The 228297-nt window shown below is 63.2% G+C and carries 192 protein-coding genes and 7 pseudogenes (2 of these 199 only partly in view); 108 read left to right on the plus strand and 91 right to left on the minus strand.

Annotation, left to right across the window (positions count from 1 at the left end; genetic code table 11):
- Together H0I86_RS11665 and H0I86_RS11670 are read right to left on the minus strand one after the other, a co-directional pair.
- Window positions 1–600, minus strand: the 5' portion of a protein-coding gene (locus H0I86_RS11665; protein WP_180925120.1) for an ABC transporter ATP-binding protein. The gene continues 543 nt to the left of window position 1, outside the view; 600 of the gene's 1143 nt are visible here — the first part of the coding sequence; its start codon is at window positions 598–600; the stop codon falls past the left edge of the window.
- A 236-nt stretch (window positions 601–836) separates the two neighbouring features.
- Entirely contained in the window at window positions 837–1598 is a 762-nt protein-coding gene (locus tag H0I86_RS11670; RefSeq protein ID WP_009048286.1) for a gamma-glutamyl-gamma-aminobutyrate hydrolase family protein, read from the minus strand.
- 265 nt (window positions 1599–1863) lie between these two features.
- Here H0I86_RS11670 and H0I86_RS11675 point away from each other — a divergent pair, with 265 nt between their 5' ends.
- The 4 genes from H0I86_RS11675 to H0I86_RS11690 all read left to right on the plus strand — a co-directional run bounded on the left by H0I86_RS11675 (window position 1864) and on the right by H0I86_RS11690 (window position 7002).
- Window positions 1864–3240 (plus strand): glutamine synthetase family protein, encoded by a 1377-nt coding sequence (locus tag H0I86_RS11675; RefSeq protein ID WP_180925121.1) that lies wholly within the window; start codon window positions 1864–1866, stop codon window positions 3238–3240.
- A gap of 33 nt (window positions 3241–3273) precedes the next feature.
- Window positions 3274–4764, plus strand: coding sequence for an aldehyde dehydrogenase (locus H0I86_RS11680; protein WP_180925122.1), 1491 nt, complete (start codon window positions 3274–3276; stop codon window positions 4762–4764).
- Window positions 4765–4819: 55 nt separating this feature from the next.
- Window positions 4820–6100, plus strand: coding sequence for an NAD(P)/FAD-dependent oxidoreductase (locus H0I86_RS11685; RefSeq protein ID WP_180925123.1), 1281 nt, complete (start codon window positions 4820–4822; stop codon window positions 6098–6100).
- A 353-nt stretch (window positions 6101–6453) separates the two neighbouring features.
- Window positions 6454–7002: a cupin domain-containing protein gene (locus H0I86_RS11690; protein ID WP_009043206.1), complete on the plus strand. Its 549-nt coding sequence runs from the start codon at window positions 6454–6456 to the stop codon at window positions 7000–7002.
- A 173-nt stretch (window positions 7003–7175) separates the two neighbouring features.
- Here H0I86_RS11690 and H0I86_RS11695 read toward each other — a convergent pair whose 3' ends face one another.
- Window positions 7176–8336, minus strand: a complete 1161-nt coding sequence (locus tag H0I86_RS11695; protein WP_180925124.1) for an IS30 family transposase — start codon at window positions 8334–8336, stop codon at window positions 7176–7178.
- 300 nt (window positions 8337–8636) lie between these two features.
- Between H0I86_RS11695 and H0I86_RS11700 the strand changes: the two genes are divergently transcribed.
- From H0I86_RS11700 to H0I86_RS11710, 3 genes are all read left to right on the plus strand, one after another.
- Window positions 8637–8909 (plus strand): hypothetical protein, encoded by a 273-nt coding sequence (locus H0I86_RS11700; RefSeq protein WP_180925125.1) that lies wholly within the window; start codon window positions 8637–8639, stop codon window positions 8907–8909.
- A gap of 225 nt (window positions 8910–9134) precedes the next feature.
- The gene (locus tag H0I86_RS11705) at window positions 9135–10292 is read left to right on the plus strand and encodes a polymorphic toxin type 44 domain-containing protein (RefSeq protein ID WP_180925126.1); all 1158 of its coding nucleotides are present in this window, start codon (window positions 9135–9137) and stop codon (window positions 10290–10292) included.
- Window positions 10270–10692 (plus strand): hypothetical protein, encoded by a 423-nt coding sequence (locus H0I86_RS11710; protein ID WP_258019427.1) that lies wholly within the window; start codon window positions 10270–10272, stop codon window positions 10690–10692. The genes H0I86_RS11705 and H0I86_RS11710 overlap by 23 nt, the downstream gene beginning before the upstream one ends.
- Before the next feature lie 220 nt (window positions 10693–10912).
- Here H0I86_RS11710 and H0I86_RS11715 read toward each other — a convergent pair whose 3' ends face one another.
- Both H0I86_RS11715 and H0I86_RS11720 read right to left on the minus strand, forming a co-directional pair.
- Window positions 10913–11215: a hypothetical protein gene (locus H0I86_RS11715; RefSeq protein ID WP_180925127.1), complete on the minus strand. Its 303-nt coding sequence runs from the start codon at window positions 11213–11215 to the stop codon at window positions 10913–10915.
- A gap of 221 nt (window positions 11216–11436) precedes the next feature.
- A complete protein-coding gene (locus tag H0I86_RS11720) occupies window positions 11437–12378 on the minus strand; it encodes a LysR family transcriptional regulator (RefSeq protein ID WP_180925828.1) in 942 nt (313 codons plus the stop codon).
- 156 nt (window positions 12379–12534) lie between these two features.
- Here H0I86_RS11720 and H0I86_RS11725 point away from each other — a divergent pair, with 156 nt between their 5' ends.
- Window positions 12535–13740 (plus strand): MFS transporter, encoded by a 1206-nt coding sequence (locus H0I86_RS11725; protein WP_180925829.1) that lies wholly within the window; start codon window positions 12535–12537, stop codon window positions 13738–13740.
- A 186-nt stretch (window positions 13741–13926) separates the two neighbouring features.
- Here H0I86_RS11725 and H0I86_RS11730 read toward each other — a convergent pair whose 3' ends face one another.
- Window positions 13927–16128 (minus strand): OsmC domain/YcaO domain-containing protein, encoded by a 2202-nt coding sequence (locus H0I86_RS11730; protein WP_180925128.1) that lies wholly within the window; start codon window positions 16126–16128, stop codon window positions 13927–13929.
- A 366-nt stretch (window positions 16129–16494) separates the two neighbouring features.
- Here H0I86_RS11730 and H0I86_RS11735 point away from each other — a divergent pair, with 366 nt between their 5' ends.
- Window positions 16495–17115 (plus strand): TetR/AcrR family transcriptional regulator, encoded by a 621-nt coding sequence (locus H0I86_RS11735; protein WP_009048299.1) that lies wholly within the window; start codon window positions 16495–16497, stop codon window positions 17113–17115.
- A gap of 197 nt (window positions 17116–17312) precedes the next feature.
- Window positions 17313–18584 carry an OmpP1/FadL family transporter gene (locus tag H0I86_RS11740; RefSeq protein WP_180925129.1) on the plus strand — a complete coding sequence of 424 codons (1272 nt, stop codon included), beginning with the start codon at window positions 17313–17315 and terminating at the stop codon, window positions 18582–18584.
- A gap of 132 nt (window positions 18585–18716) precedes the next feature.
- On the opposite strand, the gene H0I86_RS11745 is transcribed toward H0I86_RS11740, so the two are convergent.
- Complete coding sequence (locus H0I86_RS11745; protein ID WP_180925130.1) at window positions 18717–20177, minus strand: efflux transporter outer membrane subunit; 1461 nt, start codon at window positions 20175–20177, stop codon at window positions 18717–18719.
- A gap of 218 nt (window positions 20178–20395) precedes the next feature.
- On the opposite strand from H0I86_RS11745, the gene H0I86_RS11750 reads away from it, so the two are divergent.
- Both H0I86_RS11750 and H0I86_RS11755 read left to right on the plus strand, forming a co-directional pair.
- Entirely contained in the window at window positions 20396–21505 is a 1110-nt protein-coding gene (locus H0I86_RS11750) for an efflux RND transporter periplasmic adaptor subunit (RefSeq protein ID WP_180925131.1), read from the plus strand.
- Window positions 21502–24591: an efflux RND transporter permease subunit gene (locus H0I86_RS11755; protein ID WP_180925132.1), complete on the plus strand. Its 3090-nt coding sequence runs from the start codon at window positions 21502–21504 to the stop codon at window positions 24589–24591. The genes H0I86_RS11750 and H0I86_RS11755 overlap by 4 nt, the downstream gene beginning before the upstream one ends.
- A 97-nt stretch (window positions 24592–24688) precedes the next feature.
- Here H0I86_RS11755 and H0I86_RS11760 read toward each other — a convergent pair whose 3' ends face one another.
- The gene (locus tag H0I86_RS11760; RefSeq protein WP_180925133.1) at window positions 24689–25309 is read right to left on the minus strand and encodes a hypothetical protein; all 621 of its coding nucleotides are present in this window, start codon (window positions 25307–25309) and stop codon (window positions 24689–24691) included.
- Between the two features lie 80 nt (window positions 25310–25389).
- A pseudogene (locus tag H0I86_RS11765) lies at window positions 25390–25831 on the minus strand (tellurite resistance TerB family protein); the annotation flags it as partial.
- Here H0I86_RS11765 and H0I86_RS32115 point away from each other — a divergent pair.
- A pseudogene (locus H0I86_RS32115) lies at window positions 25827–26107 on the plus strand (MFS transporter); the annotation flags it as partial. The pseudogenes H0I86_RS11765 and H0I86_RS32115 overlap by 5 nt on opposite strands.
- Before the next feature lie 9 nt (window positions 26108–26116).
- Here the strand turns inward: H0I86_RS32115 and H0I86_RS11770 are convergent.
- Together H0I86_RS11770 and H0I86_RS11775 are read right to left on the minus strand one after the other, a co-directional pair.
- A pseudogene (locus H0I86_RS11770) lies at window positions 26117–26608 on the minus strand (PaaI family thioesterase); the annotation flags it as partial.
- Window positions 26609–26653: 45 nt separating this feature from the next.
- A complete protein-coding gene (locus H0I86_RS11775) occupies window positions 26654–27091 on the minus strand; it encodes a hypothetical protein (protein ID WP_373369409.1) in 438 nt (145 codons plus the stop codon).
- Window positions 27092–27268: 177 nt separating this feature from the next.
- On the opposite strand from H0I86_RS11775, the gene H0I86_RS11780 reads away from it, so the two are divergent.
- Window positions 27269–27781: a DUF1993 domain-containing protein gene (locus H0I86_RS11780; RefSeq protein WP_180925135.1), complete on the plus strand. Its 513-nt coding sequence runs from the start codon at window positions 27269–27271 to the stop codon at window positions 27779–27781.
- Window positions 27782–28051: 270 nt separating this feature from the next.
- The gene (locus tag H0I86_RS11785; protein ID WP_180925136.1) at window positions 28052–28381 is read left to right on the plus strand and encodes a hypothetical protein; all 330 of its coding nucleotides are present in this window, start codon (window positions 28052–28054) and stop codon (window positions 28379–28381) included.
- Window positions 28382–28806: 425 nt separating this feature from the next.
- Here H0I86_RS11785 and H0I86_RS11790 read toward each other — a convergent pair whose 3' ends face one another.
- Entirely contained in the window at window positions 28807–29703 is an 897-nt protein-coding gene (locus H0I86_RS11790; protein ID WP_180925137.1) for a DMT family transporter, read from the minus strand.
- Window positions 29704–29828: 125 nt separating this feature from the next.
- On the opposite strand from H0I86_RS11790, the gene H0I86_RS11795 reads away from it, so the two are divergent.
- Complete coding sequence (locus H0I86_RS11795) at window positions 29829–31163, plus strand: aminotransferase-like domain-containing protein (protein WP_180925830.1); 1335 nt, start codon at window positions 29829–29831, stop codon at window positions 31161–31163.
- A 37-nt stretch (window positions 31164–31200) separates the two neighbouring features.
- Here the strand turns inward: H0I86_RS11795 and H0I86_RS32480 are convergent, their stop codons facing one another.
- The 3 genes and pseudogenes from H0I86_RS32480 to H0I86_RS11805 all read right to left on the minus strand — a co-directional run bounded on the left by H0I86_RS32480 (window position 31201) and on the right by H0I86_RS11805 (window position 34537).
- Window positions 31201–32064: a methyl-accepting chemotaxis protein gene (locus H0I86_RS32480; RefSeq protein ID WP_371356844.1), complete on the minus strand. Its 864-nt coding sequence runs from the start codon at window positions 32062–32064 to the stop codon at window positions 31201–31203.
- A 42-nt stretch (window positions 32065–32106) separates the two neighbouring features.
- Window positions 32107–32829, minus strand: a pseudogene (locus H0I86_RS32485) (MCP four helix bundle domain-containing protein); the annotation flags it as partial.
- A gap of 262 nt (window positions 32830–33091) precedes the next feature.
- Entirely contained in the window at window positions 33092–34537 is a 1446-nt protein-coding gene (locus H0I86_RS11805; RefSeq protein WP_180925139.1) for a SulP family inorganic anion transporter, read from the minus strand.
- A gap of 177 nt (window positions 34538–34714) precedes the next feature.
- On the opposite strand from H0I86_RS11805, the gene H0I86_RS11810 reads away from it, so the two are divergent.
- The 4 genes from H0I86_RS11810 (at window position 34715) to H0I86_RS11825 (ending at window position 36575) form a co-directional block, all read left to right on the plus strand.
- The gene (locus H0I86_RS11810; protein ID WP_180925140.1) at window positions 34715–35074 is read left to right on the plus strand and encodes a hypothetical protein; all 360 of its coding nucleotides are present in this window, start codon (window positions 34715–34717) and stop codon (window positions 35072–35074) included.
- Between the two features lie 168 nt (window positions 35075–35242).
- Window positions 35243–35848 carry an SCO family protein gene (locus H0I86_RS11815; protein WP_007924889.1) on the plus strand — a complete coding sequence of 202 codons (606 nt, stop codon included), beginning with the start codon at window positions 35243–35245 and terminating at the stop codon, window positions 35846–35848.
- A complete protein-coding gene (locus H0I86_RS11820) occupies window positions 35848–36339 on the plus strand; it encodes a copper chaperone PCu(A)C (protein WP_180925141.1) in 492 nt (163 codons plus the stop codon). The genes H0I86_RS11815 and H0I86_RS11820 overlap by 1 nt, the downstream gene beginning before the upstream one ends.
- A gap of 41 nt (window positions 36340–36380) precedes the next feature.
- Window positions 36381–36575, plus strand: a complete 195-nt coding sequence (locus H0I86_RS11825; RefSeq protein ID WP_007924891.1) for a DUF1289 domain-containing protein — start codon at window positions 36381–36383, stop codon at window positions 36573–36575.
- A 31-nt stretch (window positions 36576–36606) separates the two neighbouring features.
- Here the strand turns inward: H0I86_RS11825 and dsdC are convergent, their stop codons facing one another.
- The 4 genes from dsdC to H0I86_RS11845 all read right to left on the minus strand — a co-directional run bounded on the left by dsdC (window position 36607) and on the right by H0I86_RS11845 (window position 40902).
- A complete protein-coding gene (gene dsdC, locus H0I86_RS11830) occupies window positions 36607–37554 on the minus strand; it encodes a DNA-binding transcriptional regulator DsdC (protein ID WP_180925142.1) in 948 nt (315 codons plus the stop codon).
- Between the two features lie 24 nt (window positions 37555–37578).
- Window positions 37579–38931, minus strand: a complete 1353-nt coding sequence (gene dsdA / locus H0I86_RS11835; RefSeq protein WP_180925143.1) for a D-serine ammonia-lyase — start codon at window positions 38929–38931, stop codon at window positions 37579–37581.
- 26 nt (window positions 38932–38957) lie between these two features.
- Window positions 38958–40298, minus strand: a complete 1341-nt coding sequence (locus H0I86_RS11840) for a GntT/GntP/DsdX family permease (protein ID WP_180925144.1) — start codon at window positions 40296–40298, stop codon at window positions 38958–38960.
- 199 nt (window positions 40299–40497) lie between these two features.
- Complete coding sequence (locus H0I86_RS11845) at window positions 40498–40902, minus strand: RidA family protein (RefSeq protein WP_180925145.1); 405 nt, start codon at window positions 40900–40902, stop codon at window positions 40498–40500.
- Window positions 40903–41049: 147 nt separating this feature from the next.
- Here H0I86_RS11845 and H0I86_RS11850 point away from each other — a divergent pair, with 147 nt between their 5' ends.
- Entirely contained in the window at window positions 41050–41976 is a 927-nt protein-coding gene (locus H0I86_RS11850) for a LysR family transcriptional regulator (RefSeq protein WP_180925146.1), read from the plus strand.
- Window positions 41977–42263: 287 nt separating this feature from the next.
- Window positions 42264–43682: a phosphatidylserine decarboxylase family protein gene (locus H0I86_RS11855; protein WP_180925147.1), complete on the plus strand. Its 1419-nt coding sequence runs from the start codon at window positions 42264–42266 to the stop codon at window positions 43680–43682.
- A gap of 62 nt (window positions 43683–43744) precedes the next feature.
- Here the strand turns inward: H0I86_RS11855 and yghX are convergent, their stop codons facing one another.
- Window positions 43745–44632 carry a YghX family hydrolase gene (gene yghX, locus H0I86_RS11860; RefSeq protein ID WP_180925148.1) on the minus strand — a complete coding sequence of 296 codons (888 nt, stop codon included), beginning with the start codon at window positions 44630–44632 and terminating at the stop codon, window positions 43745–43747.
- A gap of 186 nt (window positions 44633–44818) precedes the next feature.
- Here yghX and H0I86_RS11865 point away from each other — a divergent pair, with 186 nt between their 5' ends.
- Window positions 44819–45607, plus strand: coding sequence for a DeoR/GlpR family DNA-binding transcription regulator (locus H0I86_RS11865; RefSeq protein ID WP_009048330.1), 789 nt, complete (start codon window positions 44819–44821; stop codon window positions 45605–45607).
- A 97-nt stretch (window positions 45608–45704) separates the two neighbouring features.
- Here H0I86_RS11865 and H0I86_RS11870 read toward each other — a convergent pair whose 3' ends face one another.
- Window positions 45705–46646 (minus strand): class I SAM-dependent methyltransferase, encoded by a 942-nt coding sequence (locus tag H0I86_RS11870; protein ID WP_180925149.1) that lies wholly within the window; start codon window positions 46644–46646, stop codon window positions 45705–45707.
- A 141-nt stretch (window positions 46647–46787) separates the two neighbouring features.
- Between H0I86_RS11870 and H0I86_RS32120 the strand changes: the two genes are divergently transcribed.
- The gene (locus H0I86_RS32120) at window positions 46788–46919 is read left to right on the plus strand and encodes a hypothetical protein (RefSeq protein WP_016702842.1); all 132 of its coding nucleotides are present in this window, start codon (window positions 46788–46790) and stop codon (window positions 46917–46919) included.
- Window positions 46920–47071: 152 nt separating this feature from the next.
- Here the strand turns inward: H0I86_RS32120 and H0I86_RS11875 are convergent, their stop codons facing one another.
- Window positions 47072–47458: a VOC family protein gene (locus H0I86_RS11875; RefSeq protein ID WP_038580070.1), complete on the minus strand. Its 387-nt coding sequence runs from the start codon at window positions 47456–47458 to the stop codon at window positions 47072–47074.
- Window positions 47459–47720: 262 nt separating this feature from the next.
- Here H0I86_RS11875 and H0I86_RS11880 point away from each other — a divergent pair, with 262 nt between their 5' ends.
- Together H0I86_RS11880 and H0I86_RS11885 are read left to right on the plus strand one after the other, a co-directional pair.
- Window positions 47721–48101 (plus strand): RidA family protein, encoded by a 381-nt coding sequence (locus H0I86_RS11880; RefSeq protein WP_009048334.1) that lies wholly within the window; start codon window positions 47721–47723, stop codon window positions 48099–48101.
- Window positions 48102–48225: 124 nt separating this feature from the next.
- Window positions 48226–50214 (plus strand): peptidase U32 family protein, encoded by a 1989-nt coding sequence (locus H0I86_RS11885; RefSeq protein WP_180925150.1) that lies wholly within the window; start codon window positions 48226–48228, stop codon window positions 50212–50214.
- Window positions 50215–50323: 109 nt separating this feature from the next.
- Here H0I86_RS11885 and H0I86_RS11890 read toward each other — a convergent pair whose 3' ends face one another.
- Window positions 50324–50869, minus strand: coding sequence for a thioesterase family protein (locus H0I86_RS11890; protein ID WP_180925151.1), 546 nt, complete (start codon window positions 50867–50869; stop codon window positions 50324–50326).
- Between the two features lie 106 nt (window positions 50870–50975).
- Here H0I86_RS11890 and H0I86_RS11895 point away from each other — a divergent pair, with 106 nt between their 5' ends.
- From H0I86_RS11895 to H0I86_RS11945, 11 genes and pseudogenes are all read left to right on the plus strand, one after another.
- A complete protein-coding gene (locus H0I86_RS11895) occupies window positions 50976–51941 on the plus strand; it encodes a GlxA family transcriptional regulator (protein WP_180925152.1) in 966 nt (321 codons plus the stop codon).
- A gap of 260 nt (window positions 51942–52201) precedes the next feature.
- On the plus strand, window positions 52202–55030 hold the full coding sequence (locus tag H0I86_RS11900; RefSeq protein ID WP_180925153.1) for an ATP-binding protein: 2829 nt from the start codon (window positions 52202–52204) through the stop codon (window positions 55028–55030).
- Window positions 55018–56199 carry a response regulator cyclic di-GMP phosphodiesterase PvrR gene (gene pvrR, locus H0I86_RS11905; protein ID WP_180925154.1) on the plus strand — a complete coding sequence of 394 codons (1182 nt, stop codon included), beginning with the start codon at window positions 55018–55020 and terminating at the stop codon, window positions 56197–56199. Before H0I86_RS11900 ends, pvrR begins: the two co-directional genes overlap by 13 nt.
- 53 nt (window positions 56200–56252) lie before the next feature.
- On the plus strand, window positions 56253–59477 hold the full coding sequence (locus tag H0I86_RS11910; RefSeq protein WP_180925155.1) for a hybrid sensor histidine kinase/response regulator: 3225 nt from the start codon (window positions 56253–56255) through the stop codon (window positions 59475–59477).
- 58 nt (window positions 59478–59535) lie between these two features.
- On the plus strand, window positions 59536–60183 hold the full coding sequence (locus H0I86_RS11915) for a response regulator (RefSeq protein WP_009043247.1): 648 nt from the start codon (window positions 59536–59538) through the stop codon (window positions 60181–60183).
- Between the two features lie 378 nt (window positions 60184–60561).
- Window positions 60562–69237, plus strand: coding sequence for an Ig-like domain-containing protein (locus H0I86_RS11920; protein ID WP_180925156.1), 8676 nt, complete (start codon window positions 60562–60564; stop codon window positions 69235–69237).
- Window positions 69238–69493: 256 nt separating this feature from the next.
- Window positions 69494–71008 carry a TolC family outer membrane protein gene (locus H0I86_RS11925; RefSeq protein WP_180925157.1) on the plus strand — a complete coding sequence of 505 codons (1515 nt, stop codon included), beginning with the start codon at window positions 69494–69496 and terminating at the stop codon, window positions 71006–71008.
- Window positions 71005–73161 (plus strand): type I secretion system permease/ATPase, encoded by a 2157-nt coding sequence (locus tag H0I86_RS11930; RefSeq protein ID WP_180925158.1) that lies wholly within the window; start codon window positions 71005–71007, stop codon window positions 73159–73161. The genes H0I86_RS11925 and H0I86_RS11930 overlap by 4 nt, the downstream gene beginning before the upstream one ends.
- 19 nt (window positions 73162–73180) lie before the next feature.
- Window positions 73181–74398 (plus strand): beta-barrel domain-containing protein, encoded by a 1218-nt coding sequence (locus H0I86_RS11935; protein ID WP_180925159.1) that lies wholly within the window; start codon window positions 73181–73183, stop codon window positions 74396–74398.
- A 70-nt stretch (window positions 74399–74468) separates the two neighbouring features.
- Window positions 74469–75752 carry a tetratricopeptide repeat protein gene (locus tag H0I86_RS11940; RefSeq protein WP_180925160.1) on the plus strand — a complete coding sequence of 428 codons (1284 nt, stop codon included), beginning with the start codon at window positions 74469–74471 and terminating at the stop codon, window positions 75750–75752.
- A gap of 129 nt (window positions 75753–75881) precedes the next feature.
- Window positions 75882–76163: pseudogene (locus tag H0I86_RS11945) on the plus strand (C4-dicarboxylate transporter DctA); the annotation flags it as partial.
- Between the two features lie 12 nt (window positions 76164–76175).
- Here the strand turns inward: H0I86_RS11945 and H0I86_RS11950 are convergent.
- The 6 genes from H0I86_RS11950 to H0I86_RS11975 form a co-directional block, all read right to left on the minus strand.
- On the minus strand, window positions 76176–76616 hold the full coding sequence (locus tag H0I86_RS11950) for a GNAT family N-acetyltransferase (RefSeq protein ID WP_180925161.1): 441 nt from the start codon (window positions 76614–76616) through the stop codon (window positions 76176–76178).
- A gap of 15 nt (window positions 76617–76631) precedes the next feature.
- Window positions 76632–77030 carry a hypothetical protein gene (locus H0I86_RS11955; protein WP_025809645.1) on the minus strand — a complete coding sequence of 133 codons (399 nt, stop codon included), beginning with the start codon at window positions 77028–77030 and terminating at the stop codon, window positions 76632–76634.
- A 115-nt stretch (window positions 77031–77145) separates the two neighbouring features.
- Window positions 77146–77511, minus strand: a complete 366-nt coding sequence (locus H0I86_RS11960) for a DUF2784 domain-containing protein (RefSeq protein ID WP_180925162.1) — start codon at window positions 77509–77511, stop codon at window positions 77146–77148.
- Between the two features lie 36 nt (window positions 77512–77547).
- Entirely contained in the window at window positions 77548–78267 is a 720-nt protein-coding gene (pcsA, locus tag H0I86_RS11965) for a phosphatidylcholine synthase (RefSeq protein WP_180925163.1), read from the minus strand.
- Window positions 78268–78570: 303 nt separating this feature from the next.
- A complete protein-coding gene (locus H0I86_RS11970) occupies window positions 78571–79167 on the minus strand; it encodes an NADPH-dependent FMN reductase (protein ID WP_180925164.1) in 597 nt (198 codons plus the stop codon).
- The gene (locus H0I86_RS11975) at window positions 79164–80018 is read right to left on the minus strand and encodes a sterol desaturase family protein (RefSeq protein WP_180925165.1); all 855 of its coding nucleotides are present in this window, start codon (window positions 80016–80018) and stop codon (window positions 79164–79166) included. Before H0I86_RS11975 ends, H0I86_RS11970 begins: the two co-directional genes overlap by 4 nt.
- A gap of 69 nt (window positions 80019–80087) precedes the next feature.
- On the opposite strand from H0I86_RS11975, the gene H0I86_RS11980 reads away from it, so the two are divergent.
- Both H0I86_RS11980 and H0I86_RS11985 read left to right on the plus strand, forming a co-directional pair.
- Window positions 80088–81047: an AraC family transcriptional regulator ligand-binding domain-containing protein gene (locus H0I86_RS11980; RefSeq protein ID WP_180925166.1), complete on the plus strand. Its 960-nt coding sequence runs from the start codon at window positions 80088–80090 to the stop codon at window positions 81045–81047.
- Between the two features lie 135 nt (window positions 81048–81182).
- The gene (locus tag H0I86_RS11985; RefSeq protein ID WP_180925167.1) at window positions 81183–82424 is read left to right on the plus strand and encodes an MFS transporter; all 1242 of its coding nucleotides are present in this window, start codon (window positions 81183–81185) and stop codon (window positions 82422–82424) included.
- On the opposite strand, the gene H0I86_RS11990 is transcribed toward H0I86_RS11985, so the two are convergent.
- A complete protein-coding gene (locus H0I86_RS11990) occupies window positions 82421–83047 on the minus strand; it encodes a TetR/AcrR family transcriptional regulator (RefSeq protein WP_180925168.1) in 627 nt (208 codons plus the stop codon). The genes H0I86_RS11985 and H0I86_RS11990 overlap by 4 nt on opposite strands.
- Window positions 83048–83149: 102 nt before the next feature.
- On the opposite strand from H0I86_RS11990, the gene H0I86_RS11995 reads away from it, so the two are divergent.
- Window positions 83150–83764 carry an NAD(P)H-dependent oxidoreductase gene (locus tag H0I86_RS11995; RefSeq protein ID WP_180925169.1) on the plus strand — a complete coding sequence of 205 codons (615 nt, stop codon included), beginning with the start codon at window positions 83150–83152 and terminating at the stop codon, window positions 83762–83764.
- A 65-nt stretch (window positions 83765–83829) separates the two neighbouring features.
- Here H0I86_RS11995 and H0I86_RS12000 read toward each other — a convergent pair whose 3' ends face one another.
- Both H0I86_RS12000 and ppnN read right to left on the minus strand, forming a co-directional pair.
- The gene (locus H0I86_RS12000; RefSeq protein WP_007924983.1) at window positions 83830–84147 is read right to left on the minus strand and encodes a DUF2388 domain-containing protein; all 318 of its coding nucleotides are present in this window, start codon (window positions 84145–84147) and stop codon (window positions 83830–83832) included.
- A 167-nt stretch (window positions 84148–84314) separates the two neighbouring features.
- Entirely contained in the window at window positions 84315–85688 is a 1374-nt protein-coding gene (ppnN, locus tag H0I86_RS12005; protein ID WP_009048358.1) for a nucleotide 5'-monophosphate nucleosidase PpnN, read from the minus strand.
- Window positions 85689–85981: 293 nt separating this feature from the next.
- Between ppnN and H0I86_RS12010 the strand changes: the two genes are divergently transcribed.
- The 3 genes from H0I86_RS12010 (at window position 85982) to H0I86_RS12020 (ending at window position 89123) form a co-directional block, all read left to right on the plus strand.
- Window positions 85982–88111, plus strand: coding sequence for a C1 family peptidase (locus tag H0I86_RS12010; protein WP_180925170.1), 2130 nt, complete (start codon window positions 85982–85984; stop codon window positions 88109–88111).
- Complete coding sequence (locus tag H0I86_RS12015) at window positions 88108–88518, plus strand: hypothetical protein (RefSeq protein WP_180925171.1); 411 nt, start codon at window positions 88108–88110, stop codon at window positions 88516–88518. Before H0I86_RS12010 ends, H0I86_RS12015 begins: the two co-directional genes overlap by 4 nt.
- A gap of 200 nt (window positions 88519–88718) precedes the next feature.
- The gene (locus H0I86_RS12020) at window positions 88719–89123 is read left to right on the plus strand and encodes a response regulator (protein ID WP_180925172.1); all 405 of its coding nucleotides are present in this window, start codon (window positions 88719–88721) and stop codon (window positions 89121–89123) included.
- Window positions 89124–89211: 88 nt separating this feature from the next.
- Here H0I86_RS12020 and H0I86_RS12025 read toward each other — a convergent pair whose 3' ends face one another.
- A complete protein-coding gene (locus H0I86_RS12025; protein ID WP_009048360.1) occupies window positions 89212–90081 on the minus strand; it encodes an oxaloacetate decarboxylase in 870 nt (289 codons plus the stop codon).
- A gap of 504 nt (window positions 90082–90585) precedes the next feature.
- On the opposite strand from H0I86_RS12025, the gene H0I86_RS12030 reads away from it, so the two are divergent.
- Complete coding sequence (locus tag H0I86_RS12030) at window positions 90586–91125, plus strand: DUF4174 domain-containing protein (protein ID WP_180925173.1); 540 nt, start codon at window positions 90586–90588, stop codon at window positions 91123–91125.
- A gap of 100 nt (window positions 91126–91225) precedes the next feature.
- Here H0I86_RS12030 and H0I86_RS12035 read toward each other — a convergent pair whose 3' ends face one another.
- The gene (locus H0I86_RS12035; RefSeq protein WP_180925174.1) at window positions 91226–92449 is read right to left on the minus strand and encodes an aspartate aminotransferase family protein; all 1224 of its coding nucleotides are present in this window, start codon (window positions 92447–92449) and stop codon (window positions 91226–91228) included.
- Between the two features lie 100 nt (window positions 92450–92549).
- Here H0I86_RS12035 and H0I86_RS12040 point away from each other — a divergent pair, with 100 nt between their 5' ends.
- On the plus strand, window positions 92550–93452 hold the full coding sequence (locus H0I86_RS12040; RefSeq protein WP_124334528.1) for a LysR family transcriptional regulator: 903 nt from the start codon (window positions 92550–92552) through the stop codon (window positions 93450–93452).
- A 79-nt stretch (window positions 93453–93531) separates the two neighbouring features.
- On the opposite strand, the gene H0I86_RS12045 is transcribed toward H0I86_RS12040, so the two are convergent.
- The 4 genes from H0I86_RS12045 to H0I86_RS12060 form a co-directional block, all read right to left on the minus strand.
- Window positions 93532–95370, minus strand: coding sequence for a flavin monoamine oxidase family protein (locus tag H0I86_RS12045; RefSeq protein WP_180925175.1), 1839 nt, complete (start codon window positions 95368–95370; stop codon window positions 93532–93534).
- A gap of 151 nt (window positions 95371–95521) precedes the next feature.
- Window positions 95522–96028: an NUDIX hydrolase gene (locus H0I86_RS12050; protein WP_180925176.1), complete on the minus strand. Its 507-nt coding sequence runs from the start codon at window positions 96026–96028 to the stop codon at window positions 95522–95524.
- An 8-nt stretch (window positions 96029–96036) separates the two neighbouring features.
- Entirely contained in the window at window positions 96037–96744 is a 708-nt protein-coding gene (locus tag H0I86_RS12055) for an NUDIX hydrolase (RefSeq protein ID WP_180925177.1), read from the minus strand.
- A gap of 1 nt (window position 96745) precedes the next feature.
- Window positions 96746–97291, minus strand: a complete 546-nt coding sequence (locus tag H0I86_RS12060) for an adenylyltransferase/cytidyltransferase family protein (RefSeq protein WP_180925178.1) — start codon at window positions 97289–97291, stop codon at window positions 96746–96748.
- Window positions 97292–97473: 182 nt separating this feature from the next.
- Between H0I86_RS12060 and H0I86_RS12065 the strand changes: the two genes are divergently transcribed.
- The 3 genes from H0I86_RS12065 to nadE are packed head-to-tail and all read left to right on the plus strand — an operon-like array spanning window position 97474 to window position 100189.
- Window positions 97474–98121 (plus strand): nicotinamidase, encoded by a 648-nt coding sequence (locus H0I86_RS12065; protein ID WP_081363238.1) that lies wholly within the window; start codon window positions 97474–97476, stop codon window positions 98119–98121.
- A 9-nt stretch (window positions 98122–98130) separates the two neighbouring features.
- Window positions 98131–99360, plus strand: a complete 1230-nt coding sequence (gene pncB, locus H0I86_RS12070; protein WP_180925179.1) for a nicotinate phosphoribosyltransferase — start codon at window positions 98131–98133, stop codon at window positions 99358–99360.
- 1 nt (window position 99361) lies between these two features.
- A complete protein-coding gene (nadE, locus tag H0I86_RS12075) occupies window positions 99362–100189 on the plus strand; it encodes an NAD(+) synthase (protein WP_180925180.1) in 828 nt (275 codons plus the stop codon).
- A gap of 76 nt (window positions 100190–100265) precedes the next feature.
- Here the strand turns inward: nadE and H0I86_RS12080 are convergent, their stop codons facing one another.
- From H0I86_RS12080 to H0I86_RS12100, 5 genes are all read right to left on the minus strand, one after another.
- The gene (locus tag H0I86_RS12080) at window positions 100266–100733 is read right to left on the minus strand and encodes a hypothetical protein (RefSeq protein WP_180925181.1); all 468 of its coding nucleotides are present in this window, start codon (window positions 100731–100733) and stop codon (window positions 100266–100268) included.
- Between the two features lie 110 nt (window positions 100734–100843).
- A complete protein-coding gene (locus H0I86_RS12085) occupies window positions 100844–102157 on the minus strand; it encodes an NAD(P)/FAD-dependent oxidoreductase (protein ID WP_180925182.1) in 1314 nt (437 codons plus the stop codon).
- Window positions 102158–102215: 58 nt separating this feature from the next.
- Window positions 102216–103580, minus strand: coding sequence for a glutamine synthetase family protein (locus H0I86_RS12090; RefSeq protein WP_180925183.1), 1365 nt, complete (start codon window positions 103578–103580; stop codon window positions 102216–102218).
- Between the two features lie 480 nt (window positions 103581–104060).
- Entirely contained in the window at window positions 104061–104720 is a 660-nt protein-coding gene (locus H0I86_RS12095; protein ID WP_180925184.1) for a methyltransferase family protein, read from the minus strand.
- Window positions 104721–104839: 119 nt separating this feature from the next.
- Window positions 104840–105742, minus strand: a complete 903-nt coding sequence (locus H0I86_RS12100) for a LysR family transcriptional regulator (protein ID WP_180925185.1) — start codon at window positions 105740–105742, stop codon at window positions 104840–104842.
- A 175-nt stretch (window positions 105743–105917) separates the two neighbouring features.
- On the opposite strand from H0I86_RS12100, the gene H0I86_RS12105 reads away from it, so the two are divergent.
- Complete coding sequence (locus tag H0I86_RS12105) at window positions 105918–106562, plus strand: hydrolase (RefSeq protein ID WP_180925186.1); 645 nt, start codon at window positions 105918–105920, stop codon at window positions 106560–106562.
- A 144-nt stretch (window positions 106563–106706) separates the two neighbouring features.
- Here H0I86_RS12105 and H0I86_RS12110 read toward each other — a convergent pair whose 3' ends face one another.
- Complete coding sequence (locus H0I86_RS12110; protein ID WP_180925187.1) at window positions 106707–107036, minus strand: hypothetical protein; 330 nt, start codon at window positions 107034–107036, stop codon at window positions 106707–106709.
- Between the two features lie 569 nt (window positions 107037–107605).
- On the opposite strand from H0I86_RS12110, the gene H0I86_RS12115 reads away from it, so the two are divergent.
- A complete protein-coding gene (locus tag H0I86_RS12115; RefSeq protein ID WP_180925831.1) occupies window positions 107606–109966 on the plus strand; it encodes a DNA polymerase II in 2361 nt (786 codons plus the stop codon).
- 44 nt (window positions 109967–110010) lie between these two features.
- Window positions 110011–111069 (plus strand): PD-(D/E)XK nuclease domain-containing protein, encoded by a 1059-nt coding sequence (locus H0I86_RS32125; RefSeq protein WP_258019428.1) that lies wholly within the window; start codon window positions 110011–110013, stop codon window positions 111067–111069.
- Between the two features lie 30 nt (window positions 111070–111099).
- On the opposite strand, the gene H0I86_RS12125 is transcribed toward H0I86_RS32125, so the two are convergent.
- Together H0I86_RS12125 and H0I86_RS12130 are read right to left on the minus strand one after the other, a co-directional pair.
- Window positions 111100–111429, minus strand: a complete 330-nt coding sequence (locus tag H0I86_RS12125) for a DHCW motif cupin fold protein (RefSeq protein WP_180925188.1) — start codon at window positions 111427–111429, stop codon at window positions 111100–111102.
- A 30-nt stretch (window positions 111430–111459) separates the two neighbouring features.
- Window positions 111460–111756, minus strand: coding sequence for a hypothetical protein (locus H0I86_RS12130; RefSeq protein WP_180925189.1), 297 nt, complete (start codon window positions 111754–111756; stop codon window positions 111460–111462).
- Between the two features lie 279 nt (window positions 111757–112035).
- Here H0I86_RS12130 and H0I86_RS12135 point away from each other — a divergent pair, with 279 nt between their 5' ends.
- Window positions 112036–113469: a serralysin family metalloprotease gene (locus H0I86_RS12135; RefSeq protein WP_180925190.1), complete on the plus strand. Its 1434-nt coding sequence runs from the start codon at window positions 112036–112038 to the stop codon at window positions 113467–113469.
- A gap of 132 nt (window positions 113470–113601) precedes the next feature.
- On the opposite strand, the gene H0I86_RS12140 is transcribed toward H0I86_RS12135, so the two are convergent.
- Together H0I86_RS12140 and H0I86_RS12145 are read right to left on the minus strand one after the other, a co-directional pair.
- Window positions 113602–115224, minus strand: a complete 1623-nt coding sequence (locus H0I86_RS12140; protein ID WP_180925191.1) for an MFS transporter — start codon at window positions 115222–115224, stop codon at window positions 113602–113604.
- 186 nt (window positions 115225–115410) lie between these two features.
- Complete coding sequence (locus tag H0I86_RS12145; protein WP_180925192.1) at window positions 115411–117057, minus strand: GMC family oxidoreductase; 1647 nt, start codon at window positions 117055–117057, stop codon at window positions 115411–115413.
- A gap of 131 nt (window positions 117058–117188) precedes the next feature.
- On the opposite strand from H0I86_RS12145, the gene H0I86_RS12150 reads away from it, so the two are divergent.
- Complete coding sequence (locus H0I86_RS12150; protein WP_124338055.1) at window positions 117189–118091, plus strand: LysR family transcriptional regulator; 903 nt, start codon at window positions 117189–117191, stop codon at window positions 118089–118091.
- Window positions 118092–118219: 128 nt separating this feature from the next.
- Here the strand turns inward: H0I86_RS12150 and H0I86_RS12155 are convergent, their stop codons facing one another.
- From H0I86_RS12155 to H0I86_RS12175, 5 genes are all read right to left on the minus strand, one after another.
- On the minus strand, window positions 118220–120100 hold the full coding sequence (locus H0I86_RS12155; protein ID WP_180925193.1) for a DUF3857 domain-containing transglutaminase family protein: 1881 nt from the start codon (window positions 120098–120100) through the stop codon (window positions 118220–118222).
- Window positions 120101–120474: 374 nt separating this feature from the next.
- Window positions 120475–120870 (minus strand): YybH family protein, encoded by a 396-nt coding sequence (locus tag H0I86_RS12160; protein WP_180925194.1) that lies wholly within the window; start codon window positions 120868–120870, stop codon window positions 120475–120477.
- A 17-nt stretch (window positions 120871–120887) separates the two neighbouring features.
- On the minus strand, window positions 120888–121991 hold the full coding sequence (locus H0I86_RS12165) for a DNA alkylation repair protein (protein WP_180925195.1): 1104 nt from the start codon (window positions 121989–121991) through the stop codon (window positions 120888–120890).
- Window positions 121992–122171: 180 nt separating this feature from the next.
- The gene (locus H0I86_RS12170; protein ID WP_180925196.1) at window positions 122172–123995 is read right to left on the minus strand and encodes a monovalent cation:proton antiporter-2 (CPA2) family protein; all 1824 of its coding nucleotides are present in this window, start codon (window positions 123993–123995) and stop codon (window positions 122172–122174) included.
- A 218-nt stretch (window positions 123996–124213) separates the two neighbouring features.
- Complete coding sequence (locus tag H0I86_RS12175; protein WP_009048382.1) at window positions 124214–125104, minus strand: LysR family transcriptional regulator; 891 nt, start codon at window positions 125102–125104, stop codon at window positions 124214–124216.
- Between the two features lie 168 nt (window positions 125105–125272).
- Here H0I86_RS12175 and H0I86_RS12180 point away from each other — a divergent pair, with 168 nt between their 5' ends.
- The 4 genes from H0I86_RS12180 to H0I86_RS12195 all read left to right on the plus strand — a co-directional run bounded on the left by H0I86_RS12180 (window position 125273) and on the right by H0I86_RS12195 (window position 130494).
- Window positions 125273–126349: a 4-oxalomesaconate tautomerase gene (locus H0I86_RS12180; protein WP_180925197.1), complete on the plus strand. Its 1077-nt coding sequence runs from the start codon at window positions 125273–125275 to the stop codon at window positions 126347–126349.
- A gap of 45 nt (window positions 126350–126394) precedes the next feature.
- Window positions 126395–127717, plus strand: coding sequence for a C4-dicarboxylate transporter DctA (dctA, locus tag H0I86_RS12185; protein ID WP_180925198.1), 1323 nt, complete (start codon window positions 126395–126397; stop codon window positions 127715–127717).
- A 127-nt stretch (window positions 127718–127844) separates the two neighbouring features.
- Complete coding sequence (locus H0I86_RS12190) at window positions 127845–129149, plus strand: CitMHS family transporter (protein ID WP_180925199.1); 1305 nt, start codon at window positions 127845–127847, stop codon at window positions 129147–129149.
- 91 nt (window positions 129150–129240) lie between these two features.
- Entirely contained in the window at window positions 129241–130494 is a 1254-nt protein-coding gene (locus H0I86_RS12195) for an OprD family porin (RefSeq protein WP_110175562.1), read from the plus strand.
- A 52-nt stretch (window positions 130495–130546) separates the two neighbouring features.
- Here H0I86_RS12195 and H0I86_RS12200 read toward each other — a convergent pair whose 3' ends face one another.
- Window positions 130547–132499, minus strand: coding sequence for a M48 family metallopeptidase (locus H0I86_RS12200; protein WP_180925200.1), 1953 nt, complete (start codon window positions 132497–132499; stop codon window positions 130547–130549).
- Between the two features lie 24 nt (window positions 132500–132523).
- Window positions 132524–133120: a LemA family protein gene (locus tag H0I86_RS12205; RefSeq protein ID WP_180925201.1), complete on the minus strand. Its 597-nt coding sequence runs from the start codon at window positions 133118–133120 to the stop codon at window positions 132524–132526.
- Window positions 133121–133380: 260 nt separating this feature from the next.
- Between H0I86_RS12205 and H0I86_RS12210 the strand changes: the two genes are divergently transcribed.
- The 6 genes from H0I86_RS12210 to dmeF all read left to right on the plus strand — a co-directional run bounded on the left by H0I86_RS12210 (window position 133381) and on the right by dmeF (window position 138492).
- The gene (locus tag H0I86_RS12210) at window positions 133381–135024 is read left to right on the plus strand and encodes an ABC1 kinase family protein (protein ID WP_180925202.1); all 1644 of its coding nucleotides are present in this window, start codon (window positions 133381–133383) and stop codon (window positions 135022–135024) included.
- A 77-nt stretch (window positions 135025–135101) separates the two neighbouring features.
- Window positions 135102–135395 carry a hypothetical protein gene (locus H0I86_RS12215; RefSeq protein ID WP_180925203.1) on the plus strand — a complete coding sequence of 98 codons (294 nt, stop codon included), beginning with the start codon at window positions 135102–135104 and terminating at the stop codon, window positions 135393–135395.
- A 501-nt stretch (window positions 135396–135896) separates the two neighbouring features.
- On the plus strand, window positions 135897–136433 hold the full coding sequence (locus tag H0I86_RS12220) for a fimbrial protein (RefSeq protein WP_180925204.1): 537 nt from the start codon (window positions 135897–135899) through the stop codon (window positions 136431–136433).
- Between the two features lie 238 nt (window positions 136434–136671).
- Entirely contained in the window at window positions 136672–137010 is a 339-nt protein-coding gene (locus H0I86_RS12225) for an FKBP-type peptidyl-prolyl cis-trans isomerase (RefSeq protein ID WP_053278549.1), read from the plus strand.
- A gap of 238 nt (window positions 137011–137248) precedes the next feature.
- Window positions 137249–137521, plus strand: coding sequence for a metal/formaldehyde-sensitive transcriptional repressor (locus H0I86_RS12230; protein ID WP_009048394.1), 273 nt, complete (start codon window positions 137249–137251; stop codon window positions 137519–137521).
- Window positions 137522–137535: 14 nt separating this feature from the next.
- The gene (gene dmeF / locus H0I86_RS12235) at window positions 137536–138492 is read left to right on the plus strand and encodes a CDF family Co(II)/Ni(II) efflux transporter DmeF (protein ID WP_180925205.1); all 957 of its coding nucleotides are present in this window, start codon (window positions 137536–137538) and stop codon (window positions 138490–138492) included.
- Between the two features lie 2 nt (window positions 138493–138494).
- Here the strand turns inward: dmeF and H0I86_RS12240 are convergent, their stop codons facing one another.
- The 3 genes from H0I86_RS12240 to H0I86_RS12250 all read right to left on the minus strand — a co-directional run bounded on the left by H0I86_RS12240 (window position 138495) and on the right by H0I86_RS12250 (window position 141050).
- Complete coding sequence (locus H0I86_RS12240; protein ID WP_180925206.1) at window positions 138495–139469, minus strand: alpha/beta fold hydrolase; 975 nt, start codon at window positions 139467–139469, stop codon at window positions 138495–138497.
- Between the two features lie 91 nt (window positions 139470–139560).
- Entirely contained in the window at window positions 139561–139908 is a 348-nt protein-coding gene (locus tag H0I86_RS12245; protein WP_180925207.1) for an antibiotic biosynthesis monooxygenase family protein, read from the minus strand.
- The gene (locus H0I86_RS12250) at window positions 139908–141050 is read right to left on the minus strand and encodes a cytochrome P450 (RefSeq protein ID WP_180925208.1); all 1143 of its coding nucleotides are present in this window, start codon (window positions 141048–141050) and stop codon (window positions 139908–139910) included. Before H0I86_RS12250 ends, H0I86_RS12245 begins: the two co-directional genes overlap by 1 nt.
- A gap of 81 nt (window positions 141051–141131) precedes the next feature.
- Between H0I86_RS12250 and H0I86_RS12255 the strand changes: the two genes are divergently transcribed.
- The gene (locus tag H0I86_RS12255; RefSeq protein WP_180925209.1) at window positions 141132–141905 is read left to right on the plus strand and encodes an ArsR/SmtB family transcription factor; all 774 of its coding nucleotides are present in this window, start codon (window positions 141132–141134) and stop codon (window positions 141903–141905) included.
- Between the two features lie 71 nt (window positions 141906–141976).
- Complete coding sequence (locus H0I86_RS12260; RefSeq protein ID WP_180925210.1) at window positions 141977–142474, plus strand: P-loop nucleotide/nucleoside kinase family protein; 498 nt, start codon at window positions 141977–141979, stop codon at window positions 142472–142474.
- Window positions 142475–142636: 162 nt separating this feature from the next.
- On the opposite strand, the gene H0I86_RS12265 is transcribed toward H0I86_RS12260, so the two are convergent.
- Window positions 142637–143296, minus strand: coding sequence for a hypothetical protein (locus H0I86_RS12265; protein WP_180925211.1), 660 nt, complete (start codon window positions 143294–143296; stop codon window positions 142637–142639).
- A gap of 94 nt (window positions 143297–143390) precedes the next feature.
- Here H0I86_RS12265 and H0I86_RS12270 point away from each other — a divergent pair, with 94 nt between their 5' ends.
- The 4 genes from H0I86_RS12270 to H0I86_RS12285 all read left to right on the plus strand — a co-directional run bounded on the left by H0I86_RS12270 (window position 143391) and on the right by H0I86_RS12285 (window position 147662).
- Window positions 143391–144800 carry a circularly permuted type 2 ATP-grasp protein gene (locus H0I86_RS12270; RefSeq protein WP_007925060.1) on the plus strand — a complete coding sequence of 470 codons (1410 nt, stop codon included), beginning with the start codon at window positions 143391–143393 and terminating at the stop codon, window positions 144798–144800.
- A 3-nt stretch (window positions 144801–144803) separates the two neighbouring features.
- Entirely contained in the window at window positions 144804–145754 is a 951-nt protein-coding gene (locus H0I86_RS12275) for an alpha-E domain-containing protein (protein WP_007925069.1), read from the plus strand.
- Window positions 145751–146548, plus strand: a complete 798-nt coding sequence (locus tag H0I86_RS12280) for a transglutaminase family protein (protein ID WP_180925212.1) — start codon at window positions 145751–145753, stop codon at window positions 146546–146548. The genes H0I86_RS12275 and H0I86_RS12280 overlap by 4 nt, the downstream gene beginning before the upstream one ends.
- A 229-nt stretch (window positions 146549–146777) precedes the next feature.
- Entirely contained in the window at window positions 146778–147662 is an 885-nt protein-coding gene (locus H0I86_RS12285; protein ID WP_180925213.1) for an N-acetylmuramoyl-L-alanine amidase, read from the plus strand.
- Between the two features lie 91 nt (window positions 147663–147753).
- Here H0I86_RS12285 and H0I86_RS12290 read toward each other — a convergent pair whose 3' ends face one another.
- The 5 genes from H0I86_RS12290 to H0I86_RS12310 all read right to left on the minus strand — a co-directional run bounded on the left by H0I86_RS12290 (window position 147754) and on the right by H0I86_RS12310 (window position 154055).
- Window positions 147754–148773, minus strand: coding sequence for a branched-chain amino acid aminotransferase (locus H0I86_RS12290; protein WP_180925214.1), 1020 nt, complete (start codon window positions 148771–148773; stop codon window positions 147754–147756).
- Window positions 148774–149077: 304 nt separating this feature from the next.
- Window positions 149078–150469 carry a dihydrolipoyl dehydrogenase gene (gene lpdA / locus H0I86_RS12295; RefSeq protein ID WP_180925215.1) on the minus strand — a complete coding sequence of 464 codons (1392 nt, stop codon included), beginning with the start codon at window positions 150467–150469 and terminating at the stop codon, window positions 149078–149080.
- 3 nt (window positions 150470–150472) lie between these two features.
- Window positions 150473–151759, minus strand: coding sequence for a dihydrolipoamide acetyltransferase family protein (locus tag H0I86_RS12300; protein WP_180925216.1), 1287 nt, complete (start codon window positions 151757–151759; stop codon window positions 150473–150475).
- Window positions 151760–152818 (minus strand): alpha-ketoacid dehydrogenase subunit beta, encoded by a 1059-nt coding sequence (locus tag H0I86_RS12305; protein ID WP_180925217.1) that lies wholly within the window; start codon window positions 152816–152818, stop codon window positions 151760–151762.
- Between the two features lies 1 nt (window position 152819).
- Window positions 152820–154055: a 3-methyl-2-oxobutanoate dehydrogenase (2-methylpropanoyl-transferring) subunit alpha gene (locus H0I86_RS12310; protein ID WP_180925218.1), complete on the minus strand. Its 1236-nt coding sequence runs from the start codon at window positions 154053–154055 to the stop codon at window positions 152820–152822.
- Between the two features lie 197 nt (window positions 154056–154252).
- Between H0I86_RS12310 and bkdR the strand changes: the two genes are divergently transcribed.
- A complete protein-coding gene (gene bkdR / locus H0I86_RS12315) occupies window positions 154253–154741 on the plus strand; it encodes a Bkd operon transcriptional regulator BkdR (protein ID WP_180925219.1) in 489 nt (162 codons plus the stop codon).
- 136 nt (window positions 154742–154877) lie between these two features.
- A complete protein-coding gene (locus tag H0I86_RS12320) occupies window positions 154878–156362 on the plus strand; it encodes a DASS family sodium-coupled anion symporter (protein ID WP_180925220.1) in 1485 nt (494 codons plus the stop codon).
- Between the two features lie 42 nt (window positions 156363–156404).
- Here the strand turns inward: H0I86_RS12320 and dapF are convergent, their stop codons facing one another.
- A complete protein-coding gene (dapF, locus tag H0I86_RS12325) occupies window positions 156405–157199 on the minus strand; it encodes a diaminopimelate epimerase (RefSeq protein ID WP_180925221.1) in 795 nt (264 codons plus the stop codon).
- Window positions 157200–157499: 300 nt separating this feature from the next.
- Between dapF and H0I86_RS12330 the strand changes: the two genes are divergently transcribed.
- The gene (locus H0I86_RS12330) at window positions 157500–159173 is read left to right on the plus strand and encodes an MFS transporter (protein WP_180925222.1); all 1674 of its coding nucleotides are present in this window, start codon (window positions 157500–157502) and stop codon (window positions 159171–159173) included.
- Window positions 159170–160315, plus strand: coding sequence for an HlyD family secretion protein (locus tag H0I86_RS12335; RefSeq protein WP_180925223.1), 1146 nt, complete (start codon window positions 159170–159172; stop codon window positions 160313–160315). The genes H0I86_RS12330 and H0I86_RS12335 overlap by 4 nt, the downstream gene beginning before the upstream one ends.
- 197 nt (window positions 160316–160512) lie before the next feature.
- On the opposite strand, the gene copD is transcribed toward H0I86_RS12335, so the two are convergent.
- The 3 genes from copD to H0I86_RS12350 all read right to left on the minus strand — a co-directional run bounded on the left by copD (window position 160513) and on the right by H0I86_RS12350 (window position 162273).
- Window positions 160513–161373 carry a copper homeostasis membrane protein CopD gene (gene copD / locus H0I86_RS12340; protein ID WP_180925224.1) on the minus strand — a complete coding sequence of 287 codons (861 nt, stop codon included), beginning with the start codon at window positions 161371–161373 and terminating at the stop codon, window positions 160513–160515.
- A 3-nt stretch (window positions 161374–161376) separates the two neighbouring features.
- Window positions 161377–161739 carry a copper homeostasis periplasmic binding protein CopC gene (gene copC, locus H0I86_RS12345; protein ID WP_180925225.1) on the minus strand — a complete coding sequence of 121 codons (363 nt, stop codon included), beginning with the start codon at window positions 161737–161739 and terminating at the stop codon, window positions 161377–161379.
- Between the two features lie 93 nt (window positions 161740–161832).
- Window positions 161833–162273, minus strand: a complete 441-nt coding sequence (locus H0I86_RS12350; RefSeq protein WP_180925226.1) for an acetyltransferase — start codon at window positions 162271–162273, stop codon at window positions 161833–161835.
- Between the two features lie 239 nt (window positions 162274–162512).
- On the opposite strand from H0I86_RS12350, the gene H0I86_RS12355 reads away from it, so the two are divergent.
- Window positions 162513–163133, plus strand: a complete 621-nt coding sequence (locus tag H0I86_RS12355; RefSeq protein ID WP_007922198.1) for a TetR/AcrR family transcriptional regulator — start codon at window positions 162513–162515, stop codon at window positions 163131–163133.
- A 99-nt stretch (window positions 163134–163232) separates the two neighbouring features.
- On the opposite strand, the gene preA is transcribed toward H0I86_RS12355, so the two are convergent.
- The 3 genes from preA to hydA all read right to left on the minus strand — a co-directional run bounded on the left by preA (window position 163233) and on the right by hydA (window position 167588).
- Window positions 163233–164507 (minus strand): NAD-dependent dihydropyrimidine dehydrogenase subunit PreA, encoded by a 1275-nt coding sequence (gene preA, locus H0I86_RS12360; protein WP_180925227.1) that lies wholly within the window; start codon window positions 164505–164507, stop codon window positions 163233–163235.
- Window positions 164508–165875, minus strand: a complete 1368-nt coding sequence (locus tag H0I86_RS12365) for an NAD(P)-dependent oxidoreductase (protein WP_180925228.1) — start codon at window positions 165873–165875, stop codon at window positions 164508–164510.
- A 273-nt stretch (window positions 165876–166148) separates the two neighbouring features.
- Window positions 166149–167588, minus strand: a complete 1440-nt coding sequence (gene hydA, locus H0I86_RS12370; RefSeq protein ID WP_180925229.1) for a dihydropyrimidinase — start codon at window positions 167586–167588, stop codon at window positions 166149–166151.
- Between the two features lie 623 nt (window positions 167589–168211).
- On the opposite strand from hydA, the gene H0I86_RS12375 reads away from it, so the two are divergent.
- The 6 genes from H0I86_RS12375 to msrA all read left to right on the plus strand — a co-directional run bounded on the left by H0I86_RS12375 (window position 168212) and on the right by msrA (window position 176066).
- Entirely contained in the window at window positions 168212–169699 is a 1488-nt protein-coding gene (locus H0I86_RS12375; RefSeq protein WP_180925230.1) for an NCS1 family nucleobase:cation symporter-1, read from the plus strand.
- 131 nt (window positions 169700–169830) lie between these two features.
- Window positions 169831–171114 (plus strand): Zn-dependent hydrolase, encoded by a 1284-nt coding sequence (locus H0I86_RS12380; protein ID WP_180925231.1) that lies wholly within the window; start codon window positions 169831–169833, stop codon window positions 171112–171114.
- A 268-nt stretch (window positions 171115–171382) separates the two neighbouring features.
- Window positions 171383–172351 (plus strand): aliphatic sulfonate ABC transporter substrate-binding protein, encoded by a 969-nt coding sequence (locus H0I86_RS12385; RefSeq protein WP_180925232.1) that lies wholly within the window; start codon window positions 171383–171385, stop codon window positions 172349–172351.
- 126 nt (window positions 172352–172477) lie between these two features.
- On the plus strand, window positions 172478–174547 hold the full coding sequence (locus H0I86_RS12390; RefSeq protein ID WP_180925233.1) for an ATP-binding cassette domain-containing protein: 2070 nt from the start codon (window positions 172478–172480) through the stop codon (window positions 174545–174547).
- Window positions 174544–175599: an ABC transporter substrate-binding protein gene (locus H0I86_RS12395; protein ID WP_180925234.1), complete on the plus strand. Its 1056-nt coding sequence runs from the start codon at window positions 174544–174546 to the stop codon at window positions 175597–175599. The genes H0I86_RS12390 and H0I86_RS12395 overlap by 4 nt, the downstream gene beginning before the upstream one ends.
- Before the next feature lie 17 nt (window positions 175600–175616).
- The gene (gene msrA / locus H0I86_RS12400; RefSeq protein WP_180925235.1) at window positions 175617–176066 is read left to right on the plus strand and encodes a peptide-methionine (S)-S-oxide reductase MsrA; all 450 of its coding nucleotides are present in this window, start codon (window positions 175617–175619) and stop codon (window positions 176064–176066) included.
- Window positions 176067–177006: 940 nt separating this feature from the next.
- On the opposite strand, the gene H0I86_RS12405 is transcribed toward msrA, so the two are convergent.
- From H0I86_RS12405 to H0I86_RS12415, 3 genes are read right to left on the minus strand one after another with little or no spacing between them, the layout of a single operon-like run.
- Entirely contained in the window at window positions 177007–178425 is a 1419-nt protein-coding gene (locus H0I86_RS12405) for an efflux transporter outer membrane subunit (RefSeq protein WP_180925236.1), read from the minus strand.
- Window positions 178409–179575, minus strand: a complete 1167-nt coding sequence (locus H0I86_RS12410; protein ID WP_180925237.1) for an efflux RND transporter periplasmic adaptor subunit — start codon at window positions 179573–179575, stop codon at window positions 178409–178411. The genes H0I86_RS12405 and H0I86_RS12410 overlap by 17 nt, the downstream gene beginning before the upstream one ends.
- A complete protein-coding gene (locus H0I86_RS12415; RefSeq protein WP_180925238.1) occupies window positions 179565–182786 on the minus strand; it encodes an efflux RND transporter permease subunit in 3222 nt (1073 codons plus the stop codon). Before H0I86_RS12415 ends, H0I86_RS12410 begins: the two co-directional genes overlap by 11 nt.
- A 223-nt stretch (window positions 182787–183009) precedes the next feature.
- On the opposite strand from H0I86_RS12415, the gene H0I86_RS12420 reads away from it, so the two are divergent.
- Both H0I86_RS12420 and H0I86_RS12425 read left to right on the plus strand, forming a co-directional pair.
- A complete protein-coding gene (locus H0I86_RS12420) occupies window positions 183010–183420 on the plus strand; it encodes a PA0061/PA0062 family lipoprotein (RefSeq protein ID WP_016704703.1) in 411 nt (136 codons plus the stop codon).
- 123 nt (window positions 183421–183543) lie between these two features.
- Window positions 183544–184599, plus strand: a complete 1056-nt coding sequence (locus tag H0I86_RS12425; protein ID WP_180925239.1) for a PDDEXK nuclease domain-containing protein — start codon at window positions 183544–183546, stop codon at window positions 184597–184599.
- Between the two features lie 18 nt (window positions 184600–184617).
- Here the strand turns inward: H0I86_RS12425 and H0I86_RS12430 are convergent, their stop codons facing one another.
- Window positions 184618–184986, minus strand: a complete 369-nt coding sequence (locus H0I86_RS12430) for a DUF7079 family protein (RefSeq protein ID WP_124302313.1) — start codon at window positions 184984–184986, stop codon at window positions 184618–184620.
- A 16-nt stretch (window positions 184987–185002) separates the two neighbouring features.
- Window positions 185003–185302 (minus strand): annotated as a pseudogene (locus tag H0I86_RS12435) (PAAR domain-containing protein); the annotation flags it as partial.
- Between the two features lie 207 nt (window positions 185303–185509).
- Here H0I86_RS12435 and H0I86_RS12440 point away from each other — a divergent pair.
- The 5 genes and pseudogenes from H0I86_RS12440 (at window position 185510) to H0I86_RS12460 (ending at window position 191866) form a co-directional block, all read left to right on the plus strand.
- Window positions 185510–185950, plus strand: coding sequence for a carboxymuconolactone decarboxylase family protein (locus tag H0I86_RS12440; protein ID WP_053268766.1), 441 nt, complete (start codon window positions 185510–185512; stop codon window positions 185948–185950).
- 2 nt (window positions 185951–185952) lie between these two features.
- Window positions 185953–186840, plus strand: coding sequence for an RNA polymerase sigma factor SigJ (gene sigJ, locus H0I86_RS12445; RefSeq protein WP_180925240.1), 888 nt, complete (start codon window positions 185953–185955; stop codon window positions 186838–186840).
- Between the two features lie 354 nt (window positions 186841–187194).
- Window positions 187195–188345, plus strand: a pseudogene (locus H0I86_RS12450) (IS3 family transposase).
- 629 nt (window positions 188346–188974) lie between these two features.
- Window positions 188975–190780: an HsdM family class I SAM-dependent methyltransferase gene (locus tag H0I86_RS12455; protein ID WP_180925241.1), complete on the plus strand. Its 1806-nt coding sequence runs from the start codon at window positions 188975–188977 to the stop codon at window positions 190778–190780.
- Entirely contained in the window at window positions 190781–191866 is a 1086-nt protein-coding gene (locus H0I86_RS12460; protein WP_180925242.1) for a BsuBI/PstI family type II restriction endonuclease, read from the plus strand. It begins immediately after the preceding gene.
- An 81-nt stretch (window positions 191867–191947) separates the two neighbouring features.
- Here the strand turns inward: H0I86_RS12460 and H0I86_RS12465 are convergent, their stop codons facing one another.
- Window positions 191948–192229 carry a fructose-bisphosphate aldolase gene (locus tag H0I86_RS12465; RefSeq protein ID WP_124350597.1) on the minus strand — a complete coding sequence of 94 codons (282 nt, stop codon included), beginning with the start codon at window positions 192227–192229 and terminating at the stop codon, window positions 191948–191950.
- A gap of 419 nt (window positions 192230–192648) precedes the next feature.
- Here H0I86_RS12465 and H0I86_RS12470 point away from each other — a divergent pair, with 419 nt between their 5' ends.
- Both H0I86_RS12470 and H0I86_RS12475 read left to right on the plus strand, forming a co-directional pair.
- Window positions 192649–193626, plus strand: coding sequence for a hypothetical protein (locus tag H0I86_RS12470; protein ID WP_180925243.1), 978 nt, complete (start codon window positions 192649–192651; stop codon window positions 193624–193626).
- The gene (locus H0I86_RS12475; protein ID WP_124355896.1) at window positions 193626–194312 is read left to right on the plus strand and encodes a hypothetical protein; all 687 of its coding nucleotides are present in this window, start codon (window positions 193626–193628) and stop codon (window positions 194310–194312) included. Before H0I86_RS12470 ends, H0I86_RS12475 begins: the two co-directional genes overlap by 1 nt.
- A gap of 108 nt (window positions 194313–194420) precedes the next feature.
- On the opposite strand, the gene H0I86_RS12480 is transcribed toward H0I86_RS12475, so the two are convergent.
- The 9 genes from H0I86_RS12480 to H0I86_RS12520 form a co-directional block, all read right to left on the minus strand.
- Entirely contained in the window at window positions 194421–194891 is a 471-nt protein-coding gene (locus H0I86_RS12480) for a GNAT family N-acetyltransferase (RefSeq protein ID WP_180925244.1), read from the minus strand.
- Window positions 194892–194955: 64 nt separating this feature from the next.
- A complete protein-coding gene (locus tag H0I86_RS12485; protein ID WP_180925833.1) occupies window positions 194956–195375 on the minus strand; it encodes a DUF6691 family protein in 420 nt (139 codons plus the stop codon).
- Window positions 195376–195392: 17 nt separating this feature from the next.
- A complete protein-coding gene (locus H0I86_RS12490) occupies window positions 195393–195827 on the minus strand; it encodes a YeeE/YedE family protein (RefSeq protein WP_053268776.1) in 435 nt (144 codons plus the stop codon).
- Between the two features lie 200 nt (window positions 195828–196027).
- Complete coding sequence (locus H0I86_RS12495) at window positions 196028–196684, minus strand: DUF2931 family protein (RefSeq protein ID WP_180925834.1); 657 nt, start codon at window positions 196682–196684, stop codon at window positions 196028–196030.
- A 73-nt stretch (window positions 196685–196757) separates the two neighbouring features.
- A complete protein-coding gene (locus H0I86_RS12500; protein ID WP_180925245.1) occupies window positions 196758–197414 on the minus strand; it encodes a DUF2931 family protein in 657 nt (218 codons plus the stop codon).
- On the minus strand, window positions 197414–198991 hold the full coding sequence (locus H0I86_RS12505) for a phospholipase effector Tle1 domain-containing protein (protein WP_180925246.1): 1578 nt from the start codon (window positions 198989–198991) through the stop codon (window positions 197414–197416). The genes H0I86_RS12500 and H0I86_RS12505 overlap by 1 nt, the downstream gene beginning before the upstream one ends.
- 228 nt (window positions 198992–199219) lie before the next feature.
- On the minus strand, window positions 199220–200044 hold the full coding sequence (locus tag H0I86_RS12510; protein WP_053278645.1) for a sulfite exporter TauE/SafE family protein: 825 nt from the start codon (window positions 200042–200044) through the stop codon (window positions 199220–199222).
- The gene (locus tag H0I86_RS12515) at window positions 200041–201318 is read right to left on the minus strand and encodes an NAD(P)/FAD-dependent oxidoreductase (protein WP_180925247.1); all 1278 of its coding nucleotides are present in this window, start codon (window positions 201316–201318) and stop codon (window positions 200041–200043) included. Before H0I86_RS12515 ends, H0I86_RS12510 begins: the two co-directional genes overlap by 4 nt.
- Window positions 201319–201352: 34 nt before the next feature.
- Window positions 201353–202237: an MBL fold metallo-hydrolase gene (locus tag H0I86_RS12520; protein ID WP_180925248.1), complete on the minus strand. Its 885-nt coding sequence runs from the start codon at window positions 202235–202237 to the stop codon at window positions 201353–201355.
- A 418-nt stretch (window positions 202238–202655) separates the two neighbouring features.
- Here H0I86_RS12520 and H0I86_RS12525 point away from each other — a divergent pair, with 418 nt between their 5' ends.
- The 4 genes from H0I86_RS12525 to H0I86_RS12540 all read left to right on the plus strand — a co-directional run bounded on the left by H0I86_RS12525 (window position 202656) and on the right by H0I86_RS12540 (window position 206383).
- Window positions 202656–203978: a sigma-54 interaction domain-containing protein gene (locus tag H0I86_RS12525; RefSeq protein ID WP_180925249.1), complete on the plus strand. Its 1323-nt coding sequence runs from the start codon at window positions 202656–202658 to the stop codon at window positions 203976–203978.
- Window positions 203979–204237: 259 nt separating this feature from the next.
- Complete coding sequence (locus tag H0I86_RS12530) at window positions 204238–205737, plus strand: PAS domain S-box protein (RefSeq protein ID WP_180925250.1); 1500 nt, start codon at window positions 204238–204240, stop codon at window positions 205735–205737.
- A gap of 134 nt (window positions 205738–205871) precedes the next feature.
- On the plus strand, window positions 205872–206123 hold the full coding sequence (locus H0I86_RS12535; RefSeq protein ID WP_180925251.1) for a CsbD family protein: 252 nt from the start codon (window positions 205872–205874) through the stop codon (window positions 206121–206123).
- 11 nt (window positions 206124–206134) lie between these two features.
- Window positions 206135–206383, plus strand: coding sequence for a DUF1652 domain-containing protein (locus H0I86_RS12540; protein WP_009048452.1), 249 nt, complete (start codon window positions 206135–206137; stop codon window positions 206381–206383).
- A 63-nt stretch (window positions 206384–206446) separates the two neighbouring features.
- Here the strand turns inward: H0I86_RS12540 and H0I86_RS12545 are convergent, their stop codons facing one another.
- Window positions 206447–207841 carry a sensor histidine kinase gene (locus H0I86_RS12545; RefSeq protein WP_180925252.1) on the minus strand — a complete coding sequence of 465 codons (1395 nt, stop codon included), beginning with the start codon at window positions 207839–207841 and terminating at the stop codon, window positions 206447–206449.
- Window positions 207819–208502: a response regulator transcription factor gene (locus H0I86_RS12550; protein WP_007930717.1), complete on the minus strand. Its 684-nt coding sequence runs from the start codon at window positions 208500–208502 to the stop codon at window positions 207819–207821. The genes H0I86_RS12545 and H0I86_RS12550 overlap by 23 nt, the downstream gene beginning before the upstream one ends.
- A gap of 184 nt (window positions 208503–208686) precedes the next feature.
- On the opposite strand from H0I86_RS12550, the gene H0I86_RS12555 reads away from it, so the two are divergent.
- From H0I86_RS12555 to hcnC, 5 genes are all read left to right on the plus strand, one after another.
- Window positions 208687–209025 (plus strand): YdcA family protein, encoded by a 339-nt coding sequence (locus tag H0I86_RS12555; protein WP_180925253.1) that lies wholly within the window; start codon window positions 208687–208689, stop codon window positions 209023–209025.
- 106 nt (window positions 209026–209131) lie between these two features.
- Window positions 209132–209671 carry a hypothetical protein gene (locus tag H0I86_RS12560; RefSeq protein ID WP_180925254.1) on the plus strand — a complete coding sequence of 180 codons (540 nt, stop codon included), beginning with the start codon at window positions 209132–209134 and terminating at the stop codon, window positions 209669–209671.
- Between the two features lie 210 nt (window positions 209672–209881).
- Complete coding sequence (gene hcnA, locus H0I86_RS12565) at window positions 209882–210199, plus strand: cyanide-forming glycine dehydrogenase subunit HcnA (RefSeq protein ID WP_023968943.1); 318 nt, start codon at window positions 209882–209884, stop codon at window positions 210197–210199.
- Window positions 210196–211605, plus strand: coding sequence for a cyanide-forming glycine dehydrogenase subunit HcnB (hcnB, locus tag H0I86_RS12570; protein WP_180925255.1), 1410 nt, complete (start codon window positions 210196–210198; stop codon window positions 211603–211605). The genes hcnA and hcnB overlap by 4 nt, the downstream gene beginning before the upstream one ends.
- The gene (gene hcnC, locus H0I86_RS12575; protein ID WP_180925256.1) at window positions 211598–212854 is read left to right on the plus strand and encodes a cyanide-forming glycine dehydrogenase subunit HcnC; all 1257 of its coding nucleotides are present in this window, start codon (window positions 211598–211600) and stop codon (window positions 212852–212854) included. The genes hcnB and hcnC overlap by 8 nt, the downstream gene beginning before the upstream one ends.
- Before the next feature lie 171 nt (window positions 212855–213025).
- Here the strand turns inward: hcnC and H0I86_RS12580 are convergent, their stop codons facing one another.
- Both H0I86_RS12580 and H0I86_RS12585 read right to left on the minus strand, forming a co-directional pair.
- Window positions 213026–213631: a glutathione S-transferase gene (locus H0I86_RS12580; RefSeq protein WP_180925257.1), complete on the minus strand. Its 606-nt coding sequence runs from the start codon at window positions 213629–213631 to the stop codon at window positions 213026–213028.
- A gap of 272 nt (window positions 213632–213903) precedes the next feature.
- On the minus strand, window positions 213904–214371 hold the full coding sequence (locus tag H0I86_RS12585) for an NUDIX hydrolase (protein ID WP_180925258.1): 468 nt from the start codon (window positions 214369–214371) through the stop codon (window positions 213904–213906).
- A 258-nt stretch (window positions 214372–214629) separates the two neighbouring features.
- Between H0I86_RS12585 and H0I86_RS12590 the strand changes: the two genes are divergently transcribed.
- Window positions 214630–215496 (plus strand): patatin-like phospholipase family protein, encoded by an 867-nt coding sequence (locus tag H0I86_RS12590; protein ID WP_180925259.1) that lies wholly within the window; start codon window positions 214630–214632, stop codon window positions 215494–215496.
- A 3-nt stretch (window positions 215497–215499) separates the two neighbouring features.
- Here the strand turns inward: H0I86_RS12590 and H0I86_RS12595 are convergent, their stop codons facing one another.
- Window positions 215500–216420 carry a MurR/RpiR family transcriptional regulator gene (locus H0I86_RS12595; RefSeq protein ID WP_023968949.1) on the minus strand — a complete coding sequence of 307 codons (921 nt, stop codon included), beginning with the start codon at window positions 216418–216420 and terminating at the stop codon, window positions 215500–215502.
- Window positions 216421–216742: 322 nt separating this feature from the next.
- On the opposite strand from H0I86_RS12595, the gene H0I86_RS12600 reads away from it, so the two are divergent.
- The 9 genes from H0I86_RS12600 to H0I86_RS12640 form a co-directional block, all read left to right on the plus strand.
- Window positions 216743–218680, plus strand: a complete 1938-nt coding sequence (locus tag H0I86_RS12600) for a bifunctional 5-dehydro-2-deoxygluconokinase/5-dehydro-2-deoxyphosphogluconate aldolase (protein ID WP_180925260.1) — start codon at window positions 216743–216745, stop codon at window positions 218678–218680.
- 171 nt (window positions 218681–218851) lie between these two features.
- Window positions 218852–219760: a myo-inosose-2 dehydratase gene (gene iolE, locus H0I86_RS12605; protein ID WP_180925261.1), complete on the plus strand. Its 909-nt coding sequence runs from the start codon at window positions 218852–218854 to the stop codon at window positions 219758–219760.
- Entirely contained in the window at window positions 219757–220581 is an 825-nt protein-coding gene (gene iolB, locus H0I86_RS12610; protein WP_180925262.1) for a 5-deoxy-glucuronate isomerase, read from the plus strand. The genes iolE and iolB overlap by 4 nt, the downstream gene beginning before the upstream one ends.
- A gap of 44 nt (window positions 220582–220625) precedes the next feature.
- On the plus strand, window positions 220626–222125 hold the full coding sequence (locus tag H0I86_RS12615) for a CoA-acylating methylmalonate-semialdehyde dehydrogenase (RefSeq protein ID WP_180925263.1): 1500 nt from the start codon (window positions 220626–220628) through the stop codon (window positions 222123–222125).
- A gap of 35 nt (window positions 222126–222160) precedes the next feature.
- The gene (locus tag H0I86_RS12620; protein WP_180925264.1) at window positions 222161–222982 is read left to right on the plus strand and encodes a TIM barrel protein; all 822 of its coding nucleotides are present in this window, start codon (window positions 222161–222163) and stop codon (window positions 222980–222982) included.
- Between the two features lie 138 nt (window positions 222983–223120).
- A complete protein-coding gene (iolD, locus tag H0I86_RS12625) occupies window positions 223121–225055 on the plus strand; it encodes a 3D-(3,5/4)-trihydroxycyclohexane-1,2-dione acylhydrolase (decyclizing) (RefSeq protein WP_180925265.1) in 1935 nt (644 codons plus the stop codon).
- Window positions 225056–225089: 34 nt separating this feature from the next.
- Window positions 225090–226100, plus strand: coding sequence for a bifunctional inositol 2-dehydrogenase/D-chiro-inositol 1-dehydrogenase (gene iolG / locus H0I86_RS12630; protein WP_180925266.1), 1011 nt, complete (start codon window positions 225090–225092; stop codon window positions 226098–226100).
- A 151-nt stretch (window positions 226101–226251) separates the two neighbouring features.
- Complete coding sequence (locus H0I86_RS12635) at window positions 226252–227112, plus strand: sugar phosphate isomerase/epimerase family protein (RefSeq protein ID WP_180925267.1); 861 nt, start codon at window positions 226252–226254, stop codon at window positions 227110–227112.
- A 188-nt stretch (window positions 227113–227300) separates the two neighbouring features.
- On the plus strand, window positions 227301–228297 hold the 5' portion of the coding sequence (locus H0I86_RS12640; protein WP_180925268.1) for a Gfo/Idh/MocA family protein. The gene runs 62 nt beyond the window's last position; 997 of the gene's 1059 nt are visible here — the first part of the coding sequence; the start codon lies at window positions 227301–227303; its stop codon lies beyond the right edge, outside the window.

The raw sequence follows: 228297 nt of genomic DNA on the forward strand, positions 1-228297 counted from the left end.
CTCGATGATCTCCACCAGCTCCAGTTGCATCTGCGAGCGCAGCTTTTTATCCAGGGCGCCCATGGGTTCGTCGAGCAGCAGCAGCTTCGGTCGCTTGGCCAGGGAGCGGGCCAGGGCCACGCGCTGGCGCTGGCCGCCGGACAGCTGGTGCGGCTTACGCTTGGCGTACTGGGTCATGTGCACCAGCTTGAGCATTTCGCCGACCCGGGCCTCGATCTCGTCCGCCGGCAGGCGATCCTGCTTGAGGCCGAAGGCGATGTTCTGGGCCACGGTCATGTGCGGGAACAGCGCATAGGACTGGAACATCATGTTGATCGGCCGCTCGTAAGGCGGCATGTCGGTGATGTCCACACCGTCCAGGTAGATACGCCCCTCCGTCGGCCGCTCGAAACCCGCCAGCATGCGCAGCAGGGTGGACTTGCCGGAACCCGAGCCACCGAGCAGGGCGAAGATCTCGCCCTGGTGAATGTCCAGGGACACATCGTCCACGGCCACGGTTTCATCGAACTTCTTGGTCACGCGGTCGACTCTCACCAGCACCTTCTGCGGTTGCGGGTGACCTTCCAGAGCCTTTCTGTACGTGCTGGAGGCGTTTGCCATGTGGAACTCCCAACAGATGTCAGTCGTCGGGCCAAAACGGCCCGGCTTAATAGATGGATGACAAACCCGTGGTGGCGGGTTTATTCGGCGCTGCCGTCCTGGCGGCCTGACGCTGGTTCTTGTTCTTTGTGTTGCTGGGTGTGGCTTGAACCGCCCCACGGGCCAAGGCGGGCGCACAAGGGCGCACCGCCGCCGGCCGGGGGCGTGGCAGTCAATTTCGCGGGTGAAGCTTTGAATCAGTGGCCGTTGCGCTGCGCCGCCCGTTGCCGGCAGGCGTCGCCGAAGGCCTGGAAGATCCGCAGGTAGACCGGGTTCGACAGCACCTGCCATTCAGGATGCCACTGCACGCCCAGGGCAAAGGCCGTGCTGTGTTCGACCGACACCGCTTCGATCAGGCCGTCCGGCGCCAGGGCCTCGGCGCGCAGGCCGGGGGCCAGGCGGTCGATGCCCTGGCTGTGGATCGAGTTGACCTGGAATTCCTGTGGCAGATCCAGGGCCTGGAACACGCCGCCCGGTTGTACCCTGACGGCATGGGCGGGGGCGTATTGCACGGCCAGGTCCGGGTGGTCGGCCTCGCGGTGATCGAGATAGCCCGGCAGTTCATGCACCTTCTGGTGCAGGCTGCCGCCGAAGGCCACGTTCATTTCCTGGAAGCCGCGGCAGATGCCCAGCACCGGCACGCCGGCGGCAATCGCCGCGCGCAGCAGGGGCAGGGTGGTGGCATCGCGCTGGGGATCGTGGGCGGTGCCCGGTTCGCTGGCCGGGCCCTGATAGTGGAAGGGCTCCACATTCGATGGCGAGCCGGTGAACAGCAGGCCGTCCAGGTTCTGCAGCAGAGCCTCGGTATCGATGAGGTCCGCCAGGGAAGGAATGATCAGGGGCAGGCCCTCGGCCGCGCTGCTGACAGCACGCAAGTACTTGTCGCCGCTGACGTGGTAGGGGTGCAGCCCGATCTCTTTGACGCACGCAGTAACGCCGATCAATGGCTTGAATGCCATTTTTATCACCTCGAAATTCACGCTGGAACGAGTTTTTCGAGAGCTTATCCTCGTTGATTTTAATTAACAACTTCCGTGTAAAAAATTCTAAACGCAATTCGTCGGATGCTCAGTATCTGTGGGTGTTTTTCCTGCTGTGGCGACCATAAGGGGCAAAATATTTAACGATCAGGGCCCTCTGTTCGCTATTGACTTCACTTTTTCTTTCGGATTGACTGCTGCCACGAAATCGCTTTGAACATAATAATTAACACATAGGTGCATCATGTCGGTCCCACTGCGTGCCGTTCAGCTCAACGAAGCCAACTCCTTCCTGAAGAACCATCCCGAGATCCTCTACGTCGACTTGCTGATTGCCGACATGAACGGCGTGGTGCGCGGCAAGCGCATCGAACGCACCGCCCTGCACAAGGTGTACGAGAAGGGCATCAACCTGCCGGCCTCGCTGTTCGCCCTGGACATCAACGGCTCCACCGTGGAAAGCACCGGCCTGGGCCTGGACATCGGCGACGCCGACCGCATCTGCTACCCGATCCCCGGCACCCTGAGCGTCGAGCCCTGGCAGAAGCGCCCGACCGCGCAACTGCTGATGACCATGCACGAGATCGAAGGCGAGCCTTTCTTCGCCGACCCGCGCGAAGTGCTGCGGCAGGTGGTGAGTAAATTCGACGCCCTGGGCCTGACCATCTGCGCGGCTTTCGAGCTGGAGTTCTACCTGATCGACCAGGACAACGTGAACGGTCGCCCGCAGTCGCCACGTTCGCCGATTTCCGGCAAGCGTCCGCAGTCGACCCAGGTCTACCTGATCGACGACCTGGACGAATACGTCGACTGCCTGCAAGACATCCTCGAAGGGGCGAAAGAGCAGGGCATCCCCGCCGACGCCATCGTCAAGGAAAGCGCCCCGGCGCAGTTCGAGGTCAACCTGCACCACGTCTCCGACCCGATCAAGGCCTGCGACTACGCGGTGCTGCTCAAGCGCCTGGTGAAGAACATCGCCTACGACCATGAGATGGACACCACCTTCATGGCCAAGCCGTACCCGGGCCAGGCCGGTAACGGCCTGCACGTGCACATCTCGATTCTCGACAAGCAAGGCAACAACATCTTCGCCAGCGACGACCCGGAAACCAACGACGCCCTGCGCCACGCCATCGGCGGCGTATTGGAGACCCTGCCGGCGCAGATGGCCTTCCTCTGCCCGAACGTCAACTCCTACCGCCGCTTCGGCGCGCAGTTCTACGTGCCGAACTCGCCGAGCTGGGGCATCGACAACCGCACCGTGGCCGTGCGCGTGCCGACCGGTTCGGCGGATGCGGTGCGCATCGAACACCGCGTGGCCGGCGCCGACGCCAACCCCTACCTGCTGATGGCTTCGGTACTGGCCGGTATTCACCACGGCCTGACCAACAAGATCGAGCCCGGCGCGCCGGTGGAAGGCAACTCCTACGAGCAGAACGAACAGAGCCTGCCGACCAACCTGCGCGACGCCCTGCGGGTGCTGGACGACAGCGAGGTGATGGCCAGGTACATCGACCCGATGTACATCGACGTGTTCGTCGCCTGTAAGGAGAGCGAGCTGGCCGAGTTCGAAAACTCGATCTCCGACCTCGAATACAACTGGTACCTGCACACGGTCTGACGGCCGTTCCTTTTCCTGCGTTGAGTATTTGCCATGACTAAATCCCGCAGCGACTGGGAGCAGCGCTTCCAGTCCTTGACCCTCGAAGGGCGCGCCTTTATCGACGGCCAGTATTGCCACGCCGCCAGCGCGGCCACCTTCGAATGCATCAGCCCGGTGGACGGGCGTTTCCTGGCCAACGTCGCCAGCACCGACGAGGCCGACGCCGACCGCGCAGTGCAGGTGGCGCGCCAGGCATTCGAGTCCGGCGTCTGGTCGCGCAAGGCCCCGGCCGAGCGCAAGCGCGTGCTGATCCGCTTCGCCGATTCGATCCTCGAGCACCAGGACGAACTGGCGCTCCTGGAAACCCTGGACATGGGCAAGCCCATCGGCGACTCCCTGAGCATCGACGTGCCGGCCACCGCCAACGCGATCCGCTGGAGCGCCGAGGCCATCGACAAAATCTACGACGAAGTGGCGGCCACGCCCCACGATCAGCTGGGCCTGGTGACGCGGGAGGCCTCCGGCGTGGTGGCGGCCATCGTGCCGTGGAACTTCCCGCTGATCATGGCCAGCTGGAAATTCGCCCCGGCCCTGGCGGCGGGCAACTCGTTCATCCTCAAGCCTTCGGAAAAGTCGCCGCTGACCGCGATCCGCATTGCCCAGCTGGCGCTGGATGCCGGCATCCCCAAAGGCGTGTTCAACGTGCTGCCGGGCTACGGCCACACCGTCGGCAAGGCCCTGGCCCTGCATATGGACGTGGACGTGCTGGCCTTCACCGGCTCCACCGCGGTGGGCAAGCAACTGCTGGTGTACTCCGGGCAGAGCAACATGAAGCGCGTCTGGCTGGAGGCGGGCGGCAAGAGCCCCAACGTGGTGTTCGCCGACGCGCCGGACCTGCGCGCGGCAGCGGAGGCGGCGGCCAGCGCCATTGCCTTCAACCAGGGCGAAGTCTGCACCGCCGGCTCGCGCCTGCTGGTGGAGCGCTCGATCCGCGACCAGTTCATTCCGTTGCTGGTGGACGCCATCAAGGCCTGGAAACCCGGGCATGCCCTCGATCCACAGACCCGCGTTGGCGCACTGGTGGATCAGCGCCAGCTGGACAACGTGCTGCGTTACATCGGCATCGGCAAGGAGCAGGGCGGCCAACTGCTGGCCGGCGGCGCGCGGACCCTGGAAAGCACCGGCGGGCTGTATGTCGAGCCGACCATTTTCGACGGCGTGACCAACGCTATGGCCATCGCCCGTGAAGAGATCTTCGGCCCGGTGCTGTCGGTGATCAGCTTCGACACCGAAGAAGAAGCGCTGACGATCGCCAACGACAGCATCTTCGGCCTCGCCGCCGGAGTCTGGACCAGCAACCTCAGCCGCGCCCACCGCTTCGCCCGTGGCCTGCGCGCCGGCAGCGTGTGGGTCAACCAGTACGATGGCGGCGACATGACCGCGCCGTTCGGCGGCTTCAAACAGTCGGGCAATGGTCGCGACAAGTCGCTGCACGCCTTTGACAAGTACACCGAGCTGAAAGCGACCTGGATCAAGCTCTGACTCTGATAACAACGGCGGGGCTGGCTGCAGCTGGCACCTGCTGGGGAATTCGATAATGCAAACCTACGTAAACAGCTACTACGCCGCGACCCGCAACCAGACCAGCGACTTTCCGGTATTGGAAGAAATGGTCGACTGCGACGTCTGCGTGATCGGCGCCGGCTACACCGGCCTGTCCTCGGCGCTGTTCCTCGCCGAGGCGGGCTACAGCGTCGCCGTGCTTGAAGCGGCCAAGGTCGGCTTCGGCGCCAGCGGGCGCAACGGCGGGCAACTGGTCAACTCCTACAGCCGCGACGTCGATGTGATCGAGTCGCGCTACGGCGAGAAAAGCGCCGAAGTGCTGGGCAGCATGATCTTCGAAGGCGCCGACATCATTCGCCAGCGCATCCAGCACTACGACATCCAGTGCGACTACCGCCCGGGTGGCATCTTCGCCGCCATGAACAAGAAGCAGTTCAAGGGCCTGGCCGAGCAGAAGGCCAGCTGGGAGCGCTACGGCAACAACAACTTGAAGCTGCTGGACCAGGCGCAGATCGCCCGGGAAGTCGGCTCCGACGCCTACGTCGGCGGCCTGCTGGACATGCAAGGCGGGCACATCCACCCGCTGAACCTGGCCCTGGGCGAAGCCAGCGCCATCATTGGCCTGGGCGGCAAGATCTTCGAGCAGTCGGCGGCGGTGGAAATCACCTACGGCGAACCGAATATTGTGCGCACCGCCAAGGGCGTGGTCCGCGCCAAGTACCTGCTGATCGCCGGCAACGCCTACCTGCAGCAGGACCTCGACCCACGGGTGACGCGCAAGAGCATGCCGTGCGGCTCGCAGATCGTGGTCACCGAACCGCTGCCTGCACAAATGGCTCGCAGCCTGATCCGCAACAACTACTGCGTCGAAGACTGCAACTACCTGCTGGACTACTACCGCCTCACCGCCGACAACCGCCTGCTGTACGGCGGCGGCGTGGTCTACGGCGCCCGTGAGCCGAACGACATCGAGCAACTGATCCGGCCGAAGATCCTCAAGACCTTCCCCCAGCTCAAGGACGTGAAGATCGACTACCGCTGGACCGGCAACTTCCTGCTGACCATGTCGCGCATGCCGCAGTTCGGCCGCATCGAAAAGAACGCCTACTACATGCAGGGCTACAGCGGCCACGGCGTCACCTGCTCGCACCTGGCCGGCAAACTGATCGCCGAGATGATCCGCGGCGACGCCGAACGCTTCGACGCCTTCGCCTCGCTACCGCACATGCCGATGATCGGCGGCCGTACCTTCCAGGCCCCGCTGACCGCCATGGGCGCCGCGTACTACGCGTTGCGCGACCGCTTCGGCATCTGATCCCGATACGTTTCCTGCGTTTGCCCGCGCTTGCGCGGGCTTTTTTCAGCCCCGAAACCCACATCCGAACCCGCAAACCTGTAGCCGCTGCCGCAGGCTGCGATGAGGGGCGCAGGCCCTCCCGGGGCCCGAAAAAACACCGCCGGTTTTCAACGCCTGGCACACGCCACGACAAGGCCAATTACCACCATCGGCCACCGCTACAGCTCCACCCACAAACGTGATTTAATAGCCGCCTTTCAGGTTCCGGGGCCACTGGATCGGCGAACTTCGCAACTAAACTTCGCAACTAAAAGTCACCGGCCGCACTCCAACTTGCAACACCCCCCACGTACACCTCACACAAGGCTGCTATGGACACGGGCACTCGACTCAAACTCGTTCGCGAAAGCTACAAACTGTCCCAGCGCGAGCTGGCCCGGCGCAGCGGCGTAACCAACGCCACCATCTCCCTGATCGAACAGAACCGCGTCAGCCCCTCGGTCAGCTCCCTGAAAAAACTCCTCGAAGGCATCCCCATGTCCCTGGCGGACTTCTTCACCTTCGACCAGCCCCCGCGCGAACACCAATACGTCTTCCGCGCCAACGAACAACCCGACCTCGGCCGCGACGGCGCCCGCCTGCTGCTGATCGGCGCCGCCCTGCCAACCCGCCAGATGCGCTTTCTGCGCGAACAATACGCCCCCGGCGCCAGCTCCGGCGACGAACCCATAGTGCACAGCGAAGGGGAGGAGTGCGGCCTTGTGACTCGTGGCACCGTGGAGTTGACCGTGGACGGGCAGGTGAGCGTGTTGAACCCGGGGGATGGGTATTATTTTCCGACGACCTTGCCGCATAAGTTTCGCAATATTGGGCAGGATGAGGCGGAGATTATTAGTGCGAATACGCCGGCGAACTTCTGAGGCGGGCAATCCCTGAAACTTTCTCTTGATCCTGAGCGGCTATCGATAGCCGCTTAGCGCTCATCGCGACTGTGATTTTAAGGAGCGCTTTTGAGCTATCTCTCGATTCTTGAATACTTACGAGTTATGTAGACATCTGCTTGGTTGAGGAGCGTCCGCTTTCGGCTGTGGATTCAACCGGTCGATGCAACAGATTGGCTAAATCGTTCAGCGGGCGTTTCGTAGTTTAGGGTTTTCCGAGGACGGCTGTTCAGCTGCCTTGCTACTTCATTGAGCGTGGCTTGCGAGTGCTCCGCAAGGTCGGTCCCTTTCGGGAAGTACTGTCTTAACAACCCGTTGGTGTTCTCATTTGATCCCCGTTGCCAGGGACGATGAGGGTCGCAGAAGTAGACTTTGATGTCGGTAGCCACCGTAAAACGTTTATGGTCCGCCATCTCTTTGCCGCGATCCCACGTCAGCGATTGGTAGAGTTCCTCGGGGAGTTCGCGGGCGTTTTCGATCAGGGCGCTGATGACCGTCTCGGTGTCCTTACCGGCCAACTTCACCAGCATTACGTAACGGGTATGACGCTCCACAAGAGTGGCAATTTGGCTGTTCCTGCTACCGCACAGCAGGTCACCCTCCCAGTGACCTGGCACCGCCCGATCCTCAGCCGTGGCCGGGCGTTCGCGGATCGATACCGCGTCTGTGATTCGACCGTGATTTTCTTTCTTCTGCGTGTGATGGCGCGAGCGACGCATGGCTCGTGTTCGCCGTAAATGCTCAAGCAACTCCTTCTTCAGAGCCCCGCGAGCCTGTATGAAGAGGGTGCGATAGATCGTCTCGTGTGACACCTGATAGCTCGTATCGTCCGGGTAGGTGCGCTTCAGCCAGCCGGCAATTTGTTCCGGTGACCACTGCAATTGAAGCTTGCCTGCAACAATTTGCGCCACCGCTCGGTTCTCAACAAGCTTGCAGACCTTGGGTCGATGTGCCCGATCCCAAGCCGCCTGATCAGCCTGATTTGCCCGGTAGCATCCTTGGCCACCGTTGCGTCTGATCTCACGGCTGATGGTCGAGGCTGCTCGCCCTAGCTGCGTTGCTATGGAACGGATCGAGTTACCTGCCACTACTGAACGCGAAATCTCTTCGCGTTCAGCCAACGTCAGCGCCAATCTGGACCTGCGCCGTACAGCGGGTCTGATCCCCCCGGTCTCCGCCAAGATGCGCTGTATCGATGAGTGGTTTCGATCAAATAGTTGGGCGATCTGCTGGAGAGAGTCGCCTTTCCGCCAGTGATCCCACATCAGTTTTTTCTGGCTTTCGGTGTAATAGATCCGAGGTCTCTGCTTCATCTGCAACACTCCTTCTGCTCACACAGAATTTAGTTGTGTTGCGTCGACCGGTTGAATCCACAGCCGTAAGCAGCCATTCACAAGTTGCTCACGGCACATCTTTGAAACGAAAAAACGAACAACCTTCGACCTAAAAGCTGTCCCCAAGAGAACACAGCTTCTATAGTTCAACACGTCATTGCTGACTAATGACTGGTCATCGCGGGCCAAAAACTATGTGCATAGCACCTCACTCATCAACCGATTCTCTATTCGGTTGGATGACGGAGGCAGGGCTTAAATACTCATGGAGCTTCACCAATGACCCGCACAGAAATTTGCAACCTCGTTCCTCTCACCCGCAACGACACCGACCACCCCGTCCTCTATCTGGATGCTAACGCTACACTCTCCGATCTCTACACTTGCGCCCAACAACGCATCGGCGCTGCCCGCAATCTGCTGGAAATCCTCGACTGCGCTTCCGGTACTCAAGATGTCGCCCAGATACGTTTTGCTATCGGCCTGCTGCTCAGCGACGGCTGTGATCTGTTGCGTACTTTGGGTGATAAGTCTCAGGCGCTGAGCGCTTAATCCGACAAGCAACGACTGGGCAGTGCAGGTCCGGTCGTAACCTGCATTGTCGGAAGAAAGCCAGGACGAGGCGCGTTAGTCATCGATAAGTGAACCGGCCTTCATCATTTTCAGATGTTCCCTACAGACCATCTCCAACCGCATGCAGTAACGTCCCGAAGCCAACTGCAAATGCTATTCGCCCCCATGACGGGGGCTTTTTTATGCACGGAATAAGGACGGAGCATGATTTCTTCTGCACGATTGGGTGACAAGCATGTTTGCCCAATGCCCGGTCACGGCATTACCCCGATTGCTTCTGCCAGTGCTGACGCCCATATCAATTTCATGGGTGCCGCTCGTGTCGGTGACACTTGCGGTTGCGGTGCAGTCATCACCACGGGCTTTCCCTCGATCCTAATCAATTACCGCCCCTTGGCTCATATGGGCAGCCCTACCAGTCACGGTGGAACAATCATCACTGGATCAGGTGATACCTTCGGCGGGTTCGTGATGGGAGTTGCACCAGGGGCAGTCATTATCAACTTCGCAGCGCTAGGGGCATTCCGGCCAGATGGCTCTGTAGATGATGAAAAGATGGCTACCCTGCTAGCTGATCCGAATCTCAAAGAAAAGGCCGTTGCTGCAAATGCTCTGGTAGATCCCGGCGATTCGCCCAAAACACAGGATACGGGGGCAGCGGAGCCGGTTGTATGTAACCATCCCGACCAGATGGAGCAACTGGCCACCTACATCGCTGACGAGATGAATCGCAATATTCACGACCCGGCTGTGTTGAAGATGAGAAATCTTATTGGCTACGATCCCGAGGTTGCGGCGAAGCGGTTCACAGCGCTACCGCTGTTTGCGCGCATAGGCGGACGGCCAAACTTTGGCGATATTGCAAAAGCCCGGAAAGCTGCGGCAGCGGCGATCTGGACTAAAAAAGTGGGTCAGAATCAAGAGTGGGATCACAAGCCCAAGTTGAAAGCGCTGTTTAACGGCACCTTCTGGCACAAGCAAGGGAAGTACATGTACTTCTACGACATTTGGTCGAATATCCATTACGGGTATGTTGGAATTATTGGCGGACTATCCGAAAGCGTGCTGCTGGATGGCGCAGGAGCTGAACAGATTGTCTCGGACACCCTAAGGAAGGGGGAGGAGTGGGTCAAAAAGCCGCAAAAGGATTGGAGACTCCCCGGCCCCCACCCAACAGCCAGCCCATGGACAGAGTTGCGATCATGGGACGACGTTGCTGATAGGGTGGCGATCAGTATCGGTGTGAAGCTCGCCAACCAGCACCCCAACGGAGGGATAACAGCGAAGATGGTCATGGACGAAGTATTAGCAGTACCGCCAGAAAACTGGGGAGAAGGGATTGACGACCACAAATGTGAATAAGGGACGATCTGGATGCGCTTGGCTGCTGTTGATTCCATTACTACCGGTATTGTTTTTTATAGGACAGAGCATTCTTGAACCGACAGTAACCGTTCACTATGCCGAAAACGGCAAGGAAGAGCTGAAGTACATCTGGAACGTGCAGAACCGGATATATAAAGGACGGATGCAACCCGGAGGCGGAACATCAGATAACGGCTTTATATTCCCAGACGAAGACTTTTTCATGCAGTTGGATTGGTGGAGTGAAGAGGGCCGCCATCATTGCGTCAGCATCACCCCAAAATGGCCAAACACCAATATCTATCTCGACCTGAATGGGAATATCGACACAGAGAAAGGCGTTGGGACTGATGAGGACCGATTGGATCAGTGCAAAGGAGGCTGGGCAAAGCCATAAGACGATATTTCCAACCGGGCAGTGCAAGCCCGGTTGGGACTTGGATAGGGGCATTGGGAGCAGCGGAGGTTGAGCTTACTTTCTTTTGCATTCCTCAATGCTTGTTTTGGTATTGAGAAAAACCAGAGACCTGATTGTGTGAAACCTAGCAATCTCCTGGCAGATCAAAACAAAAGCCCCGACAAGTCGGGGCCTTTTGTTTTAAGCCGCTACAGCCAGCTCAGTTAGTACAAGTAAGCCGTGAATAAGTCGGCGGATCGAGCAGTATCCCCGGGGTCATGAAGGTCGAGCAGTTGAACACGCGGCCCTTGGCGGTGGTGGCCTTGAAGTTCAGTTCCGCGCCGCCGAGAAAGTCTTCTTTGCTTTTGGTGACGGGCCCCATGGTGAGTTCGTCGGTCGAGGCCAGGCCAATGGTTTCCGAGGTGACCTTGTGTATTTGCAAGACATTGGGAGTGGTCGAGCAACCCGCCAAGGTACCCGCCAGAAGCAGTAACGCGGGGGCAAAGATGTAGTTTTTGTTCATGGCATATTTTCCTTAATAGTGTTTCGCCCTGGTTATCCTCGATCCTCGACAGGGGGGCACGTCGGAAGACGTAAAGCAGGGGATTCTGACCAGCCACCCCCTCTTGAATCTGACTCGGTAGAGTGACTCATTTCAGCATGGCGCCGGGGGGGGCGCCTATAGGTCATATGTGCTATTCAGGAGGCCTTCCCAAGCCCAAGGGGCTGACCGGTAGCCGTCTGTCACAGGGAAGGGCTAGCGGCCAGGTCGCCGTCAGCTAGCGGCGCCAGCCCCGTGACCAGGGCCTCCAGCAGGACCCTGACCTTGGGCAGCGTTTCCCGGCTTTTGACCCAGGCCAGGTTGATCGGCATCCCCTCGGTTGCCCGATGGGCAAGCACCTCCACCAATGTTCCTTCGTCCAGCTGCTGCTGGACGAGCCATGATGGCAACTGCGCGATACCGCAACCCGCCATGACCGCCATGACGATGCCCTCGCCATTGCCCACGACGAGCTGGGCGGCGACCTGCCGGCGTATCGTTGCGCCCTGGTCGTCGGCGAAGTTCCAGGGGGTGACTCTTCCATCCACCCAGCCATAGGCGATGCACTGATGATGCTGCAGCTCGCGATCGGTCAGGGGCATGCCTTGCCTGGCCAGATAGGCGGGGGAGGCGCACAAGATATGGCGTTCACGGGCCAGGCAACGCTGCCCCACTGTATCGGGCCAGGCATCCGCGCCGCCAATACGCACAACGATGTCCACGCCTTCCTTGAACGGGTCGACGAAACCGTCGGAGAAGGAAATATGCGGAGTCAGGGCCGGATGATCCTGAGCAAGGCGCAGGAGGATCGGCAGCACCTGGGCGCGGCCAAAAGCCCCTGGCAGGTCTATGCGAACGCTGCCCCGGACCTCGCTGGCTTCGGCCTGGAGTGCAAGCTCGGCCTCTTCCAGGTCGGCCAGCACGCCGGTGCAGGTGCGATAGAAGGTCATTCCCGCGTCGGTAAGCGCCACGCGTCGTGTGGTCCGATGCAACAGGCGAGTGCCCAGTCGGCCCTCCAGGCGCGCGATGCTTTTACTGATGGCAGAGCCTGTCAGGTGCATTTTCTCGGCGGCGGCCGTGAAGCTGCCGGACTCGGCCACGCAGACAAATACATCGATGCCCTTCAGGCGCTCGGAGGAAAACATAGACATTCCTTATTCGTGAATCTGGCTCCATGCACCCGGTAAAAACCATCAGCAATGAGAATTGGGTTCAGCAGTATGCTTGATCCGCGCCGGCTTTCCAGTGAGTGCCGCAGCGCGACCCCGACAAAAAATGATGGCGATAACGATGAGGCAAGGATGCTGGCCACACTAAGAAACTATCCGACCACGGTAAACCTGCTGCTTTCAGCGTCCCTGATCCTGACCCTCGCCCGCGCGGTCACCCTGCCTTATCTGGTCATTTATTTATCGGGCAACTTCCACTTGAGCATCGCCGATGTCGGCCTGGTCATCGGCAGCACGCTGATCATCGGGTCGCTGTTGAGCCTGTATGGCGGGTTTCTGGTGGACCGGATGTCCGGCTACAGGCTGATCCTGGTCTGCGGTGGCGTGTTCACAACAGGTTTCCTCGGGACCTTTGTCGCGCGCGATCTCTGGCTGTTTTACCTGTGCCTGGTGTCGATCAACCTGGCCTACGCGGTCATCGATATCGCCGTGAAATCAGGCTTTGGCAGCCTGCTCCCCGTCGTTGGTCGGGGCGAAGTGTTTTCGATCAAATACACGCTGACCAATATCGGTTATGCCGTCGGTCCTTTTCTCGGCGCGGGTCTGGCCGGGCTGGATATCAGCCTGCCTTTTCTGTTGTCCGCAGGGCTGGGCGCAGGGTTCTTTTTTATCTACTTCGTGTGGGGCGACAGGGGCTTGGCTGGCGGCGAGGCACGCCAGCCCCGCGCGCCGTTCCTGGCCGTGGGCAAACGGTTGCTGCGCGATCGCCGGCTGGTGTGCTTTACCCTGGGCGGGCTGCTCAGCGCCGTGGTCTTCGGCCAGTTCACCGCCTATCTCTCGCAGTACCTGGTGGTGACCACCACAGCCGAAACCACCTACCGGATGATCAGCAGCATCGTGGCGACCAATGCCCTGACGGTGATCAGCCTGCAATACCTCATCGGCAGAAGAATCTCCCAGCAACACTTGAGCCTGTGGCTCGCCGGTGGGCTGGTTATGTTTGTCCTGGGGTTGGCGGGCTTCGCCCTGTCGACCACCCTGGTGTTCTGGGTCTGCGCCATGGTCATTTTCACGCTCGGCGAGATTATCGTGTTTCCCGCCGAATACATGTTCATCGACCACATCGCCCCCAGCCATCTGCGGGGCATGTACTACGGCGCCCAGAACCTGAACAACCTGGGGGCGGCACTGGGGCCTGTGCTGTGCGGGGCGGTATTGGCGGCGCAGCCTGCCCACTACATCTTCTACATGCTGATGCTGTTCATCATCGCGGGCGGGATGCTGTATTTCCTGGGCGCTTCCATTGCGGGTGATACAGCGGCAGGGAAGGGGGGGTGAAGGTGTCGCTGGCGGTCAGCAGGCCCACGCCGGCAACTCGCTGATCCAGCGGACCTGTCGGGTGAGGTCCTGGATTTTCCCAGGCATGGCGGGCCGCTGTGATCCGAACCGATATCGGCCAGGCGCGCAAGACGCCAGGCCAATATCCGTTCGTTCAACGGCAGGCGTTTTTCTCTGGCCCGGCCATCAGTTGGCTTGAGCCGTCACCTTGGCCCGCGCCGCGTGCAGCTTCTTGTAGCTGTCGATCAGGCGCAGGTGGCGGTCGATCCCTTCCAGCTTCATGCTGGTCGGCGTCAGGCCATAGAAGCGCACGCTGCCATTCACCGAGCCAATCACCGCATCCATCCGCTCGTTGCCAAACATGCGACGGAAATTGGCTTCGTAATCCGCCAGGTCCAGATCTTCGTCGAGTTCCATCTCCAGCACCGCATTCATCGCCTGGTAAAACAGGCCACGCTCGGCGGTGTTGTCGTTGTACTGCAGGAACATCTCCACGCACTCCTTGGCTTCTTCATATTGCTGCAAGGCCAGGAAGATCAGCAGCTTCAACTCCAGGATGGTCAGTTGGCCCCAGGCGGTGTTGTCGTCGAACTCGATGCCGATCAGGGTGGTGATATCGGTGTAGTCGTCCAGCTCGCTTTCTATCAGGCGCTCGAGCAACGCCTGCAACTCATCCTCGTCGAGGCTGTGCAGGTTGAGGATGTCGGAGCGGAAGAACAGTGCCTTGTTGGTGTTGTCCCAGATCAGGTCTTCCACCGGGTAGATTTCCGAGTAGTCCGGCACCAGGATGCGGCAGGCGGTGGCACCCAGGTGCTCGTACACGGCCATGTAGGACTCTTTGCCCATGCCTTTGAGAATGCCGAACAAGGTCGCGGCTTCCTGGGCGTTGGAGTCTTCGCCTTGGCCTGAGAAGTCCCACTCGACGAATTCATAATCCGACCGGGCGCTGAAGAAGCGCCACGACACCACGCCGCTGGAGTCGATGAAGTGCTCGACGAAGTTGTTCGGCTCGGTGACCGCCTGGCCTTCGAACGTCGGCGGCGGCAAATCGTTCAAGCCCTCGAAACTGCGGCCTTGCAGCAGTTCGGTGAGGCTGCGCTCCAGCGCCACTTCCATGCTTGGGTGAGCGCCGAACGAGGCAAACACGCCACCGGTACGCGGGTTCATCAGGGTCACGCACATCACCGGGAACTCACCGCCCAGCGACGCATCCTTGACCAGTACCGGAAAGCCCTGGGCTTCCAGGCCCTGGATGCCGGCGAGAATCCCCGGGTATTTGGCCAATACGTGCGCCGGTACATCCGGCAGGGCGAATTCGCCCTCGATGATTTCGCGTTTGACGGCGCGCTCGAAGATCTCCGACAGGCACTGCACCTGGGCTTCGGCCAGGGTGTTGCCGGCGCTCATGCCGTTGCTGAGGTAGAGGTTTTCGATCAGGTTGGATGGGAAGTACACCACTTCTCCGTCCGACTGGCGCACGAACGGCAGCGAAACAATGCCGCGCTCTTCATTGCCGGAATTGGTGTCGAACAGGTGCGAGCCGCGCAGTTCGCCATCGCGGTTGTAGATTTTCAGGCAGTAGGGGTCGAGGATTTCGCTGGGCAGCTCATCATTGCGGCCAGGCTTGAACCAGCGCTCGTCCGGGTAATGCACGAACGGCGCGTTGGCGATTTCCTCGCCCCAGAACTGATCGTTGTAGAAGAAGTTGCAGTTCAGGCGCTCGATGAACTCGCCCAGCGCCGAGGCCAGCGCGCTTTCCTTGGTCGCGCCCTTGCCGTTGGTGAAGCACATCGGCGACTGCGCGTCGCGGATATGCAGCGACCAGACGTTGGGCACGATATTGCGCCACGACGCGATCTCGATCTTCATGCCCAGGCCGGCCAGGATGCCGGACATGTTGGCGATGGTCTGTTCCAGCGGCAGGTCCTTGCCGGCGATATAGGTGCTGTGCGAACCCGTGCTCGGCATCAACAGGGCCTGGGCATCGGCGTCGAGGTTTTCCACCTCTTCAATCACAAACTCAGGTCCGGCCTGTACCACTTTCTTGACGGTGCAACGGTCGATGGAGCGCAGGATGCCCTGGCGGTCCTTGTCGGAGATATCCGCCGGCAACTCGACCTGGATCTTGAAGATCTGGTTGTAGCGGTTTTCCGGATCGACAATGTTGTTCTGCGACAGGCGAATGTTATCGGTGGGGATATTGCGGGTGTCGCAGTACAACTTCACGAAGTACGCCGCGCACAACGCCGATGACGCCAGGAAATAGTCGAACGGTCCCGGTGCCGAGCCATCGCCCTTGTAGCGGATGGGCTGGTCGGCCACCACCGTGAAGTCATCGAACTTGGCTTCAAGTCGGAGGTTGTCGAGAAAGTTGACCTTGATTTCCATGGGGAACACCGAATAACGAGCAAAACGAAATGGCGGCCATTATCCGGTTTTTCAGCGCGAAGTCTTGCGCTTTTCGGCAAGCGGGGCAGGTCGCTGGGGCGCGTGGGGTGGCAGGGCGTTGGCTTGCGCGGGGGGAGGGGGTAGGGGCTTTGGATGTGGGGATCGATCATCGAATGCGCTTTCAGGTGCTGCGCCTTCCTCGGGCCAGCGGATTTGCTATGTAGGTTTCCCCGACCTCAGCCTGCCCGCCTGTTCGCTGGTGTTTTCTCAGCCGCCCTGAAGAGGCATTCGGAACGGTCGATTTGTGACTATATATCTTATCGGTCACAAGTTGTCAGTCCGCCATAGGGTGAGTAAGCTGTTCCCATGAATCAGCCATCGATATCTTCGCCCAGCGCCCGCGGCCCAGCCGATCACGACATTCGAAACCAGATTGTCGCGGCGGCCAACGAACACTTCAGCCAGTACGGCTATGGCAAAACCACGGTCTCCGACCTGGCTAAAGCCATCGGCTTTTCCAAGGCCTATATCTACAAGTTTTTTGATTCCAAGCAGGCGATCGGTGAAGCCATCTGTACAAATTGTCTGGCAGAAATCGTTGCGGCTGTCGAGCAGGCCATCAATGTCGAGACCCTTTCGCCAACGGAGCGCTTTCGACGCTTGGTCAAAACGGTGATCGCCACAGGGGTGAACCTGTTCTTCAATGACCGGAAACTCTATGACATCGCCGCGTTTTCTGTGTCGGAGCGTTGGCCCAGCTCGCAAATTTATGACGCCCAGATCAAGCAATTCATTTTGCAAATTGTGCGTGAAGGGCGAGAGGTAGGTGAGTTCGAACGCAAGACTCCCCTGGACGAGACAGTAGAGGCGATACATCTTGCTCTGCGGCCATTCGTCAATCCGCTACTGCTGCAGTACAACCTCGATTTCGTCGAAGAGGCGCCCACGCTCACTTCCAACCTCATCTTGCGTAGCCTCATGCCTTGACCTTCGGCTAACGGTCGCACGCCTACCAGGCTAAGCGACATATCACTCAATCAGCTTTTCACTTTGCCCTTCCTCCCACCGTCGAAGGGCATTTATTTATCCGTAATGTGACTGTTGACTGAAATGGTCACGTGAATAAATATGGTCGTCCGTTGTTTCTACCCTTTCATCTCGGCGATAACCATAGAGTTCCAATAATGAAAAAAATATTGCTCAAGAGCCCACTTGGCCTCGCTGTTGTGCTCGCATCTTCCCATGTGTTTGCGAGCGGTTTCGCTCTCAATGAACAGAGCGTCAGTGGGATGGGCTCTGGATTTGCCGGTCGCTCTTCCTCTGCTGAAGATGCGAGCACGGTCTTCGGCAATCCGGCGGGCATGTCTCGTCTGAAAAGAGAACAAGCCAGCGTAGGGGCGGCGACTCTTTTCGCGAAGTCCGACATAAGCCAGACCCGCGGTACATTCGGAGGCCAGGAAGACGGCGACATGGTGCCTGCGACTACGGTGCCTATGGGGTACTACGTCAAACCCATTGATGAGCATTGGGCGTTCGGTGTTGGGTTTTATGTGCCTTTTGGCCTGATCACCGATTATGGCAGCGGCTTTGCGGGGCGTTACTACGCCAACAAAAGCGAGGTCACGACCCTTACGTTCCAACCCACCATCAGCTATGCCTTTAACGACACAGTTTCGATCGGGTTCGGCCCCACCATCAACCGTATCAGCGGCGAGTTGTCCGGGATGGTGCCCAATCCGCTCAGCCCTGGTCGCAACGACGGAAAACTCAAAAGCACGGGCGACGACACGGCCCTCGGTTTCAACGCCGGCATTCTGGTGCAGGCTACAGATCGAACTCGCCTCGGCTTGACCTACCACTCCAAGGTTAGTTACCACCTGGATGCCAAGACCAAGGTCACCGACGGCATCTTTAGCGTGTTGGGGGTCAGTGGCCGAAGCTATGACGCGTCGCTGGATGTGGATACGCCGGAATCAGTGGATTTCTCGGTGACTCATCAGCTCAATAATGACTGGACCCTGTATCTGGGGAGCACCTGGACCCGCTGGAGTCGCTTCAAGGAACTGACCATCGAGAACACGGGTTTGCCCCCTTTGTTGAGCGGCTCGCTGGGCACTGTTACCGAAGAACAGAATTGGCGTGATACGTGGGCTCACGCTATCGGTACGTCGTACCAACTGAACAACCATTGGGTTCTTCGGGCAGGCTTGTCAGTCGACCAGTCGCCCGCCAACAACACCAATCGTGGACCACGTATTCCAACGGGCGACCGAACGGTTATCAGCTTCGGTGCAGGCTGGACCCCGGTGGACAATGTCACGATCGACGTTGCTTATTCCTATCTGTGGGAAGAGAGCGTGCAGGTCAACGATACTTCCGCAAGCCGGGGCGCATACAGTGCCAAGTATAAGAACAGTGCGAGCGGGCTCGGCACTTCCGTCAGCTATCGTTTCTGATAGATAGAGCACCGTTCTACGATAATTGTCCGGTCGGGAGCGCTCGTTACGCCCCGGCCTTGTAAAGCACATCCCTGGCATTTCCCCTTGGAGGGAAGCGGTTTCGTCGGAGCGCCACGTCGCCTGGTCAAGTCATCGAGCCGCTACGGACCGGGTCTCAGGAGGTTGCCAGCCACCACCGAGCGCCTTGAATGCCGCGACCGCCGCCCGTGCCGATTCCGTCCGCGCCTGCGCTCGGGCATCGGAAGCCTGCAGCATCGTTTCGTCGGCGTGCAGAACATCAATCAGACTGGCCGTGCCTTTTTCGTAGGCAATGAACGACGATTGGCGAGCCTGTGCCAGAGATGCCTCGCCTCCAGTCAGAGTGGCTGCCTGAGCGTCCCGGTTCACCAGGGCGGAGAAGGCATTCTCGACATCCTCGGTGGCGCGTAATACCGACTGACGGTAAGCGGCCAGGGCTTCGGCTTCTTGTCCCTTGGCTTGATCGATTTGAGCGTTTATGCGGCCAAAGTCGAAAAGTCTCCAGCGCAGCCCCAGTACACCCGCCGACTGATTGGCGCCGCCGGTGAAAAGGTTGCCGCCGGATACAGCCGTGGCGCTACCGAGCAATGCGCTGAGGGAGAATTTCGGGTAGTACTCAGCGATCGCCACCCCGATGCGTGCATTGGAGGCTGCCAGGCGGCGCTCAGCCACAATGAGATCCGGCCTGCGGCGCAGCAGATCGGCCGGCGTTCCCGTGGCCTTTATCTGCGGCGCAAGAGGAATACTCCCGGCATTTGCCAGTTGCGTGCGATGGGTGCCTGGCGGTGTACCGAGCATTACATCCAGTGCATTCATGGCAGCATCCAGGCCGGTCTGCAGGACTGGCACTGTCGCTTGGACCTGCGATAGCGCTCCCTCAGTCTGGTGAACCTGATAGTGGGCAGCGAGGCCCTTGCCGTAGAGCAAGCGGACTTTCTCCAGCAGTCCCTGCTGGGTTTTGACTTGTCGGTTGGCAATGTCCAGCCGGGCCTGCAATCCGCGGATGGTGATGTAGATATCGGCGGTTTGCGCGGCGATGGCCAGTCGTGTGGCAGCGGCGCCCGCCTCGGAGGCCTGGTACTCGGCGAGTGCGGCTTCGCGTCCGCGTCGCAGGCCGCCAAAGACATCAATCTCCCAGCCAGCACCGAGGTTAACCTCGTAGGCGCTTCCGTACCGATCATAGCCAGGCGTTGAGTTCAACACCTGGCCGAGTGGAGTCTCGATTGATTGGTAGGAGCGCGCGGCCTGACCACTGATGTTCCCCGAGGGCAGCAAGGCGGCATTTGCGGCACCCAATCCTGCCCGTGCCTGCGTAACTCGCGCCGACGCCTGCGCCAGATCCAGGTTCTGTTCAAGAGCCTTGGAGACGAAGTCGGCTAGCACCGGATCACCAAAACCTTCCCACCAGGCCACAAGACTGGCCGGCGTCGCTACAGGTCTCAGCTCGACAGCGGACTGACCCAGGTAACGATCCGAAAGAGGAGCGTCCGGACGTTGATAGTCCGGACCGACCGCGCAGCCTGCCATCAAGCTGGCGCTCACCAAAAGAGCAAGGGGGCGAAGGGAAGGCATTAAGGTTCCTTCAATCGAGGATGTTTGTGACTATATTACGTTATGGTCACGAGCTGTCAATCAACGGTATTGGCCAGTATTTCAAAAAATACTCAATGAATACGGTATTTTTCGCGTAGTCGCGGGCAGTCTCAATGGATGATTATTTGTGACTATTGACAGATATGGTCACTGTGCTGAGAATGTGGGGCATGTCCTATTGTTCAGTAAGGGAACCTATGCGCCGGCCTCGACCTGTCCCCATTGCCGCTTGCTTGTTGCCTCTAGTCCTGGCGGCGTGTGGCGACTCATCCACCGTTGAAGATCCCCGCACCCATGCCCCTCTGGTGAGGGCCTCTGCGGTTCAGGGGGCGTCCGACGTTTCACGCTCCTTCACTGGCGTCGTGGCGGCCCGCGTCCAGGGCGACCTGGGCTTTCGGGTATCAGGCAAGATACTTGAGCGCTTGGTCGATACGGGGCAGACCGTCAAGCGAGGTCAGCCGCTCATGCGTCTCGACCCAATCGACCTGGGGTTGCAGGCGCGAGCACAGCAAGAGTCGGTCATGGCTGCTCGGGCCCGAGCCAGGCAGACAGCTGATGATGAGGCCCGATATCGCGACCTGGTCGGCGCAGGTGCTATTTCTGCATCGGCGTACGATCAGATCAAAGCCGCGGCTGATACCGCAAAGGCGCAGCTCAGCGCAGCTCAAGCGCAGGCCGACGTGGCTCGCAATGCTTCCGGTTATGCGGTGCTGTTTGCCGATTCCGACGGCGTTGTGGTGGAGACGCTCGCCGAGCCCGGGCAAGTCGTCAGCCCAGGGCAGCCTGTGGTTCGACTGGCGCGGGCCGGGCAGCGTGAAGCCATCGTGCACCTGCCCGAGACACTACGCCCGGCAGCAGGATCCACTGCACAGGCGACGCTTTACGGCAACACCGCGGATGCTGTTACAGCGAAGCTGAGGCTGCTGTCTGACTCGGCCGACCGTATGACGCGCACCTTTGAGGCGCGGTATGTGCTTGAGGGTGCGTTGGCCAATGCGCCGTTAGGTTCGACCGTCACGCTTCGGATCGCCGAAGGCGCCGCACATGGACAGGTGCTGCAAGTGCCGATCGCTGCTGTTTATGACCCGGGCAAAGGCACTGGCGTGTGGGTCATCGCTGGCGAACCAGCGAAGGTGACCTGGCGACCTGTCCGGGTCCTGGGTTTGAGCGACGACGCAGCGCGAGTTACAGGCGATCTCAAGGCCGGCGAGCAGATTGTAGCCTTAGGTGCACATCTGCTGCGCGATGGTGAGGAGGTGAGACTGGCTCGACAGGGTGACGTCAAAGTTGCCGGGAGCCATCCATGAGCCAGGGGCGCTTCAATCTTTCGGCGATCGCTGTTCGCGAGCGCTCGATCACGGTATTCCTGATCTTCTTGCTCGCTGTGGCAGGGATCCTGTCGTTTTTCCAGCTGGGGCGTGCCGAAGACCCGCCGTTTACGGTCAAGCAGCTGACGGTCATTACCGCGTGGCCGGGCGCCACGGCGCAGGAGATGCAGGACCAGGTTGCAGAGCCACTTGAAAAACGCCTGCAAGAACTGAAATGGTACGACCGCACGGAAACCTACACCCGTCCAGGTCTCGCCTTCACCATGGTGACGCTGCTCGATCGCACACCGCCTTCTCAAGTGCAGGAGGAGTTCTATCAGGCGCGTAAAAAGCTCGACGATGAGGCCATCAAGTTACCGGCGGGTGTGGTTGGCCCGATGGTCAACGACGAGTTTGCAGATGTGACATTTGCGCTTTTCGCCTTGAAAGCCAAAGGCGAGCCGCAGCGACTGTTGGTGCGTGATGCGGAATCGTTGCGCCAGCGCCTGTTGCACGTGCCGGGCGTGAAGAAGGTCAGCATCATTGGTGAGCAGGCCGAACGCATCTTTGTTTCCTTCTCCCATGATCGGTTGGCCACGCTGGGCGTATCTCCCCAGGACATTTTTGCCGCGCTGAACAATCAGAACGCGCTCACGCCTGCCGGCTCAATTGAAACCGATGGGCCGCAAGTCTTCCTCCGCCTCGACGGTGCCTTCGATAAGGTGCAGAAGATTCGTGACACACCTCTTGCGGTCCAAGGTCGAACACTGAAGCTCTCGGACGTGGCGACGGTCGAGCGGGGTTATGAAGATCCGGCAACCTTCCTCGTGCGTAACAACGGTGAAGAGGCCCTGTTACTGGGCGTCGTGATGCGTGAGGGCTGGAACGGCCTTGACCTGGGCAAGGCATTGGACGCGGAGACGACGAAGATCAATGACGGCATGCCGCTGGGCATGACGCTCACCAAGGTCACCGACCAGTCTGTGAATATCAGTTCGGCCGTCGACGAGTTCATGGTCAAGTTCTTCGTCGCCCTGCTGGTGGTCATGCTTGTCTGCTTTCTCAGCATGGGCTGGCATGTAGGTATTGTGGTGGCGGCGGCTGTGCCGCTGACGCTGGCCGTGGTGTTTGTGGTGATGGCGGCCACTGGAAAGAACTTTGACCGCATTACCCTCGGGTCGCTGATTCTGGCGCTTGGACTGCTGGTGGACGACGCCATCATTGCTATCGAGATGATGGTGGTGAAAATGGAGGAGGGCTACGACCGCATCAAGGCTTCCGCCTATGCCTGGAGTCATACGGCCGCACCGATGCTTTCCGGTACGCTGGTGACCGCTATCGGCTTTTTGCCCAATGGCTTCGCCCAGTCGACGGCCGGCGAGTACACCAGCAACATGTTCTGGATCGTGGGCATTGCCCTGATTGCATCATGGGTAGTGGCGGTGGCCTTCACTCCCTATCTGGGTGTGAAGCTGTTGCCGAAGATCAAGACGGTCGAAGGGGGTCACGCGGCCATCTACAACACCCCTGGCTACAACCGCTTCCGCCGGATCTTGACGCGCGTCATCGCCCGTAAATGGCTGGTGGCCGGTGCCGTTATCGCTACGTTTGTCGTGGCGATTCTCGGCATGGGCCTGGTCAAGAAGCAGTTCTTCCCCACCTCGGACCGTCCAGAAGTGTTGGTCGAAGTGCAAATGCCCTATGGAACCTCCATCGAGCAGACCAGCGCCACCACCGCCAAGATTGAGGCCTGGCTGCAAAAGCAGGCTGAAGCCAAAATCGTCACGGCCTATATCGGGCAAGGTGCGCCGCGCTTCTACCTGGCGATGGCGCCGGAACTCCCGGATCCATCATTCGCCAAGGTTGTGGTGCTGACGGATAGTCAGGAGGCACGTGAGGCCCTCAAGTTCCGTATTCGTGAGGCAGTTGCTCAAGGGCTTGCCCCAGAAGCGCGTGTCAGGGTTACGCAGCTGGTGTTCGGTCCGTATTCGCCATTTCCTGTGGCATATCGGGTGATGGGGCCTGACCCATCAAAATTGCGCGAGATCGCCGACCAGGTACAGAAAGTGATGCAGGCGAGTCCCATGATGAGAACCGTCAACACTGACTGGGGCCCGCTAACGCCGACGCTGCATTTCACCCTGGATCAGGATCGCTTGCAGGCGGTGGGGCTGACGTCCAGCGCTGTCGCGCAGCAGCTGCAGTTCCTGCTCGCGGGAGTACCGATCACGGCAGTTCGTGAGGACATTCGTTCGGTGCAGGTGATCGGGCGTGCTGCGGGTGATATCCGGCTCGACCCTGCAAAAATAGAAGGCTTTACGCTCGTGGGCACGGCGGGCCAGCGGATTCCGTTGTCCCAGGTAGGGGAAGTCGGCGTGCGTATGGAGGATCCGATCCTTCGGCGTCGTGACCGCACCCCGACCATTACCGTGCGCGGCGACATTGCCGAAGGCTTGCAGCCACCGGACGTCTCGAGCGTGATCATGAAGGCGCTGCAGCCGGTCATCGACAAGCTGCCTGATGGGTATCGTATCGAGCAGTCGGGGGCCATTGAGGAGTCGGGCAAGGCCGGCCAGGCGATATTGCCGCTGCTCCCGATCATGATTGCCATCACGCTGCTGATCATCATCCTGCAGGTACGCTCGACCTCGGCGATGATCATGGTGTTTCTCACCGCGCCGCTGGGATTGATTGGCGTGGTACCGACATTGCTCATCTTCCAGCAACCGTTTGGTATCAACGCCCTGGTCGGCCTGATCGCACTTTCGGGCATTCTGATGCGTAATACGCTGATTCTGATTGGACAAATCCATCACAACGCACAAGAAGGACTGGATCCGTTCCACGCAGTGATCGAAGCCACAGTACAGCGTGCTCGCCCGGTGTTGCTGACAGCGCTGGCGGCCATCCTGGCGTTCATCCCCCTGACACACTCCGTCTTCTGGGGGACCCTGGCTTACACCTTGATCGGAGGCACGTTCGTCGGAACCATCATGACGCTGGTGTTCCTGCCGGCGATGTACTCCATCTGGTTCAAGATCAGTCATGTCAGTCAAAGGCAAACTGAAACAGCAGAACTGGCGTAAGCACGCGAACTTACCAAAAGAGAGGACGCCACCCCGTCCTCTCGTCGTGCACCTCACTACAAAGCTGGGTTCTCAATACCCAGCCTGCAAGCTTTTCTCACTCATCACCTATTAATGCCAGGCTGGCAGCCCACTCTTGCGTGGCAGTGTAGCGGGCGTAATAAGCCCGCTTCTCTACCTCGCTCAAACCGGTAAAGAACGGCAGGAAGTACTGGTCGTTGTAGTAGCCCTGGGCACCTTGCAACTGCGTTCCCCACCATGCCGGGTTGTAACCCTCGAAGGCTATCCAGGGCGGCGGAACGGCGAAACGCTGGCGCTGAACGGCCTCGAGGAAGTCAGTGCTGTTGGTTACCAGGCGCACCGTGACGGCGTTGAATTCCCGGGTGGATATAAAGCAAATCAGGCGCTGGTTGTTCTGGGCGTTTTCATACTGCCTGACAGGAAGCTCGTTGAAGCTTCGCTCGTGGACCAGGGTGAAACTGGACTCGATAAGGGCCTGGAAAGAATCCCTATCGCTTCCATCGATCAGCAAGGCCCGGTAATAAGCCGACACGCCTGTGCCTTCCAAAGAAACCGCGTGCAGTGGAAGGGGTAGGGCAGGCGTAGTGTGTTGCAGAGGTACGGTGAAAACCGCTTGGAGTTCTGACAGGGAATAGCCCGCAATTTGCTCCTTGGGGCCCCGGTCAAAAAGACCTGCGATACGGCTGAAAAAATTCATATCGTCCTTGATTCAGCTTTGGTGGGTTTAGTGGAGTGGCTCTTCAAGGCCATTGATTTAGGGTTCCTTGAAACCTGGAAAACCGTTGGCCAGCCACGCTGGCTTTTGCGTGTTGTAGCCGTAGCCCTTCAGCGTGCCGTCGGGTAGCTGTTCGATGTGCAAGCGCACGCGGGTGCGGCCTTCTTTAGGGGCGTCGAGTTGCTCGGGCGTGTACAAGGCGCTTTCGCCCAGGCTCGACGGCCAGAGCATGGCCACCACGCCAGCCAGGGCACCCGCGATGACTCCGCCGGTTGCCACGCCAGCCCCGGTGGGCGCCAATCCCTTGCCACCCAGCGCCAGGTTGCCCAGGGCGGCGGGAAGGGCGCCGCCGCTGATTTTCTTGAGCGGGATATTCCCCGTCGCGTCGGCTCCACGACCACCCAGCACGACAAGCTCGCCATAGTCCTTGATGGCATCGGTGGGGATTGCCCCGGATGGGCTGAGGTAGTCCATGACCCCGTCGGGCAGCTTGCAGGATTTGGTCTTGCCGCTGCTCGGGCTGGCGTTGAACGGCACCTCGTCGGTGCTCTATGGCGCGGTGCCGGACCTGGCGGGGGCGCGCAAGCGCGAGCAGGCGTTTGCGATCTTCTATACCGGCACCATCGGCGGTGGGGCGCTGGCGCCGGTGCTGTTCGGCAGCCTGGGTGATGTCACTGGCGTGCCCATCGCGGTGATGGTGCAGGCGGCTCCTTGCTGCTGACGTTGCCGCTGTCCTGGTTCGTGCAGCGCGGCCTGGACGCGGATGCCCGGCTGGCCTGAGCCGGCTCGGGCTTCCCGCCCGTGGGCCGCCGCGGCCAGTTGCTCGGTATCGACCCGCACGAAGATCGAGTCGCCGATCGCCGTCAGCACATCGCCGGCGTAGACCTCGCAGATCACCCGGCTCTTGCGGCCGAGTTCGCCTTCGACCTTGGCGCGCAAGGTCAGGGGCACGCCCATCGGCGTCGGCTTGATGAATTTGATGCCGAGGTTGCCGGTCACGCAGTTGATCCGCGGCAGGCTGTCCAGGGCGCGTCTTTCGGCGCGGTAGTGGTAGGCCATGGCGGTCCAGTTCGAGTGGCAGTCCACCAGCATGGCGATCAGGCCGCCGTACACCAACTCGGGCCAGCCGCAGTATTGGCTGTCCGGCAGGTGTTCGGCCATCACATGCACCCCATCTTCATGCCAGTGGCTCTTGATGTGCAGGCCATGGGGGTTGCTGCTGCCGCAACCAAAACAAACGCCGTCCGGCGCGGTGCTGTCTTGCAGGGAGAGTGGGTGCATGTGTCTTTACCTTTTTTATTGTTGGAGAGGGCCCTGGCGAAGCCCTCAGGCCGCCGCTTGTGCCTGTATCTGCAGGTCGCCTTCGACCTCCTTGACCAGCCCGCTGGCCAGCAGCAGCGGCAGCAGGCGCTTGTGCAACTGCGGCTCGACGAACTCCTTGACGGTGTCCAGCGCCAGGTTGCCGCTGGTTTCCAGCTCGGCCTTGGTGTAGGACAGCCAGGCCTTCTTCAACACCAGCAGCACGTCGCTGCCGGCGGTGGTGGCGAAGCGGCGGTGGGTCACCCGGCCGTCGAAGTCGAAGCTGTGCTGGTAGGCATAACCGCTCTCGTCACCCGCGCTGGCGACACAACGACCGCAGGTGCATGCGCCGTCGCCGAAGGCCGTGCGCAGATAGGTGTTGAAGTCCACCACGGGCTTGAGCCCCAGGCGCTTGTCGACTTCGAACAGATCCCCGGTCATTTTTGCTTCACTGCTCAAGGTCATTTTCCTCATGTTCAGGCGGTGTATTGCTTCAGGGGCGCACCTTAACAGCCAGATCGGCGGACGGGTACTTTTCTGCTGTCATCGGGGCCGGATCGCCATCTGCTAGGATTCTCGGCGCGCTGCCCCCGGGCGCGCTGCCTGCGCCTTGTCCACCGCTGATTCCTGCGAGGAGAAAGTATGTCGATCTATGCCATGACCGTCCCCTGTTTCGCCCAGATGCTGCGGGCGTTGAACAGCTTCTTGAGCAAGGGCGAGGAACATGCTCGCGAACGGCGCTTCGACCCGCAGGTCCTGCTGCAGGCGCGCCTGGCGCCGGACATGTATGACCTGGCGGCGCAGGTACGCTTTACCTGCACCCAGGCCCGGGAAGCGGTCCAGCGCCTCAGCGGCTTGCCGGCGCCGGCCAGCATGGCCGAGGCCAAGGCACTGATCGAGCAGACCCTGGCGTTCCTCGCCGAGGCGGATCAAGGGCTGATCGAAAGCAGCGGCCAACGCGCCGTGGCCATCGAGTTGCCCAACGCCATCGCCTTCGACATGACCGGCGAAGAGTACGCCCGCAACTGGGCGACGCCGCAGTTCTATTTCCACCTGGTCACGGCCTACGACATCCTGCGGCATAACGGCGTGCCGCTGGGCAAGGCCGAGTACGCGCAGCATATGTTTGCCTATCTGCGCCAGCCGCAGGGCTAGCGCCGGCTATCGACCGGATATCCCTGCCGAGGAAACTGTCGCGGCCCACCGGCGTTTCCCGGGGCCGGACAAAACGCTTGAGCAGGCGGCCGAATGTCGCGGCGCTGCGCCAGTGGTTGCCGTCCGAGGCTGGCCGCGGCACGAGTAGTGAATAGGTGGCCATTAAAAGAGCGGCACATTGCCTTCTCCGACAAGGCATCGTGCTGGCCCCGCAAGCGCCGAATCGTCGCCAAAATCACTTTAATTTCAGGTGGTTAGGTAGATCGAAAAATGCGCAATGTGTGGATGACGCTGACCTCGTTCGCCTTGGTCAGCATGGCTGTCGCGGCCGAGGGCAAGGAGTTGCCGGCCAATGACCGGTATGTGTGCAGTTGGGGCGCGGGGACGGCGGCGCGGGCGCAGGAGCTGAAACTGTCGGGCGTTTCGCTGTATGCCGCGCGGCAGAAGCTGCAGACCTACAAGTTCAGCAAGGGCTGGATGCGCATGCTGGCCCTGGGCATTACCGAGCAGACCTACGACAGCCCCTCGCGGGCCAAGCCGGCGACGGTGCGGCAGAGCTTTTACGACGATTGCGTGCGCTACAAGCTGGCGGGCAAATAACCCGAGGGGGAGGCGTGCGCAATGGCCGGTTGTCCGGGCTGCCATGCTGGTGCGGGCGCCGACGATACTGGGGCGAGGCATATCGGCCTTGTCTCATGTCCTCGGAGCGTTGGCCCATGAAGCGACAGAACCCGTCGCCATCTGATCCGTATTTTTCTTTGGCACCTGCGTCTGTATCGGGATCAGATCTGGCCTGACAATAACGCACCCCTCAGGCGCACCGGCCTGCCGGCTGGAGCCTGAGGCGGCGTTCTGCTTTTCGCGCTGGCGAAAACCTATTGTTCAGGAGGCCTTTATGGCGAAGATGGCGATTTTCTTGTTTGGATTCTTGGCGCTGACCATCGCGATTGGTCTGTTGGCGACCATCTCCCCGGTCTGAGGGGAAACCTCAGGCCAGCCCAGTCTCTCCGAGGCGGGCCGAACCGCTATTTCGAAAACTTCCTCGCCCCGGCCACGCACAAGATCACTGCCACGGTCACTCCCAGCATGCCCAGGCTGACCTGTTCATGCAGCAGGGTGGCGGCCAGGGCCAGGCCAAAGAACGGTTGCAGCAATTGCAACTGGCCGACGGCGGCGATCCCTCCCTGGGCCAGCCCGCGATACCAGAAGACAAAGCCGATCAGCATGCTGAACAGCGCGACGTACGCCAGGCTCAGCCAGGCGGGCAGGGTGAAGCCGCTAAACGAAGATGGGGCACGCAACAGCGTCAGCAGCGCCATCACCGGCAGCGCCAGCACCAAAGCCCAGGAGATCACCTGCCAGCCGCCCAGAGTCCGGGAGAGCTTGGCGCCTTCCGCGTAACCCAGGCCGCAGACCAGAATCGCCAGCAGCATGAGGACATCTCCGGCCGGCGCGGCGCTCAGCCCCTGGGACGCGGCAAACCCCACCACCAGCAGGCTGCCCAGCACCGAGAACAGCCAGAACACCGGCCGCGGCCGCTCGCCGCCGCGCAGCACACCGAACACCGCGGTGGCCAGGGGCAGCAGGCCGAGGAAGACGATGGAGTGGGCCGAGGTCACGTACTGCAAGGCCAGCGCGGTCAGCAGGGGAAAGCCCACCACCACGCCCAGGGCCACTATCGCCAAAGGCCACAGCTGGTTTCTGCTCGGGCGTTGTTCCTTGAACAGCAGCAACAGGCACAAGGCCAGGACGCCGGCGATGCTGGCGCGGGCCACGGTCAGGAACAGCGGGTCGAACTCCAGCACGGCCACCCGGGTGGCCGGCAGCGAGCCGCTGAAAATCAGCACGCCGATAAAGCCGTTGAGCCAGCCGCTCGCGGCTTTTTGCGTGGTGGGGTGTGGCAGGGATGATGTCCGTTCCATTCAGGGCTCAGCTCTGTCCAAGGGTAAGCGCTGCGCTCCAGGGCGAGATTGCGCCTGGGCTGTTCAGGCCCCATCCTAGGAGTGCCAAGCAATACAATCAAAACATTGTCATGGATACATTGCCTATGGCCCGTGCCCGCTACAAACAACTGGTCGATGGTTTTGCCGCCGATATCCGTGGCGGTGCATTGCCGCCCGGCACCCGCCTGCCGACCCACCGCGAACTGGCCGCCAGGGAAGGGCTGGCTCTGGTGACTGCCTCGCGGGTGTATGCCGAGCTAGAGGCCATGGGCCTGATCAGTGGCGAAACCGGGCGCGGCACCTTTGTCCGCGAGACCGCGTTGCCGCCGGGGCAGGGCATCGACCAGCAGGCGACCGCGGCGGGCACCCTCGATCTCAATTTCAACTACCCGGCGTTGCCCGGGCAGGCCGAAGTGTTGCGCAGTGGCCTGCGACAGCTGGCGGCTGCCGGTGACCTGGAGGCGCTGCTGCGCTACCAGCCCCACAGTGGCCGCAGCCATGAGCGGGCCACCGTGGCCCGGCACCTGGCGTGTCGCGGGTTGCAGGTGGAAGCGGACCGGGTGTCGATCGTCAGCGGCGCCCAGCACGGCCTGGCGACCACGGTCATGGCGCTGCTCAAGCCCGGCGATGTGGTGGCTACCGATGCCCTGACCTACCCGGGGTTCAAGGTGGTGGCCGAGGCCCACGGCGTGGAACTGGTGTCGATTGCCCTGACCGAGCACGGTCCCGACCTGCAGGCTTTCGAGCGGTTGTGCCGCAGCCGGCGGGTGCGGGCGGTGTATGCCATGCCGACCCTGCACAACCCCATGGGCTGGGTGCTGGACCTGGCGTGGCGCGAGCGTCTGGTGCACATAGCCCGGGAGCACCGGCTGCTGATTATCGAGGACGCCGCCTATGCCTTCCTCGCCGAGGATCCACCCGCGCCGCTGGCGGCCCTGGCGCCGGAGCTGACGGTGTATGTGTCGGGGTTTTCCAAGAATGTCGCCACCGGGCTGCGGGTCGGTTTTGTGGTCGCGCCGCCGGCCTGGGTGCCGCTGATCGAACGGGTGATCCGCGCGACCACCTGGAACACTCCCGGGGTGATGACGGCGCTGGTCTGCAACTGGATCGACGACGGCACGGTGCAGCGCCTGGAAGCCGAGAAACGCCAGGACGCGACCGCCCGGCAGGCCCTGGCCAGGGAAGTGCTGGCCGGCCTGGCGTACATCGGGCATCCGGCGTCCTATTTCCTCTGGCTGCCGCTGCCCGAGGAGGTGCGCGCCGATCAGGTGGCGATGGCCTTGCTGCGGGAGAACGTCTCGGTGTCCACCGCCGAGCCCTTTGTCAGCGCCGCGCCGGTGCCCCATGCCATCCGCCTGGCCCTGGGCTCGGTGGAACTGGATCAGTTGCGGGTGGCGTTGGAAAGGGTGCGCCAGGTGATTGGCCAATACGCCTATTGAAGGCTCCCGCGTGGCAAGGCACGGGAGCCTGTGGCCCTCAGACCTTGAACTGGGTCACCAGGCCGTTGAGTTCCACCGCCAGGCGTGACAGGTCCTGGCTGGCGGCGTTGCTCTGGTTGGCCCCGGCCGAGGTCTGGGTCGCCAGGTCGCGGATGTTCACCAGGTTGCGGTCCACCTCGCGGGCGACCTGGGCCTGCTCTTCGCTGGCGCTGGCGATCACCAGGTTGCGTTCGTTGATCGAGGTGATGGCCTGGGTGATCTGGTCCAGGGCCAGGCCCGAAGCGCGGGCGGCTTCCAGGGTCAGGTGGGCGCGTTCGTTGCTGTGGCGCATGGCGCTCACTGCGCCTTCGGTGCCTTCTTCGATGGTGTTGATCATGCTTTCGATTTCCTGGGTCGACTGCTGGGTGCGATGGGCGAGGGCCCGCACCTCGTCGGCGACCACGGCGAAACCGCGTCCGGCGTCGCCGGCCCGGGCGGCCTCGATGGCCGCGTTGAGGGCCAGCAGGTTGGTCTGCTCGGCGATCGAGCGGATCACCTCCAGGACCTGGCCGATATTGCGCACATCCACCGCCAGGTGTTCGACCTGCTCGCAGGTGCGGGTCACCTCGTCGGCCAGGTCGCCGATGGAGTCGACGGTGTGTTGCACCTGTTGCCGGCCGTGATGGGCGGTGGCGTCGGTTTCCCGGGACGCCTCGGAGGTGCTGACGGCATTGCGCGCCACTTCTTCCACCGCCGCGGTCATCTCGTTGACCGCGGTGGCGGCCTGCTCCAGCTCGTTGCTCTGCTGGTGCAGGGTCTTGCTGGAATCCTCGGTCACCGCATGCAGCTCTTCGGCGGCCGAAGCCAGTTGGCTGGAGGAATCGGCGATTTTCTGCAGGGTGCCGCGCAGGCTGTTCTGCATGCGTTGCAAGGCGTGCAGCAGGCGCGCCGGTTCATCGTTGCCGGTCACGCTGATGGCATGGCACAGGTCGCCGCTGGCGATGGTCTCGGCGACTTCCACGGCCTGGCCCAGCGGCCGCACGATGCTGCGGGTCAGTACGATGGCCAGGCCGACGGTGAGCACCAGCACCAGGGCCAGGATCGCCAGCACCAGGCCGACGGCGCTGTGGAACACCTCGTTGCTGCGCGCGGCCGCCGCTTCGCCACCGTGGGTGTTGACCTCGACCATGGTCAGCAGCTCCTTGAGCATGGCGTCGGCATTGGCCAGGAACGGGCCGCCGTCGACAATGGCCACGGCCTCGGCCTTGCGGCCTTCGCGTATCAGGTCCACGACCCGTTGCTGATCCCGCAGGTACAACGCCTTGGCCTGGACAAAACGCTCGTAGGCGGCTTTTTCCTCGGGGTCGCTGATCAGCGTTTCGTAGACCTTCTGTTGCGCCGACAGCTGTTCGTCGAGCTGCACGACCCGGGGCAGCAGTTCGGCTACATCGTTGCTGTCACGGATCACCAGCAGGCGCAGGGTCAGGGTGCGGATCTGGGTGCTGGTCAGGGCCATGGCGTTGGCCGCGACGATCGAGGGCAGCCAGTTCCTGTCGACCTCGAGCGACTGCTCGTTCATGCGGCGCATTTCCAGCAGGGAGAAGGTTCCGAGCGCAACCGCCAGCAGCGCGATCAGGGCAAAACTGAGGCCTGCACGGCGGGAAATGTTCATCGATCGTAAAAGCATGACTGTGTTCCTTGTGGCGGCAAAAGGCACAACCTGCGCGGCATCCGGCAGGTTCGCAGCAAAGCGGCGCGCGCTCGGAAGGCTCCGGGGCGTCGTCGGTTCTTGCAGGCAAGGCAGGCGGGAGGCGCATCGTGGCGCCTTCTTTATGGGGGCTTCCGGTGTGGACGGGGTTGCGCGGGCCCTGGCCGGAAAGGTGGCGATGATATCACAGTGATATCTATGGCGTCGGCGAGGTGGAGTGTGCAGCTCCACCTCGAAGGGTTCAGCCGTGCTGGATGCCCGCGCGTTTGAGCAACTGCTTGCAGCGCTCGGACAGGTGCGTCACCCGCAGGTGCTTGCCGGCCTTGCCGTAGCGTTCGCGCAGGGTTTTCAGGGCGGCGATGGCCGAGTAGTCGACGAAGCTCAGGTGGCGGCAGTCGAGGGTCACCAGGGCCGGGTCGCCCGCCGGGTCGAAGTGGTTGAGGAAGGAGGTGGTCGAGGCGAAGAACAGAGTGCCGTGGACCCGGTACAGCTTGCTGCCGTCGGCTTCCTCGTGGCTGTCGGCGTAGAGCTCGCGCGAGTGCTGCCAGGCGAAGTTGAGGGCGGCGATGACGATGCCGCACAGCACCGCGATGGCGAGGTCTGTGAAGACCGTAATGATGGTCACCGCGACTATCACCAGCATGTCGTTCAACGGCACTTTGTGCAGCACCCGCAACGAGCCCCAGGCGAAGGTCTGCTGGGCCACCACGAACATCACCCCGACCAGCGCCGCCAGCGGAATGCGCTCGATCAAGGGCGAGAGGAACAGCACGAACAGCAGGATCATCGTCCCGGCGACCACCCCGGACAGCCGGCCGCGGCCGCCGGAGCCGAGGTTGATCACGGTCTGGCCGATCATCGCGCAACCGCCCATGCCGCCGAACAGGCCGGAGGCGATATTGGCCGCGCCCAGGGCCACGCACTCGCGGTCCGGGAAGCTGCGGCTCTCGGTGATTTCGTCGGTGAGGTTGAGGGTCAGCAGGGTTTCCAGCAGGCCGACCATGGCCATCAGGAAGGCGTAGGGGGCGATGATGCCCAGGGTTTCCAGGTTCCACTGGATATCCGGCAGCACCAGGCGCGGCAGGCCGCCGGCGATATGGGCCATGTCGCCCAGGGTGCGGGTCGGCAGGCCCAGCAGGTAGACCAGCAGGCCGACTCCGAGGATCGCCACCAGCGCCGGCGGCACCGCGCGGCTCAGGCGCGGCAGCCAGTGGACGATCGCCATGGTCAGTGCCACCAGCCCGAGCATCAGCCACAGGGGCGTACCGCTGAGCCAGCGTTCATCGGCCTTGAAGTGTTCCAGCTGGGCCAGGGCGATGATGATCGCCAGGCCGTTGACGAAGCCGAGCATCACCGGATACGGCACGATCCGCACCAGCTTGCCCAGGCGCAGCAGGCCGAAGGCGATCATGACCAGGCCGCCCAGTAGCACTGTGGCCAGCAGGTACTGCACGCCGTGCTGCACCACCAGCGCGACGATCACCACCGCCATCGACCCTGCGGCGCCGGAAATCATCCCCGGGCGGCCGCCGAACAGCGCGGTCAGGGTACAGATGATAAAGGCGCCATACAGGCCCATCAGCGGGTTGAGGTGGGCGACCAGGGCGAAGGCGATGCACTCGGGCACCAGCGCGAAAGAGGTGGTGAGTCCGGCCAGGACGTCGGCGCGAAGGCGAGCGGGTTTCATGATTTACCTGAGAGGGCGGCCAGGAGCGGCCGGGGTTGCGAGGGATTGTCGAAAGGCGGCGAATGTTACGGAATAACCGCCGCGCCGGCCACCGGGGCTTGTATTGGCGGGCGCTGGCGGCAAGACTGCGCAGCCGCACAGCCCCGGCGATCAATGTCGGGTCGCCAAGGAGCCTTCATGCCATCAAGCAAACGCGAGCAGGTGCGTCTCGAACGCCGCCTGGTCGCCAGCCTCACCGACGCCTGCGAAACCGCCAAGGCGGAAATCGTCGGGTTTTCCTGGCTGACCCATGTGGCCGATTACGCGGCGTTTCCCGCCAGCCTGAGGGTGGTGTGGGTCTTCGACACCCAGGTCAGCAAGGCCCAAGCCCTGGCCAGCGGGCAGGGCGAACGCATGCTCGAACTGACAGCCATGGCCCTGCATGACGTCGGCCTGGAGTTGCAGGCGCCGGCGGCCCACGTGCGGTACGACAGCGAAGAACAATGCCAGCGCATCAACGGCGGCAACTGGCAAAAGCGCCTGGCGCGGCTCGGCTGAGAGCCGCTGGAAAGCGCGGCTAAACGCCGCACCCGACCATGGTCGCACACAACCTGTCATCCATTTGGCAGGAAGCGGGGCGCCTCGTTTTGCTACCATGCGTGGCTTTTACGGATGAGCCGCCCGGCGGGTCGTCTGGATTTTCGGCTCCTCAAAGGGCGGTAACGAATGAGTGTTTTGTTGAGTCGCCGCGAGGTGATTGCAGGTATGGGGGTGTTGGGGCTCGGTCTTCTGGCCGGCTGCGATACCCGGGGCCAGCTGTCGTACAAATACGGCAAGGACCTGAGCGACAAGATCATGGGCCGTACCTTCAAGCTGAAGGACACCGAGGGCAACGTCAGGACGCTCTCAAGCTATAGCGGCCTGATGCCGATGGTGTTCTTCGGTTTCACCCAGTGCCCGGCCATCTGCCCCACGACGCTGGCGCGCGCGGCCCAGGCCAAGAAACTGATGGGCCGAGACGGCGACCGCCTGCAGGTGATCTTCATCACCCTGGACCCCGAGCGGGATACCCCGGAGGTCCTCGACGCCTACGTCAAGGCCTTCGACCCGAGCTTCGTCGCGCTGTACGGCACGCTGGAGCAGACCGCGGCCACGGCCAAGGAATTCGACGTGTTCTACGAGAAGATCCCCAGCGGTTCGACCTACACCCTGTCCCACACCGCGACCAGTTTTGTCTACGACTCCCGGGGCACGTTGCGCCTTGGCTTGTCCCAATCGCTTACCGCGCAAGAGTGCGCGGAAGATCTACTGACCGTCATGGAGGTCTGCTGATGTACCCGGCCCTGAACCCATCCACAATCGCCCAACGCGCCAAACACCTGCTGCTGGGCCTGTCCCTGCTGGGCCTGGCTGGCCAGGCCGCGGCCCAGACCCAGGTCGATGACGCCTGGGTGCGCGCCACCGTCGCCGGGCAACAGGCGACCGGGGCCTTCATGACCCTGACCGCCAGCGACGACAGCAAGCTGCTCAGCGTCGAGTCGCCGGTGGCCAAGATCGTGCAGATTCACCAGTCGAGCATGCACAACGATGTGATGAGCATGCGCCCGGCGGACTTCGTCGCGTTGCCGGCCGGCAAGGCCGTCGCCCTGGATCCCCACGGTTATCACGTGATGCTGATCGACCTGGTCGCCCAGGTGAAGGAAGGCGACAAGGTGCCGCTGACCCTGGTGGTGGAAAACGCCAAGGGCGAGAAAGAGTCGATCAAGGTCGAGGCCCAGGCCCGCGCGCTGAACATGCCCGACCACAGCAAGATGCAGCATTGATGGTTCGCGGCGCCCGCGACGACCGACGGCCAGGCTGAAGCATGGCCAAGGAAATCGACAACCCCTGCATCGCCGTTTGCCAGTTGAGCGGCGACCTGTGCCTGAGTTGCGGGCGCAGCAAGGACGACATCCGCCAATGGAAGCGCATGAAGCGTCCGGAAAAGATGGCGGCGGTGCAGCGGGCGAGCCAGCGCTTGAAGGCGCTGCGCAAGAAAGGCGGCGGCGCCAGCCGCTGATTTTCCCCAGCCGGCCATTGCGCGCCGGCCTTCAGACTCCCGGCGTTTGCGCCGCGCACTCCTGCAACCAGGCGATACAGGCCGAGACCCGTCGTGGCAGGGCCTCCAGGGTCGGATGGACGATGTAGTAATCGTATTCGCCGCTGCGGGTAAACCCGGTGAACGGCAGCACCAGCCGGCCTTGCCCGAGCGCCTCGCTGACCAGATGCTCGCGCCCGATCGCCACGCCGGCATGGTGGATGGCGGCGGTGACGCAAAGGTCCGAGCGATCGAAGGTCACCCCGCGTTTTGGCATGGGCACGCCAGCGCCGTGCTGGCGAATCCACAGCGCCCATTCGGAGTCGAAGGTGGCGTGGTCCCAGGCCAGCGAGTCATGCAGCAGGGTGCACTGCTGCAGTTGCTCCACCTCTCCGGTCAATCCATGGCGCTCGGCGTATTGCGGGCTGCACACCGGCGCGACCCGCTCCTGCATCAGCTTGTGCGCCACCAGCCCATGGAACTCGCCATTGCCGTAATACAGCGCCAGGTCGATCTGCCGGGTGCGGAAGTCGATGCGGTCGTTGCCCACCCGCAGGTCCAGCCTGACCCCGGGGAAGCGCAGGCCGAACTCGGCCAGGCGCGGCACCAGCCAGGAATGGGCGATGGACGGGTGGGCATAGAGGGTCAGCGGCCCGGCCAGGTCGGCATCGACCGGCTGGGCCAGGACTTCGGACAGGTCGCCCAGGGTCTGCTGGAGGATCGCGAAAATCCGTTCGCCGGCCTCGGTCAGTTCAACCCGTCGGGTCAGCCGGCGGAACAGCTGGATCGACAGCTCCGCCTCCAGCCGGGCGATGCGATGGCTGACCGCGCTGGCGGTCAGGCACAACTCATCGGCGGCCTTGCTGAAGCTCAGGTGGCGGGCCGCGACCTGGAAGGTGAACAGGTTCGAGAACTGGCTGCTGTTGAGCTTGGCGTCCAGTCGGGGCGGTAGGTTGTACAAGCCGGCGCTTCTCCTGTCGGTCTGTTATGAGCCTTGCAGCACCCGGGCACCTTGCGCCAGATAAGCCTGCATCTCGGTGTCCGGGACCATGCTGCCGCCCGTGGCCCAGACCAGGTGGGTGGCCCGGGCGTACGCCTCGGCGCTCATGCCGCTGCGCCGCAGGTACTGGTCCTGTTGCGCGTGCACGCGGGCGATACCCGGGACACCGGCCACCGCCGAGGGCTCCAGGTGCAGCTGTTGGTGCCTGGCCATCAGCCAGACCAGGGCATGCAGTTCGTCATCGCTGACCGTGTAGTAACCCTCGATCAGCCGCTGCATGGCGCGGCCGACAAACCCCGAGGCGCGGCCGACGGCCAGGCCGTCGGCGGCGGTGAGGTTGTCGATGCCGAAGTCCTGCACCGACACCTCGTCATGCAGCCCGGTGTGCACCCCGAGCAGCATGCACGGCGAATGGGTGGGCTCGGCAAATATACAGTGAACGGCGTCGCCGAACGCCAGCTTCAAGCCGAACGCCACGCCGCCAGGGCCGCCGCCGACGCCGCAGGGCAGGTAGACGAACAGCGGGTGCTGGGCATCGACCCGGACCCCGGCCTGTGCCAGTTGCCGGCTCAGGCGCTCGGCGGCCACGGCGTAGCCGAGGAACAGGTCGGTGGAGTTCTCGTCATCGACGAAATGACAGGCCGGATCGGCGCTGGCCTGCTGCCGCCCCTGGGCCACCGCTATGCTGTAGTCGCTCTGGTATTCCATGACATTCACGCCGTGGGCGCGCAGCTTGTCCTTCTTCCATTGGCGGGCATCGGCGGACATGTGCACCGTGACCTGGAACCCCAGCCGGGCGCCCATCAGGCCGATGGACAGGCCCAGGTTGCCGGTGGAACCCACGGCGATCCGGTAGCGGCTGAAGAGCGCCCGGGCCTCGGGCGAGTCGAGCACGCTGTAGTCCTGGTCCAGGCGCAGCAGGCCGGCTTCCAGGGCCAGGCGTTCGGCGCGCTTGAGTACTTCATAGATACCGCCGCGGGCCTTGATCGACCCGGAGATCGGCAGGTGGCTGTCCTGCTTGACCCACAGCACGCCGGGCAGGGCTTGGCCGTAACGACTGGCCAGCACCGCCTGCAAGGCTGGCAGCGGCTGGATCGGCGATTCGAGAATGCCGTTGTTGGCCAAGGTCTCGGGAAAAGCCACGCGAAAATACGCGGCGAAGCGCTCGAGGCGCGCGCTGGCGTCGGCCACGTCGGCGGCGCTCAGCGCCAGGTCGCTCAGGCCATCGGCCAGGGGCGCGCGGATGGGGGTGAACCAGGTGGTTTCGCGCAGCGCCATCAGCTCTTCGAGCAGCGGGTAGCGGCGGGTCCAGGTAGCGAGTGGCTGGCCTGCGATCATGGGGGATGACTCCTGTGACAAAGGTTTTAAATGAAATGAGCGAGGCTCAGGGTCAGCAGCAGGGCGACCACCGAAGCCAGGACCGTGGCACTGGTGAAGGTCTTGAGCGCATCGGCCAGCGACACCCCGAGGTATTCCTTGACCACCCAGAAGGCCGAGTCGGTGACGTGGGTCCAGCCGATGGCTCCGGCGCCGATGGCGACCACGATGATCTCCTTGCTGTAGCCGGAGTCGACGCCCAGGGTCGGCAGCACGATGGCGGCGGCGCTCATCATGGCCACGGTCGCCGAGCCCACCGCGAAGTGCATCAGGCCCGCCACCAGCCAGGCCAGCACCACCGGGTTGATGTCCAGCCGGGTCAGGGAATCGGCCAGCACCGTGCCTACGCCGCTGTCGATCAGGATGCCGTTGAAGGCGCCGCCGGCACCGATGATCAGCAGGATGCTGGCCAGCGGCGGCAGGCTCTTCTGGGTGTGCCCCAGCAGGTCCTGCATGCACAGGCCGCGGCGCAGGCCCAGGGACCAGTAGGCGAAGGCCACGGCGATCACCAGTGCCACCAGCGGGTTGCCGAAGAACGACAGCAGCACCGACAGCGTCGAACCGGCGGGCAGGGTGCTGGCGAAGGTCTTGCCGATCATCAGCAGCAGTGGCAGCAAAATGGTCAGCAGGGTCAGCCAGAAGCCCGGCAGCACTCGCGCGCCACGGGCCTGGCAACGCTCCTCGAGGAAGGCCGCCTGCCAGGGGTCGGCCTGGCGGCGCGCCACCAGGCGGATCCACAGCGGCCCGGCGATCATGGCGGTGGGCAGGCCGACGATCAGCCCGTAGAGGATCACCTTGCCGACATCGGCCCCCAGCAAATGGGTAATGGCCATGGCCGCGGGGTGGGGCGGCAGCATGCAGTGCACGCACATCAGCGACACTGCCAGGGGCACGCCGAGGTACAGCAGGTTGAGCCGGGTTTCCTTGGCCACCACGTACACCAGGGGAATCAGCAGGATATAGCCGACCTCGAAGAACACCGGGATACCGGCGATGAACCCCACCAGCATCATCACCCAGGACGCGCGCTGCTCGCCCAGGGTGTCGAGCAGGGTCTGGGCGATGCGTTCGGCGCCGCCCGATTCCTCGAGCATCTTGCCGAGAATGCTGCCCAGCCCGATGATCGCGGCGAGAAACCCCAGGGTATCGCCCAGGCCCTTCTGGAACGACTCGAGCATGGCGTTCAAGGGCATCCCCGAGCCCACCCCGACCAGGCCGCAGGCGGCGATCAGCGCCAGAAAGGCATGCACCCTGAACCTGACAATCAACACCACGATCATCACGATCGCGGCCAACAACACCCACAGCAACGCGCCACTGCTTTGCATCGGCCAACCCTCTTATTGATTTTGTGACGGGGTCCGTCAAAGGACTTCGCGGGGCGAGAGTTAACTATCGGGCGCGCGGGGCTGACAAAAGATCATTGGTCAGCAGATGGGTGATGCTGGGTCAGGCGTGGGCAAGGCTGATCTGCCCGGCGGCCGTGGAATCCCGGGTCACGGCCGCGACCCGGTCGAGAGGCGTGAATCAGCCGGCGGTGCTTTCCGGCAGCCTGGCGATGACCTTGATCTCGAAGTCGAAGCCATAGAGCCAGGTCACGCCTACGGCGGTCAGCGTCGGGTGCGGCGCCTGGCCCCAGAATTCCGGCACCACCTTCCAGATGGTTTCGAAGCGGGTTTCGGGATCGACGATAAACACCGTGACATCGATCACGTCGTCGAAGGAGCTGCCGGCGGCCGCCAGGATTGCGTTGAGGTTGGTGAACGCGAGGCGCACCTGGGCCTCGAGGTCCGGCTCGGGCGAGCCATCGGCGCTGCTGCCGACCTGCCCCGAAACGAACAAAAAGCCATTGGAGCGGATCGCCGGCGAGTAGCGGTTGCGCTCGTAAAGCGCCTGGCGTCCGGGTGGAAAAACCACGTCGCGTTGAGTCATGTGTTGCCTCCATCGATAAGGGTCGAAGCCGACCTGGAATGAACGATGAAGCTGACTCTAGGCACTTGTGCCTGGCCGATAAACGAGCAACCGTAGCCATCACTGTTTGTGGAATCCAAACAATCCAATGGTTAGCCGGGGGTGGAAATGGACCGATTTGATGCGATGCAGGCCTTTGCCCGGGTGGTGGAGGCGGGCAGCTTCACCAGGGCTGCCGATACGCTGCACATGAGCAAGACCAGCGTGACGCAATTGGTGCAGCAGCTGGAGGCGCGCCTGCGGGTCAAGTTGCTCAACCGCACCACGCGCCGGGTCCACCTGACGGCCGATGGCGCGGTGTATTACGAGCGCGTGGTGCGCCTGCTGGCCGACCTCGACGATGCCGAGACCAGCCTGTCCAGCGCCTCGGCGGTGCCCAGGGGGCGTTTGCGGGTGGATGTACCCAGCCCGCTGGCGAGCATGATCCTGGTCCCGGCGCTGCCCGGGTTTCACGCCCGCTACCCGGACATCCAGATCGACCTGGGCGTCAGCGACCGCATCGTCGATGTGCTGGGTGAGAATGTGGATTGCGTGGTGCGCGGCGGCGAGCTGACGGACCAATCGCTGATGGCGCGGCGGATCGGCGATCTCCAGCTGGGCGTGTATGCGGCGCCCAGCTACCTGGAGCGTCTCGGCACTCCCGCGCATCCGCGCGAGCTGGAGGACTCCTTGCATCGTATCGTCGGTTTTCTCTGGGCGCGCACCGGCAAGGCCCTGCCGTATGCCATGCGCGGCCACGGCGAGAGTCTGCAGATCAAGGGGCGCTACGTGCTGGCGGTCGACGATGGCAATGCCTACCTCGCCGCCGGCCTGGCGGGCCTGGGCGTGCTCTGGCTGCCGGACTACATGGCCAGGGCGCACCAGGAGCGGGGCGAACTGCTGCGTCTGTTCGAGGACTGGCAGCTCGATCCGATGCCGATCTACGTGGCGTTCCCACCCAATCGACATATCAGCATCAAGCTGCGGGTGTTCATCGACTGGGTCGCCGAACTGATGGCCCGGCACGCGCCGGTCGCCAGCCGGGCGGGGGTGTGAGGCGGTTGGCTATATAAATTTCTGCCGCCCCCCCCCGAAATCCGCCGGAGCAGCTTTACTTGTCCAGGCAAGTCGCGCCTGTAGATGGCCGTTCGGCCGCCGCATTCTGCCCGGGACCGGCATTGCGAGAAGGACACGGAGTGTCGTTCAACCCCGTACAAGACCCTTGTCGCCCCCCTGACATGAACGCCTGCTGGAGCAGTCGTTTGCTGGCCAGTACCTCACCGCAGTCTGGTCGCACCCGCGCCATCGCAGCCCGGGCGCCGCCTCTTTAAAGGAGTAAAGAAATGACTCAGTACGACAAACAGCTCAACAACCCCAAACAGCCTTCGCGGCAGGCGCGCCTGGAAAGCACCGGCGCCGAGCGCCTCACGCTGGCCAACGCCGGACCGATCCAGATGGGCTTCTGGGTGCCCAACCGGGTATGGGCCACGGCCAGGTTCCTGGTGCCGCTGCGCAACCTGATCGCCGAGAAGAAAAAGGCCGGCACCCTGACGCCGATGCGCGCGGAAATCATCGAGTTCAAGACCTGGGTCACCCACAACAGCGTGTACCGCATGTGGGTCAACTCGATGATCGAACAGTCGAACGCTTACGTGGCGACCCTGGACGAAGCGACCAAGGAACAGATCAAGGATTCGGACGGCGATGCGCTGTGGATCGCCGGCTACGACAGCTTCTTCGAGATCCTCAACGAGATCATCAGCACCTCATCGTCGTTCAACGCCACGGCCCAGGTCGGCACGCCGATGAACGCCTTCCTGGCGGTGTCGATGGGCACCGAGGCGGGCGTCGCGCTGTTCCACGACACGACCTTCAACCAGCAGTTCAAGAAGGTGCTCAACGCCTGGAACAGCTTCCTCAAGAGCAGCGCGTCCCTCGACAAGCTGGATATCAACGACCCGGAAAAAGAAGGTTCGTGGATTTCCAAGGCGGCCCACGAGGCCGGGGTCTGGACGCAGATGGAGCATGATCCGAACCTGCCCGGCTACGGCTTCGATTCCTGGAATGCGTTTTTCATCCGCAAGTTCGTGCCCGGTGCGCGGCCGTTCCTGGGCAATGCGCTCACCCAGGTCAATATCGGCTGCGAGACCACGCCCTGGCAGTACGAAAACAACGTGGCGTTCGAGACCGAGTTCTGGATCAAGGACGTCAATTACTCGCTGCTGGACCTGTTCGGCGGTCAGGAGCAGTGGGCCGCTCCGTTCCAGGGTGGGCAGGCTTACCAGGGCTTCCTGTCGGCGACCCACTATCACCGCTGGAACGCGCCGCTCGATGGCAAGCTGGTGCGTTCCTGGGTACAGCCGGGCACCTATTTCGCCCAGCGTCCGGCCCAGGGTGAAGGCGAGGGCACCTGGGAGGGCACCGAGTCGCAGCCGTACCTGGGGCATGTCGCCGCCCGGGCGATCTTTGTCTTCGAGCACCCGACCTGTGGGTATGTCGCGCTGATCTGCATCGGCATGGTCGAGGTCTCGACCTGCGTGATCGAACCCCAGTTCATCGTCGATCAGGGCGCCGCCCCGGTGAGCATCACTCGTGGCACCGAGATCGGGCATTTCGAGTTCGGCGGTTCGACCCACATGATGATCTTCCAGAAGGACCGGGTGCAGCTGGAGGCCTGGGCGCTGAACGCGGTGCAGCACCAGAACGACCCGCAACCGACGCCCATGGGCACGGTGATCGCCACGGCGTTGCTGAAGGAGTGAGCCGTTGAGTACAAGCGACGGCGCGCTCGCGCCGTCGCCTGCAAACCGCTGCCAGCCGCTGGCTAGACCAGGTATTTGCGAAACCACGCCAGCGTCCGGTCCCAGGCCAGGGTGGCGGCTGCCTCGTCGTAGCGCGGGGTCGAGTCGTTGTGAAAACCGTGGCTCACCCCGGGGTAGATATAGGCCTCGTAAGTCTTGCCCGCGGCTTTCAACGCCTGCTCATAGGCCGGCCAGCCTTCGTTGATGCGCGTGTCCAGTTCGGCGTAGTGCAGCAGCAGGGGCGCCTGGATTCGTTCGACCTCCGCGCTGTCCGGCTGGCGTCCGTAGAAGGGCACGGCCGCCGCCAGCTCCGGGTAGGCCACGGCCGCGGCATTGGCCACCCCGCCGCCATAGCAGAAGCCGGTGATGCCGACCTTGCCGGTGCTGGCGTCGTGCTTGAGCAGCCATTCGATAGCGGCGAAAAAGTCGTTCATCAGCTTTTCCGGATTGACCTTCTGTTGCAGCTCGCGGCCCTTGTCGTCGTTGCCCGGGTAGCCGCCGACCGACGTCAGGCCGTCGGGAGCCAGGGCGATGAAGCCGGCCTTGGCCAGGCGCCGCGCGACGTCCTCGATATAGGGGTTGAGCCCGCGGTTTTCATGGGCCACCACTACCGCCGGCAACTTGCCTTCGGCTTTCGCCGGGCGCACCAGGTAACCCCGGACCTGTTCGTGGCCCTTGGGCGAGGGGTAGGTGATGTATTCGGCGACGATCTGCGGGTCGGTGAACGACACCTGTTCGGCCAGGGCGTAGTTCGGCGTCAGGGCGGCGAGGGTGGCGCTGGCGGCCAGCCCGACCAGGGTGAAGGCCGCCGCCCGGTCGAGGAACTCGCGGCGGCTGATCTTGCCGTGGGCGTAGTAGTCGTAGAGTTCGAGCAACTCGGGGGCGAAGTCTTTGGCACTGAGACGTTCCATCGCGCGCTACCTCTTCAATCATGGGGGACGTCCTGGTGCCGCACGGCCTGTGGGGCGGGACAGGTTCGACCTGAGATTGAATCAGTAAAGCAAGCCTGGGCCCCGGCAGCCAATGCGCAGGGTGAGCGTTGTGTTTGGACGGGGCCTTGGCTAATCTCGCATAAACACGCAAAAACAGGCATAACCATGCAAAACCAGCATTCAGTCGCCGAGCTGCCCCATGTGCGCCGGCAGAAGATCCTGTTACTGCTCGAACGCGACGGCAAGGTCATGGCTTCCGAGCTTGGCCAGCATTTCGCGGTCTCGGAGGACACCATCCGCCGCGACCTGGCGGAGCTGGCCGACGCCGGGCTGCTGCAGCGGGTCCATGGCGGCGCGCTGCCACGGCCCAAGGACACCGGCAAGGATGTGTTCACCCGCCTGGGCGAAAGCAGCGAGGTCAAGCGCCACCTGGCCAGGCTCGGCGCGCAGCGGGTGCAGGAAGGGCAGATCGTGATGTTCGACTCGGGCTCGACCACGCTGCTGATCGCCCAGTCGCTACCTGCCGATATCGGCATCACCGCGGTCACCGCTTCGCCGCTGATCGCCATCGCCCTGGCCGAATACCCGCGCAGCCAGGTGATCCTCGCCGGCGGCCGGCTCAACCCGGCGACCCTGTCCTCCGGCGGCCATGAGGCGGTACGCCTGATCCAGGGGATCCGCGCCGATCTGCTGTTCACCGGGGTGTGCGCGATTCACCCGGAAGTCGGCATCACCTCGCTGCACTTCGACGAGGTGCCGGTGAAACAGGCCCTGCTCGACAGTGCTTCGCAGGTGGTCGCGGTCACCACCGCCGACAAGCTTGGCGCGGTGGAGCCCTTTGCCGTGGCGCCGTGCAATCGCCTGCATACGCTGATCACCGAGCAGCACCTGGCCTCGGGCAGCATCGAGGACTACCGGCGCCTGGGTATCGAGGTGGTGCAGGCGCCGGTGTGACGGCGGCGGGAGGTGCCGGTTGTTATCAAGGTGCTGGCCTGGGTCGGTGGATTGCGGGTGCGGATCTGTGGCAAGCCCGGCCTGAGCCGCCGCGCGCTTATTCGACCCGGCGGAACACCAGGGCCTTCAGGCCGCTTTCGATATCGGTATCGGGAAACTCCGGCGGGTTGTCCAGGCGTTGCTCGAAGCGCAGGCCCGGGGCTTCGCGGGTGACGCCGTCGATCAGGAAGTCCGAGGCGACGGCCGGGTCGTTCATGCAGGCCAGTACGCAGCCGTCGGCGGTGAGCAATTCCGGCAGACGCCGCAGTACCCGGGCGTAGTCCTTGGTCAGCAGGAAACTGCCTTTCTGGAACGAAGGCGGGTCGATGATCACCAGATCGTAGGGGCCGGCGTTCTTCACCTTGCTCCAGGACTTGAACAGGTCGTGGCCGAGAAAGGTTACCTGGCTCAGGTCATGGCCGTTGAGCCGGTGATTGTCGCGGCCTCGGCTCAGGGCCGGGCGCGACATGTCGAGGTTGACCACATGGGTCGCGCCGCCCTCGATGGCCGCCACCGAGAAGCCGCAGGTGTAGGCGAACAGGTTCAGCACGCGCTTGCCCCGGGCATTGGCGCGCACCCAGTTGCGGCCGTAACGCATGTCGAGAAACAGGCCGTTGTTCTGCTTCTTGCCCAGGTCCACCCGATACCGCAGGCCTTCCTCGACCAGGGTCCATTCCTCGATAGGTTCGCCCACCAGCCAGTCCACCGGGCTTTGCAGCTGATAGCGGTGTTGCAGCAACAGGGTATGGGCGCCACAGGCCTGCCACTGCGGCGAGGTGCTGATCGCCAGCAGCAACTGCTTGAGCGCCTCCAGCTGTTCCGGCTCCGGCTCCTTGAACAGCGCCACCAGCACCACGCCCTGCAGCCAGTCCACGGTCACTTGCTCCAGCCCCGGCCAGCAACGCCCGCGGCCATGGAACAGGCGCCGGGTTTCCGCGGGAGCGGACGCCAGGGCTGTCAGCAGGTGATGGTGCAGGATGGAGAGGGCTTCGGGGTTCATCGCAGGGGCCAGCAACGGAAAAGGGTGGGCATTTTAAACACAAATGCCGCGTGGGGAACGCGGCAAGTCAGTGGCCTGCACCCGTGCCGATGGCCGGGTGCGATGTCGAGCGGGGCTGCCGATCAGGTGTGGAGCAGGGCGATGGCAAAGGAAACCACGATCATGCAGGCGACCGCAAAATTGATATTCATGACGTACTTGTCCGACGGTATTGAAGGTGGCGCCATTCTGAAGGCATCGGCGGAAAATAAAAAATCCGCTTTCATGATTTGAATGATCGACGGCAGTGATGGTTGGTGGCGTCATGCCCGGCAGGCCGTGAAACGGGGAGCGAGTGGATATCTGCGCGAAGCTGATTATTCAGGCTTCGCGCAATCCAATGAGATCGTCGAGGGCCTGCCTCCAGTTCGCCATGCCATGGCTGTTCAGTTCTGCTGGACGATCTGGATAAGGTTGCCGCAGGTGTCGTCGAAGACCGCTAGGGTCACCGGGCCGGCGACCGTCGGCGGCCGGGTGAACTGCACGCCCAGGGCGCTCAGCCGGGCATATTCGGCGTGCACATCCTCGACCCCGAAGAAGGTGAAGGGAATGCCATCGCGTTTCAGCGCCGAGGTGAACGGCTTGGCGGCCGGGTGGGCGTCGGGCTCCAGCAGCAACTCGACGCCGTCGGGGTCGCCGGGCGAGGTCAGCGTCAGCCAGCGGTGCTCGCCCATGGCGATGTCGTGCTTGAGCTGAAAACCCAGCACGTCCCGGTAGAAGGCCAGGGCCTTGGCCTGGTCGTCGACGACCACGCTGGTGATCACGATCTTCATGGGTTGGTTCTCCGTATTGATGCGCGAATGGCCAGCAGGATGTCGAGGGCCTGTCGGCGATAAATGCCTGACAGGGATAATAGTTGGGCGGCAGCGTCGCCCGCGCCCTGGAGTGTTACAGGCTGCCACCGGGCGAGGAGGGCGGTCTGGGTTTTCCAGCCGATTCCCGCACGACCCGGCGCCGGGGCTGTAAACTGGCGCGCCAAAGCCGTTGTCCAGCGAGGCGCCGGCCATCCTTTATCACCCCGAACAAGAGAGCCCCATGGCCAACCACGATATCGACTTCATTCCCGATCCCGACGCCGACTCCATTTCCTCTGACGTCGCCGGTTTCGCTGGCATCCTGGTTTCCACCCAGATCCCCACCCGCGCCGACGGCAGCCTGGAACTGGGCGGCATCACCGCGCAGAGCGAGTGCACCCTGCAGGCGCTCAAGGTAGCGCTGGAAAAGGCCGGCAGCTCCATGGACCGGGTACTGCACCTGACCATCTACCTCACCGACATGGCCGACCGCGCCGCGTTCAACGAGGTCTACCAGCGCTTCTTCGCCAAGCCCTGGCCGGTGCGCGCCGCCGTTGGCGTGGCGTCCCTGGCGGTCGAAGGCATGCGCGTGGAAGTCACCGCGATGGCGGCCAAGGCCTGAGTTCCAGTCTTTAGCCGGTGGCGCCGCTCGGCGAGTTCGCGCCACCGGGCAGTACACGGGTGCCGGTCAGGCGTTTCGCCGCTACAATGCGCGCCTCGACCGTGACAAGCCTGACTAAAAAAATATGTCCTTGCCCAAGCATCACCTGGAATTGCTCAGCCCTGCCCGCGATGTAGCCATCGCCCGCGAGGCCATCCTGCATGGCGCCGACGCCGTGTACATCGGCGGCCCAAGCTTCGGCGCGCGCCACAACGCCTGCAACGAGGTGAGTGAAATCGCCGAGCTGGTGGAGTTCGCCCGGCGCTACCACGCGCGGATTTTCACCACCCTCAACACCATCCTCCACGACAACGAGCTGGAGCCGGCGCGCAAGCTGATCCACCAGTTGTACGACGCCGGCGTCGACGCGCTGATCGTCCAGGACCTGGGCGTGATGGAGCTGGACATTCCGCCGATCGAGCTGCATGCCAGCACCCAGACCGATATCCGCACCCTGGCGCGGGCCAAGTTCCTCGACCAGGCCGGCTTCTCGCAACTGGTCCTGGCCCGCGAGCTGAACCTCAAGGAAATCCGCGCCATCGCCGACGAAACCGACGCGGCGATCGAGTTCTTCATCCACGGCGCGCTGTGCGTGGCCTTCTCCGGCCAGTGCAACATCTCCCATGCACAGACCGGCCGCAGCGCCAACCGGGGCGACTGCTCCCAGGCCTGCCGCCTGCCGTACACCCTCAAGGACGAAAAGGGCGGGGTGATCGCCTACGAGAAGCACCTGCTGTCGATGAAGGACAACAACCAGAGCGCCAACATCCGCGCCCTGGTGGAGGCCGGCGTGCGCTCGTTCAAGATCGAAGGGCGCTACAAGGACATGGGCTATGTGAAGAACATCACCGCCTACTACCGCCAGCGCCTGGACGATGTGCTCGAAGACCGCCCGGACCTGGCCCGCGCCTCCAGCGGCCGCACCGCGCACTTCTTCCTGCCCGACCCGGAAAAGACCTTCCACCGCGGCAGCACCGATTATTTCGTCACCGATCGCAAGATCGACATCGGCGCCTTCGACTCGCCGACCTTCACCGGCCTGCCGGTGGGCGTGGTGGAGAAAGTCGCCAAGCGCGACCTGCAAGTGGTAACTCACGAGCCGCTGTCCAACGGTGACGGCCTCAACGTGCTGGTCAAGCGCGAAGTGGTGGGTTTTCGCGCCAACATTGCCGAGCCCAAGGGCGAGTTCGAAGAGGACGGCGAGAAGCGCTATCGCTATCGCGTCGAGCCCAACGAGATGCCGGAAGGCCTTTACAAGCTGCGGCCGAACCACCCGCTGAACCGCAACCTCGATCACAACTGGCAACAGGCCCTGCAGAAGACGTCCGCCGAACGTCGCGTGGCCCTGAGCTGGGTCGCGCGCCTGCGTGAAGAGCAACTGGAAGTGACCGCGACCAGTGAAGAGGGGATCAGCGCCAGCGTGACCCTGAACGGCCCGTTCGGCGTCGCCAACAAGCCGGAGCAGGCGCTGGAGCAATTGCAGGACCTGCTCGGCCAGCTCGGCACCACGCAGTACCACGCCATCGACATCAAGCTCGATGCGCCGCAGGCTTACTTCATCCCCAACTCGCAGCTCAAGGCGTTGCGCCGGGAAGTGATCGAAGCCTTGACCGCCGCGCGGGTCGCCGCCCACCCGCGTGGCGGCCGCAAGGCCGAGACCACGCCGCCACCGGTGTATCCGGAATCGCACCTGTCGTTCCTGGCCAACGTCTACAACCAGAAGGCCCGCGACTTCTATCACCGCCATGGGGTGAAGCTGATCGATGCGGCCTACGAGGCCCACGAAGAGGCCGGCGAAGTGCCGGTGATGATCACCAAGCACTGCCTGCGTTTCTCCTTCAACCTGTGCCCGAAACAGGCCAAGGGCGTCACCGGCGTGCGCACCAAGGTGGCGCCGATGCAGCTGATCCACGGTGACGAAGTGCTGACCCTGAAGTTCGACTGCAAGCCGTGCGAGATGCACATCATCGGCAAGATGAAAGGCCACATCCTCAACATGCCGCAACCGGGCAGCGTGGTCGGCCATATCAGCCCCGAAGACCTGCTCAAGACCATCCCCCGCGCTCCGCATTGAGTGAGTGGGCGGGCGCGCCGCTCGCTCACTCGGTCAAACGCTGGCTGTCGCGCATCAACGCCATTGTCGACCTGGGTCGGCAATGGCGTTGTTGTCTCAGCGACTTGCCTCAACGCGCCGGGTTTTCTTCCGCGCGCAGTTGCACACTCATGTCATCGCAGCTTTGCGACCAGTCTTTCAGCCACTGTGGCAGCTCGGGCGATTGGTCCAGGCCCAGCTCGTGGACGAACTCACCGGGGGCGATCGTGCCTTTGGCCGAGCGGAACAGGCCGCGCATCACCACCACGCCGGTGACCCGGCCTTTGCTCACGAAGCGGTGTTCCATAAAGCTCCATTTCTCGTCCCAGCCGAGGATCCGGCTGTGGACCTCGAAGGCTTCGAACAGCTTCAGTTCGCGGCGGAACTTGCCCCACACATCGCCAACGATCGGCACCGCCCTGTGGCGCAGGGCCACGCGGTAGGCGCCGCTGCGCAGGACGAAGTCCATGCGCCCGAGGTCGGCCAGGGTGAAGTAGCGGCCGTTGGTGACGTGGCGGTTGAGGTCGAGGTCGAGCGGCCAGACGCGCATGCGCACGACGGTGGTGGCCAGGCCTTCGACCGGCCTGCGCCACGGACGACGAAACAGCATGAGCAGCATGCGGAACCAGAGATTCATGAGTACACCGATGATTGAAAGGATGGCCGCACTTTAGGCAAGGGGAATCGACTAAGCTAGGTGCGCAAATGACTTTTTTCATGCGAAAAGCGCAACGGAATTCACTATGCACGTCACCTTGCTCCTGGCCGACCACTGTTCCGCCGCCAGCGCCACCCTGGCCCTGGAGGTGCTGGGCGCCGCCAATCTGTTCGCCGAGACCGCCAGCGCGCCGTTCGAGGTGGTGGTCGCCTCGCTCGATGGCGCCGATGTCAGCGCCTGGGGCGGGCAAGCGCTGCGGGTGCAGCAGTCCGTGGCCGAGATCGCCCGGACCGACCTGGTGCTGATCCCCGGTTTTCTCTTCACCCTGAAGGAGGCCTTGCCGGCATTTGCCGGGCATGGGCCCTGGCTGCGACAACAGCACGCCCAGGGTGCGGTGCTGGCCTCGATGTGCACGGCCACTTTCCTGCTGGCCGAAGCCGGCCTGCTGAAGGACGCCCGCGTCACCACCCACTGGGCTTTCGCCGAGCCGTTCAGGCGGCGTTATGCCGGGGTCGAACTGGACGAGGGGCAGCTTCTCTGCGAGGACCGGGGCCTGATCACCAGCGGCGGTGCGAGCGCGGCCATGGACCTGCTGTTGCATCTGGTGCGGCGATTCGCGTCCCTGGAGCTGGCGCAGAAATGCGGCAAGTACCTGCTGATCGACAAGGTGCGCAGCGAGCAGTCGGTGTATGTCATGTGGTCATTGCCGAAGAGCCATGGGGATGGCGAGATCCTGCGGGTCCAGGACTGGCTGGAGGAACACTTCGACCAGCCGCTGCTGATCGACGACACGGCCCGGCGCTTCGGCTTCGGCGTGAGGAACTTCAAGCGCCGTTTCAAGGAGGCCACTGGCTACACGCCCCTGGCCTATCTGCAGACCCTGCGCCTGGAAAAGGCCAAGGAGCTGCTGGAATCCACGCGCATGACCCTGGACAGCATCACCTACAAGGTGGGCTACGAAGACAGCAACTCGTTTCGCCGGCTGTTCCAGCAACGGGTCGGCCTGCTGCCGGCGGCTTACCGCAAGAAGTTCCAGGGCAGCGCGAGCTGATTCGGAGGGGAGTGGGGGAAGGCGTTGAAGCTCGCGTCGTAGCGATCAGGTGAACTGGAAAGAAGGGGGGGGAAGCTACACAGGTATAACGCGCAGGGCTGCCGAACCCTCTGCCGCCTGGATGGATGTCCGCCTAATCAGGCAAGGTAATGAAGGTCGATGTTCTTGTTAATTGCATCATGGGTTGGTCTGAGCGCACAAAGGTGGCTTTAGGGATTTTCCGATAGGTTCTGTTTGCTGGTATCCCTAACCTTGGATGCATGAAATACAAACAGTTTCTTCAACCACTGGACAAGAACTTTTCCTCGCCCAAGGCGGTTGGCAAGCTCCTTCTGCTTTTGGCCTGGCTACTCCTGTTGTGCCTGTTCTGCGGTCTCTGCTTCTATTGGGTGTCCAGTTTAAGTAACGAAATCTCCAAGCACCGCCGAGTGATGAACGATGAAGTTTTCAAAGTTCAAGAGTCGTTGTTTCAGCGTGAGGCCCTGCTGCTGCATTTCAGCCGTTCGGTTCATTTGAATGCGCCAGATGTAGTCTCTCCTCCCGAGGCGCTGGAGGTTCCTCTGGGCCAGGACCAACGTAAGAGAGTCCTGCTGGGCAACTACGACTCCCCCTGGAGCCTGACTCTGTCTGGGCGCGATATCCACGAGCTGGAAGAGTTTCAGCTCGGTCTTGTGTACGTATCCAACAATGCAGAGCACACCATCAGCCGCATCTACGATCGCAGCTTCGATCATTACGTCCTGCCGAACAATGTGCTCAATGCGCTGGCTACGACGACGATGGCAAGCAAGCAGCAGTTTATCTGGTTGAACGATCCTGGTGATCCGCTCACGCGAATCTACATATTTCGACGCATTTCCAATGAGAAGGATGCTGGGTGGCTCGGGCTGGAAATGGTCGGCAAAGAGTTGGCGGTGGGGCTGATCGGTCAAGGTTCGGATGGTTATCTGTTGTTGAACAAGGCGCGCCAGCAAGTGTTGAGCAGTACGCCTGGCAATGACTTGAGTGTCTATTTCTCCAGGGTCTGGTCCAAAGACAGTTTCGGTTTTACTGGCCGCGGTCTGAGCCTTGGTTATCTGGCTCTGACCAAAAGCATCGGTGGTTCAAAGTGGGTGCTGATTTACTACGTGCCATTCAAGGCACTGTTGACGCCGCTGTGGCGGGACTCCGTGCTGGCCCTGTTGGTATTCGGCCTGATGGCCATGGGCGTTCAGCGTTTGGTGCTGCGGATCAATCGGCGGTTGGTCAACCCGGCTCTGCACCGCTTGGAAGCCTTGATCGAAAGTGAAGAGTTCAGTCGTACGGTCATCGACACGGCTCCGGTAGCCCTGTGTGTGTTGCGGCGTCTTGATGGCCAGGTGGTACTGGAAAATCGTCTGTGCGTGCAATGGCTAGGTGGAGACGCACAGCGTATTGCTCTGGATCAGGACTGGATACGACGCGCGTTCGACGACAATTCACCCGTCTGCGAAGAGTTGGAGACTGCCAGTGGCCATCATTTGTACCTGAGCTCGGTGCCTACCCGCTACAAGGGGGAGGACGTGCTGTTCTGTGCCTTCAGCGACATCAGTGCGCGCAAGCAGATGGAGCTGGCATTGGCTCGGGCCAAGCAGCATTCCGATGCTACCAACGAGGCTAAAAGCGTCTTTCTCGCGACCATCAGCCACGAAATTCGCACGCCTCTTTATGGCTTGCTCGGCACGCTGGAGTTGCTTGGCTTGACGAAGCTCGAACCGCAGCAGGCGAACTATCTTGATGCCATGCAGCGCTCAGCGTCGACCTTGGGGCATTTGATCAACGATGTATTGGATGTCTCCAAGATCGAAGCTGGTCAGTTGATGCTTGAGCCCGATGATTTCAACCCCTGCGAATTGGTGCAGGAGTTGATCCAGATGTTTTCCGCGGCAGCACAACGCAAGGGATTGATCCTGCAAGCGTTCTGCGACCCGAAACTGCCGACGATGATGCGCGGAGATGTAGCGCGGATTCGGCAGATTCTCAGCAATCTGCTGGGTAATGCCTTGAAGTTCACTGACTCCGGTCGCGTGGTGTTGCGCGTCAGGATCGAAAGTCGCGATTGCGAACGGTTGAACCTGCTTTGGCAAGTGACCGACACCGGCTGCGGCATTCGCGTGGAAGAACAAAGTCGTCTGTTCGAACCCTTCTATCAGGCTGGAGACCGTCAGAGCCGAGCCGGCGGTACCGGGTTGGGCTTGTCTATTTGTCAGCGTCTGGCCGAGTTGATGAATGGCGATATCCGTCTGGTCAGTGCCTACGGGCTGGGTAGCAGTTTCACCTTGTCGTTGCCGCTGGAGCAGGGTCGCCCGGAGAGCATGAGCGAGCAGGGCATTCGCCTGGCATCGTTACCGGTTTTCGTCAGCTCTCCTCTCCAGGAAGCGGCAGAGAACGTATGCGGTTGGTTGAACCGCTGGGGGGCGTCCGCGCAGATCCTCAACAGTACCGAGTTGCAACTGCCGCCCAAGGCGACATTGGTGGAACTGATCGTTGAGAACGACGCCGCCAGACCGCTGCTATTACCCAGCAGTTCGCGGGTACGGGCTTACCTTGGGGCGCCAGGGCAACCCGTACTGACGGACACCGCCTGGGAGGTCAACCTCAACAATATTCACGCTATCGGCCAGGCGGTCAGCCTGGCTCAAGGCAGCAGCCAGACTCATGCCGAGGCCAGCGCCGAACCCTTTCGTCAATTGTTGCAACGAGTGTTAGTGATCGAAGACAACCCCATCAATCAGTTGGTGCTCAAAGAACAACTCGAAGTGCTGGGCTGTGAGGTGACTCTGGCCAGTGACGGGCGCGAAGCGCTGATGCAATGGGCATGCGGCACCTTCGATCTGGTGCTGACCGACATCAACATGCCTGGCATGGATGGCCACCAATTGGTGCGGCAAATGCGGCGCATTGGTTGTGCCGTACCGATCGTGGGCGCAACCGCCAACACTGACCCCGAAGAGACTGCGCGCTGTCTCGATTCGGGCATGAACTTGTGTTTGACAAAACCCGTGGATCTTCTGTCCCTGTTCAACAGTTTGAACGCATTAAAGCCGGAGAAAATCGTATGTGCGCCATGAGTGTATTGATCGTCGAAGATCACCATTTTCAACGCGAATATCTGAAATCGCTGTTCAAGGCTGAGGGCGTGCATCGCATCGAGATTGCCGCTGATGGACAGGAAGCCCTGCAATGGCTGGACAAGCGAGACTTCGATCTGGTGCTCAGTGATCTGATGATGCCGGAGCTCGATGGCGTGCAGTTCATCCAGCAGCTGTCGTTGTCGAAGAGGCCGCCCCGCCTGGCACTGATGAGCTCGTCCTCGCGGCGCATGCTGGGAAGTGCCTGTACCGTGGCTGAAATGCTGGGAATCGAAGTGATCGATACGATTTCCAAGCCTGCCATGCCGGCCTCGATCAGGAGCTTGATCGAGAAGTGTGCGGCTCCTCAGCCGATCCCCGAAAGTGCACTGGCTCCGGTGTTGGTATTCAATCGACAGCAGTTGGAAGAGGCCTTGGAACAGGGGCAGTTCAAAGCGTGGTTTCAGCCGAAGAAGGCGTTGAGAAGTGGCAAGATCGCTTCGGCCGAAGCGTTGGTGCGCTGGGAGCATCCAACCTTGGGTACTTTGTTGCCAGGGCAGTTTTTATCGCAGATGGTTGATGCCGGACTGGAAGAGGCATTGTTGTTCTGCATGATCGAACAAACCGTTGAGGCCCAATTCAACTGGCAGAACAACGGCTTTCGAGTTCCGGTTTCGATCAACCTGCCGACACATTTGTTGAATGACTCCACCTTGCCCGATCGGCTTCACGAATGTGTTCTACGCTTGAACGGCATGCCATCCAAGTTGTGTTTCGAACTGACCGAATGCAGCATGACTGAGTTGCTCAGTCACTACATTGCCGGGGTATGCCGGTTGCGAATGAAAGGTTTCGGATTGGCCCAGGATGACTTCGGACAAGGGTTCAGTTCTTTTTACAACCTGGTCAAAACACCCTTTACCGAGTTGAAAATCGACCGGGCTCTGATCGCCAATTGCGAACATGAAGAAAGTACTGCGGTAGCGCTCAAAAGTATTATTGCACTGGGGCAGCATCTGGGGCTTGAAGTCGTCGCAGAGGGTGTTGAGAATCACGCGCAGCTGGCGTTATTGCGTCAGTTCGAGTGTGACGCGGTACAGGGCTTTTTGATTTCCAAAGCCGTCTCGAAAGAATCGTTTTCGGCTTTGCTACAACAGGAGGGTCGATGATGAAACAGTCGGTCCTCTAGGCTTCTCACTGGGTTGAATCAGTCGGATGGTTTATGGGAAACGATAATCTAATTAAAAATTTTGCCCGTACCTCCTTGCGATTGAACATGCTACTGATCGTAGCGGTTTCGCTGGCAATTCTGTTGTTCACCATGACCTACTGGGCTGCCGAGCGTCTGGTCCAGGAGCAATTGTTCAAGATCGAATTTCACTTCTCTCGCCTGATGGGCAACATCCATGAGCAGGAAGAGTTCTTGCTGCGTGTTGCCAGGCATAGCGATGAGGTGACACAAAAACGGGATCAGGCAGTCATTCCGTTTCAGCATCGCTTACTCAAGGAAGCGCGCGACTCCTTGATCTACGAAGGACGCGAATTCTCCTTTTCCATGCCGTTCACTCTGGCTGTTCCCACTGAGATGGCTTCGCAGGATGAAGTTGCCGGTATTGGAAAGTTTGGCGTGCTGGTTTCTAATTTGTACGGCTCGTATTGGAGCATTTCTTCTTATGCTGCGCCGCAAACGCTGCTGCTTGATCTTGATAGCTCAATCAGTATCGGTGTTCCGGCAGCCACTGCATCAAGGGAAGATGGACAGATCGGTCAGAGCGACTACCTGGAGCTGAGTGAAAACCTGAAAAAGCAAATTTTGAAGTTCCGCCCGGCACAATCGGATAATGCCGTGATGTGGGCGCCGGCCAATCATGTTCAGGGTGACGGGTCGTCTATCAAGTTCATTACCTACATGTACACCGACACACCGCAAAACCTGTGGGCCCACGATCAATCGAAGCGTCAATTGGTCATCGCCTCGTTGCTGGATCTGCGTTCAATTACCGATTCTTCTCGCCTTAGCGACTGGACGGTGTTCGATGCCATGGAACTCATCACCCCCGATGGATTGCTGCTGACGGGCAAGATACCCAGCTTCGATGATGCTCAAGAAGGGTTGCAATTGACCAGTGCCGGGTTCCTGGTCAAGACCACCAGCAAAGATGGCTGGCGTGGTTACTATCACCTTGATTACCGAAGTTTTTTTCAATATGCCAAGTGGCAGTTACTGGTATTGCTGGCTGTATGCCTGGCGTTTGTTGTCGTAGGTTATTTCTTGTTGCGCTGGTATGCCTTGAGGGTGGTCGTACCTGCTCGTCGGGCTCATGACAGGGTTGTAGAGAGCGACTCGTTCAGCCGCGCGATCATTCAGAATGCACCTGTGGCGTTGTGCGTGCTGGCGCGCAAAGATCGCAAGGTGGTCATGGAGAATGACCTGGCACTGCAATGGCTGGGAGACACACAAACCATCAGTCAGCTCAGCCGCGGCTGGCCTTCCGTAGCCGAATCGGCTGGAGCCGTCGGGGACAAGCATCTATCGATCACAATCAACGACCGACAGTTGGAAGTCAGTTTTTCGCCGTCGCGCTATCAAGGCGAAGACGTGGTGCTTTGTGCATTCAGTGACATCAGTGCTTACAAGCTGGCGGAGCGAGCACTGGCTGAAGCCAAGCAATCGGCGGATGCCTCGAATGAGGCCAAGACCGTATTCCTGGCGACCATGAGCCATGAAATTCGCACACCGCTGTATGGTGTGCTCGGTACCCTGGAGCTCCTGACCCTGTCGCCACTCAATGCCCTGCAACGTTCGCAGGTGCAAACCATGCAACGTTCCTCCTCGATTCTCTTGCAGGTGATCAGCGACATTCTGGACGTGTCGAAAATTGAAGCCGGGCAACTGGCGATCGAACACGTCGAGTTCACGCCATTGGAAATGATCGAGGATGTCCTGCAGTCCTACTCGGCTGCTGCGGGCGCCAAAGGGCTGCACCTCTATGCCTGTGTGGAAGTCGAGCTGCCGCGAAGACTCAGAGGCGACGCAGCCAGAATTCGGCAGATACTCAACAATTTGCTCAGCAATGCCATCAAGTTCACCGATGTCGGACGGATCGCCTTGAGGGTCAAAAGCGAGCCGGTCGAGGGCGGGTGGCAATTTCAGTGGCAGGTCACCGATACCGGCTGTGGCATTTCCAGCGAGCATCAGGTCCGCCTGTTCGAACCCTTCTATCAGGCGCACAGCCAGCAGCACACCGTGGGCGGTACTGGGCTCGGCCTGTCGATTTGCTGGCGACTGACGCAAATGATGGGCGGCAACCTGGCGATCGTCAGTGACACAGGACTGGGCAGCAGTTTCACATTGAGCTTGCCGCTCACGGTTGTGCCTGGTGAGTATCCGCTCCTGCCTGGATTCACCCTGAAGAACGAGGCCGTTGCAGTACGCGCTCCCATCAAGGAGTTGGCCATCAGCGTCTGTAACTGGCTGTCGCATTTCGGAGCGCTGGCGGTGACCGGTAGTGAGGTATCCGATGACCGTTATCCTGGCGCGGTGCTTGTCGATGTGATCCCGGAGCTCTTGCCGGAACTGGAATGGAGTGGTGAGCGGGTACGTTGCTCGGAAGAGGGGCTGGTCAAACCACAACGTACCTCCGATGGATATATCGTCAGTCTGCACAGCATCAAGGGCTTGTTACGGGCAGTGGCACTGGCCCAGGGCGAGCCGCTGGCTGAGGGTGAAAGCTGCGAGGCGATACAGCGTTGGTGTCGGTTCAGTCTGCATGTGCTCGTAGCCGAAGATAACCCTATCAATCAGACCTTGCTCAAGGAGCAACTCCAGCAGTTGGGGTGCAGCGTGGCATTGGCGTCCAACGGCGTGGAAGCGCTGCGACTCTGGGATCATGATGCTTTCGATGTCGTGCTGACTGACGTCAATATGCCGGAAATGAATGGGTATGAATTGACCACGGCGCTACGTCGATCCGATAGCAACACTCCCATTGTCGGCGTGACCGCCAACGCGATGCGTGAAGAAGAGGAGCGCTGTATCGGGGTGGGCATGAATGCCTGTGTGGTCAAGCCGATGTCATTGCAAACCCTGCACAATGTGTTGTTGAAGCTCTGCGGACATCTGGACGGCGCAATACTGCCTGCGCAAGAGGCGTCGGAAGAAAAAAGTGTCATGCAAGTGTCCAGTCAGTTGCGTGATGTGTTCATTCAGACGTTCAAGGAAGACCTGGCCAAAACTCGCGCCGCAGTGCGGGACAAAGATGCCAAGGCAGTGGGCTCCATGTTGCACCGGATACGCGGTGGGTTGTCGGTGGTTCAGGCACAGGACCTGCTCGATCGTTGCGTGGCTATTGAAGCGCAATTGGATGCAGAGGGGTGGGTGGATGAAAGACGGCGTGAAGTAGAGGATGTCCTCGAGCAAATCACGCAGGAGATGGAAAAGTTATGAACGCTATGGAAAGTGGCAGGAGCGGTTTGATCATTTCTTTTTCAAGGACAGTCTTAGCATGAATAAAATAAAAGTGGTGCTGGCCGATGATCACCCCATTGTATTGGCAGGGGTGAAAGAAACTATCGAGAGTGACGGCCTGTATGACGTGGTGAGCGTGGCCAAGACGTCTGGCGAGTTGATGAGTGCCATCAACGAACATTCGCCGGATATCGTGATCACTGATTTCTACATGCCAGGCGATGAGCACTATGGCGATGGCATGCGCCTGATCAGCTATCTGGTACGCCATTTCCCTCAGGTACGTTTTCTGGTGCTGACCATGCTGAACAACCGTTCGATTCTGGGGAGTCTCTACGATTGCGGAGTGTCCGGCGTGCTGCAGAAAAGCATCAACCTTGATGAAATAAATGTGGCGCTGCGCACTATCTCCAAGGGCGGCATCTACAAAGGTAACTTCACTCTTGAGCCTGACAGTGTGATGGCCTCTACGTCGTCAGTCAGTGAGCGTATTGCGAGTATTTCAATCAAAGAGGCAGAAGTGCTGCGGCTGTTTTTGGCGGGTGAGCGGCTCAAGGATATCGCTACCAGTCTCCAACGTAGCGCAAAGACCGTCAGTACTCAGAAGACTTCGGTCATGCGCAAATTATGTGTCCACTCCGACCAGGAGCTGTTCGCATTCTGTCAGGAACATCAGGTCGTCTGAAAGGCCCTGGATTCAACGACTGACTTACCTTCTTGCGCTCTATTTTTCATGTTGCTGACCACCTTGGGTGGTCATGTCTCCAGCATTGATCCAATCGGATTGCTGCTCGTATTTTGATTTCTACCTTCTTTCCTTTCTCGCTCGCGCCTCGACTCTGTTCGGATCGGCGCGTTTTAGGTTTTTCCCTAAATACCCCTTCAGGGGGGCTCCTTACCATTTGATTAATTCCAAGCATTGGCTCCGCCCATTGTGAAACGGTCCTGAGAGAACGCTGTTCCCAAGGACCGGTATTGGAAGGAGGTACGACAGTACGAAACCGCCATTGAGTAGCCGTTTCGCTCTGTGCAGGACTTGAATTGAATGTTTAACGGAGTGGTTATGTTACCGATCAAGATCATCGCAAAAGACACTGGGCATCCTCTGGATGTCACGGGCAATAATCTGCTGACAATCAATCGGCCGGCGGTCATCAAGATGTCCACGGCAGCCGAGGATATTCAGTCGGTCAGTCGCGAAGGCGAACGTCTTGTTATCAAGCTCAAGAGTGGTGAAACCATCTCCATCGATGGCTTTTTCGAGGTGGTCGATGGCGTAAAAAGCGATCTGGTGTTCGAAGATCCCAACACTGGTGAGCTGCTGATCGCCGATTACTCGGTCCCTTGGACTGGCGTGTCACTGGTGTCGCTTGAGTCGATCGACTCGCTGCTGGCCGTGGCTGAAGTCGAGTCCACGGGTTGGCTGGCGCCCTTGCTGGGCCTGGCCGCCGTGGGCGGCGCGGTGGCGATTGCCAGCCATCACAGCGGTGGTGGCGGCGGTAGCAGTTCCGATGCGGCGAGTGCCGATCAGGGGCCGACCACACCGTCGACGCCGAGCGTACTGTTCAACAACATGCATGGCCTGACCGGCAAGGCCGATGCCGGGGCGACCATTTCCCTGACCCTGGCCGACGGTACTGTGGTCACAACAGTGGCCGATGATACCGGGCTCTGGCATTTCAACCCCAATCCGCTGGCCGATGGCGAACAGGGTTCCCTGCAAGCCAGCCTGAATGGCGTGCAGAGCGGTTCGACCAGCACCGGCGTGGCTGACGTCACGGCGCCTGCCGAGCCGGTAGTGACCCAGAACAACCAGGATGGCCTGGCCGGTAGCGCCGAGCCGGGCAGCACCATTACCGTCAGTCTTGCCGATGGCAGTACCGTCATTGCAACCGTGGGGGCAGACGGTCAATGGAGCATCATCCCGACCCCACTTACCCCGGGTGTCAGCGGATCAATCATTGTCACTGATGCTGCCGGTAACTCCAGCGCGAGTGTCGAAACCGGAATAATGGGTACCGCGCAACCGGCACCTCCTACGATTGACCAGGACAATAGCAATGGCCTGAGCGGTACCGGCAAGCCGGGCAGCACAGTGACCGTCACACTGCCAGACGGCAGTACTGTCACCACTATTGTCGACGAAAACGGCAACTGGTCCTTCGTGCCGAGCCCGCTGAAACCCGGTGAGCAGGGTACGATCACCATCACTGACGAGTCTGGCAATACCAGCGATGCTGTGGGCACGGGCACCGGCGATCGGACGCCCCCAGCGCCCCCTGTCATTGACCAGGACAATAGCAATGGCCTGAGCGGTACCGGAGAGCCGGGCAATACGGTGACCGTCACACTGCCAGACGGCAGTACCGTCACCACTATTGTCGACGAAAACGGCAACTGGTCCTTCGTGCCGAGCCCGCTGAAACCCGGTGAGCAGGGTACGATCACCATCACTGACGAGTCTGGCAATACCAGCGATGCTGTGGGCACGGGCACCGGCGATCGGACGCCCCCAGTGCCCCCTGTCATTGACCAGGACAATAGCAATGGCCTGAGCGGTACCGGGGAGCCGGGCAATACGGTGACCGTCACACTGCCAGACGGCAGTACCGTCACCACTATTGTCGACGAAAACGGCAACTGGTCCTTCGTGCCGAGCCCGCTGAAACCCGGTGAGCAGGGTACGATCACCATCACTGACGAGTCTGGCAATACCAGCGATGCTGTGGGCACGGGCACCGGCGATCGGACGCCCCCAGCGCCCCCTGTCATTGATCAGGACAATAGCAATGGCCTGAGCGGTACCGGGGAGCCGGGCAATACGGTGACCGTCACACTGCCAGACGGCAGTACCGTCACCACTATTGTCGACGAAAACGGCAACTGGTCCTTCGTGCCGAGCCCGCTGAAACCCGGTGAGCAGGGTACGATCACCATCACTGACGAGTCTGGCAATACCAGCGATGCTGTGGGCACGGGCACCGGCGATCGGACGCCCCCAGCGCCCCCTGTCATTGACCAGGACAATAGCAATGGCTTGAGCGGTACCGGGGAGCCGGGCAATACGGTGACCGTCACACTGCCAGACGGCAGTACCGTCACCACTATTGTCGACGAAAACGGCAACTGGTCCTTCGTGCCGAGCCCGCTGAAACCCGGTGAGCAGGGTACGATCACCATCACTGACGAGTCTGGCAATACCAGCGATGCTGTGGGCACGGGCACCGGCGATCGGACGCCCCCAGCGCCCCCTGTCATTGACCAGGACAATAGCAATGGCTTGAGCGGTACCGGGGAGCCGGGCAATACGGTGACCGTCACACTGCCAGACGGCAGTACCGTCACCACTATTGTCGACGAAAACGGCAACTGGTCCTTCGTGCCGAGCCCGCTGAAACCCGGTGAGCAGGGTACGATCACCATCACTGACGAGTCTGGCAATACCAGCGATGCTGTGGGCACGGGCACCGGCGATCGGACGCCCCCAGTGCCCCCTGTCATTGACCAGGACAATAGCAATGGCCTGAGCGGTACCGGGGAGCCGGGCAATACGGTGACCGTCACACTGCCAGACGGCAGTACCGTCACCACTATTGTCGACGAAAACGGCAACTGGTCCTTCGTGCCGAGCCCGCTGAAACCCGGTGAGCAGGGTACGATCACCATCACTGACGAGTCTGGCAATACCAGCGATGCTGTGGGCACGGGCACCGGCGATCGGACGCCCCCAGCGCCCCCTGTCATTGACCAGGACAATAGCAATGGCCTGAGCGGTACCGGGGAGCCGGGCAATACGGTGACCGTCACGCTGCCAGACGGCAGTACCGTCACCACTATTGTCGATGAAAACGGCAACTGGTCCTTCGTGCCGAGCCCGCTGAAACCCGGTGAGCAGGGTACGATCACCATCACTGACGAGTCTGGCAATACCAGCGATGCTGTGGGCACGGGCACCGGCGATCGGACGCCCCCAGTGCCCCCTGTCATTGACCAGGACAATAGCAATGGCCTGAGCGGTACCGGGGAGCCGGGCAATACGGTGACCGTCACACTGCCAGACGGCAGTACCGTCACCACTATTGTCGATGAAAACGGCAACTGGTCCTTCGTGCCGAACCCACTTCCGGCGGATGAGCAAGGTTCGATCACTGCCACCGACGAGGCTGGTAATGTCAGCGAGGCAACCCCGACTGGCCCAAGCGATCAGACCGCACCGATCATCGAGGAAAGCTCGCTGGATCTGGTGGATAATGTCGGCACAATTACCGGCACCATTGCTCGTGGCGATGTCACCGATGATGCGCAACCGGAGTTCACGGGCGCGTTCGCACCTGGCGACGCGGCGTTGGTTAATGTCTATGACAACGGCGTATTGATCGGCAGTGCCGCAGTGGATGCTTCCGGTAACTGGAGCTTCGTACCGACATTGCCACTGACTGCGGGTGAGCACAGTTTCGTGGCTGAGGCTGTGGACGCTGCGGGTAATGTCAGTGACAAGACGGCGGCCTGGGACTTCACCCTGGCAGGAGACGCTCCGGCGGCACCGGCCATCATTCAAGTGCTGGATGATGTCGGTACGGTCACCGGCGCCTTGCAGAAAGGCGACACCACCGACGATAACGCCTTGACCATCACCGGTACCGGCGCGGCAGAAACGCTGGTCACTGTGTTCGTCAATGGCACCGTTGTCGGCTCTGTCGTGGTCGACGCCAGTGGCAACTGGAGCCTGACCACTGTGGATCTGGGCGCGGACGGTGTGAAAAACATCACGGCACAGGCCTCCGATGCGGCCGGGCAATTGAGCCCGATGACCGGCGAATATTCGGTCACCCTGGACACCCAGGCACCGACTCAACCCGTCCGGGTCGTCGCGACTGACGATCAAGGAGCACAGGTAGGCCCGATTGCCCAGAACGGCGTCACCGACGATGCCATCCCGACCTTCAGTGGCAGCGGTGCGGAGAGTGGGGCGCTGGTCAAGCTCTACGACAACGGTGTCGTCATCGGTTCGACCACGGTCGATGCCAGCGGCAACTGGAGTTACACCGCATCCACCGCATTGGCCGGTGGCGCCCATGCCATCACTGCGACCCTCACGGACAAGGCGGGTAATACCAGCGTTGCCAGCGAGGCACTCAACTTCAGCGTCGAAACCGGTGAAGTGGTGGTCAGCATCGTCAAGGCCGTCGACAGCGTCGGCAGCATCCAGGGGGATGTCGCCAGCCGTGGCCTGACCGACGACGCCACGCCGACGCTGGTCGGTACTGCGACCGCCGGTGCTCTGGTCACCGTCAGCGAGGCTGGCAAGGTCCTGGGCAGCGTGACGGCCGATGCTTCCGGCAACTGGAGCCTGGAACTGCCGACGCAGACCGAAGGCCTGCACACCTATACCGCCGTAGCGCGCAATGGTGCCGGTACCGAAGGCTCGGCCGATTTCACGCTGGATATCGACCTGACCGCGCCATCCGCACCCGTGGTATCCGGTGCGTTCGATGACGTGGGCGTGTACCAGGGGCAACTGGCGCAGAACGGTTTCACGGATGACACCACCCCGACCCTGACGGGCAGCGGCAATGCCGGCGACACGATCAAGGTCTACGACAACGGCACCTTGCTGGGCAGTGTGACGGTATCCGCCGAGGGCGCCTGGAGCTTCACCCCATCGACGCCGCTGGCTCAGGGCGCTCATAGCCTGACCGCCACCCAGTCCGATGCGGCCGGTAATGAAAGCGTGGCCAGTGCTGCGGTTTCGTTCACTGTCGATACGACTGCGCCAACCGCCACCGTGCAGATCACGGCCATTGACCAGGACACCGACGTGCCGGGTGATTTCATCACCTCCGATACTTCCCTGAGCCTGTTTGGCACGCTGTCCACGGCGCTGGGCGCCAACGAGAAGGTGCAGATCAGCATCAACGACGGTAGCACCTGGTTCGATGTGGTCGTGAGCGACCTCAACTGGCGTTATGACGATGCCCGGGTGTTGACCGATGGCCTGCACAATTATCAGGTGCGCGTCATTGACGCGGCTGGCAACGTCGGCTCGCAAGCCTCGCAAGCGGTGGTCATCGATACCGGTATCGGCATTGGCCTGAACATCACCGATATCACTCCGGATTCGGGTGTGTTGGGTGACTTCATCACCAGCGCCACCAGCATTGCCGTCAAGGGCACGCTGAGCCAGGAGCTGCCAAGCGGTGCACGGGTACAAGTGTCCAGCGACGGTGGCCTGACCTGGGCCAATGCCGCCACCACCGGTACGAGCTGGATTTTCGAAGATCCGACCGTACACGGCGACTCCGTTGTGGTTTATCAAGCGCGTGTGGTTGCAGCCGGCGGCGAAGTGGTGGATACGGCCAGCCAGGAGGTCACCTTCGACACCGCGGCACCTGCGGCTTCCGCTCTGATCGAATCGATCACCGAAGACCGCGGCGCCAGTCCGAGCGACTTCATCACCAACGACAATCGCCTGGTGATCAACGGCTCCCTGAGCGATGCCGCCGAGGCTACCGATCGGGTCGAAGTCAGCCTCAACGGTGGCAACACCTGGGAAATGGCCGCTTTCGAAAACGGGAAGTGGAGCCTGGACATGACCGACCGCGAGCTGGCCGATGGCACTTACATCGTCCAGGCGCGTGTGGTAGATGCGGCGGGTAACCGTGGCACCATCAGCAGCCAGGTTCTGGTCATCGATACTGTCGGCCTGGGCGCCAACGGCATGACCTCGAGCTTCACCGTCGCCACCGACACCGCGGTCGGTATCAGCAACGGTCATAGCACTGCCGAAACGGCCACCAACAGCGACCTGATTACCCGTGATACCACGGTCACTGTATCTGGCACGCTGAACACCGCACTGCAAACGGCGCAGCACTTGCAAATCTCGTTCGACAACGGCCAGAGCTGGGTTACCGTGTTGTCGTCCAGCGGTTCGCTGTGGACCTACACGCTGCCTGAGTTCGCCCAAAGCCAGACACTGAACGTGAAGATGCAGCTGGTCGATACTGCCGGTAACGTCGCCACGGGCACCAGTTTCAACGACTACACCGTGGTCGTGGATCTGGATGCACCGGAACCCGTCACTGTCGCTCCGGTCGTGGCTTCGGCCGTTACCACGGGCGCCGCGTTGTCGTTCGCCAGCGATGTCCATGGTCGTGTCGAGTCCGGCGCGCTCATTGCACTGGTCGAAGACAGCAACAAGGACGGTGTCTACAGCGAAGGCGTCGACAAGATCCTGGGTTACGCAACGGCGGATGCCCAAGGCGACTGGCGCATTGATGCCGCGTTGAGCAAGGGCAACCACTCGATCGGCTTCGTGGTCTGGGATGCTGCCGGTAACCGCTCCAATATCAGCGATCTGGTGCAAGTGACTGCCAGCGATGCGACAACCGCCGGCAGCCGGGTGCTGCAGACAACCTGGGGTGGCACCGCCAGTGGCGCGCAGAATGGCTTGAACGCCGCTGCGGTGACCGTCAACGAAGACGGTACTTGGTCGTTCTTCCAGAGTTCGATGTCGCAGAGCGGCGGTGCAATGGCCAATGCCGGTTATGTCTATAGCGGCGTTGACGATCAAACCTATACCGCCACTTACCTGGCGGAACCGACTGGGGTCAACAATCACGACTTCGGCGGGGTCATCAGCCAGGCTGTCTTTGCGGACTACAACCGTGATGGCTTGCAGGACGTCATGAGCCAGACCAGCAGCAGTACCCGCAATACGGCGCTGTGGACAAAAAATAGCGACGGCACCTATACGGGTACATCGCTGTCCCTTGGAAATGCGGGGGTCTTGGGAATTGGTGCCAGTGGTGCCGAAACCCATGTCGGTGGTGTTGTGGCTTACGACGCTCAAGGCGACGGTTATCTGGACTTCGCATTTGCAGGTTCCACTGACACCGACCCCTATATCAAGGTCAGTAATAACCAAGGAACGTTGAGCTATTCGACAGAAGGCGGCGCTCGTTTTGCCCATGAAATCAGCGCGGTCGACGTCAACAACAACGGTACGGTGGAACTGGCGGGTCACTCAGCCTACGACTGGCTCAAAGGTTTGTCGGTCCAACTGAGCAATGCGGACGGAAGCATCGCCTCTACCTATAACCAGGGAGGTGTGTTCCGCCGGGACAGTCAGCTCGACGATAGTAACCTGCCGATCTCCATGACCTGGGCGGACTTCAACGGCGACGGTTACCTGGACCTGTTCATCAGTCGCAGCCTGGGTGACGACCGTGCAACCGATACTGACGAAAGCCGCATCTACCTCAACCTTGGCAACGATGCCAACGGTAACTGGCTGGGGATGAGTCAGAACGAGCAGTCGTTGAAATTTGGCGACAGCATGGATGGCGGTGCTTCGTTCGCCGTGGACTGGAACCACGATGGGCAGATGGACGTTATCGAGGTGCCACGTCGCAATGCGACTGACAGCGCAGCCCAGACAGGCTCGCCTACGGTGTACCTGAACCAGGGCGACAACGTCTGGAGTGGCACCGGGCAGTCCCTCAGTGGTATCACGACCTACGACAACATCACCGGTGCAACGGCAGTGGACTATGACTGGGACGGCGCGGTCGACCTGATCATGTACCGTGCCGGCAGCACCAGTGCCGGCCTGCATGCGGATACCGCCACCTCGATCCTGGTCAGGAACGAAAACGTGGTGGCCGACGGCACCAGCCTGCATATCCGTATCCTGGACAAGAACGGTCTGAACGTGTTCTACGGCAACACCGTCAAGCTGTACAACTCGGCGGGGGACTTGGTTGCAACCCAGATCATCAACCCGCAGTCCTCGGCATCGAGCAACAGCCAGGGCCTGGTGAACTTCTACGGCCTGGACGCCAGCGAGACGTACTCGGTGCAGTTGTTGCGCACCGAGAACAGCACCATCAACCATGTGGGTGCCTCGACCTATCAGCAGAACTATGTCAATGGCACGGTGAATCTGAACTGGGGCGGGCTGACGACCGGTGCGGCGCACGATGCCTATGTGCTGACGGCGGAGTCGACCGCGGCGGTCAACGACAGCATCGGTGAGTCGGGGATGGTCGGGACCGGTTACAACGACACTTTCTTCGGTTCCGAAGGCAACGACACCATCACCGGTGGCGGAGGCTGGAACACCGCCATGGACGGTACCCAGACCTGGAGCGCGACGCAGGGCATGGACGTGGTCGACTACAGTCGTGCCACCCTGGCCATGCAGATCAACCTGGAGTCGGGTGTGGCGATCGGCATGGGGACTGACACCCTGATCAGCATCGAAGGCATCATCGGCAGTGCGTACGCCGACAGCATCACCGACAGTTCGGCCAACAACCGGATCGAAGGCGGCGCTGGCAACGATGTGATCTACCTCACCAATGGCGGCAATGACACGTTGCTGTACAAGGTGTTGGACGCCAGCAATGCCGCCGGTGGCAATGGTAGCGATCAGATCTACAGCTTCCACGTAGGCAATGTGCTCACCGACGGTAATGCCGATGTCATCGATGTCAGCGAACTGCTGGGCTACAAAGGCACGGCGGGGCTGTATCAGGACCAGGGTGTGACCAAACTGGACAGCGCCTCTACCGAGTTGCTGGACTACCTGAAAGTGCAGGTCGTGGGTAACGATACGGTTATCAGCGTTGATCGTGATGGTGCCGGGGCTGAGTTCGGCTTCAGCTCCATCGCCACGCTGGTCGATGTCAAGACCGACCTGTTGACCCTGCTGCAAAACCACCAGTTGGTGGTGTGATGTAAAGACACTTTCTCGGCCGACGGATCGGCCGGGGAAGGTTTGGTATGAGAAAAACGCAGACGATAAGTCTGCGTTTTTTTTCGCCCATCCAAAAACCTGACCTGCGGCAACAGTGCCGATCGTAAGTCTGGCCCAGGTTTTTCGTGATGGACATTGCGCCTTATCAGGTTGCTTACGCTTTAGGGTTTACCCTACAGATCCCGCCGTGTGGGGTTCTTACCATGGAGACCTTGCTTCATGGAGGTCTACCACAATGCGTTACAAATATTGGAAATCAGGCCTGATCACTGTTGTATCGTCGATCGCCTTGCTGGGCTTTTCCGAACAGGTGATTGCTGATACATCACCTCGTTCCCAGGCGCAGAAGCACATCGTCTGCAATCCGCAATGTGCACAGGTAAGCACTTCTCCAGCGCCAGCCCCGCGGCCGGTTCAATCGATACCTGCGCAGCCTGTATACAAGCAGTCGGGCACCACGGGTAAACGTAATCCGTTCTCCTATGACCGTTTGCCGGCAATGGACGGCAAGGCCGCACGCGCGCCGTTCGCTTCGGCAAACCAGGCACCGGTGCAAGCGGATGATTTATGGCAAGTCGTCTCGCTGGCGGTCAGTCATTACCCATCGATTCGTGATGCGGCGTCGGTCCTTGAGGAGCAACGTGAAGGCATCGACGTTGCACGCGCCGGATACCTGCCAAAAGTGGACGTGGGCATCAGTTCCGGCCGGCAGAGTTTCGGCAGCAACGGTCAGGCCCTGTCGCTCACGGCCAGCCAGATGCTGTATGACTTCGGCAAGGTTGGCGGTGCTGTCACCGAGGCCGAATCCAACGTCGTGCTGCAACAAGTGAAATGGCAGGGCGAGATCGACGACATTGCCCTGCAGGCCGCGGAGGCGGTGATCGAGGTTCGTCGCTACGAAGCGCTGGTCAATGCCGCCCAATCGCAAAAAGAACAACTGAAAAAACTGCAGCAACTGGCTGCGCGCCGGGTCAGCGAAGGGGCCAGCACCCAGGCCGACCTGATCCAGGCGCAATCGCGGGTCGAGGCGGCCGAAGCGTCGCTGCTCGCCAGCCAGACTCAACTGAGCCAGCAACGTAGCAAGCTGCGCACTCTGATTGGCCAGGAGCCGCTCAATAAGATTGCGGTGCCCGAGAATCGTTTGGTCCAGGCCCTGGCAACCATTGATCCCGATGTGGAAATGACCATTGGGGTGCAGCAGGCCGAAGCCGAATGGAGTGTCGCCCAGGCGCAGGTCAGCCAGGCCCGAGCCAACGCCAAGCCGACCGTATCCCTGGATGCGGGCGTCGACAAGTACCTGGGCAATGTCCCCACCGGTCGGGACGAATACGCCTACACCCTGACCGTCAGCGTCAAGCACAGTCTGTTTGACGGCGGTGCGCCATCGGCGCGGATTCGCGGGGCGGGCCAGGCAGCCCGTGCCGCCGAAGAGCGCATCCATACCCGCAAGCTCGAAGCCCAGAATTCCTGGTTCCGCTTGCAAGAACAAATGGCCGGGCTGTCGAGCCGGATCAAGGTGCTGGGTGACCGCTACAAAAGCATGGTCGATACCCGTGCGCTGTACGAACAGCAATACCTGGCGCTGGGTACGCGGTCCTTGCTCGATCTGTTGAACGCCGAACAGGAAATCTTCCAGGCCCAGACCGACCAGGAAAACTCCCGGCACGACCTTTGGCTGGCCCAGGTGAACTACATCAATGCCACCGGCCATATGCGCAACGTATTTGCCCTGATGGGAGCTTCATCATGACCACTATCCCCAAAGCCGATTCCCCGACCGTTGTGGCGGATGTAGCAAACCCTTGGTTGGACGCCATGCTGCAAGTGGCCCGGCATTATCGGCTGGAGACCTCGGCAGAGCGTGTACGCGTCATGCTCGACTGGCAAGCCGAGCATCCGGCCGATGTACAGCTCAAGCAGATGGCCCGCGACATGGGCATGTCGCTGTGCTTCGAGAAGCTCGACAAAGGCATCCTGGACCCCTGGCGCCTGCCGGTGGTGGCTGAGTTCGACAACGGTCAGGTCGGCGTCATTGAAAGTGTCGACAACGGCCAGTTCGCCGGTGTGCGTTTGAGCGGTGAGCAGGGTGTGCTGCAGGCCTTGCCGGTAGACGAGATCTGCGCGCGGGTGCAACGGGTTCTGCTGTTGCGCCCGGAGGTGTCGGCGCCGGATGCCCGGGTCGACGACTACATCAAGCCTTATGAGGCCAACTGGTTCTGGAAACTGGCGCTGCACGACTGGCGGCGGTACTCCGATGTGATGCTGGCTTCGCTGATCGCCAACGTCCTGGCCCTGGCCGCCATGCTGTTTTCGATGCAGATCTACGATCGGGTGATTCCGGCCCAGTCCGAGCCGACCCTGTGGGTACTGTTCGGCGGGGTGGTCATAGCGATCGTTTTCGAGTTCTGCATGCGTCTGTCGCGCACCCATCTGACCGACAAGATCGGCAAGCGCGCCGACCTGCGGATTTCCGATCGGGTCTTCGGTCATGCGCTGCGCATCCGTACCCAGGACCAGTCGAAATCCACCGGCTCCTTCATCTCGCAGATCCGCGAACTGGAGCAGGTGCGTGAGTTGATCACGTCCACCACAGTGAATGCCTTGGCGGACCTGCCGTTCTTCTTCCTGTTCCTCGGTGTGCTGTGGTATGTCGGCGGGATGATGGCCCTGGTACCGCTGGCGATCCTGCCGTTGCTGATCATTCCCGGCCTGTTGGCCCAGCGCTGGTTGGCCAAGTACTCCAAGGAAGGCATGCGCGAGGCTTCGTTGCGCAATGCGATTCTGATCGAAGCGGTCCAAGGCAACGAAGACATCAAGCTGCTGCGCGCCGAGCAGCGCTTCCAGACCCAGTGGAACCACCTCAATCAGGTCTCGGCCGACATCAGCATGCGCCAGCGCTTCATCACCGGTGCCTTGATGACCTGGACCCAGGAGCTGCAATCGCTGGTGTATGTGCTGGTGATTCTGGTGGGCTGCTTCATGGTCATCAGTGGCGACCTGACCACGGGGGCCTTGATCGGTACCTCGATTCTGTCGTCGCGGATGATTGCGCCCCTGGCTCAGCTGTCCGGTGTCATGTCGCGCTGGCAGCAGGCCAAGGTCGCGCGTGAAGGCCTGGATGAGTTGATGAAACGCCCGGTCGACCAGCCCCTGCATAGCAAGATGTTGCACCGTCCGGTGATCCAGGGCGACTACCGCTTCGAGGGCGTGAAGTTCCGCTACGAGCAGCAGCAGAAGCAGCCATCGCTGGAAATCCCGGGCTTGACGATCAAGGCCGGCGAGAAAGTGGCGATCCTGGGCCGCAACGGCGCAGGCAAGTCGACCCTGCTGCATCTGTTGTCCGGCTTGCAGGCCCCCCAGGAAGGAAACGTACTGCTGGACTCATTGAACCTGTCGATGATCGACCCCTATGACGTGCGCCGTGATGTGGGCTTTCTCAGCCAGCAGGCATCGCTGTTCTTCGGCTCGCTGCGGGACAACATCATCATGGGTAAACCCATGGCCACTGACGACGAGATCATTCAGGCCCTGACCTTGAGTGGCGCGTTGTCCCTGGTGCAGTCGCTGCCCGATGGCCTGGATCACCTGATCCGTGAGGGTGGCAAGGGCCTGTCCGGCGGCCAGCGGCAAATGCTCTTGCTGGCTCGTACGCTGATCCGCAACCCCCGCGTGCTGCTGTTGGACGAGCCGACTGCCTGGCTCGACGAACTCAGCGAACAGCACCTGATTGAAAAGCTGCTGCCGTGGCTCGCAGGCCGCACGCTGATCGTCGCCACGCACCGGCCGGCCGTCCTCAAGTGGGTGGACCGCATCATCGCGGTCGACAAGGGCCGAGTGGTTCTGGACGACACCAAACACATCGTTATCAGCCAGATGAGCAAGCCGCGCGCGTCCGCTGCCTGATCGCTGAACGGGAGAGATTATGAACATCAAATTACCTTCATCCGATCGCTTGAACCCGATCAATTTCAGCCTGACCCGTCCGGACCTGTTCGAAGCCCACAGCCGCCTTCCCCGGGCATCCTGGTTCGTCTGGCTGACCTTCGCCGGCCTCGCCTTGCTGCTGGTCTGGGCGTACTGCTTTACCCTCGACGAGGTCTCCAGTGGTACCGGGAAAGTGATTCCCAGCTCGCGGGAACAGGTCATTCAATCCCTCGAAGGCGGGATTGTGGCGCAACTCAACGTCAAGGAAGGCGACGTGGTTCAGGCCGGGCAAGTGCTTGCGCAACTGGACCGCACACGTTCCGAGTCTTCGGTGGACGAAAGTTCCTCCCGAGCCCGTGCCGCCCTGGCAACGGCCACCCGCTTGCGTGCGGAAGTCGAGGGGAGCGATCTGGCGTTTCCCGACTATGTCATGGAGGACCCGGCCCTGGTACGTTCGGAAACGGCGTTGTTCAAGTCGCGTAAAGACAGCCTGGCCAAGAGCCTGGCGGGTATTCAGGAAGCCCTGGCCCTGGTCAAGCGGGAGCTGGTGATGACCGAGCGGCTGGCCAAGATGGGCGCGGCCAGCAACGTCGAAGTCCTGCGCCTCAAGCGCCAGGCCAACGAACTGGAAATGAAGGCCAACGATACGCGCACCCAATACCTGGTGCGTTCGCGTGAAGAACTGGCCAAGGCCAATGGTGAAGTCGAGGCCCAGCAATCGGTGACCCGTGGGCGTGCCGACATGCTGTCGCGCCTGACCGTGGTGTCGCCGGTGCGCGGCGTGGTGAAAGACATTGAGGTCAACACCGTGGGCGGTGTCGTCCCGCCGAACGGCCGGCTGATGGTGATCGTGCCGATCGAGGATCAATTGCTGGTCGAGGCGCGGATCTCGCCGCGGGATGTTGCCTTCCTGCATCCAGGCCAGCGGGCCACGGTGAAGATCAGCGCCTATGACTACGCCATTTACGGTGGCCTGGAAGGTGAAGTGGTGACGATCTCGCCAGACACCATCCAGGATGATGTCAAACGCGATGTCTATTACTACCGGGTCTTTGTCCGCACCCAAAGCGACTCGCTGTTCAACAAAAGTGGAGAAGCCTTCCCGATCTTTCCCGGGATGATCTCCACCGTGGACATTCACACCGGTGGCAAAACGGTTTGGGAATACCTGGTCAAACCGCTCAACAGGGCTCGCGAAGCCTTGCGCGAACGTTAAGCATCACCTGTTCCATACAACACATTTGCACGCTGGGCTGGCCTTCGGGCGGCCCAGCGAGGACCTTGTCATGTCTAAAAAAGCTCGAAAACCCGGTATTCCGGCAATCCGCAATTCGGCGCAGTTATTGGTCGAAACCGCTGGCAAGCGCGCCAAGGCTCTGCATCAGCAAGGGCGCTACGAAGAGGCACTCAATGTATGCCAGCAGGCAATCCGCATGACTCCTGGACTGACGCAGGCCTGGATCGATGCGGCGGTCAATTGCCTGAAGCTCGAGCGTTGGCAACAGGCAGTGGGCTATGCCGAACAGGCACTGGCGCGTGGAGGCCATGGTTTTGCCTTGTTCGACGCCTTGTCCCATGGGCATGGCGCTTTGCGGCAATGGGAGGACGTCAGGAAGTACGGCTTGATGGCCCTGCAACTGCGGGATCAGCGTTTCGGCGTGACGCCAGCGGCGCCCCATATGGCACCGGAAATGCCGCCTTTGCCTTCCGCGCAAACGCGGGATAAGAACATCATCGCGTTCTCGTTGTTCGGTGCCGACTCCAAGTATTGCGAAACGGCAGTGCTCAACGTGATTGAGCAACCGATGATCTATCCGCATTGGACATGCCGTTTTTATATCGACGACAGCGTGCCATCGAGCGTGGTCGAAAGGCTGGTCGCAGCAGGAGCGCAAGTCATACAGGTCGATGAGCAGGCCCATGGCTGGCCCGGCCCGATGTGGCGGTTCCTCGCGCTGCAGGATGAGCACTTGCACCGAGTGCTGTTCCGGGACGCTGACTCGGTGATTTCGACCCGAGAGGCCGAGGCGGTCGAGGAGTGGTTGCACAGTGATTGCCGGTTCCACTGCATGCGTGATTGCGCCACCCATACCGAGCTGATGCTGGCGGGGCTGTGGGGCGTGGTGGCCGGTGCTCTACCGCCATTGGAGCAGTTGACGCAATCGTTCTTCAGCGCCGGTGTCGAGTCGCAGCATTTCGCGGATCAGTATTTCCTGCGCCAGTACGTCTGGCCTTATGCACGGCAGAGCCTCCTGCAGCATGATTCGATGTTCGGTTTCATGCAGGCGCGGACTTTTCCGGGTGGCCTCATGCCGGCCGATTTTCATGTCGGCTATGCCGAAGGATCACCGCTGTTCAAGGCCCGGACGGAATGGGCTGATGGCACCCCGGTGCAATGGACACTACTGCTCAAACAAGCGGAGCAAGAGGTCGTGGTCTGTCGCTATCCTGGCGTGGTGAAGGAGGGGCTGGTAACCGCGCATATCCCGGCGCGGTTTGCCAGGATGATCAGTAGCACGGAGGCGGAGATCAGGTTGACACGGTCCGTTGAAAGGCATGGAGGCGTATAGCTTCCGCAGGAGCAAGGGAGGGAACGGGTCCTGGTGCGCGATGAACGATAACTCGGTGGTAAAGGCATTCCACGTCGCGGCGATTGCGGGCAAGTCGGATCGCCGCCCGCTCGCTCCTACGGCTGGGGGGCGGCGACCCTGGCGTCGCTGGGCACCATTCCGGTGGCAGGCATGGTGCTGCTGTTGGGCGTCGACCGCTTCATGTCGGAAGCACGGGCGATCACCAACACCATCGGCAACGGGGGCGGCACCCTGGCCATCGCCAAATGGGTGGGTGCGCTGGACACGGTGAAGATGCACAAGGCGTTCAATGGCGAAGTGAAGGAGCCGCAGCCTGCGCCTGACAGCACGCCGCCAGCGAAAGGGACAGGCACCTTGCTGCCCGGCCTTGAGAAAGCCTCCCGGGCCTAGCGTTCGGGCCGCCTACAAAACCTTGCTCATGAATACCCGGCTGCTGCCTTCGGGGTCGCAGGGGATTTCGCCGAAGCGTTGCCAGCCGTGTTTTTCGTAGAAGGACGGCGCCTGGAAGCTCAGGGTGTAGAGCACGGCCGAGCGGCAGCCGCGGCGCCGGCCTTCGTCTTCGCACGCCTGCAGCAGCTGGGCGCCGAGGCCCGCGCCGCGCAGGCTGTCGGGCAGGTAGAACAGGTCGATGAACAGCAGGCCCAGGGAGGTGCGCCCACTGATGCCGCCCAGGACCTGGCCGGTTTCCGGGTCCTTGAGTTCCACGGCCAGGGGCTGCCGATCGTTGTAGCCGGTCATCTGCTCATTGAAGGTGGCGAGACCGTGATCAAGCAGGGTTTCGAAGGTGCTGTCGAGGGTGTCGCTGATGACGATCGAAGGGCTGGTCGTGACAGTGGGTTTCATAGGGGGTATTCCAGTTCAGGCGTCGCGCAACAGGTCGTGGGCGTCGAGCAGGCGGTAGGCGATTTCCGGGTTCTTCTCCAGGCCACGGCGGATCGCGGCGGGGATCGATTGGCGGGTCTTGCGGCACAGGCCCGGCAGCTCGTCGAGCTGGATGGCGATGCCGCGCATGCTGCGTACTTCGTTGAAGCTGGGGGCGATCTGCACGCGGATGCCCAGCAGTTCGTACATCCGTCGCTGCATGTGTTCGAGGTCGCTCAGGCTTTGCAGGTTCTCCAGCCGGTCGAGCAGGCGTTTTTCTTCCTGGCGGGTCAGGCCGAGGATGCGCAGGTCGGTGCCAGGGGTTTGCAGCAGGCGCTCGCGGTCGCAGTCACAGGCGCCGGGTGGGCAAGGCTGGCGGATCTGGAAATCGGGCATCTATGGACTCCACTCGAAGCGATCGCCGATCGCCGTTGCCCATTGGGTTGCCTGGAAATATACACAGACGGGGTGGGGTGTGGCGCGGGATTCGCCAGCCACGCCGTCGGTTTTTTCAAGGCTGCCGGCGCCGCCACCACAGCCGCCCGTAGACCAGGGCGTTGATCAGCAGCACCAGCGCGCCGAGGCCCAGCTGGATCTGCGGTGTCAGCCCGGCCGGGTAGATCAGCGGGATCAGGTAATGTTCGATGAAGCCGTCGCCATAACCCTGCTGGCCGGCGCCGTGGCGCATGCGGTTTTCCCAGTCGGTCAGCGGGCAGGGCAGGTGGAAGACCTCGACCGCCACGCCCCAGGCCGCGGCGGGCAGGTGCAGCCAGGCCAGGCGCGGCCACTTGAGCACCAGCAGGCCGCCGAAGAGCACGAACAGGATGAAGGCCAGGTGCAGTGATACCAGGGTGTCGGCGGCGAAGCGGTAGAGCATGTCGAGTCTCGTTGCGGTCAGGGGTACGGCAGGGGGTCAGGTGCGTGCGCGGTCGAACCAGCCCAGCGCGGTGCGCCAGATGCAGATGCCCAGGAAGTACGCCGACATCGCCAGCCACAGGCCCATCACCCAGAGGCCATTGTAGGGATGGTTGATCACCAGCGACAGGCTGCACAGCAGCCAGATGGCGGTCACCGCGATGTTCACCGGCATGAAGCGGCGCACGCGGAAGGGGTGGAGGAATTTCATCCGGGTCAGGGTCAGCAGCGCCAGGACCACGATGCTCGAAAGGCTCAGCCAGGGCGTCGGGGCAAGGATGTACAACGCTAGCGCCACCACGTTCCAGGCCGCGGGAAAGCCGACGAAATAGTTGTCCTTGCTCTTCATGTTGACGTTGCAGAAGCAGAACAGCGACGACACCAGGATCACCGAGGTCGCCAACAGCGCGCTGTAGTCCGGCAGCGGGATGTAGCGATAGATGAACAGCGCCGGGATGAACACATAGGTCAGGTAGTCGATCACCAGGTCCAGCACCGAGCCGTCGAAATGCGGCAGCACCGACTGCACATTGACCTTGCGCGCCAGCGAGCCGTCGACCCCGTCGACGATCAGCGCCACGCCCAGCCACAGCAGGCAGGCCTTGGGCTGGTTGTCGAACAGCGCCAGGGTGGCGAGGAAGGCCGTGACCACGCCGGTAGCGGTGAATCCATGGGCGCCCCAGGCTTTGAGACTGGCGATGTGTCGGGTCGTTATCACGGGTGTTCTCCAGGAAATGAAACCAGCCGTACGACGCCCCATTGGAAGAAACGGGGGCTTATCGCCAAACCTGGCCAGACTGCATCTATCGACCGGGCAGGCGGCGATAAGGTTCACCGCTGCCCATGTCTTTGTCAGGCCGCTCATGGACTTGCCGGCGTGCAGCATGGCGTCCAGGCCCGTGGCGGCTCCTAAGACTGTAGCCACAGTTTGGCGGGGGCGGGCCCTGGCGAACGCGAATTTCTCCGCGGCGCTGGGGGAGGCAGGGCACCCACCGGGGCATTCACTTCCGGTGTCGCGGTGCTACATCCCGTTGGCGAAGGGCACGGCCCGGATGTCGATGCGCGAGCGCAGGTGCTTCATCGCGCCGGCGTATTCGGCCAGGACTTCCAGGGTCCAGTCGGCGCGAGCGCGCAGGTGGCGTTCTTCGGGCGTGGGTTCGGAATGGGCATTGAATGCGCCTTCCACCTGGCGAACGATCAGCTGTTCCGGCAGGTAGCAGATCCGGCAGTTCTTGTAGCTGGAGGCCCGCAGCTCGGCGAGGGGGTAGGCGCCACCGAGGCCGGCCGAGACCCCGACCAGCAACGCCGGCTTGTGCCCCAGCTCGGTGTGGCTGGCATACACGAAGAGATTCTTGATGGCCGGGCAGGCCATGCCGTTCCACTCCGGCGTCACCACCACCAGCGCGTCGGCCTGGCGCAAGCTGGCCGAGTATTGGCTCCAGGTGTCGTTCGAGTCCGGGCTTGGCCAGAGCGGCAAGGGCGAGCGCCCGAGGTCGAGCAGCGTGACCTGCTCGCAGAGTTTCAACTGTTGCAGGCGTTGGCCCAGGTAATGGGCGACCTTGGCCGACTGGCTGTCGAGCTGGCTGGAGCCGGCGAGCAGCGTGATATGCAAGCTCATTGCACCACCTCCTGCTTGGTTTCGGGACGCGCCACGGGTTTGGGCGAACGCACCAGCGGCCAGAACAGTTCCTGCTGCCAACTGATGGGGCGCAAATCCTCGATGCCATAGGCGCTGGGCCGGCTGCGGGTGATTTTCGCGGTGCCGAACAGCACATCCCAGAAGAACAGCAGATTGCCGAAATTGCCCTTGTAGTGGGTCACCCCGTCATGGGCATTCAAACCGTGGTGGGCGGAGTGGGTGGAAGGGGTCGAGATGGTCCGCTCCAGCAGCCACATCAGCGGGCGCAGGGCCGGGATGCGATAGAGCCTGTCGTCCCAGGCGACGCTGCTGTGGGCGGCGAAGATCACCGTCATCTTGACGATCAGGTAGCCGTAGTAGACCGGCGCCAGGCCCATGTAGATGAGCAGGCCGGAGAGCCAGATACCCGGCATCAGCAGGTAATAGAAGCTGTTGTTGCGGTAGACGATGCGGATGCTCATGTACGGCGCCGAATGGTGCGCGCGGTGCAGCGCATAGAGGAACGGCAGGCGGTGGGTCAGGCGATGCCACCAATACTGGGTCATGTCATCGAGCAGCAAGAACAGCGCCGCGCCCGCCACCCAGTGCAGGTCGCCCAGGCTGTTCTTCAGGGACGGCGCGAAGGTGTCGAGCAGCAGGGTGCTGAGGAACATCACCAGGGGGAAGGTGAGGCCGAGCAACAGCGAGGAACCGATGATCTCGATCAGCACATCGCGGCGCTGACCCTTGGGCTGGCGAAAGCAGGTACAGGCGATTTCCAGGAGGATGAAACCGAGGAAAATCCCGGCCACGACCAGGATTGGATTGTTGGCGAGCATTGTTGTATTCATGGCAATCTCGAGTCAGGCCCGACATGGGCATTGCCCGAACAATAAGAAACCAAGAGCCGCCCGGACCCTATGCGCGAACTGGACAAAAACACTGGCGAAGAGGCCAATCAACCGGTCCGCCGCTTTCACCGGGGCCAGCTCGGCCGGGTGCTGGAACGGGTGCTGCAACGCCAGACCCGCGGCGACCGCCAGGATTACAACCTGCTCGAGCTCGAACAATTGTGGCGCCTGGCGGCAGAGCGCGACCCGGCCATCGGCCTGCGCCTGTTCGGCGAATTCACCCCCCAGGACCTGCACGTACTGGCCTACATCTGCCTGTACTGCCCGGACGTGCGCGGCGCCATGCAATGCTGGGCCGACTACGCCGCGCTGGCCTCGGACATGGACAGCCTGAGGCTGGTCCGCGACGGCGATCTGCTGGGCGTCGAACTGTGCATCGACGCCCCCGCCAGGCTGACCCGCTACGTGGTGGAGCATTACTGCGTCATGGCCCTGACCCAGATGCGTCACGGCACCGGGCAACCTGTGCGGCCGGTGCGCGCCTGTTTCAGCCATCCTCGGCCGGCTTACCACGCTGAATATCGCCAGTGGTTCGGCGATAACCTCGAATTCGATTGTCCGCGCAACTGCCTGTACTACGACCAGGCCACCCTGCGCCTGCCGCTGCTGACGCGCCACGCCGGCATGCAGGAGTTGCTGCGCAGCGAGCTGGACCGGCGCCTGGCCCAGCGCCTGCAACTGGGCGGCTGGACCGGCAAGGTCGCGGCCAGCATGCGCGACAGCCTGGCCCGTGGCGTGGTGCCGAGCCTGGAGAACCAGGCCGAGGCGCTGTACCAGAGCCCGCGCACCCTGCGTCGGCGCCTGGAAGAGCAGGGCATGACCTTTCGCCAGTTGCTCGATCAGGTCCGCGCTGAGCTGGAGCAGCAGCTGGAGTTTCTCGGCGAGAGCCGCGCCCAGGTGGCGGCCCAGCTGGGTTACGGCGACCTCGCGGCGTACCTGCATGCCCGCAAACGCTGGAAGCGCGACTGAATCCAGCACGCGCGCGACATCACAGCAGGCGTTGTATGGATTCCCAAAAGGAATCCACTCTATAAAAAACATGAATTTTATTTATCGAATTCGAGGCTGTAGCGTGGCCCCGTCCCTGACCGATGGAGCGCCCCAATGTCCACCCCGCAGCCGCTGTCTCCCGCCGAACGCTACTGGCAGCGCAACCTCGCGGTGTGCGCCCTGGGGGCGTTCACCACCATTGTCGCGATGACCCTGCTGTTACCGTTCCTGCCGTTGTACGTCGAGCAACTGGGCGTCAGCGACCCGGCGGCCATCGTCCAGTGGTCCGGCGTGGCCTTTGGCGCGACCTTTCTGTCGGCGGCGATCACCGCGCCCTTGTGGGGCCGCCTGGGCGATCGCTATGGGCGCAAGCTGATGCTGATCCGCGCCAGCCTCGGCATGGCGCTGGCCATGTCGCTGATCGGCCTGGCGGAGAACGTCTGGCAACTGGTGTTGCTGCGCCTGCTGGCAGGCTTGCTCGGCGGTTATGCCTCGGGGGCGACCATCCTGGTCGCCACGCAAACCCCCAAGGCGCGCTCCGGTTGGGCGTTGGGCGTGCTGTCTTCGGGGATCATGGCCGGCAGCCTGGCCGGGCCTTTGGTAGGTGGCCTGCTGCCGCCGCTGATCGGCATCCGCAGCACCTTCTTTATCGCCGGCGCGGTGATCTTCGTGACCTTCCTGGCCACCACCTTCCTGCTGAAGGAGGCGCCGCGCGAGCCGCGCACGGCGACGCAAAAGGGCCAGGCGCCGGACCATTCCTGGGCATCGGTGACGGACAAGAAACCACTGCTGAGCATGTTCGCGGTGGCTTGCCTGCTGATGTTCGCGACCATGTCCATCGAGCCGATCATCACCGTGTATCTGCAGGAACTGCGGGCGGAAAACGTCACGCTGATGGCGGGGCTGGTGATGTCCGCCACGGCCCTGGGCAGCATCATTTCCGCTTCGCAGCTGGGCAAGCTGGCCGACCGTATCGGCCACTGGCGGGTGCTCACTGTATGCCTGGCCGCGGCGGCGCTGTTGCTGATTCCCCAGGCGCTGGTCAGCGCCCCCTGGCAACTGGTGCTGCTGCGTTTTCTCATGGGCCTGGCCCTGGGCGGGCTGTTGCCTTGCATCTCCAGCATCATTCGCCATTCGGTGCCGGAAAACATCGCCGGGCGGATGCTTGGCTACTCGACTTCCAGCCAGTACGTCGGGCAGGTGCTCGGCCCCCTGGCCGGGGGCTTTCTCGGCGGGCACTTCGGTATGCGCACGGTGTTTGTCGGCACCTGCGGCGTCATGGCCTTGTGTGCCCTTGTGACCTGGTGGTTCGGCTCGATGAAACCTGCCGTGGCGGTGGCAGGTGAAGCCGGTTAAGCCGGGCCGGCACCACGCCGCGCGCTGCGCTCGACCATGGCGACAATGGTCTCGAACAGCTCGTCGCGGGCCTGCTCGCGGCTGATTTCTCCGGTGGCCGCGGCATGGGACAGCGCCTCGGCGGCCCCGAGCATCGCCCGCAGGCTAGCCGTGGCTATGGTCCCGGGGGCCGCGAAGGGGGCGAGGGCGGCGCGGCATTTTTCCAGGAAGATCAGCTCGTACTCCTCCTTGATCCGCGCCAGTTCCGGCGTACTGGCCAGCGCGGCGATCACCCCGGGGATCTCCCGGCCCTGGGTCAGCACGCAGTCGACATAAGAGCCTGCGATAACTGTCGCGCGGCTGTCCAGGGTCGCTTCGCTGCGGTCCAGGGCGGCGTCCATCAGCAGCGTCTGGCGTGCATCGAAGTCCTGGTAGAGCGCCGCCAGCAGCCCGGCGCGGGTGACGAAATGGTCATAGACCACCGGCTTGGTCACTCCGGCCTGTTCGGCGAGGCGGCCCAGGGTCAGGGCCTCGGTGCCTTCCGCGCCGATCAATTGCCAGGCCACTTCCAGCAACTGTTGCAGGCGCTCTTCCCGGGACAGGCGGCGACGGGGTGGTGAAGCCTCGGAGAGGGTGCTTGACATGCTTATATACCAAAAGTAACTTACTGTTCGTAACTTACTAAAAGTATATAGGGCCTGGTTGCCGCCCTCAATCCATTTGCCCCATTTGCAGGAGTCCTCGCCATGCATGCGCTTATCGTTGTCGCCCACCATGATCCCCGCTCGCTCAGTCACAGCCTGGCGACCCAGGTCGCCGAGGGCCTTGGGCCGTCCCATTCGTTCGAGGTCGCCGACCTGTTCGCCGAGGCGTTCGACCCACGCTTCAACGTCGCCGACCACGCGGTCCATCGCCGGCAGGAACAGCCCCCGGCCGACGTGCTGGCCGAGCAGGCGCGCATTGATCGCGCGGATGCGCTGGTGCTGGTCTATCCGGTGTACTGGTGGTCGATGCCGGCGCTGCTCAAGGGCTGGATCGACCGGGTGTTCGCCAACGGCTGGGCATTCGATTTCAACCTCGAAGCCAATCGCTTTGAGAAGAAGCTCGGACACCTGCGGGTGCATCTGCTCGGCGTCGGTGGGGCCGATGCCGGCACTTACGGGCGCCACGGCTACGAGACGGCGATGAAGACCCAGATCGATCACGGGATCTTCGATTACTGCGGCGCGCGGGTGCTGACCTCGCAGCTGTTGCTGGAATCGGAAAGCCAGGACCCGGCGCTGCATTTGCGCACGGCCCGGACCATCGGTCGTGGTCTGTTCACCCGCGCCGAAACCGCCGCGGCGGTCCAGGCGGGGTGAAAGGGGGATGTGTCCTGTGCGGCTCCGCGACGTCCCGGTCGCGGAGCGCAGGACGGCACAGGCCGTTAGTGCCCGGCGGGCTGCGCCTGTTGAGTGAGGATGGCCCTGGCCAGTTCTTCATCGCTGGCGTTGAGGCCTGGGTTTTCCTGGCGGATTTTCTGCAGCACCGACTCCAGGTAGACACCACGGATGGCACCACCGCTGGCGACGAAACTGGAAGCGTCGTCACGGGCGGGAATCACCATCTTGTCGTCCTTGAAGGTCGAGTACAGCGAGGCGGAAACCCCTGCCGAGGTGGCGACATCACCCGCATCGACACGGGCCATGGCTGAACCTGCGGGCAGACAGAGCAACAACGAAGAAACGAGTAATAGGCGGCGCATGAGGGCGTCCTCCGACAGCATGAAGCAAAAAGGAAGTGCTACACAATCTAGGATGCGCGGCGCAGCCCAGGAGTTCCCTGGGCGCTCGCTGTGCCCGCTGGCCGGCGTTTTCTGTGGGGCCGCAAGCAGCCCCCGGCATTGCACCGGGGGCTGTGGTCACTGGGCTGTCAGCTGACGACCCGGTAGCACGGCACATAGGCCGCGCCGCCCGGCAGTTTCATCCGGTGCTGCTGGACGAAGGATTTGAGCAGGTGATCCAGCGGCTGCATGATCGCGGTGTCGCCGTGGATTTCGTACGGGCCGTGCTTCTCGATCAGGCGGATGCCCTTGTCCTTGACGTTGCCGGCGACGATGCCGGAGAACGCGCGGCGCAGGTTGGCCGCCAGTTCGTGGGACGGCAGTGCGTGGTCCAGTTGCAGGCCGGCCATGTTGGCGTGGGTCGGGTCGAACGGACGCTGGAAGCCTTCGTCGATTTTCAGCAGCCAGTTGAAGTGGAAGGCGTCGTTGCGTTCTCGGCGGAACTGCTTGACCTCCTTGAGCCCCTCGGTCATCTGCCGGGCGACCTCGGCCGGGTCGTCGATGATGATCTGGTACAGGCTGTGGGCCGCATCGCCCAGGGTCGCGCCGACGAAGGCATGCAACTGCTCCAGGTACGGCGCGGCGCTTTTCGGCCCGGTGAGGATTACCGGGAACGGCAGGTCGCGGTTGTCCGGGTGCATGAGGATGCCCAGCAGGTACAGGAACTCCTCGGCGGTGCCAGCGCCGCCCGGGAAGATGATGATGCCGTGGCCGACGCGGACGAAGGCTTCCAGGCGCTTCTCGATGTCCGGCAGGATCACCAGCTCGTTGACGATCGGGTTCGGCGCCTCGGCGGCGATGATGCCCGGCTCGGTGAGGCCCAGGTAACGGCTGCCGCTCATGCGCTGCTTGGCATGGGCAATGGTCGCGCCCTTCATCGGGCCCTTCATCACGCCCGGGCCGCAACCGGTGCAGACGTCCAGTTTGCGCAGGCCCAGCTCATGGCCGACCTTCTTGGTGTACTGGTATTCCTCGGTGCTGATCGAGTGGCCGCCCCAGCACACCACCATCTTCGGCTCCACGCCCGGGCGCAGGGTGCGGGCGTTGCGCAGCAGGTGGAAGACGTAGTCGGTGATGCCCTGGGAGCTTTCCAGGTCGATGCGCTGGCTGGCCAGCTCGCTTTCGGTGTAGACGATGTCGCGCAGGGCGCTGAACAGCATTTCCCGGGTGCTGGCGATCATCTCGCCATCGACGAAGGCATCGGCCGGGGCGTTCAGCAGTTCCAGGCGCACGCCACGGTCCTGCTGGTGGATGCGAACCTCGAAATCCTTGTAGGCGTCGAGGATGGTCTTGGCGTTATCGACGTGGGCGCCGGTATTGAGGATGGCCAGGGCGCACTGGCGGAACAGGGCATAGATGCTGCCGGAACCGGCTTCGCTGAGTTGTTGCACTTCACGTTGGGACAAAGTCTCCAGGCTGCCTTTGGGGCTGACCGAAGCGTTGATGACGTGTCTTGGTTGCATTCTGGATTCCTTGAAAGCGAGACCACCGGCCCATGCGGGCCCATGGCTTAAGAATAGTGAGCGGCGGTCGGGACGCCGGGAAAAACATTCTCCCGGGCTTCACGACGCAAAGGCAAACGGGGCCACTGGAACGTACGGCCCGTGCGCCTCGCTACTTTCTCACAGCTGGTGGTCCGAAGCGAAAGCGGCGTGCATTGCCCTTGGCTATGCTCAGCCCATTCACCCATAGGGCTGGGGAGCGCAACCGGGCGCCAGCAGTGCCAGTCTCGTCACGACATCGGGAGTGCGTGAACATGGCATCTGCATCCGAGCGTTCCGCGGTCAAGAAGGGCAAGGCTGCGGCTACCCCCAAAACAGGCGAGAAAAAAAACACGAAAAAAACCGCTGCCGCCAAGGCTGGCAAGAAGGTCGCCAGCCGCAAGACCGCCACGGCCCCGGTGCGGGTGTTGAACGTACGGCCGGACGGCCTGGATTTTCGTGACACCATGTATATCCCGACCCTGGTGGAAGTCCCGGTACGCCGCGAACTCAGCGACTACCGCGAGACCAGGGTGCCGGTACTCGACCAGGGCCAGGAAAACGCCTGCACCGGTTATGGCCTGGCGACAGTGGCGCATTACCTGCTGCGCACCCGTCGCTATCAGTCCGACGCCACGCTCGTCAGCCCGCATATGCTGTACGACCTGGCCCGCCGTTATGACGAATGGGCCGGCGAGGCGGACGAAGGTTCCAGTTGTCGTGGGGCGATGAAGGGCTGGTACAAGCACGGGGTGTGCCCGGCGCCGCAGTGGCAGGCCGGCAACCAGGCCACGACCCTGACCCAGGTGCTGGCCGAAGAGGCGGCGCTGCGTCCGCTGGGGGCCTACTTCCGGGTCAACCACACCGACATCGTCGCCATGCATGCGGCGATTGCCGAAGTCGGCGTGCTGTATGCCAGCGCCAGTGTGCATGAGGGTTGGCATGTGGTCGGTGGGGATGGCCATATCCAGCCTTCGGCGAACATTCTCGGCGGGCATGCCTTCGCGATCGTTGCCTATGATCAGGACGGTTTCTGGATTCAGAACTCCTGGGGCGAGACGTGGGGGTACGAGGGTTTTGCCCACCTGCGCTACGACGACTGGCTGGCCAACGGCGCGGATGCCTGGGTTGCGCGGCTCGGTGCGCCGATCACCCTGCGCGTGCCACTGCAGGCGAGCTCGCAGGCCAAGGCGGTGGCGGCGGCTTCGTCCAGCGAGACCCTGCGGGAGATTCGCCCGCACGTTATCAGCCTGGGCAACGACGGCGCCTTCGACCCGCGTGGCGACCTGGCGACCACCGCGGCCAGCGTCCAGGAAATATTCGCCGTGGACTTCCCGCGCATCACCGCCGGCTGGGCGAAAAAACGCATCGTGGTGTATGCCCACGGCGGCCTGGTGACGCAGGCCGGGGCCATCGAAACCGTGGCCGGCTACCGCGCGGCCATGTTGCAGGCCGAGTGTTATCCGCTGGCGTTCATCTGGAAGACCGATTACTGGAGCACTCTGGGCAACATGTTGGCCGATGCCGCCCGGCGCCGGCGCTCCGAAGGAGTACTGGATGCGACCAAAGACTTCATGCTCGACCGCCTGGACGATGCGCTGGAGCCCATTGCCCGGCTGCTGACCGGCAAGGCCGAGTGGGACGAAATGAAGGAAAACGGCCTGCGTGCCACGGTCAGTGCCAACGGCGGGGCGCGGGTGGTGGCCAAGGCCCTGGCGCGCCTGGCTGCCCAGGGAGTGGAGATCCATATCGTCGGACACAGCGCGGGCAGCATCCTGCTGGCGCCGATGGTGCAGTACCTGGTTTCCAGGGGCACGATGAGCAGCGGGCCGATGGCGCGCAGCCAGCTGAAGGGGCTGGAGGTGAGGATTGCCAGTTGCCACCTGTGGGCGCCGGCCTGCACCGTCAAGCTGTTCCGCGAGACGTACCTGGCGCCGATCCGTGACAAGCGCATCCAGAAGTTCGGCCTGTTCACCCTGACCGACCAGGCCGAGCGCGATGACCACTGTGCGCATATCTACAACAAGTCCTTGCTGTACCTGGTTTCCGATGCTTTCGAGGACAAGGTGCGCATCCCGCTGATTCGGCCCGACGGTGAACCTATCCTCGGCATGGAGCGCTTCGTCACCGGCGAAAGTGATCTGGCGCAGCTATTCGCCAGCACCTCGAACGCCGACTGGGTGCGCGCGCCCAACGACTTGCCGATGGGCAATCAGAATGCCTCCGGGGCCCGTCACCATGGCGACTTCGACAACGATGAAACCACGGTCCGCGCGACCCTGGCGCGGATTCTCGGGCTAGGCGGAGCGCGGCATGCCCTGGTGCTGTCGCAACCCATCGCCGAGCGGGTGCAACGGCGGCGCCAGGTGGACCTGGCCAGCAGCATCGGACGGCGGCAACCATGAGCATGCCTTCACAGACCCTGCCCATCGTGGTACTGGCCGACCAGTCCTGTGTCGCCAGCGAGTTCGAGATCGAGGCCGGTCATCGCTACCGCTTCCTGGTGGAAGGCCTGTGGGCCGATGCCAAGGACCCGCCGACCGGGCCCGAGGGAGTGGCGCACCCGGGCGGCATCCGCGAGGGCTTCGGCTGGGCCAGGCGATTGCCCGAGGCCGCCTGGATGGCGCTGCTGGTGCGCACCGAAGGCCCAACGGGCAAGTCGCCCTGGCGCCTGCTCGGGGGCGGCGATCAGGTCTGGTCGGACCTGCCGTCGGGGCGCTTGCAGTTCTGTGCCAATGACGTGCTGGGCTTCTACTGGAACAATTCAGGGAAGATGGACGTCAGGGTGATCGATGTCACCCAGGATGCTTAGCCTGGGAGCGGCTTTGGGGGCAGGTGGGAGCCCGGCGCCCCTGGCGGTCATCCCGTTGCCGCCGGCGCAACCGACGGTGCGTGGGCTGTCTTGTCCGACACCTCGGCAGGCCGAATGAATTTATCGGCCCGGCACTGCTCATAACTCTAAATGGCGTAATCGTGCCAGGGTCGTGTACGCAGTCAGGGAGCGGCATCCTCATGAGTCCAGTGTCATCCGTCAATCCAGGCCAGCCTTCTCGCCTGCTGTTGGTGGTCGAGGACGAGCCGATGATCCTGGACTTTCTCTGCGAGATCCTGCAGGACGAGGGTTTCGCGACCCAGGCCATGCCCAGCGCGGATGAGGCGCTGTTGTTCCTGGAAAGCCATCCGGAGCAGGTGCGCCTGCTGCTGACCGATATCAATATGCCGGGCACCCTGAACGGCGCGGGCCTGGCCAACCGGGTGCGCGAGCGCTGGCCGGGCATGCCGGTGCTGGTGATGTCCGGTTACGAGACGCCGCAGAGCTCCGGCATCCGCTACCCGGTGTCGTTCATCCGCAAGCCCTGGACCATCGGGCAGATCCTCGACAGTGTCGATGAGGCGTTGAACGGGACGGGGGAATAGAGAGTGGGGCGGGGGGAGGAGCGAAGCGGCTTTCGACCACCCAGGACCTCGGGTCCTCGGTGATCGCAAGGGAGGGTGAGCTAGCGGCTCACTCTTTGACGCTCATGAACTCTTTGGCCCAGACGATGTAGTCCTCGGGCTGGGTGTAGGTGTGGGCCAGCTCGGTGGCGCTGAGGTCCGAGGCCTGGGTGAAGATCTGCCGCTGTTCGCGCAGGCAGTCGTAAGTGGCCTTGATCGCCGCGAAATACGCCGCGTGGCCGTCAACGATGATCTTCGCGCCCAGTTGCGCCAGGCGCGCATCGTCGCGCAGCGCCGGGTTGCCGTAGGTCACCAGCATCAAGGGCACCGACAGGTGCTCGGAAATCTGTTCCAGTTGCTCGAAATCCTTGACCCCGACCATGCAGATGCCGTCGGCGCCGGCGCGCTCGTATTGCTGGGTACGGCTGATGATTTCCTGGATCGGCAGGATCGCCGCGTTGGTCCGCGCGATGATTGCCAGTTCCGGGTCGACCCGGGCTTCCAGCGCCGCGCGGATCTTGCCCACGCCTTCGGCGACCGAGATCAGGTCGGTGGACTTGCGCCCGAACTGGGCCGGCAGCAGGGTGTCTTCGATGGTCAGGGCGGCGACGCCGGCGCGCTCCAGTTCGACCACGGTGCGCATCACATTGAGGGCGTTGCCGTAGCCGTGGTCGGCGTCGGCGATCACCGGCAGTTGGGCGACGCGGCCGATGCGGGTGGCCTGCTCGGCGAATTCGCTCAGGGTGATCAGGGCGAAGTCAGGCGCGGCCAGCACCTGCAGCGAGGCGACGGAGCCGCCGAGAATGCCGACTTCGAACCCCAGGTCGGCGGCGATCCTCGCCGACATCGGGTCGAAGACAGAGGCAGTGTGGAAGCAGGAGTCTGAAGCGATCAACTCGCGAAAACTACGGCGTAAATCTTGATGAGACAGCCTGGACATACGAACTCCCGGAAGGAGGTAAAAGAGATGCCGACGATAGCGTCGAGTCAAAAATGCAATCGGTCGTCCAGCGAGCCTGTATAGGAGGGTCGCTGCGAAAACCTGGGCAGATGAAGACGAAGCAAGCAGGTATGAAACGGCGGGTGACGCCGCACCGGATGGAAAAAGCCAGGCGGGCGCTCTTGTTATGGCCGGGATGAAGGCTATCACGCCGCCGCCGCGAAAATGATGACGAATTCGTATGGACCCATGCCAGAACGGCATAGGCCATGCCGGTTGTCATGGGCGCCAAGGCGGGTCGCTCATGCCGAATAGGACGGTTCGCTCATCACTGGTGTTTATGGGAGTGTCGATCGCTCGCGGCGAAAACGAGCCTGCGCAGCGACGGTTCCCGCACCACGGATCATGGGCATGGCTCAATAAAATGTCAGAATTTGAGTCCAGGTCTGGACCTTTTCCCCTGATGCGCAATCATTAGGACGTGGATACCCAAAGGAGAGACGCATGTTCATTCGGTCATTGACCCTCGCAACGCTGCTCGCTGTCGTCGGCCCCGCAATGGCGGCCGACAACGAAGGCCCCCTGGCCCAGGACCAGGGCAAGGCGCGCCCACTGATCGTGATCGCGCCCAGCACCGTGGACCCGACCCTGGTGGCGCTGAAGAAATCCCTCGACGAGCCGGCCAACCGCCAGGCCTTCAGCGAACGCAACATGGTGCTCTACACGGTGATCAACACCATCGGCCAACGCGACGGCAAGGACCTGGACCCGCAATCGACCATGGCGTTGATCCGCAGCCTGAAGCTCGGCGCCGGGGCGCAGACCAAGGTGATCCTGGTGGGCAAGGACGGCGAGAAGAAGCTCGAGCATTCCGGGGCCATCGAACTCAAGGAAGTCTTCAGCACCATCGACCAGCTGCCGGCGGCGGAGAAGGAAGCCATTGCGCCGACGTTAGCGCCGGTCTCGGAAGTCAAGGCAGCCCATGCCGGCAAAGCCGCCAGATCGGGCAAGCCTGCGGCGCCACCCAAACCGCTGGACGACTGAACACCGCACAGTATCGCGAGCAAGCCTGCTCCCAACAGGAGCGGGCTTGTTCGCGATAGCGTTCCATCTCACCTCGCCTGACCGTCCGTCCGGCATCGGCTCACGATACCGCCAGCACTCCTGCCTCTTTTGTTGCATTGCCATCGACCTCGGCGTTTTGCAATGTCCGGCTGACCCCGCGCACGATCATCTCGACTTCCCGCTCGTCGATGATCAGCGCTGGCAGCAGGCGGATGGTGCTGCCCCGGGTCACATTGATCAGCAGCCCGTGATCCTGCGCTGCCCGTAGCGCCAGCTCGCGCCGTGGGGCTTTCAGCTCGATGCCGATCATCAGCCCCAGGCCACGTACCTGCAGGACCTGTGGATGATCGGCCAGCTCCGCCCGCAAGCGTTGCAGCAGGTACTCGCCCTGGCGCCTGGCGTTGGCCAGCAGGCCTTGTTCTTCGATGATCTCCAGCACGGTGCAGGCCACCCGGCAAGCCAGCGGGTTGCCGCCGAAGGTGCTGCCGTGGCTGCCGGGGGTGAACAGGTGCGCGGCCTTGCCCCGGGCCAGGCAGGCACCGATGGGGATGCCGTTGCCCAGGCCTTTGGCCAGCGTCATCACGTCCGGGACTACGCCTTCATGCTGGCAGGCGAACCACTGGCCGGTGCGGCCGATGCCGGTCTGGATCTCGTCGAGCATCAGCAGCCAGTTGCGCCGGCTGCACAGTTCGCGCACGCCCTTCAGGTAGCCGGGCGGGGCCAGGCGGATACCGCTTTCGCCCTGGATCGGTTCCATCAGCACCGCGGCGATACGCGGGCCGTGGGCCTGTGCGGCTTGCTCCAGGGCAGCCAGGTCGCCGAAGGGCACCTTGAGAAAATCCCCCGGCAGCGAGTTCAGGCCCAGGCGCACCGCCGGCCCGTCGCTGGCCGCCAGGGTGCCCAGGGTACGGCCGTGGAAGGCGTTCTCCATGACAATCACCAGCGGCCGCTCGATGCCTTTGTGCCAGCCGTGCAGCCGCGCCAGCTTCAGCGCGGTCTCGTTGGCTTCGGCGCCGGAGTTGTTGAAGAACGCCCGGTCCATCCCGGCCAGGCGGGTCAGCCGCTGCGCCAGCCGCTGTTGCCAGTCGATGCCGTAGAGGTTGGAGGTGTGCAGCAGCAGGCCGGCCTGTTCGCTGATGACGCTGACCAGCCTGGGATGGGAATGGCCGACGCCCGTCACCGCCACGCCGGCCACCGCGTCCAGGTATTCGCGGCCGGCCTGGTCCCAGAGGCGCGTGCCCAGGCCGCGGGTGAAGCTCAGCGGCAGCGGCTGATAGGTGTTCATCAGGCAGGTGGCGGTCATGACGGGAAGCTCCATCCAAGGGGTGTGCGGGCAGTATCGTTAGCCACCTGGGCTAGATAAACTCGTCAATTCTTTAATCATCTTCAAGTCAGGGTTGATAATGGATCTGTTCCAGGCGATGTCTGTGTACGTGAAGGTGGTGGAGGCAGGGAATATGACTGCCGCCGCCCGTGAGTGCGGCCTGTCCACCACCATGGTCGGCAATCACCTGCGGGCCTTGGAGCAGCGCCTCGGGGTCAGCCTGCTCAGCCGCACTACAAGGCGCCAGCGCCTGACCGAGTTCGGCGCCGAGTATTACCAGCGTTGCCTGGCGGTGCTGGGGCTGGTGGCGGACTCCGAGCGCATGGCGGAACAGGTCCAGGGCGAGCCGTCCGGCACCCTGCGCATCACCGCGCCGCTGACCTTCGGCACCGAGCGCCTGGCGCCGGCCCTGAGCGAATTCCAGCAGCGCTGTCCGCAGGTCAAGGTAGAGCTGACACTGGCCAACCAACGCTTCGACCTGATCGACGGTGCCTTCGATGTGGCTTTTCGCCTGGGAAACCTGGACACCTCGTCGCTGATCGCCCGGCCCCTGGAGGACTACACCCTGACCATCTGCGCCGCGCCGGACTATCTACAGCGCTGCGGCACGCCACGAGTCCCGGAGGACTTGCAGCACCACAACTGCCTGGCGTTCGCCTATCCGGCCGGTGACGAGTGGAGTTCCACTGCCACCCAGTGGCCGTTGCGCGGGCCCGAGGGGGACGTGCTGATTCCAGTGTCCGGCTCGTTGCTGACCAACACCTCGTCCGGCCTGCACCGCGCGGCGCGGGGTGGCCTGGGGGTGGTGATGATGCCCGATGCCCTGGTGGAAGAAGACCTGCAACAGGGACGGCTGGTGCCCGTGCTGCAGGACTATCAGTTGCCCCGGCGGGCGATGCATCTGCTCTACGCCCAGGACCGTTACCGCCTGCCCAAGCTGCGCAGTTTCGTCGAGTTCGCCTTGGAGAAATGGGGGCGCTAAGCAAGCGCCAGGTCATGAAACAAAGACCCCGTCGTGCCGGTCTGGCAGCGACGGGGTCTGAAGTGACGCTATTTACCGGTCAGCTCAACTCGACCGGTTTCAACTGCTCCCAGGACTCCACCGGCCCCGGGTTGTTCGGTTGGCTGCCGCCGCCAAAACAGACCGCCAGTTTGTTCAGCGCATTGATCGCGGTGGTGACCGCGCCTTCGGCCCAGCCGGCGGTCCAGGACACGTCATCGCCCGCCAGGATGAAGCGGTCGGGATTGCCCGTGTCGATGCCGCTCATGAACTGGGAAAAGATCCGCCGCTGATATTCGTACTGCCCTGGCAGGTTCATCTTGAAGGCGCCCAGGTACAGCGGCTGATCCTCCCAGTTGTGCTCCACGAACGCATCGCCCGTGCTGTATTGCTCGTTGAGGTTGATCCCCGGGTAGATGTTGTCCAGCAGGTTGGTGCACAGCTCGACATGCTGCGGCAACGGCGCGGGGCGGTCGCCGAGGAATTTCAGCGCATCGTCGTTCCAGGTGTAGGACAGGAAGATCCCGCTGCCTTTGTAGTCGCCCTTGCTGGCCGAGTAGTCGACCAGGTAAGTGCCGCGGGTCAGGCGGTCGGAGAGGGTGATGCTCATCTTGCGTTGCTCGTCGCCCACCACCGGGTCGTTCCAGAACGGGCGCTGGGTGGCGGCGAAAATCTTCGCCGACTGCATGTAGTGGGTGTACATGATGGCTTCCCAGGTATCGATGGGCAGCAGGCTGTTCATGGCGGGAAGGCTTTGTGGGTTCCCCGAGTAGCGCAGTTTGTCGAGGATCCGCACATGCGGGGTGTAGATGACGCTGGGGAAGTGGCACTGCTGGGTCTGCCGGGTGCGGGTGTCGGTGATGGCGACGCGGAAGGAGCCGTCCGGCTGGCGTTCGATGTGTCGCACCTCCTTGTGGAACGGGTCGGCGAATACCTCGCGCGACAGCGCTTCGACCGTGGTGTCCTCGCCCCAGTGCAGCATCACGTCACCCAGTTCTTTCGGCGCCTTGGACCAGAGTCGTTGCGGCAGGCTCGAGGAACCGTCGAACATCAGTTGGTGGTCGGCGTCCAGGCCGGTGTACAGCACGCGCAGCAACTCGAGGATGCTGTTGGGATAGTCGGTGTTCCAGCCGCCGGTGCCGAAGCCGATCTGGCCGAACAGGTCGATGTCGGCCTTGCTCCAGCCGGAGTTTTCCAGGAGCGCGGCGTAGAAGCTGACGTCGTCGCCGCTGGTTCCCGACTGAGGTTTGACGATGGCATTCCAGAGCTGCTTGATCTTCTGTTGATCGATGAAGCCCTCGGTCATGGCCTTTTCCAGATCTTTGAAGTGGTAGTTTTCCAGGAAGTCATCGAAGAATTGGTTTTCCAGCTCGACGTATTCCTGTGGCTTTGGAAAGGCCGGGTTGCCGTCCACTTCGTAATAGACCTTCTCCCCACGGTAATCGACCACCGTACTGATCGCCGCGGCAGTCCCCGGGTTGGGAAAGTCCGCCGAGTTCTCGGTCATGCCGACTTTGCGGAAGTAGTGGAACAACGCCTTGCCCGACACCGGGAAACGCATGGCGCCCAGTTCACAGAGCACCTGGCTGCCCGGGTTTTCGGGGTCGCCCTGGACCTTGGAGTAGAGCCGTCCGCCGATGCGCTCGGAGGCTTCGACCACCACCGGGTGCAGGCCCATGCGCATGGCTTCATAGGCGGCGACCAGGCCGGCGACGCCAGCGCCGACGATCAACACTTTCTGCCCATAGTTCGCCGGGTCTACCTGGCAGGGGGGAAGCTTTCGATTAGCCGCGCTCTGCAAATAGTTGGCGTAGTGAAAGGGGAAGTCCGGAATCAGCGCAGTGACATCCTTGTTCATGCGCAGGGGAGAGCGGTTGGTTCTTGAAGGAATCGCAGACATGGGGTATCTCCTTGAAAGTCATTTCCATGTGTTTCCACTGGCTCGATGGCTCTATATCCATAGTCGCCAGAGGCTTCAGCCTAGAGCAGATTCCGGGGTTGTATAGGTTGGGCGGGATTTGTGCGGCTTCGCTTTGGAGAAGTGGGGGGCGTTAGGCCGACTCGCTGGCCAGCAGCATCATCGCCGCCGACAGGGTGTGGCCGTCGGTGATCTGGCCGGTGGCAATCATCGTCATCAATTCCTGGTGACTGACCCACAACAGATTGTCCACTTCACCATCGGTGGTGGCGGCCTGTTGCTCGACAATCTGCACCTGACACACCGCCACCGCGCTGGCGATCAGCGAAGTATTGCTGTGCAGCAGGCCCAGTTCGCGAACGTGCGACGCCTGCCAGCCGGTTTCCTCCAGCAATTCGCGGGCCGCGGCGTCAACAGCACTTTCCCCTGCATCGATGGCGCCGCGGGGAAACTCGATGGACTGGCCGCCGATGGCCCGCCGCTTGAGGTTGACCAGCATCAACCGGCCATCGGTCAGGGTCGGTACGGCCACCACGCCGTTCACCGCCCGGGGTTCCTTGATGATGAAGTAGCCTTGCTCACGGACCACCTTGAAATACGGGGTATCCAGCAGGCACTGGTTGTCGGCGATGGAACTCATGGGGGGTATCACTCCAGAAAACAGCGATCGAACAGGTACAGCTCGGTGAGCTTGAGATTTTCCACTGTGGCTTGCGGCCGGCCGCCGTCGCCGCTCTTCTTGCGTCCGGTATCGCGCAGGTGGCCGGCTTCGCACATCTTCAACAGGCGCTGGCGGATGCTGGTCTTGAGCACCGGCCGTTGCAGCACCAGGGAGAAGATGCTCACCGCTTCGGGGGCGCTGAACTCGCTGCCGAGAAACATCAGCGGCAGGCTGCTGTACAGGGATTTGGAAAACAGCCGCTCGTGCACCTGGGCCACCAGGCTGTTGTGGTCGAAGGGCAGCTTGAAACTGCCGCTGGCCACGTCCCCGAGGGCAAAGAAACCCTGCTGCGGGCCGGGCTCCACCGGTTCGCTGACGATCCCCAGGTAGAAGGTCGAGGACGACCAGCAGCGCGGGTCGCGAAAGGCGTCGCCGACCGTGCCCACCTGCTCCAGCCAGGCCAGGGGCATGCCCACCTTGCTGGAGCGCCGCAGACGCTCCACCGCATCATTCAGGCTGCGATCCTCGACATCGCCATTGACCACGATGCCTGGCAGCGCCCAGTGCCCGGCGAAAGGTTCGCTGTCGCGTTGATGGAGGAGGATTTCCAGTTCAGAGCGCTCGCGGTTATAGCGCAGCAGGCACAGGTCGATGGTGTGCAGGTAGGCACTGGGGTAGGGGGGGCGGTCGTGCATATCAACTTCCGTGGACGGCGTAGAGGCCGTAGTTTAGCGGATTCATTCCCGGTGCCAGCCACTGGCTTGGCGGTGTTTCGCCGCGGGCCAGGCACTGGCGCAACAGGGTACTGCGTACCCCCGGTTGTTCCTCGATCCGCAGGATGGAAAAGCGCCGCTGCAGTTCTTCGCCACGATGGAACCTGGGCAACTGGCGCGCCACGTCTTCACCCACCACCAGGGCAATGCGCTTGCCGTCCAGAGCCAGGTCGTCCGCCAGGCGTTGCAGCAGGGCGTAGCTGTAGACCGGGGCGGGATCGGCCAGGGCCAGTTGCTGCTCCAGGCGGCTCACTGCCAGTTCGGCGGGGCACTCCGGTTGCAAGTGCCGGGTAATGGCCTGCAACCAGTTCACTCGTTGCTCGAAGTCGGCCATGCGCTTGCCGTCCGGATGGCGAAAGCTGGGGACCACCAGCACGCGCCGGGCGTGGCGGGCGGCTTCGAGCATGACCCGGGCGTGACCGGCGTGGGGCGGGTTGAAGGCACCGCCATAGAGGGCCAGTTCAAACATCTGCTTCTCCTCTTTTGGTACATGACGTGTACTTTATCATTGCTTGTGTGCACAGGGAATCGACATATTTGGCGCTGTTTATAATATTGGATTGGGTGGTTTAAATAAAAAAACAGGGTCAAGGGATTGCCATGAAAGTACATGACATGTACTTTGTGATCCATGCAGAGGAGAAAACCAGCATGAACAGCCAAACGATGAAGACCGCTTCCTTCGATGTCGATGCACAAAAGAGCTTCACCCCGCTGTGCCCAGGCGAGTTGCCCGTGGCCGAGGGTGACCGCATCGGTGGCGAGCTGAATTTCATGGCGACCCTGGCCAGCCTGCGCATCGGCAGCAAGGACGCCCACAGCCCCCAGGCCCCCTGGGTGGTGGCCGAGCCCGGACAGATGCTCCAGCCCACCGGCCTGGAGCATGCCGACCTGACCTGGGTCAGCCACTGCGTACCGGGCACCGAAGGGTTCACCCTGCTGGACGAATTACCGACTCCCTATGACTACGACTACTTCGTGTGGAAAGGCGTGGAGCCGGACCTGCACCCCTACGGAGCCTGCTACCACGACCTGCACGGCAAGCTGTCCACCGGGGTCATCGAGTACCTCGACCGTCAGGGCGTGCAACGGGTCATTGTCGGCGGCCTGGCCCTGGATTTCTGCGTCAAGACTACTGCCCTGCAACTGGCCGCCGCGGGCTTCAAGGTGATCATCCACCTGCCGGCCTGCCGCGCCATCAGCGCAGAGGGCGCCACCCAGGCGATCGACGAGATGCAACAAGCGGGTATCGCGGTTGCCGCGACCCGCGAAGAAACCGCCAGATTGGCCAGTGCCTGAGGAGTCACCATGGAAAGTGCATTTGACCGTGACAACGGCGTGATTCAGAGCCTGCTGGACACCGACTACTACACCTTCACCATGATGCAGGCGGTGCTGCACCAGCACCCCAATGTCGAGGTGGAATACCAGTTCATCGTTCGCTCCAAAGAGTCCCTGGCGCATCTGATCCCAGAGATCCGCCAGGAACTGGAAAAGCTCGCCAGCCTGCAGATGCGCGAAGGCGAACAGCGCTTTTTATTCAACAAGCGTTTTCGCGAGTACCTGACCCCGGACTTCGAGCAGTTTCTCGGCCTGTTCCGTTTCAACCTGCGCTACATCCACGTGGCGGCGGTCGATGGCCAACTGAGCATTCGCGTCCGTGGCCCGATGTTGCACTGCATCATGTTCGAACAGCCGGTGCTGGCCATGGTCAGTGAGTTGCGCAACCGCGACAGGTACCCGGAGGTGGAGCTTGCGGACGTTACCCGCCGGCTCTATCAGAAGTTCGAATGGCTGGAGAAAAACGCCAGCCGCGAAGAGCTCGCCGAGCTGCGGGTCTCGGACTTCTCTACGCGTCGACGCCTGTCGTTCAAGGCCCAGCGCGAGGTGGTGAAGATCATGCGCAGCGACTTTCCCGGGGTCTTCGTCGGCACCAGCAACGCCCACCTGGCCTACGAGTTCGACCTGCCGCTGATCGGCACCATGGCCCACCAGTGGCTGATGGTGCACCAGCAATTGGGCCGGCTGCGGGAGAGCCAGAACACAGCCCTGGAAAACTGGGTGCACGAATACCGCGGCCGCCTGGGCATTGCCCTGACCGACTGCATCAGCACGGACTTCTTCCTCAAGGACTTCGACCTGTACTTCGCCAAGCTCTACGACGGCCTGCGCCAGGATTCCGGGGACCCGATTGCCTGGGCCGACAAGGTCCTGGCCCGCTACCGGGAACTGGGCATCGATCCACGGACCAAGGACCTGATGTTCTCCGACGGCCTGAACTTCGAGAAATGCCTGCCGATCCTGCGCCATGTGCGTGGCCAGGCGAAGTTCGGCTTTGGCATGGGCACCAGCCTGGCCTGCGACGTCGAAGGCGTCGAACCGCTGAGCATCGTGATGAAGCTGGTGCGGGTGCATGGCGAACCGGTGGTGAAGTTCTCCGATGACCCGATCAAGAACGTCTGCGAAGACCCGTCGTTCCTCAGGTACGCGGCGCAGGTGTTCAACGTCAACCTCAGCAACTCGCCCCTGGAGGCCTGATATGAGCAGCCAGACCCAAGAACGAATTGCCCGGGAGCTGGGTATCGATCGGCAATTGGCGCGCGGAGACGAAGCCGCGGAAATCGTCCGGCGCGTGGATTTCATCCAGCAGGTGTTGCGCGAGTCCGGCGGCAAGACCCTGGTGCTGGGCATCAGCGGCGGCGTCGACTCCCTGACCGCTGGCCGCCTGTGCCAGCTGGCGGTGGAGCAGATGCGCGGGGCAGGGCACGACGCCCGTTTTATCGCCATGCGCCTGCCCTATAAAAACCAGGCTGACGAACACGATGCCCAGGTCTCCCTGGACTTTATCCGCCCGGACTCGGTCAGCACCTGCAACATTGCCGACAGCGTCGACGGTTTGATGAGCCAGGTGCGGATCGATGGCTTGCAGCCGTCGGCCGAACTGACCGACTTCGCCAAGAGCAACGTCAAGGCGCGGGCGCGGATGCTGGCGCAGTATGCGGTCGCCAACTTCAGCAACGGCCTGGTGGTGGGGACCGACCACGGGGCCGAGGCCCTGATGGGGTTTTTCACCAAATACGGCGACGGTGCCTGCGACCTCGCTCCGCTGTCGGGCCTGACCAAGACTCAGGTACGCGCGCTGGCCGAGGCGCTTGGCGCTCCCGGGCATCTGGTGCACAAGGCCCCCACGGCGGACCTTGAAGAACTGGCGCCGGGCAAGCTGGACGAAACGGCTTATGGTTGCAGCTACGCCGAGATCGACGCCTACCTGATGGGCGAGCCTGTGTCCGATGCCGTGCGCCAGCTGATCGAAACCGCCTACCAGCGCACCGCCCACAAACGCGCCTTGCCACGCACTCCCGCCTGACTCCTCTATGGCTGTAGGAGCCGGCTCGCCAGCGAAGAGGTCCGCAAGGCCGTCTTCGCCGGCAAGCGCAAGGCCGTCAATCCGGCCACTTCTTCAGTGCCGCTCGGCACTCTTCGGTCAGCTCGGACATGTGTTCCTGCACTTCTAGCCAACCCAACAGCTCCAGAGCCTCTTGGGCGTCCAGGCGCAGCGGCGCCCATTGTGGGTGTTCAAAGCCATTGTCTTCGAGGGTCATTCCATAGGCTTGCGGGCTCAGGGCTTCACAGGCACTCAACAGGGTTTGCAACCGCTGGTGCAAATGCGGCGCCAGGCGCGCAGGGAAACGCTGCACAAAGTGCACGAGATAATCGAGATAGTCAGACCACAGATTGCACTCCGCGCAGCAGCCGATCTCCGTTCGCTGCCGGCCTGCATCCAGGGCCAGGAATTCCAGGGCTGGGCCTAGTTCGCCGACCAGGATGATTTTTCGGTACTCGTCCTGGCCATACCAGGTCCAGATCCTCGAGCCGATGGTTTGTGTCTCGTCGATGCCCGCTTGCACCATTTGCCTTCTCCTTGATGTCACCCATGCGGCCATCCATTTATGGATTCGCGCCGCTGCTGCCATAGGCTACAGCAGCGCGTCGGGCCCGTCCGGCGATGCTTGCATTCACCTCAACGCAACCGTTCAAGCATCTGGTAGTACCACATGCCCGCCGCCAGCATCGGGTTGCCCAGCTGGTCGCCGAAGGGCACGCGGATGTGCTTGCAGGCGGCGAAGGTGTCGTAGTGCTCGAGGTGGCCGGTGATGGCCTGGGCCATGATCTCCCCCATGATGTGGCTGGTGGCGATGCCATGGCCGGAGTAGCCCTGGCAGTACCAGACGTTGTCCGAGAGCTTGCCCAGCTGCGGGATGCGGTTGATCACGATGCCCATGGCGCAGCTCCACTGGAAGTCGATGGCCACGCCCTTGAGCGCCGGGAAGGTGCGTTCGATGCAGGGGCGCAGTTCGCCGGCGATGTCCCGCGAGTCCTTGCCGCTGTAGTTGGCGCCGCCGCCGAACAGCAGGCGGCCGTCGGCGGTCATGCGGTAATAGTCGAGCACGAAGCGGCAGTCGTAGACCGCCAGGTCCTGGGGGTTGAGGCGCTTGGCCAGGTCGCCCAGGGGCGCGGTGGTGACGATGCCGCCCATGGCCGGGAAGATCTTGCCCTTGAGTTGTTTCGGCTCCAGCTTGTGGTACACGTCGCCGGCCAGCAGCACTTGTTTGGCGTCGATGCGGCCGTGGGCGGTGATCACCGCCGGGCGCTCGCCGTGGACGATCTGCAGCACTTCGCTGTGCTCGAAGATCAGCGCGCCGAGGCTCTCGGCGGCGCGGGCTTCGCCGATGCACAGGTTCAGCGGGTGCAGGTGCATGTTGCGGGTGTTCTTGATCGCGCCGTGGTAAAGCTGGCTTTCCAGCACTTCGCGCACGTGTTGTCGGTCCAGCAGGCTGACCTCGTCGCCCATGCCGCGGCGCACCGCTTCTTCGTAGTCGGCGCGCAGGCCAGCGAGGTGGCTGGGCTTGTAGGCGGCATGCAGGTGGCCGTGCTTGAGGTCGCAGGCGATGGCGTATTTGGCCACGCGCTGGCGGATGATCCGGTGCCCGCGCCAGCGCAGTTGCCAGATGAAATCGTCGACCTCGTCGCCCAGGGTGCGGCGCATCTGCTTGCGCATGGCCTCGTCGCCGGACAGGCTGCCGGTGACCTGGCCGCCGTTGCGCCCGGTGGCGCCCCAGCCGATCTTGTGGCTTTCGACCAGGGCCACTTTCAGGCCTTTTTCCGCCAGTTCCACGGCGCTGGCGACGCCAGTGAAACCGCCGCCGATGATCACCACGTCGACGCTCACCTGGCCTTGCAGGGGCGGGTAGGCGGTTTCGTTATTCAGGGTGGCGCTGTAGTAGGAAGGGCAGCGTTCGGCTGCCGGTGTTACCGGGTTGAATGCGGCTGTCATGGGTCGTTCTCGAATGCTGGGAGGGGGCCGGGCCGGCGCCGTGACGCCGGCCAGCGCGTCATGCCTGGGTCAGGTACCAGCGCCAGTCCTGTTCGCCGACTTCGGCCATGAACTGGCGGTATTCGGCGCGCTTGACCGCCAGGTAGACCCCAAGGAACTCACTGCCCAGGGCGTCGCGGGCCCAGCTGGAGTTCTCCAGGGCGGTCAGCGAGGTCAGCCAGTCGGTGGGCAGCAGTTCGCTGGCCTGGGCATAACCGTTGCCTTGCACCGGATCGCCCGGATCGAGCTGTTCGCGCAGGCCGCGATGGATACCGGCGAGAATCGCCGCGGCCGCCAGGTAGGGGTTGGCGTCGGCGCCGCAGATGCGGTGCTCGATATGCCGGCTGTTGGCCGGGCCGCCCGGCACCCGCAGGCTCACCGTGCGGTTGTCGACGCCCCAGGTCGGCGCCAGCGGCGCGTAGCTGTTGGCCTGGAAGCGGCGATAGGAATTGGCGTTGGGGCAGAACAGCAGCAGCGAGTCGAGCAGGGACGCGAGCATGCCGCCCACCGCCTGGCGCAGCAGCGGAGTGCCGGCCGGGTCTGCGGCGGCGAACAGGTTGTGGCCCTCGGCGTCGGCGAGGCTGACGTGCATGTGCATGCCGGTGCCCGCCAGGTCATCGAAGGGCTTGGCCATGAAGGTCGCTTGCATCCCGTGCTGGTGGGCCACGGCCTTGACCAGGCGCTTGTAGCGCACCGCCTGGTCCATGGCCTCCAGGGCATCGCCGTGCTCCAGGGTGATTTCCACCTGGCCCGGGGCGTATTCGGAAATCGCCGTGCGCGCCGGAATGCCTTGCAGCTTGCAGGCGGCGTAGAGGTCGGCGAGGAAGGGTTCGATCTGCTCCAGTTCGCGCAGGCCATAGACCTGGGTGTGTCGTGGCCGGCCGCCGTCGGCGTCCAGCGCCGGTTGCGGGCGGCCGTTGCCGTCGCGCTTGGCATCCAGCAGGTAGAACTCCAGCTCGCAGGCCATCACCGGGTGATAACCCTCGGCCTTGAGCTGGTCGATGACCTTGATCAGCAGGTGGCGCGGGTCGGCGATGCTGGCGGGCAGGCCTTCCTGCGGGTGCATGCTGACCTGCACCGCGGCGGTGGGGATCTGCCGCCACGGCAGGCGCACCAGGCTGCCGGCCAGGGGGTAGGCGCGGCAGTCGATATCGCCGACGTCCCAGACCAGCCCGGAGTTTTCCACGTCGTCGCCCTGCAGGGTCAGGCCGAGGATGGTGCTGGGCAGCGGGCGGCCGCTTTCATAGACCGCCAGCAGTTCTTCGCGGTGCAGCAGCTTGCCGCGCGGCACGCCGTTGGCGTCGAGGATGAACAGCTCGATCATGTCGATATCGGGGTTGGCGGCCAGGAAGCCACGGGCCTCGTCAAGGGCTGCAAATTTCATGGTTCTCTCGCTTGCGCCATGGCGGCGCGCAGGTTCGGTTCATGCAGCGGCGCCGGCATGGCCCGGTTGCAATGGCAGATAGCAAGGCGGCAAGGCTCGACGCGCAAAGGTGCGCGTTCAGAGCGAAAGCGAGGGATCCGGAGGGCGCGAGGAATGACGCAGGCGGGAGCGGCACAGGGCCATGGGCAGGTTGACCAGCAGTTTCATCGCAGGTCCCCGGGGTTGCCGTGGAGATCGCCGTGGGTGCGTTGCGTTGTTCCCGTTCCAATGCCGATGCCGAGGCGGCTGCACGGGGCAGCAGCGCATGTCTGGCAGGATGGGTGGCAACACAAGGCGTTCATCGGCCGGCGGATCTCGTCAAGAATTCACGGACATTTCGTGCAAGTGAGGCTCACCGTTTTACCGGGACTGGTCCTCGCTGCCAAGGGGCGCGTCACAAAATATTTAACACCGCCCCCGGCAACGTGGCGGAAAAAGTCCTCAGTAGATCCAGGGCAGCAGGCGCCAGGTGTAGGCGCAGTAGGTGTCGTATTGCTTGCCGAACTCTTTGCGCAGCAAGGCTTCTTCGGCGTGGATGCGGGCGATCAGCGGGATCAGCATCAAGGCGGTCAGCAACAGGCCGACCCCGGAGCGGAAGGCCAGGGCCCAGCCCACGCAATTGATCAGCAACCCCAGGTAGCTCGGATTGCGCAAGGTGCCGTAGATGCCAGTGGTCACCAGCTGGTGGCCGGGCTGGATCGCCACCAGGCCACTGAAGCGATTGCCCAGCACGAACACCGGCCACAGCCGCAAGATGCCGCCGGCGATGAAGAACACCACACCGAACCAGCGCGTGTCGGTGCCGCCAAAGGTCCAGAAATTCAGGCGGTCGGTGTAGGCGGGAAGAAAGGCCAGCAACAGACCGAGGATGCCGAAGGCGACGAGGACCCAGCGGTTTTCCCGGTCTTCCTGTTTGCCGGGGCTCAAGTTGCCTTCGCTGAACTGGGCCACGCCGGCCATGGCCAGCAGGGACAGGGCGATGACCCACAGCGCGGGGTGGGAAAAGAACGCCACCAGCCCGCCCATGCCGAGGATGGCCAGGCCGAGGTAGACGAGGGTGGCGACCAGGCTGAGCGCTGCGAGTCTGGGAGAATTGCGCATGATGGCCCCTCACGAATGCCGAGGTGTATGCATTCAGTGTAGGTCCATCGCCGCTGCATCCCGTGCCGCCTACAGAAGCAGAGGCGAGGTGGCCATCGGCGTGATGGTTATCCCTGGCCCTACGGATGCAGGGGCGCTTGGTCGGCCAGTTGGGTGACCAGGAACTCGATAAAGGCCCGGGTCTTCTGCGGCACGCGCCGGGCCGACGGGTACACCGCGTGGATGCTGATCGGCGGTGCCTGCCATTCGCACAGCACCGGCACCAGGCGGCCGGCGGCCAGGGCGTCGGCGACGATGAAGTCGGGCAGCAGGGCGATGCCCATGCCGGCCTCGGCGGCCTGGGCCAGCAGGTCGCCGTTGTTGGCGTGCAGCGGGCCGGTGACGTGGACGCGCTGGGTGTCCTTGCCGTTGCTCAATTGCAGGCTGACCCCGCTTTGCAGGTAGCCGTAGTTCAGGCACTGGTGGGCGGTCAGGTCACGAGGCGTCTGCGGGATGCCGGCGCGCTTCAGGTAGTCCGGCGAGGCCACCATGATCCGCGGCGCCGGGGCCAGCAGCTTGGCGACCATCGACGAGTCGGCCAGGCTGGCGATGCGGATGGTCACGTCGAAACCGCCACGCACCGGGTCCACCTGCTGGTCGCTGAGCACCAGTTGCAATTCGATGTTCGGGTGCTGCTCATGAAACAGCGGCACCAGCGGCCCGAGGCGGCGCAGGCCAAAGGACATCGGCGCGTTGACCCGCAGCACCCCGCGCAATTCGCCGATGCCGTCCCGCGCCCGTTGTTCGGCCTCGTCCACGGCGGCCAGGACTTCCCGCGCCGACTCGTAGTACTCGGCGCCGGCTTCGGTCAGGTGCAGGCTGCGAGTAGTACGGTGCAGCAGCTGTACGCCGATGGCTTCCTCCAGCGCCTGGATCTGTTTGCTGACTTTCGAGCGCGGCACGTCCATGGCCCGGGCCGCGGCGGCGAAGCCATTGGCATCGACCGTGACGACAAACGCGCGCATGCATTCGATGCGATCCATGACTGTCCCTATTTTGGAATCAATGATTCTCGATTTTATGGAATTGTCCCTTTTTAATCCAGCCCCTAAATTAGCCACCAAGCCGGCAGCAAAGCCTCCCCAGCGGAACCCGCGCCGAGCTCCCGAATTTTGCAACTCAACGTTTGAACCTACTCGACATCAAAAGGAACGCGCCATGTCTATCCGTGAACTGCTCAACCCAAGCAACTGCGCCCTGATCCTGATCGACCACCAGCCACAGATGTCCTTCGGCGTGCAGTCGATCGACCGCCAGACCCTGAAGAACAACACCGTGGGCCTGGCCAAGGCGGCGAAGATCTTCAACGTGCCGACCATCTTCACTTCGGTGGAAACCGAGAGCTTCAGCGGCTACATCTGGCCGGAACTGCTCAGCGTGTTCCCCGATCACCAGCCGATCGAGCGCACCTCGATGAACTCCTGGGAAGACAAGAAGCTGGTGGAAGCGGTGAAGGCCACCGGGCGCAAGAAACTGATCATGGCTGCGCTGTGGACCGAGGTCTGCCTGAACTTCCCGGCCCTGGAAGCCCTGGCCGAAGGTTATGAGGTGTACATCGTCACCGACGCTTCCGGCGGCACCACCCAGGAAGCCCATGACATGTCGGTGCAGCGCATGATCCAGGCCGGCGCGGTGCCGGTGACCTGGCAGCAAGTGCTGCTCGAGTTCCAGCGCGACTGGGCGCACAAGGAAACCTACGACGCGGTGATGGACCTGGTGCGCGAGCACAGCGGCGCCTACGGCATGGGCGTGGACTATGCCTACACCATGGTGCACAAGGCGCCGCAGCGTCAGGTCAAGTAAGCCTGCCGCCAACGATAACGCGGTTTAGCAGAAGTACTGCGTCATCCAAATAACCGGCATGCAATAAAAAAGGGACGCTCTTATTGGAGCGTCCCTTTTTATTTAATGGATCAACGGTTGATCAGCGACAACGACAAGTTGCACTTAGCAGAACCGGTCAATCACCCGAACTTCCGACTTGTTCTGCAGCGATTGCCATTCATTCTTCAGGGTATCGAATACCCGTCCGATGAAGTCCCTGTCGGCGGCGGCCTTCTTGCCGACGTAGCCCTGGCCACGGCGGTACATTTTCAGGCGGGCCAGCAGGTCCTGGTTGTTCTTGTCGAACTCTTCTTCATGGGCGTGGGGCGACAGGCAGTCGATATGGACCTGGCCAGACTTGGCAATCCACAGGATGTGGCTGTCATGGCTGTCTTTCTGTGCCGCGAACATACGAGCCAGTTCATCAATAGTAGGTTGATTGTTCAGATTCATTTGTAAGCCCCTTGACCATTTCGATCTATCTAGTTGAGTCGCTAATTGATATCGCTACATCGGTAAGTTGAACCCTGATACCGGAAACAGGGCGACAGAGGGTGTCTGTCGGATACAGATAAGGCCCAGAGCCTGATGCGTGTAGTCGTCTTGATTAACTGCTACGCAATAGCGTCACAACGAAGAGAAGCAGCGTAAACCTGGATCAAGCTGCCGAAGTTTTCAGTTTCGGCCACAAGCATCTTGAGGAGTTTTCGCCAGCTTCCCGCCCTTTGTACTGGACGTTCATGCCAGGTCAGTTTCATCAATCTGCCTTGTGGGCAGTACACATCCGGGTTAACAGCTCGGCGGTCAGACGAGCTTGCTCATAACACCTTTGCCAAGTCTCCCGATCGGGGAGACGCCTGCATCATGCAAGGGCGAATTCGCCTCGTCAACGGTTTTGTAGTGAAAATTTTCAAGCACTACATATTGTCCGACAAAACCTTTCGGCACATGCCCGGAACGGGCTATCGCGACCGAGGACAGGTAGAATCAAGGCCTTGAAACAGGTTCTTGAGGTTGCAGTGGTGGATTTACAGCAGGGCTTCGTCCTGACCCGGCACTGGCGTGACACGCCGGCAGGCACGGAAGTCGAGTTCTGGTTGGCGACCGATGCCGGGCCGTGCCAGATCCGCTTGCCGGTGCAGACCTCCGTGGCCTTCATTCCCGCCGAACAGCAGGAACAGGCGCGGCGCCTGCTGGCCGACGATCGCGATGTCGAATTGCGCCCCCTGGGCCTGTGCGACTTCCAGCACCGCCCGGTGCTGGGCCTGTATTGCCCGCAGCACAATCAATTGATCCGCCTCGACAAGACCCTGCGCCGCGCCGGTGTCGAGGTGTTCGAGGCCGATGTGCGGCCGCCCGAGCGCTACCTGATGGAGCGTTTCATCACCGCGCCGGTGTGGTTCGGCGGCACCCCGGGCGAGGGCGGGATGCTGCTGGAGGCGCAGATGAAGCCGGCGCCGGACTATCGCCCATCGTTGAAGCTGGTGTCGCTGGATATCGAGACCAGCGAGACCGGCGAGCTGTACTCCATCGCCCTGGAAGGCTGCGGCCAGCGCCAGGTGTACATGCTCGGCCGCGCTCGCGAGGACGACAGCGCGGTGGACTTCGATCTGGAGTTCTGCGCCAGCCGCGAGCAGTTGCTTGAGCGGCTCAACCAGTGGCTGGCGCGGCACGATCCGGATGCGATCATCGGCTGGAACCTGGTGCAGTTCGACCTGCGGGTGCTGCACGAACACGCGCGCCGCCTGGCGGTGCCCTTGCGCCTGGGGCGCGGTGGCGAGGAGATGCAGTGGCGCGAACACGGCAGCCGCACCCATTATTTCGCCGCGGCCGCCGGGCGCCTGATCATCGATGGCATCGAAGCCCTGCGCTCGGCGACCTGGAGCTTCCCGTCCTTCAGCCTGGAGAACGTCGCCCAGACCCTGCTCGGCGAAGGCAAGTCGATCGACAACCCTTACCAGCGCATGGACGAAATCAACCGCATGTTCGCCGAGGACAAGCCCGCCCTGGCGCGCTACAACCTCAAGGACTGCGAGCTGGTGACGCGAATTTTCGCCAAGACCGAACTGCTCACCTTTCTTCTCGAGCGGGCCACGGTCACCGGCCTGCCGGCCGACCGCAGCGGCGGCTCGGTGGCGGCCTTCACCCACCTGTATATGCCGCTGATGCACCGCCAGGGCTTCGTCGCGCCGAACCTTGGCGAGCAGCCGCCGCAGGCCAGCCCCGGCGGTTTTGTCATGGACTCGCGGCCCGGTCTGTACGAGTCGGTGCTGGTGCTGGACTACAAGAGCCTGTACCCGTCGATCATCCGCAGCTTCCTGATCGACCCGGTGGGGCTGGTGGAAGGACTGCGCCACCCGGCGGACGACGAGTCGGTGCCGGGCTTTCGCGGCGCGCGGTTTTCCCGCACCCGGCATTGCCTGCCGTCGATCGTCGCCCGGGTCGCCGAGAGCCGCGAGGTGGCCAAGCGCGAACACAACGCGCCGCTGTCCCAGGCACTGAAGATCATCATGAACGCCTTCTACGGCGTGCTCGGCTCCAGTGGCTGCCGCTTCTTCGATCCGCGCCTGGCGTCGTCGATCACCATGCGCGGCCACGAAATCATGCGCCGCACCCGCCAGCTCATCGAAGCGCAGGGCCACAAGGTGATCTACGGCGACACCGACTCGACCTTCGTCTGGCTCGGCAGCGCCCACGCCGAGGCGGATGCCGCGCGCATCGGCCGCGCGCTGGTGCAGCACGTCAACCAGTGGTGGCGCGATCACCTGCGCGATGAGTACGGCCTGGAAAGCGCCCTGGAACTGCAATTCGAAACCCACTTCAGTCGCTTTTTGATGCCGACCATTCGTGGCGCGGAAGAGGGCAGCAAGAAGCGCTACGCCGGCCTGGTGACCCGCGCCGACGGCACCCAGGAGATGGTCTACAAGGGCCTGGAAGCGGTGCGCACCGACTGGTCGCCGCTGGCCCAGCAGTTCCAGCAGGAGCTGTACCAACGGATCTTCCATCGCCAGCCGTACCAGGACTATGTGCGCGACTACGTGCGGCGCACCCTGGCCGGCGAGCTGGACGAGCAGCTGGTGTACCGCAAGCGCCTGCGCCGCCAGCTGGACGATTACGAACGCAACGTCCCGCCCCATGTGCGCGCCGCGCGCCTGGCCGACGAATACAACCGGCAGCACGGCCGGCCCCAGCGCTATCAGAACGGCGGCTGGATCAGCTACGTGATCACCCTGGCCGGCCCCGAACCCCTGGAAAACCGCACCGCGGCCATCGATTACGATCACTACGTGACTCGCCAATTGCAGCCGGTGGCGGATGCCATCCTGCCGTTCGTGCAAGATGATTTCAGTACATTAGTGGGTGGGCAGATGGGCTTGTTCTGAGGTCCTTGGCACCCTCCAAAAAAACACAAGGAAGTGAATCTGTCATGAGTAGCTTGCAGCCTGGCAACACCGCCGAAAGTCTGGGGCGAATTATTCTGAGTACGCGCCGTGCGCAGCTTTTTTCCCGCTTCATGTGGGGCGGCAATATGGTGCTGATCGCGGCCAGTTATCTGATGCTGATCTGGCCAGTGTTCATGCCGGCCGGGTTCACCAACCCGGCAGTGGTGAAAGTGGCAGGTTCTGAACGCTATCGACAGATGACCGACTCGCTGCGCCAGGAACTCAAGGCCTGGAACGAGGGGCTGGCCCAGAGCACGCTGCAGCGTGATCCGCCTCCGGACTTCATGCTGCTCGACGTGCCCTGGCCCGGTTTGGTGGTGGAAATGAATTACCGCGCTGTGCCAAGGTCCGATGCGCTCTCGACTGGTGAGTCTGCGCCGAACCCGTTGCGTTACAAATACGACCCGCAGATTCGGGTCATGCCGTCGGTTATCGGACTGATCATCTTTGTCACGCTCGAAATCGCCATGGCGTTGTTTATGGCGTTTTTGTTCGTGCACAAATCCAGGGAACAGGCCGATTTCGAGTCTGGGGTCTTACGCCGCTTTTTCCACGATGACGAGACCCCTGTGCCGCTGAACAACCCAGGGGTCGAGCGCCTGCTGGCCAATTTCCATACGTTTGCCGTGCAGCTCAACCGGCGGCGTGGTGGACGCAGCGGTATTGTCGTCAAGGACGAATATGACGTGCAGGACGTGCTGCATGCGTTGCTCAAACTGCACTTCAAGGACGTCAGGGCCGAAGAGCAGACGCCCAGCCATGCGGGTGCGGCGGCGCGCATGGACTTTCTGCTTCCTGACGAACAGACCGTGATCGAAGTGAAGATGACTCGCGACGGCTTGCGCGATGGCAAGCTGGGTGAAGAGCTGATTGTCGATGTCGAGCGCTATCGGGGCCACCCGGGCTGCCGGCGGCTGATCTGCTTTGTCTACGATCCGGAGCAACGGGTGGTTAATCCGTTTGGCCTGGCCGCCGATCTGGCGCGTGCCTCTGGCGACATGTCAGTCGAGGTGATTTTTTCACCGGCTACTTCGCAGGCCTGACAGGTCCCACGATGGCCATGTTTCGGGTATTCAATCGACAATAAACAACTTGGCGCCGACCGCGGTGAACGAGCGATGGGGTTCGGCGTTGTCCGCCACCTGGTAGCTCATGCCGGGTGTCAGCACGAACCGGCGGCCGTCTTCGAGTTCGGTGTGCAGTTCGCCTTCCAGGCAAAACAGAATATGCCCCTTGGAGCACCAGTGATCGGCCAGGTAGCCGGGGCTGTATTCGACCATCCGCGCGCGGATGGCGCCGAACTGCCGGGTGCGCCAGTAGGCACTGCCAGTTTCGCCGCGATGCTCGGTGGCTTGGATCTGTGACCAGTCGGTGGTGCCGAAGGGAATGCCTGCAATGTCCATTGAATGCCTGTCTGTCCTGGTTTAAGGGGCTCAGTCGTCGACCGAGGTACAAATGCCGCTGGCGCCTTGCTTGCCGCTGTAGGTCACGACCACCGAGTCGTCATCTTCCACGCTGATGGTCACCGTGATGCCCGAACCCTTGGCCTCGAAATAACGCTCGTTGACGGTCTTGGTCTGGGCCTCTTTGCCGTTGATGAACACCGGTCCCCCTTCCTCCGCGCTGACCGGGATATTGCCCGGACAGTCGACATTGAACAGCGGGATGCCTTCGGCGTGGGCGGCACTGGCGACCAGCGACAGGGCGCAACTCAGGAGGATTCTTTTCATCGCGGACTCCTTGGGATACAGGCAGGAACCGGGGCGCGGCGGCGTGCTCCGTTAGCGCTGAAGCTTAGCCCATGGCGCGCTTGGGCTGGGCAGCGAGCCGCGATTTTAATCAGGCGAAAAGCCCTCTGGCGGTTTTGTCGGACAATAAAAATCGTGGACGAGGCGCCGATTTCTGTGTCAATTTTCCCCTGCCTTGAATAGGGCGAGTGATAGGACGATCTCGCTAACAGGTCGCCGTGGTCTATCGGAAATTTTCAGCGTTGAACAAGGATGTAAATGATGTCAAAAGCCAAAGAAAATGCCGGTTTTTCGGCAGCTCCAGGCAGTAATGCCTACCAACTGATCACTGCCTTCAGCCATGCCTATGACCGTGGCGGCGCAGAGCTGGTGAACGGCAAGCCGTCGTACACCGCGGACCAGGCCGCCGAGCAGATCCTGCGCAAGGGCCTGTCCTGGCACGACCAGAACGGCGACGGCAAGATCGAGCTCAGCTACAGCTTCCTCACCAGCAAACCGGCCAACTACAACCCGAACCTGGGCACCTTCAGCGAGTTCAGCGCGTTGCAGAAAGCCCAGGCGTTCCTGGCGCTGCAATCCTGGTCGGACGTGGCCAATGTGAGCTTCAACGAAGCGGCGAGCGGCGGCGACGGGCACCTGAGTTTCGGCAACTACAGCGTCGGCACCGGCGGTGCGGCCTTCGCCTACCTGCCTTCGGGCAGCAGCTATGACGGCCAGTCCTGGTACCTGATCAACGATCAGTACCGGGTCAACGAAACCCCGGGCAACGGCAACTATGGTCGCCAGACCCTGACCCACGAAATCGGCCACAGCCTGGGCCTGTCCCATCCGGGCACCTACAACGCCGGCAACGGCAACCCGACCTACAACGATGCTTCCTACGCCCAGGACACGCGCGGCTACAGCCTGATGAGCTACTGGAGCGAGAGCAATACCGGGCAGAACTTCAGTAAGGACGGCGGTGGCGCCTATGCCTCGGCGCCGCTGATGGACGACATTGTCGCGGTGCAGAAACTCTACGGTGCCAACCACGAGACCCGCTCCGACGACACCGTGTACGGCTTCAACTCCAACACCGGGCGCGATTTCTACAGCGCCAGCTCATCTGCCTCCAAGCTGGTGTTCTCGGTGTGGGACGGCGGCGGCAACGACACCCTGGACTTCTCCGGCTTCACCCAGAACCAGAAGATCAACCTCAACGAGGGCTCGTTCTCCGACGTCGGCGGCCTGGTGGGCAACGTGTCCGTGGCCCACGGCGTGACCCTGGAAAACGCCATCGGCGGCTCGGGCAACGACCTGCTGATCGGCAACGCCGCGGCCAACATCCTCGAAGGCGGTGCCGGCAACGACATCCTCTACGGCGGCGGTGGTCGCGACACGCTGTGGGGCGGGGCAGGGGCGGACACCTTCGTGTTCGGCAAGGCTGCGGATTCGACCCTGACCGAACCCGACTGGATCATGGATTTCACCAGTGGCCAGGACAAGATCGACCTCAGCGGCCTGGCGCAGTTCGCCTCGGGGCAGGCGACCCTGAACTTCGTCAGCGGCTTCACCGGCCACGCCGGCGACGCGATCCTGACCTACTACGCCGAGACCGACCAGACCAGCCTGCTGGTCGACCTCACCGGCCTGGGCGCGGTGGACTTCGCCGTGGGCACCATCGGCCAGGCGGCGACCACCGATATCGTGGCCTGATCGACAGCAATGGAAGCGGCGCGCCATGGCGTGCCGTTTTTTTTGGCCGCTACCCTTGGCTGACGATGATGGCCCCAAGGCCTGCAACCATCCTTGGGGCGCTATCGTCAGCGAGGGTTTTCCGGGGGTTTTTCAGTTCTTGTCGATATCGACGTCGCGGGTTTCCCGCAGGCAGGTCAGGCCGACGAGCAGGCTGACTCCGGTGATCACCACCGGGTACCACAGGCCGTAGAAGATGTCGCCGGTGTACACCACCAGGGCGAAGGACACGGTGGGCAGGAAGCCGCCGAACCAGCCGTTGCCGATGTGGTAGGGCAGGGACATGGAGGTGTAGCGGATGCGGGTCGGGAACAGCTCGACCATCAGCGCCGCCAGCGGGCCGTAGCACATGGCGGCGATCAGGATCAGCGCGACGATCAGCACCACCACCATGGTTTTGTTGACGTTCTGGGTATCGGCCGATTGCGGATAGCCGGCCAGGGTCACGGCGCCGCGCAGGGCCGCTTCGTCGAAACCGTCGAGCTGCACTTCGCCGACGCTGACCTGCACCGGGCTGCCGGCCGGCGCGGCGACGCTGGTGTAGGGCAGGCCCTGCTTGACCAGGAAGGTCTTGACCTTGTCGCACGGGCTGTCGAAACGCGCCTTGCCCACCGGGTCGAACTGGAAGGTGCAAGTGGCGGGGTCGGCCAGCACGCTGATCGGCGCCTGGCGGCTGGCCTGGTCGATGGCCGGGTTGGCGTAGTGGGCCAGGGACTTGAAGATCGGGAAGTACAGTGCGGTGGCCAGCAGCAGGCCGACCATCAGCACCGGCTTGCGGCCGATCTTGTCCGACAGCCAGCCGAAGAAGATGAAGAACGGCGCGCCGATCACCACGCTGATGATCAGCAGCATGTTGGCCAGGGCCGGGTCCATCTTGAGGAACTGGGTGAGGAAGAACAGCACGTAGAACTGTGCGGCGTAGAAGGTCACCGCTTGCCCGGCGTTGATGCTGAACAGGGCGATCAGCACCACCTTGAGGTTTTCCCATTTGCCGAAGGACTCGCGGATCGGCGCCTTGCTGGCCTTGCCTTCTTCTTTCATCTTCAGGAAGGCCGGCGACTCGTGCAGGCTCAGGCGGATCCAGGTGGAAATGCCCAGCAGCACGATCGATAGCAGGAACGGCAGGCGCCAGCCCCAGACTTCGAACTGGTCGCCGGTGAAGTAGCGGCAGCCCAGTACCACCAGCAGCGACAGCAGCAGGCCGAGGGTCGCGGTGGACTGGATCCAGCTAGTGTGGAAGCCGCGCTTGCCCTGGGGCGCGTGCTCGGCGACGTAGGTCGCGGCGCCGCCGTATTCACCGCCCAGGGCCAGGCCCTGGAGCATGCGCAGGGCGACCAGGATGATCGGCGCGGCGATGCCGATGCTCGAGTAGGTCGGCAGCAGGCCCACGGCGAAGGTCGCCAGGCCCATGAGAATGATGGTGGCGAGGAAGGTGTACTTGCGCCCGATCATGTCCCCCAGGCGACCGAACACCAGGGCGCCGAACGGCCGCACCACGAACCCGGCGGCGAACGCCATCAGGGCGAAGATGAAAGCGGTGGTGTCGTTGACCCCGGCGAAGAACTGCTTGCTGATGACCGCCGCGAGGGCGCCGTAGAGGAAAAAGTCATACCACTCGAAGACCGTCCCCAGGGACGAGGCGAAGATGACTTTCTGGCTTTCCTGGCTGGTGGGCGCGGCGGCGGCCGCGTCCAGCGATTGAGCATGTTCCGACATATCGATATCCCTCACAGTGATTGTTTTTGTTGTTCCACTGTCGGCGCCGGCGTGGCGTCGCTATCTGCATCTTGCTCTTGCTTCTGTAGGAGAGAAGCTTGCTCGCGATAGGCCCTTGAGCTTTGCACCGCTCTATAGGCCGCCATCGCGAGCAAGAACTAGGCGTCCCCCTTGCTCCTACAAAGATCAGGCGGGGGTAACGGTTTGTTTTTCGGCGGCAGGGCTCCTGGTCGAGGTGGCAAGAATCAGCTCGGCGGCTTTCTCGGCGATCATCAGCGTCGGCGAACAGGTATTGCCGGAGGTGATGTACGGCATGATCGAGGCATCGGCGATGCGCAGGCCGGGGATGCCATGCACCCGCAGTTCGGCATCGACCACCGCATCCGTGCCCTGGCCCATGCGGCAGGTGCCCACCGGATGGAAGATGGTGGTGCCGATGCGCGCGGCGGCTTCGTGCAGTTGTTCTTCGCTGCGCAACTCGGCCCCCGGCAGGTATTCGCAAGGCTTGAAGGCTTGCAGGGCCGGCGCGGCGACGATGCGCCGGGTCAGGCGGATGGCGTCGGCGGCGACCCGCAGGTCTTCTGGGTGGCTCAGGTAGTTGGGCTGGATCAGCGGCGACGCCTGCGGGTCGGCGGAACGGATTTCCACCCGGCCACGGCTTTGCGGACGCAGGTCGCAGACCGACGCAGTAAAGGCCGGGAAGGCGTGCAGCGGTTCGCCGAAACGTTCCAGCGACAGCGGCTGCACATGGTATTCGAGGTTGGCCGAAGTCTGTTCCGGCCCTGAGCGGGCAAACGCTCCCAACTGGCTCGGCGCCATGGACAGCGGGCCGCTGCGGTTGTACAGGTAGCGCAGGCCCATGCCCATCTTGCCCCACAGGCTGCCGGCGATCTGGTTCAGGGTGCGGGCGTTTTCCAGCTTGTAGATCAGCCGTAGTTGCAGGTGGTCCTGCAGGTTGCCGCCAACCCCCGGCAGCTCGTGGGCAACGCCTATACCTAGGCGTTGCAGCAGCGCGGCGGGGCCGATTCCCGAACGTTGCAGGATGCTCGGCGAGCCGATGGCGCCGGCGCTGAGGATGATTTCGCGATGCGCCTTGAAGGTCTGCGGCTGGCCCTGGTGACGGGCGCTGACCGCGGCCGCGCGGCCATTCTCCAGGAGCACGCGATCGACCTCGACCCCGGTCAGTACGGTGAGGTTGGGCCGTTGGCGGATCGGCTTGAGGAAGGCCTTGGCGGCGTTCCAGCGCACCCCGGCTTTCTGGTTGACCTGGAAATAGCCGCAGCCTTCGTTGTCGCCGCCGTTGAAGTCGTCGACGCTGGCGATGCCGCTCTGTTCGGCGGCAGTGCGAAAGGCATCGAGGATCGGCCATGACAGGCGCTGGCGCTCGACCCGCCATTCGCCGGCGGCGCCATGGAACTGCGAGTCGCCGGCAAAGTGGTTTTCGCTTTTGCGAAACAGCGGCAGCACGTCCTGCCAGTTCCAGCCGGGATTGCCGTCGGCGGTCCAGCGCTGATAGTCGCCGGCCTGGCCGCGCATATAGATCATGCCGTTGATCGACGAGCAGCCGCCCAGCACCTTGCCGCGCGGGTAGCTCAGGCTGCGGCCTTGCAGGCCGGGTTCGGCTTCGGTCTTGAAGCACCAGTCGGTGCGCGGGTTGCCGATACAGAACAGGTAGCCGACGGGAATGTGAATCCAGGGGTAGTTGTCGCGGCCACCGGCTTCCAGCAGCAGGACGCGGTGGGCCGGGTTGGCGGACAGCCGATTGGCCAGCAGGCAACCGGCGGGGCCGGCGCCGACCACTATGTAGTCGTATGGATCGAAGGCAGGCAGCATCCATGACCTCGCTTTATCGTTCTTGTTGGGCTCATCCTAGTTGTTAGCTTTCGTTAAAAGAATGTTAGTTTTTGCTCAGCCGCTGTGCGTTTTTAAACAGCGGCTTCCCCCGGCATCTGCAAGGAAGAGTCATGTTCGACTGGAACGACCTGCGGTTCTTTCTCGAGCTGCAACGCAGCGGTCGCCTGCTGACCGCTGCCCAGCGGCTGAAGACCACCCACGCCACGGTGGCCCGGCATATCGAGGCGATCGAGAAAAGCCTGGGCACCGCGCTGTTCATCCAGCACGCCCAGGGCTACGAACTGACGCCGGCCGGGGAGGCCTTGCTCAAGCACGCCGAGGCCATGGAGAACGTGGCCTTGCTGGCCCAGGAGGAAATCACCCAGTCCACCGCGCCCCTGGGCAAGATCCGGGTGGGCGTCACCGAGGGCCTGGGCATCATGTTTCTCGCCAGCCGCCTGCGCGGTCTGTTCGAGCGTTATCCGGGGCTGGAGGTGGAACTGGTGGCGGTGCCGCGTTTTGTCAGCATTCTCAACCGCGAGGCGGAGATCAGCATCCACCTGGAGCGGCCCAACGCCGACATGCTGGTGACCCGCAAGCTCACCGATTACCGCCTGGCCCTGTATGCCAGCCAGGCGTACCTGGACCGCGCGCCGCCGCTGCGCAGCCGCGAGGACCTGGGGCGACATGCCTGGATCGACTATGTCGACGACCTGCTGTTCAGCCAGGAACTGAAGTTTCTCAACAGTTTCTGTCGCAACCCCAAGGTGGTGTTCCACAGCACCAGTGTGCTCGCCCAGCAACAGGCCGCGCGTTCCGGCCTGGGCATCGCCGTGCTGCCGTGCTACATGGCCGCCGGCGATCCGCAGCTGGTGCCTTTGCTGCCCGGCGAGAGCATCCAGCGCGCCTACTGGATCAGCACCCGGCGCGACCTGCACAAATCCGTGCGCCTGCGGGTGGTGTGGGATTACCTGGTCGAGTTGTGCGCGGCCGAGCAGGGCTTGCTGCTCGCGGAGTCGAACTCCCTGGCCTGATCGTTCTTCTGTAGGAGCGAGGCTTGCCCGCGATGGCGGTCAACGATAATGCGCATTACCTGAATGGACGCGTTGTTCTTACGTCCATCGCGGGCAATCGAGCGTCGACCGGCCGCTCCTACTGACGATCAGGTCTTTTTCGCTGCACCCTTGAGCTGGACCAACTGCCGCGCTTGCTCGGAGCAGTCCTTGGCCTGGCTGACCATGGCCTCGAACGGCGCGCTGATGATGTCCTCATGGCTCAGCCAGCGTTTTTTCTGGCTCAGGCGGTAGTGATAGCGGTACTCGCCCTTGACCCGTTCGCTGCGCAGGTCCATGTCGAACCAGGGCGAGCGCACGTTGCAGGCCTTGACGTCCTTGTCCAGCTGGGCGCCGGAGAGGGTGATGGTGTAGCGCAGGGTATTGGCGTCGCCGATGTACAGGTCCGCCAGCTGGCCGTTGCGGCGGTAGTTGATCAGGAAATCCCAGTCGCCCTCCAGGGCCGGGCTTTTGTAGAAGTAGCTGCCGGAGATGTTTTCCAGTGGCTTGAGGTCGGTCAGGGCGGCCTTGACCCGGTAAGTCCTGGGGGCGACGAAGGCGGTCGGCTCGCGGTCGATCTGGCAGTCGCGCAGTTCCCGGGTGAAACGCTCGCACAGGCTCCGGTCGTTGCTGGCGATGCCGTTCTGGTTGTCGGACACCATCAGCCGCATCAGCTCCATGTGGCTGAATTCGATACGCGCGTTGACCCGGGCCTGGCCGCCACTGTCGAAGTGTTCCTGCTTGTCCAGCACGATGCTGGTGTCCGGCGCTTCCAGCGGGATGTAGTCCTCGCGCACCTGGCCGTTGGCGTCGCTGACAAAGGCCCAGCGTTCCTGGATGTCGGGCATGCTGCGGCCCGGGTCGAACACCGGGTTGGTCGGGTCCAGCCACCACACCTGGCCGTCGACCTCGGCCCGCACGATGGCGTGGTTCGGCGCGTGGGTGCCGGGGATCAACAGCGGCGCGACGACGTTCTCGCGACTGACCCAGGCCGTCTCGGCCTTGATCCCGCTGGCCTTGAGCATGGCGGCCAGGAGCACCGCCAGGTCCTTGCAGTCGCCATAGCCGCGCTGTTCGATCTGCTCCAGCTCGAAGGGCAGGTAACCGCGTTCGGTGGCGCGCCAGTCGCCCAGGTAGCGGTAGTTGTCGTTGATGTGCTGCATCAGCCCGGCGACTTTCTCGGCGGGCGGCAGGTCGCGCAGGGCGACCACGGCCTTGGCACTGGCCGCTGGCAGCGGCGTGGCGAGGATCTGCTGGTAGCGCTGGGCCAGTGGGCCGAAATAGTCCTGCACCTCGGTGCTGCTGCCCAGCTCGACCCGCGGCACCCGCCGGATAAAGCCGATCGCGGGTTCATTGATGTAGTTGAGGAAGACCGGCGCCTTCTGTTCGATGGTGAGTTTTTTTCGGTCTCTGGAGGCCGTAAAGCGATAGTCGTCCATCTGCTCGCTGCGCCAGATGATCGGGCGCGTGGCGCGGTAGGTGATCTTGAAGCTGTCCTGGCGCACCGGCTTGGGGCCGAATTGCAGCACCGAGTGGAACTGCCCCAGCAGCGGTTTGGTCGCGTAGTGCTGCTGCACGGTGTAGCTGAGCCGGGTGCCGACCCGCAGGTTGGGGAAGGCCAGGGACGTCTGTTTCTCGCGCAGGAAACCCTGTTCCGGATTGGGTGCGGTGCGGGTATCGATCTGCGCCGGCGCCAGCGCCACGGGCTTGCCGCCCGGCTGGGTGAATTCGGCCTTGCGCAGTTCGAAGCCATCGGTTTCGGCATAGCTGAAGTCGATGCGCGAGAGCATTTCCCGGCCCGCCGGGGTGAGAATGGTGTAGTGCTGGGTGGTGGTGCAGTCGCTGCTATGGTCGGCGTTGAACTGGCATTCCATCACGGAGTCGGCGGCCAGGGCGGCTTCCGATTGCGGTTGATAGGCAGCCAGAGCTTGCCAGGAGAGCAGTCCGAGACCGGCGCAGATCAGGGGACGGTAAAGCGGAAAACGGTACATGAGCGCCTCGGGTGAATCATTGAAATCAGCCACTTCGCACACGGCGAATCGCGCGTGACAGGCGGGTGGCTAGCGGGGGAGGCGCCAAATGATAATTTATCGCAATACGGATTTACAGCATTGTCTGACAATTAGTGTCGGCTTTAATGCCCGAGATAGAGCGGTTTCTTCGAGTCAGTCGAGATCCTTGGACGGCTGGAGAGGGCGTCCGCGGGGTTGGAATTTCTCCTCGCAACAGGGTTTTCGTCCCCGCAGATATGGCCCAAAGCCATATCTGCGGGCTAAACGCTTCCAGGCGGTTTTCCGTTGTTTTCGCAAGAAGTCGCTCGGCTGATTTTGCGAAATAATTTGTTACGAGATCGGCGCTCGCTGGCTCAGCCGTCGAGCAGGTCGGTGCCATAGGAATTGTCGATCACACAGCGCCAGGCGCCCGACGGCTCATGGCGAAAGACATAGGTGGCGCGCCGTTCCAGGGTGCTGGCGATGCCGTCCCGGTCCAGGGTGTCGAGCAAGGTATGCATGATCACCAGCGCGGTGCCGGCGCCTTCGATGACCTGCATCGCGCCTTGCCGGACCACCATGCTGTGGTTGAAGTGTTCGGCGATGGCCACGAAGGCCCGGCGGATCTGTTCCTTGCCCCGGGCTTCCAGGCCCGGCCTGACCACCAGCGTGGCGTCCTCGGCGTAGAAGTCCATCAGGCTGTCGAAGTCTTCGGCGGTGATGGCGCGGTCGGCGGCTTCGATCAGGGTTTTCAGTGGATGGGCCGGCATGGTCGCTCCTTGCGGTTTCAGTTGTGGATCTCGAACGCTGTGCTGCCCAGGCGCTCGCCGTTGACCAGGATATGCAGCTCATGACGCCCGGGATAGTGGCGGCGGGTGGTCAGTTCGCGGATGTGCTGGGCGCGGCCGAGCTGTTCCCGGGCCTTGGCGGGCAGGGTGAAGGCCTTGAGCTTGAACACCTTGGCGCTGGTGGCGCCCGAGGCCTTGACGTAGTCGATGGCGTAATCCACCACCAGGCGCTGGCTGGCGTCGGCGGTGGACTCCAGGGCAAAGGACAGGTTGATCCGTTCCCCCAGGCGAATCACCGCCGGCTCGACCCGCAGGCCCTGCAACTTCACCTGCGGCGCCTGCCCGGCGCCGACGATCGCCAGCGCCCGGCGATTGCCCTGCTTGATCAGGCTGCGCAGGGCGTGGCGGGCGATCCAGGCGGTGTGCGGGTTGTCCAGGGACCAGCCTTCGATCAGCACCAGCACCCAGTCGGGATGGTCCTTGGTGATGTCGTTGAGGTGATTGGCCACCGACTTGCGCACGTACAGGCTGGGGTCGGCCTTGAGGCGTTCGAGGATTGGCGCCGCCAGGGTCGGGTCGGCCTGGATCCGCTCCAGGCGGAACGACCAGGGCAGGCGCGGGCGGCTGCCTTCGCTGGCCAGGCGGCGCACATGCTCGTTGTCGTCCCGGGCCCAGTCCTGCATCACCGCCAGGGTGCGCGGCAGGTCGCTGGCGAGGAACGGGCGGATGGCGAACTCCGAGGAGCCGAAGGCGGTGAAGTACTTGAGCGCCTGCATCGAACGCTCGAAGGCGTGGCCGCCGTAGCTGGCCACATAGTGCGGCAGGAACATGCAGACGAAGCGGCTGTTCAGGCGCGGGGCGAGATCGTACAGCCGTACGAGGTTGGCGTCGTAATCCGCCGGCAGTACCGCATGCAGGCTTTCGCTGACCCGCGCCAGGCGTTGCATCACCGAGAGGTCAGCGAGGTCCTTCTTCGCATGGGCGAGAAACCCGCGGTGGTCGAAGGCCGGGTACACCGCGAGCATTTCCCGGGCGATGTGTTCCAGGCGTTCGACGTTGAAGATTTCCTTGAGGGCGGGGGGGCTGGGGCTGGCTGCGGTCATCGGCGTATCCATTCGGGACGGGGCGCCGAGCACTGTAGCGCAGTGGGCTGACAGATTGTGTCAGGAGCGCCCCGGCGAGCCCCGTTCGCTGGCCAGGCAGGCAATGCGGCGTCATCGTTCATCGCGGACAATGTAGGAGCGAGGCTTGCCCGCGAAAGGCCGCAGCGCACGGCCCGATATTCAGCGCGGTGGCGGCAACACCCCTTCGGACTGCTCGTCCTGGGCGTCCGCCTCGAACAGCCGCGCCAGTTCGGCCCGGGCTTCCTGGGCCGATTGCAGGATCTTGGCGTGGTCGTCGTAGATCGCGTGCTGGGCTTCGAGCACTTGTTCGTCGTGGGCGGTGAAGCGCTTGATCCGCGATTCGGCCTGGGCGTGGGTCAGGCCCAGGCCGATCAACGCCTTGCGGCTCATTTCCAGGCTCGAGTAGTAGGTTTCCCGCACCGCCTCGGCACCCAGGTCCACCAGCTTGTGCACGTGCTGGCGGTTACGGGCGCGGGCGATGATCTTGATGTGCGGGTAGAGCTTGCGCACCACCGCGGCGGTGTTGATGTTGGTCTGCGGGTCGTCGGTGGCGATCACGAAATATTCCGCCTCGCCGACCTTGGCCGCCTTGAGGATTTCCGCGCGCATCGGGTCGCCGTAGAACACCGGCATGCCGCCGAAGCTGCGGGTCAGCTCGATGGTGTCGACCGAGGTGTCGAGGGCGACGAAGGGGATCTTCTGCGCCCGCAGGATCCGCGCGACGATCTGGCCCATCCGGCCCATGCCGGCGATCACCACCCGTGGCGCGTCGGTTTCGATCTCGCGGTATTCGGCGGGCATCTCCACGGGCTTGGCCTTGGGCTGCAAGAAGCGCGCGCAGGCCAGGAGCAGCAGCGGGGTCAGGGCCATGGACAGGGTGATGGTCAGCACCAGCAAGTCATACAGGCGCGCTTCGAACAGGCCCTGGTCGCGGCCGATCTTGAACACCACGAAAGCGAATTCACCGCCGGCCGCCAGCACCACGCCCAGGCGCACCGCGCTCAAGCGCCCCAGGCCACCGGCCAGGCGCCCGACCACGAACAGCAGCGGCAGCTTGATGGCGATCAGCAGCAGGGTCAGGCCCAGCACCGCGATCGGCGCGCTGAACAGCAGGCCGATATTGGCGCCCATGCCGACGCTGATGAAAAACAGCCCCAGCAGCAGGCCCTTGAAGGGTTCGATCTGCGCTTCCAGTTCGTGGCGGTATTCCGAGTCCGCCAGCAGCAGGCCGGCGAGGAAGGCGCCGAGGGCCATGGACACGCCAACCATGTCCATCAGCCAGGCGGTACCGATCACCACCAGCAAGGCGGTGGCGGTGGACACTTCCGGCAGGCCGGTGCGCGCCACCACGCGGAACACCGGGCGCAACAGGTAGCGGCCGCCGATCACCACCACGGCGATGCTGCCCAGCACTTGCAGGCCATGGCGCAGGTCTTCGGCGCTGCTGGTGTTGTGGTCGACCCCGGCCAGTACCGGGACCATGGCGATCAACGGAATCGCCGCGATGTCCTGGAACAGCAGGATGGCGAAGGCCAGGCGTCCGTGGGGGCTGGTCAGCTCCTTGCGTTCGGCCAGGCTTTGCAGGCCGAAGGCGGTGGACGACAACGCCAGGCCCAGGCCCAGCACGATGGCGCTGTTCAGTGGCTGGCCAAACAGGAACAGGGCCACGCAGCCGATCACCACCCCGGTCAGCAGCACCTGGGCCAGGCCGACCCCGAACACCGATTTACGCATCACCCACAAGCGCCGTGGCGACAGCTCCAGGCCGATGATGAACAGCAGCAACACCACGCCCAGTTCCGACACATGGCTGATGCTCTGCGGGTTGCCCACCAGCCCCAGCACCGCCGGGCCGATGATTACCCCGGCCAGCAGGTAGCCAAGCACGGCCCCCAGTTTCAGGCGCTTGGCCAGGGGGACGGTCAGCACCGCCGCGAACAGGAACACGACAGCGGCTTGCAACAGGTTGCCTTCATGGGGCATGGGCTTACTCCTGGGAAAACGGTATTGGGTGATGCACGGAAAAAACGGCTGCGCCTCAGGCAACCGTTTGGCCCGCAGGTTCCATGGGGGGATGGCTGTGCAGCATAAAGTCTGGGCCCGGCGCAGTCAGCCGTTAATGGCCGATACGCCGCAGGTTGTCAGGCGCAGGTTTCAGGTGTTCGTGCTGTTCCTCGTCGGCTTGCCTGCGCCACAGGCCGTCAATGCGGCCACTGTTCGAGCAGGATCGACACGAACTTTTCCGCGGCGGGCGACAGCGAGGCGCCGCGCCGGTAGACCAGGCCCAGGGTGCGGTTGACCACCGGTTCGCTCAGCGGAATGCTCACCAGGGTCGGGTGGTCGGCCGCGGGCATGGCCAGGCTGGGCATGGCCGACACGCCGAGCCCGGCCTCGACCATGCCCAGCGAGGTGGACAGGTGTTGCACCTCGTAGAACCACTGGGGACGCCAGCTCAGGCCGGACAGGGCATGGTCCAGCAGCATGCGGTTGCCGCTCAGGCGGCCGACGCCGATCAGCCGGTAATCACTGAGTTCCGACCAGGTGACCGAGGTCTTTTTCGCCAGTTCATGGTCACGCCGGCACGCCAGTACGAAAGGTTCGTTGACCAGGGGCACGAACTCGATGTCCGGGTGCTGGCCGCTCATCATGTTGATACCGAAGTCCGCCTCGCCGCGCAGCACCGCTTCCAGCCCTTCGTTGGCGCTGAGGTCGAGCAGGCGGATGCGGATTTTCGGATAGCGCTCGTTATAAAGGCGGATCACCGACGGCAGGAAGTAGAAGGCCGCGGTGGGAATGCAGGCCAGGGTCACCTGGCCGATCTGCCGTTCCGCCAGTTCGCGGATATTGAGGATCGAGTCGTCGAAGTCATCCAGCAGGCGCCGGGCCTTGGGCAGGAAGTCCCGGCCGACGCTGGTCAGGCTGACCTTGCGCGTGGTGCGGTCGAGCAGGGCAGTGCCCAGGCCTTCCTCCAGCTTCTTGATCCGGCGGCTCAGGGCCGGCTGGGACAAGTGCAGGGCATCGGCGGCTTCATGGAAACTGCCGAGTTCGGCGATTTTCACGAAGGATCTTATGTCCTGGAGCTCATATTCCATGTTTTTCGTCTCAGGCGAGGGCAGGAAGGCAGGCGCTGCCACTTTAGAATTTTCATGTGTGAAGCGCAATAATCGCTACGATATTTGCATTGGAAACATGGTTCGTTCCCTGACACTCTTGTGCCCAGAACATCAATTAACCCGATTGATTAACAAGAGTCTATGTCCATGCAACGAATTCCTTGTGTGCTCATGCGCGGCGGTACCTCCAAGGGACCGGTGTTTCTCGCCTGGGATCTGCCGGTGTCCATCGAGCAGCGCGATGAGCTGCTGCTCGACCTGATGGGCTCGGGACATGAGCTGGAAATCGACGGCATTGGCGGTGGCAGTCCGCAGACCAGCAAGGTCGCGATCGTCAGCCCGTCGCTACACCCCGAGGCCGATGTCGACTACCTGTTCGTGCAGGTGATGGTGTCCCAGCGCCGGGTCGATACGGCGCCCAACTGCGGTAACATGCTGTGCGCGGTCGGCCCCTTCGCCGTCGAGCAGGGCCTGGTCAAGGCCACTGGTGAGCAGACCCAGGTGCGGATCCGCAATCTCAATACCGGCACCTTCGTCCACTCCCTGGTGCAGACGCCGGCGGGCAAGGTCAGCTACGAAGGCGATACCGCCATCGATGGCGTGCCCGGCACCGCGGCTCCCGTGCAACTGACGTTCCTCGACGCCGCGGGCAGCAAGACCGGCAAACTCTTTCCCACCGGGAACACCCAGGATCTGATCGATGGCGTACCGGTGACTTGCATCGACATGGCCATGCCGATGCTGATCGTCGAGGCTGGGCAATTGGGCAAGCGCGGCGATGAATCTCCCGCCGAGCTGGACGCCGACAAAGCCTTTCTGGAGCGACTGGAGTCCTTGCGCTTGCAGGCCGGCCTGGCCATGGGGCTGGGCGACGTCAGTGACAAGGTGATTCCCAAACCGGTGTTGATTTCCCCGGCCAAGGCGGGGGGAACCATGCAGGTGCGCTATTTCATGCCCCACAGCTGCCATCGCGCGCTGGCTATCACCGGGTCCATCGGCCTGGCCACCGCCTGTGTCAGCGCGGGCAGTGTCGCCGCCGAACTGCTGGGCGGAGCCACGCAACTGAAGCAAGTGCGCCTGGAACACCCCAGTGGCGGGATCGATGTCGTATTGTCCTACACCGGCGACCAGGGAGAGACCATTCGCGCCTCGGTGGTGCGCACCGCGCGAAGGCTGTTCTCCGGTTTCGTCTACGCCCCGGCGTCACAACGCCTGGCCGGATAGTCCTGCACCGCAGTGACAGTCGTTCGCATCAGAACAATTCTAAAAATGGGTGATGCCATGAAAGTCGTTAAATCGCTCTACTTCCAGATCATCTGTGCCGTGCTGCTGGGCGTGGTGGTCGGGCACTTCTGGGCCCAGCAGGCCATTGCCCTCAAGCCCCTGGGCGATGCCTTCATCAGGCTGGTCAAGATGATGATCGCGCCGGTGGTGTTCTGCACCATCGTCACCGGGATCGCCGGGATGAACGACAAGCGCTCCCTGGGGCGCCTCCTGAGCAAGACCTTGCTGCTGTTCCTGGCGTTGACGGTGATCAGCCTGATCATCGGCCTGGTGGCGGTCTACCTGTTCAAGCCCGGCGCGGGGATGAACATCGACCCCACCCAGCTGAGTACCCAGGGCCTGTCGCAGTACACCGAGTCGGCGGCCAAGCTGAGTGTGGTGGAGTTTTTCATGCACATCATCCCCGAGACCTTTATCGGCGCCTTCAACAAGGGTGAGGTGCTGCCGGTCTTGTTCATCGCAGTGCTCTGCGGCTTTGCCCTGTCGTCCCTGGGCGAGCGCGGCAAGCCCGTGCTGGATGTGCTGGAAGCCGCTTCGCACATGGTGTTCAAGATCTTCTCCTACCTGATGCGCTTTGCCCCGGTCGGGGCGTTCGGCGCGCTGGCCTTCACGGTCGGCCAGTACGGCATTACCTCCCTGGGCGCCCTGGCCAAGCTGATCATGACCCTCTACATCGCCTGCGGATTCTTCGTCTTCGTGGTGCTGGGCGGCCTTTGTCGCGCCCACGGGTTCAGCCTGTGGAAGCTGTTGCGCTACCTGCGTGAAGAGTTCCTGGTGGTGCTGGGCACCTCGTCCACCGAGCCGGTGATGCCGCGCATGCTGGAAAAGCTCCAGGCGCTGGGTTGCAAGAAAGGCGTGGTGGGCCTGGTACTGCCCACTGGCTACTCGTTCAACCTCGACGGCACGGCCATCTACCTGTCGCTGGCGGCGATTTTCATTGCCCAGGCCTGCAACATCGACTTGAGCCTGGGGCAGGTGCTGACGATGCTGGCGATCATGCTGCTGTCGTCCAAGGGCGCGGCGGGTGTCACCGGCAGCGGTTTCGTCGCGCTGGCCTCGACCCTGACGGTGATCCACGACATCCCCTTGGCGGGGCTGGCGCTGTTGATCGGCATCGATCGCTTCATGTCCGAGGCCCGGGCGCTCACCAGCCTGGCCAGCAATGCCGTGGCCACGGTAGTGATCTCGCTGTCGGAAAACGCCTGCGAGCGCCAGGTGCTGCTACAGACCCTGGATGGCCAGGCGACGCACAATGCCCAGGCCAGTGACGAACCCTGGGAGCCGGTGCAGGCCGGCAAACACCTCTAGCCGTTCGCGGCGCCCTCACAACACCGTTCGACCCGGTTGCAACCCTCGCCAGGCTCCGCCTGGCGGGTAAGGGGGCCGTGCGCCTGGGCGTCGGCCATGCTTGTCCATAACAACAAGAGAATCCCACATGCTTGCATTACTCGGCCTGGCCATGGTGGTCGTGTTCACGTTCCTGATCATGACCAAGCGCTTGTCCCCGATCGTTGCCCTGACCCTGGTGCCGATCGTCTTCGCGGTGATCGGCGGATTTGCCGGCAGCACCGGAAAAATGATGCTCGACGGCCTGAAAATGGTCGCCCCCTCCGCGGCACTGCTGCTGTTTGCGATTCTGTTCTTCGGCCTGATGATCGACGCGGGCCTGTTCGACCCGCTGATCCGCAAGATCCTCAAGCGCGTCAACGGCGACCCGGTGAAGATCGCCATCGGCACCGCGTTGCTGTCGCTGCTGGTGGCCCTGGACGGTGACGGCACCACCACCTACATGATCACCTGTGCGGCGATGCTGCCGCTGTACAAGCGCATCGGCATGAACCCGATGATCCTTGCCACCATCGCCATGCTCTCCCTGAGCATCATGAGCGGCATGACCCCCTGGGGCGGTCCGGCCACCCGGGCCATCGCCGCCCTCGGGCTGGATGCCGGCGAGTACTTCGTGCCGTTGCTGCCGACCATGATCGGCGGTGCGGCCTGGGTGGTGTTCAGCGCCTTTCTGCTGGGCCGCGCCGAGCGCAAGCGCATCGGCAACACCCAACTGCAGAGCGGTGGAGGCAACTGCTACATCAAGGCCATAGTCGAGGACACGCCCTGCAAGCGGCCGAAGCTGGCCTACGTCAACCTGATGCTGGTGGTGGCGGTGATGGTGGCGCTGGTGATGGGCCTGATGCATTCGGCGATCCTGTTCCTGATCGGCTTCATGCTGGCGCTGATGATCAACTACCCGCAGCTGGAGCTGCAGAAAGAGCGGATCCTCGCCCATTCGGGCAATGCCATGACCGTGGTGCTGCTGGTGTTCGCCGCCGGCATCTTTGCCGGGATCTTCTCCGGAACCAAGATGGTCGATGCCCTGGCACAGACCCTGGTGGAGTGGATCCCGCCGTCGTGGGGGCACCTGTTCCCGCTGGTGGTGGCGATCACCAGCATGCCGCTGACCTTCGTGCTGTCCAACGATGCCTACTACTTCGGCGTGGTGCCGATCCTCGCCAATGCCGCGGCGGCCTATGGCATCGATCCGCTGGAAATCGCCCGGGCCTCGATCCTCGGCCAGCCGGTGCACCTGATGAGCCCGCTGGTGGCCTCGACCCTGCTGCTGGTGGGGATGGTCGATCGCGACATCGGCGACTTCCAGAGAGCCACCGTCAAATGGGCGGTGCTGACCTCCCTGGTGATTACCGCCCTGGCCCTGCTGACCGGCGCGCTGACCCTGTTTTCCTGAGCCTGTTCTCCTGTGAACCCGCAAGGGTTCCCCGGCGCGCCACGGGCGTGGCGCGCGCAACACCTCGAATAACAACAATGAGTAGTCCGATATGACCCTTTCGATCACCCGTGGGGCGTTGCTGCCCCTGGCCGCTCTGTTGCCGCTGACGACCGTTGATGCGGCAGGCTTCGGCGACGACAGCACGCTCAAGCTGCAACTGCGCAATGTCTATTTCAATGAGAACTTCCGTGACGAGCATGGCCTGAGTGCCCGGGCGGCACGCACGGCCAAGAGCGAGCGCACGGAATGGGCCCAGGGCCTGCTGCTGGATTTCCAGTCGGGTTTCACCCCCGGCACCCTCGGCCTGGGCGTCGACGGGCTGGCCCTGGTCGGGGTCAAGCTCGACTCGGGACGGGGCCGCAGCGGTACCGGCTTGCTGCCGGTGCATGACGACGGTCGCGCCGCCGACGCGTTCGCCAGTGCCGGTGTCACGGCCAAGGCCAGGCTGGCCGGGACCACGCTCAAGTACGGCACCTTGCTGCCCAGGAACCCGGTGCTGATCTACAACGACGCGCGCCTGCTGCCGCAGACCTACCAGGGCACGCAGCTCACCAGCAGCGACATCGACAACCTGACGCTCACCGCTGGCCGGCTGGATCGCTTCAAGTTGCGCGATTCCAGCGACAGCGTGCCGATCGTTGCGGACGGTTATGCCGGCGACAAGTCCGGGGACTTCACCTATGCCGGGGGCGACTACAAGCTCGGCAAGAACCTGCGCCTGAGCTACTTCTACGGCGAGCTCGAGAACTTCTACCGGCAGCACTTCGCCGGTATCCAGCACGACCTGAAGCTGGGCGCCGGCGTACTGACCAGTGACTTGCGTTACTTCCACAGCAGCGACAGCGGTTCGGCCTACGGCGGCAACATCGACAACGATATGCTCAGCGGCCTGCTGTCCTATGCCATTGCCGGCCATACCCTGGGCGGCGGCTACCAGGTGCTCAACGGGGATGCCGGGTTGCCCTATATCAGCGGCGCCACGGTGTACTCGTTCAGCAACGTGGGCATTGGCAAGTTCATCGAGGAAGACGAGAAAACCTGGATGCTCAGCTACGGCTACAACTTCGCCGCGCTCGGGGTGCCGGGGCTGGCGTTTTCCACCCGCTACCTGAGCGGCAGCGACGGCCGCTCGAACACGGCGATCAAGGAATGGGAACGCGATGCCGAACTGGCCTATGTGGTGCAGCAAGGCCGCTTCAAGGGGCTGGGGGTGAAGCTGCGCAACTACGTGTACCGTTCCGAATTCGCCCGGGGACGCGACAGCAACCGCCTCTATTTCACCTACGAGATCGCGCTCTGGTAAGGATGGCGGTGCCTGCCCAGGCTGGCGCTGGGCAGGCATGGTTGACCGGTACTCAGAGCGTGGCGGTCTGGGGGGCGCTGACAGATGCCGGGGAAGACACTGGTTCGGTGACTGCCGAGGACAGCAGCGGTGGCATCGGGCAATCCAGCACGTCGGCTACGGCGCGCATCAGCTCGGCTTCGGCCACGGTGACCTGGCCGTCATGGCAGACGCAGCGGGCCATGGCCTGCAGCAGCGTCGGCCGTTCCTCGGGCATCAGCTGGCGCAGGCGCACCAGGGCGGCATCCAGGTGTTCGAGGTCGACCTGCGCCGGTTGCGGCTGGGCGAAGGGCAGGCCGGTCCAGGCATGGGCCAGGGCCAGCTGGGCCTGCTGCGCGGTCTTTTGCCCGGCACTGGCCAGGGCGCCGAGCAGGACCGCCACTTCTTCGCTGCGCTGGAACAGCCCCCATTTGTATTCGGGCGCCGGCAGGCCTTCGACATTGCGCTGCACGATGCGCAGCAGCGTCCACTCCAGCAGCTCGACCTGGTCGTCGGCGTCGATCAGTTGTCGCAGGTTGTCCATGAACGGCTTGCAGGCTTTCTTGTCCAGTTGCTGCAGGGCCGGAATCGACAGGTCCAGCAGCGGCAGGCGCAGGTTCGGGTCGAGGGCCGCCAGTTGTTTTTGCAGGGCTTGCAGGCAACCGAAGACCTCGGCGGGGCTGTTGGCATCCAGCTGCGCGAGTTGCCGGCGGCGTATCGAATCGTTGGCGGACAGCAGCAGGCCATAGACCAGCGCCTGGGCGCCGGTGGTGCTGTGGGCGCTGCGCTGGAGCGCCGGGTCGAGGCTGACCAGCGTTGCCTGGGCCACCAGCAGATGTTGCGCGTTCGGGCTGCCGATGCTGGCAATCGACTGCTTGATCGCATTCAGGTCGAAGACCAGGGCGCTGGTCGCTTGCGACTGGCGGCTGAACTCCCCGGAGCTGTCCAGGCCGGCGCGGGCGGGCTCGGCCGGCAGTTCGATGGCTTCGACGGTGGGCAAGCGGCCGTCCCAGCCCGGTTCCAGGCGCCGGATCCGCGCCGAGAGGGGCGGATGGGTCGCGGACTGGCCGTAGACGGAGAGGGTGGCCCCTTCACTGAAATACAGGTGGCTGTATTCAGCGCTGAAGGCACTGTCGAGTTTCGAGCTGGCGGCATAACCGCCGATCTTTTTCAGCGCGCCGACCAGGCCGGCCGGGTTGCGGGTGAACTGCACCGCCGAGGCATCGGCGAGGAACTCGCGCTCGCGGCTGATGGCGCCCTTGATCATATTGCCGAAAAAGGTCCCGACCGAGCCCAGCAGGATCAGCGCCAGGCCACTCCACATCGCCAGCCCGCCGACCCGATTCTGCGCCAGCCGGCCGGCCTGGTTGACCCCGTTGGCCATCGCCTCGCCGGTCAGGCCGATGACCAGGATGCCGTGGACAATCGCCACCAGCCGGGTGTTGAGGCGCATGTCGCCGTTGTAGATATGGCTGAACTCATGGGCGATCACCGCCTGCAGTTCCTCGCGGTTGAGCACCATGATGGCGCCGCGGGTGATCCCGATCACCGCTTCCTGTGGGGTAAAGCCGGCGGCGAATGCATTGATCCCGGCATCGGGCAGCACGTACACCTGTGGCACCGGCGTGCCCGAGGCCAGGGCCATTTCCTCGACCACATTGAGCAGGCGTTGCTCTTCCAGGCCGTCCGGGTGCAGGTTGATCAACCGGCCACCCAGGCGCTTGGCGACCACCTTGCCGCCGGCCTTGAGTTCGGAGTGCTTGCCCATGCTGCTGCCGATCACCACCAGGAACACCACCGCGGCGATCATCGCGGTCAGCCGCCAGTCGAAGCTCGGCGACTGCTTCATCTCCTTGAGAAATTGCAGCCAGAGCAGGTTCAGCGCCAGGCTGGTGACAGTCACCAGGCACAGCACGGCCAGGATCATCAGCAGCACCAGGGTCCAGGTACGCCGCTTGGCCCGGGCCTGGTGTTCAAAAAAATTCATCGGACCATCCAGGGTGACAGGGGGTTAGAACGCGACCTTGGGGGCTTCCTGGATCAGGGCGCTGTCGGCGAATTGCAGCAGGCTGGCATCGGCGCCATGGCCGAACAGGCCGGCCAGGATCACCGGCGGGAAACTCTGCTTGTAGCTGTTGTAATCCATCACCGTGTCGTTGAAGGCCTGGCGGGCAAAGGACACTTTGTTTTCGGTGCTGGTCAGCTCTTCGCTCAGCTGTTGCATGTTCTGCGACGCCTTGAGGTCCGGGTAGGCCTCCATGCTCAGGTTCAGCCGGCCCATGGCGCTGGACAGCGCGCCTTCGGCCTGGCCCAGCTGCGCCATGTGCTGCGGGTTGCCGGGCTCGGCCGCGACAGCCTTGAGACCCGCCAGCGCGGCATTGCGCGCCGCGGTCACGGCTTCGAGGGTGTCGCGCTCGTGCTTGAGGTAAGCCTTGGCGGTTTCCACCAGGTTGGGGATCAGGTCGTAACGGCGCTTGAGCTGGACTTCGATCTGCGCGAAGGCGTTCTTGAAGCGGTTCCGGCGGGCCACCAGGCCGTTGTAGACGGTGATGACGTAGACCACCAGCAGGGCCAGAACGAACAGAATCACAATAGTTGAAACAGCCATACGGATGTCCTTATCGGCGTGCGGATTTCAGGGGGCGCCATGGTAACCGAATTTATCGCGGGCGCCGCCATGGCCTGCCGCCGGTCTTCGGCAGCCCAGCGAACCCGGCAGGGCATGCATCGGCTGAATGATTGCCGCTCGTTGTGGTCGGACCTTGCAGGGTGCGTCGTCGGTGCCGGAGTCCCCGGCAGGCGCGCCGCCCAACCTTGAGTCCGTCGGCCACGCCGCGGGCGTCACCCCGTTGAAGGATCATCCCGACCATGCTCGAACCCACCTGGACGGCACTCAAACACCATAAGCGGGTGCATCAGATAGTCGCCGTGCTCGCGGCCTTCGGTGCCCAGGACGTGCTGCTGCGCCTGGGCCTGGGGCGCCTGCTGGGCGAGTCGCAAGCCGGTACTGAAACGCAGCCGCAGGACTCGACGCCGCAACGGGTGCGCCTGGCCCTGGAAAAACTCGGGCCGACCTTTATCAAGCTCGGGCAGATCCTCGCCAGCCGCAGCGACATCCTGCCGCCGCACTGGATCAGCGAACTGGAATCGTTGCACAGCAGCGCCGCGACCTTGCCCTGGAGCGAGCTGGAAGACCAGGTGCGCGACGACCTGGGCTGCGAGCTGGACCAGGTGTTCGCCGAGTTCGACACCGAGCCCCTGGCCGCGGCCTCCATCGCCCAGGTTTATCGCGCGCGCCTGCTCAGCGGCGAGGCGGTGGTGGTCAAGGTGCAGCGCCCCGGCCTGCGGCGCAAGATGAGCGCCGACCTGCAACTGCTGGAAGGCGTGGCGATGCTGGTGGAAGAGAGCGCCGCCCTGGCCCATTACCAGCCGCGGCAGATGGTCCGGCAACTGGCCCGGGCCATGCTCGAAGAACTGGACTTCACCCAGGAAGGCCAGCACTGCGACACGGTGGCGGCGAATTTCGCCGAGCATCCGCAGATCGCCATTCCGCGTATCCACTGGCTGCACAGCAGCGAGCGCCTGCTGGTCCAGGAATTCCTGCCCAGCCATACACCACTGGAACGACAGGCGCTGATAGAGCAGGGGCTGGACCCGAGCCTGCTGGCGCAGCGCGGGGCCCAGGCCTTTATCAAGATGCTGCTGGAAGATGGCCTGTTCCATGGCGACCCGCACCCCGGCAACCTGCGGGCCATGGACGACAACCGCGTCGGCTTTATCGACTTCGGCATGGTCGGGCGCCTCGACGAACGCCGGCGCCTGGAGGTCATGGGCTTTATGCGAGCCATGACCGAGGGCAGTACCGAAGCGCTGGTGGCGGTGCTGATCGACTGGAGCGGGGAGCAGGTGCGAGACCTGTCCGCCATCGAACAGGCCGCCCGGGAGTTCATGGGCCGGCACGGCGGCAAGGCGCTGAACATGAGTGCGATGATCGAGGACTTCCTCGGCCTGATGCGCGCATACCAACTGTTGCTGCCGGCCGACCTGCTGGTGCTGTTCAAGGCGCTGATCACCGCCGATGGCGTGCTCACCCGGCTCGATCCGCAACTGGACCTGGTGGCCACCGCGCGCCCGGCGATCAGCAAGATGCTCAAGCAGCAGTTCAGCTGGAAACTGGCTCGGCGCCTGGGCCTCGACGGCCTGGAGCTGGGCCGCGGCGTGGCCGTCGAACTGCCGCAGCTGACCCGCCTGCTGATCAACCGCCTGAAACACGGGGTGGTCGACCTGCGCCTCGACATGCCAGGCGTCGAGCGCCTGGAAAAATCCCTGCGCCTGGCCTCGACCCGCTTGTCCCTGGCGCTGCTGATCAGCGCGCTGCTGATCGCCTTCGGCCCACAGCTCGCCGCGGCCGGCCCGGCCTGGCAGGGGCTGTCGGTAGTGGGCTGGCTGGCGGGAGGGGCGCCTGTGGGCGGGTTGCTGGCGTTTGTCTGGAGTTTGTTCAAGAGTTCTTGAGGGGGGAGCGGGGATCAGGGCTTTGCCAGATTTCCCTGACATTGCTCCAGGCGGTCAATATTCGTCTGGTTTCCTTTTTGGGCATCGATGTTGCCGTTCAAGTCGAGATAGATGTCGGTACAGGGCCATGTGGTTGTAATGCTGATGCCGTGATGACGGCCCTTGTCGTTCCACCAGTCCAACTGCATGAAAAACGTTTTGTCTGGAAAGATGAAGCCGTTATCGGTGGTCCCGTCACCAGGTTGCTTCCGGCCTTTGTATATCTGGTGCTGCACATTCCAGATGTACTTGAGTTCTTCCTTGTCACGACATCAGGTGCCCGAACTTCGCTACTGGCTGCGGCATCCACGGATGTTGGCTATGACTGTTGATCCGGGTTGCGTGGTTTTTCAGAACTGTCTTATTCGAGGAGGGAATGTTTTAACGAATAATTAGGGTTTTCATGAGGTGAAACGATTGTGATAGGTATATCGAAGTATCAGTTAAAACTCCATCGCTCAAGTGCTGGGTTGTTTGTTCTATGTTTGCTGGGATTGTCCAGTCAGGCATATGGTCAATGCAGCTTTCAGGGGACGAGTGGGACGATCAGTGTAAAATTCACATCGCCTAAGTCACTATCAATTCCAGCAGATACTCCGAATGGAACAAAAGTTCTTACTGTGAATGGTAGTGGTATAGAGAGGGTATTCAAATGTGGAAATACTGATAAGCACGGGATACAGGACGTTTCGGGGGGAGTGGCAAGCAACGGCATATTACCTTTTGCAGACTCGGGTCTTGGGTATAAGCTTTCCTCCGCCGGTGGCCTCGAATCTATTTATCCTACCGACTACAATTCTTCGTATACTACTACAGTTAAGACGCCATATGTTATGGAAATCTATAAGACAGGTCCGATCAAGGAAAGCAAAATAACGGCGGGAAAATTTGCATCCTATTTGGCAGGGAACTTGACTATCTATGAGGCTAGCCTGGTCGGCGATCTTAATGTTGCCGCTGCCAGTTGTGAAGTCCGGTCAAAGAATGTCGATATGGGACGGCACCTTGTTTCCGACTTCAAGGGGCTTGGCTCAACCTTGAAGCGCAAGGATTTTAATATTGAGTTGCTTGGCTGTGGCGCGGGAATCAAAAATATAGAATATAAGTTGGATCCGGTGAACGGGATCTTTGACCCGGAAAAAGGTATCGCGAAACTCGATGCAGGCGGTGTACCCGGGGTTGGAATACAAATTAAGCGTGGAGACAATCCAGTGCCGTTGGGACAATGGTTGACCGACTTGTCAGCTCCAGCGGAAGGGAATAATTCCTATGGCTTCTCTGCTGCTTATTATCAAGCAGAGAAAAAGATCGATAGCAGTACAGTGGGTCGGGCCAATCTCTCGTTGACCGTGACAGTAAATTATCTTTGATGGTTGGAAGTCAAACCAAAGATTGAGTGTTCTATAGCGCAAGTCTTGGAACAAACTAAAGACCAGATCAGGGATTGGCACGCAACAGAAAGGCCGATCCAGATATAAGCAGCCAGCAGGAAAAAACGCCGTTTGCGGGGTTCCTCAAGAAGCCCCATGCGAGTCGCGAGAGTAAAAATTTGCTATTTTCCGCACCCTCGGTGGCCACTGGCGGCTGCCTCCAACAGAGAGTGAATAGATGAGCGACCCGTTGCAGGTGATCGATATCGAAGTGGGCGAGGGCAAGGCGGTGGTCAAGGGCGCCTTGATCACCACCCAGTACCGCGGTTTCCTGGAAGACGGCACGCCCTTCGATTCGTCCTGGGAGCGCGGCAAGCCGTTCCAGTGCGTGATCGGCACCGGGCGGGTGATCAAGGGCTGGGACCAGGGCCTGATGGGCATGCAGGTCGGCGGCAAGCGCAAGCTCTTGGTGCCGGCGCACCTGGGTTACGGCGAGCGTTCGATGGGCAAGATCCCGCCGAATTCCAACCTGGTGTTCGAGATCGAGTTGCTGGAAGTCCTGACTCGCGACGACTGATTTCGCTTATTGGCCAGATCAGGACTCTGCCTGATCGGGCCGCGTTACCCGGGCCGGGCGTGGGCTCGAACAGAATCGCCACGCCCTTGCTCACTAGATCTCCCTTGAAATCGGGTTTCCGTGCTTTCGCCAGGCGGGGTCAGGCCGTGGCTGGTTGAAACGCAGCGTGCTTTGGCCTCTTGCGTCTGTTCCAGCCATCGGCCAGGATGGGTGCCGTATAGGTATAGGGGGTATAGGTATGTCGCACACACACGCACAGAAAGACGATCTGCTCAAACGGGTCCGGCGCATTCTTGGCCAGGTGCAGGCCGTGGAGCGGGCCCTGGAGTCCGGCGCGGAGTGCGCCAAGACCCTGCACCTGGTGGCGGCCACCCGCGGCGCGATCAACGGCCTGATGGGGGAAATCATCGAGGCCCACGCCCTGGAGCATGTGGCTCACCCCGAGCTCAGCGATGAAGAACGGGCCAAGGGCGTGAACGAACTGCTCGAAGCCATTCGCCGTTATTCCTGACCGGAGACCACCCCATGCGCCCCACCTTGCCCTCTGCAGGCTTGACCCACGACCACCACTTCCTCGGTGCCGCCCACGATGAAAACGCCCGGCGCACGCTGTGGGTGGTGGCGCTGACCTTCGTCATGATGATCGGCGAAATCGCCGCCGGTTATCTCACCGGTTCCATGGCCTTGCTGGCCGACGGCTTCCATATGGCGACCCATGCCGGGGCCCTGGGCATCGCGGCGGCGGCCTACGGTTTCGCCTGGCGCAATGCCGACAATGCGCGCTTCAGTTTCGGCACCGGCAAGGTCGGCGACCTGGCGGGATTCGCCTCGGCGCTGATCCTCGGCCTGGTGGCCATCGGCATCGCCGGCGAGTCGTTGCTGCGGCTGTTGCAGCCGACCCAGGTGGCGTTCACCGAGGCGACCGTGATCGCCGTGGTTGGGCTGGGCGTGAACATTGTCAGCGCCGTGCTGCTTTCCGGCGGCCATGCCCATCACGGCCATGATCACGCTCATCAGCCTGCTCATGAGCATCCGCATCCGCATTCACACGGGCGCGGCCATCACCACGACAACAACCTGCGCTCGGCCTACGTCCATGTGCTGGCCGATGCCCTGACCTCGGTCCTGGCCATCGCCGCCTTGCTGGCGGGGCGTTATCTGGGATGGGTCTGGCTCGACCCGGTGATGGGTGTGGTCGGCGCGCTGGTCATCGGTCGCTGGGCCTATGGCTTGATGAAGTCCAGCGCGGCGGTGTTGCTCGATACCACGGACGAACACCTGGCCGGCGAGATTCGCCAGTCGGTGGAAGCCGCCGGCGATGCGCGCATCACCGACCTGCATGTGTGGCAGGTCGGCCCCCAGGCGCGGGCGGCGATCGTCAGTGTGGTAGCGGCTGCCGGCGTCAGCGCCGAGACCATTCGCCAACGCCTGGCACCGGTCCATGAACTGGCGCACCTCACCCTCGAATATCGCAGCCTGTAACGCTAGGCCCCTGTCTGCACGGCAGGCGGGCAGGGGTAGTTTCTCCCCAGAAAATCCAGCAACCGCAGATTGACCTCTTCCGCCTTTTCGCTCTGGATCCAGTGCCCGCAATCCGCCAGCCGATGCTGTTCCAGGCGTGGCACCTCGCCGGGCATGCGCTCCAGGGTACGGGCTTCCAACTGACCCACCGGGTCGCGGTCGCCGATCATGAACAGGGTGGGTTGGCTCACCTGGCGTTCGCCCAGGTGTTCGGTCCGCTGCCAGTTGCGCTCGAAGTTGCGGTACCAGTTCAAGGCGCCGCGAAAACCTCGCCCCGCAAAGGTGCGCCGGTACACCGCGAAGTCCTCCGGCGTGCACCAGGCGGGCGGTGCCTGGTGCGGCGGCATGCCCTCGAACAGCAGGGCCGACGGACTCTTTTCATCCAGCAGGCGTTCGCAGTCGTGCATGAAATGCAGCAGGCTGCGGTCGATGTCGGCGTCCAGTTCCCGCTCGGCGACGCCGGGCTCCTGGAAGTACAGGATGTAATTGAAACGCTCGGCGAACAGCTCGGCCATGATCTCCACGGCCGGGCGCTTGGGGCGGCCGGCGAAAGGCACCGACAGGGTCACCAGGGCCTTGACCCGCTGCGGCTCCAGCAGCGCCAGGTGCCAGGCGACCACGGCGCCCCAGTCGTGACCGACGATACAGGCCTGCTCCTGGCCCAGGGCGTCCATCGCCTGCTGGATATCCGCGCATAGGGTCAGCACGTCATAGGCGGCTACATCCTCTGGGGCGCTGCTGTCGCCGTAGCCGCGCATCTGCGGGATCAGCACCCGGTAGCCGGCGGCCGTCAGCGGCGCGACCTGCCGGCGCCACGAATACCAGCACTCGGGAAAACCGTGCAGCAGCCACACCGGCGGGCCGTCCAGCGGGCCGTCGGCATGCAGGTGCAATTCGATGCCATTGAGCTTCAGGGCATGTTGGGTCATCTGGCTCATGAGCGTGTCCTCCGGGGTCCAGGCATGACCCTAGCAGAAGCCCGATGACCCTCTGAGCACCATTCATTGGTCGAATAGGCGCCCAGCAGTTTTACCCGGCATGGGCCCGGCGACTGTCCGCCGGCGCCTGGTCGCGCTGGGTCAGCCCGTAGTCGCGCGTTACTTCGGCAACCCGCAGCCGGTAGTCGGCGAACACCTGGGTCCGCCCCAGGGCCTGGGCCGTGCGATGGCGTTCCAGGGTGCGCCAGGCCTCGACCGCGTGCTCGTCGCGCCAGAACGACAGGGACAGCAGCTTGTCCGGCTCGCTCAGGCTCTGGAAGCGTTCGATGGAAATGAAGCCGTCGATCTCCTGCAGCAGCGGTTTCAACGCGGCGGCGATGTCCAGGTAACGCTGGCGATGTTCCGGGCGGGGCAGGGCTTCGAATATCACGGCGATCATCAGTGCGACTCCGGCAGGGGGGTGAACAGGGGGATGCGCCCGTTGAGCGAGGGCTTGTAGGTCCAGGCGATGGGGTGGTCGAGGGTCGGTTGCGGCAGCAGCGCACCGACCACCGTGCTGGCGATGGTCAGGGCCAGGGCCTGGCCGGGGCATTGGTGGCGGCCGCTGCCAAAGCTGAAACTGCGCCGGGTTTGGCGTTCGAGCAGCAGGCGGTCCGGCTCCGGGTTCAGTTGCGGGTCGCGGTTGGCCGAGGCCAGCAGCACCAGCACCACAGCGCCCGGCTCCAGCGTCATTCCGGCGATGCTGCAGGGGGCAGTGACGAAGCGCCGGGTGTTCTGCACCGGCGGGTCATGGCGCTGCACTTCGGCCAGCAGGTCGGCGACACGGTTGGGCGTCGCCCGCAGGTCCGCGAGCAACCGACGATCGTTCAGCAGGGCGCAGAGGCTGTTGCCGATCAGCCCGGCGCTGGCCTCTAAGGCCTGGGACAACAGACCGATCAGGTTGGCGGTCAGGCTGTCGTGCTCCTGCCTGCCGAAGCCGTTGACGATCCGCTGCAACAGCGGGCTGACGGGGGCCTGGTCGAGCAGGACCTCGAAGTGCCGGCTCAACGCTTCGGCTGCCCGGTGGGCGGCATTCAGTTGCGCTTGATTGCTGACCGGCGACAGGCAGGCGACAAAGTCCCGGGTCAGCCCGGCAATCGCTGGCAACTGGTGCGCGGCAAAACCCAGCAGCCCGGCGACCACCGCCACCGGCAGGCGGAACTGGCAATCGTGAAGCCTGGCGGCGGTATCCCTTGGCAGGCCCAGCAGCAGGGCGGCGACCCGCTGCTGGATTTCCCCGGCATGCACCTGTTGCAGGCCCGGCTCGACCGCGGCCCGTGGGCAACGCTGGCGTTCGCCGTCGTTCATCCGCATCAGCTGGCCGAACACTGTGCCGGCGGCGCCGTCGGCTATGGCCCGGGGCACTGGCTCGTGGGCGGGACGTACCCGGCACTCGGGATGGGCCAGCACCGCGGCCACCGCTGCGGCGCTGCTGGCCAGCCACATCCCCAGTCCGGGGTCGAAGGCCAGCCCGCCCCGGGCCCGCAGGCTGGCGTAGTAAGGGTAGGGATCGGCGTGGGTGACGGCGGTGATCGGGTCCATGCTGGGCGGCCTTATTCGCGGGGGAGAAGTGTTGCTACTATCGGCAACCTGCGAGAGGCACGATTCGTTCGGGAGCGAAATATGAATGCACAGCAGCACGACAACGCCGTATCCCAGGTCGCCGCGGCCATTGCCGAGCCGGCGCGGACGAAGATGCTCTGCGCGTTGATGGACGGCCACGCGCGCACCAGCACCGAGCTGGCGGCGATCGCCGATGTCAGCGCCTCCACCGCCAGCGCGCACCTGGGCAAGCTCAAGGAACTGGCCCTGGTGCGCCTGCATGTGCAGGGCCGCCATCGCTACTACAGCCTGGCCGACAAGCGTGTGGCCCAGGCCCTGGAAGCCCTGATGGTGATCGGCCGCAACGCGATGCCAGCTTTCAGCCCGCGCACCCCGGACCGCCTGCAGTTCGCCCGTACCTGCTACGACCATATGGCCGGCACCCTGGCGGTGCGGCTGCATGACCGCCTGCTCGACGCTGGCTGGTTGCAGGAGCCGCAGGAGGGCGCCCAGGAGTACAGCCTGAGCCCGGCCGGCGAAGGGTTTTTCGCCGGATTGGGCATCGATGTGCAGGCCCTGGCGACCTTGCGTCGACGCTTTGCCTGCCCGTGCCTGGACTGGAGCATGCGCCGCCCGCATCTGGGTGGTGCGCTGGGAGCCGCGTTGTTGCAAGAGGCGATCCGGCGCAAATGGCTGACCCAGGACCTGGACAGCAGGGCGCTGGGGTTGACCGCCCTGGGGCGCCGCGAGCTTGCCAGTCGGTTCGCGGTCCAGCTCGAAGAACCGGACAGCCCGGCCCTGCGGGACGGGAACGCTGCCAAACCGGGGCAGCCGTCCATTACCCAGGCCACATAGGCCGGTCCACAATCCCATGGTTGGCGTTGCCGTCAGCCTGTGAATGCAGCATTTTGCTTGGAGTTATCCCTATGCTCATCGTCTTCAGTGGCCTGCCCGGCAGCGGCAAGACCACCATCGCCCGGGCACTGGCCAGCCATCTGCGGGCCACCTATCTGCGCATCGACTCTATCGAGCAGGCGCTGCGCAACGGCGGGATGGCGGAGGTCGGCAAGGCCGGGTACGAGGTCGCCAATGCCCTGGCCCGCAGCAACCTGGCCCTGGGCAACCGGGTGGTGGCCGATTGCGTCAATCCGGTCGTCGAGAGTCGCCAGGCGTGGCAGGGCATTGCCGAGGCGGAGCAGAGCCCCTTGCTCAATGTCGAGGTGGTCTGCACGGACCTCGCCGAGCACCGGCGCCGGGTGGAAAGCCGTGAGGTGGATGTACCCGGCCTGCGTCCACCAAGCTGGCAGTCGGTGCTCGATCACGACTACCAGGCCTGGAGCGGCGAGCGCTTGAGGCTGGACAGCGCTGTGCTGTCACCGGCAGCGGCGGTGCGGATCATCCTCGAACACCTGGAAGCGCTGTAGTGCCAAGGCGTGCACATGGCTGGCCCGGTCCTGGCACTGAACGGCGATAAATTCCGCTTGCCCGCGCCAAATCGATAAACACTGGAATGAAGAGTTCGGCGGATAACGTCGGCGAACGTTATTCCTTCGGGCGCGAACCGTGCACAGTCGGAAATGCCCGGTTCAATCCTGTCCGACACTTTTACAAACTAGCGCTGGCGAAAAGCTGAAATTGCGCCAATAGTTGGCGCTATTGGGTGTTTCGTTCGCCGTTGGTGCGTTTTCCGGACCGCTAATGGTGCGCTGTTCTTTCTCTCGGCAGGCCGCGTCAACTCTTGCTTTGTGCAAAGCGATAACAGCTGCTTTGCCAAAAATCCCCGTGTCAGGGCAAAAAAACCTTCCTCGACAGTTTCTGCACTTTTTTCGTTCGCGCCAGTGTTGTGCAAAGCCGTTCCGGCGGCATTCCGGATAAAACGTTTCAGCGTCAACAGGGAGCGGAGCCCCCTGATGGAGTGAAAAGTGTCGCCAAACTGTCGTTTTTCCAGCCTTGGGGACTTTCTTCGCGGGGAGGCGGGGTTTGGGCACAGCGATTGCTACAGCAGATAAACAGCCTTCGGATTTCAGTGAAGTGTGCTGTTGAAGTTTCGGAAAACTTTCAGTTTGAAAGTTCACATTAAAATGAAAAAGGAGGTGACGAGTTCCACAACCAATGGACGTCATCGCGGGCGATCCATTGCCGAAAATCCATACGGGAAGTTTCGCCAAACGACTGGCGTCAAGTAAGTGGGGGGTATTTCCGTCGGCATCGAGCGGAATATTCAAACCGCACAATGAGGTGCTCAACAGAACAGTTTCTATCGCACAGCGTAAGGCCCGATTTATTGAAACAGAGAGTTTAAATAAAAAAGCCGTTTAAACCACGGCGAGGAGTTGGGGTATGTCCCGTGCTTTTTTTAACGAAATGTATGATGCGAGTGGTGGCTGCCGCCCACATTACCAGGAGTTCGCCCGCTGGCTGGCGGACACCCCCGTGGAGCTGCTGGACCAGCGTCGGCGCGAAGCCGACCTGCTGTTCCACCGCGCTGGCATCACCTTCACGTTGTACGGTGACGAGCAAGGCACTGAACGGCTGATTCCCTTCGACATCATCCCGCGCAGCATCAAGGCCAGCGAATGGCGGAACGTCGAGCGCGGCTGCATCCAGCGGGTCCAGGCCCTGAACCTGTTCCTGGCCGATATCTACCACGGGCAACGCATTCTCAAGGAGGGCATCATCCCGGCCGAGCAGGTGCTGGCCAACGAGGGTTACCAGGTGGCGATGCGCGGCCTGGACCTGCATCGCAATATCTATTCGCACATCTCCGGCGTCGACCTGGTGCGTGACGGCGACGGCAGCTACTACGTGCTGGAAGACAACCTGCGCACCCCCAGCGGCGTGAGCTACATGCTCGAAGACCGCAAGATGATGATGCGCCTGTTCCCCGAGCTCTTCGCCGCGCAACGGGTGGCGCCCATCGACCACTACCCGAACCTGCTGCTCGATACCCTGAAAAGCTCCAGCCCGCTGGACAACCCGACGGTGGTGGTACTGACCCCGGGGCGTTTCAACAGCGCCTATTTCGAGCATGCGTTCCTGGCCCGGGAGATGGGCGTGGAACTGGTGGAAGGCGCCGACCTGTTCGTGCGCGACGACCGCGTGTTCATGCGCACCACCTCCGGCGCCCAGGCGGTGGACGTGATCTACCGCCGCCTCGACGACGCCTTCCTCGACCCCTTGTCGTTCAACCCCGATTCCATGCTCGGGGTTCCCGGGCTGATCGCCGCCTACCGTTCCGGCAACGTGGTGCTGGCCAACGCGGTGGGCACCGGGGTGGCGGACGACAAGTCGATCTACCCCTATGTCGACGAGATGATCCGCTTCTACCTGAGCGAGGAACCGATCCTGAAGAACGTGCCGACCTGGCAATGCCGAAAACCCGAGGAACTGTCCCACGTACTGGCCAACCTGCCGGACCTGGTGGTCAAGGAAACCCAGGGCTCCGGCGGCTACGGCATGCTGGTGGGGCCGGCCGCCACCGCGGCGGAAATCGAAGACTTCCGCGCCCGGCTCAAGGCTCGTCCGGAAGCCTATATCGCCCAACCCACCCTGTGCCTGTCGACCTGCCCGACCTTTGTCGAGAACGGCATCGCGCCGCGGCATATCGACCTGCGCCCGTTCGTCCTGTCGGGCAGCGAAACCCGCCTGGTGCCGGGCGGCCTGACCCGCGTGGCCTTGCGCGAAGGCTCGCTGGTGGTGAACTCGTCGCAGGGCGGCGGCACCAAAGACACCTGGGTCGTGGAGGATTGACCGATGCTTTCAAGAACCGCTGCAGACCTCTACTGGATGTCCCGTTACCTGGAGCGCGCCGAGAACCTGGCGCGCATGCTCGAAGTCAGTTACTCGCTGTCGCTCATGCCCCAGGCGGGGCGTAGCGACGGCCATGCCGAGCTGGCGATGTCGCTGCTGGCCGCCGGCACCCTGGACGATTACAACCAGCGTTACGGCGAGCTGAACACCGAACGCATGCTGCACTTCTTCGCCCTCGACGAGACCAACCCCGGCAGCATCTATTGCTGCCTGCGGGCGGCGCGGACCAACGCCCACGCGGTGCGCGGGCGGATCACCGCCGACATGTGGGAAAACATCAACGCCACTTGGCTGGAGATGCGCAACATCGCCAAGAGTGGCCTGGGACGCTACGGCATCAGCCATTTCTGCGAATGGGTCAAGGAGCGTTCGCACCTGTTCCGTGGCGCGACCTCGGGCACCATCATGCGCAACGATGCCTATTGCTTCATTCGCCTGGGCACCTTTATCGAGCGGGCCGACAACACCCTGCGTCTGCTGGACGCGCGCTATGAAATGTTCGGCGAGGAGTCGGAGGAGGTCAGCGACAACTCGGCCCGTGGCTACTACCAGTGGAGCGCCTTGCTCCGCGCCCTGTCCTCGTTCGAGGCGTTCAACGAGATCTACCGCAACGCGCCGGGGGCCGAGCAGGTGTCCGAGATGCTGCTGTTGCGCGCCGACGTACCGCGCTCGCTGCACGCCTGCGTCGAGGAGCTGGACCAGATCCTCGCCAGCCTGCCGGGCAACAACGGCCGTCCGGCCCAGCGCCTGGCCGCCGAGCTGAACGCGCGCCTGCGCTACACCGGGATCGACGAGATCCTCGCGTCGGGCCTGCACCTGTGGCTGAGCGATTTCATCGCCCAGATCCGTCACCTGGGGCAGACCGTCCACGAATCCTATCTGGAGGTTGTATGAAACTTTCCATACGCCACGACACCACCTACAGCTACGCCGACGAAGTCTGCACCAGCATCCAGTTCCTGCGCCTGACCCCGCAGAACAGCGAGCGCCAGCACATTCTCGAATGGCACCTGGAACTGCCGCGCCTGGTGCGCAGCCAGCTCGACCCCTACGGCAATATCCTGCACGTGCTGACCATGGACGAACCCCATGGCGCCCTGGTCCTGAGCGCCTACGGCCAGGTGGAAATCGACCAGGCCCGGGAGGTGGAGCACGACAGCCAGTCGCCGCTGCCATTCCTGCGCAGCAGCCCGCTGACCAAGGCCGACGCCGCCCTCAGCGCCTTTGCCGCGCAGCACTGCGGCACCCGGCGTGACCGCGCGGCGCTGATCGAGCTGATGCACGCCCTGGCCGCGCACATGGTCTACAGCCCGGGCGCGACCACGGTGGACACCACCGCGGCCGAGGCTTTCGCCGGCCGGGTCGGGGTCTGCCAGGACCACACCCATGCGTTCCTGGCCTGCGCCCGCGGCCTGGGGATTCCGGCGCGTTATGTCTCCGGCTACCTGTGCACCGAAGACGAAAGTCACCTGGCCAGCCACGCCTGGGCGGAGGCCTGGATCGACGATGGCTGGTACAGCTTCGACGTGACCAACCGCCTGGCGCGGCCGGAACGGCACCTGAAGCTGGCGGTCGGCCTCGACTACCTCGACGCCTGCCCGGTGCGCGGCATGCGTCGCGGCGGTGGCGCCGAGCACATGCTGGCACAGGTCCAGGTGAACTCGATGTTCCAGGTCCAGCACCAGTAACCGCGGCCTTTCCCGCGCTATCGGGTATGCCGGCCCCGGCATGCCCACCCCTTGGGGCGCAGTAGCCCTGCATGGCCCATCTGCGCTTTCCTGTCGTCGGACTTTCTCAGCGACTTTCGGACTTTTCCTAAAGACAGTCTTTCCCCCCGGTCCCTAGCATGCGCCGCTCCGCAGGCCTGCAACGCAGCAAGCCAGGCAGGGAAAGGAAAGCAACGTTCAAGGGCCAGTCATGAAGAAATACACCACGGTCTTAAGCCTCTTGCTGGCGATGGCCGGTTGTACCAGCAGCCACCAAGACACCTCCGAGGCCACGCTCACGGAGAAAGACGGCTACGTCCTTTCGAAAGGCGAAAGGGCGGTGGCGAAGAACCACCGGATCCGTTTCCTGGTCCTGCACTACACCGCGCTCGATCAGGCGCAGTCCTTCGAAACGCTGACGCGATCGGAACACGTCAGCGCCAACTACCTGATTCCCGACCAACCGAAGACCTACAAGGGCCTGCCGGTGGCCGACCAGTTGGTCGATGACCACGACCGCTCCTGGCATGCGGGAGTGAGCCAGTGGAAGAACCGCAGCAACCTGAACGACACCTCGCTCGGGATCGAGATCGTCAACGCTGGCTGGGACCAGGCCACCGGCCAGTTGCTGGGCGAGCCCTACAACGAGCAGCAGATAGAACTGCTGATCAGCCTGACCCGGGACCTGGTCAGCAAGTACGACATACAGCCGACGGACATCGTCGGGCACTCGGATATCGCCCCCGGGCGCAAGATCGATCCGGGACCGTTCTTTCCCTGGAAACGGCTTGCCGAAGCCGGCATTGGCGCCTGGCCCGACGAGCGCACCCTCGACGACTATCTGGCTCGCTTCAGCGTGTCGCCGCCGAGCATGGTCCAGGTCACGAAGGCGCTGCAAACCTATGGTTATGGCTATCTGGACGCACAACCGGAAAGGGTGGTGGAAGCCTTCCAGATGCGCTTCAACCAGGAAAATGTCAGCGGGATCGTGGATATCCGCACGGCGGCCATCCTGTTTTCCCTGATCGACAAATATCACGGCAAGGACAAGGCGAGCGCCATTCTGCTGCCGCCGGAAGTGGCGGCGCTCGGCTAGGGGCAAAGGTTTCGACGGCCTCTGGCGACCATGAAAAAGCCCGCCGTTCGCGGTGGCGAAGGGCGGGCTTCTCAGCACCTGGCGGCTGGGGTCAGACCTTGACGATCCAGCCCGCTGGCGCTTCGATGTCGCCGGTCTGTACACCGGTCAGCTCTTTGTAGAGCTTCTGGGTGATCGGGCCGACTTCTTTTTCGCTGTAGAACACGTGCAGCTTGTCCTTGTACTCGATGCCGCCGATCGGCGTGATCACCGCGGCGGTACCGCAGGCGCCGGCTTCCTTGAAGTCCGACAGCTTGTCGATCAGCACGTCGCCTTCGATCACTTCCAGGCCCAGGCGGGTCTTGGCCAGCTCGATCAGCGACAGGCGGGTGATGCCCGGCAGTACCGACGGCGACTTCGGCGTGACGAATTTGTCGTCGTGGGTGATGCCGAAGAAGTTGGCCGAACCGACTTCCTCGATCTTCGAGTGGGTCAAAGGGTCCAGGTAGATGCAGTCGGCGAAGTGCTTCTTCTTGGCTTCCGAACCTGGCATCAGGCTGGCGGCGTAGTTGCCACCGACCTTGGCCGCGCCGGTACCTTGTGGCGCCGCGCGGTCGTAGCTGGAGATCAGGAAGTTGTGCGGGGTCAGGCCGCCCTTGAAGTAGGCGCCGACCGGAATGGCGAAGATCGAGAAGATGAACTCGGGGGCGGTACGCACGCCGATATTGTCACCCACGCCGATCACGAACGGGCGCAGGTACAACGCGCCGCCGGTGCCGTAAGGCGGGATGAAGCGCTCGTTGGCGCGTACCACTTCCTGGCAGGCGGCAATGAATTGCTCGGTGGACACCTGCGGCATCAACAGGCGCGCGCAGCTGCGCTGCATGCGGGCGGCGTTCTGGTCCGGGCGGAACAGGTTGATCGAACCGTCCTTGCAGCGGTAGGCCTTCAGGCCTTCGAAGCACTGCTGGCCATAGTGAAGGGCGGTGGAGCCTTCGCTGATGTGCAGCACGTTGTCAGAGGTTAAGGTGCCTTTGTCCCACTCGCCGTTACGCCAGTGCGACAGATAGCGCTTGTCTGTCTTGATGTAGTCAAAACCCAGCTTGTCCCAATTGATGCTTTCGTTACCCATGACACCCTCTATCGCTTAACAACCGTCGCAACGGCTCAAGGCTTCTGACGTTTTTTGGATGGGCACAACAATACTGCATTCCGGGGTGGCACCGCATCCCGGGCGATGGGAGGGGAAGCAAAAAAACTTAGCCTGCTCATGAACCCTCCTGTCGTCTTGTGGAGCGAACCCTGTAGCCGCTGCCGAAGGCTGCGATCGGCCTCGAAGAGGACGTGCTCTTGAGATCCTTGAAGGCCCTGCGGGCCTTATCGCAGCCTGCGGCAGCGGTTACAAGGGACGGGGTGTTGCCTCCCGGTGTGGCGTTTTACAGATGCAAGGCGTGGCCCAGGGCCCGCAATGCCGCTTCCTGCACCGCCTCGCCCAGGGTCGGATGGGCGTGGATGGTGCCGGCGATATCTTCCAGGCGCGCCCCCATTTCCAGGGACTGGCCGAAGGCCGTGGACAGTTCGGACACGCCGACGCCCACCGCCTGCCAGCCGACAATCAGGTGATTGTCACGGCGTGCCACCACCCGCACGAAACCGTTTTTCGATTCCAGGGTCATGGCGCGGCCGTTGGCGGCGAACGGGAAGCTCGAGACGATGCAATCCAGGCCGGCGGCCTTGGCCTCGTCCGGGGTCTTGCCGACCACCACCAGTTCCGGGTCGGTGAAGCACACCGCGGCAATGGCCGTCGGGTTGAATTCCCGGTGGTGGCCGGCGATCAGCTCGGCGACCATCTCGCCCTGGGCCATGGCCCGGTGCGCGAGCATCGGTTCGCCGGCGAGGTCGCCGATGGCCCAGACATTGCGCATGCTGGTCTGGCAACGCTGGTCGATGCGGATGGCCGAGCCGTTCATGTCCAGGTTCAGCGCTTCGAGGTTCCAGCCCTGGGTGTTCGGCTTGCGCCCGACCGCCACCAGCACCTGATCGGTTTCCAGCTTCAGGCTGTCGCCGTTCGGGTCGCGCACCTGCAAGGTGTGGGTCGCGGCATCGAAACCTTCGACGCTGTGCTTGAGGTAGAGCTTGATCCCCAGTTGTTTCACCGATTCGAGCACCGGTTGGGTCAGTTCGGCGTCATAGGCCGGCAGGATGCGCTCCTGGGCCTCGACCACGCTGACTTCGGCGCCAAGCTTGCGGTAGGCGATGCCCAGCTCCAGGCCGATGTAACCGCCGCCGACCACGATCAGGCGCTTGGGCAGGGCCTTGGGCGCCAGGGCTTCGGTGGAGGAGATGATCGGCCCGCCAAGCGGCAGCATCGGCAGGTTGACGCTTTTCGAGCCGGTGGCCAGCAGCAGGTGCTCGCACTGGATGCGGGTGTCGGCGCCTTCGATTTCCACGGTCTTGCCGTCGATGACTTTGGCCCAGCCATGGATCACCTGGACCTTGTGCTTTCTCAGCAGGGCGGCGACGCCGGTGGTCAGGCGGTCGACGATGCCGTCTTTCCATTCCACGCTCTTGCCGATGTCCAGGGTCGGCGCCGAGACATTGATGCCCAGGGCCGCGCCCTGGCTGTGGTGCCGGGTCTGCTGGAACTGTTCGGCGACATGGATCAGCGCCTTGGACGGGATGCAGCCGATGTTCAGGCAGGTACCGCCCAGCGCCTGGCCTTCCACCAGGATGGTCGAGATGCCCAGCTGGCCGGCACGGATCGCCGCCACATAACCGCCAGGGCCACCGCCGATGATCAGCAATGTAGTGTTCAGGGTTTGTTGCATGGGTTACTCCAGAAACAGACTGGCGGGTTGTTCGAGCAGGCCGCGAATGGCCTGGATGAAGAGCGCCGCGTCCATGCCGTCGACCACCCGGTGATCGAAGGAGCTGGAGAGGTTCATCATCTTGCGGACCACGATCTGGCCTTTGATCACCATCGGCCGTTCGACGATCTTGTTCACCCCGACGATCGCCACTTCCGGCAGGTTCAGCACCGGCGTGCTGACGATGCCGCCCAGGGCGCCGAGGCTGGTCAGGGTGATGGTCGAGCCGGACAGTTCATCGCGGGCCGCCTTGCCCGTGCGCGCGGCCGTGGCCAGGCGCGCGATTTCCGCGGCGCTGTCCCACAGGCTGCGGGCTTCGGCGTGGCGCACCACCGGCACCATCAGGCCGACGTCGCTTTGCGTGGCCACCCCGACATGCACCGCGCCGTGGCGGGTGATGACCTGGGCTTCGTCGTCGTAACGCGCGTTGATCTGCGGGAAGTCGCGCAGGGCCACGACCAGGGCCCGCACCAGGAACGGCAGCAGGGTCAGCTTGCCGCGGGTGGCGCCGTGTTTTTCATTGAGGTGCGCGCGCAGTTCTTCCACGGCGGTGACGTCGATTTCCTCGACATAACTGAAGTGGGCGGCGCGCTGGGTGGCTTCCTGCATGCGCTGGGCGATCTTGCGGCGCATGCCGATCACCGGGATCTGCTCCTCGTCGTGACGCTCGGCGTAGCCGGACGGCGCCGAGCCGCCATGGGCGCGCTGATTGCCCTGGGCCAGGTAGGCGTCCAGGTCTTCGTGGAGGATGCGTCCGGCCGGGCCGCTGCCCTGCACCAGGCGCAGCTGGATGCCCAGGTCCAGCGCATGCTTGCGCACGGCCGGGGAGGCCAGCGGGCGCTCGTCGGCGTCGCGGGCCACCGGCGCCTGTGGCGCGGGGCGGCACGCGGCGACGGGTTTGCTTTGCACCACTGGCGCGGCTTCGACCTTGGGCGCTGCTACTGCGGGTGCTGCTTCTTTAGTCGCCGGTTCCTTGACCAGCTGATCGGAGGCCTTGAGGTTGCCGGCGCCTTCGACCTCGATGCTGATCAACACACTGCCCACCGCCATCACTTCGCCGGGCTGGCCGCCCAGGGATAGGACCTTGCCGTGCACCGGGGAGGGGATATCCACCATGGCCTTGTCGGTCATGACGTCGGCCAGCACCTGGTCCTCGACCACCAGGTCGCCGACCTTGACGTGCCACTGCGCCAGTTCTACTTCTGCGATGCCTTCGCCGATGTCCGGCATCTTGATAACGTGCGTGCCCATTCAGACCTCCATGACCCGTTGCAAAGCCGCGCCCACTCGGGACGGGCCAGGGAAATACGCCCACTCCTGCGCGTGCGGGTAGGGGGTGTCCCAACCGGTCACACGCTCGATAGGCGCTTCCAGGTGGTGGAAGCAGTGTTCTTGCACCAACGACACCAGCTCGGCGCCGAACCCGCAGGTGCGGGTGGCCTCGTGGACCACCACGCAGCGGCCGGTCTTTTTCACCGACTTGACGATGGTCTCCAGGTCCAGCGGCCACAGGCTGCGCAGGTCGATGACCTCGGCGTCGATCCCGGTTTCCTCGGCGGCCGCTTGCGAGACATACACCGTGGTGCCGTAGGTCAGCACGGTGACGTCCTTGCCTGGCCGGGCGATGGCGGCGACATCGAGCGGCACCTTGTAGTAGCCGTCCGGCACCTGGGCCGACGGGTGTTTCGACCAGGGGGTTACCGGGCGGTCGTGGTGGCCGTCGAACGGGCCGTTGTACAGGCGCTTGGGCTCGAGGAAGATCACCGGGTCATCGTTTTCGATGGAGGCGATCAGCAGGCCCTTGGCGTCGTAGGGGTTGGACGGCATCACGGTGCGCAGGCCGCAGACCTGGGTGAACACCGCCTCGATGCTCTGGCTGTGGGTCTGGCCGCCGTAGATGCCGCCGCCGCAGGGCATGCGCAGGGTCAGCGGCGCGGTGAACTGGCCGGCGGAGCGATAACGCAGGCGCGCCGCTTCGGAAATGATCTGGTCCGTGGCCGGGTAGACGTAGTCGGCGAACTGGATTTCCGCCACCGGGCGCAGGCCGTAGGCACCCATGCCGACGGCGACGCCGACGATGCCGCTTTCCGAGATCGGGGTGTCGAACACCCGCGAGGTGCCGTACTTGGTCTGCAGGCCTTCGGTGCAACGGAACACACCGCCGAAATAACCGACGTCCTGGCCGAACACCACCACGTTGTCGTCACGCTCTAGCATCACATCCATGGCCGAGCGCAGGGCCTGGATCATGGTCATGGTGGTCGTGGTCATGGCGGTGTCCAACTGGATATTGTTGTTGTGGTCGTTCATGTCAGATTCCCAGTTGCTGGCGTTGGCGCTTGAGGTGCTCGGGCATTTCCTTGTACACGTCCTCGAACATGGTCGCGGCGCTGGGGATCTGCCCGCCGGCGAGGGTGCCGTACTGCTCGGCCTGTTTCTGCGCGGCGATGACTTCGGCTTCCAGTTCGGCGCTGACCGCGGCGTGTTCCTCTTCGGACCACTGGCCGATCTTGATCAGGTGCTGCTTGAGGCGGGCGATCGGGTCGCCGAGGGGGAAGTGGCTCCAGTCGTCGGCCGGACGGTACTTGGACGGATCGTCGGAGGTGGAGTGCGGGCCGGCGCGGTAGGTGACCCATTCGATCAGGGTCGGGCCGAGGTTGCGCCGGGCGCGTTCGGCGGCCCAGCGGGACGCGGCGTAGACCGCGATGAAGTCGTTGCCGTCCACCCGCAGCGAGGCGATACCGCAACCGACGCCGCGTCCGGCGAAGGTGGTGGCTTCACCGCCGGCGATGGCCTGGAAGGTGGAGATCGCCCACTGGTTGTTGACCACGTTGAGGATCACCGGCGCGCGGTACACGTGGGCGAAGGTCAGGGCGGTGTGGAAGTCCGACTCGGCGGTGGCGCCGTCGCCGATCCAGGCCGAGGCGATCTTGGTATCGCCCTTGATCGCCGAGGCCATGCCCCAGCCCACGCCCTGCACGAACTGGGTGGCCAGGTTGCCGGAGATGGTGAAGAAACCGGCTTCTTTCACCGAGTACATGATCGGCAGTTGGCGGCCCTTGAGCGGATCGCGCTCGTTGGACAACAGCTGGCAGATCATGTCCACCAGCGGCACGTCGCGGGCCATCAGGATGCTTTGCTGGCGGTAGGTGGGGAAGCACATGTCGTCGATGTTCAACGCCAGGGCCTGGGCGCTGCCGATGGCCTCCTCGCCGAGGCTCTGCATGTAGAACGACATCTTCTTCTGGCGCTGGGCGACCACCATGCGGTTGTCGAAGATCCGCGTCTTGAGCATGGCGCGCATGCCCTGGCACAGGACCTCGCCGGGCACCTCTTCGGCCCATTCGCCCAGGGCATTGCCCTGGTCGTCGAGCACGCGAATCAGGCCACGGGCCAGGTCGGCGGTGTCAGCGGGTTCTACATTGATTGGGGGTTTGCGCACCGTGCCAGCGTCGGTCAGACGCAGGTAGGAGAAGTCGGTTTTGCAACCGGGACGGCCTGAGGGTTCAGGCACGTGCAGGCGCAGCGGTTCGTACGCTTGGGTCATGGCTTGTCTACGCTCGATCTTGTGAATTTCTTGTAGTGGGCGCGCTTAGCTGACAGTCATTCTTTGGGTAAAAGAAATCTTGTCCTACAACAATCATAGGCCGGGCCACGGAGAATATTTATCTCTGTTTCGTTGCGCTAAAGATGATTTGCAGATAAAAAATCTGCATAAACATAAAAAACAGGTTGATTTGTCTCATGCGCAAACTGGACCGTACCGACATCGGCATTCTCAACAGCCTCCAGGAGAACGCCCGCATCACCAACGCCGACCTCGCCCGTTCGGTGAACCTTTCGCCCACCCCGTGCTTCAACCGCGTGCGCGCCATGGAGGAGTTGGGGTTGATCCGCGAGCAGGTGACCCTGCTGGATGCCGACCTGCTGGGGCTGCACGTCAATGTGTTCATTCACGTCAGCCTGGAGAAGCAGGTGGAAGAAGCGTTGCAGCACTTCGAAGAGGCCATCGCCGACCGCCCGGAAGTCATGGAGTGCTACCTGATGGCCGGCGATCCGGACTACCTGATCCGCGTGCTGGTGCCGACCATCCAGGCCCTGGAGCGCTTCATGATGGACTTCCTGACCAAGGTGCCCGGCGTGGCCAATATCCGTTCCAGCTTCGCCCTCAAGCAGGTGCGCTACAAGACCGCGCTGCCGTTGCCGGTCAATGGGTTGACCCTGGGTTCCTGAGGTTCATGCGGCGACTTCGCTCGCTGGCGGTTGGCGCGGCCTGAAGTCCCGATCCCCCGGGCTTGACCCTTATCAACACGGCTTTCGCGGTTCCGGGTCATCCTTGCGGCCTTTGCAATGGAACAGGAACAGGCCCATGACCCAGCCTCTGACAACGGCGCCCGCGACCAAGGCCGTATTACCGATTGGCTTGCTGATCGCCGTGCTGGCGATGGTCGGGGTGCTGCTCCTGCCACTGCCCGCCGACCTGCCGGTGGTGGGGCACCGGATGCTGGCGATCCTCGCGTTCGCGGTGGTGGTGTGGATCAGCGAGGCGGTGTCCTACGAGGCCAGCGCGATCATGATCACCGCGCTGATCGCCTTCCTGGTCGGCACCGCGCCGACCCTGCAGGACCCGACCCAGCTCTACGGCAGCTCGGCGGCCATCGGCCTGGCCCTGACCGGTTTCTCCAACCCGGCCCTGGCCCTGGTCACCGGCGCTTTGTTCATCGCCGCCGCCATGACCCACACCGGCCTGGACCGCCGTATCGCCCTGGTGACCCTGACCCGGGTCGGCACCAGCACCCGGCGCATTCTCCTCGGCGCCGTCGCCGTGACCATCCTCCTGAGCCTGCTGGTGCCTAGCGCCACCGCGCGCAGTGCCTGTGTGGTGCCGATCATGATGGGGGTGATTGCCGCGTTCGGCGTCGACAAGCGCTCCAACATCGCCGCCGGCCTGATGATCGTGGTCGCCCAGGGCACCAGCATCTGGAACGTCGGCATCCAGACCGCCGCTGCGCAGAACCTGCTGACCGTAGGCTTCATGGACAAGATGCTCGGCCAGCGGGTGGCCTGGCTCGACTGGCTGATCGCCGGGGCGCCCTGGGCGGTGATCATGTCCCTGGTGCTGCTGTGGCTGGTGCTGAAACTGCTGCCGCCGGAAACCGACAGCATCCCAGGCGGCAAGGAAGCGGTGGCCCAATCCCTGGCGGACATCGGGCCCATGACCGGTCCGCAGAAGCGCCTGCTGGCCGTGTCCTTGCTGCTGCTCCTGGCCTGGTCCACCGAAGGCAAGCTGCATCCGTTCGACACCACGACCACCACCTACGCCGGCCTGGTGATCCTGCTGCTGCCACGCATCGGCATCATGACCTGGAAGGATGTGCAGGCGCGGATTCCCTGGGGCACGGTGATCGTCTTCGGCGTTGGTATCAGCCTCGGTTCGGCGCTGCTCAGCACCCAGGCCGGGCAATGGCTGGGTGTCCAGGTGGTGACCCACACCGGCCTCGACCAGGTGGGGCCGCTGGCGGTGTTCGCGATTCTCGCGGCATTCCTGATCCTGATTCACCTGGGATTTGCCAGCGCCACGGCACTGACCTCGGCCTTGCTGCCGATCCTGATCGCTGTGTTGCAGACCCTGCCGGGCGAGTTCAGCCGGCTGGGGATGACCATGCTCCTGGGGTTTGTCGTCAGCTACGGTTTTATCCTGCCGATCAACGCGCCGCAGAACATGGTCTGCCTGGGTACCGAGACCTTCACCGCCCGGCAGTTCGCCAAGGTCGGGCTGCTGGTGACCCTGGTGGGCTACCTGTTGATGCTGGTGTTCGCCATGACCTGGTGGAAGTGGCTGGGCTGGCTCTAGTCCAGCCTCCAGGGGGCGCATGGCTGCACCGGCGCCCTCGACTCACAGCCAGCCGCTGAATATCGGGGTGACGCTGCCGGCCAGCCGCACCTTGCCCTGGCCGTCCCAACTGACGGTGACCGGGCCGCCGTCGCACAACACCCGGACCGGGCTGTCCAGCAGGCCGCGGCGTATGCCGTTGACCGCCGCGCCGCAGGAGCATGAGCCGGAGCCCAAGGGGATGGCGCCGTTGCGTTCCCAGATGCGCAGGCGAAGGGTCTGGCGGTCGATGACCTGGACGAAATGCACATTGGTCTTCTGCGGGAACAGCGGATGCGCCTCGATCTGCGGGCCCAGTGTCGCCACGTCGATGGCGTGCAGGTCCTCGACGAAAAACGTGCAGTGCGGGTTGCCCATGCTGCACGCCGCCGGCTCGCCGGGCAGGGCCAGGGCCAGGCTGTCGAGGGCCGTCGCCAAAGGAATCTCCTGCCAGGCGAATTGCGGCACACCCATCTCCACCGACACCGACTGATCGTCCAGGCGCAGGCAGTGCTGGATGCCGCGGACGGTCTTCACCCGCACCGAGTCCTCACCGCTTTCGCGCATCAGCAGGTCGGCCGCGCCGCGGGTGGCGCTGCCGCAGGTGCTCAGGCTGGAACCATCGGCATTCCAGAAGGTCAGTTGCGCCGCTGTCTCGGGGCAATGGCTGAGCACCACCAGTTGATTGAAACCCACGCCGCGATAGCGGTCGCCCAGGGTCCTGGCCAGCTCGCCGGTGATCGGGTTGTCGCGCCCACGGGCATCGACCAGCATGAAGTCGTCGCCATTGGCATGCAGCTTCTGAAAGGACAGGGGCATTGCGGGGCTCCGCGGGAGGCACAGGTGACGGCCGATTCTAGGGGGCGAGCAGCGGCAATGATAGGCAGGGCCTGTGGCGGATTTGCATCAGCGCCAGGGGTATTTCGTCAGGCTGCCGGCAGTGGGCTGAAAAAATCCTCTGCGCCGTGATTAGCTTTGCATAAAGTTCGTCAATCGAGCCCGGCAGTGTGCCTGGAGCCCGAGGTTTTCCGGCACACTGCCGGGCAACCCGGAATAACTCTGGATCGTCCGCCATTCGGGCGGACATGGAACAAGGTCAGCGAATGGCAAGGTCACTGAATGGATAGCTACGCCCCGCGCAACTGGCAACCCCACGAAAAGCCCAGCTTGCCCGGTTCCCCCTCGACGCCGCTGCACCCCACCCACAAGCGCCTGGCCTATGCCCTGGTCGGTCTGCTGGTGGCGATCACCGGCGGCCTCGGCAACTCCCTGGTGGTCGCCAACCTGCCGTATCTGCAAGGAGCGCTGGGCGCGACCACGGCGGAAATGGCCTGGTTGCCGGCGGCCTACGTGATGACCAACGTCTCGATGAACCTGCTGCTGGTGAAGTTTCGCCAGCAGTTCGGCCTGCGCGCCTTTACCGAGGTGTTCCTGGTGCTCTATGCGCTGGTGACCTTCGGCCACCTGTTCGTCAACGACCTGAGCTCGGCCATCGCCGTGCGCGCGGCCCACGGCATGGTCGGCGCGGCCCTGAGTTCCCTGGGCCTGTACTACATGGTCCAGGCGTTCCCGGCCAAGTGGCGGATGAAAGCCCTGGTGCTGGGGCTGGGGGCCTCGCAACTGGCCTTGCCCCTGGCGCGGCTGTTTTCCGAAGACCTGCTGCAGATCGCCGAATGGCGCGGCTTGTACCTGTTCGAGCTGGGGCTGGCGATGGCGTCCCTGGGCTGCGTGTTCCTGCTCAAGCTGCCGCCCGGCGACCGTTTTCGCACCTTCGAAAAACTCGATTTCCTGACCTTCGCCATCCTTGCCAGCGGCGTCGCGCTGCTGTGCGCGGTGCTGTCCCTGGGGCGCATCGACTGGTGGCTGGAAGCGCCGTGGATCGGCTACGCCAGTGCCGGTTCCATCGTGCTGATCCTCGCCGGGCTGGCCATCGAACATAACCGCAGCAACCCGATGCTGATGACCCGCTGGCTGGGCAGCGGGGCGGCGATCCGCCTGGCCCTGGCGGTGATCCTGATCCGCATGGTGCTGTCCGAGCAGTCCACCGGCGCCGTGGGCTTTCTCCAGGCGCTGAACATGAGCAGCCAGCAGATGCGCCTGCTGTATGGGGTGATGCTGCTGGGCAGCATCGCGGGTCTGGCCACCAGCGCCCTGACCATCAACCCGGCGCACCTGTTCATGCCGCTGGTCATCTCCCTGGCGCTGATGGCCGTGGGCTCGGTGATGGACAGCTTCTCCAGTAACCTCACGCGCCCGGCCAACATGTATGTCAGCCAGTTCCTGCTGGCCTTCGGCGGGACCTTCTTTCTCGGCCCGACCATGGTCCTGGGCACGCGCAACGTGCTGACCAACCCGCGCAACCTGGTGAGCTTCTCGGTGCTGTTCGGCATCTGCCAGAACCTCGGTGGGCTGATCGGTTCGGCGCTGCTGGGGACCTTCCAGATCGTCCGCGAGAAATACCACTCCAGCCATATCGTCGAGCAACTGGTGATGATGGACCCGCGGGTGCTGGGCCGGGTGCAGAGCGGCGGGGCGGCCGTCGGCAGGAAGATCGCCGACCCGCAGGCGCGCGAGCTGCAAGGCATCCGCAGCCTGGCCAGCGCCGCCACCCGCGAAGCCAACGTGCTGGCCTACAACGATGTGTTCATGCTGATCGCGGTGATCGCCGTGCTGACCATGATCTGGATCTTCATTCGCAGCCTGTGGCTGATGAGCACGACCAAGGCGGTCGCGCCCGCCACTTCAACCCCAGCCACGACTCCCGTCCAACCCAGCGGTGCCATTTCTTCATGACCGAACCGACCATCACCACCACCAACGCCATTGCCTCGACGCCGGAAGGCAGCGCGCCGCCCTCGATGCCGATCACCGAGCCGCGTTCGCTGCGGGTGCGGATCATTTCGTCCCTGGGGTTCGCCGCGATCGCCATCAGCGGCGTGCTGGTCGTGCTCTATGCCTGGCAGCTGCCGCCGTTCAGCAGCGCCATCGAAAGTACCGAGAACGCCCTGGTGCGGGGCCAGGTGACGATCATCGGGCCGCAGCTCAGCGGTTATGTGTTCGAGGTGCCGGTGCAGGACTTCCAGTTCGTCAAGGCCGGCGACCTGCTGGTGCGCCTCGACGACCGCATCTACAAGCAGCGCCTGGAGCAGTCCCTGGCCCAGCTGGCGTCGCAGAAGGCGGCCCTGGCCAATGTGGTGCAGCAACGCAACAGCGCCGAAGCCACCATCAAGCTGCGCCAGGCGGCGCTGGCCGACAGCCAGGCCCAGGCGCGCAAGAGCGCCGCCGACCTGCGCCGCAACCAGGAACTGATCGCCGACGGTTCGGTGTCCCAGCGTGACCTGGACGTGACCCGCGCCGCCAACGCCCAGACCCTCGCCGCGGTGGCCCAGGCCCAGGCGCAGCTGGACATCGCCCGCCAGGACCTGCAGACGGTGATCGTCAATCGTGGTTCGCTGGAGGCCGCGGTGGCCAATGCCGAGGCGGCGGTGCAACTGGCGCGGATCGACCTGTCCAACACCCGGGTCACCGCGCCGCGCGATGGCCAGCTGGGGCAGATCGGCGTGCGCCTGGGGGCCTACGTCAACTCCGGTGCGCAGCTGATGGCGCTGGTGCCGAACCAGCTGTGGGTGATCGCCAACATGAAGGAAACCCAGATGGACAACATCCGCGTCGGCCAGCCCGCAAGCTTCACCGTCGATGCGCTTGGCCACCGCAAATTCCACGGCCATGTGCAGCGCATCTCGCCGGCCACCGGCTCGGAGTTCGCCTTGTTGCAGGCCGACAACGCCACCGGCAACTTCGTCAAGATCGCCCAGCGGATACCGGTGCGTATCACCGTCGACCCCGACCAGGCAGAAAGCGAACGCCTGCGCCCGGGGATGTCGGTGGTGGTGAGTATCGATACGGCAGCGGAAGGGGATACCCGGGTCGAATGACCCGACGCTTCTGTAGCCGCTGCCGAGTCCCAGCGAGGCTGCGATCGGCTTGGGAGGCACTCCGACGCAGCAGACGCCAAACCAGGCACCGCGCAGAGTCAGTTACACCACGCCGCCAGGTCTACGGGACTGTGCCCCGATCGCAGCCTCGCCAGGGCTCGGCGGCGGCTACAGGGGGCGGTGAGAGATGGCAGGGTTCAGGCGGTGAGGGGCGGCAGGGTGCCGAGCAGGGACACGGCCGCCACCGCGGCGATCCCCAGCAGCCACTCCAGCAGCACGCTACGGCGCAGGGTGCCCAGGCGCTGCTGGCAATCCTCGATCCGCAGGCGGTTGAACAGGGCCAGGGCGAACATGCCGCACACCAGCAGCACCTTGATCAGCAGGATCAGGGCAAAGCCGGACAGCAAGGGTGTCGGCCACAACTGCCCGGTCAGGACCCGCACATTGATCAGGCCGCTGAGGCTCAGCCCGGCCACCAGCCCATAACCGACCCCGCTGAAACGCCGCAACAACTGGCCCAGCGGTTGGCCATCCGGCTGCCGCAGGATCATCAGCAACACCAGCAAACCGCCGAGCCACAGGCTGACGCAGCCCAGGTGGACGATCTGGTTGAGGATCAGCAGCTGGCCGCCGAGACCGTCGAGCATGGCGCTGTGGCCCACCGGGGCGAGGGTGGCCAGCAGCAGGGCGGCGAGGATCAGCCGTAGCGCCAGCCGCTCACCCAGGCGGGTCAGCAGCAAAACCACCAGCGCGGCATTGAGCAGCAGGTGCCAGCTCCACACCTGGCCGAAAAAGGTCTTGCCCAGCACCCGTCGCAGGGCGGCCGGGTCCAGGGCCGCGGCGCCGCTGCCGGCCATGCTGGCGGTGATCAGCAGCAACCAGCAGACGCCCGTGGCCAGGGCGATCCCGGCCAGCCAGCGGCCGAGTCGGGTCAGGTTGCGATCCAGTGCGGCACAGGGCTCGCTCCCCAACAGCAGGGGCCTGAACACCCAGGCCCCGAACAGCAAAAGGACTGCCGCGAAATGTACGAAGCGGCAGAGCACCAACAGGGTCGACATTGGTTACTGGCCGACCTTGAAGCTGTAGCTGCCTTCGCTCTTGTGGGTATCGACCGACACCGCGTGCCACTCGACCTTGTAGGCGCCCGCCGCCAGCGCCGCCGCCGGGGTCACGATCAGGGTCTTCTTGTCTGCGCCTTCGGTGGCCAGGGCCTTGACGGCGACCGCCGCGCCATCCTTGCTCAGGCTGACTTGGGTGAAGGCCGCCTCGACCCCTTCGGAGAACACCAGGCGCAGTTCGCTCGGCGCGCTCACCGTGCTGTCGGCGGCCGGGGTTTGGCTTTGCAGGTGGGCATGGGCGAAGGCCGAGGAGGCGGCGACGAGAGAGGCCAGCAGGGCGCTGGCGGTCAGCAGTTTTTTCAGCATGTGAAATACCTGTTCAATGAGTGTCGGGTCGTCGCTGCGCCGATGAGTATAAGGACTGCGGCAGGGTCGCTGGATGAAACATCGGCGCGCTGTTCAAGGGGTTTGCAGGCGCATATGGATGATCGGGAACGGCCGGCCCTGGCCATCGGTTTCCGAGCGGCCGACATCTTCGAAACCGTAGTGCCGATAAAAACCATGGGCCTGGGGGTTCTGTTCGTTGACGTCGACACTGAGCCGAGGATGGCGGCTGCGCACGTGGTCCAGCAGTTGCCGGCCAACGCCCTGGCCACGGCGGGCCGGTTCGATAAACAGCATTTCCACCTTTTCGCCGGCGCTGGCGATAAAACCGACCGGGGTGCCGTCGTCGTCCTCCAGCAGCCAGACCTCGAGGGCCGGCAGGTAGGTGTCGCGCACCAGGGGGTAGAGCAGTTGGATATCGTCTTCGCTAATGAAGTCGTGGGTGGCCCGCACCGAGCGGTCCCACAGGGCGGCGAGCTGCGGATCGTCCGCGGGCCAGCGTTTTCGAATGTGCATGAGCATGATCCATGGCGGCGTTGCAGGATGGCCGAAACCCTCAGGGTTCGGCGGCGAAAGTCCTGCCTGCATGTCCGTGTCGCGAATCAACGCCTGGACGGAACACTTCAGGTGCCTGGGAAGAAGGCGGGAAGGATCCTAACCAATCGTTTTTGCCGCGCAAAGCCAGGTTCAGGAAGTTTCGTTTTTGTACGAAGGCCAATGGTAGTCTTGCAGCAGACTGTTTTCAGGGAGCCCATATGGGCAATCACAAGATCGAGATCCGTCGCAGCAACGTCGAGAAGATCCTCCTGGCGGCGGAAAAGGTATTCGCCGAAAAAGGCTTCAGCGGCACCGCCATGGCCGATATCGCCGCCGAGGTGCAGTTGCCGCGCTCCAACCTGCATTACTACTTCAGCACCAAGAGCGAGCTGTACAGCGCGGTGCTGCTGGAGCTGCTTGAACTGTGGAAACAGGACGCCCTGTGCTTCGAGATGTTCGACGACCCGCGGGTGGTGCTCAGCAGCTACATCCGCGCCAAGATGAACCATTCCCGCAGCCGGCCCTATGGCTCGAAAGTCTGGGCCAACGAAATCATCCACGGCGCGCCGACCCTGGGCGAGGCGCTGGACGCCAGCCTGTACGACTGGGCGAAGATGAAGGAAGCGAAGATCCGCCAGTGGGTCGAAGACCAACGCATCCTGCCGGTGGAACCGTCGAGCCTGCTGTACATGATCTGGGCCTCGACCCAGCACTACGCCGACTTCGACCACCAGATCATGATCATCAACGAACACCAGCCGCTGTCGGACATGCAGTTCGAAAAGGCGGTGCAGACGGTGACCAGCGTGATTTTGCGCGGGATTGGGCTTGAGCCTTAGGCGTCCCTGAGATTGCTATCGCGGGCAAGCCTCGCTCCTACAGAAGCATGCGGTCTTCTTCTGTAGGAGCGAGGCTTGCCCGCGATGACGTCGGTGCGGTTAAACCGCCTCGCGATACGGATTGCGCGGATCATGCTGCCAGTCGAGGAACGGCTTGCCGGTGTCCTGGGGCACCATCTCGATGCAGTCCTGCACCGGGCAGGTGATCTGGCACAGGTTGCAGCCCACGCATTCGGCGTCGATCACCTCATATTTATGCGTACCGTCGGCCTGCCTGAGGCTGGCGATGGCCTGGTGCGAGGTGTCTTCGCAGGCGATATGGCAGCGGCCGCAACCGATGCAGGCGTCCTGGTCGATCCTGGCGATCACCTGGTAATTGATATCCAGGTACTTCCAGTCGGTGGTGTTGCCCACGGCCTTGCCGGAAAACTGCTGCAGGTTGCTGTAGCCCTGGCTGTCCATCCACCGCGACAGGCCGTCCTTCATCTCCTCGACAATGCGGAAACCATGGAGCATCGCCGCCGTGCACACCTGCACCGCGCCGCAGCCCAGGGCGACGAATTCCGCGGCGTCGCGCCAGGTGCCGATGCCGCCGATACCGCAGATCGGCAGGCCCTGGGTCTGCGGGTCGCGGGCGATCTCGGCGACCATGTTCAGGGCAATCGGCTTGACCGCCGAGCCGCAGTAGCCGCCGTGGGTGCTCTGGCTGCCGACCATGGGATTGGCGACCATGCGTTCCAGGTCGACGCTGGTGATCGAGTTGATGGTATTGATCAGCGACACCGCGTCGGCGCCGCCGCGATGGGCCGCGCGGGCGGCCATGCGGATGTCGGTGATGTTCGGCGTCAGCTTGACGATCACCGGCAGCGAGCACCAGGTCTTGCACCAGCGGGTCACCTGTTCCACGTACTCCGGCACCTGGCCGACCGCCGCGCCCATGCCGCGTTCCGGCATGCCGTGGGGGCAGCCGAAGTTCAGCTCGATGCCGTCGGCGCCGGTGGCTTCCACCAGCGGCAGGATGTTTTTCCACGACTCCTCGACGCAGGGCACCATCAGCGACACGATCAGCGCGCGGTCCGGCCAGTCCTTCTTGACCTGGGTGATTTCCCTGAGGTTGATCTCCAGGGAGCGGTCGGTGATCAGTTCGATATTGTTGATGCCCAGCACTTCGCGGTTGGCGCCGAAGTGCGCCGAGTAGCGTGACGACACGTTGACCGCCGCCGGGTCCTCGCCCAGGGTTTTCCAGACCACGCCGCCCCAGCCGGCCTCGAAGGCGCGGACCACGTTGTAGGCCTTGTCGGTCGGCGGCGCGGAGGCCAGCCAGAATGGGTTGGGGGCCTTGATACCGGCGAACACAATCGAGAGATCGGCCATTTACGCAGCCTCCACGTTGAGCATGAGTTGGGCATGCATGGCTTCGGCGGCCCGCTTGCCGTGTTGCACCGCCTGGACGGTGAGGTCCTGGCCGAGGTTGACGCAGTCGCCGCCGGCATACACCCCGGGGATGCTGGTGCGCAGTTGCTCGTCGACCTCGATGCGCTCGCCGGCGCGCTTGAGTTCGCGGGCCAGCGGGTCGCCCAGGGCGGCGCCGTCGAACGCCTGGCCGATGGCCTTGAAGATCGCGTCGGCGGCCAGTTCGAAGGTTTCCCCGGTGGTTTGCAGGCGGCCCTCCACCAGGCGGGTGCGGGCGAAGCGCATGCCGCGCACCCGGCCCTGGGCGTCCAGCAGTACTTGCTCGGGCGCGGCCCAGGTCAGCAGGCGCACCTGATTGGCCTTGGCGATGTCCTGTTCATGTCGAGTGGCGCCCATGTCCTCGACGCCGCGGCGGTACACCAGGTTGACATCGCGGGCGCCGAGGCGGGCCATCTGCACCGCCATGTCGATCGCCGTGTTGCCGGCTCCGAGGACGATGCAGTGGTCGGCCAGGGGCAGTTGGGTAAGGTCTTCGGCCTGGCGCAGCTCACGGATGTACTCGGTGGCGGCCAGCAGGCCGGGGGCGTCCTCATGGGGCAGGCCCAGCTGTTTGCTGGCGGCCAGGCCCAGGCCGAGGAACACCGCGTCGAACTGCTGGTGCAGGTCGGTGAGGCTCAGGTTGTCGCCGAGTTTCTGCCCGTGGCGGATCTCGATGCCGCCGATCTGCAGCAGGAAATCCAGCTCCTTCTGCGCGAAGTCGTCCACCAGCTTGTATTTGGCGATCCCGTATTCGTTGAGGCCGCCGGCTTTCTCCCGGGCCTCGAAAATCACCACCTCATGGCCGTGCATGGCGCAGCGGTGGGCACAGGACAGGCCCGCCGGCCCGGCGCCGACCACGGCGATGCGCTTGCCGGTGGCGGCGGCGCGCTGGAACGGGTGCTGGCTGAAGTGTGCGTTGTCCACTGCATAACGCTGCAACAGGCCGATCAGCACTGGCGCGCATTCCTGGGCGTTGTTGCGCACGCAGGCCTGCTGGCACAGGATCTCCGTCGGGCACACCCGGGCGCAGCTGCCGCCGAGGATATTGGCCGAGAGAATCTTCTGCGCCGCGCCCTGGACGTTGTCGGTGTGGATATGGCGAATGAACGAGGGAATGTCGATCTCGCTGGGGCAGGCGTTGACGCACGGCGCGTCGTAGCAATACAGGCAGCGCGAGGCTTCCAGGTGCGCCTGGCGGTCGTTGAGCGGCGGCGCCAGGTCGCTGAAATGGCCGGCGAGGGTGGCCGCATCCTCCTGGGGATGGGGCAAGTGGTTCAGGGTCTTGATCACGGTTCTGGCCTCACGGTTTTTTGTCGATTGCCTCTGACGGGCATTGTTTTCACGAACGGGGCGGACACCCCGCTGGATTCGCTGCAACGCGTCCTGTAGCCGCTGCCGAGCGCAGCGAGGCTGCGAACGGCAACGTAGTTGCCGCAAAACCTGAATCCGCCGTGTGTCAGGTCTTGCGCGTTATCCGGGTTGCGGCCGCTTCGCGCCCGATCGCAGCACTCGCTAGTGCTCGACAGCGGCTACAGGGATCGCGGAGATCACAGGTCGTCGGGCTCAGCGTTTGACGGCCGTCGGCTTGTGCGCCTCGGCGCGCTTGCTCAGCAGGTCGAACACCGCCGGATAGGCCGGGCGCTCGACATAACGCCCCGCGCCGCGTTCGGCGCGCAGGTCGCCGTCGGCCCAGACCAGCTTGCCCTGGCTGATGGTGTGGCTGGGCACGCCGCGTACGGTCTTGCCTTCGAAGATGTTGAAGTCCACCTGCTGGTGGTGGGTTGTGGCGGAAATGGTGCGGCTGCCTTGCGGGTCCCAGAGCACCAGGTCGGCATCGGCGCCGACGCGGATCGCGCCCTTGCGTGGGTAGAGGTTGAAGATCTTCGCCGCGTTGGTGGAGGTCAGGGCGACGAAGTCCTGCATCGACAGGCGCCCGCTGTTCACCCCTTCGTCCCAGAGCACGGCCATGCGGTCTTCGATGCCGGCGGTGCCGTTGGGGATCTTGCTGAAATCATCACGGCCGGCGGCTTTCTGCTCGGCGCAGAAGCAGCAGTGGTCGGTGGCGGTGGTGTGCAGGTTGCCCGATTGCAGGCCGTGCCACAGCGCGTCCTGATGCCCGCGAGGGCGGAAGGGCGGGCTCATCACGTAGCCGGCGGCGGTTTGCCAGTCCGGGTGGCGGTACACGCTGTCGTCCAGCAGCAGGTGCCCGGCCAGCACTTCGCCGTACACCGGCTGGCCCTTGCCGCGGGCGTAGGTGATTTCGTCCAGCGCCTCTTTGGTCGAGACGTGCACCAGGTACAGCGGCGTGCCGAGGGTTTCGGCAATGCGGATCGCCCGGCTGGCGGCTTCGCCTTCGACCTGGGAAGGGCGCGACAGCGGGTGGGCTTCCGGCCCGGTGATGCCCTGGGCCAGCAGCTTGCGTTGCAGGTGGTAGACCAGCTCGCCGTTCTCCGCGTGCACGGTCGGCACGGCGCCGAGTTCCAGGCAGCGCTCGAAGCTCGCCACCAGGGTGTCGTCGGCGGCCATGATCGCGTTCTTGTAGGCCATGAAATGCTTGAAGCTGTTGACCCCGTGCCGGCTCACCAGCTCGGCCATTTCCTCGCGCACCTGCTCGCTCCACCAGGTGATGGCGACGTGGAAGCCGTAGTCCGATGCCGACTTCTCGGCCCAGCCGCGCCATTGGTGAAAGGCCTCCAGCAGGGACTGCTGCGGGTTGGGAATCACGAAGTCGATGATCGAGGTGGTGCCGCCCGCCAGGCCCGCCGCGGTACCGCTGAAGAAGTCTTCGCTGGCCACGGTGCCCATGAAGGGCAGTTGCATATGGGTATGAGGATCGATGCCACCGGGCATCAGGTATTGGCCACTGCCATCGAGCACTTCGCAGCCTGCAGGACTGTCCAGATTCTGGCCGATGGCCTTGATCACGCCGTCGGCGCACAACACATCGGCCTTATAACTTTCATCATGGGTAATAGCGGTGGCGCCACGGATCAACAGAGACATTCCGAGTTCCTCGCAGGCATGACCGGCTTATGCCGGTTCTAGTGTTTTTGTAATAAGCAGGCTGCGGAATTTTTATTCCTGTCAGCTGTGTCAGGAATAAAAACTAGCTGGTGTTCAATCAATCGGCAAGATTATTTTTTATAAGCATATGTCGATATTAAGTTATTGAAATATAAGGTTTTAATTCTTAAATCCGCAAAATGGTGCAGCCTTTCACCATTTTGACGCACTTGACAGGATCGAAATATGAGCAAGATTTCCTATGTGAAATCAGCCGCTTGAAGGAGGCCTGTGGCCCATACGAAAGTTTGAAAAAAGTTTGCGTGCACCAGATTGAGCCCTGACCCGATGGACAACTTGCCCGGCATTCGGCCTGAGTGAACCGGCACCTTATCCAGGGCAGGAAGTTGTTCAGAATAAAACTGAAGAAACATCAGTTGTTTACATGGATTTTATCGACTGTGGAGCACCGTCGATGGACAAGCCGGCACGCTTATTGAGTGCCGCCGTCGACAGGATGGCCGGTCGGTAAAAGTCGTCAGTTCTCCGGCCATCGCCGGGCTGGCAGCACGTCTGCCGGCCCGCCTGATGAGCAAAAATAATCAGAAAAAAGTGGAGCGGCCATGCAACAGAACAGATCTCAAGTGACCGAGCGTGCCGGCCTGTACGAGCTGGACGCCGGCAGCGACGTGCTCGACAGCCCCCGTTACAACCACGATATCGCGCCGACCAAGGTCCATGAGCGCACCTGGAACAAATGGCACATCACCGCGCTGTGGGTCGGCATGTCGATCTGCGTGCCGACCTACACCCTGGGCGGCGTGCTCACCGCCTATTTCGGCCTGACAGTGGGCGAAGCGCTGCTGGCGATCCTGCTGGCCAATATCGTGGTACTGATCCCCCTGACCCTCAACGCCTTCGCCGGCACCAAGTACGGCATTCCGTTCCCGGTGCTGCTGCGTGCCTCCTTCGGCGTCATCGGCTCCAACGTGCCGTGCCTGATCCGCGCCCTGGTGGCCTGCGGCTGGTTCGGCATCCAGACGATGTTCGGCGGCCTGGCGATCCACCTGTTCCTCGGCTCGATCTTCGAGGGCTGGAAGGCCCTGGGCGGCACCGGCGAAGTGATCGGCTTCATGATTTTCTGGACCCTCAACCTGTGGGTGGTGCTGCGCGGCGCCGAGTCGATCAAGTGGCTGGAAACCCTGTCCGCGCCCTTGCTGGTATTGGTGGGCGCGGGGCTGCTGGTGTGGGCGTTGCCCAATGTGTCGCCGAGCGAACTGCTGGCGCAACCGCCCAAGCGTCCGGAAGGGGCGAGCGTCTACAGCTACTTCTTCGCCGGGCTCACGGCGATGGTCGGTTTCTGGGCCACCCTGTCGCTGAATATCCCGGACTTCAGCCGCTATGCGAAGAGCCAGAAGGACCAGATCCTCGGGCAGATTTTCGGCCTGCCGCTGACCATGTTCCTGTTCGCCGCCCTGGGGGTGGTGATGACCGCCGCCTCGGTGAAACTGGTGGGCGTCACCGTCTCCGACCCGGTGAGCCTGATCGGCCATATCCAGAGCCCCGGCTGGGTGGCCCTGGCCATGGCGCTGATCATCATCGCCACGCTCTCGACCAACACCGCGGCGAACATCGTCTCGCCGACCAACGACTTCCAGAACATCGCGCCCAAGCTGATCGGCCGTACCAAGGCGGTGATCCTGACCGGGCTCGTCGGCCTGGCGCTGATGGCCCACGAACTGCTGAAAAAACTCGGCCTGCTGGTCTCGGACGTCAGCCTGGAGACCGTGTATTCCAACTGGCTGCTGGGTTACTCCAGCCTGCTGGGGCCCATCGCCGGGATCATGGTGGTGGACTATTTCATCATCCGCAAACAGCAGCTGGACCTGGCCGGGCTGTACCGCGATGACGTCTACCCGGCGTGGAACTGGTACGGCTTTATCGCCTTTAGCGTGCCCGTGGCGCTGACCCTGCTGTCCCTGGGCAGCGATGCGTTCAGCTGGTTCTACAGCTACGGCTGGTTCACCGGATCGGCGCTGGGCGGCTTGCTCTATTACGGGCTGTGCAGCATGGGCAACCCGCGAACCGCGACCGCCAAGACGCCGGTGTAAAGCGTAAAAGCCTCGCTTCTGTAGCGAGGCTTGCCCGCGATGGGATCTATAGAACACTGCATCACTCCAGACGAGCGCACCCTCAAAGGACCCCTCGTCAACGACAACCAGAAAAGCCTGAGGAGATCACCATGAACGCTGCCGTCGACGTTCTGCAATCCAGCCACCGGCACATCAACCGCGACCGCTTGTGGCAGTCGCTCATGGAGCTGGCGAAACTCGGAGCCACGGTCAAGGGCGGGGTCTGTCGCCTGGCCCTGACCGACCTCGACCGCCAGGCCCGCGACCTGTTTGTCCAATGGTGCGAGCAAGCGGGGTGCACGGTCACGGTGGATGGCATCGGCAATATCTTCGCCCGCCGCCCCGGGCGTAACCCGCAGCTGCCGCCGGTGATGACCGGCAGCCATATCGACACCCAGCCCACCGGCGGCAAGTTCGATGGCTGCTTCGGCGTGCTGGCCGGGCTCGAAGTGCTGCGCACCCTCAACGACCTCGGGGTGGAAACCGAGGCGCCGCTGGAAGTGGTGGTGTGGACCAACGAAGAAGGCTCGCGCTTCCCGCCGTGCATGATGGGCTCCGGGGTGTTCGCCGAGAAATTCACCCTGGAAGAAACCCTGGCCAAGACCGATGCCGAGGGCGTGAGCGTCGGCGATGCGCTGAACGCCATCGGCTATGCCGGCAGCCGCCAGGTCAGCGGGCACACAGTGGGGGCCTACTTCGAAGCCCATATCGAGCAGGGGCCGATCCTCGAGGACGAGAAGAAAACCATCGGCGTCGTACTTGGCGCCCTCGGCCAGAAATGGTTCGACCTGAAGCTGCGCGGCGTCGAAGCCCACGCCGGCCCGACCCCGATGCACCTGCGCAAGGACGCCCTGGTCGGCGCGGCGGCGGTGGTGGCCGCGGTCAACCGCGCCGCCCTCGGCCATCAGCCCCATGCCTGCGGCACCGTGGGTTGCCTGCAGGCCTATCCCGGCTCGCGCAACGTGATCCCGGGGGAGGTGCGCATGACCCTGGACTTCCGGCATCTGGAACCGGCGCGCCTGGATTCGATGATCGCCGAGGTGCGCCAGGTGATCGACAGCACCTGCGAAGAACATGGCCTGACCTTCGAGATGCAACCGACCGCGGACTTTCCGCCGCTGTATTTCGACAGGATCTGCGTCGACGCGGTGCGCGAGGCGGCGCAGGGGTTGGGGCTGAGCCATATGGACATCGTCAGCGGCGCCGGGCACGACGCGATCTTCGTCGCCGAGCTGGGGCCGGCGGGGATGATCTTCGTGCCCTGCGAGGGCGGCATCAGCCACAACGAAATCGAAAACGCCGACCCCGACGACCTCGCCGCCGGCTGCGCGGTGTTGCTGCGGGCAATGCTGGCGGCGTCCCAGGCGGTCGCCAAGGGGCAGCGGATGGCCTGAGGACATGCACCTGTAGCCGCTGCCGAGCCTGCGAGGCTGCGATCGACCCCGCAGGGCGCGCGGGGATCTCAAGACCGCTGAAGGCCTTCGGTCTTATCGCAGCCTCGCAGGCTCGGCAGCGGCTACAGGGCGATGGGGTGATCGGCCATCGCATGCAGCTTGGGATCGTCCACCCGAACCTAAGCTAATTCCTAAAAAGTATTTATATCTTAATTCTTAGATCGATTAGCTTTTAGCGACTTTCCTGTCTTCCAGAAGGTCCGCCCCCATGCGCCTGCCCTTTGCTTTGCGTCGTAGCTTGTCGATCACCGCCCTGGCCGGTCTGGCGCTGGGCATGGCCCTCGATGCCCATGCCGATACCGACCTGCGTATCGGCTACCAGAAATCCTCGACCCTGCTGGCGGTACTCAAGGCCCAGGGCACCCTGGAAAAACAACTGGCGGGGCAGGGCGTGAAGATCTCCTGGCATGAATTCACCAGCGGCCTGCCCCTGGCGGAATCGCTGAACGTGGGCAACGTCGACATCGGCGCCGATGTCGCCGACACCGTGCCGGTCTTTGCCCAGGCCGCCGGGGCCAAGCTGACCTATTTCGCCACGGAAACCCCGTCGCCCGCCGCCCAGTCCATCGTCATTCCCAAAGACTCCACCCTCAAATCCCTGGCCGACCTCAAGGGCAAGCGCGTCGCCGTGACCAAGGCCGCCGGCAGCCATTACCTGCTGATTGCCGCGCTGCGCGAGGCTGGCCTGAGTTTCGCCGATATCCAGCCGGTGTACCTGACCCCGGCCGATGGCCGCGCCGCCCTGGAGACCGCCAAGGTCGATGCCTGGGTCACCTGGGAACCCTTCGTCGCCAGCGCCGAACGCCAGCAGGGCGCGCGGGTGCTGCACGACGGCCAGGGCCTGGCCAGCTACCGGCGTTATTACCTGGCCTCCAACGATTACGCCAAGGCTCACCCCGAGGTGCTAAAGCAGGTGTTCGCCGAGTTGCAGAAGACCGGCACCTGGGTCAAGGCGCACCCGACGGAGGCGGCAAAACTGCTGGGCCCGCTGTGGGGCAACCTGGACGTGAGCACGGTGGAGCTGGCCAACAGTCGCCGCACCTACAAGGTGGAAGCGGTGCAGCCGGACGCCCTGGGCGAACAGCAGAAAATCGCCGATGCCTTCTACCAGGAAAAACTGTTGCCCAAGCCGGTGGATGCCCGCGCGGTGCAACTGTGGAGCCCCACGCATCTGTAACTGAGCCTTGGCTCACCTTCTTCGGCGAGCCCATTTCCCTGGGGTAGCCGGCTGGCTGGCCCCATTCATATTTCTTGTTCATCACCGCCGTTGGCGTCACCCCCGCGCCCGGCGTCAGGAGTTCCCGTGTCCGCCGTTCACCCCCAAGCGGCCTTTGCCGTCCCAGCCTCGTCCGCCCCGCAACCGGCCAACGCCGAGGTGGTGCTGGAGCTGCGCAACCTGACCAAGCACTACGGCCGCGGCTCGTCCGTGCCGCCGGCGGTGGAGCAAGTCAGCCTCAGCGTGCGCCGTGGCGAAGTGCTGTGCCTGATGGGCACCTCCGGCAGTGGCAAATCCACCTTGCTGCGGCACATCAACCGGCTGATCGAACCCAGCGGTGGCGAGGTGTTGATCGACGGCGCGGCGATCAGCCAGCTTTCGGCCAAGGACCTGCGCACCCTGCGTTCGCGGCGCATCGGCATGGTCTTCCAGCACTTCGGCCTGCTGCCCCATCGCAGCGTGCGCGACAACGTCGCCTTGCCCCTGGAACTGCGCGGAGAACCCGAGGCGCTGCGCCAGGCCGCCGCCGATGTGCAGCTGCGGGCCATGGGCCTGGAGGGCTGGGGCGAGCACTATCCCCATGAACTGTCCGGCGGCATGCAGCAGCGGGTCGGCCTGGCCCGGGCCCTGGTCAGCGAGCCGGACATCTTGTTGATGGACGAACCCTTCAGCGCCCTCGACCCGACCATCCGCCGAGACCTGCAAAGCCACTTCCTGCGCCTGGTGCGCGAGCGCGGCATCACCACCTTGCTGGTGACCCATGACCCGGCCGAGGCCCTGCGCCTGGCCGACCGCATCGCGGTGCTGCGCCAGGGCCACCTGATCCAGCTGGGCAGCCCCGGCGAGTTGCTGGAGCACCCGGCGGACGCCGAGGTGGCGGACTTCTTCCAGGAGCACGGCGCGCGCAGCGACACCCTTGCCGCAGCGCCCGTGGCTTCGGCTAAAACAGCGGCCGCTCCGGCGCCCGTGGCCCCGGGGTTTTCCTTCTGGCAGGCGCTCTTGCTGGGGCCGGCGGCCTTGGCCGCCAGCGGGCATGGCGCCTTGTATTGGCTGGGCTTCGCCCTGGAACTGGCGGCGGCCAGTGCCTTGGGCCAATGGTTGGCCAGCGCCAGTCTGGGTTGGGCCGGGTTAGCGATTCTCGGCCTGCTGCTCAGCCGTCTGCTCAGCGTGACCCTGGCCCGCCGTCCGAGCCGCCAGGGCCGTTCCGACTGGCGCTTGCCGTGGCTGGTGTTGCTGCTGTGCCAGGGCCTGGTGCTGTGGCGGGTGGTGGCCGTGGATGCCAGCGGCCCCTGGCTGCAATTTCCTGCCGACCGCCAGGCGCTGCTGAGCACCGCGGCCGCCATCGATCAATTGATCGGTTGGTCCCAGGTCACCTTCGAAAGCACCTTCGTCGGCGTGATAGTCGCCGTGCGCACGGTGATCGAAAGCATCGAAAGCCTGCTGGGCTGGCTGCCCTGGCCAGTGCCGGCGCTGGCCCTGGTGCTGCTGGCCTGGCGCTCGGCCGGCGCGGCCCTGGCCCTGATCAGCGCGGCGGCCTTGCTCTATATCGGCCTGTTCGGTTTCTGGGAGCGGACCATCGCCACCCTGGCCCTGGTGGGTTCCTCGGTGCTGCTGTCGCTGCTGATCGGCGTGCCCGCCGGCATCCTCCTGGCCAAGCGCGCCCTGGCGCGGCGCCTGATCACGCCTTTGCTGGACGTGATGCAGACCCTGCCGACCTTCGTGTACCTGATCCCGGCGGTGGCGTTTTTCTCGGTGGGCAAGACCCCGGCGGTGATCGCCACGCTGATCTTCGCCCTGGCGCCGATGATCCGCCTCACCGCCCTGGGGATCCAGGAAGTGCCCAGGACCGCCGTCGAAGCGGCCCTGGCCCATGGCGCCACGCCGTGGCAGATCCTGACCAAGGTCGAGCTGCCCCTGGCCGCCGGCTCGCTGCTGCTGGGGATCAACCAGACCCTGGTGATGAGCCTGTCGATGGTGGTGGTCGCGGCGCTGATCGGCGCCGGCGGCCTGGGCTACGACGTGATGACCGCGCTGCGCAATATCAAGGGCGGCGAGGGCATGTTGGCCGGCGCGGCGATCGTGTTCTGCGCGCTGATTCCCGACCGCATCATTCAAGCGACCCTGCGCCAGCGGGATCGCGCTTTCCATCAGTCATGAGGTGTGTCTTGAACAAGTCGTTTTCCCGTACCCTGGGCGCCGCCGCGCTGCTGTTGGGGTTGTCCCTGCCGGTGCTGGCCAAGGACAAGATCGTCATCGGCGAACAGAACTGGACCGGCGCCATCGCCATCCAGAACATCCTCGGCGAGGTGATCAAAAGCCGCCTCGACGGCGACGTGTCTTATCTGGCCGGTGACATACCGGTGCTGTTCGCCGCCGCGGCCAAGGGCGACGGTTCGGTGGATGTGCTGACCGATATCTGGCTGCCTAATCAATCCGCCGCCTGGGCCAAGTACGTCACCGGCGGCACCCGCTCCCTGGTGCCGAACAAGCAACCCTACCTCGGCGTCCAGGGCTTCTATATCCCTGGTTACCTGCAAGACAAATACAGCGTGAGGTCGGTCTACGACCTGCAGAAACCCGAGGTGGCGAAACTCTTCGAACCCCTGGGCGGCGGCAAGGCGCAATTGCTGGTGGGCCCGGCGGGCTGGGAGTCGACCTATATCGGCCAGATCAAGGCCAAGGATTTCGGCTTTGCCGATAAATTCGAATCGGTGTCCACCGAAGCCTCGGTGACCTACGCCAAGCTCGCCGCGGCCTACAAGGCCCAGCGCGGCGTGGTGTTCTACGCCTACACCCCGGACTGGATCTTCTCCGCCTTCGACCTGCGCCGCCTGGACGAGCCGGCGTTCGACGGCTACGCCCAGGACAACAAGAAGGGCGACCCGCTGTACAAGGCCGACGGTTGCTGGAAATTCGTCAGCCCGACGGTGGACGCCGACTGGCTGAACAAGAGCAAGATCACCTGCGCCTACCCGGACGCCCGGGTCTATGTCCTGGCCTCCACTTCGCTACAGAAACGCGCGCCACGGATCGCCGCCTTCCTGGAAAACTTCAGCATCGACCCCCAGGTGCTGAACGACCTGATCCTCAGGATCGAGAAGGAACAACAACCGGCGGCGCAAGCGGCCAAGGCCTGGGTCCAGGCCAACCCGGCGATCGTCGATCAGTGGCTGGGCGCCAGCGGCGAGAAAGTTGGAGCGGTGCAGTGAGCGAGGAGCGTCGGAACATGAGCGGGATCAAGCAGGCGACCTTCGGCGCGGGCTGCTTCTGGGGCGCGGAAGCCGCGTTCCGGGTGCTGCCGGGGGTGGTAGATACGCGGGTGGGCTACGCGGTGGAGGCGGGTGATGAGTCGTTGCGGATCGAGGTGGTGCAGGTGGATTTCGATCCTCGGGTGTTGGCTTATTCGAGCCTGATCGAGCACTTCTGGGGGCTGCATGATCCGACTTCGGTGGATCGGCAGGGGGAGCATGGAGGGGGGAAATATCGTTCGGCGATCTTCCACACCGACGCCCTACAGGCCGAACAGGCACGGCAGGCCAAGGCGGCCCTGCAAGACTCCGGCCGTCTCAACAAACCTGTGGCCACGGTGGTTGTGCCGCTGGGGCGGTTTGAGTTGGCGGATGAAGCGCACCAGCGGTATTTGGAGAAGAATGGGTTGAGTAGTTGCCATATCTGAGGCGCTGGTTGCAGGTGGCTTTGCTCTCGCTGCAGGTCGGTTTCTGTAGGAGCGAGGCTTGCCCGCGATAGCGGTAGTGGTTTCGCTGGTGATGTTGGACGGGGTACATATCCGTTTCTGCGGTCACGGCCACTTAGGGTTCCGCCCTTACGGCGGGTCACTTTTGGCAAACGCCCCAAAAGTAACCAAAAGGGCTTGCCCCACCACTCGGTGCCTCGCCTAGGCTCGGCATGCCCGAACGAAGGCATTGATCCGTGGGCCGCCGTCACAGGCCATCCATGGCCTGGGGCGGCTAACCCGGCATCCCTGCCGGGTTACCCACGGCTCAATGCCTGCGTTCGGCCATCGTGGTTAACGGGGCGTTCAGATCAAAAGCCAAAGCAAGAGCAAGACGGCGGCCTGCCGGCCGGCCTGGGGGGAGTGCGCTCCCTGTAGCCGCTGCCGCAGGCTGCGATCGGGCGCGAAGCGCCCGCCAAACCTGATGACGCGGTGTGACAGGTAAAGCCGGGAGGCAGGATTTGCGTCTGCTGCGCAGCCGATCGCAGCCTACGGCAGCGGCTACATGGCTACGGCTACAGAACGCGTGCTTTCAAACACAGGCCGGCCGGTAGGCCGCCTCGCGTTGCTTTTGATTGTTTGCCCCATCGGGAGGCCGAGTGGAGGTTCTGCGCAGTGGGCAACTCGGCAGGGATGCCGAGTTAGCCGCCCCAGGCCATGGATGGCCTGTGGCGGCGGCCCACGGAGCAGGACCGGAGCGAGGGAATCCGAGCCTTAGCGAGGACCGGACGCCAGGGGCAGGGCCCTTTGGTTACTTTGGGCTGGGCCGGCTTCCGGACTTTCCAAAGTGACCCGCCGTAAGGGCGGAACCCTAAGTCGCCGTTACCGCAGCAACGGATATGTACACAGAAGGATCGAGCTTTCTATAGCCCCGCATCTAGGGTCAGGCTCCAGCTTTCCACCCCCCACCCAACGCCACCACCAACCCCACACTCGCCTGCAATCGCCGGGTCTGCAGCGCCTGCAGGCTGCGCTGCGCCTGCAACGCCACGGTCTGCGCCGTCACCACCTCCAGATAACTCACCGCCCCCGCCTGATAGCTGTTCATGGCCAAAGTCTGCGTGTGCTCGGCGGCATTCACCGCCGCCTGCTGGTCCAGCGCCTCCTGCTGCAAATCCCGCAACTGCCCCAGGTTGTCCTCCACCTCACGCACCGCCCGCAGCACCTGGCTGCGGTAATGGGCGGCGGCTTCCTCGAATTCGGCGTAGGCCTGGCGTTCGTTGGCGCTCAGGCGGCCGCCGTCGAAGATCGGCAGGTTGACCAGAGGGCCTAGGGCCCAATAGCGATTGCCCGCCGCCAGCAGGTTGCCGCTGCCCTGGGTCTGCCCGCCGAGCAGGCCGGTGAGGCTGAAGTCCGGGTACCAGGCGGCCCGGGCGACGCCTATGTTGGCGTTGGCGGCGAACACCCGGCGTTCGGCGGCGGCGATGTCCGGGCGGCGTTGCAGCAGGGCGCTGGGCAGTTGTTGCGGCACGCCGGGCAGGGTCAGTGCCTGAGTGGCCGCGGGCAGCTGGAACTGGCTGGCCGGCTCGCCCACCAGCTCGCCGATCGCGTGTTCGGTGAGGTTGCGTTGCCCGCGCACTTCGTCCAGCTCGGCCTCGGCGCTGGCCAGCTGGCTTTGCGCGCGGGTCAGGTCCAGCTCCGAGGCGATCTGCCCCTGGTAGCGGCTGCGGGTCAGTTGCAGGGCCTGGGCGTAGTCGTCCAGGGACTGGCTGAGGATCGCGCGCTGCGCATCCAGGCCATTGAGCTGCACATACAGGCTCGCCAGCTGCTGTTGCAGGCTCAGGCGCGCCACCGCCAGATCGTCGGCCGAGGCCTCGGCCTGGGCGTCGCCGGCGGCCACCTGGTTGCGAATCCGCCCCCACAGGTCCGGGTCGAAGCTCAGCGAGAAACCCGCGGTGTTGCTGTTGTACACCGAAGGCTGGCTGCCGCCACGCAACGGCCGGTGGTCCGACTGGCGCTGGCGCAGCGACTGGCCGCTGGCGCTGATCTGCGGGAACAGCCCGGCATGCAGCTGGCTGGCGTAGGCCTGGGCCGCGTCGAAGTGCGCCAGCGCCGCCGCCAGGTCCGGGTTGGCCTTGAGCAGGCGTTGTTGCAGGTCATCCAGGCGCGGGTCCTGGTACAGCAGCCACCACTGGCTGGCCAACTGATCCGCCGGTTGCGCCGGATGCCAGGGCCCGTCGCTGGTCTGTTCGCGGTAGTGGGCCGGCAGGTCCACGGTTGGCAGCTGGTAGCCGGGCGCCAGGGAGCAGCCTTGCAAGGCCAGCAACAGCAACACAGCAAGCGGTTCAAGCCTTGGGCGCATGCTCACCTCCGGCGTCGGCCAGTTGCACCAGGTCGCCTTCGCGCAGGGCGTCGGGCGGGTTATCGATGACCCGGTCGGCGGCTTGCAGGCCCTGGTCGATCACCAGCCGCGCGCCGAGGTCGAGGCCGATATGGATGTCGCGCAGGTGCACGTGATTGTGCTCGTCGAGCAGCGCCACCTGGGTGCCCTGGGCGCGGAAGATCAAGGCACTGGCCGGGATGCTCACGCCCCGGGTGTCGGCGGGTAGGGCCAGGGCGGCCTCGGCATAGTCGCCGGGCATCAGCGCGCCGTCGGGGTTGTCGGCGACGAACTGGGCGAGCAGGGTGCCGGAGCGCTGGTCGATGGCGGTGGAGTCGCCGATCAGCCGCGCGCTGAAGTGCTGGCCGGGGTGTTCCGGCACCGTCAGCTCGGCTGTAAGGCCGGGGCGGATCACGCTGGCGTAGTTCTGCGGCACCGGCACGTAGAGCCGCAGCTTGTGGGTGTCGGCCAGGTCGAACAGCTGCGGGTCGCTGTCGTTGTCGGCCTTGATCAACTGGCCGATATCGGTGTGGCGCGCGGTGATGGTGCCGGCGAAGGGCGCGCGGATGGTCTTGTAGTCCTCCAGGGCCGAGAGCCGCGCGTAATCGGCGGCGGCCGCCTCGGCATTGGCTTTGGCGGCCGCGGCGTTGGAGGTTTTTTCATCGGCCTCCTGGCGCGACACCGAGTGGCTGGCCACGAGGTTCTGCCAGCGTACCGCGGTGGTTTGCGCCAGGCGCGCATTGGCCTGTTCCTGCACCAGCCGGGCATGGGCCTGCGCCACCTGCTGGTCGAGGTCGGGGCTGTCGATCTCGGCGAGGACTTGCCCGGCCTGAACCTTGGCGCCGATGTCGCTGTTCCAGCTTTTCAGATAGCCGCTGACCCGGGCGTGGATCGGCGCCTTGCTCCAGGCTTCCAGGTGCGCCGGCAGGCGCAGGGTGTCGCCCTGGCGGTTCTGCTGCGGCTGGAACACCAGCACCTGGGGCACGGCGGCGGTTTCGGTCCAGGCGGCCACCGCGCGTTCATGGCGGCTGCGCGCGGCCAGACCGTTGGCCACTAGCAGGGCGGCCAGGGTCAGGCCGCCGATGCCGAGCCACAGCAGGCGTTTGCGCGAGGGGGTGTGATCAGGCGACATGGGTACTTTCTCCAGCGACAGCGCGAGTGGGGTGACGCCCGTGGACCAGGCTGAATACCACGGGAACAAAGAGCAGGGTGGCGGTGGTGGCGAGGATCAGGCCGCCGATCACGGCGCGGCCCAGGGGCGCGTTCTGCTCCTCCGACAGGGCCAGGGGCAGCATGCCGATGATCATTGCCAGGGCGGTCATGCACACCGGGCGAAAGCGCGTATAGCCGGCCTCCAGCGCGGCCTTCAGGGCATCGCCGTGTTCGGCCAGGCGTTCGCGGCAGAAGCTCACCACCAGGATCGAGTTGGCCGTGGCCACGCCCATGCAGAGGATGGCCCCGGTCAGCGCCGGCACCGACAGCGAGGTGCCGCTGAGGAACAGCATCCATACGATCCCGGCCAGGGCCGCGGGCAGCGCGGTGATGATCACGAACGGGTCGAGCCAGGACTGGAAGTTGACCACGATCAGCAGGTAGATCAGCACCACCGCGCCCAGCAGGCCCAGGCTCAGGCCGCTGAAGGCTTCGTGCAGGGCGTCGATCTGCCCGTGCAGGCTGATGGTCGCGCCCTTGGGCCGCAGCGCCTGGCTGTCGTCGAGGACTTTCTGGATATCCCGGGCCACGCCGCCGAGGTCGCGGCCCTGGACGTTGGCGTAGAGGTCCAGGGTCGGCTGGATGTTGTAGTGGGTGACCACCGCCGGGCTGTCCACCCGCGAGATGCTGGCCAGGCCGCCGAGGATCTGCGACTGGCCGTTGCTGCCGGTCACCGGCAGCGCTTCCAGGGATGGCAGGCTGTCCAGGCGGTACTGCGGGGTGGCGGCGACGATCGAGTAGGACACGCCGTTCTGCGGGTTGAGCCAGAAGGTCGGCGCCACCTGGGAACTGCCGGCCAAGGAGGCCACCATGCTGTTGGTCACGTCGCGCTCGGTGATGCCCAGGCCATTGGCCCGCAGGCGGTCGACCTTGACCGCAAGCGAGGGGTAGCCGGTGGACTGCTGGATACGCAGGTCGGCGATGCCCGGCACATGCTGCAGGCGCCGTTGCAGCTCCAGGGCATAGGCGCGGTTGGCGGCGCCGTCGGGGCCGGAGATTTTCACGTCCAGCGGCGCCGGCGCGCCGAAGTTGAGGATCTGGCTGCTGATGTCCGCCGGCAGGAAGGCGAACTGGCTGCCGGGGAAACTTTCCGGCAGGGCTTCGCGCAACTGCTTCACGTAGTCGGCGGTCGGCGCGTGGCCGGGCTTGAGGGTGACCTGGATATCGCCGTCCTGCGGGCCGATGGTGCCGCTGCTGCTGTAGGCCATGTCGATGCCGCTCAGGGGGATGCCGATATTGTCGATCACGCTGTCCAGCTGCTCCGGCGGAATCACCTCGCGAATCCGCGCCTCGATGCGGTCGAAGGCCGCCGCGCTTTCCTCGATCCGCGTGCCCAGGGGCAGGCGCACATGCAGGGCCAGGGCGCCGGCGTCGGTGGCCGGGAAGAAGTCCTGGCCGAGGCTCGGCAGCAACGCGAAGGAGGCCAGCACGCAGGCGAGGAAGCCCAGCAGGAAGCGCTTGCGGTGGGCCAGGGCCAGGGTCAGCAGGCCATGGTAGGTGTCACGGACATTGGAGAAGCGCCGCTCGAACCCCTGCTGGAACCCCAGCAGCCCGCGCACCAGGGCATGCCGTGGCGGGGCGTGCTGCTCGCCCTCGTGGTGGTTGATGAATTCATCTTCCGGGTGATGCCCCGGGCCTGCTTCCGGCACATGGGGCTTGAGCAGGTACATGGCCAGGGTCGGCACCAGGGTCCGCGAGAGGATGAACGAGCTGGCCATGGCGAAGATCACCGCCAGCGCCATGGGCCGGAACAGGTAACCGGCGATGCCCTGCAACAGGAACATCGGCACGAAGACGATGCAGATGCACAACAGCGAGACGAAGGCCGGGCCGACGATCTGCCTGGCGCCGTCGAGGATCGCGGCCTTCACCGCCTTGCCCTGTTCCAGGTGCCAGTTGATGTTCTCGATGGTCACCGTGGCATCGTCCACCAAAATCCCCACCGCCAGCGCCAGCCCGCCCAGGGTCATGACATTCAGGGTCTGGCCGCTGGCGGCGAGCAGGGCGATGGCCGCGAGCACCGCCAGGGGGATCGAGGCGGCGATGATCAGTGTGGAGCGCCAGCTGCCGAGGAACAGCAGGATCATCGCGCTGGTCAGCAGCGCGGCGATGATGCCTTCGCGGGCCACGCTGCCCACCGATTGCTTGACGAACACCGAGGCGTCGCCCAAGAGCGAAGTCTTCAGCGCCGGCGGCAGGGTTTCGTCGATGCGCGGCAGCATCTGGCGAATGCCGTCGACGATCGACAGGGTGGAGATATTGCCGTTCTTCAGCGCCGGCATCAGCACCGCGCGATGGCCGTCGACCCGCACGATATTGCTCTGCGGCGGCGAGCCGTCGCGCACATGGGCCACCTGGCCGATGGTGATCAGCGCGCCGTCGACGGTCTTGATCGGCAGGTCGTTGAGCTCGTCGATGGCGCTCGGGCTGTTGTTCAGCAGCACCGTGTACTCGCTGGCGCCGAGCTTGGCGGTGCCCACCGGGATGATCTGGTTCTGCGCCGCCAGGGCGTTACCCACGTCCTGCGCCGACAGGCCCTTGGCGGCCAGCGCCTGCGGGTCCAGGTCGAGGGTGATCTGCCGCTGCTTGCCGCCCATGGGCGTCGGCATCGCCAGCCCGGGCACGGAGCTCAGGGGCAGGCGGATATTGTTCTGCACCAGGTCGCGGATCCTGGCTTCCGACAGGGTCGGGCTGGAGAAGGCCATCTGCAGGATCGGCACCGTCGAGGCGCTGTAGTTGAGGATCAGCGGTGGGGTGATGCCCGGCGGCATCTGCTTGAGCACGGTTTGCGACACCGCCGTGACCTGGGCGTTGGCGGTGCGGATATCCACCCCCGGCTGGAAGAAGATCTTGACGATGCCCATGCCCGGTAAGGATTGCGACTCGATGTGCTCGATGTCGTTGACCGTGGTGCTCAGGGAGCGCTCGTAGGTGTAGATCACCCGCCCGGCCATGGCGTCCGGCGACAGGCCGGTGTACTGCCAGACCACCGCCACCACCGGAATGCCGATATCGGGGAACACATCGGTGGGCGTACGCAGGGCCGCCAGCGGCCCGATGATGCAGATGAAAATCGCCAGCACGATAAACGTGTAGGGCTTGAGCAGAGCGGTCTTGACCAGCCCGAGCATGGGGTGGACCTCCGAGGCGGAAACAAAGCTCGGCAGTCTCCAGCGACCCACCTAACACGCGGCTTTCAGCCAGGTGAAGGAAGTTTTAGGTAAGGCCTGAATTTCCTTTCACGGGGATTCATTTGTCCTCTGCCCGGGGCCTCGACAAGCTGGATGGCAATCCGGCGCGGCTGCTTTTTTCGCTTCGCCCTGTGTCGATTTTTTTACTGCCGAGGTACCTGCCATGAATGCCAAACCCCTGCTGCTGATTCCCGCCCTGAGCCTGGTGCTGCTGTTGTCCGCCTGCGCCGGCCCGATGCCGCAACCCGACCCCAAGGAAGCTTGGATCAGCCTGGAAGAAGAGGGCCCCAGCGACCTGCTGGCCGAACGGGTCGACGGCAAGAACGTCGACGACGGCCGCTACTTTGAAGTCCAACCCGGCGCCCACCGCCTGGACGTGACCCTGTTCGAAGAAGTCGGCGGCGACTCCAACCAGGTCGACTGCCACGGGCATGTGAGCTACCCGAACTTCCAGGCGGGGGAGCATTACAAGCTGGTGGAGTCGACCCTGGGCACCGAGGTGCGGGCGCGGTTGTTTGATGCCCAGGGCAAGCAGGTGGCGAGTGCGCATGGGTTTGAGTGCATGCCGGGGTGATAGGGCTGTCGGCGTTGCTCAATCCAGGAAATTTCGCTCAATAGAAAGAGACGCGGCTGACTGCACGTTGATTGAGGGCCGCCTGATGATGGTGGACTACATCCTTCAGGCAGGACCCTTTTTATGAATCAAGCACTGCCATCCACCGATGCGGCCTTCAACGAAGTGGCGCAAATGATCGCCGCCGCGCGCCAACGGGCGATGCGGGCAGTGAACACCGAACTGGTGGAGCTGTATTGGCAGGTCGGCGCCTATATCAGTCGCAAGATCCAGGCGGCGGAGTGGGGCGATGGAGTGGTTCAGCAACTGGCGGATTATCTTGCGCGGAAGCAGCCGGGGTTGCGGGGTTTTACTCGACCGAATCTGTTTCGTATGCGGCAGTTTTATGAGGCTTATCGGGATGAAAAGAAAGTCGCACCACTGGTGCGACAATTGTCCTGGAGCCATAACCTGGTCGTTCTTGGGCAGAGCAAACAGCCTAAGGAACGTGAGTTCTACCTGCGCATGGCGGTTCAGGAACATTGGTCGTGCCGAGAGCTGGAGCGCCAGATCAAATCGGCTCTTTTTGAGCGCTCACTGACCCGGCCGGCAAAAGTCTCGACAGCGTTGAGACAAATTCACCCAGAAGCTCTAAAGGTGTTCAAGGACGCCTATGTAGTGGAGTTTCTCGACCTGGCCAAAGGTCATAGCGAAGCCGACTTGCACAGTGGGTTAGTGCAGCAACTGAAAGACTTTCTGATCGAAATGGGGCGGGACTTCTGTTTTGTCGCTTCGCGCTACCCATTGCAGGTAGGCGGGCGCGATTTCTTGCTGGACCTACTGCTGTTTCATCGCGGGTTGAATTGCCTGGTGGCCATTGAACTCAAGGTTGGGCGTTTCGAGCCGGAACACCTGGGCAAGCTGGATTTCTACCTGGAGGCGCTGGACCGTCAGGTGCGCAAACCCCATGAGAACCCGGCCCTGGGTGTGTTGCTCTGTGCCAGCAAGGACGACGAGGTGGTCGAGTACGCCCTCAACCGCTCACTCTCACCCGCATTGATCGCCGAGTATCAGACACAACTGCCAGACAAGAAGCTGCTGCAGGCCAAGCTGCATGAGTTGTATGCCCATCAACATAACGATGGGCTTGAGCCTGCGCCAACCGAAGAAAAACTTAACGCTGTGTTTGGGGTTAGTTAGTTACTAAAAACGCACAACCTAGTTTTCGAGGGTGGAGCTGTTTTTATAGTGCTTGGCTATCTCTAGCCAAATGTATTTGTATCTGAACTCAAGCCAGCGAATGAGTAATTTATCTTTCTTTTGTCTGAAGTAACTTTCGTTTCTGGCTTTCAACGTTCTTTTTATGTCCTTTTCCAGGTTTTCCAGATTGAAAGCCGACCATATCAAGGGGATTACTGTTTCAAGGTTCGTATGGCAGACAGGTGCTACTTCATGATAGAGAATTCTCTTGATTTCCTCTGGGTCGTAGGCTTCTGTCTGGCGTGCAATGGCTTCATAGTCAACTTCAGTGTCAACAAATGCATCGGACAATGCCCAGTAGACATAAGATCGTTCTTCGTCGGTCATTGCACGTCCCATGTCAGGGAGAGGTGAACGGTGCCGGCGTATGCGAATCTCCGATAATTATCGTGCCAGAGCCGCCTATTACGATGTTGCCATGAGTGCCGCCGGTATCGATGGTTGCAGCATTCTTGCCGTTGATGAAGACCGTTGAGGCCAAACCCGTCGACAGGGTACTGCCACAGGTACAAGTATCGTCCTGGCGTGCAGCTGGAAGGCCGTCGAAGAAAACGTTTGGGGAGCCTGTCGCTATTGGGTTGGTGCCGTGCCCTGGGATCGGGCAACTGGTTGGGTCGGTTTGGCGTGCGGCTGGTTTCGCCATAATGACCTCCTGTCAATAAATCCTTGTTGGGGGCAATAACCTAACAGAGATCTTGCAGGTGTTGGGCGCCTGTGGCGTTGTTTGCTTTGGATGGGGTGCTTTTATCGGGGCGGGAGAAGATGCCCGAATTATTTTTCCACCCCCCCGTCACAAACCGCCAGGCTGGCCCGTCATGTCGGTGTATCCCTCAAATAACGGAGCCACCCCATGTCATCCAGCCACCCGACCCAAGCCGTCAACCTGCTGCAAACCATCCCCGAGATCTTCGAAAGCCTGGGCCAGGTCCATGGCCTGATCGACGCCCATGGCCTTGCGCGCAAGCTGCACCACCTGGTGGTGTTGCGTGCCTCGCAGATCAACCAGTGCGGCTTCTGCGTGAAGATGCACACCCGCGAGGCCCGTGAAGACGGTGAAAGCAACGAGCGCCTGGACCGCCTGGTGGTCTGGCGTCATGTCAGCGACTTCAACGCCGCCGAACGCGCCGCCCTGGCCTGGACCGAAGCCCTCACCGTGCTGCGCGAAGACACCGACTTCGGCCCGTTGCGCGCCGCCCTGCGCGAACATTTCAGCGAAGCGCAGATCGCCGCCTTGACGGCCGATATCGGCATGATCAACCTGTGGAATCGCTTGCAGGTGTCGAGGCACTGAGGATGGATCGAAACGATGAAACGACGGTGTTCGAAAGCCGTCGCAGCTTCCTGCTGGGCCTGGCCTACCGCCTCCTCGGCTCGCGCGCCGAGGCCGAGGACGTGGTGCAGGACCTGTTCATCAAATGGCTGGAGGCCGACAAGGCCTCCATCGCCACCCCGGCCGCCTGGCTGACCACCGCCTGCACCCGGCATTGCATCGACCTGCTGCGCTCGGCCCAGCGCTCGCGCCTGGACTACGTCGGCACCTGGTTGCCGGAACCGATCCACAGCCTGCATCACGACTCCCCCGAACAGAGCCATGAACTGGCCTCGTCGCTGTCCACCGCCTTCCTGCTCCTGCTCGAACGCCTGACCCCCAAGGAACGCGCCGCGTACCTGCTGTACGACATCTTCGACCTGGACTACCCCCAAGTCGCGCAAACCCTCGGCGTCCAGGAAGCCACCTGCCGCAAACTGGTCTCCCGCGCCAAAGCCAGCCTGGGCAACACCCAGGCCCGTTACCAGCCAGACCCTTCACGCCAGGAACAACTGCTGAACGCCTTCCACGCTGCAATCACCAGCGGCTCGACCCAAGGCCTGGCCGCCATGCTGTCCGAAGACGTCGAGCTGTGCGCCGATGGCGGCGGTAAAGCCAGCGCCATTCGCGAGACCTTGTATGGGTTGGAGGCGGTGTTGGCGTTTGTGGGCGAGTCGTTGAGCCGGTACTGGCGGGAGTATCAGTGGCAGGAGGTGGAGATCAATGGTGGGCGTGGGGTGGTGTTGCGGGGAGAGGGGGAGGTGGTTGCGGTGGTGAGTTTTGGGTATGACGCAGAGGGGCGGGTGAACCGCGTCTTCATCATGCGGAATCCGGATAAGTTGGTGGGGGTGGGGAGTGGGGTGTTGGTTTGAAGCTTATAGTGCGCAGCCCTGAGGACTGCGGATCAACAAACCGAGGCTACCAATGCCATTCAGTTAAGCGAATGTACTGTAGGAGCGAAGCTTGCCTGCAATGGTCGTGGATACCGGTGTGTTGACTGAGTAAACGCAGCGCTCTTAAATCCATCGCGGGCGGTCGAGCGTTGGCTGATCTCAGCCAAAGCGACTAAGTAGGCGATCAAGTAAGCGACTAAGTAGCTCGCCTGCTGCATGTCCTGATGGGCAACGCGAGGGAGATAGTACGGCACCTTGCTCTGCCCCACCTTGAATCGCCCCGGGTTTCGTAGACACCTCTTTGCCTTAAACTGAGGCCAATCAGGAGGTGCCATGAGCAACCCGCGTTACCCCGAAGAATTCAAAATCCAAGCGGTCAATCAAGTGACCGAAAAGAAGCTGCCTGTCGCTGATGTAGCGGCCCGTCTTGGCGTGTCGACGCATAGCTTATATGCCTGGATAAAGCGCTACAGCAAACCTCAAGAAGAACGACAGCAAGACGATGATCAGCACGCTGAACTGCGTCGTCTGCGAGCAGAACTCAAGCGCGTCACTGAAGAGCGAGACATCTTAAAAAAGGCCGCCGCGTACTTTGCCAAGGAGTGCGGCTGAAGTACGCCTTTATCAAGCAGCGCGCGGGCGACTATTCGATTCGGCGGCTTTGCCTGATGCTGAAAGTCCATCCCAGCGGTTATTACGCCTGGCTGTCCGAGCCGCAATCTGTACGCGCCAAAGACGACCAGCGACTGCTGGGTTTGATCAAGCATTCATGGCTGGAGAGTGGCGGCGTTTATGGCTATCGCAAAGTCCATGACGATCTGCGCGAGGTCGGTGAAGATTGTGGTCGCCATCGTGTAGCGAGGCTGATGCGTCTTGAAGGTCTGCGCTCTCAGACAGGGTATCGACGCCGCCCTGGAAAGTACGGCGGTAAGCCAGCGGTCGCCTCACCCAATTTGCTGAAGCGCCAGTTTGATGTCGTAGAACCCAACAAAGTTTGGGTCACCGACATCACCTACATTCGCACTTATGAAGGCTGGCTGTATTTGGCTGTGGTGTTGGATCTGTTTTCTCGCTAGGTCGTTGGCTGGTCAATGAAGTCGCAGATGACCAGTGATTTGGCTATTGACGCGTTGTTGATGGCGGTTTGGAGGCGTAAACCGAAGCAAGAAGTGATGGTTCATTCCGACCAAGGCAGCCAGTACAGCAGCTCCGATTGGCGCAGCTTTTTGAAGGCAAACAATTTGGTTGCCAGCATGAGTCGCCGAGGCAACTGTCATGACAACGCTGTGGCCGAGAGCTTTTTCCAGCTTCTGAAACGGGAACGGATCAAGCGAAAAATCTACACCTCGCGGCAAGATGCTCGTAGTGATGTGTTCGATTACATCGAGATGTTCTACAACGCAAAACGCCGTCATGGTTTCAACAATCAGCTGTCACCGGCAGAGTTTGAAAAGCGTTACGCAATGAGCTTGCAAGGTGTCTAGAGAATCCGGGGCGATTCAAGTATCAGTTTTTTTGTGTTCAGGTAGGCCTTCATTTCACCAGGTTGCCAGCCCAACTCTCAGATTAGATTCATCATGAAAGTCGCCAAAGGCTTTTCCCTTCTGATGAACCTATTGTGCCGCCTCACCAGTCTTCTCGTTGGTACCTCAGATGGGTTTAACCGCAATTTGGAGAAATTTATTGTCTGTGTACCGTGATGGTGACTTATCGGGGGGCGCATGCGGTGCCCTGCTGTAGGGCTCAGAAAAGCATGGCGTCATTTTGCTTGTGCTGTATATTTAAACAGTATTTTCTGATTCTCGCTGCTAGGGAGGGCGAGGATGCTTACTGATTGCACCATGGTCTTTCCCTCGCTGGACGGCTTAGGGTTACGCGGGGTCAGCCTTGCCGGTGATACCAGTCAGTTTTACTTGGTTGCCTAGCTGAGATGTAACCCAGGCGTTTACTGGCATGCTGCGTGCCACTTGGTCTGGCTTGAGTTTAGGGTAATCGGTTGCAGAACCAACACTCCTACGATTGTTAGGTGTCATTTCATCACGCAATATTGCGCAATATTGGTCGGACGGGATGCTAAATCCTGTATAGTCTCGGCCCGCAAAAAGGGGGGAGTATGGCTCACAAGGCACAGGCAAAACAGGCACAGCAGGCAGACCACATTACTGCGGAAACCCCGAGCCAGGTGGTCGCCTCGGCACGAGTCATGGCCCGCGCCTTGGCTATCACTTTTCCAGTTGATCAACAATTGGCTTTGGCGCGCGCGTTCGGCGTTCGTCTGGTTGAGGCTTGGTGGCGTGGTCTGACGAGCGTCGACATCGTTCCTCAGGAGTTGCGCGCGCCACTCCAGCCGTTTCACATTGAACAACTGCCTGAGGCGGCCGTCGCGTTGGCGGAAACTATAGGTCGCACCGCCGCGAGTTTCGATGCCGAGACTGCCGCTTACCAGATCGGACAGACTTATACCGGCATGCTCCCAGCAGAGCATCGTGGGCAGTACGGCATTTTCTACACCCCGCCCGCACTTACCGCCCACCTGATCGACCAAGTAACAGCCGCGAACGTCGACTGGGCGAAGTGCCGCGTGCTCGATCCTGCTTGCGGTGGAGGTGCCTTCTTAGCCCCTATTGCCCAGCGTGTCATGGATGAGCTGAAGGATTGCAGTCCGAAATTTTTGATGCAGAGCATTGGCAACAGGCTGCGCGGCTATGAGATTGATCCCTTTGGGGCCTGGCTTAGTCAGGTCACTCTAGATGCTGTCGTTTTGCCGATCAGTCGGTTGGCCGGGCGCAAGTTGCCCGTTATGGTTACCGTCTGTGACTCGCTGCGTCGCAGCCCACCGAAAGACCGATTTGACCTAGTGATCGGCAATCCGCCATATGGTCGGGCCAAACTCGATGTCGAGACCCGGGAGCGCTACAAGCGCTCGTTGTACGGACATGCCAATTTATATGGTTTGTTCACCGATTTGGCGTTGCGCCACACCAAGTTGGGTGGTGTGATTGCCTATGTCACGCCGACATCATTCCTGGCTGGGGTTTACTTCAAGAATTTACGAGCCTTGCTGGGGCGTTCAGCGCCGCCGCTGTCCATCGATTTCGTCACCGCCCGTAAGGGCGTTTTTGATGACGTGCTGCAGGAAACTGCCCTGGCAACCTATCGTCGTGGAGCTGACACCGCCCCAGTTGCAGTTGCTGAGATTACCACCGCTAGGGGCGGGCTGGAGGTCCAGCAAGTGGGTGAAATCATCTTGCCCACGGACCTCTCCCTACCCTGGCTATTGCCGCGAACGATTGAGCAACGTGTTCTGGTCGAACACCTGACGCACATGCCCCATCGCCTGGCTGACTGGGGATATGGTGTGAGTACCGGGCCGTTAGTGTGGAACCGCTTCAAGAGCCAGCTCGCGCATCGTCCGAGCAGCAAGCGCCTGCCGTTGATCTGGGCCGAGGCGATCACTTCTGACGGTTGCTTTGTCTTCCGCGCGGATAAGAAGAATCACGCCCCTTACTTCGAGCTGAAGGCTGGGGACAGCTGGATGATCACTACCAAACCCTGTGTCCTGCTGCAACGAACCACGGCCAAGGAGCAAAACCGGCGCCTGATCGCCGCCGCTCTGCCTGCCGAGTTCTTAGAGAAGCATGGTGGCGTCGTCATTGAGAACCACATCAACATGATTCGGCCGATTACCGAGGCGCCTCAGGTCAGCGCCGAGGTATTGGGTGCATTCATCAACAGCGCGGCAGCAGACCGCGCGTTTCGCTGCGTAAGCGGATCGGTCGCGGTCTCTGCCTATGAGCTGGAGTCGCTGCCGCTGCCTGCACCTGAGGACCTCGGAGTACTGACCCGGCTGGTCGATGCTGGCGCAGACCGCGAAGCCATTGAGGCTGCATGTAGTCAATTGTTTGAAGGGGATATGTGAGTGCTGTCACCGTACGTACCAAGGGAGTTGGTCGCTGAAAGGCTTCCTCTGATCTTCCCGGAAGGAACTCCGAATCGGATTTATTGCACCCGCGAGTTGGCCGCCAGCACGGTATTCACGATGCTGTATATCGGAGCTATCGAGCACTCCAACGTGCGGTTGGGACCGGTGCATGTCTATCGCATGACTGACGTACAGGCGATGAGTGACAGTGACGAAGAGCGCCTTAGTTACAGGTCGAACCTGCGCAAGAAGTCGTTCGAGGTTCCAGGCAAACGCTGGTACGCCGACAATACTCGCGAACCTATCCGCGACGAGACCCTCCGTGAAGGCTTGGTAGCAGTTGGTGCTGTCATGGAGGATAAGGACGTTCCCACCACGTCCGGTAAGCCGCGATACGCACTTAAGTCTGATCTCGCGGCCTTGTTTGATCCCACGCTCCAGGGGGACGCCCTAGAGGCTGCTATTTTCAAGTGGCAAGAGGAGCATTTGAACAAGGGAGCGCTCGCCCGTGTTTCGTTGATGCGCCTTGGTGCCGTCGACAAAGAGGGCGTGATGGTTCACTTTCCAAACGGTGAAACGCGCACGCTGGCTTACGGCCCTAGCTCACTGATTTCGCGAGCAGTTGTTGAGGTGTTCGCCCAGCAGTTCTTAGAGAAACCTGCGGTTCTGTGGCTCAGTGAGTCGAGTAATAAGGTCGCTATACAGGACCTACGCATGGCTTCCACCATTGGCCTCGACATTGAGGCGCAGAAGAACCTTCCCGATCTGATCTTGGTGGACCTGGGCCCGACCCACCCCTTGATTGTCTTTATCGAGGTGGTGGCCACCGATGGCGCCATCACAGCGCGCCGCAAGGAAGCTCTGCTCGAGCTGACGGACAAGGGGGGCTTCAAGCGCTCGAAAGTGGCATTTGTCACTGCGTATGCAGATCGGGAGTCGGCTGGCTTCAAGAAGACTGTCACAAGCTTGGCCTGGGGCTCGTTTGCTTGGTTCATGAGTGAGCCTGATAATATTTTCATGCTTCGCGGCGAAACCAGTCAGTTGTCTAGTCTGAATCAGATGCTTTCAGGTCAGGGAGACTGACTGCGCTCAGCTCAGACAGTCTCGTACCATTCCTCTGTTTCGTTAAAAAGCCGGCTTTTAGCCGGCTTTTTTAATTCGCGCTCATACGCTAAAAGCACGCGTCTCAATCACCGCCAACACATCCCGCACATCCTGCAGCAATAGCCTGGCGGTATTAGCCACAGTATCGATGTCCTTGTCGCTGGAGTCGCGCAAGCTAGTGCAGGCCATCAGATTCAGATAGTCGAGGGTGGTATGCAAACGCTCGCTAGCGCAGGCATGCAGATCTGATAGAGGCGCGTGGCTGTCAATAAAAAGCACAGGGGTATCGCTGGCAATTGGGGTCAGGGGAATAAAGCGTTCGGATGGAGTTTGGGTGTTCATCGCTGTTCCTTGTCGAATAAATATATTGATTGAATGTCCTCTCGATAAGGCTGCGAACCCCTGTGCTGATCGAAATCAGCAGACGTGAAAACTATAGGTGTGGGGTGGATTAGGAACAACGGCAGGGCTGTAGGAAAGGTCTCGATTGTGGGTAGGGCGAGGCTGAGTCGTTGATCGCTGCTGAGAACGAGATGGTCACCATAGACTTTTGTTACTGCAGGTCTAGGCGGCGGAGAAGCGTCCGCCATTCAACCGCTGAGGGTGTATCTGAACAATCGTGGTGCGCCGTTTGGGGCCGCTGCGCGCCCCATCGCAGCCTCGCGGGCTCGGCAGCGGCTACAGGGCCGCAGCAACACCCTCTGATCCCCAACCAACTTTGCTATCCTGCGCGCCTTTTACCCATTGCAAGGAGCGCAGGCATGACCCAGTCCGTTGGTGGCGGGAGGCGAGTAGGGGCGGGGACGCGGGGGTGTGTGTCTCGCCTGGGGCATTTTCTATTCCGGTTGGCGCCGGCGCTGTTGGTGGGTATGGCGCTGAGTGTGCCCACGGCCAATGCCAACCCCATCACCACCTATCGCGGCACGCTCGGCGACACGCCGGTGGAGTTGGCGCTTATCTATGACTCGCAATATGGCGGCGGGATGTCCGGCTATTGGTTTAGCGGGGCCGAGCGGTTGCCGATGCCTTTGGAGCTCACGCCGTTTCGTCAGGGCGGGGGGCTGTTGATCAATATCATGGATAACCCGACCTTGCCGGCGGCGGCTGTGTCGTTGCAGCCCTTTGCCGAGGGGACCGAGGCGTTGCAGGGGGCCTTGGTCGATTTGCGCACGGGCGTGCAGCAGCCGTTGCAGCTGCAGCGGGTGATGCGTTTTGGCGGGAGTCAGCGCGAGGCCTTTGACGGTGAGTTGTTGCAGCCGGCGGCCGACAAGCAGTTCTATTTCAGTGTGCATGCCGTGCGCAATGCCGGGGAGGACACGGGGCGGGTGGACAACATCCGGGTGCTGAGCCGGGCCACCGGCGAGGTGGTGCAGGAGGTGGGCGGGCAGTGGTGCCTGGCTCCGACCGGGACCCGCACCCTGACCTTCGAGCATTTCGATGCCGACTCCACCCTTGATTTCCAGGTACAGAGCTACAGCTTGAACGGCCCGTACGGCAGTGTGCTGTGCGCGCCGACCCAGTATTACCTGTACCACCCACAGACCCAGGCGTATCTGCGCCATCCGCAGTTGGAGCAGTTCGCCGCACAGGGCACTGTGCGCTTTGCCGCGGGCGGGCAGATGGAGTTCAGCAAGCAGGACTTTATCAACTTCAGTGCGGGCACCCGGCGTTGGGACTATTACCGCGTGACCGGCCCTGACCGGCTGGAATTCATTCAGTCTGGCGAGGAGCGTTTCTGATGCGGTTGGTTGATCTTTTTCGTGGGCTGGCGGCGTTGTGGCTGGTGGCGTGGCTAGTGCCGGCGCAAGCGGCCCATGGGGTGTACCAGGGCACCTTGGGCAAGCAGGCCATCGTGCTGACGCTGGGCAGCCAGAACGCGCTGTACCAGGGGACCTATGCCTACCAGCGCTATCGCACGCCGATCCGCCTCAAGCCGACCTTCAGCTTCAGCAACAAGGTGCTGGCCATGGACGAGCTGGATGAGCAGGGCCTGCCGGTGGCGCGCTTGCAGTTCAACGACCTGATGGTCAGCCGCCAGAGCGAGCAGGTGCGCGGCAGCTGGACCAGCTATCGCACCGGCAAGACCTTGCCCATCGCCCTGAAGCTGGTGGCCCTGGTGGACTCGGACCGCTCGTGGCCGCAGCCGAACACCACGCTGTTGCAGAGCGCGTCCACCAAGCGTTGGTATTTCCAGGTGCCGATGCAGGGCAATGACCAGCGGATAACGGCGATCGAGGTGGTGGACAAGGCCAGCGGCAAGCCGCTGCAGACCCTGACGCTCGCGGCGCCGGGTTGTCTGTATCAAGGGGTGGATATGTTGCAGGTGCAGGCGGAGGGGGAGAGCCTGCGGATCAGTTTGAGTGACTGCAAGTTACCGGGGTTTCAGTGGAATGAGGGGAGTGGGCGGTTTGAGGCTTTGCCTTGAGTCGGGTTCGGGTTTGTAGGTTGGCTTGGTGTTTAGTCAGGCAGGCTGTGCTTGCAGGTTTGGCGACTGCTGCGCAGTCGGGCGCAGCCTCGCGTTGCTCGGCAGCGGCTACAGGTTGTGCGTTGTCTGATCTAGCTCGCGCTGCATGATCAGGGTGCGTTCCTCTCCGTGGTATTGCTCGCGCAGGGTGTGGAAGCCCAGGTTGGTGTAGAAGCCTTCGGCGGTGATCGAGGAGGGGACGGTCAGCTGGGTAATGCCGGCGCCCAGGGCCTGGCGTTCGAGCTCGGCCATCAGCTGGCGGCCGACGCCCTGGCCTTGTCTTTCCGGGGCGACGAAGACCGAGCGCACTACATGGCCGTCGAGGCTGGCGGTGCCGACGATTTCGCCGGCCGCCTGGGCCACCCAGACCTGGCGTTTGCTCAATAACTGGCGCACGGCGTGCGGGCTGAAGTTTTGCCGCACCTGGGCGATCACGGCGGCTGGGTAGTCCTGGGCGTTGCTGGTCTGCAGGGCGGCGATGATCAGGCGGCTGATGGCGTCGGCGTCCTGCTCATGGGCGGGGCGGATTTCACAGTCCATGTGGGGGCATCCTTTGAGAGGTAGACCCGGACACTAACCTTGGCGGGCCTGGTTCGCCAAGGGCTCAGTGCATGCGGCGCGCTTCCAGCCATTGAAACAGCAGCATGCCCGCCAGCAGGGCCAGGACAAATACCCAAGCCTGCCAATGGAGCGTGAACAGCAGGGTCAGCCCCGGCCCCGGGCAGATGCCGGCGATGCCCCAGCCGATGCCGAACAGCAGGCTGCCACCGATCAGGCGGCGGTCGATGTCGCGGCGGGTGGGCAATTGCATGCTCGCGCCGAGCAGGGCATTGGGCTGTTTGATGGCCCAGTGGAACGGCCACCAGGCAGCGCCGATGGCGCCGAGCATCACCAGGGCCAGGGACGGGTCCCACTGGCCCGCCAGGTCCAGAAAATTCAGGACCTTGGTCGGGTTGCTCATGCCCGACAGCAGCAGGCCGAGGCCAAACAACAGGCCGGCGATAAAGGCCGTGACCTTGCGCATTTTCATAGCCTTCCCGTTCATAGCCCCATCCCGTGGCGCAGCAGCCAGACCGTGATAAAGCCGGTCAGCATAAAACTCAGGGTGGCGACCAATGAGCGCGGCGACCATCGGGAGATACCACAGACGCCATGACCACTGGTGCAGCCCGCGCCGTAGCGCGTACCCAGGCCCACCAACAGCCCGGCGCCGATCAGGCCGGCGATGCCGCTTTGGAACTCGATTGTCGGCAACACCTGGAACAGCCCCCAGAACAACGGCGCCAGCAACAGGCCCGAGAGGAACAGCGCCTTTTCGCTCCAGCCTTCGCTGCCCGGTTGCAGCAGGCTGCCCAACAGGCCACTGATCCCGGCGATGCGCCCGTTGGCCATCACAAATATGCCGGCGGCCAGACCAATCAGCGCGCCACCGGCGAGGGCGCTCCAGGGGGTGAAGTGCAGCCAGTCGATGTTCATGGGGATATGGGGCTCATGAGAGGGAAGGGTGAGTGGAGTTTAGTCTTTGGGGGGGTGATATGGGCGAGGTGGCTAGAGGGGAGTGGTGTTGTCAGGTGGGGAGTTGCCTGTGAGAGCAGCGGTATGCGGTAGAGCATTAGCGTGTAAGTTGGGCGATGAGTGCTCTCATTACCAAGGCGTCCCTCTACCAGAAGGGGAGCCTACCAACTGCCATAGGGAATGCCATATTTCTCTATGTAGCGTTTGGACCCTTCACTGATCTGGTAGGCGTAACGGCCATTGGTTTTGCCTTGGCTCGGCCCTAAAGGCTCAACTTCAGCTTGGACGCGGGTGACTTTGATTGGGTGATGACATTCATCTCTTACCCAGACCTGGACAATGCCTCCCGGCGCCAGCCCTAGATTGACTGAGGCCATATAGCTGGCGGTTTGCTGTGGCGTTTCCGGGCACCGACGGGCCGTGGTCTTGCGCATGATCTGTCGGGCCTCTTCCGGGATATCGATCCATACCCGGTAGGTTTGTGGTTCAACCACCGATTGCCAGCGCACGAAAATGCGTTTGGGCAGGTCGGCACCGATCACTGATCTGCCATCACCACCAACCTCGCTCCAACCTCTGGCCCATTCCTTTTTATAACCAAGGTTTCCGCCTGATGCAGTCCCTCGGCCGGTGCGGTGAAACAGTTTTCCGTTGATATCCTCTACCGCGCTGTCTTCAACCCAGACTTCCATGTAGTAGGGTTCGGTAAAGCCAAGTTCCCACCAGGGGCTTTTGGGATCGTTTTTTGCGGAAAGCGGATCGCTGGCCAGGCAGCCAGTCAACAGCAGTGCGCCAAGCAAGGCGATGAATACTTTCATTGCCGGCGTCTTCGGTTGTAAGTCGGGGGATGTGTTCACGTAGTAAAGTGCGTCGATACCAAGAGAGTTCTGCTTACCAACTGCCATAGGGAATGCCGTATTTCTCTATATAGCGTTTGGATTTTTCGCTGACCTTATAGGCGTAACGCCCATTGTTTTTGCCTTGGTCCGGTCCTAGTGGCTCAACTTCGGCTTGGGTCCGCACTACTTTGATCGGATGACGGCATTCATCCCTTACCCACACTTGAACAATGCCGCCCGGCGCCAGCCCCAGATTGACCGAGGCCATATAGCTGGCGGTTTGTTTTGGCGTTTCTGGGCAACGACGGTCGGTCGCCCTGCGCATGATCTGTCGGGCCTCTTCCGGGATGTCGATCCATACCCGATAGGTTTGCGGCTCAACCACCGATTGCCAGCGCACGAAAATGCGTTTGGGCAGGTCGGCACCCACCACGGATTTGCCTCCGATACCGACTCCTGTCCATCCCCTTGCAGACTCCCGGTTGTCCTCAGGTTGTTCGCCTGCTGCAGTTCCGCCGCCGGTGCGGCGAAACAGTTTTCCGTTGATATCTTCTACCGCGCTGTCTTCAACCCAGACTTTCATGTAATTGGGCTCGGTGAAACCGAGATCCCACCAAGGATTTTTAGGGTCGTTTTTTCCGGATAGCGGATCGGTGGTCAGGCAGCCACTTAATAGCAGTGTGCCCAGCAGGGCGATGAATACTCGCATTACCAAAGCGTCCAGTCAGGTACGTGAGGGTGTTGTACTCGCACGGCATCTGCCGTGGGGGCGTTGATGTAGACGACTTTAAGGCTGCCGCCATCCTGTTTGCCAAGCGGGTGGTTCCAGTGGGCCGAGAGATGGATATAACGCAGCTTGAGCATGGTTTCCTCGGCTGGAGTCGTACTGTAGTCACCAGCGACAAACCTGTCGCAAAGGGCTTGAAGCTCTTGCGGGATGGCGTAATACGGATCTTGTTCGTCGATGGTGTTGAAGCACACGCCATTCTCCCTGGCCAGTTCATATATAACGCGTAGATACACCCTCGATAGCCTGTTGCTCATAGGGCGCTTGAGTTGTAGGCCGGCATACACCCGTTTTTGTCGTAAACCGAGGCGGTCCTGTGGGTTTTGCGACAGAACCATAGGCTTCGGTGTGACGATCTCCAGCCATTGTGCGGGCCAGCCCTTGTCCAGCCAGCACGATTTTGCCTGTACCGCGTCTCGGTAAATCGAGGTGTGGGTCACATCAGTATTGAGCGGCACCTCCAGCGCCTGCATTGGACTGACGAGTACACACTCCTGCACCTCATCCAGATAACCACCACCGATATCCGAGTGTGCACCGGGCAGGGTGATCTCCATGTGGTCGGGTTTGACCCGGCTCAGGGCAAAGTTGGCGCGGTACTCGTCGCGGGCAACCAACTGGACGACTGAGCGAAAGTAGCGACGGTCGAGGTGCAGTTTGATTCCTGGGGTAATGGCGCTGCGCACGTTACCCAGATTACTCACGCCGGCAACCGACGGTACCGTATCGAACAGGCCGATAAAGCCCATGTCTAGGTCGTTGCCGTACTGTCGGTTGAAGCGGGGACTGAAGGCCTTGGAGTGGTCGTGCAGAATCAGCTCGAGTGGCCCGAGCCAGCGCACGACTTCATTGGCAAAGTGCCGGGCTGCTGCGACGCCTCGGCTAAAGCCGAAAGCATCGAAGGTCAGAGAGGTAATTTCGCTGTCAGGGTTCTGCTCGAAGAAAATGCCAAGACGTTGCTTGATCTCGATAAATGCCTTCTGCACACATCCTGATATTCCCGTACCGCCACGCCCCGTTCCCGAGGTGATCACGCTATCTTTTTCGCCAGCTTGCGTGCCGATACCTTCGATATAGATGGAGCGAAAGGCCTGTCTTTGTAGGCCCTTACCTTCAGATTCCTGTTCGGAAAAGTACAAATCACTCAACCGCTTAACATTGCTCACATCATTCCCATAACTGCTCTCTGGATCCCTCATATACGGCTTGCAACTGCCATCGATATCCCTGGCTTCGATAGGATTCTGCGCCCCGCAAATCTGGCCCATGGCCGAGTTGCTGGCGTTGTTGCCAGTGCCGTCGAAAAACACACCGATGCGCAGCGCCACCTGAACCTTTTCAGGTGGTGGCGCAGGCTCCTTGGCGTATTTCTCGTACTGGGCCCAGAGCTGTTCGCCGTAGCTGGGCTGTTCGGTCTCGGCGGCGCGTTCAGCGGAGCGCTGGTTGGGGGTGGCGGGCCGTAGAAGGTTGGGCATTGGCCCGTGTCCGTTGCTGGCCATGGGTGGTCCTGGTTCAGGCGAAAGGGGCGCTGGAAACCGTACCGGGAATGGCGGGGCAAGGATCTAGGAGGATTCTGCAAGAGGCCGGGTTGTGGCTGATTTGGTTGTAGGGGGATGGGCGATGGGGTGGTTGGTCGTTGGTTTTTTGTCGTCTGGTGGGGTGCTATCGCTGGCGAGCCAGGCTCCTACAGAAGCAGGAGGAGGGTGCCAGCGATCTGTGGTCGTTGATTAACGCCAGGCTCCTAGCGCCCCCAGGCTGAGCATCACCGCCGCCAACATCCCCACCAACGCAAACAACTGCTGCAACCGCGGCCCCGCCAGGTAACGGGCGACCTGCCGGCCGGCGATCAGCCCCAGCACCGCGCCGCCGGCGAAGGGCGCACCCACGGCCCAGTGCATCACGCCGCTGAGGCTGGCGGTGATCACGCTGCCGGTGGACACCAGGGCGATCACCGCCAGGGAGGTGGCGACGATGCTTTTGCTGTCCAGGTTGGTGTAGCGGGTCAGCGCCGGGATGATCACGAAGCCGCCGCCGACGCCGAGCAGGCCGGAGAGCAGCCCGGAGAGCATGCCGGTGAAGGTCAGGGCGCGAGCGCAGGGCAGGGTCCAGCGCAGCCGGCCCTGCAAGGGGTTGAGCACGCAAGGCTGGAAGGCCGCTCGGGGTGCGGGTTGGCCGTGGCGCAGTTCGCGGGTGGCCTTGAGCAGGATGCGTCCACAGGCGTACAGCAGCACCGCGGAAAACAGCAGGGCCAGGGGCAGGTTCGGCAGGCGGTGGGCCAGCCACAGGCCGACCGGCGCCATGAGGATGCCGATGGCGGCGACGAAACCGGCGGCGCGGTAACGCACGATGCCTTCGCGCAGCCCCAGCACCGCGCCCACGGCCGCGGCCAGGCCCACCGCGAGCAGGCCGATGGGCGCCGCCTCGACCATGCTCAGGCCGAGGCCGAACACCAGCAGCGGCACCGCGAGAATCCCGCCGCCGGCCCCGGTCAACGCCAGGATCGCCCCGATCAGTGCGCCGAGCCCGGCGCCCAACAAGCTGTACTCACTCATGATTCTGGCAGGTCCGTCACCAGGCTGGGCCGCGCCAGCCACTCATGGCCCTTGAGCATGCCGCGCCAGTACAGCGGCGGCAGGATGCGCTCCTTCAGCCACCAGGCGCGCCGGGTCGGCTGGCGCCCGTCGAGCAGCCAGGCCGGAAAGCTCGGCGCGACCTTGCCGCCATAGGTGAATTCGGCGAGGACGATCTTGCCGCGCTCCACGGTCAGCGGGCAGGAGCCGTAGCCGTCGTACTGCGCCCGGGTCGGCAGGCGCTTGAGGTTCACCAGCACGTTGGTGGCCACCACCGGCGCCTGCTTGCGCGCGGCGGCGGCGGTTTTCGCGTTGCTGGTATTGGTCCCGTCGCCCAGGCCATGGATGTTGCTGTAGCGCGTGTGCCGCAGGCTGTGCGGGTCGACGTCGATCCAGCCGGCGGCGTCGGCCAGCGGGCTGTTGCGGATAAAGTCCGGGGCGGTTTGCGGCGGCACCACGTGCAGCATGTCGAAGGGCAGCTCGACGCGTTCCAGCTGGCCTTCGGCGTTGTTGCGCACGAAGGTCGCCCGTTTGCCAGGGCCGTCCACCGCCACCAGGTTGTGGCCGAAATCCAGGGCGATGTTGTACTTCTTCACGTACTCCATCAGTGCCGGTACGTAGTCCGGCACACCGAACAGCACGCCGCCGGCATTCAAAAAACGGGTGTTGATCTGCCCCAGCCGGCCGCTGCGCAGCCAGTGATCGCAGGACAGGTACATGGCCTTCTGTGGCGCGCCGGCGCATTTGATCGGCATCGGCGGCTGGCTGAACAGCGCCTGGCCCTGCTTGAGGTTCTGCGCCAGTTGCCAGGTGTAGGGCGCCAGGTCGTAGCGGTAGTTGGAGGTCACGCCGTTTTTGCCGAGGGTTTCGCTCAGGCCCTCGATGGCGTTCCAGTCGAGCTTGAGGCCCGGGCAGACCACCAACTGGTCATAACCCAGCACGCGACCGTCGTTGAGCAGCAGGGCATTGTGCTCCGGCTCGAAGCTGCTCACCGCCGCCTGGATCCAGGTCACCCCCTTGGGGATCAGCGAGGCCATGCTGCGCGCGGTGTCTTCGGCGCGGAACACCCCGGCGCCGACCAGGGTCCAGCCGGGTTGGTAATAGTGGGTGTCGGCCGGGTCGATGATGGCGACGTCCAGGTGCGGTTCGCGGCTGATCAGGCTGGACGCGGTGGCAATGCCGGCCGCGCCGCCGCCGACGATCAGCACCTGGTGGCTGCCGTTGACGGCTTGTTGGGTAGGGGAAATAGGGCGCATGGCAGCGTCTCCTGGTGGAGTGGCGTTATAGGTTTTAAAGGACGTTCAGCGGGATCTTCAGGTAGCTCACGCCGTTGTCGTCGGGCTCGGGGAACTGGCCGCTGCGCATGTTGACCTGCACCGAGGGCAGGATCAGCACCGGCATTTCCAGGGTGGCGTCGCGGGCTTCGCGCATGCGCACAAAGGCGTCCTCATCGATCCCTTCATGGATATGGATATTGTTGGCGCGCTGTTCGGCGACCGTGGTCATGTATTGCAGCTCGCGGCCGTTGGGCAGGTAGTCGTGGCACATGAACAGCCGGGTCTGCGGTGGCAGGGCGAGGATCTTGCCGATGGAGCGGTACAGGGTGCGCGCGTCGGCGCCGGGGAAGTCGCAGCGGGCGGTGCCGTAGTCGGGCATGAACAGGGTGTCGCCGACAAAGGCCACGGTCTCCTCACCGACCTGTACCAGATAGGTCATGCACGCCGGGGTATGGCCGGGGGTGTGCAGGGCGCGGGCCTGGAGGTTGCCGATGGTGAAGCGGCTGTCGTCTTCAAGCAGCACGTCGAACTGGCTGCCGTCGCGGGCAAAACCCTGGCCTTCGTTGAACAACTGGCCAAACACCTGCTGCACCACGGTGATCTGGTTGCCGATCGCCACCCGGGCGCCGAGCTGGGCCTTGAGGTAAGCCGCGGCGGACAGGTGATCGGCGTGCACGTGGGTTTCGAGGATCCAGTCGACCTGGGCATCGAGTTCGCGCACCCGGGCAATCAGCTTGTCGGCGGACTCGGTGCGGGTGCGGCCGGACTTGGGGTCGTAGTCCAGCACGCTGTCGATCAGCGCGCAGCGCCGGGTGTCGAGGTCCATCACCAGATAGCTGATGGTCCACGTCTGGTGGTCGAAAAAGGCTTCTACGCACAGCGATGCGCCGATGATCATTGGGCTCTCCGAACAATAGGGTGACGCCGGCCGGGACTGGCAGTTGTCCCTAGGCTCTGTACGAAAAGTGGCTGCGCGCTGGGCGCCTTCGGCGCTACGCAGGCCATGCTGCGTTAAAAACAGGCTCGGAATGCTCATGTAGGCCCCTACAGTCGGACGCGACCCCGGCCGTTCCTCGCCTGTTTTTGCCTTGCCTGACCTTCGCTCGCCGACTTTTCGTACAGACCCTTGGACTGTCAATAAGCGTGCCAACCGGTGCGCGCCGCTTTTACCGCCCATTCATTGAGTTCAAAGGCCTGGGGCGGGCATTCCGGCTGTCACTGTCAATTGTAGATGGCAGTCAGTTGGCAGTTACTGGCAGGAAATGGCAGAAGCCGGGCCCATGGTTTAAGCTGCCGCGCAACGTCCAGGAGTTGCCATGCCCCAGTCCACCCATGCCCTCGCCAATGCTGAAATGTTAGCCCTGATGTCCTATCTGGAACATGACGCGCAGCCGACGATCCTGTTAGACACCGACTACAACATCCTCGCGGCCAACACCGCCTACCAGCGCCAGTTCGGCGTCGAGGGCAAACCCCATGTCGGCGCCAAGTGCTACCGGGTGTCCCACCAGTTCGCGGTGCCCTGCGACCAGGCCGGCGAACATTGCCCGATGCGCAAGGCCTTCGAGACCCGCCTGCCGGAACGCCTGCTGCATATCCATCACACCCCGCGCGGGCCGGAGCATGTGGACGTCGAGCTGCGGCCGATCCTCGGCGACGCGGGGCAGGTGGTGGCCTATGTCGAGCGCTTGAGTTCGGTGGCGGTGGCCTCGGTGCAGCCGCAGCAGAAGGGTTTGGTGGGCCGTTCGCCGGCCTTCAATGCGGCCTTGAGTGCCCTGCAACGGGCGGCGCCGTCGCAGATCCCGGTGCTGTTGCAGGGCGAGTCCGGTACCGGCAAGGAGCTGTTTGCCCGTGCCCTGCACGACGGCAGCCCGCGCGCCAGCGGGCCGCTGGTGGTGGTCGATTGCACCGGCTTGACCGAGACCTTGCTGGAGAGCGAACTGTTCGGCTACGAGAAGGGCGCCTTCACCGGCGCCCTGCAACGCAAGATCGGCCTGGCCGAAGCGGCCCATGGCGGCACCCTGTTTCTCGACGAGATCGGCGAAGTGCCGCTGGCGATGCAGGTCAAGCTGCTGCGGCTGATCGAGTCCGGCAGCTTTCGTCCGGTGGGCAGCCTGCGCACCGTGCATTCGGACTTCCGCCTGGTCTCGGCGACCCACAAGCCGCTCAAGGAAATGGTCGCCGCCGGCGCCTTCCGCCAGGACCTGTACTACCGCATCAGCGCCTTCCCGATCCGCCTGCCGGCCCTGCGCGAGCGCAGCGACGACCTGCCGCTGCTGATCGACAGCCTGCTGCAACGCCTGGCACCGGGCGCGGTGCCGCGGGTCGCGCCGCAGGCCCTGGAGCGCCTGGGCCTGTATGCCTACCCGGGCAATATCCGCGAGCTGCGCAATATCCTCGAACGGGCGCGCTTGTTCAGCGACGACGGGGTGATCCGCGTCGAGGACCTGCCCGAGGAGTTGCGCGCCGGCAGCGCCGCCGTCACCACCCAGCCGAGCCGGCGCCGCGCGGGCAAGGACCTGGAACAACTGGCCCACGCCCTGGAAGTGTTCGAAGGCTCACGCAGCGAACTGGCCAAGGCCCTGGGCCTGAGCGAACGCACCCTGTACCGACGCCTGAAAGCCCTGGGCATTTCCTGAACCTGTTCGCACCCTCGATATTCCGCTCCCGCTCATGCGTGTAGCCGCTGCCGCAGGCTGCGATCGAGCGGCACGCTCGCAGCGATCTTGCCGGCGCTAGAGACCCTTCGGGTCTATCGCAGGCTGCGCCAGCGGCTACAGGGGAAGCGTCGGTGAAGTTGGATCAGCTCCAGGGCACGATGGCGATGCGCCGTGGTCGTAGCTTCTGCCCCCTTTATCCGCCGCCTTGCCCGTAGCGCCGGGCCTTTCAGGAGCTGACATGAGCCAGGATCTACTCGCCACCGAAACCAATCGCCGCCAGTTGCAGCAGATCATTTCCGGACTGTCCGACGGGGTCATCCTGCTCGAGGCGGACCGGCGTATCGTCTGGGCCAACGAGGCGGCGCTGGCCATGCACGGGGTCGAAGACATCAGTGAGCTGGGCGCCGACGACCGCCAGTACGCCGAACGTTTCGCCCTGCGTTATCGCAACAATCACCCCCTGGCGCTGGAGAGTTACCCGATCAACCGGGTCGCCGCCGGAGAGACCTTCAGCGATGTGGTGGTGGAGGTGCGCAGCGGCGAGGGCGAGGAGGAACGCACCTGGGTGCATCGGGTGCGCAGCATGATCCTCACCGACCGCGCCGGCGAGGTGGAGTCCCTGGTGCTGATCCTCAGCGACGCCACCGAATGGGCCAGCGCCGAACAGCGTTTCGAGAAGACCTTCAATTCCAACCCGGCGCCGGCGGTGATCTGCCGCCTCAGCGACCTGCGCTACATCAAGGTCAACCAGGGCTTCCTGGAAATGACCGGTTATGCCCGCGACCAGGTGATTGGCCGCTCGGTGTACGAAGTGGATGTGCTGGAGGGCGCCGAGCGCAAGGACCTGGCCATCGAGCGCCTGAACCAGGGCGCGACCATCCCGCAGATGCAGGCCGAGCTGCGCCTGCCCGAAGGTGGCAGCAAGCTGGTGATAGTCGCTGGCCAGCCGCTGGATATCAACGAAGAAGACTGCATGCTGTTTTCCTTTATGGACCTGGAGCCGCGGCGCAAGGCGGAGGTTGCCCTGCGCCAGAGCGAGGAGCGTTTTGCCAAGGCGTTCCGCCTGACGCCGGTGCCGACCCTGGTGTGCGGCGCCGACAGCCAGCAGATTGTCGACGTCAACGAGGCCTTTCTCGACAGCACCGGTTATGCCGCCGAAGAGCTGCTGGGCAAGACCGTGGAGGAGGTGGGTTTTATCGCCAGCCCGCAGGCCTGCGCCAGCCTGTTCGGCGCCTTGGAGAAAAGCGCCGACGTGCGCAACCTCGACCTCCGGGTGTTGAAGAAGGGCGGCGAACTGCTCGACTGCGTGGTCTCGGCCGACACCGTGAACATCCAGGACAAGCCCAGCTACTTGCTGGTGCTGATGGACATCACCGAGCGCAAGCGCTCCGAGCTGGAGCTGGTGTCGGCGATCGAGGAGGTGATGCGTGACGCCTCGTGGTTCAGCCAGACCCTGATCGAGAAACTGGCCAATGTCCGTAGCGCCAACCAGGCCGAGCAGCCCAGTGCGTCCTTTACCGACCTGACCGTCCGCGAGCGCGATGTGCTGGGGCTGATCTGCGAGGGCCTGGCCGACAAGGAGATCGCCGCGCGCCTGCAGCTGGCGCCCAGCACGGTGCGCAATCACGTGGCCACGGTGTACTCCAAGCTGGCGGTGCACAGCCGCGCCGAGGCCATCGTGTGGGCTCGTGAGCGCGGGCTTTTCAGCGGCGACCGTCGCGGCAAGGCGCAGCGCTGACCGGTGCAAATGCACCAGTGCCACCAGTACAAATGGTGCTTCTGCGGCTTCACGGGGTTTCTTAGGCTGGGTGATGTGCGGTGCCGTGGCGGACACGGGCCGCTCACGAACATCATCAGCTGAAGGAATGCACGATGCGTAGCGAACAGATCAAAGGTGCGATGGACACGGCGGCCGGCAAGGCCCAGGGCGCAGTAGGCGAGCTGCTGGACGACCAGCAGATGCGCCTGGAGGGCGCGGCTCGCCAGGCGGCCGGGCAGTTGCAGGAAACCTATGGCGAGGCCCTGGACAGCGTCTCCCGCTTTGTCCGTGACAAACCCATGGCCAGTGTCGCCATCCTCGCCGGGATCGGCCTGCTGGCCGGCCTGTTGTGGCGTCGCCGCTGAAGGAGGCCTGGGTGATTTCCCAGGCGCAGTTGCGCCGCTATATCGAACAGGGCTTTGCGCCCCTGGCCTGTGCCTTCAGCACCGGCTCCGATTCCACACTGACCCTGCGGGTCTTCGAGCCTGAAAGCGGACGGGTCGACCTGGTGGTCACCGGCATCGACCCGCGCACGCTCGCGACAGAAGCGGACGTGCTGGCGATGATCGAGGAGCTGCTGTACGAGTTGCGCAGCAACTCCATCAGCCTGGTGCATTTATCCTGAGCACAGCGACCGGCCGCTCCTACAGAAGAATGCGTTCCTCTGTAGGGCGAGGCTCCCGCAGATTCAGTCCTTGGCGATCAAGCTCGGCCGGCAGTCGAGGCTCAGGCGGGCGCCGCCGCTGTCGCTACTGCCGACGTCGAGCTTGAAGCCGTGCAGGCTGACGATGGCGGCGACGATGGACAGGCCCAGGCCAAAGCCGCCGTGGGAGTTGCTGTCGTCGACCCGGTAGAAGCGCTGGAACACCGCCTTGCGCTCGGCCTCGGGAATGCCGGGGCCGGAGTCGAGGACTTCCAGGCGCGTGCAGCCGCCGTCCTCCACGCCACGCAGAATCACCTCGCCGCCCGGCGGGGTGAACTTGATCGAGTTGCTCAACAGGTTGGCCAGGGCCTCGAACAGCAGGGCGCGGTCGCCGGTCAGGCTCGGCAGCGTGTCGGGTACATCCAGGGTCAGGGTCAACTGGCCTTCCTCGGCCAGCGGCAGGTAAAAGTCATACAGCTCTCGCAGCAACGGCAGCGGGTCGAGTTCGACAAAACCCGAGCGGCGCTGGTGATCCTCGATTTCGGAAATCCGCAGCAAGCCGCGAAAACGCGCCATCAATCGGTCGGCCTCGGCCAGCACCTGGTCCAGCTGCAAGGCTTCGGGCGTGCCCTCGACCGCCTGCTGCTGCATGCGGTACAGCTGGGCGCGCAGGCGGGTCAGCGGGGTGCGCAGGTCGTGGGCGATGTTGTCGCACACGCCCTTGACCTCGATCATCAGCCGCTCGATGCGATCGAGCATGGCGTTGACGATGGCCGCCAGCATGTCCAGTTCGTCGCGGCGGTTGGACAGCTGCAGGCGGTGGGTCATGTCGCCGGCGACTATCGCCTCGGCGCTGGCCTGGATGCCGCGAATGCGTCGCAGCGGCCGGCGCCGGAGCAGGTGCCAGCCGGCGGCCCCGGGGATGATGGTCAGCGACACGCCCCACAGCAGCGCATGGAGAATGATCCGCGTCACCGCGAACAGCGAACCGTTGTCGCGCACCAGGATCAGCCAGCGGCCGTCGCGGGTGTAGGTGGCCACCGCGTCGCAACCGTCGCGGGGCAGGTTGGGGTCGTCGGAGTCGATGCAGCTCTTGAGCTCGTGGATCTGCCCGTCCAGCGGCAGGTCGTCGGGGATCTCGCGGATCGGCCCGCTGCGGTAGCGCAGTTGCTCGTCGAACAGGCCATAGGCGTCGATGGCGCGCATGTCGAAGGTCATGCTGGTGGTCAGGGCTTCTTCCAGCTGCTCGCCCTGGAAGCGCGCGAACAGGTGCTGGCGCTGCAGCAGCGAGTGCTTGGCGAGGCTTTCCAGGTAGCCGGACACCTCGTAGTACATGACGCCCATGAGGATGCAGCTCCAGGCCACGAACAGCGAACTGTAGAGCGCCAGCAGGCGGCTGCTGGAGGAGCGCCAGCCCTTAGAGGGGTTCAGCAATGACATAACCCGAGCCTCGCACGGTGCGGATCAGCGGGGTCATGCCGGGCGGATCGATCTTCTTGCGCAGGCGGCCGATATGCACGTCGATCAGGTTGGTGCCCGGGTCGAAGTGATAGCCCCAGACCTCCTCGAAAATCATCATCCGCGAGAGGATCTGGCCGGTGTTGCGCATCAGGAATTCCAGCAGCTTGTATTCGGTGGGCAGCAGGCTCAGCAACTGGTCGGCGCGGGTCGCTTCGCGGCTGATCAGGTTCAGCTCCAGGTCGGCCACCCGCAGGCTGGTTTCGAACTCCTGCACCGTGCTTTTGCGCCGCAGCAGCACCTCGACCCGGGCGGCCATTTCGTCGGAGGCGAAGGGCTTGGTCAGGTAGTCGTCGCCGCCGGCGCGCAGGCCGCGCACGCGCTCGTCGACGTCGGACAGGGCGCTGATCATCAGGATCGGCGTCGACACGCCGATGGTGCGCAGGGTGGTGACGATCGCCAGGCCGTCCAGCTCGGGCAGCATGCGGTCGAGGGTGATCAGGTCGTAGTCGCCGCTGACGGCGCGCACCAGGCCTTCGCGACCGTTGTCGACCCAATCCACGTCCAGCCCGTGGCTGCTCAGTTCGGCCACGATTTCGCGGGCTGTTACGGCATCGTCTTCGATGGTCAGAATGCGGGTCATAAGGGCTTACCTGATTGGGGATTTCATGACACAGGCCAGCATTTTGCCAAGAAATCGCCGCCGGCTTTCTAAAAAATCTTTCATCTTCGCGCCAGTGCCCTGGCGAACGCAGGGTAGCAGGCGGGCCGGGTGCGGCAATCGTTGATATCATCCAGCTACTACTGGCTGGCATGGACGCTGCGCAATGCACCTACCTCATTACCTCGACTTCAAAGCCCTGGGCGTCGGCCTGTTGCTGCTGGCGGCGGCCCCGGCGTTCGCCGCCAATCAGCCGTGCTCGGGCAAGAAGGGCGGGATCGCCGGTTGCGACGGCGAGCTGTTCCTGTGTAACGACGGCTCCATCAGCGGCTCCAAGCAAAACTGCGCCGCGCGCTACGGCGACTCGGGGCAGGCCGCGCGTCCACAAACCCTGTTGCGCGGCGGCGACGGCTGCCCCTGTGGCGGTGGCAGCTTCTGCACCGGGCCGCGGGGCGGCGTCTATTGCCTGACCCCGAGCGGCAACAAGAGCTACAAGCGTAAATAAAAGACAGGCGCGCGACAGTCCGGTGGCACCGATTGGACAGGCCCGGGCGCCTCTACTAGCGTTGCCGGCACGGCGCCGCCGGGGGCCACTATCGGGGACAACACGGATGGACAAACAGCAAGCCAAGCGCCAGGTCATCGCCAGCCTCGAGGCCGGGCGCTCCAGGGGTGAAACCTTTGCCGCCTTTGCCGGCAGCGGGATCAAGGAGCGGCTGCTGGCGTTCTGGACCGCCGCCTATTCCGACCCGGCGCTCTATGCCCGGCACCGGCGCAAGATCCAGATCCTGCTGGCGGTGATGCTGCTGCAGGCGGTGGTCGGCGCGCTGGCCGGGTTCTTCCTCGGTTCGGTCATAGGCCCGAAAGCCGCCTGGGTATTTGCGCTGTTGGGCGGCGTGGTGCCGCTGCTGTTCGCCTGGGGCTTCCATAAACCTTCGGCCAACGCCTACACCTTCTATGCCCTTCTGACCCTGTCGCAATTCCCGCGGTTGTTCGAAGGTTATGCCGAGGACCCGCTGGGCACTTTGATTGGCGTGGCCATTACCCTGGGCGTGGTGTTTTTCGCCATGTACGTGCGCAGCCTGATCTTTCCGGACTTCGCCTTTATCGGGCCGCGCAAGGTCAAGGGCCGCTACGTGTTCTCCAGTTAGGGCAGGGCGGCGCAAGGCTTATTCCAGGGCCTTGTGCTTTGCTTGGCCCAGATCAATGTTCTTGTTCGACAAACCTACTAGATTGGCCCGGTGTTCAGCCCCGAGGAGCTGGCGCCGCGCAACCCTGGACCGGGTCGATGACCCGGTCCAGGGCGATGCACAGCAGGACGCTGGCATTCCTCTTCACTCCGTTCAAGGACGAATTTCCTGATGCGCCATACCGAACGAACTTTCGATATCCAGCCGCTGCAACAGGCGGACATGACCATCAGCCTCAATGGCCAGCCGGTGACGGCGGCGATTGGCGAAACCGTACTCAGCGTCATCCAGTCCCTCGGGCTGCGTCAGGTGGCGCGCAACGACCACGGCCAGCTGGCCGGCGCCTATTGCGGCATGGGCGTGTGCCATTGCTGCCTGGTGCAGATCGACGGCCGGCACAAGCGCCGGGCCTGCCAGACCCAGGTGCGGCCGGGCATGCAGGTGCAGACCGAGGTCAACCGCATCGTCGCGGCGCAGGAGGTGCTATGAGCCTGAATCCACTGATCGTCGGCGGCGGCCCCGCGGGCATGGCCGCGGCCATCGAACTGGCCGAGCACGGGGTACGCAGCACCCTGATCGACGAGGCCTCGCGCCTGGGCGGCGTGGTCTACCGCGGGCCGCTGCGCGACGGCGTGCAGCTGGACTACCTGGGGCCGCGCTATTGCGAAGCCCTGGCGAAGCTGCACGGCGCTTTCTCTGACTGCGAACAGATGATCGACGTGCGCCTCAACCACCGGGTGGTGGGGGCCGAAGGCAAGGGCAGCCTGGTCTTGCTGGATGCCGACGAACAGCTGCAGGAAGTGGCCTATCCGCAGCTACTGCTGGCCGCCGGCTGCCATGAACGCAGCGTGCCGTTTCCCGGCTGGACCTTGCCCGGGGTGATGCTGCTGGGCGGCTTGCAGTTGCAGATCAAGAGCGGCGTGGTCAAGCCGCGCGGGCCGGTGGTGATCGCCGGCACCGGGCCGCTGCTGCCGCTGGTGGCCTGCCAGCTGCACGCCAGTGGCGCGCACGTGGCGGCGGTCTATGAGGCCTGTACCTTTGGCCGGATCGCCAAGGAAAGCCTGGCGCTGCTGAACAAGCCGCAGCTGTTCCTCGATGGCCTGAGCATGCTCGCCTACCTCAAGCTGCATCGCATTCCCCTGCATTACGGCTGGGGCGTGGTCGAGGCCCAGGGCGCGGACGGGCTGGAAAGCGTCAGCGTGGCGCCGTACTCGGCGCGCTGGGAACCGGACCTGAGCCGCCGGCAACAGGTCGCCGCGCAGACCCTGGCGGTGGGCTACGGTTTTATTCCGCGTACCCAGCTCAGCCAGCAGATGGGCCTCAACCACGGCTTCAGCCATGACGGCTACCTGCGGGCCACGGCCAACGTCTGGCAGCAAAGCAGCGAGCCGCACATTCACCTGGCCGGCGACATGGGCGGGATTCGCGGCGGCGAGGCGGCGATGCTCACCGGGCGCATCGCCGCGCTGTCGATCCTGATGCAACGCGATGTGCTGAGCAACGAGGCGGCCCTGGAGCGGCGCCAGAAGTACCAGAACAAACTGGCCTCCATCACGCGTTTCCGCGCGGCGGTGGACCGCTACACCGAACGCGGCACCGGGCAGATCGAACTGCCGGCCGCCGACACTCTGATCTGCCGTTGCGAACACGCGACCCGTGGCGATATCGACCGCGCCCTCGAGCAGGGCGTGCAGGACATGGCCAGCCTGAAGATGCGCACCCGGGTGAGCATGGGCGACTGCCAGGGCCGCATGTGCGTGGGCTATTGCAGCGACCGCCTGCGCCAGGCCACCGGGCGCCAGGATGTGGGCTGGTTGCGCCCGCGCTTCCCCCTGGACCCGATTCCTTTTTCCGCTTTCCCTCAACCGAGCAAGGACGCTTTGAATCATGAGTAAGTTCTACGACGTGGTCATCGCCGGCGGCGGTGTGATTGGCGCTTCCTGTGCGTACCAGTTGTCCAAGCGCAAGAACCTGCGGGTGGCGTTGATCGACGCCAAGCGCCCGGGCAATGCCACCCGCGCCTCGGCCGGCGGCCTGTGGGCCATCGGCGAGTCGGTGGGGCTGGGTTGCGGGGTGATCTTCTTTCGCATGATGTCGGCGCGCAACAAGCGCCAGGCCCAGGGCTCGGCGGTGCTGGTGGACTCCAGCACGCCGCATATCCTGCCGCAGTCGTTCTTCGACTTCGCCCTGCAATCCAACGGCCTGTACCCGCAGCTGCACCAGGAACTGCGCGAGCGCCATGGCATGGACTTCAAGTTCGAGCGCACCGGGCTGAAATTCGTGATCTACGACGACGAGGACCGGCTGTATGCCGAGCACATCGTGGCCTGTATTCCGCACCTGGCCCATCAGGTGCGCTGGCTCGACCAGGCGGCGCTGCGCGAGGCGGAGCCGAACGTCAGCCATGATGCCCAGGGGGCCTTGGAATTTCTCTGCGACCACCAGGTCAACCCGTTCCGCCTGGCCGACGCCTACACCGAAGGCGCGCGGCAGAACGGCGTGGACATGTACTTCAACACCAACGTCACCGGCGTGCTGCACCAGGGCAGCCGGATCAGCGGGGTGCAGACGGCGGAGGCGGGGCTTTTCCATTGCGACACCCTGATCAACGCCGTCGGCGCCTGGGCCGCCGAGCTGAGCCTGCAAGCCACCGGCGCGAGCATTCCGGTGAAGCCGGTCAAGGGCCAGATCCTGCTCACCGAGCGCATGCCGAAACTGCTCAACGGTTGCCTGACCACCAGCGATTGCTACATGGCACAGAAGGACAACGGCGAGATCCTGATCGGCAGCACCACCGAGGACAAGGGCTTCGACATCAGCACCACCTACCGGGAAATCCAGGGCCTGGTGCAGGGCGCGGTGCGCTGTGTGCCGCAGCTCGAGCAGGTCAACCTCAAGCGCTGCTGGGCCGGCTTGCGCCCGGGCTCGCCGGATGAACTGCCGATCCTCGGGCCGATGTGCGGGGTGGAGGGCTACCTCAATGCCTGCGGGCACTTCCGCACCGGCATCCTGACCTCGGCGATCACCGGGGTGCTGCTGGACCGGCTGGTGAATGAAGAGGCGTTGCCGCTGGATATCACGCCGTTCCTTGCCGAGCGTTTCGGCTTGCAGGCGGTGGCGCCGTTGCAGGTGGCGCTGGCCTGAGGCGGGGTTGACGCGGTGCTGCTTGAGCACCGCGTTGCCTTGATGTTCTTTCGCGGGCAAGTCGGATCGCCGCCCGCTCGCTCCTACAGAAGCATGCGTTCTTCTGTAGGAGCGGCCGGTCGACGCTCGATTGCCCGCGAAGGAGGTTAACGATGACGCGGTTTTGTGGTTTCAAACCAACGGCGTACTAATAAACAACTCCAACCCTTCGGCATACTCCGCAAACGCCTTGACCCTTGGGAACCGCGTGGCATCCAGGTGCTCGGCCACCACCAGTTGGGTAAAGCTCCAGGCCACGGCCAGGCTGATACCGGCCTGATCGATGTTGCCGTCGGTGGCCAGCGGGCGTTTTTCCAGTTCTTTTTCCAGCTCGCCATAAGCCGCCGCCAGCTGCCCGCGAACCCGCTCCAGCCACGGCTCGTGCTGTTTTTCCGCGGGGCGCAGCTGGTACTCGTAGTAGATCTGCACCGACTTCTCGCACGCCGCCAGCGCCAGGCCGATCAGCCGCAGGTCGTGGGCCCGCGCCTGGGGCGCCGCCGGCAGCAGGCTGCGGCCGGCCAGGGCTTCCAGGTAGTCGATGATCAGGCACGAATCCATCAGCACCGTGCCGTCGTCGCAGATCAGGGTCGGCGCCTTGACCACCGGGTTGATGCGCTGGAACTGCTCGAAGGTGCGAAACACCGACAACGCTTCATGCTCGAACGGGATATCCAGGCGCTTGAGGGTAATGGCGACACGGCGAACATAGGGGGAATCGAGCATACCGATCAGTTTCATTGAGCATTTCCTTGTGCGGAACAACGAGACAGGGGGAGGGCAGCGGCTAATTTAGCGGCAAATATCCGGGGTTGGCTATCGGGGGCCGGTTATATGAGTGCGAATGTTGTAAAAGTCTCACGAGGCACTTTGCTGATATGCCGTTGATAACGGTTGAGAACCCGCAGTTTGATACCGCGCTGCGGGTTCAAGTGTCCGAAACAGTAGTGAGCCAGTTCGACTGTTTCGGTTTGGCAGGCTCATTAATCCGCCGTGCATTTCAAGCCGCCTGTTTATTGTTCACTCCAGGCGATTGCCCGATTGAAGGCCTCATAGGTTTCGGACTCGATAAACTCTGCAGTCGGAACGATCTTGAGTGATTTCAGCAGGTCCTCAACATCGTCCTGCTGCCCGATTTGAACGAAGAACTGCTGGATACTGCTCATCTCGCTGTTGGTCAGGCTGCCCAGGAAATTCTTGCCCTGGTAGTTCTCGGCTACATAAAAGCTGTAGTTATTGTTGCCAACCCTGGACTTGTAGATTGACGTCAACCCACCGCTGCCCAAGGTGATTTTACCGTCGCTTTCCTCTTTCATCTCTCGGGCGATAGTGTCGTGATCGGTTTCTCCCGCATTCTTGGTTCCGCCGAAAAACTGCGGCATGCCGCCATACACGAGATTGGCGCGTTTAATGGGGAAGTAGAGGTAGCCATTATCCTCGTCTTCGGAATGGAGAAGAATTGCGTATGCTTTATCGACCATGATGCGCTCCTTGCGTGAGTTTGAACTTGAACCTCAAACTTCCCTGGCACTACGAGGGACTTGTCCTGATGCCCATGACCAGCACTTGATTGAACGGCGCAAGCACGAGTGTGCTGTGGAGCATCCGTTACCCAGCGTAGGTGAGCGATGTAGCCGGTGCCGGTCTTTCAGATGAAGAGCCGCCAGACGGCCTCGTAGCCAGGTGTGGCAGCGCTATTGTGTAGGAAGCAATGGCTGCACATCGGCAGGAGAAGCGCTATGCATCCCACCCGAACCGCCCTTGTCCTTGCCGGTGGCGGCAGCCTCGGGGCTGTCCAGGTGGGGATGCTGCGGGCGCTGATCGAAAGACACGTGGTGTTCGACCTGGTGGTCGGGGCGTCGGTCGGGGCCCTCAATGGCGCCTACTTTGCCGCCAGGCCCAATGCCCGCGGGGTCGCCGAACTGGCCGATTTCTGGCGTGGCTTGCGCAAGGCCGATGTGTTTCCGTTTTCCTTGATTGACGCGTTGTCCTCCGTGCTCAAGCGTCGCGGCTGCCTGTTGCCCTCGTCGGCGCTGGCGAGCCTGGTGCGCCGGGTGCTGCCGGTCACCCGCATCGAAGACACCGAACTGCCTCTGCATATCGTCACCACCAACCTGCTCACCGGGGCCGAGGAGCTGTTATCCAGTGGCAGCGTCGAGCTGGCCCTGCTGGCCAGTGCCGCGATTCCGCTGGTGTTTCCCTGGGTGCAGATCGGCGACAAGCTGCTGGTCGACGGCGGCGTCGCCAGTAACACCCCGATCGCCGCGGCGGTGTCGCTGGGCGCGACCCGGGTCATCGTGGTGCCGACCGGATTCGGTTGCGCCTGCCCGCGACCGCCGACCGGCTTGATCGCCTTGGCCTTGCACACCCTGAACCTGATGAGCATGCGCCAGCTGGTGCGGGACATTGAGCTGTATTCGCCACAGGCGGCGATCCATGTGGTCGCGCCCTTGTGTCCGCTGGGCATTTCGGTGTTCGACTTCAGCCAGACCGAGCAACTGCTGCAACGGGCCCACCACCAGACCCTGGCCTGGATCGAGGAGGGCGGCCTGCTGCGTACCGGCGTGCCGGGGGCGTTGCAGGCGCATACGCACTCGGCGGGGTGAGGCTCAGTCCTCGAACCCCGCTTGCTCGTGAATCTCGTCGACCTTCAGTTCCAGGCGGTAGGCCACGGCGATGAACAGCGCCTGGCACAGGCACAGGGTCGCGCTCAGGGAGCGGAAGGCGAAGGAGCTGCCTTCGTTGACCAGCAGCACGGTGTTGGCGCGCTTGGCCAGGGGCGACAGGTTGCTGTCGGTGATGATCAGGGTCTTGGCCTGATGGTGCTGGGCAATGCGCAGGCAGTGCTGGGTTTCCTTGGCATACGGGGTGAAGCTGATGGCGATCACCAGGTCGTTGGGACGGATGCTGCGCATCTGTTCGCGGTAGCTGCCGCCCAGGCCCGACACCAGGTGGATGCGCTTGTTGGTGTGCTGCAGGTTGTACACCAGGTAATCGGCCACGGCGAAGGAGCGGCGCACCCCGACCACGTAGATATTGTCGGCGTTGACCACCAGGTCCACGGCCTTGTCGAAGGCTGCGTCATCCAGCTCCAGGCCCAGGCGCTCGATACCCGACAGGGTGGCGTTGATGCACTCGCGCGCCAGGTCGCCGCCACTGGCCTTCTGCGACTTGTTGGCGATCATGCTGCGGATGCGCTGCTGGTAGTTCTGTACCGGGGTGGCCTTGTGGGTGTAGGCCTCGCGAAACAGCGCCTGCATTTCACTGAAGCCGCTGAAGCCGAAGCGCTGGGAGAAGCGCACGATGGCCGAAGGGTGCACCTCGCATTCGCGGGCGATGTCGCTGATGCGGTCGACCATGATCCGGTCGCTCTGCTGGCTCATGTAGCTGGCGATGCGCTTGAGCTGGCGCGGCAGGCTTTCGTATTCCTGGGTGATCAGCTGCAGCAGGCGTTCGGCATTGATCGGGGGGCTGGCGAGGTCGCTGTCTTGCGGGCTCTCGGTCGTGGCCGGCTGATCGGTGCGGGACATAGGCAATCCTTCTGTGCTTACTGGCTTGTACTTGATGGGAACGGGCGGGTTGATCCATTCCCTGACAATAGGTGGGCTGTGCGCAGTCTACAGGGTCGGCGCAGGGAAAATCTTGAGGCGCGGGCCCACAGGCCGTCTGCTGAAACGATGCACGCTGCCTGGACCGGCCTTGAGAAAGTTTATTGGAAAAAATATTCCACGTAAAAATTTTATAGAAAAAATATTGATTGGCGCCGGTGAACGTTCTAGTCTGCATCCACCAAGAGCGTTCGGCGCCTTCCTCGGTGCCACGCGCAGGCTGATAAAAATAACAGGAGCCAGCATGGGCCAGACTCGTTTTGCCAATGGGCGTCAATTGGATCTGATTTGCCTCGGACGCCTGGGCGTCGACCTCTATGCGCAGCAGGTCGGGGCCCGGCTGGAAGATGTCACAAGCTTCGCCAAATACCTCGGCGGCTCGTCCGCCAACATCGCCTTCGGCACCGCGCGCCTGGGCTTGCGCTCGGCGATGCTGAGCCGGGTCGGCGACGATCACATGGGGCGTTTTCTGGTGGAGTCCCTGGCCCGCGAAGGCTGTGATGTCAGTGCAATCAAGGTCGATCCGCAGCGCCTGACCGCCCTGGTCCTGCTCGGACTCAAGGACCGCGAGACCTTCCCCCTGGTGTTCTACCGCGAGAACTGCGCCGACATGGCCCTGCGCGCCGAAGACATCAACGAAGCCTTTATCGCCTCCAGCAAAGCCTTGCTGATCACCGGCACCCATTTCTCCGCCGACGGCGTGTACCAGGCCAGCCTCCAGGCCCTGGCGTACGCCGAACAGCACAACGTCAAGCGCGTGCTCGACATCGACTACCGCCCGGTGCTCTGGGGCCTGGCGGGCAAGGCCGACGGCGAGACCCGGTTTGTCGCCGACCAGAACGTCAGCGCCCATGTGCAGAAGATCCTGCCGCGCTTCGACCTGATTGTCGGCACCGAAGAAGAATTCCTTATCGCCGGCGGCAGCGACGAATTGCTCAGCGCCTTGCGCACCGTGCGTTCGCTGACCGCCGCGACCCTGGTGGTCAAGCTCGGTCCCCAGGGCTGCACGGTGATCCATGGGGCGATCCCGGCGCGCCTGGAAGACGGCGCCATCTACCCCGGGGTGCGGGTCGAAGTGCTCAACGTGCTGGGGGCGGGCGATGCCTTTATGTCCGGCTTCCTCAGCGGCTGGCTGGAGGACGCCAGCGACGAGCGCTGCTGCCAGTTGGCCAACGCCTGCGGCGGTTTAGTCGTGTCGCGCCATGCCTGCGCCCCGGCGATGCCGACCCGCGCCGAGCTGGATTACCTGTTCAGCAGCCCGGTGCCCATCACCCGGCCGGACCAGGACAGCACCCTGCAGCGCCTGCATCAGGTCAGCGTGCCGCGCAAGGCCTGGAAGCAGCTGTTCATCTTTGCCTTCGACCATCGCGGGCAGTTGGTGGAACTGGCGCAGAAGGGCGGGCGCGAACTCAAGGCCATCGGCCGGCTCAAGCAGCTGTTTATCCAGGCCGTGGAGCGGGTCGAGGCCGACTTGCGTGAGCAGGGCGTCGAGGCCGATGTCGGCCTGCTGGCCGACCAGCGTTTCGGCCAGGGCTCGCTGAACGCCGCCACCGGCCGTGGCTGGTGGGTGGCGCGGCCAGTGGAAGTCCAGGGCTCGCGGCCGCTGGCCTTCGAACACGGGCGTTCGATCGGCAGCAACCTGATTGCCTGGCCCCAGGAGCAGATCATCAAGTGCCTGGTGCAATACCACCCGGACGACGAGCCGCTGCTGCGCCTGGAGCAGGAAGCGCAGATCAAGGGGCTGTACCAGGCGTCCCAGGTCAGCGGCCATGAGCTGCTGCTGGAAATCATTCCGCCCAAGGACCACCCCTCGACTCACCCGGACGTGCTCTACCGCGCCCTCAAGCGCCTGTACAACCTGGGCATCTTTCCGGCCTGGTGGAAGATCGAGGCGCAAAGCGCCGAAGACTGGACCCGGCTCGATGAGTTGATCGAGGCGCGCGACCCCTATTGCCGTGGCGTGGTGCTGCTGGGCCTCAACGCCCCGGCGGCGGCCTTGGCCGAGGGGTTCCGCCAGGCCGGCAACAGCCGCACCTGCCGCGGGTTCGCCGTGGGCCGCACGATTTTCCATGAGCCGAGCCGAGCCTGGCTGGCGAACGAGATCGACGACGAAACCCTGATCCGCCGGGTGCAGGCGACCTTCGTCGAGCTGATCGACGCCTGGCGCGCCGCCCGCGCCTGAACATTAGAGCCTGACCGCAAGAGCCTTGACGCAACACCTGTAGCCGCTGCCGAGCGTAGCGAGGCTGCGATCGAGCGCGAAGCGCTCGCTAAAGCTCGGCAGCGGCTACAGCAGCAGGCACGAGGCCGGGAATTTTTCAGAACGCTTTAGAAAACAATAAAAGGTGCAGCCATGCCCGCAATCCGAATTGGCATCAACCCGATTTCCTGGAGCAACGACGACCTGCCGTCCCTCGGCGGCGAAACGCCTTTGAGCACGGCGCTGAGCGAGGGCAAAGAGATCGGCTACGAAGGTTTCGAGCTCAACGGCAAGTTCCCCAAGGATGCCAAGGGCGTCGGCGATGTGCTGCGCCCGTACGACCTGGCGCTGGTCTCGGGCTGGTATTCCAGCCGCCTGGCCCGGCGCTCGGTGGCCGAGGAGATCGACGCCATCGCCAGCCATGCCCAACTGCTGGCGCAAAACGGCGCCAGGGTGCTGGTCTACGGCGAGGTCGCCGACTCGATCCAGGGCCAGCGCATTGCCCTGGTGGAGCGTCCGCGTTTTCACAGCGAGCAGGCCTGGCAGGAATACGCCGACAAGCTCACCGAGCTGGCGCGGTTCACCCTGTCCCAGGGCGTGCGCCTGGCGTACCACCACCATATGGGCGCCTACGTCGAATCGCCGGCGGACATCGACAAGTTGATGAGCCTGACCGGCAGCGAAGTCGGCCTGCTGTTCGACTCGGGTCACTGCTACATGGGCGGCGGCGAGCCGCTGGACGTGCTGCGCAAGCACATCGGGCGCATCTGCCATGTGCACTTCAAGGACGTGCGCAAGCCGGTGGTGCAGCTGGCGCGCAATAACCTGTGGAGTTTCCCCGACTGCATCATCAACGGCACCTTCACCGTGCCGGGGGATGGCGACATCGATTTCGCCGCGCTGCTGGACGAGTTGCTGGCCGCCGATTACCAGGGCTGGCTGGTGGTGGAGGCCGAGCAGGACCCGGCGGTGGCGCCGAGTTACGTCTACGCCAAGAAGGGCTACGACACCCTGCGCGCGCTGCTCGATGACGCCCTGCTCAACAAGAGGACCGGACAATGAGCCTGCTGGTGAAAAGCGCGGCCAAGGGTCGGACCATGGTGCAGTTGACTGAGGGCCGATTGAAGTACGTCGGTTTTGCCGCCTACCGCCTGAGCCTCGGTGAAAGCCTGCCTCTCAGTGCCGGTGATAAAGAGCTGTGCCTGGTGCTGCTCAGTGGACGCATCGGCATTCAGGGTGAGGCGCCGGGGCAGGGCGCTTTCGGCTGGGACAACCTCGGCGACCGGCAATCGGTGTTCGAGGACAAGTCGCCCTTCGCCGTCTACCTGCCGCCCGGCAGCCAGGCCCGGGTCACCGCCCTGAGCGATGTGCAGATCGCCGTCTGCGCCGCGCCCGGCTGCACTGTAAAAAGCTCCGCCGCAAACGGCCTCGGCCCAAGGCTGATCCTTCCTGCGAGCATGAAGCGCAGTGTGCGCGGCAAGGGCGCCAACACCCGCTATGTCTGCGACATCCTGCCAGACAGCGAGCCGGCCCATTCGCTGCTGGTGGTGGAGGTGCGCACGCCGTCCGGGCATTCCTCCAGCTACCCGCCGCACAAGCACGACACCGACGACCTGCCGCACCAGAGCTTTCTCGAAGAGACCTATTACCACCAGGTCAACCCGCCCCAGGGCTTCGTGTTCCAGCGGGTCTACACCGACGACCGCAGCCTCGACGAGGCCATGGCCGTGGAGCACGGCGACCTGGTGGTGGTGCCCAAGGGGTACCACCCGGTCAGCGTGCCCTATGGCTACGAGTCCTATTACCTGAACGTCATGGCCGGGCCCAAGCGGGTCTGGCAGTTCCACAACGATCCACAGCACAGCTGGCTGCTGGATCTGTGATTTCCAACATCTGAATTCCAACAGTCGAATGGAGAACAAGAACAATGAGTGACGCCCCGGTAATCGGCCATTACATCGACGGTCAGGTGCAGGACAGCGGCGAACGCTTCGCCAACGTATTCAACCCGGCCACCGGCCGCGTGCAGGCCCGGGTCGCCCTGGCCAGCCAGAAGACGCTGGACGACGCCGTTGCTTCGGCCATGAAGGCCTTCCCGGCCTGGTCCGAGCAGTCGGCGCTGCGCCGTTCGCGGGTGATGTTCAAGTTCAAGGAACTGCTGGACCAGCACCATAACGAACTGGCAGAGATCATCACCCGCGAGCACGGCAAGGTGCTGGCCGACGCCCGCGGCGAAGTGACCCGCGGCATCGAGATCGTCGAATTCGCCTGTGGCGCGCCGAGCCTGCTGAAAACCGATTTCAGCGACAACATCGGCGGCGGCATCGACAACTGGAACCTGCGCCAGCCCCTGGGTGTGTGCGCCGGGGTCACCCCGTTCAATTTCCCGGTAATGGTGCCGCTGTGGATGATCCCGCTGGCCCTGGTCAGCGGTAACTGCTTCATCCTCAAGCCGTCCGAGCGCGACCCGTCCGCCAGCCTGCTGATGGCCCGCCTGCTGACGCAAGCCGGGCTGCCCGATGGCGTGTTCAACGTGGTCCAGGGCGACAAGGCGGCGGTGGACGGGCTGTTGCAGCACCCGGACATCGAAGCGATTTCCTTTGTCGGTTCGACACCGATCGCCGAGTACATCCACCGGCAGGCCACCTCCCGCGGCAAGCGCGTGCAGGCCCTGGGCGGGGCGAAGAACCATATGATCGTGATGCCCGATGCCGACCTCGAGCAGGCCGCCGACGCGCTGATCGGCGCAGCCTACGGCTCGGCCGGCGAGCGCTGCATGGCGATCTCCATCGCCGTGGCGGTGGGCGATGTCGGTGACCGGCTGATCGAGAAACTGCGGCCGCGCATCGACCGGTTGAGGATCGGTAACGGCATGCAGGGCGACAGCGACATGGGGCCGCTGGTGACCGCCGAGCACAAGGCCAAGGTCGAAGGTTTCATCGACCAGGGCGTGGCCCAGGGCGCGCAACTGCTGGTGGACGGTCGGGGCTTCAAGATGCCGGGCGCGGAGCAGGGCTTTTTTGTCGGCGCCACCCTGTTCGACGACGTGACCCCCTCGATGAGCATCTACCAGGAAGAAATCTTCGGCCCGGTGCTGGGCATCGTCCGGGTACCCGACTTTGCCAGCGCGGTGGCGCTGATCAACGCCCATGAATTCGGCAACGGCGTGTCCTGCTTCACCAGTGACGGCGGCGTGGCCCGGGCCTTTGCCCGCAGCATCAAGGTCGGCATGGTCGGCATCAACGTGCCGATCCCGGTGCCCATGGCCTGGCACTCCTTCGGTGGCTGGAAGCGTTCGCTGTTCGGCGACCACCACGCCTACGGCGAGGAAGGCCTGCGCTTCTACAGCCGCTACAAGAGCGTGATGCAGCGCTGGCCGGACAGCATTGCCAAGGGCCCTGAGTTCAGCATGCCGACCGCCAAGTAGACCCATTCAACCCGTTGCCCTGGAGAACAAGAATAATGAGCCAGCCCCTGCGTTTCGCCCTGAATCGTATGGTTGCCCCACGTTTGAGCCTGCCGGCGTTCATCGAGCTGGCGGTGACCCTGAAAGCCGATGCCATCGAGATCCGCAATGACCTTGCGGGCGTGGAAATCGAAGACGGCACGTCGCCGCAACAGGTGCGCCAGTTGTGCGCGGCCCACGGCATCCAGGTGCTGTCGATCAATGCGCTGTACCCCTTCGATGTCTGGAACGACGAGCGTCGCGCCCAGGCCCTGAAACTCGCCGCCTATGCCCGCGACTGCGGCGCCCGCGGCCTGGTGATGTGCCCGCTGAATGATCGTGCTGATAGCCGCAATGAAGCCGAGCGCGGCGCCGGTTTGCGCACCGCCTTGACTGAGCTGGCGCCGATCCTGCGCGAGCACGGGATTCTCGGTTTTATCGAACCCCTGGGCTTCGAGGAGTGCTCCCTGCGGCGCAAGCGCACGGCGGTGGAGGCGATCCGCGCCATCGGCGGGCTGGATGTGTTCCGCCTGGTGCACGACACCTTTCACCATCATCTGGCCGGCGAACAGGAGTTCTTTCCCGAGCTGACCGGGCTGGTGCATATCTCCGGGGTCGAGGACCGCGAGGCCCCGCTGGCGAGCATCCGCGACGGCCACCGGGTACTGGTGGGCGAGGGCGACATCCTCGGCAACGCGGCGCAGATCGAGACCCTGCTCGAGCGTGGCTACAGCGGCCACCTGTCGTTCGAGCCGTTCGCCGACAGCGTGCATGGGCTGGCGGATATCCAGCGAGCGATCGGCGCGAGCATCGACCACCTCAAGCAGGCCCTGGCCTGATCTGTAGCCGCTGCCGCAGGCTGCGATCGCGACCGAAGGGCGCGCAAGGCCTCAAGATCGCCGAAGGCCTTCGGCCTTATCGCAGCCTGCGGCAGCGGCTACAGAGTGGCAGCCTTCACCCTATTCAAAGGTGCAGATATGACTACGACACGACTGACCATGGCCCAGGCCCTGGTGAAATTCCTCGACAACCAGTACGTCGAGGTCGATGGGGTGCAGAGCAAGTTCGTCGCCGGGATCTTCACCATCTTCGGCCACGGCAACGTGCTCGGCCTCGGCCAGGCCCTGGAGCAGGACAGCGGCGAACTGCTGGTGCATCAGGGTCGCAACGAGCAGGGCATGGCCCACGCCGCCACCGGCTTCGCCAAGCAGCACCTGCGGCGCAAGATCTACGCCTGCACTTCGTCGGTGGGGCCGGGCGCGGCGAACATGCTGACGGCCGCGGCGACCGCCACCGCCAACCGCATTCCCTTGTTGCTGCTGCCCGGCGATGTCTACGCCAGCCGCCAGCCCGACCCGGTGCTGCAACAGATCGAGCAGTTCCACGACCTGAGCATCAGCACCAACGATGCCTTCAAGGCCGTGAGCAAATACTGGGACCGCATCAACCGCCCCGAGCAACTGATGACTGCGGCGATCCACGCCATGCGCGTGCTCACCGACCCGGCGGAAACCGGCGCGGTGACCCTGGCCTTGCCCCAGGACGTGCAGGCCGAGGCCTACGATTACCCGGATTACTTCCTGCAAAAACGCGTGCACCGCATCGAGCGCCGGCCGGCCACCACGGCCATGCTCGAGGATGCCGTGGCGGTCCTCAAAGGCAAGCGCAAGCCGCTGATCATCTGCGGCGGCGGGGTCAAGTACTCCGGGGCCAACGAGGCACTGCTGGCCTTCGCCGAAAGTTTCGGCATTCCCTTCACCGAAACCCAGGCCGGCAAGAGCGCGGTGGTTTCCAGCCATCCGCTGAACCTCGGCGGCATCGGCGAGACCGGTTGCCTGGCGGCCAACCTGCTGGCGAAAGAGGCGGACCTGATCATCGGCATCGGCACCCGCTACAGCGATTTCACCACCGCCTCGAAGTCGCTGTTCCGCGCCGATGCGCAGTTTCTCAACCTGAATATCAGCCCCTGCGATGCCCTGAAACTCGACGGCGTGCAACTGCTGGCGGATGCCCGGGAAGGCCTGGATGGGTTGGCCGAGGCCCTGGCGCGCAGCGACTACCAGGCCGCCTGGGGCGACCAGATCAGCCAGGCGCGGGCGCAGCTGGACGCGGAGGTGGACCGGGTCTACCAGGTCGAATACCACGCCGAGGGTTTTGTCCCGGAGATTAACGACCACCTGGACCCGGCGGTGCTGCGCGAGTTCATTGAGCTGACCGGTTCCTGCCTGACCCAGAGTCGGGTGCTGGGGGTGCTCAACCAGACCCTGGCCGACGACGCGGTGATCGTCGCCGCCGCCGGCAGCCTGCCCGGCGACCTGCAACGCAGCTGGCGCAGCAAGGGGGTCAACACCTACCACGTCGAGTACGGCTATTCCTGCATGGGCTACGAGGTCAACGCGGCCCTGGGGGTCAAGCTCGCCGAACCGCAGCGCGAGGTCTACGCGCTGGTGGGCGACGGCTCCTACCTGATGCTGCATTCAGAGCTGGCCACCTCGATCCAGGAGCGGCGCAAGATCAACGTGGTGCTGCTGGACAACATGACCTTTGGCTGCATCAACAACCTGCAGATGGAACACGGCATGGACAGCTTCGGCACCGAGTTCCGCTTCCGCAACCCCGAAACCGGCAAGCTCGACGGCGCCTTCGTGCCGGTGGATTTCGCCATGAGCGCGGCGGCCTATGGCTGCAAGACCTACAAGGTGAGGACCGTGGAAGAGCTGCGGGCGGCCCTGGCCGATGCGCGGACCCAGAGCGTGTCGACCCTGATCGATATCAAGGTCCTGCCCAAGACCATGATCCACAAGTACCTGTCCTGGTGGCGGGTCGGGGTGGCGCAGGTGTCCACCAGCGCCCGTACCGACGCAGTGGCCAGACAACTCAACGAACGCCTGGCCAAGGCCCGGCAGTACTGATTGCTCTCAAACGAACAACAACAGGAGTAGCACCATGTCTTTGAAACTGGGCGTCATCGGTACCGGGGCCATCGGCCAGGACCATATCCGTCGTTGCAGCCAGACCCTGCTGGGCAGCCAGGTGGTGGCGGTCACCGATATCAACCTGGAGCAGGCGGCGAAGGTGGTGGCCGAACTGAGGATTGCCGCCGAGGTGTATCCCGATGGCCATGCGCTGATCAAGGCGCCGGAGGTCGAGGCGGTGCTGGTCACCTCCTGGGGGCCGAGCCATGAGGAATTCGTGCTGGCCGCCATCGCCGCCGGCAAGCCGGTGTTCTGCGAGAAGCCGCTGGCGGTGACCGCCGCCGGCTGCCACAAGATAGTCGAGGCCGAGATGGCCCACGGCAAGCGCCTGGTCCAGGTGGGCTTCATGCGCCCCTACGATGCCGGCTACCGCGCGCTGAAGGCGGTGATCGACAGCGGCCAGATCGGCGAGCCGCTGATGCTGCATTGCGCCCACCGCAACCCGCGGGTCGGCGAGAACTACAAGACCGACATGGCGATCACCGACACCCTGATCCATGAGCTGGACGTGCTGCGCTGGCTGCTGGCCGACGACTACGTGTCGGTGCAGGTGGTGTTCCCGCGCAAGTCGAGCAAGGCCCTGGCCCATCTGAAAGACCCGCAGGTGGTGCTGCTGGAAACCGCCAAGGGCACGCGCATCGACGTCGAGGTCTTCGTCAACTGCCAGTACGGCTATGACATCCAGTGCGAAGTGGTGGGCGAGACCGGCATCGCCCGGTTGCCGGAGCCGTCCCAGGTGCAGCTGCGCAGCGAGGCCAAGCTGTCCAACGCGATCCTGATGGACTGGAAGGACCGCTTTATCGCCGCCTATGACGTCGAGCTGCAGGCCTTTATCGACGGTGTGCGAGCGGGGCAGGTGGGCGGTCCTTCGGCCTGGGACGGCTATGCCGCGGCGGTGGCCGCCGATGCCTGCATCGAGGCGCAGAACAGCGGGCAGATCGTCAAGGTCGCGCAGCCGCCGCGCCCGGCGTTCTATGGCTGACCTTCTTCTGCATCTTCTGTAGCCGCTGCCGAAGGCTGCGATAAGGCCGCAGGCCTTCAGCGATCTTGAGGCCCTACGCGCCCTTCGGTCGCGATCGCAGCCTGCGGCAGCAGCTACAGGCCAACACTTCAGATTCGGGGAGAACACTAAAATGCGCATTGCACTGGACCCCTACATGTATCGCCACCTGCCGCTGGGCAAGATGACCGACAAGGCCGCCGAGCTGGGGTATCAATACATCGAGCTGTCGCCCCGCGAGGACTTCATGCCGTTCTACAAGGCGCCCCGGGTCGACCGGGCGCGGATCAAGGCGTTTCGCAAGGCCCTGAGCGACAGCGGCGTGCAGCTCTCTTCGCTGTTGCCGATGTACCACTGGGCCGCCGCCGACGAAGGCTTGCGCGTGGCGGCGGTGCGCAACTGGAAGCGGGCGATCCAGATCGCCGTGGAAATGGACTGCGAGCTGGTCAACACCGAATTCACCGGCCAGTCGGACAACCCGCTGGTGTGCGAGAACCAGTTCATGCGCTCCATGGACGAGTTGATCCCGGAGTTCGAGCGCGAGGGCATCAGGCTCGATATCCAGGCCCACCCCTATGATTTCTGCGAACGCAACAACGAGTCGGTGGACATCATCCGCGGCTTGGACCGGGACTGGATCAACTACCTGTACGCGGCGCCGCATACCTTCTTTTACGACGACGGCAAGGGCGACATCGTTTCGATGCTCAAGTACGCGGGCAGCAAACTCAGCCACCTGATCATCGCCGACACCTACAACCACAAGGCGTCTTCGAGCCTGCGCTATATCGTCAACCCACCGGGCGTCACCGCCACCGTGCACCAGCACCTGGACATCGGCCAGGGCGAAGTGGACTGGACGGCGTTCTTCGATACCTTGCGCGAGATCCAGTTCGATGGCATCGCCACGGTCTCGGTGTTCGCCTGGGAAGACCGCCCGGACGAATCCAACCGGATGATGCTGGAACGGGTCAGCAGCGAGCTGTGCCGCTGACACAAGACCTGTAGCCGCTGGCGCAGCCTGCGATCGAGGACAGCGTCCTCGTAAAACCTGGCGGCGCGGATCGAACTGAAAGACCGCAGGTGCCGTGATTGCGACCACTGCGTGGTCGATCGCAGGCTGCGCCAGCGGCTACAGCGGCTACAGCAGTACAACGGGTTCTATATAAGGAGGGCTTTGCGATGCGCATTGGTTTGGTGGGTTACGGCCATGGCGGCCGACATTTTCACGCACCGCTGATCGCCAGCCTGCCCGGCGCGACCTTTGTCGGGGTGGTCACCCGCTCGGCCGAGCGCCGGCAACTGCTGGCGGCGGAGCATCCCGGGGTGGGGGCCTTCGACAGCATCGAGCAACTGGTCGCGGCCGGGGTCGACGGGCTGGTGATTTCCACCCCGCTGGAGGGCCGCGCGGCGCTGGTGCTGGAAACCATCGAGCGCGGTATCCCGGTGGTCAGCGACAAACCTTTCGCCATCGACCTCGAACAGGCCAAGGCGCTGATCGAGATCGCCGAGAACCGCCAAGTGCCGCTGAGCGTGTACATGAACCGGCGCTGGGACTCGGACTTCCTCACCCTGCGCAAGCTGATCGACAGCGGCACCCTGGGCAGCGTCAGCCGCTTCGAGTCGCGGGTCGAGCGCTATGTGCCGCAGGCCGTGGGCAATGCCAGTGGCGGCGGGTTCCTGCGCGACCTTGGCAGCCATCTGGTGGACCAGGCCTTGCAGCTGTTCGGCCCGGTGACCCGGGTCTATGCCGAGTTGCAGTACGCCGCCCAGGCGCCGACCTGCGACTACGGATTTTTCCTCGCCCTGAGCCATGCGGGCGGCGTGGTTTCACATTTGTCCGGTAGTTGTCTGCAGAACTGCCAGGGACCGCGGTTCCGGGTCAGCGGTTCGGCCGGCAGTTATACGGTCGAGGGCCTGGATGGCCAGGAGCAGGCGCTGGTCGCCGGCCTGTCGCCACAAACCGAGGGCGAGCGCTGGGGCGTCGAGGAACACCGGCGCTGGGGCTGGTTCGAGCAGGGCGAGATTCGTGAGCGGATAGCCTCCGAGCGAGGCGACTGGTTGCAGTTCTATAAACGCTGGCAGGCGGCGCTGCAAGGGCAGGGGCCGCTGCCGGTGACGCCGGCCGAGGCCCTGGCCACCACCCGCGTGCTGGACGCCGCGCGCCTGAGCTGGCGCC

The organism is Pseudomonas chlororaphis subsp. aurantiaca (genome assembly GCF_013466605.1).
Taxonomy (GTDB): domain Bacteria; phylum Pseudomonadota; class Gammaproteobacteria; order Pseudomonadales; family Pseudomonadaceae; genus Aquipseudomonas; species Aquipseudomonas chlororaphis_I.

Excerpts from the sequence above, each read along its gene's own strand:
- H0I86_RS11720 (WP_180925828.1), bottom strand. The coding sequence starts at position 12,378 with ATGTTTTCCTCCGAGCGCCTGAAGGGCATCGATGTATTTGTCTGCGTG.
- H0I86_RS11990 (WP_180925168.1), bottom strand. The coding sequence starts at position 83,047 with ATGTCAAGCACCCTCTCCGAGGCTTCACCACCCCGTCGCCGCCTGTCC.
- H0I86_RS11785 (WP_180925136.1), top strand. The coding sequence starts at position 28,052 with ATGCGCAATGTGTGGATGACGCTGACCTCGTTCGCCTTGGTCAGCATG.
- iolB (WP_180925262.1), top strand. The coding sequence starts at position 219,757 with ATGAGCCTGCTGGTGAAAAGCGCGGCCAAGGGTCGGACCATGGTGCAG.
- H0I86_RS11700 (WP_180925125.1), top strand. The coding sequence starts at position 8,637 with ATGACCCGCACAGAAATTTGCAACCTCGTTCCTCTCACCCGCAACGAC.
- H0I86_RS12490 (WP_053268776.1), bottom strand. The coding sequence starts at position 195,827 with ATGAACATCGACTGGCTGCACTTCACCCCCTGGAGCGCCCTCGCCGGT.
- H0I86_RS11725 (WP_180925829.1), top strand. The coding sequence starts at position 12,535 with ATGCTGGCCACACTAAGAAACTATCCGACCACGGTAAACCTGCTGCTT.
- H0I86_RS11850 (WP_180925146.1), top strand. The coding sequence starts at position 41,050 with ATGGACCGATTTGATGCGATGCAGGCCTTTGCCCGGGTGGTGGAGGCG.
- H0I86_RS12025 (WP_009048360.1), bottom strand. The coding sequence starts at position 90,081 with ATGTCCAGGCTGTCTCATCAAGATTTACGCCGTAGTTTTCGCGAGTTG.
- H0I86_RS11680 (WP_180925122.1), top strand. The coding sequence starts at position 3,274 with ATGACTAAATCCCGCAGCGACTGGGAGCAGCGCTTCCAGTCCTTGACC.
- lpdA (WP_180925215.1), bottom strand. The coding sequence starts at position 150,469 with ATGCAACAAACCCTGAACACTACATTGCTGATCATCGGCGGTGGCCCT.
- pncB (WP_180925179.1), top strand. The coding sequence starts at position 98,131 with ATGGAAAGTGCATTTGACCGTGACAACGGCGTGATTCAGAGCCTGCTG.
- H0I86_RS11825 (WP_007924891.1), top strand. The coding sequence starts at position 36,381 with ATGGCCAAGGAAATCGACAACCCCTGCATCGCCGTTTGCCAGTTGAGC.
- H0I86_RS12470 (WP_180925243.1), top strand. The coding sequence starts at position 192,649 with ATGACCCAGTCCGTTGGTGGCGGGAGGCGAGTAGGGGCGGGGACGCGG.
- copD (WP_180925224.1), bottom strand. The coding sequence starts at position 161,373 with ATGTCGACCCTGTTGGTGCTCTGCCGCTTCGTACATTTCGCGGCAGTC.
- H0I86_RS11815 (WP_007924889.1), top strand. The coding sequence starts at position 35,243 with ATGAGTGTTTTGTTGAGTCGCCGCGAGGTGATTGCAGGTATGGGGGTG.
- H0I86_RS11695 (WP_180925124.1), bottom strand. The coding sequence starts at position 8,336 with ATGAAGCAGAGACCTCGGATCTATTACACCGAAAGCCAGAAAAAACTG.
- H0I86_RS12260 (WP_180925210.1), top strand. The coding sequence starts at position 141,977 with ATGCTCATCGTCTTCAGTGGCCTGCCCGGCAGCGGCAAGACCACCATC.
- H0I86_RS12385 (WP_180925232.1), top strand. The coding sequence starts at position 171,383 with ATGCGCCTGCCCTTTGCTTTGCGTCGTAGCTTGTCGATCACCGCCCTG.
- H0I86_RS12085 (WP_180925182.1), bottom strand. The coding sequence starts at position 102,157 with ATGACAGCCGCATTCAACCCGGTAACACCGGCAGCCGAACGCTGCCCT.
- H0I86_RS12155 (WP_180925193.1), bottom strand. The coding sequence starts at position 120,100 with ATGTACCGTTTTCCGCTTTACCGTCCCCTGATCTGCGCCGGTCTCGGA.
- H0I86_RS12160 (WP_180925194.1), bottom strand. The coding sequence starts at position 120,870 with ATGCCGGCCCATCCACTGAAAACCCTGATCGAAGCCGCCGACCGCGCC.
- H0I86_RS11960 (WP_180925162.1), bottom strand. The coding sequence starts at position 77,511 with ATGCTCTACCGCTTCGCCGCCGACACCCTGGTATCACTGCACCTGGCC.
- H0I86_RS11775 (WP_373369409.1), bottom strand. The coding sequence starts at position 27,091 with ATGACCTTGAGCAGTGAAGCAAAAATGACCGGGGATCTGTTCGAAGTC.
- H0I86_RS11980 (WP_180925166.1), top strand. The coding sequence starts at position 80,088 with ATGCGCGAACTGGACAAAAACACTGGCGAAGAGGCCAATCAACCGGTC.
- H0I86_RS11670 (WP_009048286.1), bottom strand. The coding sequence starts at position 1,598 with ATGGCATTCAAGCCATTGATCGGCGTTACTGCGTGCGTCAAAGAGATC.
- H0I86_RS12410 (WP_180925237.1), bottom strand. The coding sequence starts at position 179,575 with ATGTCGCCTGATCACACCCCCTCGCGCAAACGCCTGCTGTGGCTCGGC.
- H0I86_RS12530 (WP_180925250.1), top strand. The coding sequence starts at position 204,238 with ATGAGCCAGGATCTACTCGCCACCGAAACCAATCGCCGCCAGTTGCAG.
- H0I86_RS11915 (WP_009043247.1), top strand. The coding sequence starts at position 59,536 with ATGAATAAAATAAAAGTGGTGCTGGCCGATGATCACCCCATTGTATTG.
- H0I86_RS12510 (WP_053278645.1), bottom strand. The coding sequence starts at position 200,044 with ATGAGTGAGTACAGCTTGTTGGGCGCCGGGCTCGGCGCACTGATCGGG.
- H0I86_RS11985 (WP_180925167.1), top strand. The coding sequence starts at position 81,183 with ATGTCCACCCCGCAGCCGCTGTCTCCCGCCGAACGCTACTGGCAGCGC.
- hcnB (WP_180925255.1), top strand. The coding sequence starts at position 210,196 with ATGAGCCTGAATCCACTGATCGTCGGCGGCGGCCCCGCGGGCATGGCC.
- H0I86_RS11865 (WP_009048330.1), top strand. The coding sequence starts at position 44,819 with ATGCAAAACCAGCATTCAGTCGCCGAGCTGCCCCATGTGCGCCGGCAG.
- dsdA (WP_180925143.1), bottom strand. The coding sequence starts at position 38,931 with ATGATCGCAGGCCAGCCACTCGCTACCTGGACCCGCCGCTACCCGCTG.
- H0I86_RS12080 (WP_180925181.1), bottom strand. The coding sequence starts at position 100,733 with ATGGTGCAAGCGGGCATCGACGAGACACAAACCATCGGCTCGAGGATC.
- hcnC (WP_180925256.1), top strand. The coding sequence starts at position 211,598 with ATGAGTAAGTTCTACGACGTGGTCATCGCCGGCGGCGGTGTGATTGGC.
- H0I86_RS12275 (WP_007925069.1), top strand. The coding sequence starts at position 144,804 with ATGCTTTCAAGAACCGCTGCAGACCTCTACTGGATGTCCCGTTACCTG.
- H0I86_RS11820 (WP_180925141.1), top strand. The coding sequence starts at position 35,848 with ATGTACCCGGCCCTGAACCCATCCACAATCGCCCAACGCGCCAAACAC.
- H0I86_RS11760 (WP_180925133.1), bottom strand. The coding sequence starts at position 25,309 with ATGAATTTTTTCAGCCGTATCGCAGGTCTTTTTGACCGGGGCCCCAAG.
- H0I86_RS12170 (WP_180925196.1), bottom strand. The coding sequence starts at position 123,995 with ATGCCCCATGAAGGCAACCTGTTGCAAGCCGCTGTCGTGTTCCTGTTC.
- H0I86_RS32120 (WP_016702842.1), top strand. The coding sequence starts at position 46,788 with ATGGCAAAGGAAACCACGATCATGCAGGCGACCGCAAAATTGATATTC.
- H0I86_RS12425 (WP_180925239.1), top strand. The coding sequence starts at position 183,544 with ATGAATCAAGCACTGCCATCCACCGATGCGGCCTTCAACGAAGTGGCG.
- H0I86_RS12480 (WP_180925244.1), bottom strand. The coding sequence starts at position 194,891 with ATGGACTGTGAAATCCGCCCCGCCCATGAGCAGGACGCCGACGCCATC.
- H0I86_RS12280 (WP_180925212.1), top strand. The coding sequence starts at position 145,751 with ATGAAACTTTCCATACGCCACGACACCACCTACAGCTACGCCGACGAA.
- H0I86_RS12125 (WP_180925188.1), bottom strand. The coding sequence starts at position 111,429 with ATGGACATTGCAGGCATTCCCTTCGGCACCACCGACTGGTCACAGATC.
- H0I86_RS12050 (WP_180925176.1), bottom strand. The coding sequence starts at position 96,028 with ATGAGTTCCATCGCCGACAACCAGTGCCTGCTGGATACCCCGTATTTC.
- H0I86_RS12060 (WP_180925178.1), bottom strand. The coding sequence starts at position 97,291 with ATGTTTGAACTGGCCCTCTATGGCGGTGCCTTCAACCCGCCCCACGCC.
- H0I86_RS12195 (WP_110175562.1), top strand. The coding sequence starts at position 129,241 with ATGACCCTTTCGATCACCCGTGGGGCGTTGCTGCCCCTGGCCGCTCTG.
- H0I86_RS12270 (WP_007925060.1), top strand. The coding sequence starts at position 143,391 with ATGTCCCGTGCTTTTTTTAACGAAATGTATGATGCGAGTGGTGGCTGC.
- H0I86_RS12035 (WP_180925174.1), bottom strand. The coding sequence starts at position 92,449 with ATGACCGCCACCTGCCTGATGAACACCTATCAGCCGCTGCCGCTGAGC.
- H0I86_RS12465 (WP_124350597.1), bottom strand. The coding sequence starts at position 192,229 with ATGAACACCCAAACTCCATCCGAACGCTTTATTCCCCTGACCCCAATT.
- H0I86_RS12475 (WP_124355896.1), top strand. The coding sequence starts at position 193,626 with ATGCGGTTGGTTGATCTTTTTCGTGGGCTGGCGGCGTTGTGGCTGGTG.
- H0I86_RS12190 (WP_180925199.1), top strand. The coding sequence starts at position 127,845 with ATGCTTGCATTACTCGGCCTGGCCATGGTGGTCGTGTTCACGTTCCTG.
- H0I86_RS11810 (WP_180925140.1), top strand. The coding sequence starts at position 34,715 with ATGCCATCAAGCAAACGCGAGCAGGTGCGTCTCGAACGCCGCCTGGTC.
- H0I86_RS12355 (WP_007922198.1), top strand. The coding sequence starts at position 162,513 with ATGGGCAATCACAAGATCGAGATCCGTCGCAGCAACGTCGAGAAGATC.
- H0I86_RS12255 (WP_180925209.1), top strand. The coding sequence starts at position 141,132 with ATGAATGCACAGCAGCACGACAACGCCGTATCCCAGGTCGCCGCGGCC.
- H0I86_RS12220 (WP_180925204.1), top strand. The coding sequence starts at position 135,897 with ATGGAAATCTATAAGACAGGTCCGATCAAGGAAAGCAAAATAACGGCG.
- H0I86_RS12380 (WP_180925231.1), top strand. The coding sequence starts at position 169,831 with ATGAACGCTGCCGTCGACGTTCTGCAATCCAGCCACCGGCACATCAAC.
- H0I86_RS12545 (WP_180925252.1), bottom strand. The coding sequence starts at position 207,841 with ATGTCATTGCTGAACCCCTCTAAGGGCTGGCGCTCCTCCAGCAGCCGC.
- H0I86_RS12375 (WP_180925230.1), top strand. The coding sequence starts at position 168,212 with ATGCAACAGAACAGATCTCAAGTGACCGAGCGTGCCGGCCTGTACGAG.
- H0I86_RS12000 (WP_007924983.1), bottom strand. The coding sequence starts at position 84,147 with ATGCGCCGCCTATTACTCGTTTCTTCGTTGTTGCTCTGTCTGCCCGCA.
- iolD (WP_180925265.1), top strand. The coding sequence starts at position 223,121 with ATGACTACGACACGACTGACCATGGCCCAGGCCCTGGTGAAATTCCTC.
- H0I86_RS11750 (WP_180925131.1), top strand. The coding sequence starts at position 20,396 with ATGCGCCGGCCTCGACCTGTCCCCATTGCCGCTTGCTTGTTGCCTCTA.
- ppnN (WP_009048358.1), bottom strand. The coding sequence starts at position 85,688 with ATGCAACCAAGACACGTCATCAACGCTTCGGTCAGCCCCAAAGGCAGC.
- H0I86_RS11855 (WP_180925147.1), top strand. The coding sequence starts at position 42,264 with ATGACTCAGTACGACAAACAGCTCAACAACCCCAAACAGCCTTCGCGG.
- H0I86_RS11675 (WP_180925121.1), top strand. The coding sequence starts at position 1,864 with ATGTCGGTCCCACTGCGTGCCGTTCAGCTCAACGAAGCCAACTCCTTC.
- H0I86_RS11730 (WP_180925128.1), bottom strand. The coding sequence starts at position 16,128 with ATGGAAATCAAGGTCAACTTTCTCGACAACCTCCGACTTGAAGCCAAG.
- H0I86_RS12395 (WP_180925234.1), top strand. The coding sequence starts at position 174,544 with ATGAGGTGTGTCTTGAACAAGTCGTTTTCCCGTACCCTGGGCGCCGCC.
- yghX (WP_180925148.1), bottom strand. The coding sequence starts at position 44,632 with ATGGAACGTCTCAGTGCCAAAGACTTCGCCCCCGAGTTGCTCGAACTC.
- H0I86_RS32125 (WP_258019428.1), top strand. The coding sequence starts at position 110,011 with ATGAGTAGCTTGCAGCCTGGCAACACCGCCGAAAGTCTGGGGCGAATT.
- H0I86_RS11910 (WP_180925155.1), top strand. The coding sequence starts at position 56,253 with ATGGGAAACGATAATCTAATTAAAAATTTTGCCCGTACCTCCTTGCGA.
- H0I86_RS12105 (WP_180925186.1), top strand. The coding sequence starts at position 105,918 with ATGTCTATCCGTGAACTGCTCAACCCAAGCAACTGCGCCCTGATCCTG.
- H0I86_RS12500 (WP_180925245.1), bottom strand. The coding sequence starts at position 197,414 with ATGCGAGTATTCATCGCCCTGCTGGGCACACTGCTATTAAGTGGCTGC.
- H0I86_RS12440 (WP_053268766.1), top strand. The coding sequence starts at position 185,510 with ATGTCATCCAGCCACCCGACCCAAGCCGTCAACCTGCTGCAAACCATC.
- H0I86_RS32480 (WP_371356844.1), bottom strand. The coding sequence starts at position 32,064 with ATGCAGAACAGCCTGCGCGGCACCCTGCAGAAAATCGCCGATTCCTCC.
- H0I86_RS11875 (WP_038580070.1), bottom strand. The coding sequence starts at position 47,458 with ATGAAGATCGTGATCACCAGCGTGGTCGTCGACGACCAGGCCAAGGCC.
- H0I86_RS12100 (WP_180925185.1), bottom strand. The coding sequence starts at position 105,742 with ATGGATCGCATCGAATGCATGCGCGCGTTTGTCGTCACGGTCGATGCC.
- H0I86_RS12595 (WP_023968949.1), bottom strand. The coding sequence starts at position 216,420 with ATGTCCCGCACCGATCAGCCGGCCACGACCGAGAGCCCGCAAGACAGC.
- iolE (WP_180925261.1), top strand. The coding sequence starts at position 218,852 with ATGCCCGCAATCCGAATTGGCATCAACCCGATTTCCTGGAGCAACGAC.
- H0I86_RS12015 (WP_180925171.1), top strand. The coding sequence starts at position 88,108 with ATGAGCATGCCTTCACAGACCCTGCCCATCGTGGTACTGGCCGACCAG.
- H0I86_RS11790 (WP_180925137.1), bottom strand. The coding sequence starts at position 29,703 with ATGGAACGGACATCATCCCTGCCACACCCCACCACGCAAAAAGCCGCG.
- H0I86_RS12205 (WP_180925201.1), bottom strand. The coding sequence starts at position 133,120 with ATGGCTGTTTCAACTATTGTGATTCTGTTCGTTCTGGCCCTGCTGGTG.
- H0I86_RS12135 (WP_180925190.1), top strand. The coding sequence starts at position 112,036 with ATGTCAAAAGCCAAAGAAAATGCCGGTTTTTCGGCAGCTCCAGGCAGT.
- H0I86_RS12240 (WP_180925206.1), bottom strand. The coding sequence starts at position 139,469 with ATGAGCCAGATGACCCAACATGCCCTGAAGCTCAATGGCATCGAATTG.
- H0I86_RS12225 (WP_053278549.1), top strand. The coding sequence starts at position 136,672 with ATGAGCGACCCGTTGCAGGTGATCGATATCGAAGTGGGCGAGGGCAAG.
- H0I86_RS12455 (WP_180925241.1), top strand. The coding sequence starts at position 188,975 with ATGGCTCACAAGGCACAGGCAAAACAGGCACAGCAGGCAGACCACATT.
- H0I86_RS12305 (WP_180925217.1), bottom strand. The coding sequence starts at position 152,818 with ATGAACGACCACAACAACAATATCCAGTTGGACACCGCCATGACCACG.
- preA (WP_180925227.1), bottom strand. The coding sequence starts at position 164,507 with ATGGCCGATCTCTCGATTGTGTTCGCCGGTATCAAGGCCCCCAACCCA.
- H0I86_RS11690 (WP_009043206.1), top strand. The coding sequence starts at position 6,454 with ATGGACACGGGCACTCGACTCAAACTCGTTCGCGAAAGCTACAAACTG.
- dmeF (WP_180925205.1), top strand. The coding sequence starts at position 137,536 with ATGCGCCCCACCTTGCCCTCTGCAGGCTTGACCCACGACCACCACTTC.
- H0I86_RS12320 (WP_180925220.1), top strand. The coding sequence starts at position 154,878 with ATGACCCAGCCTCTGACAACGGCGCCCGCGACCAAGGCCGTATTACCG.
- H0I86_RS12290 (WP_180925214.1), bottom strand. The coding sequence starts at position 148,773 with ATGGGTAACGAAAGCATCAATTGGGACAAGCTGGGTTTTGACTACATC.
- H0I86_RS12230 (WP_009048394.1), top strand. The coding sequence starts at position 137,249 with ATGTCGCACACACACGCACAGAAAGACGATCTGCTCAAACGGGTCCGG.
- H0I86_RS12310 (WP_180925218.1), bottom strand. The coding sequence starts at position 154,055 with ATGACCCAAGCGTACGAACCGCTGCGCCTGCACGTGCCTGAACCCTCA.
- H0I86_RS12430 (WP_124302313.1), bottom strand. The coding sequence starts at position 184,986 with ATGACCGACGAAGAACGATCTTATGTCTACTGGGCATTGTCCGATGCA.
- H0I86_RS11715 (WP_180925127.1), bottom strand. The coding sequence starts at position 11,215 with ATGAACAAAAACTACATCTTTGCCCCCGCGTTACTGCTTCTGGCGGGT.
- H0I86_RS11840 (WP_180925144.1), bottom strand. The coding sequence starts at position 40,298 with ATGCAAAGCAGTGGCGCGTTGCTGTGGGTGTTGTTGGCCGCGATCGTG.
- iolG (WP_180925266.1), top strand. The coding sequence starts at position 225,090 with ATGTCTTTGAAACTGGGCGTCATCGGTACCGGGGCCATCGGCCAGGAC.
- H0I86_RS12520 (WP_180925248.1), bottom strand. The coding sequence starts at position 202,237 with ATGATCATCGGCGCATCGCTGTGCGTAGAAGCCTTTTTCGACCACCAG.
- H0I86_RS11975 (WP_180925165.1), bottom strand. The coding sequence starts at position 80,018 with ATGAATACAACAATGCTCGCCAACAATCCAATCCTGGTCGTGGCCGGG.
- H0I86_RS12590 (WP_180925259.1), top strand. The coding sequence starts at position 214,630 with ATGCATCCCACCCGAACCGCCCTTGTCCTTGCCGGTGGCGGCAGCCTC.
- H0I86_RS12555 (WP_180925253.1), top strand. The coding sequence starts at position 208,687 with ATGCACCTACCTCATTACCTCGACTTCAAAGCCCTGGGCGTCGGCCTG.
- pvrR (WP_180925154.1), top strand. The coding sequence starts at position 55,018 with ATGTGCGCCATGAGTGTATTGATCGTCGAAGATCACCATTTTCAACGC.
- H0I86_RS11900 (WP_180925153.1), top strand. The coding sequence starts at position 52,202 with ATGAAATACAAACAGTTTCTTCAACCACTGGACAAGAACTTTTCCTCG.
- H0I86_RS12250 (WP_180925208.1), bottom strand. The coding sequence starts at position 141,050 with ATGGACCCGATCACCGCCGTCACCCACGCCGATCCCTACCCTTACTAC.
- H0I86_RS12095 (WP_180925184.1), bottom strand. The coding sequence starts at position 104,720 with ATGCGCAATTCTCCCAGACTCGCAGCGCTCAGCCTGGTCGCCACCCTC.
- H0I86_RS12560 (WP_180925254.1), top strand. The coding sequence starts at position 209,132 with ATGGACAAACAGCAAGCCAAGCGCCAGGTCATCGCCAGCCTCGAGGCC.
- H0I86_RS11755 (WP_180925132.1), top strand. The coding sequence starts at position 21,502 with ATGAGCCAGGGGCGCTTCAATCTTTCGGCGATCGCTGTTCGCGAGCGC.
- H0I86_RS12210 (WP_180925202.1), top strand. The coding sequence starts at position 133,381 with ATGCTCGAACCCACCTGGACGGCACTCAAACACCATAAGCGGGTGCAT.
- H0I86_RS12635 (WP_180925267.1), top strand. The coding sequence starts at position 226,252 with ATGCGCATTGCACTGGACCCCTACATGTATCGCCACCTGCCGCTGGGC.
- H0I86_RS12335 (WP_180925223.1), top strand. The coding sequence starts at position 159,170 with ATGACCGAACCGACCATCACCACCACCAACGCCATTGCCTCGACGCCG.
- copC (WP_180925225.1), bottom strand. The coding sequence starts at position 161,739 with ATGCTGAAAAAACTGCTGACCGCCAGCGCCCTGCTGGCCTCTCTCGTC.
- sigJ (WP_180925240.1), top strand. The coding sequence starts at position 185,953 with ATGGATCGAAACGATGAAACGACGGTGTTCGAAAGCCGTCGCAGCTTC.
- dapF (WP_180925221.1), bottom strand. The coding sequence starts at position 157,199 with ATGCCCCTGTCCTTTCAGAAGCTGCATGCCAATGGCGACGACTTCATG.
- H0I86_RS11795 (WP_180925830.1), top strand. The coding sequence starts at position 29,829 with ATGGCCCGTGCCCGCTACAAACAACTGGTCGATGGTTTTGCCGCCGAT.
- H0I86_RS12200 (WP_180925200.1), bottom strand. The coding sequence starts at position 132,499 with ATGAATTTTTTTGAACACCAGGCCCGGGCCAAGCGGCGTACCTGGACC.
- H0I86_RS11845 (WP_180925145.1), bottom strand. The coding sequence starts at position 40,902 with ATGACTCAACGCGACGTGGTTTTTCCACCCGGACGCCAGGCGCTTTAC.
- H0I86_RS12150 (WP_124338055.1), top strand. The coding sequence starts at position 117,189 with ATGTTCGACTGGAACGACCTGCGGTTCTTTCTCGAGCTGCAACGCAGC.
- H0I86_RS11935 (WP_180925159.1), top strand. The coding sequence starts at position 73,181 with ATGAACATCAAATTACCTTCATCCGATCGCTTGAACCCGATCAATTTC.
- H0I86_RS12485 (WP_180925833.1), bottom strand. The coding sequence starts at position 195,375 with ATGCGCAAGGTCACGGCCTTTATCGCCGGCCTGTTGTTTGGCCTCGGC.
- bkdR (WP_180925219.1), top strand. The coding sequence starts at position 154,253 with ATGCGCAAACTGGACCGTACCGACATCGGCATTCTCAACAGCCTCCAG.
- H0I86_RS11880 (WP_009048334.1), top strand. The coding sequence starts at position 47,721 with ATGGCCAACCACGATATCGACTTCATTCCCGATCCCGACGCCGACTCC.
- H0I86_RS11890 (WP_180925151.1), bottom strand. The coding sequence starts at position 50,869 with ATGAATCTCTGGTTCCGCATGCTGCTCATGCTGTTTCGTCGTCCGTGG.
- H0I86_RS12620 (WP_180925264.1), top strand. The coding sequence starts at position 222,161 with ATGAGCCAGCCCCTGCGTTTCGCCCTGAATCGTATGGTTGCCCCACGT.
- H0I86_RS12020 (WP_180925172.1), top strand. The coding sequence starts at position 88,719 with ATGAGTCCAGTGTCATCCGTCAATCCAGGCCAGCCTTCTCGCCTGCTG.
- H0I86_RS11940 (WP_180925160.1), top strand. The coding sequence starts at position 74,469 with ATGTCTAAAAAAGCTCGAAAACCCGGTATTCCGGCAATCCGCAATTCG.
- H0I86_RS12285 (WP_180925213.1), top strand. The coding sequence starts at position 146,778 with ATGAAGAAATACACCACGGTCTTAAGCCTCTTGCTGGCGATGGCCGGT.
- H0I86_RS12110 (WP_180925187.1), bottom strand. The coding sequence starts at position 107,036 with ATGAATCTGAACAATCAACCTACTATTGATGAACTGGCTCGTATGTTC.
- H0I86_RS12010 (WP_180925170.1), top strand. The coding sequence starts at position 85,982 with ATGGCATCTGCATCCGAGCGTTCCGCGGTCAAGAAGGGCAAGGCTGCG.
- H0I86_RS12145 (WP_180925192.1), bottom strand. The coding sequence starts at position 117,057 with ATGCTGCCTGCCTTCGATCCATACGACTACATAGTGGTCGGCGCCGGC.
- H0I86_RS11685 (WP_180925123.1), top strand. The coding sequence starts at position 4,820 with ATGCAAACCTACGTAAACAGCTACTACGCCGCGACCCGCAACCAGACC.
- nadE (WP_180925180.1), top strand. The coding sequence starts at position 99,362 with ATGAGCAGCCAGACCCAAGAACGAATTGCCCGGGAGCTGGGTATCGAT.
- H0I86_RS11925 (WP_180925157.1), top strand. The coding sequence starts at position 69,494 with ATGCGTTACAAATATTGGAAATCAGGCCTGATCACTGTTGTATCGTCG.
- H0I86_RS12420 (WP_016704703.1), top strand. The coding sequence starts at position 183,010 with ATGAATGCCAAACCCCTGCTGCTGATTCCCGCCCTGAGCCTGGTGCTG.
- H0I86_RS11740 (WP_180925129.1), top strand. The coding sequence starts at position 17,313 with ATGAAAAAAATATTGCTCAAGAGCCCACTTGGCCTCGCTGTTGTGCTC.
- H0I86_RS12515 (WP_180925247.1), bottom strand. The coding sequence starts at position 201,318 with ATGCGCCCTATTTCCCCTACCCAACAAGCCGTCAACGGCAGCCACCAG.
- H0I86_RS12505 (WP_180925246.1), bottom strand. The coding sequence starts at position 198,991 with ATGGCCAGCAACGGACACGGGCCAATGCCCAACCTTCTACGGCCCGCC.
- H0I86_RS12600 (WP_180925260.1), top strand. The coding sequence starts at position 216,743 with ATGGGCCAGACTCGTTTTGCCAATGGGCGTCAATTGGATCTGATTTGC.
- H0I86_RS12330 (WP_180925222.1), top strand. The coding sequence starts at position 157,500 with ATGGATAGCTACGCCCCGCGCAACTGGCAACCCCACGAAAAGCCCAGC.
- H0I86_RS12585 (WP_180925258.1), bottom strand. The coding sequence starts at position 214,371 with ATGGTCGATAAAGCATACGCAATTCTTCTCCATTCCGAAGACGAGGAT.
- H0I86_RS11970 (WP_180925164.1), bottom strand. The coding sequence starts at position 79,167 with ATGAGCTTGCATATCACGCTGCTCGCCGGCTCCAGCCAGCTCGACAGC.
- H0I86_RS12580 (WP_180925257.1), bottom strand. The coding sequence starts at position 213,631 with ATGAAACTGATCGGTATGCTCGATTCCCCCTATGTTCGCCGTGTCGCC.
- msrA (WP_180925235.1), top strand. The coding sequence starts at position 175,617 with ATGAGCGGGATCAAGCAGGCGACCTTCGGCGCGGGCTGCTTCTGGGGC.
- H0I86_RS12040 (WP_124334528.1), top strand. The coding sequence starts at position 92,550 with ATGGATCTGTTCCAGGCGATGTCTGTGTACGTGAAGGTGGTGGAGGCA.
- H0I86_RS12535 (WP_180925251.1), top strand. The coding sequence starts at position 205,872 with ATGCGTAGCGAACAGATCAAAGGTGCGATGGACACGGCGGCCGGCAAG.
- H0I86_RS12130 (WP_180925189.1), bottom strand. The coding sequence starts at position 111,756 with ATGAAAAGAATCCTCCTGAGTTGCGCCCTGTCGCTGGTCGCCAGTGCC.
- H0I86_RS12055 (WP_180925177.1), bottom strand. The coding sequence starts at position 96,744 with ATGCACGACCGCCCCCCCTACCCCAGTGCCTACCTGCACACCATCGAC.
- H0I86_RS11930 (WP_180925158.1), top strand. The coding sequence starts at position 71,005 with ATGACCACTATCCCCAAAGCCGATTCCCCGACCGTTGTGGCGGATGTA.
- H0I86_RS12615 (WP_180925263.1), top strand. The coding sequence starts at position 220,626 with ATGAGTGACGCCCCGGTAATCGGCCATTACATCGACGGTCAGGTGCAG.
- H0I86_RS11705 (WP_180925126.1), top strand. The coding sequence starts at position 9,135 with ATGATTTCTTCTGCACGATTGGGTGACAAGCATGTTTGCCCAATGCCC.
- H0I86_RS12030 (WP_180925173.1), top strand. The coding sequence starts at position 90,586 with ATGTTCATTCGGTCATTGACCCTCGCAACGCTGCTCGCTGTCGTCGGC.
- H0I86_RS12525 (WP_180925249.1), top strand. The coding sequence starts at position 202,656 with ATGCCCCAGTCCACCCATGCCCTCGCCAATGCTGAAATGTTAGCCCTG.
- H0I86_RS12245 (WP_180925207.1), bottom strand. The coding sequence starts at position 139,908 with ATGATCGCCGTGATATTCGAAGCCCTGCCCCGCCCGGAACATCGCCAG.
- H0I86_RS12065 (WP_081363238.1), top strand. The coding sequence starts at position 97,474 with ATGAACAGCCAAACGATGAAGACCGCTTCCTTCGATGTCGATGCACAA.
- dctA (WP_180925198.1), top strand. The coding sequence starts at position 126,395 with ATGGGTGATGCCATGAAAGTCGTTAAATCGCTCTACTTCCAGATCATC.
- H0I86_RS12495 (WP_180925834.1), bottom strand. The coding sequence starts at position 196,684 with ATGAAAGTATTCATCGCCTTGCTTGGCGCACTGCTGTTGACTGGCTGC.
- H0I86_RS12090 (WP_180925183.1), bottom strand. The coding sequence starts at position 103,580 with ATGAAATTTGCAGCCCTTGACGAGGCCCGTGGCTTCCTGGCCGCCAAC.
- H0I86_RS11805 (WP_180925139.1), bottom strand. The coding sequence starts at position 34,537 with ATGAAACCCGCTCGCCTTCGCGCCGACGTCCTGGCCGGACTCACCACC.
- H0I86_RS12180 (WP_180925197.1), top strand. The coding sequence starts at position 125,273 with ATGCAACGAATTCCTTGTGTGCTCATGCGCGGCGGTACCTCCAAGGGA.
- H0I86_RS12300 (WP_180925216.1), bottom strand. The coding sequence starts at position 151,759 with ATGGGCACGCACGTTATCAAGATGCCGGACATCGGCGAAGGCATCGCA.
- H0I86_RS11955 (WP_025809645.1), bottom strand. The coding sequence starts at position 77,030 with ATGCCCGATTTCCAGATCCGCCAGCCTTGCCCACCCGGCGCCTGTGAC.
- H0I86_RS11950 (WP_180925161.1), bottom strand. The coding sequence starts at position 76,616 with ATGAAACCCACTGTCACGACCAGCCCTTCGATCGTCATCAGCGACACC.
- H0I86_RS12045 (WP_180925175.1), bottom strand. The coding sequence starts at position 95,370 with ATGTCTGCGATTCCTTCAAGAACCAACCGCTCTCCCCTGCGCATGAAC.
- H0I86_RS11885 (WP_180925150.1), top strand. The coding sequence starts at position 48,226 with ATGTCCTTGCCCAAGCATCACCTGGAATTGCTCAGCCCTGCCCGCGAT.
- H0I86_RS11995 (WP_180925169.1), top strand. The coding sequence starts at position 83,150 with ATGCATGCGCTTATCGTTGTCGCCCACCATGATCCCCGCTCGCTCAGT.
- H0I86_RS11895 (WP_180925152.1), top strand. The coding sequence starts at position 50,976 with ATGCACGTCACCTTGCTCCTGGCCGACCACTGTTCCGCCGCCAGCGCC.
- H0I86_RS12405 (WP_180925236.1), bottom strand. The coding sequence starts at position 178,425 with ATGCGCCCAAGGCTTGAACCGCTTGCTGTGTTGCTGTTGCTGGCCTTG.
- H0I86_RS11920 (WP_180925156.1), top strand. The coding sequence starts at position 60,562 with ATGTTACCGATCAAGATCATCGCAAAAGACACTGGGCATCCTCTGGAT.
- H0I86_RS12350 (WP_180925226.1), bottom strand. The coding sequence starts at position 162,273 with ATGCACATTCGAAAACGCTGGCCCGCGGACGATCCGCAGCTCGCCGCC.
- H0I86_RS11745 (WP_180925130.1), bottom strand. The coding sequence starts at position 20,177 with ATGCCTTCCCTTCGCCCCCTTGCTCTTTTGGTGAGCGCCAGCTTGATG.
- hydA (WP_180925229.1), bottom strand. The coding sequence starts at position 167,588 with ATGTCTCTGTTGATCCGTGGCGCCACCGCTATTACCCATGATGAAAGT.
- H0I86_RS12140 (WP_180925191.1), bottom strand. The coding sequence starts at position 115,224 with ATGTCGGAACATGCTCAATCGCTGGACGCGGCCGCCGCCGCGCCCACC.
- H0I86_RS12550 (WP_007930717.1), bottom strand. The coding sequence starts at position 208,502 with ATGACCCGCATTCTGACCATCGAAGACGATGCCGTAACAGCCCGCGAA.
- H0I86_RS12165 (WP_180925195.1), bottom strand. The coding sequence starts at position 121,991 with ATGACCGCAGCCAGCCCCAGCCCCCCCGCCCTCAAGGAAATCTTCAAC.
- H0I86_RS12175 (WP_009048382.1), bottom strand. The coding sequence starts at position 125,104 with ATGGAATATGAGCTCCAGGACATAAGATCCTTCGTGAAAATCGCCGAA.
- H0I86_RS11735 (WP_009048299.1), top strand. The coding sequence starts at position 16,495 with ATGAATCAGCCATCGATATCTTCGCCCAGCGCCCGCGGCCCAGCCGAT.
- H0I86_RS11780 (WP_180925135.1), top strand. The coding sequence starts at position 27,269 with ATGTCGATCTATGCCATGACCGTCCCCTGTTTCGCCCAGATGCTGCGG.
- H0I86_RS11870 (WP_180925149.1), bottom strand. The coding sequence starts at position 46,646 with ATGAACCCCGAAGCCCTCTCCATCCTGCACCATCACCTGCTGACAGCC.
- H0I86_RS12415 (WP_180925238.1), bottom strand. The coding sequence starts at position 182,786 with ATGCTCGGGCTGGTCAAGACCGCTCTGCTCAAGCCCTACACGTTTATC.
- hcnA (WP_023968943.1), top strand. The coding sequence starts at position 209,882 with ATGCGCCATACCGAACGAACTTTCGATATCCAGCCGCTGCAACAGGCG.